This is a genomic window from Streptococcus downii, assembly GCF_004353325.1.
GTDB classification, from domain to species: domain Bacteria; phylum Bacillota; class Bacilli; order Lactobacillales; family Streptococcaceae; genus Streptococcus; species Streptococcus downii.
Map to the genome: position 1 here is coordinate 501,320 of NZ_MZNX01000009.1, position 179,189 is coordinate 680,508.

The 179,189-nt window shown below is 40.2% G+C and carries 189 protein-coding genes, 4 tRNA genes, 5 pseudogenes and 1 riboswitch; of the genes and pseudogenes, 177 read left to right on the plus strand and 21 right to left on the minus strand.

The features are described from left to right. Positions 1-78: 78 nt before the first annotated feature. The 11 genes from E2R31_RS08760 (at position 79) to E2R31_RS08810 (ending at position 10,822) form a co-directional block, all read left to right on the plus strand. Positions 79-150 (plus strand) — tRNA-Gln (locus E2R31_RS08760). Positions 151-312: 162 nt separating this feature from the next. Continuing rightward, a complete protein-coding gene (gene rpsA, locus E2R31_RS08765; protein ID WP_001001617.1) occupies positions 313-1,515 on the plus strand; it encodes a 30S ribosomal protein S1 in 1,203 nt (400 codons plus the stop codon). Between the two features lie 82 nt (positions 1,516-1,597). Next, positions 1,598-2,095 carry a GAF domain-containing protein gene (locus E2R31_RS08770; RefSeq protein ID WP_009730266.1) on the plus strand — a complete coding sequence of 166 codons (498 nt, stop codon included), beginning with the start codon at positions 1,598-1,600 and terminating at the stop codon, positions 2,093-2,095. After that, a complete protein-coding gene (gene dnaX, locus E2R31_RS08775; RefSeq protein WP_084948741.1) occupies positions 2,095-3,753 on the plus strand; it encodes a DNA polymerase III subunit gamma/tau in 1,659 nt (552 codons plus the stop codon). Before E2R31_RS08770 ends, dnaX begins: the two co-directional genes overlap by 1 nt. A gap of 27 nt (positions 3,754-3,780) precedes the next feature. After that, entirely contained in the window at positions 3,781-3,975 is a 195-nt protein-coding gene (locus tag E2R31_RS08780; protein ID WP_084948740.1) for a DUF3272 domain-containing protein, read from the plus strand. A gap of 150 nt (positions 3,976-4,125) precedes the next feature. Further along, positions 4,126-4,896 (plus strand): Fe-S cluster assembly ATPase SufC, encoded by a 771-nt coding sequence (gene sufC, locus E2R31_RS08785; RefSeq protein WP_000114489.1) that lies wholly within the window; start codon positions 4,126-4,128, stop codon positions 4,894-4,896. Between the two features lie 27 nt (positions 4,897-4,923). Further along, complete coding sequence (gene sufD / locus E2R31_RS08790) at positions 4,924-6,186, plus strand: Fe-S cluster assembly protein SufD (RefSeq protein ID WP_132974015.1); 1,263 nt, start codon at positions 4,924-4,926, stop codon at positions 6,184-6,186. Positions 6,187-6,196: 10 nt separating this feature from the next. Then, entirely contained in the window at positions 6,197-7,423 is a 1,227-nt protein-coding gene (locus E2R31_RS08795) for a cysteine desulfurase (RefSeq protein WP_132974017.1), read from the plus strand. Further along, complete coding sequence (gene sufU, locus E2R31_RS08800; RefSeq protein WP_132974019.1) at positions 7,410-7,850, plus strand: Fe-S cluster assembly sulfur transfer protein SufU; 441 nt, start codon at positions 7,410-7,412, stop codon at positions 7,848-7,850. The genes E2R31_RS08795 and sufU overlap by 14 nt, the downstream gene beginning before the upstream one ends. A 35-nt stretch (positions 7,851-7,885) precedes the next feature. Further along, entirely contained in the window at positions 7,886-9,298 is a 1,413-nt protein-coding gene (sufB, locus tag E2R31_RS08805) for a Fe-S cluster assembly protein SufB (protein WP_000797062.1), read from the plus strand. Between the two features lie 126 nt (positions 9,299-9,424). Beyond that, the gene (locus tag E2R31_RS08810; protein WP_132974021.1) at positions 9,425-10,822 is read left to right on the plus strand and encodes an APC family permease; all 1,398 of its coding nucleotides are present in this window, start codon (positions 9,425-9,427) and stop codon (positions 10,820-10,822) included. Between the two features lie 22 nt (positions 10,823-10,844). On the opposite strand, the gene E2R31_RS08815 is transcribed toward E2R31_RS08810, so the two are convergent. After that, on the minus strand, positions 10,845-11,693 hold the full coding sequence (locus E2R31_RS08815; protein WP_125453456.1) for a YitT family protein: 849 nt from the start codon (positions 11,691-11,693) through the stop codon (positions 10,845-10,847). A gap of 143 nt (positions 11,694-11,836) precedes the next feature. Between E2R31_RS08815 and E2R31_RS08820 the strand changes: the two genes are divergently transcribed. Beyond that, positions 11,837-12,673, plus strand: a complete 837-nt coding sequence (locus E2R31_RS08820; RefSeq protein WP_084948729.1) for a DegV family protein — start codon at positions 11,837-11,839, stop codon at positions 12,671-12,673. Between the two features lie 107 nt (positions 12,674-12,780). Then, entirely contained in the window at positions 12,781-13,056 is a 276-nt protein-coding gene (locus tag E2R31_RS08825) for an HU family DNA-binding protein (RefSeq protein ID WP_001284636.1), read from the plus strand. Positions 13,057-13,142: 86 nt separating this feature from the next. On the opposite strand, the gene E2R31_RS08830 is transcribed toward E2R31_RS08825, so the two are convergent. The 4 genes from E2R31_RS08830 to E2R31_RS08845 form a co-directional block, all read right to left on the minus strand. Next, positions 13,143-14,285 (minus strand): tyrosine-type recombinase/integrase, encoded by a 1,143-nt coding sequence (locus E2R31_RS08830; protein ID WP_132974023.1) that lies wholly within the window; start codon positions 14,283-14,285, stop codon positions 13,143-13,145. 124 nt (positions 14,286-14,409) lie between these two features. Further along, a complete protein-coding gene (locus tag E2R31_RS08835; protein WP_132974025.1) occupies positions 14,410-15,084 on the minus strand; it encodes a zinc ribbon domain-containing protein in 675 nt (224 codons plus the stop codon). Positions 15,085-15,211: 127 nt separating this feature from the next. Next, on the minus strand, positions 15,212-15,970 hold the full coding sequence (locus E2R31_RS08840) for an ImmA/IrrE family metallo-endopeptidase (RefSeq protein ID WP_132974027.1): 759 nt from the start codon (positions 15,968-15,970) through the stop codon (positions 15,212-15,214). 2 nt (positions 15,971-15,972) lie between these two features. Beyond that, positions 15,973-16,356 (minus strand): helix-turn-helix domain-containing protein, encoded by a 384-nt coding sequence (locus E2R31_RS08845; RefSeq protein ID WP_132974029.1) that lies wholly within the window; start codon positions 16,354-16,356, stop codon positions 15,973-15,975. Between the two features lie 301 nt (positions 16,357-16,657). Here E2R31_RS08845 and E2R31_RS08850 point away from each other — a divergent pair, with 301 nt between their 5' ends. Next, the gene (locus E2R31_RS08850; protein WP_000082682.1) at positions 16,658-16,867 is read left to right on the plus strand and encodes a helix-turn-helix domain-containing protein; all 210 of its coding nucleotides are present in this window, start codon (positions 16,658-16,660) and stop codon (positions 16,865-16,867) included. A 10-nt stretch (positions 16,868-16,877) separates the two neighbouring features. After that, on the plus strand, positions 16,878-17,003 hold the full coding sequence (locus E2R31_RS10080) for a hypothetical protein (protein ID WP_279432758.1): 126 nt from the start codon (positions 16,878-16,880) through the stop codon (positions 17,001-17,003). 10 nt (positions 17,004-17,013) lie between these two features. Here E2R31_RS10080 and E2R31_RS08855 read toward each other — a convergent pair whose 3' ends face one another. After that, positions 17,014-17,181 carry a YjzC family protein gene (locus E2R31_RS08855; RefSeq protein ID WP_078352971.1) on the minus strand — a complete coding sequence of 56 codons (168 nt, stop codon included), beginning with the start codon at positions 17,179-17,181 and terminating at the stop codon, positions 17,014-17,016. Between the two features lie 142 nt (positions 17,182-17,323). On the opposite strand from E2R31_RS08855, the gene E2R31_RS08860 reads away from it, so the two are divergent. The 50 genes and pseudogenes from E2R31_RS08860 to E2R31_RS09105 all read left to right on the plus strand — a co-directional run bounded on the left by E2R31_RS08860 (position 17,324) and on the right by E2R31_RS09105 (position 50,200). Further along, entirely contained in the window at positions 17,324-17,509 is a 186-nt protein-coding gene (locus E2R31_RS08860; protein ID WP_132974031.1) for a helix-turn-helix domain-containing protein, read from the plus strand. Between the two features lie 79 nt (positions 17,510-17,588). Beyond that, on the plus strand, positions 17,589-17,900 hold the full coding sequence (locus E2R31_RS08865; RefSeq protein WP_050259502.1) for a hypothetical protein: 312 nt from the start codon (positions 17,589-17,591) through the stop codon (positions 17,898-17,900). Positions 17,901-17,902: 2 nt separating this feature from the next. Next, on the plus strand, positions 17,903-18,127 hold the full coding sequence (locus E2R31_RS08870) for a hypothetical protein (RefSeq protein ID WP_132974033.1): 225 nt from the start codon (positions 17,903-17,905) through the stop codon (positions 18,125-18,127). Further along, positions 18,124-18,315: a hypothetical protein gene (locus E2R31_RS08875; RefSeq protein ID WP_132974035.1), complete on the plus strand. Its 192-nt coding sequence runs from the start codon at positions 18,124-18,126 to the stop codon at positions 18,313-18,315. The genes E2R31_RS08870 and E2R31_RS08875 overlap by 4 nt, the downstream gene beginning before the upstream one ends. A gap of 12 nt (positions 18,316-18,327) precedes the next feature. Continuing rightward, the gene (locus E2R31_RS08880; RefSeq protein WP_132974037.1) at positions 18,328-18,669 is read left to right on the plus strand and encodes a hypothetical protein; all 342 of its coding nucleotides are present in this window, start codon (positions 18,328-18,330) and stop codon (positions 18,667-18,669) included. Next, positions 18,670-18,900: a hypothetical protein gene (locus E2R31_RS08885; protein ID WP_132974039.1), complete on the plus strand. Its 231-nt coding sequence runs from the start codon at positions 18,670-18,672 to the stop codon at positions 18,898-18,900. A gap of 13 nt (positions 18,901-18,913) precedes the next feature. Next, entirely contained in the window at positions 18,914-19,636 is a 723-nt protein-coding gene (locus E2R31_RS08890; RefSeq protein WP_132974246.1) for an HNH endonuclease, read from the plus strand. Further along, on the plus strand, positions 19,629-20,108 hold the full coding sequence (locus tag E2R31_RS08895; RefSeq protein ID WP_132974041.1) for a siphovirus Gp157 family protein: 480 nt from the start codon (positions 19,629-19,631) through the stop codon (positions 20,106-20,108). The genes E2R31_RS08890 and E2R31_RS08895 overlap by 8 nt, the downstream gene beginning before the upstream one ends. Further along, the gene (locus E2R31_RS08900; RefSeq protein ID WP_132974043.1) at positions 20,108-20,467 is read left to right on the plus strand and encodes a hypothetical protein; all 360 of its coding nucleotides are present in this window, start codon (positions 20,108-20,110) and stop codon (positions 20,465-20,467) included. Before E2R31_RS08895 ends, E2R31_RS08900 begins: the two co-directional genes overlap by 1 nt. Beyond that, a complete protein-coding gene (locus E2R31_RS08905; RefSeq protein ID WP_132974248.1) occupies positions 20,467-20,931 on the plus strand; it encodes a hypothetical protein in 465 nt (154 codons plus the stop codon). The genes E2R31_RS08900 and E2R31_RS08905 overlap by 1 nt, the downstream gene beginning before the upstream one ends. After that, positions 20,900-22,075: a DEAD/DEAH box helicase family protein gene (locus E2R31_RS08910; protein ID WP_132974045.1), complete on the plus strand. Its 1,176-nt coding sequence runs from the start codon at positions 20,900-20,902 to the stop codon at positions 22,073-22,075. Before E2R31_RS08905 ends, E2R31_RS08910 begins: the two co-directional genes overlap by 32 nt. Positions 22,076-22,085: 10 nt before the next feature. Continuing rightward, on the plus strand, positions 22,086-22,301 hold the full coding sequence (locus E2R31_RS08915; protein ID WP_084911786.1) for a hypothetical protein: 216 nt from the start codon (positions 22,086-22,088) through the stop codon (positions 22,299-22,301). A gap of 11 nt (positions 22,302-22,312) precedes the next feature. Then, positions 22,313-22,627, plus strand: a complete 315-nt coding sequence (locus E2R31_RS08920) for a hypothetical protein (RefSeq protein ID WP_132974047.1) — start codon at positions 22,313-22,315, stop codon at positions 22,625-22,627. 11 nt (positions 22,628-22,638) lie between these two features. Then, complete coding sequence (locus tag E2R31_RS08925; protein ID WP_132974049.1) at positions 22,639-23,349, plus strand: ERF family protein; 711 nt, start codon at positions 22,639-22,641, stop codon at positions 23,347-23,349. Further along, positions 23,349-23,639 (plus strand): hypothetical protein, encoded by a 291-nt coding sequence (locus E2R31_RS08930; protein WP_084912052.1) that lies wholly within the window; start codon positions 23,349-23,351, stop codon positions 23,637-23,639. Before E2R31_RS08925 ends, E2R31_RS08930 begins: the two co-directional genes overlap by 1 nt. Beyond that, the gene (ssb, locus tag E2R31_RS08935; protein ID WP_132974051.1) at positions 23,639-24,031 is read left to right on the plus strand and encodes a single-stranded DNA-binding protein; all 393 of its coding nucleotides are present in this window, start codon (positions 23,639-23,641) and stop codon (positions 24,029-24,031) included. The genes E2R31_RS08930 and ssb overlap by 1 nt, the downstream gene beginning before the upstream one ends. A gap of 11 nt (positions 24,032-24,042) precedes the next feature. Then, positions 24,043-24,864 carry a bifunctional DNA primase/polymerase gene (locus E2R31_RS08940; protein ID WP_132974053.1) on the plus strand — a complete coding sequence of 274 codons (822 nt, stop codon included), beginning with the start codon at positions 24,043-24,045 and terminating at the stop codon, positions 24,862-24,864. Next, positions 24,855-26,255 (plus strand): VapE domain-containing protein, encoded by a 1,401-nt coding sequence (locus tag E2R31_RS08945; RefSeq protein WP_132974055.1) that lies wholly within the window; start codon positions 24,855-24,857, stop codon positions 26,253-26,255. Before E2R31_RS08940 ends, E2R31_RS08945 begins: the two co-directional genes overlap by 10 nt. A gap of 379 nt (positions 26,256-26,634) precedes the next feature. Continuing rightward, on the plus strand, positions 26,635-26,787 hold the full coding sequence (locus tag E2R31_RS09850; protein WP_165941810.1) for a DUF7204 family protein: 153 nt from the start codon (positions 26,635-26,637) through the stop codon (positions 26,785-26,787). Beyond that, positions 26,788-27,000 carry a hypothetical protein gene (locus E2R31_RS08950; protein WP_132974058.1) on the plus strand — a complete coding sequence of 71 codons (213 nt, stop codon included), beginning with the start codon at positions 26,788-26,790 and terminating at the stop codon, positions 26,998-27,000. Beyond that, positions 27,000-27,257 carry a hypothetical protein gene (locus E2R31_RS08955; protein ID WP_132974060.1) on the plus strand — a complete coding sequence of 86 codons (258 nt, stop codon included), beginning with the start codon at positions 27,000-27,002 and terminating at the stop codon, positions 27,255-27,257. The genes E2R31_RS08950 and E2R31_RS08955 overlap by 1 nt, the downstream gene beginning before the upstream one ends. Beyond that, positions 27,257-27,529: a hypothetical protein gene (locus E2R31_RS08960; RefSeq protein ID WP_132974062.1), complete on the plus strand. Its 273-nt coding sequence runs from the start codon at positions 27,257-27,259 to the stop codon at positions 27,527-27,529. The genes E2R31_RS08955 and E2R31_RS08960 overlap by 1 nt, the downstream gene beginning before the upstream one ends. Before the next feature lie 152 nt (positions 27,530-27,681). Continuing rightward, a complete protein-coding gene (locus E2R31_RS08965) occupies positions 27,682-28,041 on the plus strand; it encodes a DUF1492 domain-containing protein (protein ID WP_132974250.1) in 360 nt (119 codons plus the stop codon). 273 nt (positions 28,042-28,314) lie between these two features. Continuing rightward, a tRNA-Lys gene (locus tag E2R31_RS08970) sits at positions 28,315-28,387 on the plus strand. Positions 28,388-28,416: 29 nt separating this feature from the next. Next, positions 28,417-28,950: a terminase small subunit gene (locus E2R31_RS08975; RefSeq protein WP_132974064.1), complete on the plus strand. Its 534-nt coding sequence runs from the start codon at positions 28,417-28,419 to the stop codon at positions 28,948-28,950. Then, on the plus strand, positions 28,934-30,274 hold the full coding sequence (locus E2R31_RS08980; RefSeq protein ID WP_084911575.1) for a terminase: 1,341 nt from the start codon (positions 28,934-28,936) through the stop codon (positions 30,272-30,274). The genes E2R31_RS08975 and E2R31_RS08980 overlap by 17 nt, the downstream gene beginning before the upstream one ends. A gap of 31 nt (positions 30,275-30,305) precedes the next feature. Then, positions 30,306-31,844, plus strand: coding sequence for a phage portal protein (locus E2R31_RS08985; protein ID WP_243701302.1), 1,539 nt, complete (start codon positions 30,306-30,308; stop codon positions 31,842-31,844). 134 nt (positions 31,845-31,978) lie between these two features. Then, the gene (locus E2R31_RS08995) at positions 31,979-33,748 is read left to right on the plus strand and encodes a phage minor capsid protein (protein ID WP_132974068.1); all 1,770 of its coding nucleotides are present in this window, start codon (positions 31,979-31,981) and stop codon (positions 33,746-33,748) included. 2 nt (positions 33,749-33,750) lie between these two features. Continuing rightward, positions 33,751-34,008 carry a hypothetical protein gene (locus E2R31_RS09000; protein ID WP_049493558.1) on the plus strand — a complete coding sequence of 86 codons (258 nt, stop codon included), beginning with the start codon at positions 33,751-33,753 and terminating at the stop codon, positions 34,006-34,008. A gap of 53 nt (positions 34,009-34,061) precedes the next feature. Next, the gene (locus E2R31_RS09005) at positions 34,062-34,325 is read left to right on the plus strand and encodes a hypothetical protein (RefSeq protein WP_049493560.1); all 264 of its coding nucleotides are present in this window, start codon (positions 34,062-34,064) and stop codon (positions 34,323-34,325) included. Between the two features lies 1 nt (position 34,326). Continuing rightward, positions 34,327-34,578 carry a DUF6275 family protein gene (locus tag E2R31_RS09010; protein ID WP_132974070.1) on the plus strand — a complete coding sequence of 84 codons (252 nt, stop codon included), beginning with the start codon at positions 34,327-34,329 and terminating at the stop codon, positions 34,576-34,578. Positions 34,579-34,792: 214 nt separating this feature from the next. Next, positions 34,793-35,377: a hypothetical protein gene (locus E2R31_RS09015; RefSeq protein ID WP_132974072.1), complete on the plus strand. Its 585-nt coding sequence runs from the start codon at positions 34,793-34,795 to the stop codon at positions 35,375-35,377. Between the two features lie 19 nt (positions 35,378-35,396). Continuing rightward, positions 35,397-36,296 (plus strand): capsid protein, encoded by a 900-nt coding sequence (locus tag E2R31_RS09020; protein WP_132974074.1) that lies wholly within the window; start codon positions 35,397-35,399, stop codon positions 36,294-36,296. A gap of 18 nt (positions 36,297-36,314) precedes the next feature. After that, the gene (locus tag E2R31_RS09025; protein ID WP_007518771.1) at positions 36,315-36,530 is read left to right on the plus strand and encodes a hypothetical protein; all 216 of its coding nucleotides are present in this window, start codon (positions 36,315-36,317) and stop codon (positions 36,528-36,530) included. Positions 36,531-36,535: 5 nt separating this feature from the next. Continuing rightward, complete coding sequence (locus tag E2R31_RS09030; RefSeq protein ID WP_132974076.1) at positions 36,536-36,910, plus strand: head-tail connector protein; 375 nt, start codon at positions 36,536-36,538, stop codon at positions 36,908-36,910. Further along, positions 36,910-37,248, plus strand: coding sequence for a hypothetical protein (locus E2R31_RS09035; protein WP_084911557.1), 339 nt, complete (start codon positions 36,910-36,912; stop codon positions 37,246-37,248). The genes E2R31_RS09030 and E2R31_RS09035 overlap by 1 nt, the downstream gene beginning before the upstream one ends. A gap of 4 nt (positions 37,249-37,252) precedes the next feature. Beyond that, entirely contained in the window at positions 37,253-37,633 is a 381-nt protein-coding gene (locus E2R31_RS09040) for a hypothetical protein (protein ID WP_132974078.1), read from the plus strand. A 2-nt stretch (positions 37,634-37,635) separates the two neighbouring features. Continuing rightward, on the plus strand, positions 37,636-38,040 hold the full coding sequence (locus tag E2R31_RS09045; protein WP_049479256.1) for a phage tail terminator protein: 405 nt from the start codon (positions 37,636-37,638) through the stop codon (positions 38,038-38,040). Beyond that, a complete protein-coding gene (locus E2R31_RS09050) occupies positions 38,040-38,483 on the plus strand; it encodes a phage tail tube protein (protein ID WP_007518781.1) in 444 nt (147 codons plus the stop codon). The genes E2R31_RS09045 and E2R31_RS09050 overlap by 1 nt, the downstream gene beginning before the upstream one ends. A gap of 41 nt (positions 38,484-38,524) precedes the next feature. Then, positions 38,525-38,722 carry a hypothetical protein gene (locus E2R31_RS09055; RefSeq protein WP_049493569.1) on the plus strand — a complete coding sequence of 66 codons (198 nt, stop codon included), beginning with the start codon at positions 38,525-38,527 and terminating at the stop codon, positions 38,720-38,722. Further along, complete coding sequence (locus E2R31_RS09060; protein ID WP_049493572.1) at positions 38,722-39,024, plus strand: hypothetical protein; 303 nt, start codon at positions 38,722-38,724, stop codon at positions 39,022-39,024. Before E2R31_RS09055 ends, E2R31_RS09060 begins: the two co-directional genes overlap by 1 nt. A gap of 10 nt (positions 39,025-39,034) precedes the next feature. Beyond that, positions 39,035-39,352: pseudogene (locus tag E2R31_RS09065) on the plus strand (Gp15 family bacteriophage protein); the annotation flags it as partial. Between the two features lie 13 nt (positions 39,353-39,365). Further along, positions 39,366-42,542, plus strand: a complete 3,177-nt coding sequence (locus E2R31_RS09070; RefSeq protein ID WP_132974080.1) for a phage tail family protein — start codon at positions 39,366-39,368, stop codon at positions 42,540-42,542. Positions 42,543-42,551: 9 nt separating this feature from the next. After that, positions 42,552-42,893: a hypothetical protein gene (locus tag E2R31_RS09075; RefSeq protein ID WP_049479251.1), complete on the plus strand. Its 342-nt coding sequence runs from the start codon at positions 42,552-42,554 to the stop codon at positions 42,891-42,893. Positions 42,894-42,901: 8 nt separating this feature from the next. Beyond that, on the plus strand, positions 42,902-45,943 hold the full coding sequence (locus tag E2R31_RS10100; protein WP_132974082.1) for a collagen-like domain-containing protein: 3,042 nt from the start codon (positions 42,902-42,904) through the stop codon (positions 45,941-45,943). Between the two features lie 10 nt (positions 45,944-45,953). Continuing rightward, entirely contained in the window at positions 45,954-48,035 is a 2,082-nt protein-coding gene (locus E2R31_RS09085; protein ID WP_132974084.1) for a DUF859 family phage minor structural protein, read from the plus strand. 9 nt (positions 48,036-48,044) lie between these two features. Beyond that, positions 48,045-48,650, plus strand: coding sequence for a DUF1366 domain-containing protein (locus E2R31_RS09090; protein ID WP_132974086.1), 606 nt, complete (start codon positions 48,045-48,047; stop codon positions 48,648-48,650). A gap of 11 nt (positions 48,651-48,661) precedes the next feature. Next, complete coding sequence (locus E2R31_RS09095) at positions 48,662-48,940, plus strand: DUF7365 family protein (RefSeq protein ID WP_006154951.1); 279 nt, start codon at positions 48,662-48,664, stop codon at positions 48,938-48,940. 15 nt (positions 48,941-48,955) lie between these two features. Further along, positions 48,956-49,186: a phage holin gene (locus tag E2R31_RS09100; RefSeq protein ID WP_033585128.1), complete on the plus strand. Its 231-nt coding sequence runs from the start codon at positions 48,956-48,958 to the stop codon at positions 49,184-49,186. Positions 49,187-49,195: 9 nt separating this feature from the next. Then, entirely contained in the window at positions 49,196-50,200 is a 1,005-nt protein-coding gene (locus E2R31_RS09105) for a GH25 family lysozyme (protein ID WP_132974088.1), read from the plus strand. Between the two features lie 476 nt (positions 50,201-50,676). Here E2R31_RS09105 and E2R31_RS09110 read toward each other — a convergent pair whose 3' ends face one another. Next, positions 50,677-51,663 (minus strand): L-lactate dehydrogenase, encoded by a 987-nt coding sequence (locus E2R31_RS09110; protein ID WP_000204720.1) that lies wholly within the window; start codon positions 51,661-51,663, stop codon positions 50,677-50,679. A 193-nt stretch (positions 51,664-51,856) separates the two neighbouring features. Between E2R31_RS09110 and gyrA the strand changes: the two genes are divergently transcribed. The 42 genes and pseudogenes from gyrA to E2R31_RS09315 form a co-directional block, all read left to right on the plus strand. After that, positions 51,857-54,325: a DNA gyrase subunit A gene (gyrA, locus tag E2R31_RS09115; protein WP_132974090.1), complete on the plus strand. Its 2,469-nt coding sequence runs from the start codon at positions 51,857-51,859 to the stop codon at positions 54,323-54,325. Further along, positions 54,325-55,071 carry a class A sortase gene (locus E2R31_RS09120; RefSeq protein ID WP_132974092.1) on the plus strand — a complete coding sequence of 249 codons (747 nt, stop codon included), beginning with the start codon at positions 54,325-54,327 and terminating at the stop codon, positions 55,069-55,071. The genes gyrA and E2R31_RS09120 overlap by 1 nt, the downstream gene beginning before the upstream one ends. A 74-nt stretch (positions 55,072-55,145) precedes the next feature. Next, entirely contained in the window at positions 55,146-55,562 is a 417-nt protein-coding gene (locus tag E2R31_RS09125) for a hypothetical protein (protein WP_132974094.1), read from the plus strand. Positions 55,563-55,618: 56 nt separating this feature from the next. Further along, positions 55,619-55,822, plus strand: a complete 204-nt coding sequence (locus E2R31_RS09130) for a hypothetical protein (RefSeq protein ID WP_132974096.1) — start codon at positions 55,619-55,621, stop codon at positions 55,820-55,822. Positions 55,823-55,858: 36 nt separating this feature from the next. Next, on the plus strand, positions 55,859-56,200 hold the full coding sequence (locus E2R31_RS09135; protein ID WP_132974098.1) for a hypothetical protein: 342 nt from the start codon (positions 55,859-55,861) through the stop codon (positions 56,198-56,200). A gap of 115 nt (positions 56,201-56,315) precedes the next feature. Then, the gene (locus E2R31_RS09140) at positions 56,316-56,534 is read left to right on the plus strand and encodes a hypothetical protein (protein ID WP_243701303.1); all 219 of its coding nucleotides are present in this window, start codon (positions 56,316-56,318) and stop codon (positions 56,532-56,534) included. Positions 56,535-56,658: 124 nt separating this feature from the next. Continuing rightward, positions 56,659-57,456 carry a formate/nitrite transporter family protein gene (locus E2R31_RS09145; protein ID WP_084925988.1) on the plus strand — a complete coding sequence of 266 codons (798 nt, stop codon included), beginning with the start codon at positions 56,659-56,661 and terminating at the stop codon, positions 57,454-57,456. 149 nt (positions 57,457-57,605) lie between these two features. Then, positions 57,606-58,886, plus strand: coding sequence for an O-acetylhomoserine aminocarboxypropyltransferase/cysteine synthase family protein (locus E2R31_RS09150; protein ID WP_132974100.1), 1,281 nt, complete (start codon positions 57,606-57,608; stop codon positions 58,884-58,886). Positions 58,887-58,981: 95 nt separating this feature from the next. Continuing rightward, positions 58,982-60,256: a DUF2130 domain-containing protein gene (locus tag E2R31_RS09155; protein WP_132974102.1), complete on the plus strand. Its 1,275-nt coding sequence runs from the start codon at positions 58,982-58,984 to the stop codon at positions 60,254-60,256. 25 nt (positions 60,257-60,281) lie between these two features. Then, positions 60,282-61,100, plus strand: coding sequence for a hypothetical protein (locus tag E2R31_RS09160; RefSeq protein WP_243701304.1), 819 nt, complete (start codon positions 60,282-60,284; stop codon positions 61,098-61,100). A gap of 11 nt (positions 61,101-61,111) precedes the next feature. Beyond that, positions 61,112-61,918, plus strand: coding sequence for a hypothetical protein (locus E2R31_RS09165; RefSeq protein ID WP_165941811.1), 807 nt, complete (start codon positions 61,112-61,114; stop codon positions 61,916-61,918). Positions 61,919-61,927: 9 nt separating this feature from the next. Next, on the plus strand, positions 61,928-62,728 hold the full coding sequence (locus E2R31_RS09170) for a hypothetical protein (protein WP_132974104.1): 801 nt from the start codon (positions 61,928-61,930) through the stop codon (positions 62,726-62,728). Between the two features lie 74 nt (positions 62,729-62,802). Next, a complete protein-coding gene (gene truB, locus E2R31_RS09175) occupies positions 62,803-63,681 on the plus strand; it encodes a tRNA pseudouridine(55) synthase TruB (RefSeq protein WP_132974106.1) in 879 nt (292 codons plus the stop codon). A gap of 113 nt (positions 63,682-63,794) precedes the next feature. Continuing rightward, entirely contained in the window at positions 63,795-64,433 is a 639-nt protein-coding gene (gene udk, locus E2R31_RS09180; protein WP_001181376.1) for a uridine kinase, read from the plus strand. Between the two features lie 127 nt (positions 64,434-64,560). Beyond that, a complete protein-coding gene (xseA, locus tag E2R31_RS09185; protein WP_132974108.1) occupies positions 64,561-65,901 on the plus strand; it encodes an exodeoxyribonuclease VII large subunit in 1,341 nt (446 codons plus the stop codon). Continuing rightward, positions 65,879-66,091, plus strand: coding sequence for an exodeoxyribonuclease VII small subunit (locus tag E2R31_RS09190; protein ID WP_000043226.1), 213 nt, complete (start codon positions 65,879-65,881; stop codon positions 66,089-66,091). The genes xseA and E2R31_RS09190 overlap by 23 nt, the downstream gene beginning before the upstream one ends. Further along, on the plus strand, positions 66,088-66,963 hold the full coding sequence (locus tag E2R31_RS09195) for a polyprenyl synthetase family protein (protein WP_132974110.1): 876 nt from the start codon (positions 66,088-66,090) through the stop codon (positions 66,961-66,963). The genes E2R31_RS09190 and E2R31_RS09195 overlap by 4 nt, the downstream gene beginning before the upstream one ends. Further along, complete coding sequence (locus E2R31_RS09200) at positions 66,956-67,771, plus strand: TlyA family RNA methyltransferase (protein WP_132974112.1); 816 nt, start codon at positions 66,956-66,958, stop codon at positions 67,769-67,771. The genes E2R31_RS09195 and E2R31_RS09200 overlap by 8 nt, the downstream gene beginning before the upstream one ends. After that, positions 67,764-68,195 carry an arginine repressor gene (locus E2R31_RS09205; protein WP_132974114.1) on the plus strand — a complete coding sequence of 144 codons (432 nt, stop codon included), beginning with the start codon at positions 67,764-67,766 and terminating at the stop codon, positions 68,193-68,195. The genes E2R31_RS09200 and E2R31_RS09205 overlap by 8 nt, the downstream gene beginning before the upstream one ends. A 6-nt stretch (positions 68,196-68,201) precedes the next feature. Then, entirely contained in the window at positions 68,202-69,869 is a 1,668-nt protein-coding gene (gene recN, locus E2R31_RS09210; protein WP_132974116.1) for a DNA repair protein RecN, read from the plus strand. A 1-nt stretch (position 69,870) separates the two neighbouring features. After that, entirely contained in the window at positions 69,871-70,599 is a 729-nt protein-coding gene (locus tag E2R31_RS09215; protein WP_125848581.1) for a metallophosphoesterase family protein, read from the plus strand. 78 nt (positions 70,600-70,677) lie between these two features. Continuing rightward, positions 70,678-72,501, plus strand: coding sequence for a translation elongation factor 4 (gene lepA, locus E2R31_RS09220; protein ID WP_001047199.1), 1,824 nt, complete (start codon positions 70,678-70,680; stop codon positions 72,499-72,501). 167 nt (positions 72,502-72,668) lie between these two features. Beyond that, positions 72,669-73,517, plus strand: a complete 849-nt coding sequence (gene dprA, locus E2R31_RS09225) for a DNA-processing protein DprA (protein ID WP_132974118.1) — start codon at positions 72,669-72,671, stop codon at positions 73,515-73,517. Positions 73,518-73,634: 117 nt separating this feature from the next. Then, positions 73,635-75,722: a type I DNA topoisomerase gene (gene topA / locus E2R31_RS09230; protein WP_132974120.1), complete on the plus strand. Its 2,088-nt coding sequence runs from the start codon at positions 73,635-73,637 to the stop codon at positions 75,720-75,722. 105 nt (positions 75,723-75,827) lie between these two features. Beyond that, entirely contained in the window at positions 75,828-76,187 is a 360-nt protein-coding gene (locus E2R31_RS09235; protein ID WP_132974122.1) for a YbaN family protein, read from the plus strand. Between the two features lie 92 nt (positions 76,188-76,279). After that, entirely contained in the window at positions 76,280-76,912 is a 633-nt protein-coding gene (locus E2R31_RS09240; protein ID WP_132974124.1) for a copper homeostasis protein CutC, read from the plus strand. 43 nt (positions 76,913-76,955) lie between these two features. Continuing rightward, positions 76,956-77,612: an MmcQ/YjbR family DNA-binding protein gene (locus E2R31_RS09245; RefSeq protein WP_132974126.1), complete on the plus strand. Its 657-nt coding sequence runs from the start codon at positions 76,956-76,958 to the stop codon at positions 77,610-77,612. A gap of 314 nt (positions 77,613-77,926) precedes the next feature. After that, positions 77,927-79,489 (plus strand): 2-isopropylmalate synthase, encoded by a 1,563-nt coding sequence (locus E2R31_RS09250; RefSeq protein ID WP_132974128.1) that lies wholly within the window; start codon positions 77,927-77,929, stop codon positions 79,487-79,489. Between the two features lie 10 nt (positions 79,490-79,499). Next, positions 79,500-80,537, plus strand: coding sequence for a 3-isopropylmalate dehydrogenase (gene leuB, locus E2R31_RS09255; protein WP_132974130.1), 1,038 nt, complete (start codon positions 79,500-79,502; stop codon positions 80,535-80,537). Beyond that, positions 80,534-80,803: a DUF1294 domain-containing protein gene (locus tag E2R31_RS09260; RefSeq protein WP_132974132.1), complete on the plus strand. Its 270-nt coding sequence runs from the start codon at positions 80,534-80,536 to the stop codon at positions 80,801-80,803. Before leuB ends, E2R31_RS09260 begins: the two co-directional genes overlap by 4 nt. Before the next feature lie 3 nt (positions 80,804-80,806). Continuing rightward, a complete protein-coding gene (gene leuC, locus E2R31_RS09265) occupies positions 80,807-82,189 on the plus strand; it encodes a 3-isopropylmalate dehydratase large subunit (protein WP_132974134.1) in 1,383 nt (460 codons plus the stop codon). 9 nt (positions 82,190-82,198) lie between these two features. After that, on the plus strand, positions 82,199-82,792 hold the full coding sequence (gene leuD, locus E2R31_RS09270; protein ID WP_049536560.1) for a 3-isopropylmalate dehydratase small subunit: 594 nt from the start codon (positions 82,199-82,201) through the stop codon (positions 82,790-82,792). A gap of 25 nt (positions 82,793-82,817) precedes the next feature. Further along, entirely contained in the window at positions 82,818-83,597 is a 780-nt protein-coding gene (locus E2R31_RS09275; RefSeq protein ID WP_000160503.1) for an L-threonylcarbamoyladenylate synthase, read from the plus strand. 150 nt (positions 83,598-83,747) lie between these two features. Beyond that, a complete protein-coding gene (locus E2R31_RS09280; RefSeq protein ID WP_165941812.1) occupies positions 83,748-85,673 on the plus strand; it encodes an McrB family protein in 1,926 nt (641 codons plus the stop codon). Further along, a complete protein-coding gene (locus E2R31_RS09285; RefSeq protein WP_165941822.1) occupies positions 85,660-86,973 on the plus strand; it encodes an McrC family protein in 1,314 nt (437 codons plus the stop codon). Before E2R31_RS09280 ends, E2R31_RS09285 begins: the two co-directional genes overlap by 14 nt. A 173-nt stretch (positions 86,974-87,146) precedes the next feature. Beyond that, on the plus strand, positions 87,147-88,133 hold the full coding sequence (locus E2R31_RS09290) for a GMP reductase (RefSeq protein WP_000931163.1): 987 nt from the start codon (positions 87,147-87,149) through the stop codon (positions 88,131-88,133). 67 nt (positions 88,134-88,200) lie between these two features. After that, positions 88,201-88,272: transfer RNA gene (locus E2R31_RS09295), tRNA-Arg, on the plus strand. A 170-nt stretch (positions 88,273-88,442) separates the two neighbouring features. Next, positions 88,443-89,141, plus strand: coding sequence for a ribonuclease III (rnc, locus tag E2R31_RS09300; protein ID WP_132974140.1), 699 nt, complete (start codon positions 88,443-88,445; stop codon positions 89,139-89,141). Beyond that, positions 89,132-92,671: a chromosome segregation protein SMC gene (gene smc / locus E2R31_RS09305; protein WP_132974142.1), complete on the plus strand. Its 3,540-nt coding sequence runs from the start codon at positions 89,132-89,134 to the stop codon at positions 92,669-92,671. Before rnc ends, smc begins: the two co-directional genes overlap by 10 nt. Before the next feature lie 143 nt (positions 92,672-92,814). After that, positions 92,815-93,741: a bifunctional riboflavin kinase/FAD synthetase gene (locus E2R31_RS09310; protein ID WP_132974144.1), complete on the plus strand. Its 927-nt coding sequence runs from the start codon at positions 92,815-92,817 to the stop codon at positions 93,739-93,741. A gap of 225 nt (positions 93,742-93,966) precedes the next feature. Further along, positions 93,967-94,077: pseudogene (locus tag E2R31_RS09855) on the plus strand (AbrB family transcriptional regulator); the annotation flags it as partial. Then, positions 94,074-94,355 (plus strand): annotated as a pseudogene (locus tag E2R31_RS09315) (type II toxin-antitoxin system death-on-curing family toxin); the annotation flags it as partial. The pseudogenes E2R31_RS09855 and E2R31_RS09315, both read left to right, overlap by 4 nt. A 743-nt stretch (positions 94,356-95,098) precedes the next feature. On the opposite strand, the gene E2R31_RS09320 reads toward E2R31_RS09315, so the two are convergent. The 3 genes from E2R31_RS09320 to E2R31_RS10085 are packed head-to-tail and all read right to left on the minus strand — an operon-like array spanning position 95,099 to position 96,951. Next, positions 95,099-95,917, minus strand: coding sequence for a TIGR03943 family putative permease subunit (locus E2R31_RS09320; protein ID WP_132974146.1), 819 nt, complete (start codon positions 95,915-95,917; stop codon positions 95,099-95,101). Continuing rightward, positions 95,914-96,819 carry a permease gene (locus E2R31_RS09325; protein WP_132974148.1) on the minus strand — a complete coding sequence of 302 codons (906 nt, stop codon included), beginning with the start codon at positions 96,817-96,819 and terminating at the stop codon, positions 95,914-95,916. Before E2R31_RS09325 ends, E2R31_RS09320 begins: the two co-directional genes overlap by 4 nt. Further along, a complete protein-coding gene (locus E2R31_RS10085; protein WP_000268697.1) occupies positions 96,820-96,951 on the minus strand; it encodes an SPJ_0845 family protein in 132 nt (43 codons plus the stop codon). A 130-nt stretch (positions 96,952-97,081) separates the two neighbouring features. Between E2R31_RS10085 and E2R31_RS09335 the strand changes: the two genes are divergently transcribed. The 8 genes from E2R31_RS09335 (at position 97,082) to E2R31_RS09370 (ending at position 106,767) form a co-directional block, all read left to right on the plus strand. Further along, a complete protein-coding gene (locus E2R31_RS09335; RefSeq protein WP_132974150.1) occupies positions 97,082-99,211 on the plus strand; it encodes a Tex family protein in 2,130 nt (709 codons plus the stop codon). Continuing rightward, positions 99,198-99,641, plus strand: a complete 444-nt coding sequence (locus E2R31_RS09340) for a SprT family protein (RefSeq protein WP_132974152.1) — start codon at positions 99,198-99,200, stop codon at positions 99,639-99,641. The genes E2R31_RS09335 and E2R31_RS09340 overlap by 14 nt, the downstream gene beginning before the upstream one ends. A gap of 59 nt (positions 99,642-99,700) precedes the next feature. Beyond that, positions 99,701-99,973, plus strand: a complete 273-nt coding sequence (locus tag E2R31_RS09345) for a PspC domain-containing protein (RefSeq protein ID WP_001092795.1) — start codon at positions 99,701-99,703, stop codon at positions 99,971-99,973. 112 nt (positions 99,974-100,085) lie between these two features. After that, positions 100,086-101,777 carry an AI-2E family transporter gene (locus E2R31_RS09350; RefSeq protein WP_132974154.1) on the plus strand — a complete coding sequence of 564 codons (1,692 nt, stop codon included), beginning with the start codon at positions 100,086-100,088 and terminating at the stop codon, positions 101,775-101,777. A gap of 10 nt (positions 101,778-101,787) precedes the next feature. Then, positions 101,788-102,510, plus strand: a complete 723-nt coding sequence (locus E2R31_RS09355) for a hypothetical protein (protein WP_125449205.1) — start codon at positions 101,788-101,790, stop codon at positions 102,508-102,510. 3 nt (positions 102,511-102,513) lie between these two features. Next, positions 102,514-103,635, plus strand: coding sequence for an AAA family ATPase (locus E2R31_RS09360; protein WP_125449203.1), 1,122 nt, complete (start codon positions 102,514-102,516; stop codon positions 103,633-103,635). A gap of 383 nt (positions 103,636-104,018) precedes the next feature. After that, positions 104,019-104,777 carry an ABC transporter ATP-binding protein gene (locus E2R31_RS09365; protein WP_033629643.1) on the plus strand — a complete coding sequence of 253 codons (759 nt, stop codon included), beginning with the start codon at positions 104,019-104,021 and terminating at the stop codon, positions 104,775-104,777. 1 nt (position 104,778) lies between these two features. Next, complete coding sequence (locus E2R31_RS09370) at positions 104,779-106,767, plus strand: FtsX-like permease family protein (protein ID WP_132974157.1); 1,989 nt, start codon at positions 104,779-104,781, stop codon at positions 106,765-106,767. A 39-nt stretch (positions 106,768-106,806) separates the two neighbouring features. Here the strand turns inward: E2R31_RS09370 and E2R31_RS09375 are convergent, their stop codons facing one another. Further along, on the minus strand, positions 106,807-107,502 hold the full coding sequence (locus tag E2R31_RS09375) for a VIT1/CCC1 transporter family protein (RefSeq protein ID WP_132974159.1): 696 nt from the start codon (positions 107,500-107,502) through the stop codon (positions 106,807-106,809). Between the two features lie 234 nt (positions 107,503-107,736). Between E2R31_RS09375 and efeO the strand changes: the two genes are divergently transcribed. From efeO to lacG, 22 genes are all read left to right on the plus strand, one after another. Beyond that, entirely contained in the window at positions 107,737-108,609 is an 873-nt protein-coding gene (efeO, locus tag E2R31_RS09380; RefSeq protein ID WP_132974161.1) for an iron uptake system protein EfeO, read from the plus strand. Positions 108,610-108,614: 5 nt separating this feature from the next. Further along, positions 108,615-109,829, plus strand: coding sequence for an iron uptake transporter deferrochelatase/peroxidase subunit (gene efeB / locus E2R31_RS09385; protein ID WP_084948673.1), 1,215 nt, complete (start codon positions 108,615-108,617; stop codon positions 109,827-109,829). Continuing rightward, positions 109,804-111,492, plus strand: coding sequence for an FTR1 family iron permease (locus tag E2R31_RS09390; RefSeq protein WP_084948671.1), 1,689 nt, complete (start codon positions 109,804-109,806; stop codon positions 111,490-111,492). Before efeB ends, E2R31_RS09390 begins: the two co-directional genes overlap by 26 nt. Beyond that, positions 111,493-112,224, plus strand: a complete 732-nt coding sequence (tatC, locus tag E2R31_RS09395) for a twin-arginine translocase subunit TatC (RefSeq protein WP_084948669.1) — start codon at positions 111,493-111,495, stop codon at positions 112,222-112,224. Beyond that, positions 112,208-112,378: a twin-arginine translocase TatA/TatE family subunit gene (locus tag E2R31_RS09400; RefSeq protein WP_038806076.1), complete on the plus strand. Its 171-nt coding sequence runs from the start codon at positions 112,208-112,210 to the stop codon at positions 112,376-112,378. Before tatC ends, E2R31_RS09400 begins: the two co-directional genes overlap by 17 nt. Before the next feature lie 301 nt (positions 112,379-112,679). Further along, the gene (locus E2R31_RS09405) at positions 112,680-113,387 is read left to right on the plus strand and encodes an IspD/TarI family cytidylyltransferase (protein WP_000638516.1); all 708 of its coding nucleotides are present in this window, start codon (positions 112,680-112,682) and stop codon (positions 113,385-113,387) included. Positions 113,388-113,391: 4 nt separating this feature from the next. Beyond that, a complete protein-coding gene (locus E2R31_RS09410; RefSeq protein WP_132974163.1) occupies positions 113,392-114,414 on the plus strand; it encodes a ribitol-5-phosphate dehydrogenase in 1,023 nt (340 codons plus the stop codon). A 16-nt stretch (positions 114,415-114,430) separates the two neighbouring features. Beyond that, complete coding sequence (locus tag E2R31_RS09415; protein ID WP_132974165.1) at positions 114,431-115,288, plus strand: phosphotransferase family protein; 858 nt, start codon at positions 114,431-114,433, stop codon at positions 115,286-115,288. A gap of 1 nt (position 115,289) precedes the next feature. Continuing rightward, positions 115,290-116,168, plus strand: a complete 879-nt coding sequence (locus E2R31_RS09420; protein WP_132974167.1) for a DMT family transporter — start codon at positions 115,290-115,292, stop codon at positions 116,166-116,168. A gap of 11 nt (positions 116,169-116,179) precedes the next feature. After that, positions 116,180-116,869, plus strand: coding sequence for a sugar phosphate nucleotidyltransferase (locus E2R31_RS09425; protein WP_132974169.1), 690 nt, complete (start codon positions 116,180-116,182; stop codon positions 116,867-116,869). A 190-nt stretch (positions 116,870-117,059) separates the two neighbouring features. Continuing rightward, positions 117,060-117,536, plus strand: coding sequence for a PTS sugar transporter subunit IIA (locus E2R31_RS09430; protein WP_165941814.1), 477 nt, complete (start codon positions 117,060-117,062; stop codon positions 117,534-117,536). Positions 117,537-117,573: 37 nt separating this feature from the next. Further along, the gene (locus E2R31_RS09435) at positions 117,574-117,879 is read left to right on the plus strand and encodes a PTS sugar transporter subunit IIB (protein WP_000590551.1); all 306 of its coding nucleotides are present in this window, start codon (positions 117,574-117,576) and stop codon (positions 117,877-117,879) included. A gap of 44 nt (positions 117,880-117,923) precedes the next feature. After that, complete coding sequence (locus E2R31_RS09440; RefSeq protein WP_000382509.1) at positions 117,924-119,399, plus strand: PTS galactitol transporter subunit IIC; 1,476 nt, start codon at positions 117,924-117,926, stop codon at positions 119,397-119,399. A gap of 106 nt (positions 119,400-119,505) precedes the next feature. After that, positions 119,506-120,402, plus strand: a complete 897-nt coding sequence (locus tag E2R31_RS09445) for an aldose 1-epimerase family protein (protein WP_132974173.1) — start codon at positions 119,506-119,508, stop codon at positions 120,400-120,402. Between the two features lie 291 nt (positions 120,403-120,693). Continuing rightward, on the plus strand, positions 120,694-121,119 hold the full coding sequence (gene lacA, locus E2R31_RS09450) for a galactose-6-phosphate isomerase subunit LacA (RefSeq protein ID WP_000029277.1): 426 nt from the start codon (positions 120,694-120,696) through the stop codon (positions 121,117-121,119). Positions 121,120-121,149: 30 nt separating this feature from the next. Continuing rightward, the gene (gene lacB, locus E2R31_RS09455; protein WP_001216921.1) at positions 121,150-121,665 is read left to right on the plus strand and encodes a galactose-6-phosphate isomerase subunit LacB; all 516 of its coding nucleotides are present in this window, start codon (positions 121,150-121,152) and stop codon (positions 121,663-121,665) included. 10 nt (positions 121,666-121,675) lie between these two features. Further along, the gene (locus E2R31_RS09460; protein WP_132974175.1) at positions 121,676-122,605 is read left to right on the plus strand and encodes a tagatose-6-phosphate kinase; all 930 of its coding nucleotides are present in this window, start codon (positions 121,676-121,678) and stop codon (positions 122,603-122,605) included. A 1-nt stretch (position 122,606) separates the two neighbouring features. Then, entirely contained in the window at positions 122,607-123,587 is a 981-nt protein-coding gene (lacD, locus tag E2R31_RS09465; protein WP_084976233.1) for a tagatose-bisphosphate aldolase, read from the plus strand. A gap of 237 nt (positions 123,588-123,824) precedes the next feature. Further along, positions 123,825-124,661, plus strand: a complete 837-nt coding sequence (locus E2R31_RS09470; RefSeq protein ID WP_132974177.1) for a PRD domain-containing protein — start codon at positions 123,825-123,827, stop codon at positions 124,659-124,661. Positions 124,662-124,695: 34 nt separating this feature from the next. Then, the gene (locus E2R31_RS09475; protein ID WP_132974178.1) at positions 124,696-125,013 is read left to right on the plus strand and encodes a PTS lactose/cellobiose transporter subunit IIA; all 318 of its coding nucleotides are present in this window, start codon (positions 124,696-124,698) and stop codon (positions 125,011-125,013) included. After that, positions 125,013-126,707, plus strand: a complete 1,695-nt coding sequence (locus E2R31_RS09480; protein WP_132974180.1) for a lactose-specific PTS transporter subunit EIIC — start codon at positions 125,013-125,015, stop codon at positions 126,705-126,707. Before E2R31_RS09475 ends, E2R31_RS09480 begins: the two co-directional genes overlap by 1 nt. Positions 126,708-126,791: 84 nt before the next feature. Continuing rightward, positions 126,792-128,198 (plus strand): 6-phospho-beta-galactosidase, encoded by a 1,407-nt coding sequence (gene lacG, locus E2R31_RS09485; protein ID WP_132974182.1) that lies wholly within the window; start codon positions 126,792-126,794, stop codon positions 128,196-128,198. 42 nt (positions 128,199-128,240) lie between these two features. On the opposite strand, the gene E2R31_RS09490 is transcribed toward lacG, so the two are convergent. From E2R31_RS09490 to nrdH, 4 genes are all read right to left on the minus strand, one after another. Beyond that, entirely contained in the window at positions 128,241-129,008 is a 768-nt protein-coding gene (locus E2R31_RS09490) for a DeoR/GlpR family DNA-binding transcription regulator (protein WP_000917585.1), read from the minus strand. Between the two features lie 139 nt (positions 129,009-129,147). Further along, entirely contained in the window at positions 129,148-130,110 is a 963-nt protein-coding gene (nrdF, locus tag E2R31_RS09495) for a class 1b ribonucleoside-diphosphate reductase subunit beta (RefSeq protein WP_000451378.1), read from the minus strand. Positions 130,111-130,293: 183 nt separating this feature from the next. Beyond that, complete coding sequence (gene nrdE, locus E2R31_RS09500) at positions 130,294-132,453, minus strand: class 1b ribonucleoside-diphosphate reductase subunit alpha (RefSeq protein WP_132974184.1); 2,160 nt, start codon at positions 132,451-132,453, stop codon at positions 130,294-130,296. A gap of 80 nt (positions 132,454-132,533) precedes the next feature. After that, entirely contained in the window at positions 132,534-132,752 is a 219-nt protein-coding gene (gene nrdH, locus E2R31_RS09505) for a glutaredoxin-like protein NrdH (protein WP_000259240.1), read from the minus strand. A gap of 360 nt (positions 132,753-133,112) precedes the next feature. Between nrdH and E2R31_RS09510 the strand changes: the two genes are divergently transcribed. The 5 genes from E2R31_RS09510 to E2R31_RS09530 all read left to right on the plus strand — a co-directional run bounded on the left by E2R31_RS09510 (position 133,113) and on the right by E2R31_RS09530 (position 142,057). Then, a complete protein-coding gene (locus tag E2R31_RS09510; RefSeq protein WP_000146947.1) occupies positions 133,113-133,376 on the plus strand; it encodes a phosphocarrier protein HPr in 264 nt (87 codons plus the stop codon). A gap of 4 nt (positions 133,377-133,380) precedes the next feature. After that, positions 133,381-135,114, plus strand: a complete 1,734-nt coding sequence (ptsP, locus tag E2R31_RS09515) for a phosphoenolpyruvate--protein phosphotransferase (RefSeq protein ID WP_132974256.1) — start codon at positions 133,381-133,383, stop codon at positions 135,112-135,114. A 253-nt stretch (positions 135,115-135,367) separates the two neighbouring features. Further along, positions 135,368-137,884 carry a pneumococcal-type histidine triad protein gene (locus E2R31_RS09520; RefSeq protein WP_132974186.1) on the plus strand — a complete coding sequence of 839 codons (2,517 nt, stop codon included), beginning with the start codon at positions 135,368-135,370 and terminating at the stop codon, positions 137,882-137,884. Positions 137,885-138,078: 194 nt separating this feature from the next. Continuing rightward, the gene (locus tag E2R31_RS09525) at positions 138,079-138,996 is read left to right on the plus strand and encodes a metal ABC transporter solute-binding protein, Zn/Mn family (protein WP_132974188.1); all 918 of its coding nucleotides are present in this window, start codon (positions 138,079-138,081) and stop codon (positions 138,994-138,996) included. Between the two features lie 13 nt (positions 138,997-139,009). After that, the gene (locus E2R31_RS09530) at positions 139,010-142,057 is read left to right on the plus strand and encodes a pneumococcal-type histidine triad protein (protein ID WP_132974190.1); all 3,048 of its coding nucleotides are present in this window, start codon (positions 139,010-139,012) and stop codon (positions 142,055-142,057) included. Between the two features lie 36 nt (positions 142,058-142,093). Here the strand turns inward: E2R31_RS09530 and pepT are convergent, their stop codons facing one another. Further along, positions 142,094-143,317 (minus strand): peptidase T, encoded by a 1,224-nt coding sequence (pepT, locus tag E2R31_RS09535; RefSeq protein ID WP_132974192.1) that lies wholly within the window; start codon positions 143,315-143,317, stop codon positions 142,094-142,096. A 153-nt stretch (positions 143,318-143,470) separates the two neighbouring features. Here pepT and hemH point away from each other — a divergent pair, with 153 nt between their 5' ends. After that, positions 143,471-144,565, plus strand: coding sequence for a ferrochelatase (hemH, locus tag E2R31_RS09540; protein WP_132974194.1), 1,095 nt, complete (start codon positions 143,471-143,473; stop codon positions 144,563-144,565). A 40-nt stretch (positions 144,566-144,605) separates the two neighbouring features. Here hemH and mscL read toward each other — a convergent pair whose 3' ends face one another. Then, positions 144,606-144,986 (minus strand): large conductance mechanosensitive channel protein MscL, encoded by a 381-nt coding sequence (gene mscL, locus E2R31_RS09545; RefSeq protein WP_000910209.1) that lies wholly within the window; start codon positions 144,984-144,986, stop codon positions 144,606-144,608. A gap of 84 nt (positions 144,987-145,070) precedes the next feature. Next, entirely contained in the window at positions 145,071-145,502 is a 432-nt protein-coding gene (locus E2R31_RS09550) for a GtrA family protein (RefSeq protein WP_132974197.1), read from the minus strand. Between the two features lie 28 nt (positions 145,503-145,530). Further along, a riboswitch (PreQ1 riboswitch) is annotated at positions 145,531-145,627 on the plus strand. Here E2R31_RS09550 and E2R31_RS09555 point away from each other — a divergent pair. The 4 genes from E2R31_RS09555 to dapA all read left to right on the plus strand — a co-directional run bounded on the left by E2R31_RS09555 (position 145,625) and on the right by dapA (position 148,733). Further along, entirely contained in the window at positions 145,625-146,134 is a 510-nt protein-coding gene (locus E2R31_RS09555) for a QueT transporter family protein (protein ID WP_132974199.1), read from the plus strand. Its footprint overlaps the riboswitch before it by 3 nt. 105 nt (positions 146,135-146,239) lie before the next feature. Further along, positions 146,240-146,312: transfer RNA gene (locus tag E2R31_RS09560), tRNA-Thr, on the plus strand. Between the two features lie 357 nt (positions 146,313-146,669). After that, positions 146,670-147,746, plus strand: a complete 1,077-nt coding sequence (locus E2R31_RS09565; protein WP_132974200.1) for an aspartate-semialdehyde dehydrogenase — start codon at positions 146,670-146,672, stop codon at positions 147,744-147,746. A 51-nt stretch (positions 147,747-147,797) separates the two neighbouring features. Then, the gene (dapA, locus tag E2R31_RS09570) at positions 147,798-148,733 is read left to right on the plus strand and encodes a 4-hydroxy-tetrahydrodipicolinate synthase (RefSeq protein ID WP_084948627.1); all 936 of its coding nucleotides are present in this window, start codon (positions 147,798-147,800) and stop codon (positions 148,731-148,733) included. 46 nt (positions 148,734-148,779) lie between these two features. Here dapA and mnmE read toward each other — a convergent pair whose 3' ends face one another. Together mnmE and E2R31_RS09580 are read right to left on the minus strand one after the other, a co-directional pair. Then, positions 148,780-150,153: a tRNA uridine-5-carboxymethylaminomethyl(34) synthesis GTPase MnmE gene (gene mnmE / locus E2R31_RS09575; RefSeq protein WP_084948626.1), complete on the minus strand. Its 1,374-nt coding sequence runs from the start codon at positions 150,151-150,153 to the stop codon at positions 148,780-148,782. 134 nt (positions 150,154-150,287) lie between these two features. After that, on the minus strand, positions 150,288-150,470 hold the full coding sequence (locus E2R31_RS09580; protein WP_001117401.1) for a 4-oxalocrotonate tautomerase: 183 nt from the start codon (positions 150,468-150,470) through the stop codon (positions 150,288-150,290). Between the two features lie 122 nt (positions 150,471-150,592). Here E2R31_RS09580 and E2R31_RS09585 point away from each other — a divergent pair, with 122 nt between their 5' ends. The 13 genes from E2R31_RS09585 to esaA all read left to right on the plus strand — a co-directional run bounded on the left by E2R31_RS09585 (position 150,593) and on the right by esaA (position 164,287). Then, positions 150,593-151,192, plus strand: coding sequence for a thymidine kinase (locus E2R31_RS09585; RefSeq protein WP_000068126.1), 600 nt, complete (start codon positions 150,593-150,595; stop codon positions 151,190-151,192). After that, complete coding sequence (locus E2R31_RS09590) at positions 151,182-151,655, plus strand: GNAT family N-acetyltransferase (RefSeq protein WP_132974202.1); 474 nt, start codon at positions 151,182-151,184, stop codon at positions 151,653-151,655. The genes E2R31_RS09585 and E2R31_RS09590 overlap by 11 nt, the downstream gene beginning before the upstream one ends. Before the next feature lie 15 nt (positions 151,656-151,670). Then, complete coding sequence (gene prfA / locus E2R31_RS09595; protein ID WP_001028815.1) at positions 151,671-152,750, plus strand: peptide chain release factor 1; 1,080 nt, start codon at positions 151,671-151,673, stop codon at positions 152,748-152,750. Beyond that, the gene (gene prmC, locus E2R31_RS09600) at positions 152,750-153,586 is read left to right on the plus strand and encodes a peptide chain release factor N(5)-glutamine methyltransferase (RefSeq protein WP_132974204.1); all 837 of its coding nucleotides are present in this window, start codon (positions 152,750-152,752) and stop codon (positions 153,584-153,586) included. The genes prfA and prmC overlap by 1 nt, the downstream gene beginning before the upstream one ends. Then, positions 153,570-154,172, plus strand: coding sequence for an L-threonylcarbamoyladenylate synthase (locus E2R31_RS09605; protein WP_162284883.1), 603 nt, complete (start codon positions 153,570-153,572; stop codon positions 154,170-154,172). The genes prmC and E2R31_RS09605 overlap by 17 nt, the downstream gene beginning before the upstream one ends. Position 154,173: 1 nt before the next feature. Further along, positions 154,174-154,605: a GNAT family N-acetyltransferase gene (locus tag E2R31_RS09610; RefSeq protein WP_132974206.1), complete on the plus strand. Its 432-nt coding sequence runs from the start codon at positions 154,174-154,176 to the stop codon at positions 154,603-154,605. A 58-nt stretch (positions 154,606-154,663) separates the two neighbouring features. Continuing rightward, complete coding sequence (gene glyA / locus E2R31_RS09615) at positions 154,664-155,920, plus strand: serine hydroxymethyltransferase (RefSeq protein ID WP_084948618.1); 1,257 nt, start codon at positions 154,664-154,666, stop codon at positions 155,918-155,920. A 7-nt stretch (positions 155,921-155,927) separates the two neighbouring features. Further along, positions 155,928-156,902 carry a nucleoid-associated protein gene (locus E2R31_RS09620; protein WP_165941815.1) on the plus strand — a complete coding sequence of 325 codons (975 nt, stop codon included), beginning with the start codon at positions 155,928-155,930 and terminating at the stop codon, positions 156,900-156,902. Further along, positions 156,902-157,504, plus strand: coding sequence for a lysozyme family protein (locus tag E2R31_RS09625; protein WP_084948615.1), 603 nt, complete (start codon positions 156,902-156,904; stop codon positions 157,502-157,504). Before E2R31_RS09620 ends, E2R31_RS09625 begins: the two co-directional genes overlap by 1 nt. An 86-nt stretch (positions 157,505-157,590) precedes the next feature. Further along, positions 157,591-158,565, plus strand: a complete 975-nt coding sequence (locus tag E2R31_RS09630) for a DUF1002 domain-containing protein (RefSeq protein WP_132974210.1) — start codon at positions 157,591-157,593, stop codon at positions 158,563-158,565. A gap of 73 nt (positions 158,566-158,638) precedes the next feature. Further along, positions 158,639-159,997, plus strand: a complete 1,359-nt coding sequence (gene rlmD, locus E2R31_RS09635; protein WP_132974212.1) for a 23S rRNA (uracil(1939)-C(5))-methyltransferase RlmD — start codon at positions 158,639-158,641, stop codon at positions 159,995-159,997. Between the two features lie 472 nt (positions 159,998-160,469). Continuing rightward, on the plus strand, positions 160,470-160,763 hold the full coding sequence (locus tag E2R31_RS09640) for a WXG100 family type VII secretion target (RefSeq protein WP_084948610.1): 294 nt from the start codon (positions 160,470-160,472) through the stop codon (positions 160,761-160,763). Positions 160,764-160,828: 65 nt separating this feature from the next. Then, positions 160,829-164,287: a type VII secretion protein EsaA gene (gene esaA / locus E2R31_RS09645; protein WP_132974214.1), complete on the plus strand. Its 3,459-nt coding sequence runs from the start codon at positions 160,829-160,831 to the stop codon at positions 164,285-164,287. A gap of 34 nt (positions 164,288-164,321) precedes the next feature. Here the strand turns inward: esaA and E2R31_RS10175 are convergent. Further along, positions 164,322-165,577 (minus strand): annotated as a pseudogene (locus E2R31_RS10175) (ISL3 family transposase). Positions 165,578-165,807: 230 nt separating this feature from the next. Between E2R31_RS10175 and E2R31_RS09655 the strand changes: the two are divergent. From E2R31_RS09655 to E2R31_RS09735, 17 genes and pseudogenes are all read left to right on the plus strand, one after another. Continuing rightward, on the plus strand, positions 165,808-166,293 hold the full coding sequence (locus E2R31_RS09655; protein ID WP_084948607.1) for a type VII secretion EssA family protein: 486 nt from the start codon (positions 165,808-165,810) through the stop codon (positions 166,291-166,293). After that, the gene (locus tag E2R31_RS09660; protein ID WP_084948606.1) at positions 166,293-166,541 is read left to right on the plus strand and encodes an EsaB/YukD family protein; all 249 of its coding nucleotides are present in this window, start codon (positions 166,293-166,295) and stop codon (positions 166,539-166,541) included. The genes E2R31_RS09655 and E2R31_RS09660 overlap by 1 nt, the downstream gene beginning before the upstream one ends. Continuing rightward, positions 166,538-167,728 (plus strand): type VII secretion protein EssB, encoded by a 1,191-nt coding sequence (essB, locus tag E2R31_RS09665; protein WP_084948604.1) that lies wholly within the window; start codon positions 166,538-166,540, stop codon positions 167,726-167,728. The genes E2R31_RS09660 and essB overlap by 4 nt, the downstream gene beginning before the upstream one ends. Continuing rightward, positions 167,718-172,166, plus strand: a complete 4,449-nt coding sequence (essC, locus tag E2R31_RS09670; RefSeq protein WP_132974216.1) for a type VII secretion protein EssC — start codon at positions 167,718-167,720, stop codon at positions 172,164-172,166. The genes essB and essC overlap by 11 nt, the downstream gene beginning before the upstream one ends. A 106-nt stretch (positions 172,167-172,272) precedes the next feature. Further along, positions 172,273-172,674 (plus strand): YwqH-like family protein, encoded by a 402-nt coding sequence (locus E2R31_RS09675; protein ID WP_084948601.1) that lies wholly within the window; start codon positions 172,273-172,275, stop codon positions 172,672-172,674. A gap of 1 nt (position 172,675) precedes the next feature. Beyond that, a complete protein-coding gene (locus E2R31_RS09680) occupies positions 172,676-172,969 on the plus strand; it encodes a penicillin-binding protein (RefSeq protein ID WP_084948600.1) in 294 nt (97 codons plus the stop codon). Beyond that, a complete protein-coding gene (locus tag E2R31_RS09685; protein WP_132974218.1) occupies positions 172,966-173,622 on the plus strand; it encodes a DUF4176 domain-containing protein in 657 nt (218 codons plus the stop codon). Before E2R31_RS09680 ends, E2R31_RS09685 begins: the two co-directional genes overlap by 4 nt. After that, the gene (locus E2R31_RS10035) at positions 173,606-173,857 is read left to right on the plus strand and encodes a hypothetical protein (protein ID WP_132974220.1); all 252 of its coding nucleotides are present in this window, start codon (positions 173,606-173,608) and stop codon (positions 173,855-173,857) included. Before E2R31_RS09685 ends, E2R31_RS10035 begins: the two co-directional genes overlap by 17 nt. A gap of 27 nt (positions 173,858-173,884) precedes the next feature. Then, positions 173,885-175,060 (plus strand): annotated as a pseudogene (locus E2R31_RS10040) (LXG domain-containing protein); the annotation flags it as partial. Next, positions 175,035-175,616, plus strand: a complete 582-nt coding sequence (locus E2R31_RS09700) for a hypothetical protein (protein ID WP_239822341.1) — start codon at positions 175,035-175,037, stop codon at positions 175,614-175,616. The pseudogene E2R31_RS10040 and the gene E2R31_RS09700, both read left to right, overlap by 26 nt. Next, positions 175,609-175,905 (plus strand): DUF4176 domain-containing protein, encoded by a 297-nt coding sequence (locus E2R31_RS09705; RefSeq protein ID WP_084948595.1) that lies wholly within the window; start codon positions 175,609-175,611, stop codon positions 175,903-175,905. Before E2R31_RS09700 ends, E2R31_RS09705 begins: the two co-directional genes overlap by 8 nt. A 32-nt stretch (positions 175,906-175,937) precedes the next feature. Further along, positions 175,938-176,531, plus strand: a complete 594-nt coding sequence (locus E2R31_RS10045) for a hypothetical protein (protein ID WP_243701305.1) — start codon at positions 175,938-175,940, stop codon at positions 176,529-176,531. Continuing rightward, positions 176,531-177,217 (plus strand): hypothetical protein, encoded by a 687-nt coding sequence (locus E2R31_RS09715; protein WP_132974224.1) that lies wholly within the window; start codon positions 176,531-176,533, stop codon positions 177,215-177,217. Before E2R31_RS10045 ends, E2R31_RS09715 begins: the two co-directional genes overlap by 1 nt. Before the next feature lies 1 nt (position 177,218). Further along, positions 177,219-177,512 carry a DUF4176 domain-containing protein gene (locus E2R31_RS09720; RefSeq protein WP_132974226.1) on the plus strand — a complete coding sequence of 98 codons (294 nt, stop codon included), beginning with the start codon at positions 177,219-177,221 and terminating at the stop codon, positions 177,510-177,512. A gap of 227 nt (positions 177,513-177,739) precedes the next feature. After that, entirely contained in the window at positions 177,740-178,168 is a 429-nt protein-coding gene (locus E2R31_RS09725; RefSeq protein WP_070842359.1) for a DUF5082 domain-containing protein, read from the plus strand. A 12-nt stretch (positions 178,169-178,180) separates the two neighbouring features. After that, positions 178,181-178,474, plus strand: a complete 294-nt coding sequence (locus tag E2R31_RS09730; RefSeq protein ID WP_000357787.1) for a hypothetical protein — start codon at positions 178,181-178,183, stop codon at positions 178,472-178,474. Then, a complete protein-coding gene (locus E2R31_RS09735) occupies positions 178,474-179,178 on the plus strand; it encodes a DUF4176 domain-containing protein (protein WP_084948586.1) in 705 nt (234 codons plus the stop codon). The genes E2R31_RS09730 and E2R31_RS09735 overlap by 1 nt, the downstream gene beginning before the upstream one ends. The last annotated feature ends 11 nt before the right edge of the window (positions 179,179-179,189 follow it).

The window sequence follows — 179,189 nt, forward strand, 5'->3', positions numbered from 1 at the left end:
GAAGAGGCTAAACGCGGCGGACTGTAAATCCGCTCCTTCGGGTTCGGGGGTTCGAATCCCTCTCTCTCCATTCATCAATGGGGTATAGCCAAGCGGTAAGGCAAGGGACTTTGACTCCCTCATGCGTTGGTTCGAATCCAGCTACCCCAGTTCTTAGGTAATAAATTCAAGATAAAAAGAAAAATATCTTAGGGTATTTTATTTTTATAATTGAAAGGCGTGAACGATATGAACATGTCTTTGCGGGTGCTTAGGAAAAAAATTATAAGTATGTCAAGTTTGGAAAAACTTGATTGTTGGAGGATTTTTTAGATGAACGAATTTGAAGATTTGCTAAATAGCGTTAGCCAAGTTGAGCCTGGTGATGTTGTTAGTGCTGAAGTATTGACAGTTGATGCGACTCAAGCTAACGTTGCAATCTCTGGGACTGGTGTTGAAGGTGTCTTGACTCTTCGCGAATTGACAAACGATCGCGATGCAGATATCAATGACTTTGTGAAAGTAGGAGAAGTATTGGATGTTCTTGTACTTCGTCAAGTAGTTGGTAAAGATACTGATACAGTTACATACCTTGTATCTAAAAAACGCCTTGAAGCTCGCAAAGCATGGGACAAACTTGTAGGACGCGAAGAAGAAGTTGTTACTGTTAAAGGAACTCGTGCCGTTAAAGGTGGACTTTCAGTAGAATTTGAAGGTGTTCGTGGATTCATCCCAGCTTCAATGTTGGATACTCGTTTCGTACGTAACACTGAGCGTTTCGTAGGTCAAGAATTTGATGCTAAAATCAAAGAAGTTGATCCTAAAGAAAACCGCTTCATCCTTTCACGTCGTGAAGTTGTTGAAGCAGCTACTGCAGCAGCTCGTGCTGAAGTATTCGGTAAATTGGCTGTTGGTGATGTCGTAACTGGTAAAGTTGCTCGTATCACAAGCTTCGGTGCTTTCATCGACCTTGGTGGTGTTGACGGATTGGTTCACTTGACTGAATTGTCACATGAACGTAACGTATCACCTAAATCAGTTGTAACTGTTGGTGAAGAAATCGAAGTGAAGATCCTTGATCTTAACGAAGAAGAAGGACGCGTATCACTTTCACTTAAAGCAACAACACCTGGACCATGGGATGGCGTTGAGCAAAAATTGGCTAAAGGTGATGTAGTAGAAGGAACAGTTAAACGTTTGACTGACTTTGGTGCATTTGTTGAGGTATTGCCAGGTATCGATGGACTTGTTCACGTATCACAAATTTCACACAAACGTATCGAAAATCCAAAAGAAGCTCTTACTGTTGGTCAAGAAGTTACTGTTAAAGTACTTGATGTTAACGCTGACGCAGAACGTGTATCACTTTCTATCAAAGCTCTTGAAGAACGTCCAGCTCAAGAAGAAGGACAAAAAGAAGAAAAACGCGCTGCTCGTCCACGTCGTCCAAAACGTCAAGAAAAACGTGATTTCGAACTTCCAGAAACACAAACAGGATTCTCAATGGCTGACTTGTTCGGTGATATCGAACTTTAATCAAATTGATAATCATAAAATCCTTTGTTTAAAACAAGGGATTTTTCTTTTGTCTCTTTCTCATTTTTGATATAATAGTTCTATGTTAGATTCAGAAAAACAATCACAATATCAATTGTTAAATGAGGAACTCTCTTATTTACTAGAAGGTGAGAGTAATGTTCTTGCCAATCTTTCGAATGCTAGTGCCCTCCTAAAATCTCGCTTTCCCAATACTGTATTTGCAGGTTTTTATCTGTTTGATGGAAGTGAGTTGGTTTTAGGTCCTTTTCAGGGTGGAGTTTCTTGCATTCGCATTCCACTTGGAAAAGGCGTGTGTGGAGAAGCCGCTGAGTTTCAGGAGACTGTTTTAGTTGGCGATGTGAGCACCTATCCAAACTACATTTCTTGTGATAGTATGGCAAAGAGTGAAATCGTAGTTCCTATGCTTAAGAATGGGAGATTAGTTGGAGTCTTAGACTTGGATTCTTCTCTGATTGATGATTACAATGCTATTGATCGTGATTACTTGGAACAATTTGTCGCTATTTTGCTTGAGAAGACAGAATGGGACTTTACAATGTTTGAGGAGAAAGCCTAATGTATCAAGCACTTTATCGAAAATATAGAAGCCAGACTTTTTCACAACTGGTAGGACAAGAGGTTGTGGCAAAAACTCTAAGACAAGCGGTTGAGCAGGAAAAGATTAGTCACGCTTATCTTTTCTCAGGTCCTCGTGGAACTGGGAAAACCAGTGTGGCTAAGATTTTTGCCAAGGCTATGAACTGTCCGAACCAAGTGGACGGAGAACCATGTAATAACTGCTATATCTGTCAGGCTGTGACAGAAGGTAACTTAGAAGATGTTATCGAAATGGATGCGGCTTCGAATAACGGAGTTGATGAAATCCGAGAAATTCGTGATAAATCCACCTATGCTCCTAGTTTGGCACGTTATAAGGTCTACATTATCGACGAGGTTCATATGCTGTCTACGGGAGCCTTTAATGCGCTTTTGAAGACGCTTGAAGAGCCGACTCAGAATGTCGTCTTTATTTTGGCAACTACTGAATTGCACAAGATTCCAGCAACCATTTTATCTCGTGTTCAACGTTTTGAGTTTAAATCGATTCGAACGCAAGATATTAAGGACCATATCCAAACTATTTTGTCAAAAGAGAATATCAGTTCTGAACCAGAGGCTGTGGAAATAATTGCTAGACGGGCTGAAGGTGGAATGCGGGATGCCTTGTCTATTCTGGATCAAGCCTTGAGTTTGACGCAAGGGAATGCTTTAACGACAGCTATTTCTGAGGAGATTACAGGCACTATTAGTCTTTCAGCTCTAGATGACTATGTGGCCGCCTTGGCCCAACAGGATGTCCCAAAAGCACTCGATTCTTTGAATCTTTTGTTTGAAAATGGCAAAAGCATGACTCGGTTTGTGACGGATCTCTTGCAGTATTTGCGTGATCTACTGGTTGTTCAGACAGGTGGCGAAAATACTCATCATAGTCCAGTTTTTATGGACAATCTAGCTCTTTCCCAGGAAAGCCTTTTTGAAATGATTCGTCTAGCGACAGTCAGTTTAGCAGATATGAAGGCCAGTTTGCAACCCAAGATTTACGCTGAGATGATGACCATTCGTTTAGCGGAAATCAAGCCTGAATCTGCGGTTTCGGGAGCTGTTGAAAGTGAAATTTCTGCACTAAGACAGGAAGTCGCCCGTCTCAAACAAGAACTTGCCAATGTGGGCACGGCTCCTAAACAAGTTGCGCCAGTTCCTAGTCGTCCAGCCACTTCCAAGACAGTCTATCGAGTGGATCGCAACAAGGTTCAGTCTATCCTGCAAGAAGCTGTCGAAAATCCTGATTTGGCACGGCAAAACTTGATTCGCCTCCAGAATGCATGGGGAGAAGTGATTGAAAGTTTAGCTGGACCTGATAAGGCCCTTCTCGTAGGTTCTCAACCAGTTGCGGCCAATGAACACCATGCTATTTTAGCCTTTGAGTCTAATTTCAATGCTGGTCAAACCATGAAACGAGATAATCTTAACACCATGTTTGGCAACATCCTCAGTCAGGCTGCTGGATTTTCACCTGAGATACTGGCTATTTCCCTAGAGGAATGGAAAGAGGTTCGAGCAGCATTTTCAGCTAAAAACAAGTCTCCTAAAGCTGACCAAGAGGTGGAAGAAGAGAGCCTGATTCCAGAAGGATTTGAATTTCTGGCTGATAAAGTTATGGTCGAAGAAGACTAAAAATGGATTTCATGATACAATAATCTTATGAATAGACAACAATTTATCATAATAGCCTTATTCACGGCTGCTGAAACTTATTTTTTTAATGAAGCCTGGATGACTGGTCGCTACATTATGGCAACGTTTTGGGCCATTCTACTCTTTCGAAATTTTAGGTTAAGTTATGTGATGGGAAAAATCGTAGATGCTATTGATCAGCACCTAAACCGCAAGGATTAGGCCCCAGCTTCTAGACAAAATCAAAGCCTTTTAGGCTTTTTTTTGTTATACTAGTAGAGTATATTTATTGACCTTTTGTCCTATTTTTTAGGGATTGTAAGCAATTTCCTAAGATATTGAGCAAAATGTTTGAAAAAGAAAGGAACTATCATGTCAGTATTAGAGATCAAAGATCTTCACGTTGAGATTGAAGGAAAAGAAATTTTAAAAGGAGTCAATCTGACTCTGAAAACAGGAGAAATCGCAGCTATCATGGGACCAAATGGTACTGGGAAGTCGACTCTTTCTGCTGCTATCATGGGGAACCCCAATTATGAAGTCACAAAAGGTGAGGTCTTGTTTGATGGCGTAAACATCCTTGAGTTGGAAGTGGACGAGCGTGCGCGTATGGGACTTTTCCTTGCTATGCAATACCCGTCTGAAATTCCAGGGATTACCAATGCTGAGTTTCTTCGTGCAGCCATGAATGCTGGAAAAGAAGATGATGAAAAGATTTCAGTTCGTGAGTTCATCACTAAACTAGACGAGAAAATGGAATTGCTCAACATGAAAGAAGAAATGGCAGAGCGTTACCTCAACGAAGGTTTCTCTGGTGGTGAGAAAAAACGTAATGAAATTCTACAACTCTTGATGTTGGAACCAACTTTTGCCCTTTTAGATGAGATTGACTCAGGTCTTGATATTGACGCTCTTAAAGTTGTATCGAAAGGTGTCAATGCCATGCGTGGTGAAGGCTTTGGTGCTATGATTATCACTCACTACCAACGTCTTTTGAACTACATCACACCAGATGTGGTCCACGTGATGATGGAAGGGCGTGTTGTCCTTTCTGGCGGGCCAGAATTGGCTGCGCGTCTAGAACGTGAAGGATACGCAAAACTGGCTGAAGAACTTGGCTATGACTACAAGGAAGAATTGTAATTCCCTCGTATCTTTTAGGAGAAGTAAATGACTAAAGAAACTATTAAACTTTTTTCAGAAATGCACGCTGAACCAAGCTGGTTGGCTGACCTCCGTCAAAAAGCTTTTGATAAGATTGAGAGTTTGGAATTACCAGTTATTGAGCGTGTCAAATTTCACCGTTGGAATCTGGGGGATGGAACCATCACAGAAAGTGAACCTTCAGCAAATGTTCCTGACTTCACGGCTCTAGATAATCACTTGAAGTTGGTGCAAGTAGGAACGCAGACTGTTTTTGAACAAACTCCAGTTGAATTGGCTGAACAAGGAGTAATCTTTACAGACTTCCACTCAGCTTTAGAAGAAATTCCCGAACTTATCGAGGAATTCTTCATGTCATCTGTTAAGTATGACGATGACAAGTTGGCAGCCTACCATACAGCTTACTTTAACAGTGGTGCTGTTCTCTATATTCCAGATAATGTTGAGATTACAGAACCAATCGAAGGAATTTTCTACCAAGACAGCGATAGCGATGTGCCATTTAACAAGCATATCCTCATCATCGCTGGTAAAAACAGCAAGATTAGTTATCTTGAACGTTTAGAGTCACGTGGTGAAGGTAGTGCCAAAGCAACTGCCAATATTACTGTAGAAGTCATCGCCCGTTCTGGTGCGCAAGTGAAGTTTGCAGCGATTGACCGTCTAGGTGAAAATGTCACTGCCTACATTAGCCGTCGTGGTAAACTTGGCAACGATGCAAGCATTGACTGGGCAATCGGTGTCATGAACGAAGGAAATGTCGTTGCGGACTTTGATAGCGACTTGATTGGAAATGGTAGCCATGCAGATCTCAAGGTTGTAGCTCTTTCAAGTGGTCGTCAGGTGCAAGGGATTGATACCCGTGTAACTAACTACGGATGCAATTCTATCGGAAATATCCTGCAACATGGGGTTATCCTTGAAAAAGCAACCTTGACCTTTAATGGTATCGGTCACATCATTAAGGGGGCTAAGGGAGCCGATGCGCAACAAGAGAGTCGTGTTCTCATGCTTTCAGACCAAGCGCGTTCAGATGCCAACCCAATTCTTTTGATTGACGAAAATGACGTAACTGCAGGTCACGCGGCTTCTATCGGTCAGGTGGATCCAGAAGATATGTACTACCTCATGAGCCGTGGTTTGGATAAGGCGACAGCTGAGCGTTTGGTTGTCCGTGGTTTCCTTGGATCTGTAATCGTTGAGATTCCAGTCAAAGAAGTTCGTGACGAAATGATTGTAACGATCGAAGAAAAATTGTCAAAACGCTAAGGGGAAGGCTATGTTAGATGTAGAAGCGATTCGTAAGGATTTTCCAATTTTAGACCAGATTGTCAACGATGAACCTCTGGTCTATCTGGACAATGCTGCGACGACACAAAAACCACTAGCAGTTCTGGAAACAATCAACCGCTACTATGAGCAGGACAATGCCAATGTTCACCGTGGTGTTCATACCTTGGCTGAGCGAGCAACAGCATCCTATGAAGCCGCTCGTGAAACCATTCGTAAGTTTATTAATGCAGGCTCTACAAAGGAAGTTCTCTTTACCAGAGGAACGACAACCAGTCTTAACTGGGTGGCACGCTTCGCTGAGGAAATCCTGACTGAGGGAGACCAGGTCTTGATTTCAGTCATAGAACACCATTCCAATATCATTCCTTGGCAGGAGGCCTGTCGCAAGACTGGAGCAGAGCTGGTCTATGTTTATCTCAAGGATGGAGCTCTGGATATGGATGACTTGCGAGCTAAATTGACGGACAAGGTCAAGTTTGTTTCGCTAGCTCATGCCTCTAATGTCCTTGGTGTGGTCAATCCTATCAAGAAAATCACTCAAATGGCCCACAAGGTTGGAGCCATCATGGTAGTGGATGGTGCTCAATCTACACCTCATATGAAGATTGATGTCCAGGATTTGGATGTGGACTTCTTTGCCTTTTCAGGTCACAAGATGGCTGGTCCGACAGGTATCGGTGTGCTTTACGGTAAAGAGAAGCATCTTGAGCAAATGCCACCGATTGAGTTTGGTGGCGAGATGATTGATTTCGTCTATGAGCAATCTGCTAGTTGGAAGGAATTGCCTTGGAAATTTGAGGCTGGGACACCCAATATGGCAGGTGCTATTGGACTTGCAACAGCAGTGGATTACCTAGAAAATATTGGCATGGATGCAATCGAAGCCCATGAACAAGAATTGATTGCATACGTCTTTCCAAAATTGCAGGCAATCGAAGGATTGACTATTTACGGTTCACAGGATTTGGCTCAACGTTCAGGTGTTATTGCCTTTAACCTAGGCGATCTTCATCCCCATGACCTAGCTACAGCACTTGATTATGAAGGAGTGGCTGTTCGTGCGGGTCACCACTGTGCGCAACCTTTGCTTCAGTATTTGGAAGTCCCTGCAACAGCTCGTGCAAGTTTTTATCTCTACAATACCAAGGCAGATTGCGACAAACTGGTCGATGCCCTACAAAAGACAAAGGAGTTTTTCAATGGCACTTTCTAAACTAGATAGCCTTTATATGGCAGTGGTGGCAGACCATTCGAAAAATCCACATCACCAAGGGAAGCTGGAAGATGCTGATCAAATCAGCCTCAATAATCCAACCTGTGGGGATGTCATCAACCTCTCTGTCAAGTTTGACGCAGAGGACCGTTTGGAAGATATTGCTTTTCTAAATTCAGGATGTACCATCTCAACTGCCTCTGCTAGTATGATGACAGATGCCGTTTTAGGAAAAACCAAGCAAGAAATTTTAGAACTTGCGACCATTTTTTCAAAAATGGTGCAGGGGCAAAAAGATGACAGACAAGATAGTCTTGGAGACGCTGCTTTCTTGTCAGGTGTTGCCAAATTCCCTCAACGAATCAAGTGTGCAACCCTAGCTTGGAACGCTCTTAAGAAGACAATTGAAAATCAAGAAGATAAATAAGAAACATAGAAATATATAATGAAAGAAAGGAAATTATGGCTGAAGAAAGAGTAGAACCAAAACCAATTGATCTTGGTGAATATAAATTTGGTTTCCATGATGATGTAGAGCCTGTCCTATCGACAGGAAAAGGACTCAACGAAGGTGTTATTCGTGAATTATCTGCTGCCAAGGGAGAACCTGAGTGGATGTTAGAATTCCGTTTGAAGTCTTATGAAACCTTCAAAAAAATGCCCATGCAGACTTGGGGAGCAGACTTGTCAGAGATTGACTTTGATGACTTGATCTACTACCAAAAACCATCTGACAAACCAGCCCGTTCTTGGGATGATGTACCTGAAAAGATCAAAGAAACCTTTGAACGTATCGGAATTCCAGAAGCTGAGCGTGCTTATCTAGCAGGGGCCTCTGCCCAGTACGAGTCAGAAGTGGTATACCACAACATGAAGGAAGAGTTTGAGAAGTTAGGAATTATCTTTACAGATACGGATTCTGCCCTCAAGGAATACCCAGACTTGTTTAAACAATACTTTGCGAAGTTGGTCCCGCCTACTGATAACAAGTTGGCAGCCCTTAACTCAGCGGTTTGGTCGGGTGGAACCTTTATCTACGTACCAAAAGGGGTCAAGGTAGACATTCCACTTCAAACTTATTTCCGCATCAACAACGAAAATACAGGTCAGTTCGAACGTACCTTGATTATCGTTGACGAGGGAGCAAGTGTCCACTACGTAGAAGGATGTACAGCACCAACATACTCAAGCAATAGCTTGCATGCAGCCATTGTAGAAATCTTTGCCTTGGACGGAGCTTATATGCGTTATACGACTATTCAAAACTGGTCTGATAACGTCTATAACTTGGTAACGAAACGTGCCAAAGCTTTGAAAGATGCGACTGTTGAGTGGATCGATGGAAACTTGGGTGCCAAAACGACTATGAAATACCCATCTGTTTACCTAGATGGAGAAGGAGCGCGTGGTACCATGCTTTCGATTGCCTTTGCTAATGCTGGGCAACATCAAGACACGGGTGCCAAGATGATCCACAACGCTCCACATACTAGCTCGTCTATCGTGTCTAAATCCATTGCGAAGGGTGGAGGAAAGGTAGACTATCGTGGACAAGTAACCTTTAACAAGAACTCTAAGAAATCTGTCTCTCACATCGAGTGTGATACTATTATCATGGATGACTTATCAGCGTCAGATACTATTCCATTTAATGAAATTCACAACTCGCAAGTTGCATTGGAGCACGAAGCCAAGGTATCTAAGATTTCAGAAGAACAACTCTATTACCTCATGAGTCGTGGTTTATCAGAATCCGAGGCAACTGAGATGATTGTCATGGGATTTGTAGAACCCTTCACTAAAGAACTTCCAATGGAATACGCAGTTGAGCTAAACCGCTTGATTAGCTATGAAATGGAAGGATCAGTTGGGTAAGAATATGCAGAATCTGAACAGGAAGTCTTCCTGTTCAGAATTTTTTTCAAAAAAAGACCTAATAAATATTCACAAATATACTTTTATGTGGTAAAATAAAACAATTACAATTTGTGGAGATGAAGAATGAATATTTTTAGAACCAAGGATGTTAGTCTGGGACGAACGGAAATGCGTCGCCATTTGAAATTATGGGATTTGATTTTACTAGGAATTGGTGCCATGGTAGGAACAGGAATTTTCACCATTACAGGAACAGCTGCAGCTACACTAGCTGGCCCATCACTAGTGGTTTCCATTGTGATTTCTGCCCTGTGTGTTTCTTTATCTGCCCTCTTTTTCGCAGAATTTGCCTCTCGTGTTCCTGCAACAGGAGGTGCTTATAGTTATCTCTATGCGATCTTAGGCGAATTACCAGCTTGGATTGCTGGATGGTTGACCATCATGGAATTCATGACAGCTGTTTCAGGTGTGGCGTCTGGCTGGGCAGCTTACTTTAAGGGCTTACTCAGTAATTATGGTATATCCATGCCCCAAGCCTTGAATGGGACCTTTAACCCCGAACAAGGCACCTATATCGATCTTTTACCTATTTTGGTGCTTGCTTTGGTAACGGGACTGGTTTTATTAAATTCCAAGGCAGCCTTGCGCTTTAATTCGCTTCTAGTAATCTTGAAATTCTCTGCTCTCGCCCTGTTCATCCTAGTTGGGATCTGGTACATCAAACCTGAAAATTGGTCAAATTTTGCTCCCTTTGGCTTTGGTCAGCTTTATGGCGGAAGTACTGGGATTATGGCAGGAGCCTCTTTGATGTTCTTTGGTTTTCTCGGTTTTGAGTCGATTTCCATGACAGTTGATGAAATTCAAAGTCCGCAAAAAAATATTCCTCGCGGAATTGTGCTTTCTCTGACAATTGTCACTATTCTCTATGCCTTGGTAACAATAGTATTGACTGGGATTGTTCACTATAGCAAACTCAATGTGGACGATGCAGTGGCCTTTTCATTGCGTAGTATCGGAATTGGCTGGGCAGCCAACTATGTTTCACTGGTAGCCATTCTAACCCTGATAACCGTATGTATTTCCATGACCTACGCTCTGTCTCAGATGATTTATAGTTTAGCACGTGATGGACTTTTACCTCAAAGCTTCAAACAATTAAGCAAGACCAGTCGCGTTCCTAAAAATGCGACCATCTTAACAGGAGTTGCTTCAGCCATTGCAGCAGGAGTCTTTCCGCTAGCCAGTATCGCTGCCTTTTTAAATATCTGTACGCTAGCTTATCTCATTTTGCTTGCCTACGGTATTATCAAGCTCAGAAAGGATAAGGGCATGCCAAAAGAAGGAGAATTCAAAACTCCTTTAGTGCCGCTTTTGCCAATCCTTTCCATTCTTATCTGTCTTTCCTTTATGCTTCAGTATACCAAGGAAACATGGATTGCCTTTGGACTTGCTTTGTTGGTTGGACTAGTGATTTACTTTACTTATGGCTATCGTCACTCTACACTTTCTGAAGAAGAATAAAAGCTGGGAATTCCCAGCTTTTTTAATCTTTTACATAAGTAAATCCTTCCCCCAGAATTTCATGAGCCTCTGTGATGGTGATAAATGCTTGAGGATCGACTTGGTGAATCACATCCTTCATTTTAACGATTTCATTTCGACCGACGATACAGTAGATAATTTTTAAATCCTTTTTGCTGTAGTAACCTTGACCAGATATAAAGGTTACGCCGCGTCCGAGTTCATCGTTAATTTTTTCGGCTAACCGATCTGGAAATTGAGTTATAATCATAAATCCTTTACCAGCATAACCTCCTTCACCGATCAGGTCGATAACACGAGCGATGATAAAGTCAAATAAGAGGGTATAGGTAACCAGACGAAGGTCCTGGAAGATGATCAAAATTAACATCAGGATAAAAAAGTCAATCCCAAAAAGCAATTTTCCAATTGAAATATTGGTGTATTTGTTGAGGATGCGAGCAACAATATCTGATCCACCTGTTGTACCACCAGCATTAAAGATAATTCCTAAACCAACTCCCAGTAAAACACCAGAAACTAAAGAGACAATAATGAGATCACCTTGCAAGTCAAATTGTAAAGGAATTCGTTCAAAGACAGCAAGCCAGATCGAGAGGGAAATGGTTCCCAAAAGGCTGGAGTAGAGAGTTTTCGGACCAAATATCTTCCAAGCGAGGATAAAGAGAGGGATGTTAATCAAGAGATTCATCACTGAGACAGGAATTTTAAAGAGATAGAAGGTAATCAATGTGATACCAGTTGCTCCGCCTTCAAACAAATGATGAGGAACTACAAAATAGGTAAGACCAAAGGCATAAATAGCTGCCCCAAGTATGATAGTGACAATAGGCTGAACTTTTCGGATCATGACTTTCCCCCGCTTTTCTATAGATAGATTATACCAAAATTCCAAGCTTTTTCATTGGATTCATCATGATTTTTTAACAATTTTTTGATATAATAAAGGTGATAAATCCCTATCTTATTGAGAAGAATAGAAAGATTGAAGATATGACACAAGTAAAAATTGTAACGGATTCCTCTGTTACTATTGAACCAGAAGTGGTTAAAGAATTAAATATCACCGTTGTTCCTTTATCTGTGATGATTGATGGTACCCTTTATTCTGATGCAGATTTGAAAGAGGGGGAATTCCTTCATCTTATGCAGCAAAGTAAAAACCTGCCCAAAACTAGTCAACCTCCAGTGGGAGTATTTGCTGAAGTTTTTGAAGAACTAGGTAAAGACGGCAGTCAGATACTCGCTATTCACATGTCCCATGCCTTGTCTGGGACTGTTGAAGCTGCTCGCCAAGGAGCAAGCCTCTCTAGCGCTGATGTGACCGTTATTGATAGTTCTTTTACAGACCAGGCGATGAAGTTTCAAGTTGTTGAAGCTGCAAAACTTGCCCAAGAAGGAAAAGATTTGGAAACTATCCTAGCTCATGTAGAAGACGTCAAGAATCATACGGAACTCTATATCGGCGTTTCAACATTAGAAAACCTAGTTAAGGGTGGACGTATCGGACGTGTGACAGGATTACTAAGTTCACTCTTGAACATTCGTGTAGTAATGCAGATGAAAAACCACGAACTCCAACCAATCGTAAAAGGGCGTGGTTCGAAAACTTTCAAAAAATGGCTTGACGAGTTGGCCGAGACCCTTTCTCATAAATCGGTTGCAGAGATTGGAATTTCCTACGCTGGTACCAATGAATGGGCAAATGAGATGAAGAATGTTTTACAAACTTATGTTGAAAAACCGATATCAGTACTGGAAACAGGCTCTATCATTCAGACACATACAGGCGAAAATGCATGGGCTATCTTAGTTCGATATCATTCCTAAAAAAATAGAGAAAAATCGTTAGAAATAGCGTTTTTGACTTGACCTGTGGGCAATTTTAGGATATGATTATATTTGTTAATTAGAAATTATTTGGAGGAATTATTAACATGGCAAACAAACAAGATTTGATCGCTAAAGTAGCAGAAGCTACAGAATTGACTAAGAAAGATTCAGCAGCAGCAGTTGATGCTGTATTTGCAGCAGTAACTGAATACCTTGCAGCTGGTGAAAAAGTTCAATTGATCGGTTTTGGTAACTTTGAAGTTCGTGAGCGTGCTGCACGTAAAGGGCGCAACCCACAAACTGGTAAAGAAATCAAAATCGCAGCTTCTAAAGTTCCAGCATTCAAAGCTGGTAAAGCTCTTAAAGACGCTGTTAAATAATGACACTTTAAAAAGTCTATTGATCAAGCTTTCTAGCTTGGTCAATAGGCTTTTTTTGTTGCTTTGGGGCATTTTTGGGGCAAGAACTAATACTTTTCCATGACATCTGCCACGGTTGATTTCATTTGTTTTGTGATATGAGTATAGATTTGTGTCGTTGTTTTTGCGTCTGAGTGGCCAACACGATCCATAATAGCCTTGAGCGGTACATTATTTTCAGCAAGTCGACTTACCAACGTATGACGGAATATGTGGCTAGTAAGATTTTTCTGGATTGGTGTTTCAAGTCTTTCATTTGCTTTCTTTAGAGCTAGGTTAAAAGAGTTTGTTTGTAATGGCACTCCATTTTTTGTTGTGAAGATGAACCCCATATCTTTATAGCGAGGGTTGATATTCTTTTCTAGTTCATTCATGAATTCCATCTCTTCTAAAATTTCTTTTTCACGGGTGGTCATGACGGTTTCACGATAGGATGCCAGAGTTTTTGGAGATGTTTTTTCGCCTTTTTGATATCCGTTCGTGTGATCGTAGGTTCCATGGAGCTGTAGGGTGTTGGATTCATAATCAACATTATGTGGTTCAATCCCAATAGCTTCACCGATGCGACAACCATTTAAACTCATAAATTCAGAGAGCAATCCGATTCGATAGGTGCTTGGTCTACGATACAACTCTTTCAGCAGCAGTTTGATTTCATCTTCTTCAAGATATTTCTGATCTACCTTTTTCCAATCTTCTAATGTCTTTTGGATTCTTGGTAGCTTGGCTCTCCTAGCTGGGTTGTCCTTGATGATGCCAAGGTCAACAGCATAATCGAAAGCAAGATTTAGCATAGACTTGTTCCGTTCTTTTTTACTCCTGGAACAGTCGAGTTTATCTAGATAATTTTGAACATACTTTGGATCAATCTTAGATACTTTTATACCCACTCCGAAATCATCTTTTATCTCTTTGATATTCCCACTTAAGGAAGCAATAGAAGAACGTTTTATCTCTTGTTGATAGAATGACCACCACTGGTCGAAAAGCTCCGTAAACAGCATTTCTGAGCTTTCTAGGTCGCTTAGAATATTTGCAATCTTTATTTCAAGTTGTTTCTGAGCTTCTTTGCGAATACGAGGAGTGTCTTTTTCCATAAGTACTGAAACTCTAGCCCATTTTTCAGTGTATGGATTTTTATACCTCTCTACAAAATTCACTTTTCCGCTTTTATGTTGTTCTACCCACATTGTATTTTCTCCTATATTTTGGTAAAATGGGTATAAGAAAACGACCTTTTGAATGGTTGTTTCTTATATTCAAGTTCCTCACACTCAGAGTCGCCAAACTTTGCGAGTGTGGGGATTTTTTTATTTACGAATTATGAACGATAACATCCAAGGCTCCCATGATTCGCTGAGCGTTCTCGACGGCTTCTTTGTATTCTTTCGAAGTGTTCTTTACTGGCTTTCTAATCAAGTCAATGAATACGACTGGTTTGGTGAAGTCATTTGAGGTTACACGGACTGTCATGTTTAAAATTTTAGAAGTTGATTTTCTTTTTGCAACAATACCGCCTGCGACAGCGCCAATCGCACCAAACATAGCGCCTGCAATCAATGCTTGACCAACTCCTCCAGAAACAACCGTTTGATTATTGATAATCAATTCGTACGATACTAAATCCTCGAACGAATACCAATCTGTGTCATTCTTATCTTTCTTGACCAAGGATGGTATCAAAGACAATCCCATCGTCCCCATGGCAAGACCTACTTTCGCTGTTCCTTTAATTGCTCCTCCGACCATTCCAGAAGAGCCTTTTGCTTTTTGAGCCCCATGAATGCGATAGGTACGGTTATATCTATCAATTTCAAGTGGTCCGACTTTATCTGTTCGTCTACTTTTTGTGGGAGTGGGAGACGGAGAGACTGGTTTAGTGATTGGCTGAGGTTGCTCGGTTTCTGATTGGCTAGCGATAGAATAACCGCAATTTGGGCAGAACTTGTAGCCCTCTACTGGATTGCCACACTCAGGACAAAATTTCATAATAACCTCCAAAATAATAACTATTTAAAAATCTTTATACTCTTTTTTTTACTCATAGCCGAAGAGGTTATGAGTTTTTTCTCAATACTTCGCCACAATGCACCAGCTATCATATCTGCTTTTAGCATTACACGTCAATATCATAATATTCTTGTAAGATATTGTTCCCTCGCTTGTATTTTGTAACGAGGTCAATAGCCGCTCGTCGTTGCTGTTGATCGTCCAATAAATGTTCATCATAGCTCAATATCCGATAATGAACAAAATCAACTAATCGATTAAAAAGAGCGTTATCACTGATTGTATTTGCTTGTTTAATTTGCTCGTACGAGTGCTTGTTTTTGAGGTGCCAGACCATGCGCTCATTATTGATGTAAAAGAGAGAGGACATGATGTTAGCTTCTATCTCTAGCGGATTGCTCTGATAGTTGTTAGCGCAAGCGAGGGCGACCTCATCAGAACGACCCGTGCTAAAATGGGCTGCAATATGGGCTAATTCATGCAAAATGGTAAAGATAACCCGTCTTTTGATATGTGTTTGATTGATATAAACAAGGTACTTTTCTTTTTCTTTGCTATAAATGGTAAAGCCGTCATTGTGTTTACAGATGATATCATCTAAGTAGGTAACATCTGGGTTACTGACAAGCCCTCGGTATCTAATGTATTCAGAACCAAGTAGACCGGCTGAGGGGAGCATAGGAAACGGATCTTTTTCAAAGAAGATAAAATGAAGGTTATAAGTCTGTTCAAAGTAACGGATGATGTGCTGAAAAGTAACTTGTTCAAGTGGAATATTATTCTGTTGAGACACTGCTTCGATCACTGGGACGGCGTAATCCCAGTGTCGGATGTACTGTCTACGTGAAATAATTTCTCTAGCCATAATTACCTCCACTTACTGTCATCTTCCATCAGGGTTTTAGCAGTTACCATCAAGCTTTCAATCGCCTTGTTAAAACGAGCCTTTTCTTCCTCGGTCATGTTCTGAGTCTGATTTCTGAACGCTGCGACTAATTCAGTCTCAGCTGGACCAAGATACTTATTTGTCTTGCCATCACTCGCTATTACTGGGTTATCCGTGCGACCGAGCAGATAGTCGGTGGACACGTTGAAGTAGTCGGCGATCTGTTGCAATCTTTCAGCGGAAGGTTGATTCCTTTTTAATCCATACAAAGAATTTTTGCCTAATTCTAGCTTTTCTTCCAAGGTATTTAGTGAAATCCCTTGTTTTTCGCATAAATCTTTTACGATTTCAAATGTAGAAAACATTGATTTATCAGCCTTTCTAAGACGTGACAAAAAATATTTTACAAAATACGCAAAAAATAGTTGACTTTATTTTGCGTTTACGCTAAAATAGTTTTTGTAAGTTAAAGAGTTAGTTAAAAAACTAATAAAAACTTATCTAAAAATTAAATAGCTTTGCCGAGCGGAATAAATTGATAGATATGTGATTTTATCAAGGTTTTTAATTATGCTTTCATTTTAGCAGATACGCTAAAATGTGTCAAGTGTTTTATAAAATAATTTACTAACTCTTTAACTCTATTAAAAATAAAGGAGGAAAAACATGAGCCAACAACATCGTAAATGGATCGAACTTGTAAAAGAGCGTATTGAAAAACGTGGATGGTCGCAGACGGATTTGGCTATTGTTGTAGGTGTTAGTCCGTCAGCTATCACGCAACTTTTCAAAGATGGAAAAGGGAGCGATGACTTGAAGCTTCGCATTAACAAGAAGTTGCGAATCAACGAGTCATGGGAGAAATTTGAGGAGTAGGAGGAAGAAAATGTTTCATCGTTATATTACAAAGTATAAAGAAAATGGGCGATACTATGCAGAAGCATGGTTTCAAATTGATATTTTTGGAAAAAGTTTTTGCTTATCAAAAAAACGCATCGATTTAGATGCGTAGAGTGATCAGATTATTGTTTAATCCAACCATTACCTGGTTTTTGAGTTGGTGGTAATCTGTCGCCTTTATCGATGTGAACAACACGACCACCAGGTACATTACCGCCACGAGGACCTTTTTCGACATAAGTTCCTGCAGGCTGATTATCTGTTCCAGGTTTTATTGGAGTCTTTGACATAAGACTGCTCCTTTCTATTGAAATTTTGACTAAAACGTTGAGAGGTCTTAGTCAATAATGATTATAACATATATAACAGAAAAGCACAACATATTGTTATTAAATATATGTGTTTAACAACATATAGTGTTCGAGGTGTAAAATGTGGGAACAATTAAACAGAATCATGCAGGAAAGAAATTTGAACGGCAATCAATTATCTAAGATGGCTGGAGTTAATCGAAGTTTCTTTTCTGACTTAAAAACTGGAAAGGTAAAATATCTTTCTTGGCCTAATATATGCAAAATTGCTGATGCGTTAAAAATCAGCATAGATGAATTAAGATAAAACAAAAAAGCACCTGACGGCAATCAGGCACTTACTAAAATTACTACTTGAATTATAACATAGAAAGAGAGGAAATGCCATGCCAAAAGCGGAAATTACTTATAAGCCAGTTGGCGTGAATGAAAAAGCCACTCACGGTGATTACAAGCACCTTTGTCAGATGTGGGATGGACTGACCCTTGCTACTGCAAAAGTATGGGCTACTGAGATGCGAGAGCATCCTGATTTTAAGCAATTCATTGATAATCCAACACATAAGATTGTCTTTATCAACTACGAAGGATTTCGATTGTTTGTAAAATGGAAGAGTCGGAATCGCTATCGTACTAAAAAAGAAACACTAGCAGAGATGCTAGAAAATATTAAGCGAGAAAAACAATTGGGAGTTTAAACATGAACCTACTAGCAAGAATTAAAAACTACTTTTCGGAAGAGGTCGTAGAAGATAACCCTGACTTGAAAGAGGTCCAAGAAATAAATCTTGACTGGAAAGGAGTCGCTTTAGATCTCAATCAATCACTGATTGAATCACAAGAAAAACTTCAAAATGCCAATCAGCGTATTGCTGATCTTGAAAACATTGTGGCAATCTATAAAGAAAAGGAAAACTCAAAATGATGGAATACATTTACCTGGCAACAATCGTTGGAATCATCCTGTGGTCGCTAGTAAATAAACTAGATGACCACGCTGAAATGAAACAGCAAGAGCGCCAGCGAATAGCAAGTAACATCGCACGCATAAACTTGAGAAATTCAGACAAGCAATTTACGTACGACGTGCAACCGCCGGAAGGGTTGAAATAAGGAGAGAAAGACATGACACAAGCTGAACGAATCAGGGAATATTATAGAGAGCACCCTGCTGCCTCATGCGATGAAGTAGCTGAGGTCGTTGGTACAACAAATAGCAATGTGAGAGCGAACCTGGCCAAAGACATCAAGGCGGGCAGATGTGTCCGCTTGGAAGATAAGTCATACGATTACTCGCCTTACTATAACCATACACAAGCGCTCACTGATTTGGTTGATTGGAAGAATGATACTAGACGTGAGTGGGTGGATATGCTGACAAGAGTAGCAGAAAAAGAAACGGATAGCAATGTTATGCGTTTGTTAATCAAAGAAGCAAATAAACTAATGAAAGAGGTGACGAAGTAGATGGTTCGAAATAAATTGACAGATTTAACAAATACTTTGTTTGCTCAGTTGGAAACATTGGACGATAGGGAACTTTCGGCAGATGAATTAAAGACCGAGCTTCAACGATCAAAACAGATGGTCGCTATCTCTGGACAAATCCTTCAAGCTGGCCAGTTGGCGCTAGATGCCGAAAAATTCAAAGACAAGGTAGGTGAAGTCAATGCCCCGATCGCTTTGCTGGAAGGATGAGTACACGGAGTACATGCATGAGATATGCCCTGGTCGATTAACTCCTGAAGTAACAAGGTTACTAAATGAGAAATTTGGTACGAATTACAACAAGACTCAAATTGGCGGTGTTCGTAAACGCCTTGGATTACCAGTTGGGGAAATCTATCAAGGTCGATTGCTGACGAGGGAGCAACATGATTATCTTGTGTCAATTCAAAAAAATAAGATTTCTCGTGATGTCGCAAATGAAATGAACCAAAAATTTGGCTTATCACTAACTGAGAAACAGATTAAGAGTTATCGGAGAAATAATAATCTAAATAGTGGTTTGACGGGAAGATTCGAGAAAGGTCAGACTCCCCACAATAAGGGGAAGAAGTACCCCAATATGCCAAAAAACAGCGGGCAGTTTAAAAAAGGTAATCGACCTCCGAATTATGTACCTGTTGGCACTATCAACTACACAACAGACGGTTATCCAAAAGAAAAGATTGGAGAACCTAATCAATGGGTTTTGAAACACCGCAAGGTTTGGGAGGAACATCATGGCCCGATACCAAAAGGATACTCAATCGTTTTCCTAGACGGCGATAAAACAAACTATGATATTTCAAACCTGGCATGTTTATCTAAAAACGAAATTGCTAGAATGAATCAAAATCATCTATTTACGTCCAACGCTGATTTGACCAAATCTGGTATTGGACTAACAAAACTTACAAACAAAATCAGAGAGGTAGAAAAAAATGGCTAGTTTATACGAACTAACAGGGATTTTTAAACAAATCAATGATATGGAAGGGCTGGACGAAGAAACAAAAGCTGATACCCTGGATTCGATTGATTGGACTGACCAGTTTGAGGAGAAAGTCGAAAATACGGTCAAGGTTATCAAAAATAAAGAAGCTGATAAGAAACAGCTTAAAGAAGAGATTGATCGTCTGACTGCACGATGCAAGTCGATTGATAATGACATCACACGGCTTAAAACTGGCTTGCAAGGTGCTTTTGAAATTACCGGACATGACAAGGTTAAAGGGTTACTTTTTACTGTTTATCTGGCAAAAAATCAACCATCCGTGGTTGTTGACGAAGAGTTATTGCCAAAGAAATATTTTGTAATCACTAAAAAACCTGATAAAAACGCAATTAAGGAAGTATTGAACGCTGGCAAGAAAGTCAAGGGTGCTACCTTGCAAGAAAGTAGAAGTTTGAGGATTAAGTAATGGAATTGATGAATAAAACACGAGTAACAGATTCGCTAGCAGTTGTGATTGGACCGGAATCAATTGAAGTACTTGTTACTGAAGGTTTTCTATTTGATGTTGCGATTTGTTTTGTGAAAGTAGACGAAACAAATCTTGATCAAGGAAATGAAAAGCCAGTATTCACTCCGGAGTACAAGCTGGTCACAGTTGCTAAATACAAGGAAAAACCTATCTTTGAATCAGAGGAAGATATTCGAAGGTTCGAAAAACAAGCAAAAGAAGTTAAATCGCTATTTGCCTTTGCAAAGGTAAATAAACAAAATTGGTTTAACACGGCCCTTTATCCAGGAGTGCTAACAGAGAAAGTTGGTGTTTGATGAAGATTTTAGCTATTGATCCAAGTAGTAATAAAATCGAAACTAGTACAACAGGAATTGTACTCTTGGATAATGCGAAACTGGTCGATTATTGGGTAGTCCCTTATGGCGCTCAAAACTTCAAAGCCTGGTTTAAAGAGATTGGTCGCAGTCTTGAGTTTGATATAGTGGTCGTTGAAAAATTCGAAGTTAGGGACAATGATTATTCCAGGGATAACTCAGTTGTAGAAACTATCGCAGCCATTGAGCTATGCTATCCGAATTTGGTTCTGCAACGTAACGCAGGTTATCAGACAGATATACCAAATGACTTGCTGAAAGCTCTTGGACTATGGTCCTTTGAAAAGAGTCACCACAACGATGTAAGGGCAGCCGCAAGACTTGGGCTCTTCTATGCCCAGAGGAACGATATTGAGGAGGTGATTGTGGACATTGGCGATCGAATTACGCAAATGGCAAGCTGAAGCAGTCAAAAGAAGTGACCGTAATTGTCCTGGGATTTTCCTTGAGGCATACGGTGGACGTGGTAAAACAATCTGTGCTTTTGAAATAGCGAAGCACAAGGGGGCTAAAAAAGTCCTAGTAATCAATAATCGGTTGGCCATTCTGGATGGCTGGAGTAGTACCTATAAAAATTTAGGCTATAATACTGATTTTGAATTAGAAACCATGACGGACCGCAGATTGCAGAACAGACTTGCAAGCGGTGAGTCTATTGAGTGCGATGTGTTCATTATTGACGAGTGGCAGAACATGTCTAGTGATGCCAACGTGAAGGCTTATCGCAAGGTCAAACGTGGCTATACAGTTGGACTATCTGCAACCCCGATCAGGAAGAAGGGGCAAAATTTTTACCCTCTAGAAAAAACATTTTTTGGGATGGCTGATCCTAATCAAAGGGAAAACTGGCAACTAGCCCACGGCAAGATGAAGTATTCCAAATTCAGCTATTCTAAGCAAGAATGGGATGACTTTCGAGATTATGAAAACTATGTAAGTAATCTGCCCAACTTCTTCCGCTGGGAAGAAGTAGAAGATATTGAGGAGGCCGAAGAAAACAACGGATTTGAAGTTGTCTTTGAACCTATCTGGTGTCTAACAGCAAATCCGGAGGAATTAGATCAATTTAGAAAATTGAACATCGTTGGGAAAAATGGTAAATATGCCATGGCCAAACAAACATTTGGTCGAAAGACTTTTGAACGATATTTAATCCAGACAGGATTTGAGGTTGACTTCCCAAAGTTGAAGGCTGTTAATGCAGATACTCCAATGCTACTTCAATTGGATCTTCTACTAGCAAGTAGGACAGAAATGTTGATAGTTAGCAAATCCAAGCAGATTGTAGAGGTCATCAGAGAGCGGCACCCGGAAATTGGTATTTGGACTGGAGACAAGAAGGACTCTCTTGAACAGACAAATGTGGTTGCTACAAGCCAGGTTTTGGGTGTAGGAGTTGATGGCCTTCAGCATAAATTTAAAACTATTGTGGTCTTAGACCCCGTTAATCCATCTGATGGAGATTATGACGATTATCGCCAACTTTTATGGCGAGTAACAGGCAGCCGTCAACAACATGATGTGCGTGTCATTGAATTTTATTTTTAAGGAGAAACAAATGCGAATTAAAAAAATTATCAGTCAATACCGAAGAGATTTCACAGCAGAATATGAATGTGAACATTGTGGCTTCATGAAAACTAATAGCGGATATGATGACGCAAACTTTCATAATAACGTGGTCCCAAATATGGAATGCGAGAAATGTGGAAAGAAAGCAGATTCTAATTACAGACCTCTTGCTCCAAAATACCCAGAAGATTATCAAATTTAAGGAGAATCAAAATGAAACTTTCAAGTGATTATATTGTAATGCGTGACAAACAAAGCGGGCACTTTTTAAATGAACTCAAGAACAATCGTTCTTCATTAGCTGCCAAGGCCAGTTTTGTAGACGATATTCGAGGTGCTCTTACAATGCCATACAATTCTTATCTCGAACAGAAAACAGCGGTAAAATCATTGGCCAAAGTACACGGATTGGAGATTATTCGGGTTAAGGCTACATTTGAACTTACTTATCCAAATGGTGGCGATGTTCAAAAAATCGAGCGTCAAAATACTAAGCCTGATTTGTTTGATCTATTGAGAAGTTTATAAAGGGGAACTGTATGGTAACAAAACAACAATCCCCAATCTTTGTCACTTTACAGAGCATCCAGCAGAGTTTAGTTGCTCCCAAAGGACAGTATAACAGTTTTGGGAAGTACAGCTATCGAAGCGCAGAGGACATCTTAGAAGCGCTGAAGCCAATACTGAAGGAACATGATGCGGTATTGGTTTTACAAGATGGAATTGTACAAATCGGTGACAGGTACTATGTTGAAGCAACTGCGACTCTTTATGCGGTTGGTGAAACTATTGGGACTACAGCCTATGCTAGAGAAGATGATAGCAAAAAAGGGATGGATGGTAGTCAAGTTACAGGTGCTGCATCCAGCTACGCCCGAAAATACGCCCTAAACGGACTTTTTATGATCGATGACAATAAGGATCCTGATACGGATGAATATCATAATCAGAATAGCCAAGCAGGCCGTACGTCGCAAAAACCAGCTCAAAAACCAAATAGCCAGCAAGAGCAACCGGCCAATGCTCCAGCTAAAAGTAACGGAGCCAAAACTATTACGGGAGCACAGGCTAAAGCCATTCGGACAGAACTCAAAAATATGGCTGAAGCTACAGGGAGTCCTGCTGCAACAATTGGAAAATGGTTCATCGATAAAATGGGTGTTGATAAACCTGAAAGCATTCCAGCTGATCGATTGAAGGAAGCTCAGAAGATTATCGCAGATGCGAAGAAAGCGAGAGGCATTGAGTAATGGGATATACGGAACTGGGGCGCAAACGTCCGATTGAATTACAGAGTGCTTATTATGATAAGATCCTAGTTTATCAGCATCAAGGTGAGATTTGGGGTGTATGTTATAAGCACGGAGAAATTGATTGTGTTTACAACTACACTAAGAACGATTTCTTTTGGCTTGAAATTTCAGATATGTCCTTAAAAGAAATTGTTACTAAAATTATCAAGCCTTTGAAGAGAAATAACCCTGGATTATACTCATTTCATGAGAGTACGTTCAGTAGAATTTTGGAGGTAATAAAATAATGATTAACAATGCTGTACTTGTAGGGCGCATGACCCGTGATGCTGAACTCCGCTATACACCGCAAAATGTAGCAGTTGCGACTTTTACTCTTGCAGTAAACCGTACATTCAAGAGTCAAAATGGCGAACGCGAGGCTGACTTTATCAACTGCGTTATGTGGCGCCAACAAGCCGAAAATCTTGCAAACTGGGCTAAAAAAGGCTCACTTATCGGGGTGACAGGCCGTATTCAGACTCGTAGTTACGATAACCAGCAAGGACAACGTGTCTACGTGACAGAGGTCGTGGCTGAGACTTTCCAAATGTTGGAAAGTCGTAATCAACAAAGTTCGAATGATACATTTGGGAATGACAACCCGATGGATATTCAAGACGACGATTTACCATTCTAAGGAGTTACTAAATGGGAATGAAAGAACATGCCTTGGCTTATCAAAAAAAAGGATTTTCGGTTATTCCTATTAGTCCTTCGAATAAGCAACCGATGATCAAATTTGCTGATAAACCAGCTATGACTGCGCAAGAAATTGAGGATTTTTGGAGTCAGTATCCGGATAGCAACATTGCTGTTCGGACTGATAAATTCTTCGTAATCGATATTGACTTACACGGTAAGCATAACGGATACGAGAGCTTGGCCAATTGGGAACATCTGAACTTGATAACTCCAACGCTGCAGGCAAGAACTGCAAGTGGTGGCAAACATATCTTTTACTTTAAGCATCCAGATGTAAATATGACTCAAATGATAGGCTTTCTACCTGGAGTCGATATCAAGGCGCATCCAAACAACTATGTTTTAGTTGCTCCATCTAAGACCCCAAAAGGAGAATATGCCTGGGACTTAGAAAAATCTAAAGAGGGTGGCACTATGGTCACGGCTAGTCGATCTCTTGTAATGGCCATCAAGAAGGAATACAACAAAAAGAACTCTGGTAGCGATCTGGATAATATCTACTATCAAATCAGCAAAGGTGCTGGTAAACGAAACAGGACAACCGAATTATTTGAAATGGTTGTCCTAGGGTTTGGTGATGAAGGTAGCAGAAATGACACTCTTGCAAAATTTGTAGGGGGGCTCTTGAGCAGATCAGTAGAACCGAACTGTATACTGCAACTAGCAGAAACAGCCAATAACAATTCGGTAGAGCCTCTTAGTCACAAAGAATTAAGTAGGACTGTCGAATCGATGATCAAGAAACACATGAGGGGGGGGTGGCCATAATAGGTGATGTTACGAATATTTCAATCAAGCAATTTTCGCGCAGAAAGAAAAAAATCTTAAACGAAGAAGGTGAACAGATTGAGATTGAATCTATTGTGGCTGACAGTCCCAGAAATGTTTTGCTTGCAATGAAGAGCGATAACAAGCTAAACGACTTTCTCAGGCACAATGAATTTACTGGTGAACACGAAATCGTGGAGGATGTCAAACTGGATGCTATCCAGTTGAGAAAGGGTCAGCTACCTTCAGCCTTTGAATCCTACCTAAGCGTATATTTGGAGAATCACTTCAAGACAGTTTTCAAGGCTGGAGCATTAAGGGATGGTATTGAAGCATTTTTTGCAGAAAAGACCTACAATCCGGTTAAAGAATATATGGAAAATGCTTATGAGTCATGGGATCATAAAGAACGACTTGCCCAGGTATTTCAAACTTGGTTGGGTGCTGAGGACAGTATCTATGTCCAGAGAATAGCTGTAATGTTCTTTGTTGGGGCAGTCTCTAAGGTTTTTAATCCATGGGTTAAATTTGACTACACACTGGATCTTGTCGGTGGCCAAGGTGCTGGTAAGACCACTTTCTTGCAAAAAATAGCCGTCGATTGGTATACAGATTCAGCTAAGGATTTTATGGACAAAGATAACTATGAGATTATGCTGAAATCGCTGATCGTCAATGACGACGAGATGGTCGCTTCCAGAAAGACTACTTTTGACGAACTCAAGGCTTTTGTGACCAAGACGGAACTTTCCTTCCGTCGGTCCTATGGTCGCAGATCTGAGAAATTTCCGAAAAACTTTGTTATTGCTAGAACTAGTAATAAAATCGAATACCTGGGTGACAAAACTGGTGAGCGGCGCTTTCTGCCTGTTCTGGTGGATGCAGGCCAGCAGTTTGTAAAACCTTTTGATATGACAGAGAATGATGTGCTCCAGCTTTGGGGTGAAGCAGTGGCTATCTACAAAAAAGGATTTATGCTTACCTTTGATGATGAGTTCGAAAATGAGCTTGCGGTCTATAAGGAGCGATTCACTTATAAAGATGAGGCAGAATCACAGGTCTATGATTATCTTGAAATGCTTGTTCCAGAAGAGTGGGAAGACTTTTCAGTTTCTCAGCAATATCAATATACCTGGTGCTACTTCAATGATGGTAGCTATCGCAATGAGTCTGGTCTGATATATGAAGGTGTGAAGCTTCAATCGAGTGTGTCTGCCAAACAGATATTAAAGAATGTTTTTGACATTGATAGTGCGAGAGGTGAAAAGATTGCTAGGAAAATCAAGTTGATTATGGACAACAATCAGGATTGGGAATACAAAATAAAGAAGGTTAAAGGTAAGACACTACGTGCATATTTTAGAAAAAATATACAAACAGAAGTGATGTAACCTTAGTGAAAATGATGTAACCTTTTAGGCAAAAAATGGTCAAAAATCGTGCTTCGGTTACATCAGGTTACATCATTGATGTAACCGCAAGAAAAGTCAGTTATATCAATGGTTTGAGTGCTGTTTTTGATAAAATTTTAAAAAAAGTGATGTAACCCTCCTAAACCGTTGATACTACTGATGTTTTAGGGTGTCTATTAGTAAGGTTACATCATTTATATAAAATATTTAATAAGTAAAAATAGCAAGTGCTATAAACGTTGATGTAATAGCATTCTTGTTTTTTATAAAATATGTTTTGCTAAAAGTGATGTAACCTGTAACCTTAGAAAAAATATTCATTAAACAAACATATTTTTTAATAGATCAAGGAGAAGAAATGTCATACACAGTAACACTATATTTTGACAATATGGTAGATGAAACTCACTTCTTTAAGAAAGAGGGAGATGCTGCTAAATGTAAGGCTCAGCTTGAGAGCAAGTATCGAGGGAATCGGTTATATAAGGTAAAAATGGAGGAGATGGAATAAATGACAGATATTAGATTGCAAAATCCATACTCTGATGAAGTTATCAAGGTAAAAGAAGATTATGGACATATTCTAAATATGTTGGAATGGCTTGAGCGAGGTAATATAAATTATCTTCAATTACATCAGATTGAACCAGAAGAAAGATTTATCACTATCAATCCGAAAAACTTTGCAAAAGTTGATTTTTACGAAATTGAGGAGGTGAAATAATGATTATCAAAAATTATAAATATGATTTTTCGAGTAGCAAAATATGCTACACAATTGATGTAGATGGCTATGAAACAGCTATGGAACATACAAAGACAGAATACGGAAGTGTCCAAAGAAATGATATTGATGATTTCTTGGTTTCAGTCGAGAATTACGACTTTCAAGAAGCTGAAGCGGTTGAAGAATTTGTTGATTTTCAAAGCTGTCTGCTTATGTATGGGATTGATTTTGAATTGAGAAATGAGGTGGAGTGATGGAAGAAATGAAAAGAGATTTTGCAGGTAAATTGTACAGAAAAGCTTGTGAGATTGCAGAATTTGATGAAGAGCAAATGGATAGCAAAGACGATAACGAGGTGTTTGATATCGAGGAGTGTCTGGTGGAGTTATGTCAGCTAGTTTTTGATGAAATGATTTTTTGTCAAGCAGCAGTATCGATGACATACTTCGCAACATTGCCAACAGACAATCCTCATATTATGAGCGAAGCAAGGAAAGAACTACCTTTCAAACCAGAACGGGAGTAACTGCATAAAAAGATTCATTGGTGAATGAATACAAGTAATAAAAAAGCCAAGGCACTCTCTGCCTCAGCTAAATTCCTAATAAGATTATTATATCACAAAGGAGATAGAGAGTGAAGGCTAAAGAGCTTTTAAGCGAATTGCAGAACCTTGACATGGATATCCAGAGTCGTATCGACGAAATCAAAGAGCTTGAGGCTGGTCTGCTCTCGAGTCCGAAGTGGTCCGATGTCAAGGTTAAGAGCAGTCAGACAAAGAAGGTTGATGATGTATATGTCCAGCTTATCACGATGAAAAATGAAATTGAAAAGGATACGAATATCATTATCAATCGTAAGCTGGAATTAGGTCGCATGATTAACAAGCTAAGTAATCCTAAGCACAGAACAATATTGAGAATGACTTATATCAATAAAGGCACAGCTGATAGTATTTGTTATGATTTGAAAATGAGCCGTACAACCTATTACAGATTAAAGAATGAGGCGATTTCAGCCTTGGAAGAAGTCATCTGATGTCATAAGTTCAAAATGGGACTATTTGGGACGGCGCGGTTCTAAAAATCTGTTAAAATGGTAGTATCAAGAATTAAGAGGTGAGCGTCAATATATCACCCATTAACTTACAAATGGTTGCGGAGCGACTAGACCTTGCGTGATTGCGTAGCTAATTATATTCCGGATAAGTTATAAGCTAGAGGGTTTGATTCCCTCAGAGGTTTTAAAAGACTACACAGAATAAAAAAGGTAATTTCTAATTAACACGCAAGTCTGTAGTCTGCTTGCAGTAAGAACATAGATCAAGTGGTAGAGCGGTAGACTTTTAATCTATTGGTTGCAGGTTCGAGCCCTGTTGTTCTTATGATGGGTTTAGTGAAAGTCATACATTGTGTGGCTTTTTTTATTTTTAAAGGTGGTGATGGAAAATTGAATGAAAGACAAAGACGATTCGCAGATGAGTACATCATCAGCGGGAATGCAACAGATGCAGCTGTTAAGGCAGGGTATAGTGAAAAGACTGCTAGAAGTCAAGGACAAAGATTGTTGACAAAAGTTGACATTTCTGAATATATCAAAAAAAGAATGGATGAGATTCAGGATGAAAAAATCCTGACTCAAAAACAAATTCTTGTGATGTTGTCAGAGATTGCATCAGGTCAGGCAAAAGAGACAATTGTGGTCACGACAAAAGTAGCTGAGTTGATGACTGATCCCGTGACTGGTAAGTCTGTAAAAGTCTACAATGAAATCCCTCAACTTGTCGAATATCCAACAAAGAACAGCGATAGGAACAAAGCTTTGGAGTTACTAGGGAAACGACATCAAATGTGGACTGATAAAGTAGACATCAATGCAACGGTTACCGAGACTAAGAAGTTTGACGATATCGTCAGTCAGTTGGGCGGTGATGGACTTGACGAATAGCTTCCCTTTATCTCAAAAGTACATCGACTTTTGCAACAGCTTTAATAATGTTGATGCTGACTTTTTGGAAGGTACAACGGCAGCTGGAAAAACAACGGTTGGTGTTGGTGTCAAGTTTATGCGAGCGGTCAGCAAAAGTTCGAAGAAGTTTCACATCATTGCAGCAAAGACAGTTGGTGTAGCTGAAAAGAATATCATCAATCAGGATAACGGAATTTTAGACATCCATAAAACAGCCGTCTACTGTGGTAATGGTGATAAAGATTCGAAGATTCCTCACATCAAGTTTGAGGGGAAAATTATTTATGTACTGGGATATGACAACAAGGAAAAATGGAAGCTGGTTCTTGGTGGACAGTATGGATGTGTCTATATTGATGAGGTCAACACGGCTGACATTGAGTTTGTTCGTGAGTTGTCCACACGTAATGATTATTTGATGGCAACGCTCAATCCGGATAATCCTGATTTACCGGTCTACAAAGAATTTATTAACAAGGCACGGCCGTATAAAAAGTACGCAGGCGATGTGCCGGAAGAAATTATGCGAGACCTATCAGAACCAGCTAACCCTAAATGGCGTTACTGGTTTTTTACGTTTAATGACAACCTATCACTAACACCAGAAGCTATACAGAAGAAAAAGGATGCTGCACCAGTTGGGACTAAGCTCTACAAAAATAAAATACTTGGTCTACGTGGCCGAGCAACAGGAATTGTCTTCGTTAACTTTGATAGTAAAAGACATGTGTTGAGTAAGTCTTTTGTAAAGAATACGGTCACGTTCCAGCGGTTCACAGCTGGACTAGATACAGCTTACTCAGCAAGTAGTCCGGATACAATTGCAATGATTTTCCAAGGGATATCAGATGACGGAAAGTTATACACGCTGGATGAGGAAGTCTATAACAACGCTGAGCTTGATGTACCGATTGCACCATCTGATACGGTGGTCAAGTTTATCAATTTCCTAGAGCGCAACCGTGGTGAATGGGGGCTGGCGCGTGATGTATTTGTTGATAGTGCGGATCAAGCAACAATTACAGAATTAAACAAATACAAGCGACAATACGGCTGTCTGTATATCTTTAACAATGCTTATAAGAAAACTAAGATTATTGACCGGATCAACTTCCAAATTGGTTGGTTAGCTCAAGGTTGCTACTATGTGTTAAGTCATTGTACGAATCATATCAAAGAGCTAAACACGTATGCGTGGAAAGAAGGAAAAGATGAGCCAGAAGATGCAAACGATCATACAATCAATGCGAATCAGTATGCATGGTTGCCATACAGGAAGATAATCGGAAGAAAGGAAAAATAAAGTGGGAATAATGGATATGATCAGAAGGAGTATGAGAAGCTTTCTCAAACTGGAACAGGCACAGCCAAATGTCATCACAATTACAGAGGCAATGACGTTTGAAGATAATGCAGCCAAGAACCAAATTTGGTATCGCGGTGACTCATACGAACTGGACCAGCTCTACAAGCAATTACCACATAGCAACATCAACTTTTGGGGAGCGACAAGTACTCCTGGGCAAGAAATTAGAAAGATTCACACAGGAATACCTGGTCTCATCGTTGATAGGTTGGTAGATATCACGCTGCACGATATGAATGATTTAGACTTTGCCGAGGAAAAGCAAGGAAATTTGTGGGAAAAGATTGCTGAAGATAGCAACTTCCACGATCAACTGCAGGAGGCGATTAAAGATAGTCTTGTGATGGGTGATGGTGCTTTTCGCATTTCATTTGATCCGAAACTTACAGCATTGCCTATTGTTGAATGGGTTGGTGGAGATAGAATTGAAATCATCTACAATCGTGGAAGATTGAAAGAAGTTATTTTCCGCACGCACTTCACAGAACACAGACGGAGCTATTTGCTCGAGGAAATCTACGGATATGGCTCATTAACTTATAAGCTCTACAGGGGCGAAACTGAGCTAGATATGAGCGCGACAGAGTACACTGCTAACCTTGTCGATGTGGAGTTCGATAAATCCGTTATCTTGTGCTTGCCGTTTAAGATTTACACGTCACCTAAAGTAAAAGGCCGTGGTCAATCTATCTATGATCGTAAGACAGATGCTTTTGATAGCTTGGATGAGTCTTGGAGTCAGTGGATGGATGCTCTTCGTTCTGGACGATCACGAGAGTATATTCCTGAGAACTTACTTCCTAGAGATCCTTACACAGGCGAAATTAGTAAGGGCAATCCTTTTGACCATCGTTTTATCAAGGTTGAGACAGCGATGGGTGAGGATGCCAAAAACACAATCACATTGCAACAAGCTAATATCCCGCATGAAAGTTATTTGAGTACATATGTGACCGCGCTTGATTTAGCTTTACAAGGCATTATTAGCCCGTCAACACTCGGTATCGATGTCAAGAAACTAGATAATGCCGAGGCTCAACGTGAGAAAGAAAAAGCAACGCTCTATACTCGTAATGCTATTGTGACAGCTCTGCAAGATTACATACCACGCTTGATCGGTATGGTTTTGAATGCTGATAGTGTGCTTAAGAAAGAACCACTACAGAAAGTCAAGGTCGACGTTCCGTTTGGTGAGTATGCTAATCCTAGTTTTGAATCGCAGGTTGAGACAGTATCCAAAGCCAAGACAGGCGGTATCATGTCGATTGAAGCGAGCGTTGAGGAGTTATACGGTGACTCAAAAGACCAGACTTGGAAAGACCAGGAAGTGGCAAGAATCAAAGCAGAGCAAGGTGTGACAGAAGTCAACGTGCCATCATTGAATGAAGCTGCTAACGATTTTGAGATAGAGAAGGAGGCTGAAGATGCTGAAGACGGTGACGATAGGACAGAGGATCTATCACATGAGTCAGAAGGAAGCGCAGGGACTTCTACAGATAGCGAGTAATAATGTAGAGTTTGGTATCTATGCTGTTGAGAAGAACAATAAGTTGGATATGCTCAACCTCAAAATGCCTAGTAAAACAGCTTTGAAACGACAATTGAGAAGTTTTAAAGCGCAAGGTTTTAAGGTGTACTGCAATGGCTTATGATGTATCTAAAGCATTTGAGCGAATTGAAAACGATCTGCTTGATTCCATGATTAGAAATCTCGGAAGGCATAAGGCAGAGGAAACTGCTGAAGGTTTTGAATGGGAACAATGGCAGGTAGATCAATTGAAAGAGCTTGAACGATTTAAGCGAGCTAATGCCAAAAAATATAGCAAAGAGTTTGCCAATATCAATAGCAAGATTTCCACAGCTATCCAAGAAGCCTATAAGCAAGGCATGGATGATGAGGAAATGTCTATCCTGGAAGCTATCAAGAACGGTTTTGAATTTAACAGTGGAAAAGATAACCTAGGGACTTCATTTTTTGCTATCAACGAACGAAAGTTGAATGCGTTACTCAACTCGGTCGAGCATGATATGAAGACGGCAGAGCATGCTGTATTGCGGTATACAGATGACCAGTACAGGCGTACAATATTTGATGCTCAGGTAGCAGCTAACACAGGAGCTAAGACTTACGAGCAATCAGTGGATATGGCCACCAAAGATTTTCTAAGTCGGGGAATCACATGCATCCAATACAGTAATGGAGCCATGGTCAATATCGTATCGTACACTGACATGGCCATTCGGACAGCAACCAAAAGAGCCTACCTAATGGGCGAGGGAGTCAAGCGCCAGGAGTGGGGGATTCATACTGTTATCTTAAACAAGCGATCGAATGCATGTCCTCTGTGTATGCCTTTTGAAGGTAAAGTATTGATTGATGATGTCTGGTCAGGAGGCAGTGCGGCTGATGGTCCATATCCATTATTAAGTTCTGCAATGGCAGCTGGTTTGTATCATCCTAACTGCAAAGATAAGCATACAACTTATTTCCCTGGGATCAGTAGCGAGCCAGAGAAAATATTTACAAATCAGGAATTGAACGACATCAAGGAAAGACAGTTACTGGACAACAAAGTTCAGCATGCTAAGCGACAGGAGAAACGCTTTAGCAGATTATCGCAGTTCAGTCTCGATGAAGACAATGTTCAGAAGTACACATTAAGGGCGGAAGAATGGTCTAAACTTAAGTCTGATGCAGAAGAGAATCTGAAATACTTTGAAGCGGAAAAAGGATACAAATTATACCAAGAATTTTCACTTGAAAGTGATAGTGATTACAAGAAATTCATCAATCGTCAGAGATTGCCTAGAGATACTAGTGGCGTAGCTTCGAAGAAGATTGCTGCAGAGACACGACACATGTATATCGAGGCGACTCGAAAAAAATTCAAGGATGGTACAGAGCTTGGACAAGCCTTGTTTGCAAGATTGGCCGACCAGGAGGCGATTGCAACTATTGCAGAAACAGGAGTTGTGAGATATGAATCTGGAAAACTCTTCCTGAATATGTATAAGGACGTAGACGACCCTCGCGGACCTGGTACTGGTTATTTCCATGAATTTGGTCATCAAATAGATGATAAGCTGGGTTGGGAATTCACAAAGGATAAAAAAATACTGCAACTTCTGCGTAAAGACTTTATCAATTTATCTGACGAGACTATTTTCGAAGCAATCCATATCAACGATAAAGCCTCTTCGGCATCTGATATATTAGGCGCGTTGAGTGAAGGTAGAATACAAGGCAAGTATTCGCACTCGCTCGTTTACTGGGAGAAAAAAGGAAATATCGAGAGCGAGTTTTTTGCGCATGTGTTTGAGGCACAATTTGATGATGAACGCAGAGAAATACTTGAAAAAACTTTTCCTGAGAGTTATAATTATGTTATAAGTAAACTAAAGGAGAGGTAGTCATGCGGGTTATCGAAAGCTATCTACGTGTAGCAGAAAAAGCAGATACATTTAGCGACATCTTTGGGTATCGTTTAGTAGCCCCGATTTTTCCTGTAGCGGCTATCTATGGACCACAAGAAGAGAGTGACATCTTTGAAGCAAAATTGGACAAATGTATCAAAGATCAATACGATTATTTTGCAGATGAGTACGGCTATGATCCAGATGAGAAAAGACTTAGACTGCAACGTGAGAAGTATGTATTTTACGATTGTTAATATCACAGAGCGCCGATAAGGTGCTTTTTTCGTACTCAGAAAGGATTGAAAAAATGAAATACAGAAAGAAACCAGTAGTCATTGAGGCGGTTCGGTTCGTAAATACGGAAGAATCAATTTTGAAATTGTCAGAGTTAGGATTGGATCCAATTCGTGTAGATTATGCTGATTTGGATAATCCGGTTTTAAAGATAGAAACACTTGAAGGATTGATGATTGCAACAGAAGGTGATTACATCATCAAAGGCGTGCAAGGTGAATTTTATCCATGCAAGCCTGATATTTTTGCACAAACATATGAAAAAACGGAGGAATGAAATGTTAGAAAAAGCAAAACAATTGGCATCACAAGAATTTTCGCGCTTATCAGATCGTGAAATCAAAGCAGAAGACTGCTTTGTAGTTTGGTTTAGCAAGACCCTGCAAAATTGGAAAGCTCTTGTTAGTACGAACGCAGTTATATCAAGCGAACCTTGTGGAAATTATGCAGAAATCACGCATAACGGAGACAAGAATGAGACTTATGTGGATATTTACGCCAAGGTTTCAAATCGTGCCATTAAAGATTAGGAGGTGATCCAACATCTTGACTGGCAGGAATAGACTGCTATAAATTACTGTAAATTGCTATAAACCGCGTCGAATTCGAGGCGGTTTTTCCTATACTCTAACCGTATGGAATCTCGTACGGTTTTCTTTTTGTCCGAAGACTGAAAACTACGTGGAGACACCAGTGACAATAACTGAAATAGGGAGACACCCTTAAAACTGAAAGGAGAACGCTATGTTCAAACGCAAACTATTTTTCCATAATGCAGATACAGGAACTGGCTCTGCAGGTGGACAAGACACGTCAAGCCAAACTCAACCAGCTAGCACTCCTGAGATTGACTATGACAAAATCGCTAGCATTGTCGAAGGCAAACAAAAAATTGCTGAAGACACCGTGCTAAAAAATTACTTTAAGCAGCAAGGATTGAGTGGTGAAGAAATGGCTCAAGCTATTACTGCTTTTAAGTCGCAGAAAGCTGATGCAACACCAGACGTCACATCACTACAGCAACAGTTAACGCAGGCACAAGCAAGTGCATTGCAAGCTAATTTAGAGCGAAATCTACAATTAGCAGCAATCGAGGAAGGATTGCCTGTTGGTGTACTACCTTATGTGATGAAATTGGCTGATACATCAACTCTCACACTTGAATCGAAACCAGAAGATTTCAAAGCTATTGTCGCAAAAGTTCTGGAAGACGTTCCTGCACTGAAGCCAAATAAAGAAGAGTCAACTGGGTTTCAACAAATCGGATCTACCGGTAAAACACAACAAACTAACCAAACTGATGCCATTGCTGCAGCGTTTGGTCTTTAAGAAAAAGGAGAATTAAATTATGACAGTTTATAACTACGCAGAACAATTCGAACAAGCTTTGCATCAAAAATATGCAAAAGAGCTTGCGTCTGTAGATTTGTTTAACTCAAATCCGCATGTGAAATTTATCAACGCTCAAACAATCAAGTTGCCAAACATCACAGTATCTGGTTACAAAGACCACAATCGTCAAACTATCGGTTTTAATTCTGGAACAATCTCAAACGAATGGGAACCAAAAAAACTAGAACATGACCGTGACATCGAATTTGCAATCGATCCTATGGATGTTGATGAAACAAACCTTGTCGTCTCTATTGCCAATGTCCAGAACACTCTGGAAACTGAACAAGGTATTCCTGAAAAAGATTGCTACGTGTTCTCAAAACTCTACACAGAAGCTGGAAAGTATGCTGCTAATGGTGCCACTATCGACACTACAACATTGACTGCAGAAAATATCTTGCAAAAATTTGATGACGCCATGGAAAAAATGGACGAAGCAGGTGTTCCGTCTGAAGGCCGCATTTTGTACGTCACTCCAGCTGTCAACAAACTCTTCAAACAGGCTAAAGACATCCAACGTGTGCTGGGAGTGAATGGTTCAAATGGCGACGTCAAACGCTCTATCTATAGCCTTGATGATGTTAAAATCAAACAAGTGCAATCAGCTCGCATGAAATCACAATACAACTTTACAAATGGTTGTGTCGCAACAGATGAAGCAAAACAAATGAACTTCATCTTGATCCACCCATCTTGTGAAGTTGCTCGTGAAAAATACTCTTACATCAAAGTATTTACACCAGGGCATGACTCGCGTACAGCTGACAACTATTTGCTCCAATCTCGCTTCTACATGGATGCATTCTTGATCAAGAATAAAGCAGCTGGTATCTTTATCAACGCGACAGCGTAAGAAAGGATGGTGTAGTATATGGCATTAAAAGCAATTAAAGGCGCTCGAGTCTATGATATCGATGAGTCAGCGATCAATGATTTTGTTGGTCGTGGCTTTGAAGTCTACGAAGATGGTGAATTAAAATATGGTGAATCTGTCGACAAGGTTTCAAAAGAGGAGTACGAAAAAGTTTTGGCTGACTTGAAAAATGCTAAGGATGAAATCAAGAAGCTCAAAGGAGCTAAGGAGTAACAGTCATGTATGCTAGTCCAGATTATTACAAAAAGACGTTTGTTGGTGTGATTTCTGCTGATTCAGAAGAACTGGCTAGCAAACTTAAATCAGCTTCTGACAAGATTGATATACTTACGTTCAACCGAATCCGTGGCATTGGATTCGACAATCTGACGCCATTTCAGCAGGAAGTTATCCGAAAGGCTTGTTGTCAGATTGTTGACTTTGAAGAGGTTAATGCTGATTTGATAGCTACTACAGTTTCAAACTACAGTATTAATGGTGTGTCAATGCAATTAGGATCAAATTGGAACATTGCCACCGAACAAGGTATTGTTATTTATCGCAAAACCTATGAACTTTTGAAGCAAACAGGATTGACAAGGAGGGTTATTTGATGAAATTTCCACAACTTGTCTTACCTCAATTTTGCCAGACGCAAATCACAGTCACAGTCAACCAAGAAGGAGTTTCTGAAGACGGCGAACCTTTAGAGGCGTTCAGAGCTAATCTAAAGTGCAATTATCAAGACAGTGTCAAAACAGTCCTAACTGAACAGAAGAAGCTGGTCCAAATTACTGGGTCAGCTTATTTCGTTGGTGATATTGCACCGTATTTGCCTACATTGAGCGGTGGGACTGCAATTGTATTTGGTATTGTCAGGAGGATTGTGGACAGCCGGAAAGCTAGAAATCCAGATGGGACTGTTAACTATACCTACATCGGATTGGAGTGATGCTATGTTTGTGAATTCTACAGTAAAGCTAGATTTTGGCACTATCCGCAAACTGGAAAGGGCTCAAATCATAGCACTGGAACAGACTGCTGAATACCTGCATACAGAAGTTGTGCAGGCGCAGGTAGTGCCTTTTGATAAAGGTGTGTTGCAAGGCGAAGCAATGGCTCCAGACTACTCACGTTCATCCCAAAGTGTAGTAAGCCTGGTACATTCCACTCCTTACGCAAGACGATTGTACTTTCATCCTGAATATCAATTCCAGACGAAAGAAAATCCTCATGCAAAAGGAAAGTGGTTTGAGGATTGGGCTGATGGTGGCAAGAAGTCACACAAAATAAAACAAGCCTACGGGCGACTTTACAAACAAATCACGGGGGTTTAAGCATGATTACATTAGCTGAAGTCCGTGACTGGATTAAAACATTTAATGCAGCTAACAACTACTACATTGGCAAGATCGATAATAAGCAAGAAAATAGTATAGGTATTTACCAACGAAAGACAATCGATGGTCCTCGGGTAGCAATCGGAGGCAGATCACTGACAAGCTATGATGTCAAATCAATCAGCATCTTAATTCACTGGAACAAGAATGCGAATGAGACTGAGAAGCGTGCTCAGTACCTCTACAATCGTCTATTTGAGGCTGAATCGGTTGTTATCGGTGGAACACCTATTAAGATGATTGCCTTATTACAGAACGAGCCTGTGGACGTAGGAACAGATGATAATAACGTGTATGAGCGTGTTATCGAGCTTGATTTATATTACGAAAGAGAGGGCAACTAATGGCTCAGAAAACTGGGGTATTCCCCGTATATGAAAACCAGTTCCAAGTAAATAAAGGAACTGCAGGAGTTGAATCACTTGTTGATATTGCAGACATGGAATCATTCTCAGTATCATTTGACAATGGTGTTGAAGAATGGAAACCATTTGACCAAAAAGGTTGGACACGTCGTTTGATGACTGCGAAGTCAGTTACAATTTCTGTTTCTGGTAAACGAAACGTAGGTGATGCCGGTAACGACTACATCGCAGGTCTTGCGTTTAAAAATGGTCGCGATTCTGAAGCGGACTTCCAATGGACTTTCCCAGATGGAACTAAAATCAAATTTAAAGACGCGGTTATCAATCTTAAGGACTTTATTTCAGGGGATTCAACTGGTGTTGCACCATTGTCATTTGATGTCATGTCAAATGGTAAACCGGAAGTGGTGCCAGCAGGTTAATTTAGAGGGTTTCGACCCTCTTTTTATTTTAAGGAGGAAATATGGCTGAAGCTGAAGAAACCAACGCAATAGCAACCATGGCTTTTATTGATATCGATACAGGTATCGAATACAAGGCTGGAGATACCGTTGATTTAAGCGGTAAATCCAAAGAACGAATCGAAGCTATGGCAACCAAAGAAAATCGAACTGGTCAAGTACTGATCAATATTTTATCTGAAGAAAAGGAAATTGAATAATGTCAAAAGTAATTGATATCACAGAAAAACTTAATTTTGAAGAAAATCCAAAATTGAAAATTAAAGATGCTGAAATTGAAGTCAATACAGATGCAACAACTGTACTGACTCTGATGCAGACTATCGGTGATGAAGAAGGAACTCCATCTGCCAAAAAAATGATGGAAATGTTTGAGCTAATCTTCCCTGAAAATAGTCGAAAAACACTTGATGAAATGCGTTTGAATTTTGCTGATTTAACTACAGTTATTGAAGCAGCGATGACATTGGTCATGGGAGAAGAAGAAGTGGGAGAACAGTGAGCCATACTATGACCTATTTGAGGATTTTGATTTAATCGTCAGTTCTCTCAGGACACAGTATGGCTTATCTGTATACTCTAATGAATTTAAGAATATGAAGTGGAAAGAGTTCAAGGCTCTCTTAGCTGGTTTGTCCGGAGAAACCCCGCTTGGTCGAATCGTCCAAATTCGAAGCGAAGATGACCCTAAAATGCTAGAGGTATTTTCAGAAGGACAGCACCGTATTCGCAACGAATGGAGATTGAAACTTGCCAAAGAGAAAACAGAACAAGATTTGACTAAAGTTCTTGAAGAATTAAAACAAGCCTTTATTGAGATGGCTAAGTAGGAGGTGATAGCTATTGGCACAGACAGTTGGCCAGATTGGTCTTGACCTTGTCGTCAACGACAAACAATTTAAAGGGCAGATGAGTGGCTTGCAAGGGATGGCAACGAAAGCTGCCAAGATGCTTGCAGGAGCATTTGCAATCAAGAAACTTGTTGATTTTGGAGCTCAAGCTATCAAGCTTGGCTCAGATCTCAACGAAGTACAAAACGTTGTTGACGTTGCTTTCCCACGTATGAGCAAGCAAGTTGATGACTTTGCAAAACAAGCTATGTATACCTCTGGGTTATCAGAGACTATGGCAAAGCGATACACCGGTACATTCGGTGCGATGACTAAGGCTTTTGGTTTTAACGAACAAAAAGCTTACGAGATGTCGACAGCCTTAACTAGTTTAGCGGGCGATGTAGCATCTTTTTATAATATTAGTCAAGATGAAGCCTACACAAAGCTGAAATCAGTCTTTACTGGTGAAACAGAGACACTTAAAGATCTAGGTGTGGTCATGACTCAATCAGCACTTGATGCCTATGCAATGGCTAACGGATTTGGAAAGACGACACAAGAAATGTCTGAGGCTGAAAAAGTTGCTTTGCGGTTCGCATTTGTAACAGACAAGCTTTCACTGGCTAGTGGCGACTTCGCTAGGACATCTGATAGTTGGGCTAACCAAGTTAGAATTATGAAGCTACAGTTCGAAAGCTTTATGGCAAGCGTCGGAGTTGGCTTGATTAACATTTTTACCCCAGTTATCAAAGTCATTAACTTTTTGCTCAGCAAATTGCTGACAGTAGGTAATGCTTTTAAAGCATTGACAGAACTATTTACTGGCAAGAAGTCTATGAAAGGCTCCGGTATTCAAGAAACTGCTGATGCAGTTGGTAATTTAGGAGAGGCTTCTGATGGTGCAGCAGGAGGAGCTGGCAACTTAGGAAAAGCCGCCAAAGGAGCCGGAAAGGCTGCGGATGGAGCTGGTAAAGCAGCTAAGAAAGCTGCTCAAGAAATGAAATCTCTCATGGGATTTGACCAAATCAATAAACTATCTGACTCATCCGATAGCGGAGATGGTGGTGGAGATTCTGGAGGCAGTCCTGGTGGTTCAGGCGGCGGAGGTGGTGGAACACCTAAAGGCGCTGAAGTCGATATGGGGAAAATTGCTGAAGGTGGGAATCAATTAGACGGTCTGTTTGATGGATTATTTAAACGATTGCTTGAACTCGTCAAATTATTTCAGGACGGTTTCAATGCTTCATTTAGATTCGATGGTGTTGAACGCCTTCAGAGTGCTTTAAAACGAATCGGTGAATTACTGCAAGAGATTTTTACAGATCCAAAAGTTGTGGCTTCATTCCAAACCATGCTTGATAAGATAGCTTATGCTCTAGGGCAGTTTATTGGCTCGATAGGGACTGTTGCTCTCGGGATAGGAGTCTTTATAGCCGAAAGTATAGTTAACGGCTTAGAGCACCAAAAAGAGCGTATTAAGAGTGCTCTCGTGTCTCTATTTACCAACATAGGAAATGTAGCTGAGGTTGCTGGTAATATCGTTCAAGCTTTCTCAAATGGTTTTTACGATGTCATCACATCTTCTGGCGCTGTTAGAATTGGCAGTGCGATTGTATCTGCGTTTTTAAGTGCTGGTAGCACAGTAATCGAATTAGGCAGTAAGATAGCAGGAGATTTTGCTAAAGGAATTGAAAAAGCAATAGTTCCGAATGTTCCACAGTTAGTAAAAGCCTGGACAGGATTATTAGATGGCATCGCTCCTGTTTTTGAAAGTTTAGAATCACTGGTAGATGATGTTGGTGATGCGTTGAAACGTGTGTACGATGACAAAGCAAAACCATTTATTGACTCTTTGACAAGTGGTTTTGGTCAGTTGATGAAAAGCTTTTTGGATGGGTGGAATACTTACCTCAATCCAGTTCTATCAAAATTAGGCGAAAAGTTTTCGGAAGTTTATGACGCTCATGTAAAACCAGCTATCGATAATCTCTCTATGCTTTTAGGTAGTTTTTTTGATTTTTTCAAAGCTGCTTGGGAAGACTTTGTTTCGAATGTAGATGTCGAAAAATTCATGGAGATTCTTAGTGGATTAGTAGAAGTTGTCGGTACAACGTTGATCAATGCTATTGCGGCACTCTCTGATATTATCAGTGGTCTTGCTCAAGCTCTATCTGGTTTGATTGATTTTGTAACGGGTGTTTTTACAGGTGATTGGGATTTAGCTTGGAACGGAATTAAAAATCTATTTTCCGGTATTATCAAATCTCTCTTGGCCGCGCTTGGAATTGACATCGATTCGATGATTGCAGAGTTCACCCGTTGGTGGGAATCTGTTAAGACCATTTTTGCACCTGTTGTTCAATGGTTCAAGGATAAGTTTAAACAAGCTTGGGATGCCATTGTTGCTATCTTTACCGGTATTGGTTCCTGGTTTTCTCAACGCTACAATGAGTTAAAAAGCAATCTTGCTTCTATTCCTGATTGGTTCAAAGACAAATTCCGCAGCGCGTGGGCAGGTTTAACAGGTATCTTCAATCCTATTGCAAGTTGGTTTGCAGGGAAGTGGAGTAATATTCAATCTGCTCTTGCTAGCATACCAGGGTGGTTTTCTTCAAAATTCCGCGAAGCATATAACAATGTCAAGAATGCATTTTCGGGCATTATCGGGTTCTTTAGCGGACTTTGGGGGCAAATACGCTCAACATTTACTCACGTTGGAACCATGGTTGGAAGTGCCATTGGCGGTGCTGTACGTGGCGTTATTAACGGGGTGCTTGGCACGGTAGAAAGCACAATCAATAGTGGTATCAGCTTACTCAATGGCGCTATTAGCGTGATTAATAAATTACCTGGTGTAAATATCGGTGGATTTAGTTACATTGGACTACCTCGACTTGCTCAAGGTGGCTTTGTTAAGGCCAATACACCACAAATTGCCATGATTGGTGACAACAAGCATTACGGTGAGATTGTTGCTCCGGAAAATAAAATGCTTGAAATGGCACGTCGTGCAGCGGAATTGTCAAATAATGGCGGTGGACCAGAAGTTCTAGCCTTACTGACACAGTTGTTACAAGCGGTTCGTGCTCTTGATTTGACAATTGATGGTGATAAAATCACCAAGAAGATTGTAGATAAAATCAATGAAATTGCAATTAAAACAGGGGAATCCCCCCTCATGATTTAGGAGGTATGCATGAGTGAAATATCAGTAGGTGGAGTAGCTCTTGCTTCTCCAGTTGAAATCAGCATCAATAATGAGATTATCTGGTCATCTTCTACGGGTCGTAGTGCTAGTGGATTGATGACGGGTGACGTCATTGCAGAAAAACGTACATTCTCCATCAAATGGGGAATTATCACAGAAGCAGAAAGAAATCTTATCAAGTCTAAATTGGTAGCTGGATTTTTTACTGCAAATATTTTAGGACAGTCTATCACTGGTTATCGCGGAACTATCACAGAGACAGTAATGGGGCGTCTGAGTGACGGTGTGACTTATTACAACGGCTTATCTGTATCTATTATTGAGCAGTAGGAGGAATTATGCTAGAAGTAACATCAGATTATATCAAAGCAATAGAGAATCATCTGCGCGTGTTTGAGGCTAACTTTGACTTAAATGGTAAGAGATACACAAAAACCAAAATTGCATCAGCTACTTACGACAGTTCCATCGGTAATAGTAATGATTTTACAATTGGTGGTGGGTACATCAATAGTCTAGAAATTGAAATTAAAGAGATTATTGAAGGTCTGCAAGAAATGATGCCGGCAACAATGTCGGTAGCAATTGCGGGTAAAACCGTCCCACTTGGCAAGTTTTTTGTTACCGAGGTCAAGCTAGATCGTAATGATAAAAAGACCAAAATTAAGCTACAGGACGAGTTTGTTAGATTGTCTGGTGCTTATGATAGTCAGCTTACTTATCCAGCTTATACAAGGGATATTTTATCAGAAATCGTGAGATTGACAGGTATCACGACAGATACTAATATCCAATTAGTAAATGATCAAGTTGCGAAGAAACTAGAAAAAACAAGTTATCGTGAGGCGTTAGTTTATTTAGCGCAATTATCAGGAAGCTTTGTCAGATTTAATCGTAATGGGAAGCTTGATTTTATCAAGTTAAAGACAACATCAAGACATATCACAAAAGATATGTATAAGCCAGGTGGATTAGAACGTGACGAGATACCTTACAGGTTGAAAGGTATTGAGTGTAAGTCTGCTGATAAGGTTGTGTATAAATCAGGATTGTCCACAGGTAATATCATGAAGTTAAAAAATCCATGGGTTACACAAGAAATTCTGGATCGTGTCTTCAATGAATACCGTGATTTTAACTTTTATCCATATACATTGTCCTGGCGTGGTGATATGGCTATGGAAGCTGGTGACTGGGTTACAGTACACTGGGATGAAAATATCTATTTCAACATTCCAATGCTGTCCTACAAACTTTCGTTTGATGGTGGTTTATCTGCCCATAGTAGTGGAAATGCTGCTGGAGTTGCACAAGGTACTTATAAATATAAAGGAGCCATACAACGTCAAATAGAGTATTTAGACGAACTTATCACTAAACAAGGTAGTATGTATCTTGATACATCAAGCCCTACTAACCCCAAAAATGGAGATATATGGTTTAAACCTAACGGTGGCTATGTTGAAATGTGGGAGCATGTAGAAGGTTCGTGGGTTAAAAAGGCAGATAGCGCTAATGTCGGAGAAATTGTCAATACGATGACCACGGATGAATTGCTAGCAAAAAAAGTTTCTGCAGCAATTGGTAATTACATTACGTTAAATGCTAAAAATATAACTGCTGGAGATCTGGATTTAGCACGTTTGAGAATCATGAATGGTTTGCAAGAGATTGTTTCCATACGTGACGGAAAAGTTGTGATGAACATTGATAAGCTCACAATAAACTCTAAAGATGTAGCAACGAAAGAAGATCTAAAAAAAATTGAACTGACTCCTGGACCCCAAGGGGAACGTGGGCAACAGGGGGTGCCTGGTATCCAAGGTTTGCGAGGTCCTAAAGGCGACCCTGGACCACAGGGAGCAATAGGTCCTAAAGGAGATCGAGGGGAGAAAGGGGAGCGTGGCTTACAAGGACTCCAAGGTTTGCAAGGTGTCAAGGGCGACCAAGGTATCCCAGGACCTAGAGGAGCTGACGGCCGAACACAGTACACTCACGTTGCCTACGCCGATACTATCTCAGGTAGTGGATTTAGCCAGACAAACGCCGACAAGGCATATATTGGGGTGTACTTTGATTTCAACTCAACTGACAGCGTCAACCCTGCTGACTATCGCTGGACGAGATGGAAAGGTCGTGATGGCGCTGATGGGCTACCAGGTAAACCAGGAGCAGATGGAAGAACACCTTATGTTCACTTTGCTTATTCTGAAAATGCGGATGGTTCTGGTTTAACAATGACAGATAACGGACAGCGATATTTTGGTCATTATTCAGATTATGAGAAACCTGACAGCTCAGATAAAACTAAATACAAATGGGTTGATCGTTGGGCTAAAGTTGAGGTTGGTGGAAGAAATCTCTTTCTTAATTCACTATTCAAACGTAGTCTAAGAGAGCGATACTCAACTTACTTTTTAGATGATAGTCAGGAGCAAACGCAAGGACAGCTCACTTTGAGCATAGATACTAATATCAAATTCAGAGGAGCTAATACTTTAAAAATTGTATCTACTTATAACGGTAAGGCGACTAATCAAAAAGTTACGTTTAGAACCGGTGGGGATACACGTTTGGGCACCGTTGACGAGATGAAAAATAAACCTGTTCGGTTTAGTTTTTGGGCAAAATCTACTGTCAATAATACGAATTTTCAAGCTAGGGCAGGATATCGGAACGCCGTTGAAGGTGTCTCGTTGACCACCGATTGGAAATTTTATGACATTGAGTTGACGAAAAAAGAAAACTCAAATGCAACTAATGAGCTGATTTTACACATATTTACCGCTGCAACTGTCTGGATTGCCTTTCCCAAAGTAGAGGTAGGAACAGTTTCTACAGACTTTTCAGAAGCTACCGAAGATATCCAGAAGGACATAGACTCCAAGGCTGACCAAGGACTGACTCAGGAGCAACTTAATGCTCTAGCTGAAAAAGCTCAACTTCATGACATAGAGCTAAAAGCTAAAGCGACAATGGATCAGTTCAGTGATTTAGAAAAAGCCTATAATGCCTTTGTAAAATCAAATGCAGAAAGCCAAAAAAAATCTGAATCTGATTTAATCGAAGCAGGCAGGAGAATTGAGTTTTTATCAATAGAATTTGGTGGTTTGAAAGAGATGAAAAAGTTCATCGATACCTATATGAGTGCTTCAAATGAGGGACTCATCATTGGAAAGAACGATGCTAGTTCATCAATAAAAGTCAGTCATGATAGGATTTCTATGTTTTCTGCAGGTAAGGAAGTCATGTATATTTCGCAAGGTGTGATTCATATCGACAACGGTATTTTCACCGCTTCAGTTCAAATCGGACGCTTTAGAATAGAACAGTATTATCTTGACAAAGATGTGAATGTTGTTCGATATGTAGGAGGTTAAAAAGAGGAAAATGACTAAATTTATCAATTCTAGTGGTCCATTGCACTTGAATATTTATATTGAACAGATTAGTCAGGATATTGCTAACAACTCTTCTCGAGTTAGATGGAGAGCTACCGTTGACCGTGATGGAGGATATAGAACATGGAACGTAGAAAATGGAAGTGTTCTTTCAGTCTGGTTAAATGGCTCTAGTGTATATAAGAGCAATTTAAGTTTCGAAACTGAGGGGCAAGAAACTACTCTAGCAAGTGGAGAAGCTACAATTCCTCATGACAGTGACGGAACAAAGACCATGTCGGTCTGGGCATCTTTTGACGCTAACAACGGAATTCATGGCAACATTACAATTTCGACGAATTATACATTCGACAAAATTCCTAGGTCTACGCAAATTTCTAGCTTAGAGGGGAATCGAAATTTAGGGTCACTTCATACCGTCATATTTAATCGAAAAGTGAACTCCTTTACTCATCAGGTCTGGTATAGAGTTTTTGGAAGCGATTGGATAGACTTGGGGAAAAATCATACTACTAGCGTTTCATTTACTCCTCAGCTTGACTTGGCTCGATACCTGCCTAAAACAAGTTCGGGAGTGATGGATATATGTATTCGAACATATAATGGAACTACTCAAATAGGCAGCGACGTCTATTCGAATGGCTGGCACTTTAAAATCCCAGACAGTGTAAAACCTACCTTCACAGGTCTTTCATTAACTGATATGAATACGGTCGCAAGACGACTTTTGGGTGGAAATGACTTTTTACAAATTATTTCAGATATCCAAGTAAACTTCAACAATGCGTCTGGCGCCTATGGATCTACTATTACAGGATATCGAGCTGAAATTGTTAATAAAAAAATGGTCGTAACTAAAAACGGTGGTAGTTTTGGTATCATGAACTTTAGCGGTTTGGCAACCATTCGAGCTTATGTTGTCGATAGTCGGGGTAAACAATCAGATACTAAAGATATTACTATCAACGTGATTGAGTATTATGCCCCCTCCTTTAGCTTCTCTGCACTTAGAACTAGAGGCAATCCAAATACATTGCAAGTGTTAAGAAATGCCCGAATAGCCCCTATAATGCAGTCAGGAAAGCAAAGGAATGTAATGTCCTTAACTTTCAAAGTTGCTCAGATAGGTAATGAGAATTTCACGGATGATAATGGTAGTGCATCTGGTAATTTTACAAGTGTTCATACATTGACTAATTCAGCTGCTAACATGGCGGGGAATTATCCATCGAATAAATCCTTTGTGATTATTGGTAAGCTTGAGGATAAGTTTACAAGCGTTGAATTTTCTACAACAGTAGCAACTGAAAGCGTAGTAATGTCCTATGATAAGAACGGGCGTGTAGGCATCGGTAAGGTTGCAGAATTTGGGAAACCAGGATCATTAGATGTTTTAGGCGATATATACTCAAGTAATCAGCCTATTCAGCAGTATCAACTAACTCGAAACAACGGTGCTCCTCTATGGTTCGATGGCAAGCCTAACGTGACTAATACCAATCTACTAGATCAGCCTGGCCAGTATTACATTGATCCAACAGCTAGAGGAAATCCAAACGGTCAGTGGGGCTATCTGTTACACTATAGCAACTATGGGAAAAATGACGGTGGCTACAAAGAGTCAATCCAGTTATTTTACGGAAATAACGGACAAGTCTATTTTAGACATCACAGATGGTCTATGACTGTTGACGATTGGGAGGATTGGGTAGAATATGCCTCTAAGAATGACATCCAAAAATACACTCAAGCCACGCCTTGGCAAAATCTAACTTTGCAAAACGGGTGGGTAAATCATCCAAATCCCAATTTTAACAATGTCCAATTTTCAAAATCTTTTGATGGCGTTGTTTATCTGAGGGGTTCAGCCACAAAGGGTAAAACGACTGATGAGACCGTGATTGGTATCCTACCATCTGGTTTCAGACCTCAAAAGGCTATGTATGTTATTGGATTGAATAACAGCTACTCTGGGGCGACTCTAGGAATATATCCAGAAGGTCATATCGTTGTAAAATCAAACGTTGATGCTATTTGGCTCAACTTTGATAACATTTCATTCAAAATTTAAGGAGGAACTATGAAATTAAATTACGGGACGAAGTCCCAAGAATACGACGCCAGCGGAACAGCATCCGCTACAAAGGTCACGTTGGTCAATTCAGACGGTGCTATCGTACCTGTCTTGCTACCAGCTGACAAAATCGGTTTGTCAAATACAGAGCTTTTTGAATTAGCTCTTGAGTCGCTCTATGAGGAAAATTTCCCCAATCGAGCTGAAAACGAAAAATTCAGCAAAGTAGCTCAAGAACTACAAAAGAACAAAGAGGCAACGGATAAAGCTGAGCAAGCAGTAACCGAAAACAAGGAAAATCTTGATACTGTTTCAGCTATTACAGAGGTACTAATTGCTCTTGCTGTTTCACAAAATGGAGGTATGCCTACCCACGCTTATGGAAAGGTAGCAGCATTCATCAAGCCGCTTGCTAAGGACAAACGTTACAACAACGGAGACATCATCTCAGGTGCTTATCCGTTTGATACGAATCCGAAATGGCCGAGTGGAACTAAGACTATCTTTAAGTTCCAAATGCAGCCAACAGAGGGCTACACATGGAAAGAACAGTCGCTTGCTGAAATGTTACAACAAGGTGTGCTTACCGTGGTCATGCCACGCATTGATTAGAAGGAGGTTGTATGCCAGGTTATGAACGATTTCTCGTACAGATCTTTATCACCCTCATTCCTGTGATTGGTCTTTATTTTTCGATGAAAGATAAAGCAACCAAGCAGGAAAATCGTCTTACGATTTTAGAGAAAGATATCGAAAATCTGAACGAATTCAAGACATCAGCCAACAAGCGGCTCGATAACCACGATGAACAGAATAAGGCTATCTTAGTACTAGCTGAGCAAGTAAAATCACTTGGTGAGGACGTAAGAGAGCTTAAAAATTTGATTCAAAACAAACAATAAAAAAGGAGAAATAACATGATCAATTGGAAGCTAAGACTACAAAACAAAGCAACACTCATTGCCCTTCTTGGAGCAATCTTCCTTATGGCTCAGCAGTTCGGGCTTGAAATCCCAAAGAATATCCAGGACGGTGTGAACACATTCGTTTACATCCTTGTCTTGATTGGTGTTGTCAATGACCCAACAACTGCAGGAATTTCTGATAGTAAAAGAGCGCTCGAATACTACGAGCCAAGCGAGGATTAGGAGAGAACAATGAAGAAAAACGACTTATTCATCGACGTATCTAGCCATAATGGATACGATATTACAGGTATTTTGGATGATATGGGCACACAGAATACTATTATCAAAGTTTCTGAAAGTACAAACTATCTAAATCCTTGCCTGTCTGCTCAAGTTGAGCAATCTAATCCTGTTGGATTCTATCATTTTGCTTGGTTTGGTGGAGACGTGGACGAGGCAGAAAGAGAGGCACGCTATTTCCTTGACAACGTGCCCAAAAAGGTTCAATATCTAGTGCTTGACTACGAAGATCATGCTAGCGGAGATAAACAATCAAATACAGATGCTTGTATTCGCTTCATGGAAATTATCAAAGAAGATGGCTACGAGCCAATCTATTACAGCTACAAGCCATTCACGCTCAATAATATCTATTATGAGCAGATTCTTGCGAAATTCCCAAACAGCCTTTGGATCGCCGGCTATGGTTTAAACGATGGAAATGCTGATTTTGAATACTTCCCATCTATGGACGGGATTCGCTGGTGGCAATACTCTTCAAATCCGTACGACAAGAACATTGTTTTACTAGATGATGAAGAAGCTAAGCCTAAATGGAAACGCAATGAAACTGGTTGGTGGTATGAATACCCCAATGGCGCCTATCCAAAAGAGGAGTGGGAAAAGATTGATGGTATCTGGTACTACTTCAATGAGAGAGGTTATTCAATAGCTTCTCGATGGTTGAAGGATGATGGAAAATGGTACTACCTCAAAGAAAACGGCGCAATGGCCGTTGGTTGGGTTCTTGTGAATGGCAAATGGTACTATCTTGATGCTTCAGGAGCGATGGTCACGGGTTGGGTTCAATACAAGGACAAACTATACCATCTCAAAGAAGAGAACGGAGCAATGTCTTCAGAAGAACTCGTTAAAGTCGAAGGTGGCTGGTACTATGTCAACGAAGACGGAAGCCGCTCAGACAAACCAGCATTGGATGTATTACCTGATGGGCTAATTGTTACCACTAAATAATTTTTTAAATAAAGAAAGGAAAATTTCTAAAATATTGTTCGAATTGTTTTAACCGCAGGCCCAGGCTTGCGGTTTTTTGTTTGCTCTGAAATATTATTACTTAAAAGTGCGTTGCTATCAATTTTGTTAATGCCAACAAAATTGGTCTGAAAGTGGTTTAAAAACAAAAATGCCCCACAAATTGAGAAATGAAATTTGGGGCAGTTTTAGGGCATAAGTTTAAAACTTATGTATTTTCACCTATAATTTTAAACCGGTTTTTAATTGTATATGTCCTTATTTATCAAAACTTTCTTCTATTATATAGCTACGATATATGTTTATGTCTTAAAGACGCTGTTAAATAATGAATTTAGAAAAAGCCTATTGTATCAAGCTTTCTAGCTTGGTCAACAGGCTTTTTGTTTTGGAAAATATGATTTTATCGTTTTGTGCAAAAAGAAAAAGGCTCCCATGAAATGAGAACCTTCTTTTAATTAGTTTTTAGAAGCTGCTTGGAATTCAGGGTTTTTCCATGCTTCATCAATGATTGCTTGCAATTCTTTAGCAGATGCTTGCATTTTTTGAGTTTCCGCATCGTTCAATGGGATGTTTACTGGACGAACGATACCATGTGCACCAACAACTGCTGGTTGACCGATAAAGACGTTTTCAACTCCGTATTGACCTTCTTGGAAGACTGAAAGTGGAAGTACTGCATTTTCGTCATCAAGGATTGCTTTTGTGATACGAGCAAGCGCTACGGCGATACCATAGTATGTAGCTCCTTTTTTGTTGATGATTGTGTAAGCAGCATCACGAACACCTTCGAACAATTCAATCAATTCAGCTTCTTGAACGTTTTGAGTGTCTTTAAGGAATTCTTCAAGGTTTACACCAGCGATGTTGGCGTGTGACCAAACGGCAAATTCAGAATCTCCGTGTTCACCCATGATGTAGGCGTGAACTGAACGAGCATCAACATCCAATTTTTCAGCAAGTGCTTGACGGAAACGTGCTGAGTCAAGTGAAGTACCTGAACCGATAACGCGTTCTTTAGGGAATCCAGAGAATTTCCAAGTTGAGTAAGTCAAAACGTCAACTGGGTTAGCCGCAACAAGGAAGATACCATCAAAACCTGATTCAACAACTTGTGTTACGATTGATTTGTTGATAGCCAAGTTTTTACCTACAAGGTCAAGGCGAGTTTCACCTGGTTTTTGAGGAGCACCTGCAGTGATAACAACAAGGTCAGCGTCTGCACAGTCAGAGTATTGAGCAGCGTAGATTTTTTTAGGTGAAGTGAAGGCAAGGGCGTGGCTAAGGTCAAGCGCATCACCAACAGCTTTTTCGTGTAATTGTGGAATTTCGATAATTCCAAGCTCTTGTGCAATTCCTTGGTTAACAAGTGCGAAAGCGTAAGATGAACCCACGGCACCGTCACCAACAAGGATCACTTTTTTGTGTTGTTTAGTTGAAGTCATTATCTAAACATCTCCTTCATTTTTTTTAGGGGAATCCCCAGACACTTTCATTCTATCACTTTTAAAAAGCTTTGTCACGAATATTCTATTCGGTTATTGATGTAAACGTTTTAGTAATTTCAGAAGCCTGAAATAAAGGACATTTTATGGTATAATATATCTAATTACTAATAGTGAAATGAGGCATTTATTAATGCAGGATAAAAATTTAGTGAATGTCAATCTGACAAAGGAGATGAAGACCAGCTTTATTGATTACGCCATGAGTGTTATCGTAGCGCGTGCTCTTCCTGATGTTCGAGATGGCTTAAAACCTGTTCACCGCCGTATTCTTTACGGAATGAATGAATTAGGTGTTACTCCAGACAAACCTCATAAAAAATCAGCCCGTATTACAGGGGATGTTATGGGTAAATACCACCCGCACGGAGATTCCTCAATTTACGAAGCCATGGTCCGTATGGCTCAGTGGTGGAGCTATCGTTACATGCTTGTCGATGGGCATGGGAACTTTGGTTCTATGGATGGAGACGGTGCTGCCGCGCAGCGGTATACTGAGGCACGTATGAGCAAGATTGCTCTTGAAATGCTTCGTGATATCAATAAAAATACAGTTGATTTCGTTGATAACTATGATGCCAATGAACGTGAACCCTTGGTCTTGCCGGCTCGTTTTCCAAACCTTTTGGTCAATGGGGCAACTGGTATCGCTGTTGGGATGGCAACCAATATTCCACCTCACAACTTGGGTGAAACCATTGATGCAGTGAAGCTCGTCATGGACAATCCAGATGTGACGACTAAGGACTTGATGGAGGTTTTACCTGGTCCAGATTTTCCAACTGGTGCCCTTGTTATGGGGAAATCAGGTATTCATAAGGCTTACGAAACTGGTAAAGGATCGATTGTTCTTCGTTCTCGTACAGAGATTGAAACCACTAAGACAGGTCGCGAACGGATTGTTGTAACGGAATTTCCTTACATGGTCAATAAAACTAAGGTCCATGAGCATATTGTTCGCTTGGTTCAGGAAAAACGCCTTGAGGGCATTACAGCCGTACGTGATGAGTCCAATCGTGAAGGCGTTCGCTTTGTAATCGAGGTTAAACGCGACGCGTCTGCCAACGTTATCCTTAACAACCTCTTCAAGATGACCCAGATGCAAACCAATTTTGGTTTCAACATGTTGGCGATTCAAAATGGCGTGCCAAAAATCTTGTCCCTTCGTCAAATTTTGGATGCTTATATCGAGCACCAAAAAGAAGTGGTTGTTCGCCGCACTCGTTTTGACAAGGAAAAAGCAGAAGCGCGTGCGCACATTTTAGAAGGTCTTTTAATTGCACTAGACCATATCGACGAAGTGATTCGTATTATCCGTGCTAGTGAAACGGATGCGGAAGCGCAAGCTGAGTTGATGAGCAAGTTCAAGCTTTCTGAACGTCAAAGTCAGGCTATCCTTGATATGCGTCTCCGTCGTTTGACAGGATTGGAACGTGATAAGATTCAGTCTGAATATGATGAATTGATTGCCTTGATTGCAGATCTAACCGATATTCTTGCTAAACCAGAACGCGTAGTGCAAATCATAAAAGATGAATTAGATGAAGTAAAACGTAAATTTGGTGACAAACGTCGTACCGAGTTGATGGTTGGAGAAGTCTTAACTCTTGAAGATGAAGACTTGATTGAGGAGTCAGATGTCTTAATCACTCTTTCTAACAAGGGCTACATCAAACGTTTGGACCAAGGTGAATTCACTGCTCAAAAACGTGGTGGTCGTGGTGTCCAAGGTACGGGAGTTAAGGATGATGACTTTGTGCGTGAGTTGGTTTCAACCAGCACCCATGATCATTTGCTCTTCTTTACCAATAAAGGACGAGTATACCGACTAAAAGGTTATGAAATTCCTGAATATGGTCGTACAGCCAAAGGATTGCCAGTTGTCAATCTTTTGAAGTTGGACGAAGGCGAAAGCATTCAGACCATCATCAACGTTGAGTCTGAACGTAGTGATGATGCCTATCTCTTCTTTACAACTCGTCACGGTGTCGTGAAGAGAACCAGTGTCAAAGAATTTGCTAATATTCGTCAAAATGGACTGAAGGCCTTGAATCTCAAGGATGAAGACGAATTGATTAATGTCCTATTGACAGAAGAAGACACAGATATCATTATTGGTACCAAGTTTGGTTATGCTGTTCGTTTTAATCAATCAGCTGTTCGTGGCATGAGCCGTATCGCGACAGGTGTTCGAGGAGTCAATCTTCGTGAAGGGGATACAGTAGTTGGCGCTAGTGTTATTACCGACCAGGACGAAGTCCTTATCATCACTGAAAAAGGTTATGGTAAGCGTACTCTTGCTACAGAATATCCAACTAAAGGCCGTGGTGGTAAAGGAATGAAGACAGCCAATGTTGCTGAGAAGAATGGTCCTCTCGCAGGCCTCCTCACTGTTAAAGGTGATGAAGACCTGATGATTATCACGGATACAGGGGTCATGATTCGAACAAATGTTGCCAATATTTCACAAACAGGACGCTCAACTATGGGAGTTAAGGTGATGCGTCTAGACCAAGATGCCAAGATTGTGACCTTTACAACGGTTGCTGCAGCAGAAAAAGAAGAAGTTGGGACTGAAATTGAAACAGAAGGTAAAGCATAATGTCTCATAAAAAAATAAAAAGTAAGAAGAATAAGCGTAGGAATCTATTTCTCAATATTTTAGCCGGTTTCTTGATTCTTCTTTCCCTAGCCTTGATTTTTAATTCAAAGATTCGAGATCTCTTTATGGTTTGGAATACCAATAAATACCAAGTCAGTCAGGTGACTAAGGAAAAGATTGAGGAGAATAAAGAAACAGAGGGAAATTTTGATTTTGATTCTGTCAAATCCATCTCATCAGAAGCGGTGTTAGCTGCCCAGTGGGATGCTCAACAACTTCCAGTCATAGGAGGGATTGCCATTCCTGAAGTAGAGATCAACCTGCCTATTTTTAAAGGTTTAGATAATGTAAACTTGTTCTACGGGGCAGGAACCATGAAAGCAAATCAGAAAATGGGAGAAGGCAACTATTCTCTAGCTAGTCACCATATCTTTACCGCTGAAAATGCAAGTCAGATGCTCTTTTCGCCTTTGGTCAATGCCAAGGCGGGGATGAAGATTTATTTGACTGATAAAGATAAAGTATACACCTATGAGATTCGTGAGGTGAAGCACGTGACGCCTGATCGCGTTGACGAAATTGAAGATCGTGATGGTATCAAAGAAATCACCTTGGTAACTTGTGTGGACTATAATGCGACAGAGCGGATTATTGTTAAAGGTGATTTTAAAGAAGTTAAAGCATATTCTGAAACATCTGATGATATCCTAAGCGCCTTTAATCAGCCATATAAACAACGTTATTAACCTCAAAAACCAGTGAATTGTATTTTTCGCTGGTTTTTTGTCAAATAGAACCGTCTGCCAAAGGAGAATAATACATGTTCGAATATTTTTGGATTGGAATGAAAACGATGTGGGAAGGTCCTGTCTTTAGTTTTGCCTTTTACTTATTAACCTCTATTCTTTTACTAATCTTTTGGCGACGTTTTATAATTGTCCGTCGTAGTGGTGGTAATTTTTTTGCCCCGTTTCACATTGCCAATGGGAGACTTTATATTCACAATGCTTTCGTATTTGTGAAGCGAATCATTCCGCTGAATAAGATCAAAATGATTGAAGTCAAATATATTCGAAGTGTCAAATTGAATGGGGTAAGATATCTTTTGTGTATTGAACAGAAAGACAGAAAGACTCTGTCATTTTTCTTTGGCAAATCAAAACAGAATGATATGCTTGTCAAGAATCTAAAGAATGAAACTAAAAACTACCATATTAGAATTGTAATTGATAGATAAGTTGAAAGATTTATCGTAAGAAACCGAAAGATGCCTAGTATAAGAGAGGATAGATAATGAGTCAGTTAAGAGAAAAGTCTTTAGTTACGCTCAAAGAAGACATAACAAGTAGTTTTCCATTTGCCAAGGATCTTCCTATGATATTCTTGGGAGGAATTACCAATATGGCTGGACAAGGAATCTTCATAGGAAAATCGGGGAAGTCTTATTTTGGATATCATATTTCACATTTTAGAGAACTAAGTGAAGATGAGATATAGGACTTTCGCAGTAGGAAAATAGATGAGGAGTTGACAATGAATAATCAGATTGACTTGGTACTTCCAAACCTATACGCAGAATTCTTGAGCAAAATCGACAAAGCAGGAGACTTTGTCATAGAGAATACAGGTATTACCTTATATTCGAGGTTAGATTTGCTAGAAAGAAACTCCACCTACCAAATAGAAGAGTGGGAACCAGATTTTTTCCTGATTGGGCAAGATGGGGATATCGCTTTTTTTATAAAGAAAGATTCTGACGATACCATTTATATGAATGATTTGGGGGCATTAGGCTCACTGGAAATGAAACCCATATCTTTGAATATTTTCGAGTTTGTGCAACAAGCAAGTGAACATTATGATGACATGTTTTGATGATTGTAAGTGTTGTTATTTTATCGTACGCGCGTGTAGAAGATATTTTTATGAAGGTATTTGAATATTTGGATTAATGTTAATCAATTTTTAGTAAATGATAATGATTTGGAGAGTGAATAGAATCATCAATTTCATGCTAACTGATCTTAAGGAAATGGATGGAGAAGTCAGCGAGGAAGATGTGAAGAACAAGCTGGGGAAACCCATCATTGACTACAATCAAGGAACAGTTAGTTATTGTGAGCAAACCTTCGATGATTGGCACCTATTTGAGTTTAAATTTTTGGATGAACAATTTGAAACATTGGAATGTTTTTCTGTTAATGGATAAAGGAGAGATTTATGGAATTCCCCAATACCTTGATTTTCTTTGTAGAAAACGGATACAAGAAATGATTTTCAAAATGCGTGCTTTATGTTATAATATTCACAAATAAAAGTTTTAGGAGTTTTTTATGGTCTCTTCAGAATTTATCTCAAAGATTGAATTTGCTTGCAAGAAGAAGGAAAGTCTTTATAGCCAAAGCAAATTTAAGTATGCGATTCGTTCTATGTTTGCAGGTGCCTTTCTAACATTTAGTACTGCTGCGGGTGCAGTTGGAGCTGACTTGATTAATAAAATAGCGCCAGGTAGCGGACGTTTCCTTTTCCCATTTGTTTTTGCTTGGGGATTGGCCTACATTGTTTTCTTGAATGCTGAGTTGGTAACTTCAAACATGATGTTCTTAACTGCAGGTAGTTTTTTGAAGAAAATCTCTTGGAGAAAAACAGCTGAGATTTTACTATACTGTACCTTGTTCAACCTCATCGGAGCTTTGATAGCAGGTTGGGGCTTTGCCCACTCAGCAGCCTATGCAAATCTGACTCATGATAGTTTCATCTCAGGGGTTGTAGAGATGAAGTTAAGCCGTTCCAATGAGCTAGTCTTGCTTGAAGGTATTTTAGCGAATATCTTTGTGAACATTGCCATTCTTTCATTCGTTTTGGTGAAAGACGGTGGGGCAAAACTTTGGCTTGTTTTGTCTGCAATTTACATGTTTGTATTCTTAACAAACGAACACATTGCTGCGAACTTTGCTTCTTTTGCGATTGTTAAGTTCAGTGTCGCTGCAGATTCTATTGCTAACTTTGACATTCCTAATATCCTTCGTCACTGGGGTGTAACCTTTATCGGGAACTTTATAGGAGGAGGTCTCTTGATGGGATTACCATATGCCTTCCTCAATAAGAACGAAGATACTTATGTCGATTAAAAAAATGAGCACGAGTCAATCGTGCTTTTTTGTTTGAGGTTAAGACTAGTCATAGTTGTTCCTTATATCAAAATATAGAAAAACGGTATTGGAAAAGACTGGCTCAAGATGATACAATATCCGTAATGAAGCTATTTGGAGGTCATGAAATGACTCGTGAATTTAAATTTGAAACCCTACAACTACATGCTGGGCAGGTGGTTGATCCAGCTACCAAGTCTCGTGCAGTGCCGATTTATCAGACAACATCCTTTGTATTTGATGACACGCAGGAAGGGGCGGATCTTTTTGCCTTGAGAAAACCAGGGAATATCTATACCCGTATTACCAATCCTACAACAGCTGCCTTTGAAGAAAGAATCGCTGCTCTTGAAGGTGGTGTCGGAGCGCTAGCGACAGCATCTGGTATGGCCGCAGTGACTTATACAATTCTTGCCCTTGCTCATGCGGGTGACCACGTAGTAGCAGCTTCAACCATTTACGGTGGAACATTCAATCTCTTGAAAGAAACCCTTCCTCGTTATGGTATCACAACAACCTTTGTCGATGTTGATAATTTGGAGGAAGTAGAAGCAGCTATCGGTGACAATACCAAGCTTGTCTTGATTGAAACCTTGGGCAATCCCTTGATTAACATTCCTGACCTGGAAAAATTGGCGGAGATTGCTCATAAGCACCAAATTCCTCTCGTTTCAGACAATACTTTTGCAACACCATATTTGATTAACGTCTTTTCTCACGGTGTTGATATTGCAGTCCACTCAGCAACTAAATTTATTGGAGGTCATGGTACGACTATTGGCGGTGTGATTGTCGATAGTGGTCGTTTTGACTGGGAAGCTTCAGGGAAGTTCCCTCAATTTGTAGAGGAAGATCCTAGCTACCACAACTTGAGCTATACTCGTGATGTTGGTGCAGCAGCCTTTATCATCGCTGTTCGTGTCCAATTGCTTCGTGATACTGGCGCAGCCTTGTCACCATTTAATGCCTTCCTCTTGCTTCAAGGACTCGAAACGCTTTCGCTTCGTGTAGAACGCCATATTCAGAATACAGAGAAAATCGTTGATTTCCTTGTTAACCATCCTAAGGTAGAAAAAGTCAACTATCCTAAACTAGCAGACAGTCCATATCATGCCTTGGCTGAGAAATATCTACCAAAAGGTGTGGGTTCAATCTTTACCTTCCATGTCAAAGGTGGAGAAGCAGAAGCCCGCAAGGTGATTGATAATTTGGAAATCTTCTCTGACCTTGCAAACGTTGCAGATGCCAAGTCCCTCGTGGTCCATCCAGCCACAACAACTCATGGACAGTTGTCTGAAAAGGACCTAGAATCTGCAGGTATCACACCAAACCAAATCCGCTTGTCTATCGGTCTTGAAAATGTAGATGATTTGATTGAAGACTTGCGCTTGGCCTTGGAAAAAATTTAAAGAAAAAGAAGTTAAACAGTGGGTTTCGACTCACTGTTTTTGATTTTCCCTTAGGCATGATATAATGGTTAAAGAAGTCTAGAAAGAGGAACGATATGAACGAAATCAAATGCCCCAACTGTGGGGAAGTCTTTACAGTAAATGAAAGTCAGTATGCCGATCTTTTGTCCCAAGTGAGAACAACAGAGTTTGATAAGGAATTGCACGATCGGATTAAGCAGGAACTGGCCTTGGCTGAGCAAAAGGCCATGAATGAACAACAGTCTAAACTAGCTCAAAAAGACCAAGAAATTGCTCAATTGCAGAGTCAAATCCAAAACTTTGATACAGAAAAAGAATTGGCCAAGAAAGAGGTTGAACAAACAAGTCATGAGGCTTTATTGGCAAAGGATAAGGAAGTACAGGCCTTGGAAAACCAATTGACTACCTTGCGTTTAGAGCATGAAAATCAACTGCAAAAGACCCTCTCTGACCTAGAAAAAGAGCGTGATCAGGTCAAAAATCAGCTGCTATTGCAAGAAAAGGAGAACGAGCTTTTTCTTGCTTCTGTTAAGCAAAATTACGAAGCTCAACTTAAGGCGGCCAGTGAGCAGGTCGAATTTTACAAGAATTTCAAAGCTCAACAATCTACAAAAGCCATCGGGGAAAGTCTGGAACATTATGCGGAAAGTGAGTTTAATAAGGTCCGCAGTTTCGCTTTTCCCAATGCCTACTTTGAGAAGGATAACAAGGTCTCTGCGCGAGGTTCTAAGGGGGACTTTATCTTCCGTGAATGTGATGAAAATGGAGTAGAAATTATTTCCATTATGTTTGAGATGAAAAACGAAGCGGACGGAACAGAGAAGAAGCATAAGAATGCAGATTTTTATAAGGAATTGGACAAGGACCGTCGGGAGAAGAACTGTGAGTATGCTGTTTTGGTGACTATGCTTGAGGCAGATAACGACTACTTTAACACAGGGATTGTTGACGTCAGCCACGAGTATGAAAAGATGTATGTGGTTCGTCCTCAGTTCTTCATCCAGTTGATTGGTCTCTTGCGTAATGCGGCGCTTAATTCTCTCAAATACAAGCAAGAGTTGGCCTTGGTTCGCGAACAAAATATTGACATTACGCATTTTGAAGAAGACTTGGATGCCTTTAAACAGGCCTTTGCTAAGAACTATAATTCAGCTTCGACCAACTTTGGTAAAGCAATTGATGAAATTGATAAGGCTATCAAACGCATGGAAGAGGTTAAAAAGTTCCTAACAACATCTGAAAACCAACTCCGCCTTGCAAACAATAAATTGGAAGATGTTTCCGTCAAAAAATTGACCCGGAAAAATCCAACAATGAAAGCGAAGTTTGAAGCGCTGAAGGGGGAGTAAGATTACCTTAAAAACAGGAGTTTCTATGAAAAAAGTTGTAGAAATTATCAGAACATGGTCAGCTGATAAAATAGAATCAATTTTTCTTAAAATTATATTTAAATATTTGCTGTATTTTTTAGTGTTTTCAACAGTAATGGTTTATGTCTATATTTTTAACCATTCATCGACCACTTACACAAAGGTATTAACAGTATTTCTTGTCCTTCTTATATTGTTTATTCTTCTATCTAAATTATTACTAGATAGGGCTTTAATTGATATTTTATTTGAGGATATCAATTTAACAAAGTATCAGGATATAGTTGCTAGAGCTGATGCAAATTCTTTAAATAGAAATGTTCAGATTCTTCCAAAATATTTGGCAAATGCAAGGGTATCCTTTTATAGAGGACACTTCCAAGATAGTTTAGAATTGCTGAATAAAATAAAAAATAGTAATCTAAAAAAATCCAAAAATCTCTACTATGTATTTCATATCAAGTATTATAGCATCCTAAACTTGGTTCATTTGAATGATTGTTTAGAATTGCAAGAATTAATGGTAGAAATTGAAGAACTAACAAGTCACTTTCAATCAAAAATTTTTAAATATCAGGAAGAAATTTTGAGTTTAAAGGCTATTGTTGATATCTATTGCAATAAAATATCAAACGACTATTTCGACACTGCGGAACCAGAAAATATGTTAGCCCAAATCATGTTCTCTTATTACGGAGCTCTCAATGCCCAATTAAAAGGAGATGAAGCTCGTGCCCGAATTTTGTTTGAAAGTATTGTCCATGAAAATTCAGAACTCTTTTGTGTTCAGGAAGCGAAGAAATATTTAGGAGCAGAGGAATAAGAGAGTAACATATGAAACTAATTGAAAAAATAGTAAGTAGGGCGACAGAAAACACTCTTCTACAAATAGAAACTATTAGTCAGCTTAGTTCAGTCTTAGGAATATCTTTGGGATTGCTAGCAGTGATTCTAGAATCTAAAGGTAATGAAAAATTATGGTCGTTAATATTTATATCATTTATGTTGGGATTCCTTATTCTTGTTTTATATTTACGAGTTGTATCCAACAAGGTTATCTATTTAATGTTACACGATTCTATAGATTTAGAGATATATGAAGCTATGTTCAAGGCTGAAGCTGAGAAATCTATCAAACCTTATAGACCAACTTATGAGGAAAATTTCCATTTTATTAAGGGACAAATCAGTTTCCTACAAGGTGATTTTCAGTCTGCTAAAGAATACCTAGCAAAGATTAATTTTAAAAAAATTTGGAAGAGATTCAGGGTAGACTTATTTCTAAGAACAAGCTCCAATCAATTGCTAGTTTCTATTCATCTTCAAGATGAGCAAAATATTGCTTTCTTTGAGGAACAATTGTCCAAGGCTGCAGATTATAAAGGAGGCAAAGCTAAACTCGTTGCTCAAGCTCAAGCCATAAAAGATATTGTGTTCAATAAAGAAGCGAACGACTACTTCGATACCACTGAATCAGAAAATAAGCTAGCTCGAATCATGTTCTCTTATTACGGAGCTCTCAATGCCCAATTAAAAGGAGATGAAGCTCGTGCTCATAGTTTGTTTGAAAGTATCGCCCATGAAAATCCAGAACTCTTTTATGTTCAGGAAGCGAAGAAATATTTAGAATTAGTGAAATGAGAGTAATATATGAAATTGATTGAAAAAATAGTAAGTAGGGCGACAGAAAACACTCTTCTACAACTTGATAGGGCTATTCTAATTTGCTCATTTTTAGGCTTGGTTGTTGATGTAATGGCAGTGTGTTTAGTATTGCAAAGTAATTTGAAAATATTGGGACTAATATTATTAGTTATTGCCTTATTAGCTCTCGTCTTTGTATTTTATTTAAGATTTGTATCTAGCAAAGTTGTTTATCTAATGTTAAACGATGCTATTAATCTTAAACTCTATGAAGACATGTTCAGGGTTCAATCCGAGAAATCCATTAAGATTTTTAGGGCAACATATCGTGAGTATTACCAATTTATACAAGGTCAAGTGGCTTATCTGAAAGGAGATTTTCAATCTGCCAAGGAAAATATGTCCAAATATGATTTGAAGAAGATTTGGAAGAGATTCAGAAACCTTACATTTTTAATATCAACCTATGAACTATTAAAAGTTTCCATTCATCTTCAAGATGAGCAAAATATTGCTTTCTTTGAGTCACAATTGTCCAAGGCTGCAGATTATAAAGGAGGCAAAGCTAAACTTGTTGCTCAAACTCAAGCCATAAAAGATATTGTGTTCAATAAAGAAGCGAACGACTACTTCGACACCACCGAACCAGAAAATAAGTTAGCTCGAATCATGTTCTCTTATTACGGAGCTCTCAATGCTCAGCTAAAAGATGATGAAGAACGTGCCCGTAGTTTGTTTGAAAGTATCGCCCATGAAAATCCAAAGCTCTTTTGTGTACGGGAAGCTAGGAAGTATTTAGAAAAATGAGCTGATATAGTTTTAAAATCTGTCTAAGATAGAATATGTTGATGTAAAGTGAAAGGGGAATTAGAAAGTAACACATGAACGGTATTATCAACTTAAAAAAAGAAGCGGGGATAACCTCGCATGACGCGGTTTTTAAACTGCGTAAGATTTTGGGAACCAAGAAAATCGGTCATGGTGGAACCTTGGATCCGGATGTGGTGGGTGTTTTGCCTATTGCTGTTGGCAAGGCGACACGCATGGTCGAGTTTATGCAGGATGAGGGCAAGGTCTACGAGGGAGAAATCACTCTGGGCTATTCAACGATAACCGAGGATGCTAGTGGGGAAGTGGTCTCTGAGACACCCGTTGTGTCGCCTTTGAATGAAACCATTGTCGATGAAGCGATTGCTAGCCTGACTGGGCCTATCACTCAGATTCCGCCTATGTATTCGGCTGTCAAGGTCAATGGTCGCAAGCTCTATGAGTATGCGCGTGCTGGTCAGGAAGTAGAGCGTCCAAAACGTGAGGTAACTATTTATAGCTTTGAGCGGACAAGTCCGATTTCTTATGAGGGCGAACTTGCACGATTCACTTTTCGTGTGAAATGCAGTAAGGGAACTTACATCCGTACCTTGTCTGTTGACTTGGGAGAAAAGCTTGGTTATGCGGCTCATATGTCTCACCTGACTCGAATCAGTGCAGCGGGTTTACAGCTAGAAGATGCCTTGACCTTGGAAGAAATTGCTGAAAAAGTGGAGGCTGGCCAACTGGACTTTCTTTATCCGTTAGAGATTGGAACAGGGGACCTTGTTAAAGTTTTCCTAACTCCAGAACAAGCTACAGAAGTGCGCTTTGGTCGTTTTATTGAGTTAGACCAAACGGACAAAGAATTGGCTGCCTTTGAAGGAGAAAAATTGCTAGCCATTCTTGAAAAACGGGGTGAACTTTACAAACCAAGGAAGGTTTTTATCTAGTCTAACTGAGATGTAGGGATTTGAATTGTTACCCATAATCTATCCAAAATCAGACTATAAATTTTGCTAGAAATGTGATAGAATAGACGACGGATAAAAAAACGGAGGATAGCATGCAAAATAGACCAATCATTATCGGAGTGACAGGTGGTTCTGGTGGTGGTAAGACCAGTGTTTCGAGGGCCATTTTATCACATTTTCCTGATGAGAAGATTTCCATGATTGAGCATGATTCATACTACAAGGATCAGTCTCATTTGACCTTTGAAGAGCGTGTCAAAACCAACTACGACCATCCTTTTGCCTTTGATACAGACTTGATGATCGAGCAGATTAAGGAGTTGTTGGCAGGACGTCCGGTGGACATTCCGACTTATGACTATACAGAGCATACACGAAGTAGCAAGACCTATCGTCAAGAACCTCAAGATGTCTTTATTGTTGAGGGGATTTTGGTCTTGGAGGACAAGCGTCTGCGTGATTTGATGGACATCAAGATTTTTGTGGATACAGATGATGATGTGCGCATTATTCGTCGGATCAAGCGTGATATGGAAGAGCGTGGTCGTAGTTTGGATAGCGTTATTGACCAATATCTGGGTGTTGTAAAACCTATGTATCACCAGTTTATCGAGCCGACCAAGCGGTATGCGGATATCGTCATTCCTGAAGGGGTCAGTAATACAGTGGCTATCGACCTGTTGACGACCAAGATTGCAAAGATTTTGGAAGAAGCTCGTAACAGCAAATAATCAGATGAGGAGGCCTTGCCTCCTTTTTCTATTTTTCCCTCATAATGGTACATAAATGGAGATTTTTAGGCATATTTTTGGTATAATAATACCCATGAACGAGCAAGAAAATGAATAGTAGGTGGAGATGGAAAAGTATTTATCAGTAACAACTTTGACCAAGTATCTGAAAATGAAATTCGATAAAGACCCTTACTTGGAACGGGTCTATTTAACTGGTCAAGTTTCCAACTTTCGTAAACGTCCTACTCACCAATATTTCTCCCTAAAAGATGACCATGCGGTTATTCAAGCGACCATTTGGTCAGGGATATACCAGAAATTAGGCTTCGACCTCGAAGAAGGGATGAAGATCAATGTAATTGGGCGAGTTCAGGTTTATGAACCGAGCGGGAGCTACTCCATCATCATTGAGAAGGCTGAACCTGATGGAGTTGGTGCGCTTGCGATTCAGTTTGAACAACTCAAGAAAAAATTGACAGAAGAAGGCCTGTTTCAAGAACGTTTCAAGCAACCTCTTCCCCAGTTTGCTAAGAGAATCGGTGTAGTAACCAGTCGCAGTGGCGCTGTTATTCGAGATATTATCACGACCGTTAGCAGACGTTTTCCCGGTGTCGATATCCTTCTCTATCCGACCAAGGTTCAAGGTGAAGGCTCTGCGGAGGAAATAGCACGGAATATTGCTCGTGCCAATCAGCGTGAGGATTTAGATGTCCTCATCATTGGTCGTGGTGGGGGTTCCATCGAAGATCTCTGGGCCTTTAACGAAGAGATTGTGGTACGTGCTATTTTTGAATCCCGTTTGCCAATTATTTCTAGTGTGGGTCATGAGACAGATGTGACCTTGGCAGACTTTGTGGCGGATCGTCGGGCTGCGACACCAACGGCTGCAGCAGAACTGGCAACACCTGTAACTAAGTTGGACCTCTTGACCCATTTGCAAAATCAAGAAAAAAGAATGGCAACAGCAGTTCAGAATGTCCTGTCAAAGAAAAAAGAAGCTTTGAAAAAATGCAGTCAGTCTGTTATCTTTAGACAACCGGAGCGCTTGTATGACGGTTATTTGCAACGCTTGGATCAACTGCAATTGCGATTAAAACAAAGTTTGCGAACACGGATTTCTGATAACAACCAATTAGTCCAAGCAAGGACTCATCGCCTAGTGCAGTTATCACCTGATGCCAAAATCCAACGCTATCAGGATCGGTTATGTCAGTTGGACAAGCTCCTCCGTAGCCAAATGGCCTTAGTTTATGACGCCAAGGTTGCTGAGGTCAAGCGACTTTCAGAAGCTTTGCTCATGTTGGATACGAGCCGAATTGTGGCGCGTGGCTATGCTATTGTCAAAAAAGAAGAGTCAGTAGTAGACTCGGTTGAGAAGTTGAAGAAAAAAGACCAAGTGACGCTTTTGATGCGAGACGGTCAAGTAGAATTAGAGGTTAAAGATGTCAAAACAAAAGAAATTTGAGGAAAATCTAGCAGAACTGGAGACTATTGTCCAAAGTTTAGAAAATGGTGAAATTGCTCTGGAAGATGCGATTGCGGCCTTTCAAAAGGGCATGGTCTTGTCAAAAGAACTCCAAGCGACGCTGGACAAGGCTGAAAAGACCTTGGTCAAGGTCATGCAAGAAGACGGAACAGAAAGTGATTTTGAATGAAGAAACAAGAAAAATTAGCTCTTGTCGAGTCGGCTTTGGAAGACTTTTATGGAGACCAGCAGTTTGCTTCTAGTTTAAGAGAGGCTGTTCTCTATTCCATTCATGCTGGCGGCAAGCGTATTCGGCCTTTTCTCTTGTTAGAAGTTTTAGAAGCCTTGCAAGTGGTTATCCAACCAGCGCACGCCCAAGTGGCTGCGGCCTTGGAAATGATTCATACAGGGAGCTTGATTCACGATGACCTTCCAGCTATGGATGATGATGATTACCGTCGGGGGCGCTTGACCAACCACAAGAAATTCGGTGAAGCAATGGCAATTTTGGCTGGAGATGCTTTGTTCCTAGATCCTTACGCCTTGATAGCGCAGGCAGATTTGCCAAGTCAGGTAAAGGTGGACTTGATTGCCAACCTATCCCTTGCGTCAGGTAGTCTGGGCATGGTGGCAGGGCAGGTTCTGGACATGGAAGGTGAACACCAGCACTTGTCTTTGGAAGAACTTCAGACCATTCATGCTAACAAGACTGGAAAACTACTAGCCTATCCATTCCAAGCAGCAGCTATCATAGCAGAATTAGCACCAGAGTTACAAGCAAAACTGAAAACTGTGGGTGAATTGATCGGACTTGCCTTTCAAGTCAGGGATGATGTGTTGGATGTGACCGCTAGTTTTGAGGAAATCGGCAAGACCCCACAAAAGGATTTGCAGGCAGAAAAGTCAACCTATCCAGCCTTGTTGGGCTTGGAGGAGGCCATTTCCTTTTGTAACCAAACTCTGGATCAAGCCACGGCTAAATTAGAAGAAATTGCTCAGCAAGTGAGCTTTGAAATAGAGCCGATTGTGAAAGTAGTAGAAAGTTTGAGAATCAATGGCTAAGGAAAGAGTGGATGTACTAGCTTATAAACAGGGTTTGTTTGAGACACGAGAGCAGGCCAAGCGCGGTGTGCTGGCTGGGCTTGTCGTAGCGGTCCTTAATGGAGAACGCTTTGACAAACCAGGGGAGAAAATTCCAGATGACACTGAGCTAAAACTCAAAGGTGAAAAACTCAAGTATGTTAGTCGTGGTGGTCTGAAACTGGAAAAGGCCTTGCAGGTTTTTGATTTGTCAGTGGATGGGGCGACCACGATTGATATTGGAGCCTCTACTGGGGGATTTACCGATGTTATGCTGCAGAATGGCGCTGAGCTTGTCTATGCGGTGGATGTTGGGACCAATCAATTAGCCTGGAAATTACGCCAAGACCCGCGAGTTGTCAGCATGGAGCAGTTTAATTTCCGCTATGCTGAAAAGACTGACTTTGAGCAGGAACCTAGCTTTGCTAGTATTGATGTGAGTTTCATTTCCCTTAGTCTGATCTTACCAGCCTTACATCGAGTTTTGGCTGAACAAGGTCAGGTGGTGGCTCTTGTCAAACCTCAGTTTGAGGCGGGTCGTGAGCAGATTGGGAAGAATGGAATTATTCGTGATGCCAAGGTTCATCAATATGTCCTTGAATCAGTCACTACTATGGCGGTTGAGCAAGGCTTTTCTGTGCTTGGATTAGACTACTCACCAATCCAAGGAGGACATGGAAATATTGAGTTTTTAGCTTATTTGAAAAAGGAAGATGGAGCAAGTAACCAAGTTGCCCCTGAAATAGAAAAAGTTGTAGAGAGAGCACATAGAGAATTTAAAGATGAATAAAAAAGAAAGACTTGAAAAAATTAGAAGATTTGTAACAGATTACCAAATCGGAACCCAGGAAGAAATCGTTGAGCATTTGAAGGAAGCAGGGATTTCTGCTACACAAGCCACTGTCTCAAGGGATATCAAAGAACTTGGAATTGTTAAAATTCCTTTGAAGAACAACACTTATATTTATGAGTTGCCAAAATCAATTGTGAAGAGTTTGCAGTTGGCTGAGGACAATATTGTGAGTTCCGAGCTAATGGGAAATATGATCAACCTTACTGTCATTCCTGGAAATACTATTTTTGTGAAAAGTCAGTTGGTTGAAGCATTTTCTGAACAGATTTTTAGCTGCCTAGCTGATGATGATTCTATCCTAATTGTAGCCAAAACAGTTGGGGCTGCTGAGGAAATTGTTGAACAAGTAAAAAAATGGTAGGTCAGTATGTTACTTGAAATTTCGATAAAAAACTTTGCCATTATTGAGGTCATTTCTCTCAATTTTGAAAAGGGTATGACTGTTTTGACCGGGGAAACGGGTGCCGGAAAATCTATCATTATCGATGCTATGAATCTCATGTTGGGGGCTCGAGCAACGACAGATGTTATTCGTCACGGTGCTCCTAAGGCAGAGATTGAGGGACTTTTCTCGGTTGAAAACCGTCGCTTTTTACAGGAACTTTTTGATGAGCAAGGTTTGGAATTGGGGGATGAGATTATCATTCGCCGTGAAATTCTCCAAAACGGACGAAGTATTAGTCGTGTAAATGGCCAGATGGTCAATCTTTCTGTCTTGCGTGCAATCAGTCAGCATCTTGTCGATATTCATGGGCAACATGACCAAGAAGAGTTGATGCGTCCACAACTTCATATCCAAATGTTGGATGAATTTGGTGATGCAGCATTTTTGGAGCTTAAACAAGCCTATCAGACAAGCTTTGACACCTACCGCAAAATGCGTAAGCAAGTTCTTGAAGTTAAGAAGAATCAGCAAGAACACAAGTCTCGCATTGAGATGTTGGAATTTCAAATGGCAGAGATTGAGGCGGTAAACTTGCAAGCTGGGGAAGATGTCACTCTCAACCAAGAAAGAGATAAACTCCTCAACCACAAGAATATAGCAGATACCTTGACAAATGCCTACACTATGTTGGACAATGAGGAGTTCTCCAGTCTAGCAAATGTCCGTTCCGCCATGAATGACATGGAAAGTGTCGAAGAATACGACCCTGATTACCGTGAAATTTCAAGTTCTCTATCAGAGACCTACTATGTTTTAGAAGATATTACCAAGCGTTTGGAAGATATCATTGAAGATTTAGATTTTGATGGCAATCGCCTCATGCAGGTTGAAAATCGCTTAGATTTGCTCAACACGATCACACGCAAGTATGGTGGGACAGTGGATGAGGTTTTGCTTTACTTTGCTAAGATTACGGAAGAGTACAATCTCTTGACTGGAAATAACCTTTCTTCCGAAGACATGGAAGCAGAGCTTAAGAAATTGGAAGTTGATCTTGTTGCGTTGGCGAACCAGCTTGCATCTGCTCGTCATGACTTGGCCCAGCAGCTCGAAGCTGAGATTAAGCAAGAACTTCAAGACTTATATATGGAAAAGGCACAGTTCCAGGTTCGCTTTAGTAAGGGCAAATTCAGTCGAGAAGGTAATGAAATGGTCGAGTTTTACATTTCGACCAACCCAGGTGAGGACTTTAAACCCTTGGTCAAGGTTGCATCTGGTGGGGAATTGTCTCGTCTCATGCTAGCCATCAAGTCTGCCTTTTCTCGTAAGGAAGGTAAGACCAGTATTGTCTTTGATGAGGTGGATACGGGAGTTTCAGGTCGTGTGGCCCAAGCTATTGCTCAGAAGATTCACAAGATTGGCCAGCATGGTCAGGTTTTAGCTATTTCTCACCTTCCACAAGTGATTGCCATCGCGGATTATCAATTCTTTATTGAGAAGATTAGCGATGAGCACTCAACGGTGTCTACGGTTCGACTCTTGACTTTAGAAGAGCGAGTAGAGGAAGTAGCTAAAATGTTGGCTGGGGAAAATGTAACAGAAGCTGCCCTTACCCAAGCCAGAGAATTATTGCAAACGAGGGAGAAGTAAGATGACAGACTATTATGTAATTGGAGATGTTCACGGAAAGGCAGGTATGCTAGAAGATCTGCTCAAGACCTGGGATGGTCAAACTCAGTTGCTTTTTCTAGGGGATTTGATTGACCGAGGTGAAGATAGTCGCCGTGTTCTGGAAATGGTCAAAGACTTGGTTGATAATCATGGAGCTATCTGTCTATCAGGAAACCATGAATATATGTTTCTGACTTGGCTCGATGACCCAGAAGAAAGCTATGACCATTATCGTCGCAATGGTGGTGATACAACCATTAACTCTATCCTAGGTCGTCCTTTGGATGCACCAGTTGATGGAGTTGAGGATGCCAAGCGAGTTGCCACTGAAGCAGCAGATTTGGTGGAATTTATTCGCAAGATGCCGTTTGTAGTAGAGACAGACAAGTATATCTTTGTTCATGCTGGTATTGATTTGACCTTGGATGATTGGCATGAAACAACTGATTACAAGAAAGTCTGGCTCAGAAAACCATTCCATGAAGCCGAAAATCATACTGGAAAAACCATTGTCTTTGGGCATACACCGGTTTATGGTTTGCTAAAGCAAGACCGAGGTACAGCTGAGCTTTGGATAACAGATGATGGTAAGATTGGTATGGATGGAGGAGCTGTCTATGGTGGTGTCCTTCATGGTATCGTCTTTACAGACCAAGGAATGACAGAACACCACTTTATCGAAAATGATGGTTTTATTGCCGAAGATTAGTACTCCTAGCAGGGTATGGTCTTGTCAAAATGTTAAAAACAATTTATAATTAATAGATACCCTGAAAGGAAGAGCATCATGAACTTAGAAGAATTAAAAAAACGACAGGAGAAGATTCGAAACTTCTCTATTATCGCCCATATTGACCACGGAAAGTCGACGCTGGCAGACCGCATTTTAGAAAAGACAGAGACGGTTTCAAGTCGTGAAATGCAAGCCCAGCTTCTGGATAGTATGGATCTTGAGCGTGAACGTGGGATTACCATTAAACTTAATGCCATTGAGCTCAATTACACTGCAAAAGATGGAGAAACTTATATTTTCCACTTGATTGACACGCCAGGGCACGTGGACTTTACCTATGAAGTGTCGCGTTCGCTAGCTGCCTGTGAAGGAGCGATTTTGGTGGTCGATGCTGCCCAAGGGATTGAAGCTCAAACCCTTGCCAACGTTTATCTAGCCTTGGATAATGATTTGGAAATTCTGCCCGTCATTAACAAGATTGATCTACCAGCAGCTGATCCAGAGCGTGTTCGTACAGAGATTGAGGATGTCATTGGACTGGATGCCAGCGAAGCAGTCTTAGCTTCTGCCAAAGCTGGTATTGGTATCGAAGAGATTCTTGAGCAGATCGTTGAAAAAGTGCCAGCCCCAACTGGTGATGTAACGGCGCCACTCAAGGCCTTGATTTTCGACTCGGTCTATGATGCTTACCGCGGGGTTATCCTCCAAGTGCGTGTTATGGATGGAGTGGTTAAACCTGGCGATAAGATTCAGCTCATGAGCAATGGCAAGACCTTTGATGTGACGGAGGTCGGAATTTTCACACCGAAAGCAGTCGGGCGTGATTTTCTAGCGACAGGTGACGTTGGTTATATTGCGGCTTCTATCAAGACGGTTCAAGATACGCGTGTTGGTGATACAGTGACCCTAGCAAGCAATCCTGCAGCAGAACCACTAGACGGCTACAAGCAAATGAACCCCATGGTCTTTGCAGGTCTTTATCCAATCGAGTCAAACAAGTACAATGACCTACGTGAAGCCCTAGAAAAATTGCAGCTCAACGATGCCAGCTTGCAGTTTGAGCCAGAAACATCTCAGGCTCTTGGATTTGGTTTCCGTTGTGGATTCCTTGGACTTCTCCATATGGATGTTATCCAAGAGCGTTTAGAGCGCGAGTTCAACATTGACCTCATCATGACAGCTCCGTCTGTTATTTACAAGGTTAACCAAACTGATGGTGAGTCTATGGATGTGTCTAACCCCTCTGAATTTCCAGATCCAACCAAGATCGCGACCATTGAAGAACCGTATGTCAAGGCGCAAATCATGGTACCGCAGGAGTTTGTCGGAGCAGTTATGGAACTAGCTCAGCGCAAGCGTGGGGACTTTGTAACCATGGACTATATTGATGATAATCGTGTCAATGTCATCTATCAAATTCCACTTGCTGAAATTGTCTTTGACTTTTTTGATAAACTCAAGTCTTCGACACGTGGTTATGCAAGCTTTGACTACGAATTGTCAGAGTACCGTCCATCTAAGCTAGTCAAAATGGATATCCTTCTCAATGGAGACAAGGTCGATGCCCTCAGCTTTATCGTTCACAAGGATTTTGCCTACGAACGTGGAAAACTCATCGTTGATAAACTCAAGAAAATCATCCCTCGTCAACAATTTGAAGTACCAATCCAAGCAGCTATTGGACACAAGATTGTGGCTCGTACTGATATCAAGGCCCTTCGTAAAAATGTACTTGCCAAGTGTTATGGTGGTGACGTTTCTCGTAAACGCAAACTCCTTGAAAAACAAAAAGCTGGTAAGAAACGCATGAAAGCTATCGGATCAGTAGAAGTCCCACAAGAAGCCTTCCTCAGCGTTTTGAGTATGGATGAAGAATAGAAAGTTGAAACAAAACTCTTGAAGATTTCTCAAGAGTTTTTTGTGTTTTTGATGAACCAAGTTATCACATACGAAAGTTGGATAAACACAAAAATCAATTTATCATGTCTTCTTTTTTATTTTATTTTCGAATAGATAGATGAGTAGTAAAAGAAATGGAGTTGTATATGAAGATCACAAACTATGAGATTTACAAATTGAGAAAAGCTGGGCTGACCAATCAACAAATTTTAACTGTTCTTGAATACGACGAGACTGTAGATCAGGAGCTCTTGCTAGGTGATATTGTAGAAATATCTGGATGCCGTAATCCTGCTGTCTTTATGGAACGCTATTTCCAGATAGATGATGCACAGTTGGAGAAGGAGTTTCAGAAATTTCCATCCTTCTCGATTCTTGATGACTGTTATCCTTGGGATCTGAGTGAGATTTATGATGCTCCAGCGCTCTTGTTTTATAAAGGAAATCTAGACCTGTTGAAATTTCCAAAGGTTGCTGTTGTAGGGAGTCGTTCATGTTCTAGTCAGGGAGCAAAGTCGGTCCAGAAAGTCATTCAAGGTTTGGAAAACGAGTTAATTGTGGTCAGTGGTTTAGCCAAAGGGATTGATACGGCTGCCCATATGGCTGCACTCCAGAATGGAGGAAGAACAATTGCAGTGATTGGAACAGGATTGGATGTTTTCTATCCCCGCGCCAATAAACGTTTGCAGGAACACATTGGCAATCACCATTTGGTACTTAGCGAATACGGACCTGGTGACGAGCCCTTGAAATTTCACTTTCCAGCTCGTAATCGCATCATTGCTGGCCTTTGCCGTGGTGTGATTGTAGCAGAGGCAAGAATGCGTTCAGGGAGTCTCATTACCTGTGAGCGAGCAATGGAAGAAGGGCGTGATGTCTTTGCCATTCCAGGAAACATTTTAGATGGGCATTCAGATGGCTGTCACCACCTGATTCAAGAGGGAGCAAAGCTGATTTCCAGTGGTCAAGATGTGCTGGCTGAGTTTGAATTTTAAGGAGAAATTTGTTCACACAGATAAACTTTTCTTCTATATATAGGACTTAGGTCTTGACAGCTATAGAAAAATGGTTTACACTTTATAAAGTTTATTACTTTGAAAAGGTGTGATAGTGTGGCTACGGCAACAAAGAAGAAAAAATCAACAGTTAAAAAAAATCTAGTCATCGTGGAGTCGCCTGCTAAGGCGAAAACGATTGAGAAATATCTAGGCAGAAATTACAAGGTTTTAGCCAGTGTCGGGCATATCCGTGATTTGAAGAAATCCAGTATGTCAGTCGACATTGAAAATAACTATGAACCGCAGTATATCAATATCCGAGGCAAAGGCCCTCTCATCAATGATCTGAAAAAAGAAGCCAAAAAGGCCAATAAAGTCTTTCTGGCGAGTGACCCGGACCGTGAAGGAGAAGCAATTTCCTGGCATTTGGCTCACATTCTCAACTTGAATGAGAATGATGCCAACCGTGTAGTCTTTAATGAAATCACCAAAGACGCAGTAAAAAATGCCTTTAAAGAGCCTCGCAAGATTGACATGGACTTGGTCGACGCCCAACAAGCTCGTCGTGTCTTAGACCGCTTGGTAGGCTATTCGATTTCGCCAATTTTGTGGAAAAAGGTCAAGAAGGGCTTATCAGCAGGGCGTGTGCAGTCGGTTGCTCTTAAACTCATCATTGACCGTGAAAATGAAATCAATGCCTTCCAACCAGAAGAATACTGGACAATTGATGGTGTCTTTAAGAAGGGAACCAAGCAATTTCAGGCTTCTTTCTATGGTATGAATGGCAAAAAGATGAAATTGACCACCAATGAAGAGGTCAAAGAAGTCTTGTCCCATTTGACTAGTAAAGATTTCACAGTAGACCAGGTAGATAAGAAAGAACGCAAACGCAATGCGCCCCTACCTTATACGACTTCAACCATGCAGATGGATGCGGCTAACAAAATCAATTTCCGTACTCGAAAGACTATGATGGTGGCCCAACAGCTCTATGAAGGGATCAATATCGGATCAGGCGTGCAAGGTTTGATTACCTATATGCGTACAGACTCGACTCGTATCAGTCCTGTAGCTCAGAACGAAGCAGCAAGCTATATTAACGACCGTTTTGGTAGCAAGTATTCCAAGCATGGTAGCAAGGTCAAGAATGCCTCAGGTGCTCAGGATGCCCACGAAGCCATTCGCCCATCTAGTGTCTTTAATACACCAGAAAGCATCGCTAAGTACTTGGACAAAGACCAGCTCAAACTTTATACCCTTATCTGGAACCGTTTTGTGGCAAGCCAGATGACAGGTGCTATCTTTGATACTATGGCTGTTAAGCTTTCTCAAAATGGGGTTCAGTTTGCAGCGAATGGAAGCCAAGTTAAGTTTGATGGTTATCTTGCTATTTACAATGACTCTGACAAGAACAAGATGTTGCCAGATATGGCTGTTGGAGATGTGGTCAAGCAGGTCAATAGTAAGCCAGAACAACATTTCACTCAACCACCAGCTCGCTATTCGGAAGCGACTCTTATTAAGACCTTGGAAGAAAATGGAGTTGGACGTCCGTCAACCTACGCTCCGACCATTGAAACCATCCAAAAACGTTACTATGTTCGTCTGGCAGCCAAACGCTTTGAACCAACAGAATTGGGAGAAATTGTCAATAAGCTCATCGTTGAATACTTCCCAGATATTGTCAATGTGACCTTCACAGCTGAGATGGAAGGAAAACTTGATGATGTCGAAGTTGGAAAAGAGCAGTGGCAACGTGTTATTGACGAATTTTACAAACCATTCTCCAAAGAAGTAGCAAAGGCTGAAGCTGAAATGGAAAAAATCCAGATTAAGGATGAGCCAGCTGGATTTGACTGTGAGGTTTGTGGCAGTCCGATGGTGATTAAGCTCGGTCGTTTTGGTAAATTCTATGCTTGTAGCAACTTCCCAGACTGCCGTCACACTCAAGCAATTGTCAAAGAGATTGGAGTCGAGTGTCCAAACTGCCATCAAGGACAAATCATTGAACGCAAAACCAAGCGCAATCGTATCTTCTATGGTTGCAATCGCTATCCAGAATGTGAATTTACTTCATGGGACAAACCAATTGGCCGTGACTGTCCAAAATGCGGACACTTCCTTGTGGAGAAAAAAGTCCGTGGTGGTGGCAAGCAGGTTGTATGTAGTAATGGTGACTACGAAGAGGAAAAGATTAAATAAAATGAAGAGTCCTGAAAATGAATTTCAGGCTCTTTTTAGTTTAAGCTTGACAAATTTCCTCATTTTGTGGGAAACTAGTAGAAGATTATTTTATTAGGAGAAGACATGCGCATTATTTATTTCTGTATTGGTTTTATTTCTTTGGCTCTAGCTCTTGTAGGTGTTGTCCTGCCGCTCTTGCCAACAACGCCCTTTCTTTTATTATCAATCGCTTGCTTTTCAAAATCTTCTAAGCGTTTTGAAGACTGGCTTTATCATACAAAGCTTTATCAGACCTATGTAGCTGACTTTCGGGAAACCAAGTCAATAGCGCGAGAACGAAAGAAAAAAATCATCGTATCTATCTATATCTTGATGGGGATTTCTATTTATTTTGCCCCTCTTTTGCCTGTTAAAATCGGTCTGGGAGCCCTAACCATCTTTATCACCTACTATCTCTTTAAAGTAATTCCTGATAAGGATTAATTTTTGAAATTTGATATTTCCTTTGATAAAAATGAAAGTATATTCAAATAATATGATATAATAAATTTAAAGAAAACATCAAGGAGAATCAAATGATTTACGAATTTTGTGCTGAAAATGTGACCTTGCTTGAAAAAGCTATGCAGGCTGGAGCTCGTCGAATCGAGCTCTGTGATAATCTAGCAGTTGGTGGGACAACACCAAGCTATGGAGTAACTAAGGCAGCTGTTGAACTAGCAGCTAATTACGATACGACCATCATGACCATGATTCGTTCACGTGGTGGTGACTTTGTCTATCAAGATCTGGAAATCGAAATCATGCTAAATGACATTCGTTTAACTGCTCAAGTAGGTAGCCAAGGGGTCGTCTTTGGTGCTTTAACTGCTAATAAGAAGTTGGACAAGGCTAATCTTGAGAAGCTGATTGCTGCATCTAAAGGAATGGAAATTGTCTTCCACATGGCCTTTGATGAATTGAGTGATGAAGACCAGTTGGAAGCTATTGATTGGCTCAGCCAAGCTGGCGTCACTCGTATCTTGACTCGTGCTGGCGTATCTGGTGACTCGTTAGAAAAACGTTTTGCCCACTATCACAGAATTTTGGAACATGCTGCTGGTAAAATTGAAATCTTACCAGGTGGGGGAATTGACTTGGACAACCGTCAAACCTTTATCGACCAACTAGGCGTGACACAACTTCACGGTACCAAAGTTGTCTTTTAAAAAATAGAAAGGAACTGCTAGCTTTTGGTAGCAGTTTTCACTTATGTTTGAAATCTTTAAATCCTATCAGTTTAATCAAGAAAAGGCTCGTGCCTATGGTTTTGTAGAAAGTAGTGGAGTTTGGACTTATAGTTGCATGATTTTGCAAGGCGACTTTGTTATGAATGTTTCAGTTACCGATGGGAAGCTAGCTTTTCAGGTCTTTGACCAGGAAACTGGTGATCTCTATCCTCAGGTACATATGGAAAGTATGCGGGGAAGTTTTGTCGGAAGTGTTCGTCAAGCTTGTCTGGAGATTCTCTATCAGATTCGGAAGGCTTGTTTTGACGTGCAGGATTTTATCTGTCCCCAGACCAAGCGTATCATGGCTCAGGTTCAGAAAAAATATGGCAATCAGTTGGAATATCTATGGGAAAAATCGCCTGATACAGCAGTATTACGTCATGAAGACAGTAAAAAGTGGTATGCTGTTTTAATGAGAATTCCTTGGGATAGGCTAGATAAGGCAAGAGAAGGGCTAGTGGAAGCAGTCAACCTCAAACATGATCAAGTGGCTGACTTGCTTTCACAAAAAGGCATTTATCCTGCCTTTCATATGAATAAACGTTACTGGATTAGTCTTGCTCTTGATGATAGTTTATCTGATGAAGACGTTCTAGATTTGCTAGAAATCAGTTGGAATTTGACATTGAAAAAGTAAAGAAATTCCCTTGTGTTTTCAAACACTTTCAATTAGCAAAATATTCTTTACTGAAGAAATTTTCAGAAAATATTGGATTTTTTCTTGACAAGAGATTTTTCCTATGCTAAAATACTTAACAAGACATCAAACGAAGGAGAAAGTCAAACATGAAAACAGCTAAGTTTAATCAATTTGCTTTGTTGTTGAGGTACTCGGGCTAGTGCAGAAGCATTAGTCCTGTTTGGCTTACCAAGCGGGAGTAAATCAACATCTCGCTTGGGTTTCCGAGCGAGATGTTTTTTCTATACTGAAATTTTGAAGGGGGAATTCTCATGCGTAGAGTTGAGTTTCTAGATACCAGTCTCCGTGATGGTGAGCAGACACCAGGTGTTAATTTTTCGATTAAGGAAAAGGTTGCCATCGCAAGACAGCTGGAGAAATGGGGCATTTCAGCCATCGAAGCTGGTTTTCCGGCGGCGAGTCCAGATTCATTCAGAGCAGTTCAGGAGATTGCCAAGGTCTTGAAGAAAACTGCGGTGACAGGCTTGGCTCGTTCGGTCAAGTCTGATATAGATGCTTGTTATGAGGCTCTAAAGGATGCCAAGTATCCTCAGATTCACGTCTTTATCGCCACCAGTCCGATTCACCGCAAGTATAAGCTCAATAAGAGCAAGGAAGAGATTTTGGAAGCAATCAGTGAGCATGTTTCTTATGCCCGTTCTAAGTTCGAAATTGTCGAATTTTCTCCAGAGGATGCGACTAGAACAGAGTTGGATTTCCTCTTGCAAGTTGTTCAGACAGCTGTGAATTCGGGGGCGACTTACATCAATATTCCTGACACGGTTGGATTTACGACGCCAGAGGAATATGGTGCCATCTTCAAACACTTGATTGAGAATGTCAAGACAGATCGTCAGATTATCTATTCGCCTCACTGTCACGATGACCTCGGAATGGCAGTCGCTAATAGCCTTGCTGCTGTCAAGAATGGTGCAGGCCGAGTCGAAGGTACTATCAATGGTATCGGGGAGCGAGCAGGTAATGCAGCCCTTGAAGAAATAGCGGTGGCCCTCAATATTCGACAAGATTACTACCAAGCTGAGACAAGCATTGTCCTAAACGAAACCATCAATACTTCTGAAATGGTTTCTCGCTTCTCAGGTATTCCAGTTCCCAAAAACAAGGCCGTTGTTGGTGGCAATGCCTTCTCTCACGAGTCTGGTATTCACCAAGATGGGGTTCTTAAAAATCCTCTTACCTATGAAATCATCACACCTGAATTGGTTGGTGTTAAGAGTAATAGTCTTCCGCTTGGAAAATTGTCAGGTCGCCACGCTTTTGTAGAAAAACTAAGAGATTTGGCACTAGACTTCACAGAAGAAGACATCAAACCACTCTTTGCTAAGTTCAAGGCGCTAGCGGACAAAAAGCAAGAAATCACAGATGCAGATATTCGAGCTCTGGTAGCTGGAATCATGGTAGAAAACCCAGAAGGCTTCCACTTTGATGATTTACAACTTCAAACCCATGAGGATAATACCATTGAAGCGCTTGTCTGCTTAGCTAATATGGATGGTGAAAAGGTTGAGTTTAATGCGACAGGACAAGGTTCAGTTGAAGCTATCTTTAATGCTATTGATAAGTTCTTCAATCAGTCTGTTCGCTTGGTATCCTACACTATCGACGCTGTGACGGATGGAATCGATGCCCAGGCTCGGGTCTTGGTCACTGTTGAAAACAGAGATACAGAGACCATCTTTAACGCAGCAGGACTTGACTTTGATGTACTGAAGGCTTCGGCTATTGCCTATATCAATGCCAATACCTTTGTTCAAAAGGAGAATGCTGGTGAGATGGGACGAAGCGTTTCCTATCGCGATATGCCTAGTGTGTAAAGGAGAAGCTATGACAAAGAAAATAGTTGCCTTAGCAGGGGACGGAATCGGTCCAGAAATCATGGAAGCTGGTTTGGAAGTTCTTGAGGCCCTAGCTGAAAAAACAGGCTTTGACTATGAGATAGATAGGCGACCCTTTGGAGGTGCTGGGATTGACGTAGCAGGACATCCCTTACCTGATGAAACCCTTAAAGCATGTAGAGAAGCAGATGCTATTCTCCTAGCAGCCATCGGTAGTCCCCAGTATGATGGGGCAGCGGTTCGGCCTGAACAGGGCTTACTGGCTCTCCGTAAGGAACTCAATCTCTATGCCAACATTCGCCCAGTTAAGATTTTTGAGAGTCTTAAGCATTTGTCTCCTCTCAAGCCTGAACGAATTGCGGGTGTGGACTTTGTCGTGGTGCGTGAGTTGACAGGAGGTATTTACTTTGGAGATCATATTCTTGAAGAGCGAAAAGCGCGTGATATAAACGACTACAGTTATGAGGAAGTGGAGCGGATTCTTCGCAAGGCCTTTGAGATTGCAAGAAATCGCAGAAAAATCGTTACCAGCATCGATAAGCAAAATGTTCTGGCAACCTCAAAACTCTGGCGCAGAGTAGCTGAGGAGGTTGCACAGGATTTTCCAGATGTGACCTTGGAGCATCAGCTGGTGGACTCAGCTGCCATGCTTATGATTACCAATCCTGCCAAGTTTGATGTCATCGTGACAGAGAATCTTTTCGGAGATATCTTATCTGATGAATCAAGCGTTTTATCTGGCACTCTTGGTGTTATGCCATCAGCCAGTCATTCTGAAAAGGGTCCAAGTCTTTATGAACCCATTCATGGTTCGGCACCCGATATTGCAGGTCAAGGAATTGCTAATCCTATTTCTATGATTTTATCAGTAGCCATGATGCTAAGAGATAGTTTTGGGCGTTCTGAGGATGCAGGGCGTATCGAACATGCTGTAGAAGCCAGTTTGGCAGCAGGAATTTTAACGAGAGATATAGGAGGAAAAGCTTCTACCAAGGAAATGACGGAAGCTATCATTGAAAGACTATGAAGATAAACGAAGGAATAACCGTTACTCTCGTGATTTGGAATGTCATGATTTTCATCATTTATGGCATTGACAAATCCAAGGCAAGGAGAGGTTCTTGGCGGATACCAGAGAAAATTCTCTTGACTATAGCACTTGTCTGTGGTGGATTTGGTGCTTGGTTAGCAGGAATCACCTTCCATCACAAGACTAGAAAATGGTATTTTAAAACGGTTTGGTTTCTTGGGATGGTGACCACACTAGTAGCCTTATATTTTATTTGGAGGTAATGGATGGCAGGAAAATCGATTTTTGATAAATTATGGGACCGTCATGTCATCACAGGAGAAGAAGGGCAACCCCAACTCATGTATGTGGATCAGCACTATATTCATGAAGTAACTAGTCCCCAAGCTTTTCAAGGATTGCGAGATGCAGGGCGCAGATTGAGACGACCAGACTTGACATTTGGAACTTTTGACCACAATGTACCAACGGTCAACATCTATGATATTCGAGATGTCATTTCCAAGGCTCAAATTGATAAGCTAGCAGAGAATGTTGAGGAATTCGGGATTGAACATGCGGCCCACGGTTCTGAAAAGCAGGGAATCGTTCACATGGTAGGTCCAGAAACAGGACGGACGCAACCAGGGAAATTCATCGTCTGTGGAGACAGCCATACGGCAACTCACGGGGCTTTCGGAGCTATCGCTTTTGGGATTGGGACCAGTGAGGTTGAGCATGTCTTTGCTACCCAGACCCTCTGGCAGGTCAAACCCAAGAAAATGCTGGTAGAATTCACTGGTGTTCCTCAAAAAGGAGTTTATTCTAAGGATTACATTCTCGCCTTAATTGCCAAGTACGGCGTTGCTTGTGGTGTTGGCTATGTGGTGGAATATCGTGGGCAAGCGATTGATGCTCTGACCATGGAAGAGAGAATGACCATCTGCAATATGTCCATCGAGTTTGGCTCTAAGATGGGGATTATGAATCCAGATCAGACTACCTATGACTATCTCAAGGGACGAGAATGTGTTCCAGAGGACTTTGAGGAGGCAGTTTCCGACTGGAAGACGCTTGTAAGCGATAGTGATGCCGTTTATGATAAGGTTATCCAGATGGATGTCTCTGGCTTGGCTCCTATGGTGACTTGGGGAACCAATCCTGCTATGGGCGTTGACTTTGACAGTAGCTTCCCAGAAATTAAGGATATGAACGATGAACGAGCTTATCATTACATGGACTTGGAGCCCGGTCAAAAGCCATCGGACATTGAACTAGGATATATTTTTATCGGGTCTTGTACCAATGCTCGGCTCAGTGACTTGCAACTAGCTGCTCGATTTGTCAAAGGGAAGAAAATAGCTCCCAATCTAACGGCAATCGTAGTACCTGGTTCTCGTCCTGTCAAACGAGCTGCTGAGAAGTTGGGCTTGGACAAGGTTTTCCTAGACGCTGGCTTTGAGTGGAGAGAGCCAGGTTGCTCTATGTGCCTAGGAATGAATCCTGACAAGGTCCCTGATGGGGTCCACTGTGCCTCAACCAGTAACCGTAACTTTGAAGACAGACAAGGATTTGGTGCTAAGACCCATCTCTGCAGTCCAGCCATGGCAGCGGCGGCAGCTATTGCAGGGCGTTTCGTAGATGTTCGGCAAATGCCAGAGGCCCAGTAAGGAGAGGATATGGAGAAATTTACAGTTTATACGGGAACGACCGTTCCTCTCATGAATGATAACATCGACACCGACCAAATACTCCCCAAGCAGTTTCTGAAGTTAATTGATAAGAAAGGATTTGGTAAGTACCTCATGTATGCTTGGCGTTATTTGGACGACAAGTATACTGAGGATCCAGACTTTGTCTTTAACCGACCTGAATACCGAAAAGCCAGTATCCTTATCTCAGGGGACAACTTTGGGGCGGGTTCTTCGAGAGAACACGCAGCTTGGGCACTAGCTGACTATGGTTTTAAGGTCGTGATTGCAGGATCTTTCGGGGACATTCATTACAATAATGAACTCAATAATGGCATGTTGCCCATTGTTCAGCCTAGAGAGGTTAGAGAGAAACTAGCCCAACTTAAACCGACTGATCAGGTAACTGTGGACTTGGAACAGCAAAAAATCATCTCACCAGTTGGAGAATTCACTTTCGAAATTGATAGTGAATGGAAACACAAGCTCTTAAATGGTTTGGATGATATCGGTATTACGTTGCAGTATGAAGATTTGATTGCTGCTTATGAAAAACAACGCCCAGCCTATTGGCAGGATTAGAAAAAATAGAAAAGGAAATTGAACTATGACAAAACACATTCAATGGAACGGAACACTTTCACAAGAAGGCTATGACATTTTAAAAGGTGAGGGCGGTTGTATCGTTTGCCCTACAAAAGTCGGATATATCATCATGACTAGCGATAAGGCAGGACTTGAACGCAAGTTTGAAGCAAAAGAACGTAACCGTAACAAACCAGGAGTTGTACTTTGTGGTAGCATGGACGAGCTACGCGCTTTAGCACAACTTAATCCAGAAATTGAAGCCTTTTACCAAAAACATTGGGATGAAGACATTCTACTCGGTTGCATCCTCCCATGGAAACCAGAAGCTTTTGAAAAACTAAAAGCATACGGGGATGGCCGTGAAGAACTTATGACTGACGTGCGTGGAACGAGCTGTTTTGTGATTAAGTTCGGGAAAGCAGGAGAACAGTTGGCTGCCAAACTTTGGGAAGAAGGCAAGATGGTATACGCCTCATCAGCTAATCCATCTGGAAAAGGAAACCGCGGTAAGGTAGAAGGAATTGGAGAACGTATCGAAGGAGCAGTGGATCTTGTCATCGAAGCAGACGACTACGTGGCATCCATCCAGCCTGACAAAACGATTGAAACACGATACGAGCAAGGTGTGATGGTCTCTATGGTCGATAAAGACGGCAAACTCATCCCAGAACAAGGAGGAGCACGCTCAATTTCACCAGCGCCAGTGGTTATCCGCAAAGGGCTTGACATTGATAAAATCATGATGCACCTGTCAGATACCTTTAACTCATGGGACTACCGTCAGGGTGAGTATTATTAGGATAAAAAAGAAGTCTAGTGTTGAGAGGTAAGCAAGCCTCTACACTAGGCTTTTTCTTTAGAAATTCTTTCCTTTTTCTATAGGATATGATATTCTATATATGAAATACATAGTTTTTATTCGAACATTATTATAAAAGGAGTACGATTGATGCTGAAAAGGAAAGTTAGTTTAGATGATTTTTATGCTTGGTATCAAGAAAATAAAATAAGATTAAGAGAAGATGCATTTAAATATAGTATTCACAATGAAAAATTACGTGAAGAATTTCTTAAAGAATGGCCACTTGATAGAATTTTAACCATGTCTATTGATGAATATATAATTGGGAAAGGTGCCAAAAGTAATTCTTTTTGCTATGCTCTTGAGGCAGGAAAGTACCAATCATTATTTATGGGAATTGGAGGCGGAGGTTCTTCAAAATTTGGTATTTATTGGAATGAGAATACCAAAAGCTACAAAAATCAAGCAAATAAAATCATTCCAGAATCAGAACTAGAAGACCGATTTAACAAATTAAAATCGGATTTGTATGAGATCATCCAAGCTGGAAGAATGTTAGATTTCAATAATCCTATTTTTGACATAAAAAAGTCAAAGAATGAGTTTATTGGGCGTTCTGCAGTAGTAACAAAACTACTTTGTATTTATTCTGAGAACCATTCTTTTTTAGGAGTAAATATGAATAGTCAGAATGAATTTTGGAATAGGTTGATTCCTCAAAGTAATCAAGGAGGGCCCTATCGTCAGAATCATGAGATTTGTAAACTATTTTCTAAAACCTATCCAGAACTAGAATCTTCAATGTTGGGTAGTATTTTATTTGAGTATTCAAAAGATTGTATAGACAGTGATAATAAACAAGGAGAGAAAGAAATGTCTGAACAAAATAATATCCATCATCCCTTGAGTAATATCTTATTACAATCAAAAAACCTCATTCTGCGTGGGGCACCTGGTACTGGGAAAACTTATCTTGCTAAAGAAATAGCTGCAGAATTAACAGGTGGAAACGAAGATCAAATCGGCTTTGTACAGTTTCACCCATCTTATGATTATACGGATTTTGTAGAGGGTTTGAGACCAATATCAAATGAGGACGGATCTATTGGATTTAAGCCTCAAGACGGTATTTTTAAGAAGTTCTGTCAGAAGGCGAAAGAAGCTCAGAAAACTGGAGGACAAGATAATTTTGATGAAGCTTGGGATTCTTACCTAGCCTATATAAATAATTCGGATGAAAAAGAGTATTTAACAAAGGGTTCTTACCTGTCAGTAAATAGTAGACAAAACCTATCCGTTAATTATGATAAGGGAACATCAGGATGGAGTTTATCTAGAAATTATGTATACGAACTTTATAAAGATTCGAATTATAATAAACAGAATTATTATAAGAGTGAAGGAAAAAAAGTCCTTGAAACTTTAAAGAAAAGATTTGGTCTGAAAGACTATATCTCTCCAACAGAGATCAACACAGATAAGAAATTCGTTTTCATCATTGATGAGATCAATCGTGGTGAGATTTCTAAGATTTTTGGGGAACTCTTTTTCTCTATCGATCCTGGATATCGTGGTAGAGATGGAGAAGTTTCTACTCAATATGCTAATTTACATGAAACTGATGAGAAATTTTATATCCCTGATAATGTCTATATCATTGGAACCATGAATGATATAGACAGATCTGTTGATACCTTCGATTTTGCTATGCGTCGTCGTTTCCGTTTTGTTGAAGTTACGGCTGAAAGTCAACTTTATATCCTAGATAAGAAACTAGGTGAACATGCTGAGGAAGCTAAGACTCGACTAAGAAACTTGAATGCTGTTATTGAAAACGTTCAGGAGCTAAACAGTCATTATCATATTGGACCAAGTTATTTCCTTAAGTTGAAGGATGTAGACTTTGACTATGAATTACTCTGGTCTGATTATCTCAAACCGCTTTTGGAAGATTATGTACGTGGTTCTTATGAAGAGGATGAAACTCTGCAAACATTGAAAAAAGCATTTGATCTGACAAATAACGAGCAAACTGATCTACAAGATACTGGTGATTATGATGCGGATAACTGATAATCAGCATAGAATTGCTAAAGAAGACTTTGTCGCAGAATATCCCAACCTAAGTCAAGCACTTCTTGATAGAACACTAGATAACCTTTCTAGGGAGGACAGTATTTTTATTTTCCCGAATGATTTGATAAATTCTCCTGATTTAGACAGGGACCAAAAGATTTTTGAAACAGTTAATCAGGAAATCAAGACAGGGAACGTGATTGGTTTTCTTGGATATGGTCAGGAAAGATTAACGATTTCCTCTCGTTTTTCTGATGAAAGTAACGACCATTTTTTGCATTATCTTTTACAAAAGATTCTCAATATCAATTTGACTAGTTTAGACATCGGTCTATCTCAAGAGGATAAACTCTATCAGCTTTTGATTTACCTCTTTCCCAAATATCTGCAAGCTGCTCTTCGAAAAGGTCTTTATAAGGAATACCAGAGATTTTTCCATAACGATAGTCATGTAAAGGGAGTGCTAGATGTAGGAATGCATCTTAAGAAAAATGTTCCTTTTATGGGAAGCATTGCCTATACCACTAGGGAGTTTACCTATGATAATCCACTCATGCAGTTGATTCGGCATACGATTGAGTACATTAAGAATCAGAAAGGTTTCGGAGTTCTGCTCGATAGTAATCGTGAAAATATGACAGAAATTACTCGTGTAACCTCATCTTATAAACTAGCTGATCGTGCCAAGATTATCAGAATGAATAAAATCAAACCCATCCGACACGCCTATTTTAGAGAGTATAGAAAATTACAGGAACTCTGCTTGATGATTCTGAGTAGAGAAAAGCATGGTCTTGGACCTCAAGCCCAAAAGGTACATGGTATTCTCTTTGATGTTGCCTGGCTTTGGGAAGAGTATGTTTACACCTTGTTGCCAAAAGGTTTCATCCATCCTCGAAATAAAGAAAAGAAAGGCGGCATCCTAATATTTTCTGGTGGGGAACGAAAAGTATATCCAGATTTTTATGACAGAGAACGAAAGATTGTTCTAGATGCAAAATATAAAAAACTGGAGTTTACTGAAAAAGGGATCAATCGCGAGGACTTGTTTCAGTTGATTTCCTATTCTTATATTTTAGAAGCTGGGAAAACTTGGAAAGCTGGATTGATTTTTCCTAGTATGGAGCAGTCAGTAAATAGTGAAATAGGGAAACTAGCTGGCTATGGAGCTCAATTGAAGAAGTGGTCTATCCACATCCCTCAGAATGCTTCATCTTACAATGAATTTTGTAAAATGATGGAAAACTCCGCAGAAATTTTTAAAGCGATTATTGATAAAGAAGTGGGGAGAAAATAATCTCTTCACTTTTTTGCTATTTATACAAGTAATTTCCGAACAATATAATTTGATTGTTGAAAATATTTGACAAAATCTGTACTTTGGTGTAGAATTAATCAAGGAAACGTCGGGAAAAGGCGTAGGGATGCGAAGGCATAGGTAGGTCATTACAAAAGAAACGAGACATCAATATGTTAAATGAATTTCCAATTTTTGATTACGAAGATATTCAGTTGATCCCAAATAAATGTGTGATTAAAAGCCGTGCAGAAGCAGATACCAGTGTCACACTTGGAAATCACACTTTTAAACTACCTGTTGTACCAGCAAATATGCAGACGATTTTGGATGAGAACGTAGCAGAGCAACTTGCTAAAGGTGGGTACTTTTACATTATGCACCGTTTTGATGAAGCGGGGCGCATTCCTTTTATCAAACGCATGCACGATCAAGGGCTCATTGCTTCCATTTCTGTTGGTGTTAAGGATTACGAGTATGACTTTGTTAGCCAGCTCAAGGCTGATGCTCCGGAATACATCACGATTGACATTGCCCATGGTCATGCCGATAGCGTGATTTCTATGATTCAACACATCAAGAAGGAATTACCAGATACTTTTGTCATTGCTGGTAACGTTGGGACACCAGAAGCTGTGCGTGAATTGGAAAATGCTGGTGCGGATGCCACAAAGGTTGGAATCGGTCCTGGTAAGGTTTGTATCACCAAGGTCAAGACTGGTTTTGGTACAGGTGGTTGGCAGTTGGCTGCTCTTCGCTGGTGTGCAAAAGCTGCTCGCAAACCGATTATTGCTGATGGTGGGATTCGTACACACGGTGACATTGCTAAGTCTATCCGTTTCGGTGCTAGCATGGTTATGATTGGTTCCCTATTTGCAGGGCATATCGAAAGTCCAGGAAAGACGATTGAAGTCGATGGCGAACAGTTCAAAGAATACTATGGTTCAGCTTCTCAATACCAAAAGGGTGCTTATAAAAATGTAGAAGGAAAACGCATCTTACTTCCTGCCAAAGGGCATTTGCAAGACACCCTGACTGAGATGGAGCAGGATTTGCAAAGTGCCATTTCCTACGCAGGTGGACGCAAGGTTGCTGACCTCAAGCACGTTGATTATGTTATCGTGAAAAACTCTATCTGGAATGGGGATGCATCCCACTAATAGGCGCTTAATCCACCCATAAAAAACTTGTTATTAGAGCAAATTTCTGTTATAATAAAACAAGTTTCCACCCTTAGTGTAATGGATATCACGTAAGATTCCGGTTCTTGAGATGGGGGTTCGATTCCCTCAGGGTGGATGTAAACAGCCTAAAAAAGCCTTTAAATAAGGCTTTTTTCTTTATTGCCTCCAAAATTAGAAATCTTTTTTCAAAAATTACCCCACTCTCCGCTAGTCCTGTTTTAAAGTGACTCAGAGGGCTTTTTTTGTTATAATAGAAAAGATCGTAATTATTAGAAAGAGGTCAGTATGAAAGAATTACAAACTGTACTGAAGAAGCGTTTTGCAATCGAATTTGCAGACAAGAATTTGCTGGAAACGGCCTTTACTCATACGAGTTATGCCAATGAGCACCGCCTCTTAAAAATTTCACACAATGAGCGCTTGGAATTTTTAGGAGACGCTGTTCTGCAATTATTGATTTCAGAATACCTGTATAAAAAATATCCTAAGAAACCAGAGGGTGATTTGTCCAAACTCCGTGCTATGATTGTCCGTGAGGAGAGTTTGGCTGGTTTTGCGCGTGATTGCCAGTTTGATCAGTTTATCAAGCTAGGAAAAGGAGAAGAAAAGTCTGGTGGGCGCAATCGTGACACCATTCTTGGTGATGCCTTTGAAGCCTTTTTGGGAGCGTTGCTTTTAGACAAGGATGTTGTTAGGGTAAAAGAGTTTATCTATCAGGTTATGATTCCCAAGGTTGAGGCAGGTGACTTTGAGATGATTACGGATTACAAGACGCACTTGCAAGAGTTGCTCCAGGTCAATGGAGATGTGGATATTCGCTACCAGGTGACTTCTGAGATGGGACCTGCCCATGATAAGGTTTTTGATGTAGAAGTTCTAGTTGAGGGCAAAAGTATCGGAAAAGGACAAGGCCGTTCTAAAAAATTAGCAGAGCAAGAGGCCGCAAAAAATGCCGTTGAGAAGGGGCTTAATTCATGTATTTAAAGGAAATTGAGATCCAAGGATTCAAGTCCTTTGCTGACAAGACCAAGGTCGTCTTTGACCAAGGTGTGACAGCTGTCGTTGGGCCAAATGGTTCTGGGAAGTCAAATATCACAGAAAGTCTACGATGGGCCTTGGGGGAGTCTAGTGTCAAGAGCCTTCGTGGCGGTAAGATGCCCGACGTAATCTTTGCTGGAACTGAAAGTCGTAAACCGCTCAATTATGCCTCTGTTGTTGTGACCTTGGACAATGAAGATGGTTTTATCAAAGATGCGGGGCAAGTTATTAAGGTAGAACGCCATATCTACCGTAGTGGAGATAGCGAGTATCGAATTGATGACAAGAAAGTCCGTCTGCGTGATGTCCATGATCTTTTCTTGGATACAGGTCTGGGACGGGATTCCTTCTCCATCATTTCTCAAGGGAAAGTTGAGGAAATTTTTAACTCCAAGCCCGAAGAACGCCGTGCTATTTTTGAAGAAGCAGCTGGAGTTTTAAAATACAAGACTCGTAGAAAAGAAACAGAGAGTAAACTGCAACAAACTCAAGACAATCTCGATCGCTTAGAGGACATTATCTATGAGTTGGACAATCAAATCAAACCTCTTGCAAAACAAGCCGAGAATGCTCGCAAGTTTCTCGACTTGGATGGTCAACGCAAGGCGATTTACTTGGATGTACTGGTTGCCCAAATCAAGGAAAACAAGACTGAACTAGAGCTAACAGAAGAAGAGCTAACGCAAGTTCAGGAACTCTTGACCAGTTATTACCAAAAACGTGAAGAGTTAGAAGAGGAAAATCAAACTCTTAAAAAGAAACGCCAAGATCTCCAAGCTCAAATGGCTAAAGACCAAGGGAGCTTGATGGATCTGACGAATCTAATCAGCGATTTAGAACGAAAATTAGCCCTATCCAAACTGGAATCTGAGCAAGTAGCCCTCAATCAACAAGAAGCACAAGCCCGTTTGACTGCTTTAGAAGATAAGAGAAAGACTATAAGTAAAGAGAAATCTGAAAAAGAAGAGAACTTGGCACAGTTAGAGGAAAATCTAGCTGAAAATAACAAGGAACTCAATCGTTTAGAGGCAGAATTGCTAGCTTTTTCAGATGATCCTGACCAGATGATTGAGCTCTTGCGTGAACGTTTTGTGGCTCTTTTACAAGAAGAAGCGGATGTCTCAAACCAACTGACCCGCATCGAGAATGAGTTGGAAAACAGCCGTCAGCTGTCTCAAAAACAAGCTGATCAACTTGAGAAATTGAAAGAACAACTGGCTACAGCTAAAGAAAAGGCCAGTCAACAGCAGGCTGAGCTTGAAACTGCCAAGGAGCAGGTTCAGAAATTATTGGCTGACTACCAAGCTAGTGCCAAGGAGCAAGAGGAGCAGAAAGTTTCTTTCCAAGCCCAGCAGAGCCAACTCTTTGACCGTCTAGACAGTCTCAAAAACAAGCAGGCTAGAGCCCAGAGTTTGGAAAACATCCTAAGAAATCATAGTAATTTTTATGCGGGTGTTAAGAGTGTTCTTCAAGAAAAAGCCCGTCTTGGTGGGATCATTGGTGCAGTCAGTGAACATTTGACCTTTGATGTGCATTATCAAACTGCCCTGGAGATTGCGCTTGGAGCTAGCAGTCAGCATATCATCGTAGAAGATGAAAACGCGGCAACCAAGGCAATTGATTTCCTAAAACGTAACAGAGCTGGTCGTGCAACCTTTCTTCCATTGACGACTATCAAGGCTCGTACCATTTCTAGTCAGAATCAAGATACTATCGCAGCAAGTCCAGGATTTCTGGGAATGGCAGATGAGTTGGTGTCGTTTGATAAGAGACTAGAAGCCATTTTCAAAAACTTGCTTGCTACAACGGCTATCTTTGATACTGTAGAACATGCGCGTGCCGCAGCTCGTCAAGTTCGTTACCAGGTTCGTATGGTGACGCTTGATGGTACCGAATTGCGTACTGGTGGTTCCTACGCTGGTGGTGCCAATCGTCAAAATAACAGTATTTTCATCAAACCAGAACTAGAGCAATTACAAAAAGAAATTGCTGAAGAAGAAACTAGTCTGCGGTCAGAAGAAGCGAGTTTGAAGACCTTGCAAGATGAGATGGCGGTATTGGCAGAAAGATTAGAAGCTATCAAATCACAAGGTGAGAAAGCTCGTATTCAGGAGCAAGGTTTGTACCTTGCTTATCAACAGACCAGTCAGCAAGTTGAGGAACTGGAAACTCTTTGGAAACTTCAAGAAGAGGAATTAAATCGCCTTACTGAAGGAGATTGGCAAGCGGACAAGGAAAAATGCCAAGAGCGCCTTGCTACTATTGCCAGTGAAAAGCAAAATCTGGAAGCTGAGATTGAAGAGATTAAGTCTAACAAAAACGCCATTCAAGAACGTTATCAAAACTTGCAGGAACAGATTTCTCAAGCGCGCTTGCTTAAGTCCGAACTGCAAGGACAAAAGCGGTACGAAGTGACTGATATTGAACGCTTAGGCAAGGAACTGGATAATCTGGATATCGAGCAAGAGGAAATCCAGCGTCTCCTCCAAGAAAAAGTTGATAATCTTGAGAAAGTGGATACGAATTTACTAAGCCAGCAGGTGGAAGAAGCCAAAACTCAGAAAGCCAATCTTCAACAAGGTCTGATTCGCAAGCAGTTTGAGTTGGATGATATTGAGGGTCAACTGGATGATATTGCCAGCCATTTGGATCAGGCGCGCCAGCAGAACGAGGAGTGGATTCGTAAACAAACACGCGCTGAAGCTAAGAAGGAAAAGGTCAGCGAACGCTTGCGCTATCTACAAGCTCAATTAACAGACCAGTACCAGATTAGCTACAATGAGGCTCTAGAAAAGGCTCATGAACTGGAAAATCTCAATCTGGCGGAGCAAGAGGTTAAGGATTTAGAGAAGGCTATTCGCTCACTGGGTCCAGTCAATTTGGATGCTATTGAACAGTACGAAGAAGTTCACAACCGTCTGGATTTCCTCAATAGCCAACGAGATGATATTTTGTCTGCTAAAAACCTACTCCTTGAGACCATCACAGAGATGAATGATGAGGTTAAGGAACGCTTCAAATCAACCTTTGAGGCCATTCGTGAGTCCTTTAAAGTGACCTTTAAACAGATGTTTGGCGGTGGTCGGGCAGACTTGATATTGACTGAGGGCGATCTTTTAACTGCTGGTGTGGAGATTTCTGTCCAACCTCCAGGTAAGAAAATCCAATCTCTCAACCTCATGAGTGGTGGGGAAAAAGCCCTATCAGCTCTGGCTCTGCTCTTCTCAATCATCCGAGTTAAGACCATTCCTTTCGTCATCTTGGACGAGGTAGAGGCGGCGCTGGACGAAGCCAATGTCAAACGTTTTGGGGATTACCTCAACCGCTTTGACAAGGATAGTCAGTTTATCGTCGTAACACACCGTAAGGGGACGATGGCGGCAGCGGACTCTATCTATGGAGTTACCATGCAAGAATCAGGTGTGTCTAAGATTGTTTCGGTTAAGTTAAAAGATTTAGAAGAAACAATAGACTAGTTACCAAACGATAGCATCTCTTAGGAGGTGCTATTTTTTAAAACTAAAGTTCTAAGTTGTCTCTTAAGGTCAGTTCAGGCGCAAAAAACGACATTTGGGATTTCCTCTTAGCGAAAAGACTTGCTCTATGATATAATAGTTTCATGATTACAACAGTACCTATTAAGAACGAAAAAGATATTGCAGTACCAGGTAAAACAGTCCTTGTACTAGGTTATTTTGATGGCATCCACAAGGGGCATCAGAAACTTTTTGAAGTGGCTAGCAAGGCCTCGATGAAGGATTATCTGCCAGTTGTCGTGATGACCTTTACAGAGTCGCCAAAACTTGCCTTGCAACCTTACCAACCTGAGCTCATGCTCCATATCGTCAATCATGAGGAACGGGAGCACAAGATGAAGTGGCATGGAGTAGAGGCTCTCTTCTTACTTGACTTTAGTAGCAAATTTGCTAGTTTAACGGGTCAAGAATTCTTTGATACCTATATCAAGGCTTTAAAACCAGCTATCATTGTGGCAGGATTTGACTATACCTTTGGCTCTGATAAGCAAACTGCAGATGACCTGAAGGACTATTTTGATGGAGAGATCATCATTGTTCCTCCGGTCGAGGACGAAAAGGGCAAGATTAGTTCCACACGGATTCGTCAGGCTATTCTTGATGGAGATGTCAAGGAAGTCAATCATCTGCTCGGCACACCACTCCCATCTCGTGGGATGGTCGTTCATGGAAATGCTCGTGGGCGTACTATCGGTTATCCAACAGCCAATCTGGTTCTAAGAGATCGAACCTACATGCCAGCAGATGGTGTCTATGTAGTAGATGTCGAGGTGCAACGGCAAAGATATCGTGGCATGGCGAGCGTCGGTAAAAATGTCACCTTTGATGGAGAAGAGCCACACTTTGAAGTTAATATTTTCGACTTTTCAGACGATATTTACGGTGAGACAGTCATGGTCTACTGGCTGGACCGTGTTCGCGATATGGTCAAATTTGACTCCGTAGAGGAACTGGTAGACCAACTCCAGAAAGACGAAGAGATTGCTCGGAACTGGAAGGATGGAGAGTAGAAAAGTTTAAAAAAGTGAACCATATTTTGTGTTTGCTTTTTTATTTTTGAAAGAAATTTTAATAGAAAGAAACATAATTGAAGGTTGATTGAAAATCTGTTAAAATAGTGATATTCATAACTTTAAAACCAAAGAAAAGAGACTAGAGGAAATGTGAATCCTCTAATAAATATTGAATATATGATAGAAAGAGCAAAATCACAATTAGCAATTCAAAAATCTCTGGAAGAATTGGATCATCAGGTCTCTTATGTTTCTGATGATGTCTTTAACTTAAAATTGGATACAATTTTTGATGAATACGACGATGTTTTCAAAGCTTTGGTGGAAAAATGATAGTCTATCTAACAGAAAAGCAAATTGAAAAAATCAATGCTTTAGCAATTCAACGGTATTCTCCAAATGAGCAAATTCAAACAGTTAGTCCTTCAGCGTTAAATATGATTGTGAACTTACCAGAACAATTTGTTTTTGGCAAGCCTCTTTATCCAACAATTTTTGATAAAGCAACAATATTATTTGTCCAATTGATAAAGAAGCATGTTTTTGCCAACGCCAATAAACGAACAACCTTCTTTGTTTTGGTGAAGTTTTTACAATTCAACTCTTTGAAAAGGCTGAGGATAAAATTGGAGCAGATGAGGTAAGAGCTTTATTACAAAATGAGAAGTGGTCCAACTGAGCTGAAGAAAAACAGTAAAAAGCGGAGATTCATGGCGCAGAAAAGAGGCTAGTTCATAATTTCAACAACTGGAAGTTAAGAACTAGCCTCAAAAGTTTGACAGAAAAAATCCAGTTATGGGACTTAGTGCATTTATATTATGTCTTCATTTTACAGAAACCGAAAGTAAATAACTATTTTTAATATAAAATTTTGTCTTTTATCATATTTTTTTGAAAAAAGCTAGTAATTTGACTGAAAAAATTTGCAATTCTCCACAAGAAAATATATAATATAGTTGAGATGGAAAAACGTTTTTTAAAAGGAGGTGCACATTATGTTCTTAGGATTCTACTTCCGTTTTTGGTTCAGCATTTGGTGGCGTTAATAGAGGTTAGTGGTTGTTAAATTAAACTCAAATAGCTTTATGCCAGTAAGAAACTGAAATATTCAGTTTAATATGAGTTTTATTTTTTCTAGTAAATCAACGTTTTCTATCACAACTCTATTGCAGTTAAGCTATGATATGTGATGATTGTCAACCCTATCTTGTTAACATTTTTATGGTCTCGAGAAATCTTATTTCTTGGGACTTTTTCTATTGTTTGAAAGGTTGTGTGTTGATTTTGTTGAACTAGGAGAACAAAAAAAGACAAGCTACTTTAAAAAGTAATTTGTCTGTTGTTGGGTCCCTTTTTATTGAAACACGCGATAGACATAAGGATTTTCTGGTTTGTCTACTTTTGTGAAACTCTCAACTTCCAGTGTCGGGAGTTTTTGTTTGAGTTCTTTATGGTAGTGGAGGGTCATGGTTCCTCTAGCTGTAATCCAGGTATTGTCAGGATACTGGCGCGAGTTCCCCTTGGTCAAGAGTCCATATACTCCAGAGTCGGCGATACAGTGGATGATTCCAAAGCGAAAGAGGAACTGGCTATCTAGATGACTAGGATCGTTGTAGATAAAGCCTGTAAACTCGATTTTCTTCCCTTCAAACTCTTGAGGATAGTCATAGAGAACTTCCATGACCTCCATATAGTTTTCGTCTGTAACCTGAATGGTTGTTTTGGCAAGATATTTGTCAGCTGTAGCCCTCATTTCCTTTTCATAAGCAGATTTGGAAAAATAGGTACTGGTATCGGGTTTGAGGTATTGACTGGATGTTCCTTCGCTTGCCTGAATAGCAGTATCGATTCCCTCAGCAAGTGGGAAATGATAACCTTTGGCAGATACGGTTCTCGAGTCCAAGCTTACTGTCGGAAAGGCAACTCCAATCAACAGAGGTAGTGACAGTAAAACGAAGCTGATTCGTCTAGCTCGACGACTTTCCAAATGGCTGTGAGAGTTAATTTTCTTGATCCAGATGTAGAATTGGACCAGAGCCAACAGAAGAGAAAGGACCATAGAGATATAGACTAGATAGGAATAGTGGAGGTTGATGTAGTGGCTGAGCTTGCCAGATAGCTGCAGATACAGGGTCAGAGCAAAATAACCTAGTAGAATGAAAAATCGGATCATAGCATCACCCCCATCATGTAAGAATAAAGTAAGACAAGCACTGTCACAATGCCCATGAATTGCCAGATGAAGCGCGCTTTGAGATAGTGTTTCATCATGAGGAGATTTTTGATATCAAGCATGGGACCAATGACCAGAAAAGCAAGGACTGGTGCTAGGCCGAAGCTCGAGAGGAGAGAAGCTCCGATAAAGGCGTCCGCCTCGCTACAAAGAGAGAGGATAAAGGCTAGAAACATGAGCAAGAGAATCGCAAGGACTGGACTAGCACTGATAGAGGTCAGGATCCGAGTCGGGACATAGACCTGTACGATGGCCGCAAAGAGACAGCCAAAGACTAAGTAACGCCCCATATCGAAAAACTCATCAATAGCCTGTATAAAGACCTGAAAGACCTTTCTAGCAGGAGTCAAGTGTGAAAAGTCATGTTCATGACAAGTGATAGGATTCTCTTTTTGAATGGGTTTCTTCCAGAAAAATCCTAGGAAAATCCCCAGAACCAAAGCAATCACAATAGCTCCCAGCGCTCGCAAGAAGGCAAGTTTTATTGAATTGCCAAAGGCAGAATATGTGGCGAAAAGAACGATAGGATTGATGATGGGAGCAGTCACCAGAAAAGGAACTGCCGTGTAGCTGGGGACTTTCTTTTCCAGAAAACGATTGATAATCGGCACGATTCCACACTCGCAGGATGGAAAAAGGAAGCCAATGAAGGTACCAAAAAAGATCCTCCCCCAACGATTGCGAGGAAGAAACTCATAAACTTTATCAGGCGTGATATAGACCTCAATCAATCCCGAAATGAGACTCCCAATCAAGACAAAAGGAAGGGCTTCAATCATGATGGAAAGAAAGATAGCACCTGCTTGTAAGATGCTAGGAGGAAGAGATTGGAAAACAGTCATCTATTTTTTCTTCTCAACTTTTTCTTTTTTGTTTTTGTCATCTGGGAAAGTGACTTGTGTTAAGTCAGGAAGTTTGGCGAATTCTTCAAACATTTTGTCCAAGTCATCGGTTTTTGTAAATTTAACAGCCATGGGCCTACCTCTTTTCTAAATTCTACCTCTATTATACTATTATTTTGTGGAAATGGGATTATTTTGATAATCAAAGATGCAAAAACAGGTAAGGAAAAACAAGAGCAGTTCCTTATGGTATAATAGATTTATGGATAAAAAATATGAAAAAATCTCCCAAGATTTGGGTGTAACCTTAAAGCAAATCGATACTGTTCTAAGTTTAACGGCTGAAGGGGCGACGATTCCCTTTATCGCGCGTTACCGGAAGGACATGACTGGTAGTCTGGATGAGGTGGCGATTAAGGCCATTATTGACCTGGATAAAAGTCTGACTAATCTCAACGACCGTAAAGAAGCTGTCTTGGCTAAGATCCAAGAACAAGGCAAGCTGACCAAGGAATTGGAAGCAGCTATTTTGGCAGCTGAGAAATTAGCAGACGTAGAAGAACTCTACCTTCCTTATAAGGAAAAACGTCGGACCAAGGCAACCATTGCCCGTGAAGCTGGACTCTTTCCTCTTGCTCGCTTGATCTTGCAGAATGTAGATGGCTTAGAGAAAGAAGCTGAGAAGTTTGTCTGTGAAGGATTTGCGACTGGTCAAGAAGCCTTGGAAGGTGCGGTTGATATCTTAGTCGAAGCCTTATCCGAAGATGTGACTTTGCGGTCACTGACCTATCAGGAAGTGTTGAGACACTCTAAAATCACTTCGCAAGTCAAAGATGAAAGTCTTGATGAAAAACAAGTTTTTCAGATATATTACGATTTTTCCGAGACAGTTGGAAATATGCAGGGCTATCGTACCTTGGCTCTCAATCGTGGGGAGAAACTAGGTGTCTTAAGAGTCGGATTTGAACATGCGACAGACCGTATCCTTGCCTTCTTTGCTGCCCGTTTCAAGGTGAAAAATGCCTATATAGATGAAGTTGTTCAACAGTCAGTTAAGAAAAAAGTCTTGCCTGCTATCGAACGCCGCATTCGGACAGAATTAACCGAAAAGGCAGAAGAAGGGGCTATCCAACTCTTTTCTGACAACCTGCGCAATCTCCTCTTGGTTGCTCCGCTGAAAGGGCGCGTGGTTCTAGGATTTGACCCCGCCTTTCGTACAGGTGCCAAGCTAGCTGTCGTAGATGCAACAGGGAAAATGCTGACGACCAAAGTTATTTATCCAGTAAAACCAGCATCGGCTCGTCAAATAGAAGAAGCCAAGAAAGATTTGGCAGACTTGATTGGTCAGTATGGCGTGGAAATTATTGCCATTGGAAATGGAACGGCCAGTCGGGAAAGTGAATCCTTTGTGGCGGAAGTTCTGAAAGATTTTTCAGAAGTGAGCTATGTTATCGTTAATGAAAGTGGCGCTTCTGTCTACTCTGCCAGCGAACTAGCCCGTCAGGAGTTTCCAGAATTAACTGTTGAAAAACGCTCTGCTATCTCGATTGCTCGACGTTTGCAAGATCCTCTTGCCGAATTGGTCAAAATCGATCCCAAGTCAATCGGTGTCGGGCAATACCAGCACGATGTCAGTCAGAAGAAACTGTCTGAAAGTCTGGACTTTGTCGTGGATACGGTGGTTAACCAAGTTGGTGTCAATATCAATACAGCTAGCCCAGCTCTTCTTTCCCACGTAGCTGGACTCAATAAAACCATTTCTGAAAATATTGTCAAATACCGTGAGGAAGAAGAGAAAATCACTTCACGCGCACAAATCAAAAAAGTTCCTCGTCTAGGTGCCAAAGCCTTTGAGCAAGCTGCAGGTTTCCTCCGTATCCCTGAAAGTAGCAATATCCTTGATAATACAGGAGTTCACCCAGAAAACTATACAGCGGTTAAGGAGCTCTTCAAACGCTTGGATATCAAGGACTTGAATGAAGAAGCACAAAATAAACTTAAGTCCCTTTCAGTCAAGGAAATGGCGCAAGAACTAGAACTTGGCCCAGAAACCCTTAAAGATATTATTGCAGACCTTCTCAAACCAGGTCGAGATTTCCGTGATTCCTTTGATGCTCCAGTTCTCCGTCAAGATGTTCTGGATATCAAGGACTTAAAAGTCGGCCAGAAGCTGGAAGGTGTGGTGCGTAATGTCGTTGACTTCGGTGCCTTTGTTGATATCGGGATTCACGAGGACGGCTTGATCCATATTTCCCACATGAGTCGCAAATTTATCAAACACCCTAGCCAAGTGGTTTCAGTCGGAGATTTGGTAACGGTTTGGGTTAAGAAAATCGATACCGAACGTGAAAAAGTCAATCTGTCGCTCCTCGCTCCAGATGAATCTAACTGAGTACGTTCAGTCTGTTTCACTCGAAGACTTTGGTAGACCTTTTACACACCAAGCCCAGTGGAATTCTCGTCTGCGAACGACAGGTGGGCGATTTTTCCCTAAGGATGGGCATTTGGATTTTAATCCCAAGGTGTATAATGAACTTGGTTTGGAAGTTTTTCGCAAAATCGTGCGCCATGAGCTTTGTCACTATCACCTTTATTTTCAGAAAAAGGGGTATCGCCATAAGGACCGAGATTTCAAGGAACTTTTGAAAGAAGTGGATGGACTACGCTTTGCACCACCTTTGAAAAGTCAGGATAGTTACCTAGTCTATCAGTGCCAATCTTGCCAGCAAACCTATCAACGCAAGAGAAAAATTAACACAAAACGCTATCGCTGTGGCGTATGCCGTGGTAAACTCGTTATCTTAAATCGGCCTAAGGACTGATGTTTGTGACCCCGTTTCATGCTATACTACTTGTAAGAATACCGAAAGAGGAAATAATCATGAATACAAAATTTTATAAAATGAGACGAAATCGCATGGTATCGGGAGTTTTAGCTGGTCTATCAGACAAGTGGAACTTTGATGTAACCTTAGTCCGCTTTCTCTTCGCCATTTTTACCATATCAAATTTTGGAGTTGGTGTGATTATCTACATCATCCTCGCCTCTATCCTGCCAACTAAGGAAGAGATTGAAGCAGAAATGTACGGAACAGGACCACGCAAACGCAAGGAAGCTGAGGCCATTGATGACAATGATGGCTGGTTTTGGTGATAATAGTAGAAGCAGGAACTTCGTCCAATAGGACGAAGTTTTTTAAACTTGTCAAATCAAATCTTGAAATGGTATAATAAATCAGTGAATACAATAATTTAGAGAGATTAATATGGCTAACGAAAATAAAACGTTTGAATTACAAAGTTCTGAAATTGACTTTAACTATGAACAATTACTTGAATTAGAAAGTTCTTTAGAAAATAACCTTAAGGATGTTGTTGAACATATAGATCAACTTGATATAGACAGAGAGAAATTACAAAATAATGAATACCTTCAAGAATCTATTGAAAATATAGTTTGGGAACAAGTACAACTTCAACTTGCTGCCCAAATAGGTGAAGAGTTTATTAAAGATAACAATGGTCAAACTCTAGATTTGCGAAAAGAAGCTCATATTCAAACTGCTGAAAATTTTGAAAAAGGAAAATTTATTACTCATAACTCGGATAGAAATATATATGAGGACAGATATACAAAATGGCAAAAAAAGTTTGAAAGAGATGAATTAGGAAATATTAAAACACACTCAACTCGATCAGGTAAAATGGTGAATACCATAAAAAAAGATGCGAGAAAATTTTTAGATGAAAATAGACCAAGAGGTTCAAAAGAAAAAGGAACTCAAATGGATCACACAGTCTCTGCTGGAGAGATTATACGTGATCCAAAAGCCAATGCTTTTATGGATAAAGAGCAACAATATGCTTTCGCAAATAGCAAAGCTAATCTTAACGAAATAAGGAGTGAAATTAATCAAGCGAAGGGTGATCAATCTACAACTGAATTATTAGATAATCCAAATTCTAAGGGACAATATGCTAAAGAAGTCCATAATATTAGTTCAAAAGAAGAGAGACAGTTAAGAGAGAAAGATAAAGAGGCACGCGCTGAATACGACCGAGTAAGAGACGAAGCTGAGAAGCGAGCTATAAAATCTGGTAAAAAATCACGCCGTGACGAGGCTTTAAAAGTTTCAGGAAAAGCTTTGAAAGCAGCGCTTTTACAGTTACTATCAGAATTTTTGCGAGAGTTAATTTCAAAATTTATCTCTTGGCTTAAAGATATAGAAAGAAACTTATCAACTTTTATTGAAAAGGTAAAAGAGGCCATCATTTCATTTGTAAACAACTTATCAAATCACTTATTAAACGTTGGGAAATCAGTGATTACGATGATAGCTTCTGCGATAGTTGGACCTGTAATTAACACTTTTCTAAAAGCATGGACATTTATACACCAAGGTTGGAAGTCCTTAAAAGAAGCGATTGATTATCTAAACAATCCAGATAACAAAGAAAAAAGTGTTCAGATAATGATGCTAGAGATTGGTAAAATTGTTGTTGCTGGTTTATCGGCTACTGGGGCAATTGTAGTTGGGGAAGCATTAGGAGCATCCCTAACAGCTAGTTTTCCAGTTTTGGCTATTTCTATACCACTTTTAGGAACAATCGGCAGTGTTATTGGAACATTTATGGGAGCAACTTTATCAGGAATTATTGGCGCCTTCGTACTAAAAATGATTGATCAGCAAATTGTCAATAAACAGATTACTGAATTAAGTTCTAAGAAAATTGATCAAAATAATGAAATGTTAGTAATCAAAGATCAATTACTAGATGTAAAGAGCATAAGGCTTCAAGTAGAAAAAGATTCTGTTATCAATACTATTAAGGAAAGACACGATATGGCTGCTTCAATAATGAAAGAAAAGCTATCAGATATTTTTGAAGAATCTACAAGAGACGAAAAAAGTGACTTTGATGAGATTGATGCATTATTACAAGATTTACTAGATTAAGGAGATAAATATGGAACAAGAAGTAGTTGAGCAAGAACAGGAAAAATTTGAAATAAACATTAGCAAACATGATTTCGATGAAGCGAAAGAGCATCTGAAAGAGTTTGCTGAACAAAGTCAAGATGAATTGTATTTTGATACAGTTAGAACTCATGAAGATTTCTTTGGTTTTGAATTTGCTGAACATGGAGTTACTGGTAAAGAGTTTAATACTTTAGTTGAACAAACTCAAAATTACATTTCAAAATTTTATGATAATCAACAAACACTTATTGAAGAATTTGGTCAAGTTTATAAAGCTTTAGAAGCTCTTGACAAAGGTCATATTCAAGCGATTCTATCTAATATAGCTGCAATAGACCATACAAATAAGAAACTTACCAAAGAACAAGCTCGTATTGATAAAACAATCGAGAAACAGGCATCTACACTCCAAGTACTAAAGCAATTTAAAGAAAAATTCAATGAAAACAATCATAAAGAAGCCATTGAGGAACATGAGAATCGACTTTCTAAATTAGACGATAGAATTGTAAGCTTAGAGGATACAGTAAGCGCGCTTCCTTTGGAGCCTGTCTCGCATAATTCTGAAATTGAAGAACTCAGAAAAGAATTGAAAGAAAGTAAAGAACAAATTAAACTTATTTCTAGTCGACTTTTAACTGTTTTTATCATATCTGGAGTATCTATCGGAATGTTAATTATTGCTTTACTTTTTATGTTTTTGAGGTAAATTATGACTGTATCTCGTGACAAGCTAATTGAGAGCGCCAAAAAATTGGATCGACAACTGGGTAACGAGTCGACCTTTTGCACAAAAGTGAATGAGATTATAATTGATCATTCAGACACAAATAAAGTAGCAGATTTATATAAATCTATATATTTATTTCAAAAAGAGAATAAAATAAGCAAGATAAGTCAAACGCTAAAAGAATTGTCTGATAATTTAGCTTGTTATTTAGGTTACTCTTATCTTTTTGAAATACTAGGGAAGGAGTTAGGAAAACGTAACAACTCTTCTTTGGATGAATTGATGAAGGAATTAAATCAATTAGTTGGTTTACAAAAAGTTAAAGAGGAAGTTTCGAGGTTAGTCATATATCAAAAGGTTCAGTCCAAAAGAAAAGAGTCTGGGCTAAAAGTACCAAAGAGAACTTTACATATGGCGTTTATGGGGAATCCTGGTACTGGAAAGACGACAGTGGCCAGAATTGTAGGTCGGATGTATTATCAATTAGGCCTTCTTTCAAAGGGGCATTTTACCGAAGTCTCCAGAACAGATTTAATTGCTGGTTATCAAGGTCAAACTGCTCTAAAAGTAAAAAGTGTCATTGAAAAAGCAAAAGGTGGCGTTTTATTCATAGATGAAGCTTATAGTATTACAGAAAATGACAATACGGATTCATATGGACGAGAATGTTTAACAGAATTGACAAAGGCTTTAGAGGATTCAAGGGATGATCTAATTGTTATTGTTGCAGGATATACTGATCCAATGAATCATTTCTTTGAATCGAATCCTGGTCTGAAGTCTCGTTTTAATTATTTTATAAATTTTGAAAATTATTCTTCTACAGAATTGTTAGATATTCTTGAAACACTAGCAAGAAAAGATGACTACCAAATAGATGACAAGTTGAAAGAAATATTATTAAATTATTTTAATGATAAGTTAGAAATCAATCTTACCAATTTTTCTAACGGTCGTTTTGTTCGAAATCTTTATGAAGATTTAATAATGAATCAAGCAGTTCGAATAAATAAAAGTGAGAGTGTATCATCAAAAGAGTTAACCTTGTTAATAAAAGACGATTTTTCTTTAGAAGAAAACTGCTCTGCTTATATAGAAATATAATTAATTGAAAGAATACATCATCAAATTGTAGCAACATTTCTTACTGATTTATGCAGACTGAATAGTGAATTTTAACCCTTGCATCCGCAAGGGTTTTCTTCTTGCATTTCTTTTATGGTAAAATATTGATAGCGAAATTGCTTGATATTCTTCAATCTTACAAAAATGTAAGATTAAAGTCTCTTTTGTAAGGTTAGGTTATGGCAGGCCGCCTTTTTTTGCGATAAACTAGACTCATAAAGAACAAAGGAGCAAAACCATGAAAAGAATTTTACAAAAGAAAAGAAGAAAACCAAGTCAAAAAGATATTGAGCGTGTTCAACTGGGATGCGCTATGATGCAAGCACAGTTTCAAATGATGGGATATTAAAAAGGAGAAAAACATGACACTTTTAGATGTAAAACACGTTCAAAAAATCTACAAAACACGTTTCCAAGGCAACCAAGTAGAGGCGCTTAAGGATATTCATTTTACCGTAGAGAAGGGTGATTACGTTGCCATCATGGGTGAGTCTGGTTCAGGAAAGTCAACCTTGCTCAACATTCTAGCTATGCTGGATAAACCAACTCGCGGGCAGGTTTACCTAAACGGAATAGACACAGCAACTATTAAGAATTCACAGGCTTCGAGTTTCCGTCGTGAGAAGTTGGGATTTGTCTTTCAAGACTTTAACTTGCTAGATACCCTGTCTGTTAAGGACAATATTTTGCTTCCGCTAGTGCTATCACGAAAACCTATCACAGAGATGATGAAGAAATTGGTAGTAACCGCTGAAAATTTGGGCATCAACCAATTGCAAGAGAAGTATCCTTATGAAATCTCGGGTGGTCAAAAACAGAGAGTTGCAGTAGCGCGCGCTATTATCACCGAACCTGAAATTCTCCTTGCGGATGAGCCAACAGGAGCCCTTGATTCCAAGTCATCTGCAGCCTTACTCGATGTATTTGATGAAATCAATGAACGCGGTCAAACTATTCTCATGGTAACCCACTCAACGGCAGCAGCCAGCAGAGCCAAGCGCGTTCTCTTTATCAAAGACGGCATTCTTTACAACCAAATCTACCGTGGAGACAAGACAGAGCGTCAGATGTTCCAAGAAATCTCTGATACTTTGACTGTTATGGCAAGCGAGGTGAATTAGTATGTTCCGATTAACCAATAAGTTAGCGGTATCTAACTTGATTAAAAACCGCAAACTCTACTATCCCTTTGCTTTAGCTGTTCTCTTAGCTGTGACCATCACCTATCTCTTTTACTCACTGTCACTTAACCCTAACATTGGCAAGATCCGAGGGGGAGAAACTATCTCTATGACCCTCGCTCTCGGTATGGTGGTTGTTACTATCGCTTCTGGAATTATTGTCCTTTATGCTAATAGTTTTGTCATGAAGAACCGCTCCAAGGAGCTGGGTGTATATGGTATGCTGGGTCTCGAAAAGCGCCATTTAATCAGTATGGTTTTTAAGGAGCTTCTTATTTTTGGTTCCTTAACCTTGACAGCTGGTCTCGGCCTAGGAGCTCTCTTTGATAAGCTAATCTTTGCCCTTCTTCTGAAGTTGATGAAGATGAAAGTGGAGCTCGTTTCGACTTTCCAACCAATTGTCTTTATCCTAGTTCTCATCGTCTTTGGAGCTATCTTCCTAGGTCTAATTTTTATCAATGCCTTTCGTATCGCACGCATGAATGCCCTTCAGCTCTCTCGTGAGAAGGCCAGTGGTGAGAAAAAAGGACGTTTCTTAGGTCTTCAAACTATACTAGGTTTGATTAGTCTAGCAACTGGTTACTACCTAGCAGTTACAGTTGAAAACCCACTTTCTGCTGTTCTGATTTTCTTCGTAGCAGTCTTGTTGGTAATTTTGGGAACTTATCTTCTCTTCAATGCAGGGATTACAGTCTTCTTACAAATCTTAAAGAAAAACAAGCGTTATTATTACCAACCCAACAACATGATTTCCGTATCCAATCTCATTTTCCGTATGAAGAAAAATGCGGTTGGTCTGGCGACGATTGCTATTCTCTCAACTATGGTCTTGGTGACTATGTCTGCTGCAACGAGTATCTTTAAAGGCTCTGAAACTTTCAAGAAAGTCATGAATCCACATGATTTTGGAATTACAGGACAGAATGTTGAAAAAGAAGACATAAATAAACTCCTAGACCAGTATGCTAGTGATAAGGGATTGACTGTTACAAAGAAAGAAGTCCTTACATACAGTAGCTTTGGTGTAGCAAACCAAGAAGGTACGAAATTAACCATTTTTGAGAAAGGTCAAAATCGTGTTCAACCGAAAACCGTTTTTATGGTCTTTGACCAAAAAGACTATGAGAATATGACGGGCCAAAAACTTGCACTTTCAGGAAAGGAAGTTGGATTGTTTACTAAGAACAAAGAACTTCAAGGACAGAAAGAACTGACTCTAAATGACCAGACCTATACAATAAAGGAAGAAATCAAAAAAGATTTTATTCTTGAACATGTCCCAAATCAGTACAATATTCTAACTTCGGACTATAACTATCTGGTTGTTCCTGACTTGAAAGCCTTTCTTGACCAGCATCCTAATTCTTCCATTTTTAATCAATACTATGGTGGTATGAATGTAACAGCTAGTGAGGAAGAGCAACTCAAACTTGCAGATGACTATTCAAAATTCCTTGATGATTTTAATAGAGAATCAAGCAAAGAAGGAAGCTTTATTTACGGAAGCAATCTGGCTGATAGTAGTGCGCAGATGAGTGCTTTCTTTGGTGGGACCTTCTTTATCGGTATCTTCCTCTCCATCATCTTTATGGTGGGAACAGTTCTCGTCATCTACTACAAACAAATCTCTGAAGGCTATGAAGACCGTGAACGCTTTATCATTTTGCAAAAGGTCGGACTCGATCAAAAGCAAATCAAGCAAACTATCAACAAACAGGTCCTAACTGTTTTCTTCCTCCCATTGCTCTTTGCTTTTCTACATCTTGCCTTTGCCTATCATATGCTTAGTCTCATCCTAAAAGTCATTGGCGTGCTGGATGCAACCATGATGTTGACTGTTACACTTTCCATTTGTGCCATCTTCCTCATCGTTTACGTCTTAATCTTTATGATTACTTCAAGAAGCTATCGCAAGATTGTACAAATGTAAAAAAGATACCTCGAAATTCATCGAGGTATTTCTTTTATCTTAGATACTAAAGAGTTGTCCCAATAGGAAGGTTACGCCCATGGTGAGAAGTCCGATACAGAGGTTACGGATCATAGCAGTTCTCGTAGGAGCTTTTCCTAATTTAGCACTGGTATAGCCCGTAATAAGAAGGGAAAGGGCTACGATAAGAACAGTAGCAGGAATGCGATAGTCGCTTGGAAAGACGGTGATCGAAAGCATAGGAGGAAGACTTCCCAGTACAAAGGCGATAAAGCTAGAGATCGCAGCATGCCAAGGGTTGGTAAACTCTTCGTACTCGATCCCATACTTTTCTTCGACCAAGGCTTTGAGGGGATTTTTTAAAAAGGCCTTGTTGGTCAAGAGTTGGGCTGACGTTTCACACTCACCATTTTGTAGGTAAGCTGCGTAGAGGGATTGTTTTGCAGATTCGATGTCCTTATTCAAGAGCAACTGTTCTCTAGCAACAGCGGCTTCTTCCGTGTCTTTCTGAGTGGATACAGAGACATATTCGCCACCTGCCATAGAAAAAGCACCAGCGAGGATAGCCGCCAATCCAGATAAAAAGATAATCCAGATATTGCTCGTCGCACTAGCAACACCGATAACGACTCCAGCGATGGAAATAATCCCATCATTGGCACCGAGAACACCTGCACGCAGGATATTGAGTCGCCCTGCAAAGTTTGCATCAATTTCATGTTTCAATTCTGTCATAGTCATCTCCTTTCTCTCCATTATAGAGAAAAGAGTAGGGGAAAACAATCTTTTTAAACTATCTGAAAAAAGTTCTACGATTCTAATTTTTAAGCCCTTTCTAATTTTACCGGAAAATGCTACTTCAAATTCTCAAATATTAAATTTTCTGACAATTTATTAAAAAATTAAGGAAAGGATGTTATAATGGAACGTAAAATAAATTCAGGTCTTCTGAACCAATAGGAGTATACAATGAAAAAACTAGGTTTTGTCCTTTTATCTTCAGCTTTGCTATTGACAGCATGTGCAGTCCGTTTTGAAAAATCAACCGATACAAATGATTCCTCTAAGGTGACAGCTTTATCAGATGATAAACAAAAATTACTTGATAAGGCAACCGCAGATTATAAGACTTTTGTTCAAGGACAAATTGATAAGCTTTTAACGGATACAGAAGGATTTGTCCAGCTTTTAAAAGACGGAAAATTGGAGGAAGCCAAGAAAGCTTATCCACTTGTTCGTATGGCTTATGAACGTTCAGAACCAATCGCTGAGAGTTTTGGTGAATCTGATGTTAAGATTGACTTTCGTCTAGTAGACTATGTGGATGAAAATAAGACTGAGGAAGGTTGGTCTGGTTTCCACCGTATCGAACGAATCCTCTGGGAAGAAAACACAACTAAAGGAACTGAAAGTTATGGGGAACAATTAGTCAACGATATCAAAGAGTTGAAGGCTAAGGTAGCGACTGTTGAAGTCGATCACAAGATTATGTTGACAGGGGCAGTTGACTTGCTTAATGAAGTAGCGACAAGCAAGATTACAGGTGAAGAAGAAATCTACTCTCATACAGATTTGTACGACTTCCGTGCTAATATCGAGGGAGCTGAAAAGATATTTCAACTCTTTAAACCTTTACTAGAAAAATCAGATGCTGATTTAGTTAAAGAATTAGAAGCGGATTTCAAATCTGTTAATAGCTTGTTGGACAAACATATGACAGACAAGGAACACTACAAACTCTATACAGATTTGACAAAAGAAGACACCAAAGAATTGGCTGAAGCCGTGACGAAACTTGGTGAACCTCTATCACAAATGGGCAAATTTCTTGATGGAGAATAAGCAGTATGACTAAGAAAGACGAAAATTTTTTTGAGAAAAAAATGGACCGTCGAGAATTTCTAAAAAAAGCGGGTATTGGAGGTGCTGGACTAGCACTAGGTCTCTCCGGTGCCTCCGCTTTTTTAGCACCTAGGTTAGACAAGCAAGAAAAAATCTCGTACGGTAATGAAAAGATTGACTTTTATGGGAAACACCAAGCGGGTATTACAACCCCTATGCAGAAGAATATTTATTTTGTTGTCCTAGATTTGCATACGACAGATAAAGATAAGATTATTCAGCTATTTAAGGATTGGACAGATTATAGTAGCAAGTTGGTAGAAGGAGAATTAGTCAAAAAAGATGGTCAGAATGCTCTCTTACCACCTAGTGACACTGGAGAAACCGTGGGGCTAAATCCTCATCGTTTAACGTTGACTTTTGGTGTGTCTGCAAGTTTCCTGAAAAAAATGAATTTAGAACAAAAACGTCCTCAACTTTTTAAGGATTTACCACCCTTCCCAAAAGAGCAACTGCGTGAAAAATATACTGGGGGAGATATTGTTATCCAAGCCTGTGCAGATGACGAGCAAGTTGCTTTTCATGCTATTCGCAACCTTATCCGTAAAGGGAGAAATGCGGTGACTCTCCGTTGGAGTCAGTCAGGTTTTGCAGCCATTGGAGATCGTCTGGAGACACCCCGCAACCTTTTTGGTTTCAAGGATGGAACAGCCAATGTGACCAAAGAGAAGGATTTTGACCGTGTTGTCTGGGCCGACAGCAAGGACTGGATGCAAAATGGATCCTATATGGCCGTTCGCCGCATCCAGATGTTTCTCGATACTTGGGATCGAACCAATCTTGAAGAGCAAGAAAATACCTTTGGTCGCTACAAGGAAAGTGGCGCTCCCTTTGGTAAGAAGAATGAGTTTGATGAAGTGGATTTGAGTCTTTTACCAGATGATTCGCATGTTCGATTAGCCAAAGAGGTAGATAAGCCACTCTTACGACGATCCTATTCATATTCAGATGGCATTGATGAAAAAACTGGACAATTTGACACAGGCTTGCTCTTTATTTCTTTCCAAAAGGATCCAGATCATTTTGTCAAGGTTCAAACTAACCTTGGAGCTACAGACAAGATGAATGAGTATGTAACCCACATCGGTAGCGGTCTCTTTGCCTGCTTTGGTGGAGTAGAGAAAGGAGGCTATATTGGTCAAAAATTATTGGAAGATTAACATTTGTTTCTTAGCCTTGTCTTTTCTCTTGTTAGCTGTTTTTCCCGTTAGCGCACAGGAAAGCCTGAGTTCATATTTTGTAAAGATAACGGATGCCTCTAAGGCTGTAAAAAATGATAATCAGGCAGAAGCCAAAGCTCTTGTTAGAGAAATGGCGACGGATTTTGAAAAAGTAGAACATTCTGATTCGGAAGCTGGTAAGGTCGTCAAGGAAAAGCTTGCTCTGACAGGAGATATAAGTGAGGAAAATCTGACACAGATTTCATCTGCTCTTCTTGCATTTGAGAAAGAGCAAAATCCAGTAGATCTTGATGCTGAAAAAGAAAAGCTTGTTAGTCGACTAAGACCGCGTTTTGAGGTTCTGGATAAGGCAATTACTTCAAAAGATATAGAGCAAATCCGAGAAGCTTATAAAAAGATGAATTCAACCTGGACGATCAATGAGAGTGTTGTCCGTGACAACAGTACAGCTCATTATGGTCAAGTAGAAACAGCTATTTCTTTCTTACGGAGTAGCATAGAAACTGAGCCTACTGATTTTAACTCCATCCAGACTTCCTTTGAGGACTTAAAAAAGGCTATTGATGATTTTGTAACTGGAAAAGAAGTCGCAGAAGCATCTTCTGATTTAAGTCTCAAAGACGGTATTGCCCTTTTGAAGAAGGCTTTGGAACAATTCCAAGCTGGTGACCAAGCATCAGGAGCAGCTAGTATGAAGGAATTCATCACTATCTGGCCAACGATTGAGGGTTCTGTTAGCACGACCAATCCTTCCCTCTATACACGAGTTGAAAGTGAAAGCCCTGTAATCATGGTCAAGGGAAGTGAGAAGGAATATCAAGAAAAATTAGAAAAACTGATTGCAGATTTATCTCAAATTGACACTAGTGCTACCTACAATGCTTTTGATGCCATGCTTATTCTCCTACGGGAAGGAGTAGAGGCTCTTTTAATCGTCATGGCCTTGGTCACGACACTAAAAGCAGCCAAGATGCGCAAAGGACTCAAGTGGGTATATGGTGGGGCCCTAACAGGTATCGCTGCGAGTCTAGTGATTGCATTTATATTACAAATTGCCTTTCCTGCTGTGACATCAGGTGCCAATCGCGAAATTATCGAAGGTGCTGTTGGTATTTTCGCAGTAGTGATGATGATTGTTATCGGTATTTGGCTTCATAGTAAATCCTCGGTCAAAAAATGGAATGACTTTATGGATTCACAGATAAAAACTGTGACCAAGACAGGTTCATTCATTTCTATGTTTGCTCTTAGTTTTCTAGCTGTTTTCCGTGAAGGGGCAGAGACCATTCTATTTTACGTAGGGATGTTACCGAGAATATCTAGTTTTGACTTTATTCTAGGTATTTCTCTAGCTTTGTTCGTCTTGCTAGTTATCGCATTTCTGATGAACAAGGCGAGTCAATTTTTCCTACCTCATAAGGTCTTCTTTATCCTGACATGGATGATTTATGCTCTGGCTTTCAAGATGCTTGGAGTTAGTGTGCATGCTCTGCAGCTGACAAATATGGCACCAAATCACCTGCTATCAAGTTTCCCAACTATCGACCTATTGGGCATCTATCCAAGTTGGGAAGGTTTAGGAAGTCAGCTAGTCTTCTTGATAATTGTTTTGGCTGTCACATTGAGACAGGGTGAAAAGTAGATGGATACAAAAGAATTGACAATCGTTGAACATCTGGTAGAATTTAGAAAGAGGTTCATTGCTGTTATAGTCTGTTTTTCTATAGTTTTCTGCGGAGCTTTATTGTTTGCTGATCAGCTTTATTGCTACCTGACTCAGTCCTTTAATCAAAAGTTGATTGTATTAGGTCCAAATGACATCCTGTGGATTTATTTGCGCTTAGCGAGCCTAATGTCCTTTACCATTACGCTACCTTTTACAGTTTATCAGATTTGGAGTTTTATCAAACCGGGGTTGAAAATAGAAGAAGCAAGAGCCATTTTTGCCTATATTCCAGCTAGTTTTATTTGCTTTTTACTTGGACTAGCCTTTGGATTCTACTTTGTAACGCCTGCCTTACTTCAAGTGCTTTTAGGACTTGGGGAAGGATTATTTGAAACTCAATTAACAGCGCAGAACTACTTAGACTTTGTTTTTCAAACAACTATCCCTTTGGCGTTCATCTTTGAATTGCCAGTCATCATCGCTTTTTTAACGACGATTGGCTTGATTGGACCAGGGCTCTTAGTTACCTATAGACGTTATGCCTACTTTATTTTATTGGTACTTGCTGTTATTTTGACACCAGCTGATTTTATTAGCGATCTAGCCATGACAATTCCTTTAATCTTGCTCTATGAGCTTAGTATTGCAATTAGCAAGAGGATAATAAAGAAAAAAATGAAAGGAGAAAAGAATGGGAATCTTACGTGATATCGGTGCTCCAGGATTGATTATCATTGTTTTAGGGGCACTCTTAATCTTTGGACCAAAACGGTTACCAGAACTTGGTGAATCAATCGGTAAAATGCTGTCTGAATTTAAAAAGGCAGTTAAAGGAATTGGTGACCAAGATCAGGAAAAGTAATCTATTCCATAATCATAAATAAAAACAAGAAAGTTAGGAACTGTAGCTGTCTAGGCCTAGGTGAGCAGTTTCCTAGCTTTTTATTGTATTCTTAAAAGTGATTTTAAGTTTTCTTTAAGGTTTGTATTATACTCTAAAGAACTCTATATTAACCGAATGTTAAGTAAAAAATATAGAGGGAAATCTAATTTTATTTCTCAAATTTAAATAGATAGTTTTCTGTCTTTTCTTCATGATGGAGACAGATTGTGATATAATAGATGGTAATGAGTTTTTTAGAATAAACTAAAGGAGAATATAAATGATCTATGCAGGAATCCTAGCCGGAGGAACTGGCACACGCATGGGAATCAGTAATTTACCAAAACAATTTTTGGAGTTGGGTGATCGACCTATTTTGATCCACACAATTGAAAAATTCGTCTTAGAACCAAGTATTGAAAAAATTGTAGTTGGAGTTCATGGAGACTGGGTGTCACACGCTGAGGACTTGGTTGACAAGTATCTTTCTCTCCACAAGGATCGCATCATCATTACCAAGGGTGGTGCTGATCGCAATACCAGTATCGAGAAGATTATAGAAGCTATTAATGCCTATCGTCCAATCACTCCAGAAGATATCGTGATTACCCACGACTCTGTTCGTCCATTTATCACACTTCGCATGATTCAGGACAATATAAAACTGGCTCAAAATCATGATGCGGTTGACACAGTAGTAGAAGCAGTTGATACCATTGTTGAAAGTACTAATGGTCAGTTTATCACGGATATTCCAAATCGTGCTCACCTTTATCAAGGTCAAACACCTCAGACTTTCCGTTGCAAGGATTTCATGGATTTGTATGGTTCCCTATCTGACCAAGAAAAGGAAATCCTGACAGATGCATGTAAGATTTTTGTTATCAAAGGAAAAGACGTTGCCCTAGCTAAAGGGGAATATTCAAATCTTAAAATCACAACTGTGACAGACCTGAAAATCGCGAAAAGCATGATTGAGAAAGACTAAGGCTATGATTAATCAAATTTATCAACTGACCAAACCAAAGTTTATCAATGTAAAATACCAAGAAGAGGACATTGATCAGGAGAATCATATCCTTATTCGTCCAAATTATATGGCGGTTTGTCATGCAGATCAACGTTACTATCAAGGGAAACGCGATCCAAAGATATTGGCTAAAAAGCTTCCTATGGCCATGATTCACGAGTCTTGTGGAACTGTTATTTCCGATCCAACTGGGACTTATGAAGTCGGTCAAAAGGTAGTTATGATTCCAAATCAACCGCCTATGCAGAGTGACAAAGAGTTCTACGAAAACTACATGACTGGAACCTACTTCCTATCTAGTGGTTATGATGGCTTTATGAGAGAATTTGTCTCTCTTCCCAAAGATCGTGTTGTGTCTTATAATTACATTGAGGACACAGTCGCTGCCATTACTGAGTTTGTAAGTGTTGGTATGCATGCCATGGATCGTTTCTTAAATCTTGCTCATAGCAAGCGAGAGCGCATTGCAGTTATCGGAGACGGTAGCTTGGCCTTTGTGGTTGCCAATATTATCAATTACACCTTGCCAGAAGCAGAGATTATCGTGATTGGCCGTCATTGGGAAAAATTGGAGCTTTTCTCTTTTGCAAAAGAGTGCTACATCACGGATAATATTCCCAAGGATCTGACCTTTGATCATGGATTTGAATGTTGTGGTGGCGATGGAACAGGACCAGCTATCAATGACTTGATCCGTTATATTCGCCCACAGGGAACGATTCTCATGATGGGAGTCAGCGAGTACAAGGTTAATATCAATACGCGAGACTCTTTAGAAAAAGGTTTATTATTGGTCGGTTCGTCTCGATCTGGACGGATTGATTTTGAAAATGCAATACAGATGATGGAAGTTAAAAAGTTTGCAAATCGTCTGAAAAATATCCTTTATGTTGAAGAGCCAGTGAGAGAAATTAAGGACATTCATCGTGTCTTTGCTACAGACCTAAATACTGCTTTCAAAACAGTGTTTAAGTGGGAAGTTTAAGAGATGGAGGCTAATTGTGGAGAAAATCATCAAAGAAAAAATTTCTTCTTTACTATCTAAAGAAGAGGAAGTCCTTAGTGTTGAACAACTGGGTGGCATGACCAACCAAAACTACTTGGTTAAAACAACCTCCAAACCCTATATCGTTAAATTTTTCGGAAAAGGAACTGAAAAGCTCATCAATCGTCAAGATGAAAAATACAATCTTGAATTGTTGAAAGACTTGGATCTTGATGTCAATAATTATCTCTTTGATATAGAGTCAGGAATTAAGGTCAATGAGTACATCGAATCAGCAGTAACTCTTGATTCAACATCAATCAAGTCCAAGTTTAAAAAGATTGCACCAATTTTACAAACCATTCATGCTTCAGGAAAAGAGCTAAGAGGAGAGTTTGCTCCATTTGAGGAAATCAGAAAATATGAATCCTTGATTGAGGGAGCTATTCCTTACGCTAACTATGAAGCCGTGAGAAAAGAAGTATTTTCACTAGAGAAAAGATTGGCTGACTTAGGTATTGACAAAAAGTCTTGTCATATTGATTTGGTACCAGAAAACTTTATCGAGTCACCCCAAGGACGCATGTATTTGATTGACTGGGAATACTCTTCTATGAATGATCCGATGTGGGATTTGGCAGCTCTCTTTTTGGAGTCTAAATTTACAAATCAGGAAGAAGAAGATTTCCTAACCTACTATGAGGGTGACAAAACTCCAGTATCTCGTGAAAAGATTCGAATCTATAAAATCTTACAAGATACCATCTGGAGTTTGTGGACAGTGTATAAAGAAGCTCAAGGGGCTGATTTTGGAGATTACGGTATCAATCGTTACCAAAGAGCTGTCGAGGGTCTGACTTATTATGGAGGTTAGGATGAAGAATAAAAATGGTGTTTCTTTCGGTCTGCTCTCTGGTATCTTCTGGGGATTAGGTCTAACGATTAGTTCTTATATCTTTTCAGTTTTTACCAATCTTTCACCTTTTGTGGTGGCTGCCGCTCATGATTTCTTGAGTATCTTTATCTTGTTAGCTTTTCTTTTGGTAAAAGAAGGAAAAGTTCGACTCTCGATTTTTCTAAATATCCGAAATGTTAGTGTTATTATCGGAGCCTTGCTAGCTGGACCTATAGGAATGCAAGCCAATCTTTATGCGGTTAAGTATATCGGAAGTTCTCTTGCATCTTCAGTATCAGCTATCTACCCAGCAGTTTCTGTTTTACTAGCATTTTTTATTTTGAAACACAAGGTATCTAAGAATACTGTGTTTGGTATTTTGTTGATTATCGCTGGTATTATTGCCCAGACTTATAAAGTTGAGCAGGTTAATTCTTTTTATATCGGAATTCTTTGTGCATTAGTTTGTGCCATCGCTTGGGGAAGTGAGAGTGTTCTTAGTTCCTACGCCATGGAAAGTGAATTAAGTGAAATTGAAGCACTATTAATCCGCCAAGTAACCTCATTCTTGTCATATCTTGTCATTGTCCTCTTTTCTCATCATTCATTTGCAGAAGTAGCAGATGGACAATTGCTGGGTTTGATGTTAGTCTTTGCAGCATGTAATATGATTTCATACCTAGCTTACTATATTGCTATCAATAGTCTGCAACCAGCAAAAGCAACTGGTTTGAACGTAAGCTATGTCGTATGGACAGTATTGTTCTCAGCAATGCTTTTAGGTACACCGCTCGATATGGTGACCATTATTACATCGCTTGTTGTCATGGCTGGTGTTTATATTATTATTAAAAAATAAAGGAGAATAGCGTGAAAGCAATTATCTTGGCAGCGGGGTTGGGAACTCGTCTGCGTCCTATGACTGAAAATACCCCAAAAGCTTTGGTCAAGGTTAATCAAAAACCCTTGGTAGAGTACCAAATCGAGTTTTTGAAAGAGAGAGGAATCGATGAGATTATTATCGTTGTTGGCTACCTCAAAGAACAATTTTCCTATCTAAAAGAAAAATATGGTGTCCGTTTAGTCTTTAACGACAAGTATGCTGATTACAACAACTTTTACTCACTTTATCTCGTTAAAGAAGACTTGGCTAACAGCTATGTGATTGATGCGGATAACTATCTTTTCAAAAATATGTTTAGAAACGATCTTAAACGTTCAACCTATTTCAGTGTTTATCGTGAAGACTGTGAGAATGAATGGTTCTTGGTTTATGGTGATGACTACAAGGTTCAAGACATTATTGTTGATAGCAAGGCTGGTCGCATTCTGAGTGGAGTTTCATTCTGGGATGCACCAACTGCTGAGAAGATTGTTGGCTTTATTGACAAAGCTTACGAAAGTGGTGAATTTGTTGATCTCTACTGGGATAACATGGTTAAGGATAATATCAAAGAATTAGATGTCTATGTCGAAGAATTAGAAGGAAATAGCATCTATGAAATTGATAGTGTAAAAGATTACCATAAATTAGAAGAGATTTTATCTACTATTGAGTAAGGAAATAGAAGAAGGCTTGGGCCTTCTTTTTTTGTGGATTTTATAACAAGAGTGTTTGATATTGATTGTATTCTTTAAATGAAACAAAAATTACAAAAAAATGAACAAAATAAAACAAAAATTATTGACAACGATTTCATATAGTGTTATACTTATAGCATAAAAGATAATTGAAAGAAGGGAAAATGTTATGGGATTAGATCATTTCTTTGACAAAAACCTGGTGTTTTGCTTAGAAGCGGATAATCAAGAACAACTCTTTGATCAGGTAGCAAGCTTGTTGGAGGAACGAGAAATTGTCACTCCAACTTATCGTGAAGCCTTGATCACGCGTGAAAAGTCATTTCCAACTGGCTTAGATATGGAATTTCTAGGTAAGGACTTGCCAAATGTAGCGATTCCTCATACAGATATTGTTCATAATCTAGCTGAGAAAGTGGTGGTTGTTCGATTAGAAAAACCAGTAACTTTTCACAATATGATTGCTCCTGATAAGGAAGTGGAAGTATCTCTACTCTTCTTTATCATTAACAATTCAAGTTCGAGTCAAACCAACATTCTTGCTCAGTTGATGGACTTCTTTACAGGAAATGGTCACCTAGAAGATTTATCAAATATTTCTGAACCAGAAGCCTTGTATGCCTATATCTCTGAAGCAACAGCTTAAATCGTACATTATAAAAAATAAATCGGAGGAAATCCAAATGATCAAAATTCTCGCTGCCTGCGGTGCAGGTGTTAACTCAAGTCACCAAATTAAAAGTGCTCTTGAAGAAGAGCTTTCAAATCGTGGTTACGATGTTCACTGTGATGCAGTTATGGTAAAAGATGTGAATGAAGACCTTATCAAAGGATATGATATCTTTACCCCAATCGCTGCAACAGATCTTGGCTTTGAACCAGGTATTCCAGTTATTGAAGCTGGACCAATCTTGTTCCGTATTCCAGCAATGAGCGCTCCTGTATTTGACAATATTGAGGCAGCTATCAAAGAACACGGACTAAGCTAATTATTATTTTGTAAGATTCCATAAAAATAAAGGGAGGAACTATTATGGATGTCATTATCGAACTAGCCAATAAGATTTTCAAGCCAGTCTTGGAAATGGGTGGTCCTATCATCATGCTGATCATCTTGACAGTATTGGCTCTACTTTTTGGAGTGAAATTCTCCAAAGCGCTTGAAGGTGGTATCAAACTTGCCATCGCTCTTACTGGTATCGGTGCTATCATCGGTATGCTCAACGGAGCTTTCTCAGCATCTCTTGCGAAATTCGTTGAAAACACTGGTATTCAATTGAACATCACTGACGTTGGTTGGGCACCACTTGCTACGATCACTTGGGGTTCTGCATGGACACTTTACTTCTTGCTTGTGATGTTGATTGTCAACGTTGTGATGCTTGCAATGAAGAAAACGGACACACTTGACGTCGATATCTTTGATATCTGGCACTTGTCAATCACTGGTCTTTTGATTAAATGGTATGCAGACAACAATGGTGTTAGCCAAGGAGTTTCACTTTTCATCGCAACTGCAGCAGTTGTGCTTGTAGGTGTTTTGAAAATTATCAACTCTGATTTGATGAAACCAACATTCGACGACCTTCTTAATGCACCAAGTTCATCACCAATGACTTCAACTCACATGAACTACATGATGAACCCAGTTATCATGGTCTTGGATAAGATCTTTGATAAAGTATTGCCAGGTCTTGATAAATATGACTTTGACGCTGCAAAATTGAACAAGAAAATCGGTTTCTGGGGATCTAAATTCTTCATTGGTTTCATTCTTGGTATCGTTATTGGTTTGATGGGAACTCCACACCCAGTTGCTGGTGTAGAAGGAGCCGATAAATGGGAACTTGTTATTAAAGGTTGGTTGAGCCTCGGTTTGACTGCCGGTGTCTGCTTGGAGCTCTTCTCACTTATCGGATCTTGGTTCATCGCAGCCGTAGAACCACTTTCACAAGGTATCACAAACGTTGCTACTAAACGTCTTCAAGGACGTAAATTCAACATCGGTCTTGACTGGCCTTTCATCGCTGGTCGTGCTGAAATCTGGGCTTGTGCCAACGTACTTGCTCCAATCATGCTAGTAGAAGCAGTGCTTCTTTCAAACGTCGGAAATGGTATCTTGCCACTTGCAGGTATCATCGCTATGGGTGTGACTCCAGCTCTCTTGGTTGTTACACGTGGTAAATTGCTTCGTATGATCATCTTCGGAACACTCTTGTTGCCACTCTTCCTTCTTTCAGGTACTCTTATCGCTCCATTTGCAACTGAACTTGCGAAAGGTGTAGGTGCCTTCCCAGAAGGTGTGAGCCAAACTCAATTGATCACTCACTCAACTCTTGAAGGACCAATCGAAAAACTATTTGGTTGGGCAATTGGTAATGCTACAACAGGTGATATCAAAGCAATCCTTGGTGCAGCAGCCTTCCTTGTATTCTATGTAGGTATCTTTGCTTGGTATAGAAAACAAATGATCAAACGTAACGAAGAATACGCAGCAAATGCTAAATAATTCGCTCCTATAAAATGTAAATTGTGAAAACTAGGTTGTTAATTTCCTACATTGGGAGTGGCAACCTAGTTTTTATATAAATATCTAAAAATAGTTGGAGAACATTATGGTAATTGAAATAAAATCAGACCAGTTAACGGTTCAATTTAAAACCTTAGGTGGCGCCTTGTCGTCTATTAAGGACCGAGATGGCATTGAGTATCTGTGGCAAGGAGATTCCACTTACTGGAGCGGACAAGCTCCAGTACTATTTCCAATCTGTGGCTCTTTGAGAGAGGATACAGCCTTCTATAGCCACGAAGATGGAACGGAGACGAAAGGAACCATTCCGCGTCATGGTTTAGTCCGTAAAAAAGAATTTGAATTAGTTGAACAAACAGAAAACAGCGTAACTTTTGCTATCGAAGATGATGAGAATACTTATCAGAACTACCCTTATCATTTCCGCCTTGAAATCACTTATCTAGTGAATGGCAAGACTGTCCGTACTCAATACAAAGTTTTCAATAGAGAAACTAATAAAGTAATGCCATTCTTTGTAGGAGGACATCCAGGATTTAATTGTCCTCTGCTAGATGGCGAAACTTATGAAGATTACTATATAGAGTTTGATAAAGAAGAGACTTGCTCTGTTCCACGTCCTTTCCCAGAAACTGGACTCTTAGACTTCCAAGATAGAAGTCCATGGTTGGATTCACAAAAGGAAGTGGACCTCAGTTACGATCTGTTTAGTGTTGATGCAGTGACTTTGGATGAGTTGCAATCCAGAACAATTTCCCTTCGTTCGCGCAAGCATGAGAAGGGATTAAAAGTACACTTCCAAGAGTTCTCAAATCTCATCATTTGGTCAACTTTGAATAAGGGACCTTTCATCGCGTTTGAACCATGGTCTGGATTGTCAACATCTCTTGAAGAAGGAGATCATTTAGAAGATAAGAAAAACGTTCGTCTCTTGGAACCCGGTCAAGTGGATCAAATTGGTTTTGATATTGAAATCTTTTAGATTAAAAAATATAACACAAAAACAAACATTTACTGTTGACTTTTTCTGAAAATAGGAGTATATTATGTTTGTAAAAAACAAATGATGTTTGTAACAAACAAATAATCACTTGTTATATTCTCTTTCGCGGAGAAAGATTATTTCTAGGAAATTGGTTTCCTGGACTTGGATATGGTGTTATTCATCTCATTCAATCAAATTTGTCAATAAACTGCTAGAAAGTCTTTTGTAGGTAAACTGCTAACTATAAAAGTCTTTACTAGCCTAGAAAAATAAAAAGGAGTATACAATATGTCTATTGTTATCGGTGCAGATGCTGCAGGTTTGAGATTGAAAGAAGTTGTGAAAGACTTCTTGGAAAAAGAAAACTTCCACGTTGTGGATGTTACAGCTGAAGGTCAAGACTTTGTTGATGTGACTCTTGCTGTTGCTGCAGAAGTAAACAAAGAAGAACAAAACCTTGGTATCGTGATTGATGCCTATGGTGCTGGTCCTTTCATGGTCGCAACAAAAATCAAAGGAATGGTTGCTGCAGAAGTATCTGACGAACGTTCAGCTTATATGACTCGTGGCCACAATAACTCACGTATGATCACTATGGGTGCACAACTTGTTGGTGATGAATTGGCTAAAAATATTGCTAAAGGATTTGTTAACGGCAAATACGACGGTGGTCGTCACCAAATTCGTGTTGATATGTTGAATAAAATGTGCTAATTAGATTACAGTAAGAAAGGTAAGATAAAAATGAGAATTGCAATTGGATGTGACCACATCGTAACAGATGAAAAAATGGCGGTTTCAGAATTTTTGAAATCAAAAGGATATGAAGTCATCGACTTTGGTACCTATGACCACACACGTACTCACTACCCAATCTTTGGTAAAAAAGTTGGTGAAGCCGTTACAAGCGGTCAAGCTGATCTTGGGGTATGTATCTGTGGTACCGGTGTTGGGATCAACAACGCTGTAAATAAAGTTCCAGGTGTACGTTCTGCCTTGGTTCGTGATATGACAACAGCTCTTTACGCTAAAGAACAGTTGAATGCCAACGTTATTGGTTTTGGTGGTAAAATCACTGGTGAATTGCTCATGTGTGATATCATCGAAGCTTTCATCAATGCCGAATATAAACCATCAGAAGAAAACAAAAAATTGATAGCTAAAATCGAGCACGTTGAAACTCACAATGCTCATCAAGCGGATGCAAACTTCTTTACAGAATTCCTTGAAAAATGGGATCGTGGTGAATACCACGACTAAGAGGTGACGCATGATTTTAACAGTCACAATGAATCCATCCATTGATATTTCTTATCCTTTGGGTGAATTGAAAATTGACACTGTCAACCGTGTGGTGGACGTGACCAAAACAGCTGGTGGTAAAGGACTCAATGTCACACGAGTTCTTTCAGAATTTGGTGATTCTGTTGCTGCTACTGGTCTAGTTGGGGGCAAACTCGGTGACTATCTAGTAGAAAACATTGACGATAAGGTAAGTAAACGTTTCTTCTCGATTCAAGGAGAGACTCGTAACTGTATCGCTATTCTACACGGAGACAACCAAACAGAAATTCTTGAGAAAGGGCCTGAAGTATTGGAACAAGAAGGGCAAGATTTCTTGGCTCATTTCGAAAATCTCCTTGACACTGTGGAAGTAGTAGCTATCTCTGGTAGCCTGCCAGCAGGTCTTCCAGTTGACTACTATGCGAGCTTAGTAGAACTTGCTAATCGCGCAGGAAAACCAGTTGTTCTAGACTGCTCAGGTGCAGCTCTTCAGGCTGTCCTTGAATCACCACATAAACCAACAGTTATTAAACCAAATAACGAAGAATTGTCTCAGCTTCTTGGGAAAGAAGTTTCTGAGGATTTGGATGAATTAAAAGAAGTTCTTCAAGAGCCTCTATTTGCAGGGATTGAGTGGATTATCGTTTCACTTGGTGCAAATGGTGCTTTTGCAAAACACGGTGATACTTTCTACAAGGTAGATATTCCAAGAATTCAGGTAGTCAATCCTGTCGGATCTGGAGATTCTACTGTTGCAGGTATTTCATCAGGTCTTCTTCATAAGGAATCGGATGCAGAACTCCTCATCAAGGCAAATGTCCTTGGTATGCTTAACGCTCAAGAAAAGATGACAGGTCATGTCAATATGGCCAACTATCAAGCTTTATATGATCAATTAATAGTAAAAGAGGTATAAAATGGCTTTAACAGAACAAAAACGTGCACGCTTAGAAAAACTTTCAGATGAAAATGGCATTATCTCAGCTCTTGCCTTTGACCAACGTGGTGCTTTGAAACGCCTCATGGCTCAATACCAAACAGAAGAGCCAACAGTGGCTCAAATGGAAGAACTCAAGGTCTTGGTAGCAGATGAATTGACAAAATACGCATCCTCTATGCTTCTTGACCCTGAGTATGGGCTTCCAGCTACAAAAGCGCTTGATCCAAATGCTGGCCTTCTCCTTGCTTATGAAAAAACAGGTTATGACACAACTAGCACCAAACGCTTGCCTGACTGCTTGGATGTTTGGTCTGCCAAACGCATCAAGGAACAAGGCGCAGATGCTGTTAAGTTCTTGCTTTACTACGATGTAGACAGCTCTGACGAACTCAACCAACAAAAACAAGCCTACATCGAACGCATTGGTTCTGAGTGTGTGGCAGAGGACATTCCATTCTTCCTTGAAATCTTGGCTTACGATGAAAAGATTGCTGACGCAGGTTCTGCAGAATACGCCAAAGTGAAACCACACAAGGTTATCGGTGCCATGAAGGTCTTCTCAGACCCACGCTTCAACATCGACGTCTTGAAAGTGGAAGTTCCAGTCAACGTCAAATACGTTGAAGGATTTGGCGATGGTGAAATCGTGTATACACGCGAAGAAGCTGCAGCCTTCTTTAAAGAACAAGATGAAGCGACTAACCTTCCTTACATCTACTTGAGTGCAGGTGTATCAGCCAAACTCTTCCAAGAAACCCTTGTCTTTGCTCACGAATCAGGTGCAAACTTCAACGGTGTTCTTTGTGGACGTGCAACTTGGGCTGGATCAGTTGAAGCCTACATCAAAGACGGTGAGGCAGCAGCTCGTGAATGGCTTCGCACAACTGGATTTGAGAACATTGATGAACTGAACAAAGTTCTCCAAACCACAGCGACTTCATGGACTGAACGTGCGTAAGTTTCCCCCCCTAATCTTAGGAACATTGATCTAAATAAAAAATTTAAAAAAAGTTGAATGTAAAGGTTTACAAAAAAACTTACTTGTGCTATACTTAAATCACAAGTTAATACAAGGTGAGTGTTACTAAGTAATATTAGGCATGATCACAGGTGAATTAGAAATCAAAAGATTTTCTAGTTCATTTGTGGTCATTTTTTATACTCATATACCTTTAAGAGATAAAAGGAGGTTGCCATGTATCGAATTCTAAACCCAATGAATCACAACGTCTCTCTTGTCAGAAATGACAAGGGAGAAGAAGTGATTGTGATTGGTAAGGGGATTGCATTTGGGAAAAAGAAGGGGGATTTAATTTCTGAAGATCAAGTTGAGAAAATCTTTCGGATGAAGACAGAAGAGTCCAGAGAAAACTTTATGGCTCTTCTCAAAGATGTTCCGCTTGATTTTATCACAGTGACCTACGAGATCATTGATAATCTTTCTAAGAAATATCACTATCCGATTCAAGAATATCTCTATGTGACCTTGACAGATCATATTTACTGTTCTTATCAAGCTCTAACACAAGGAAGGTACAAGGATAGTAATCTGCCAGATATTTCTACCAAGTATCCTGTCGCTTTTCAAATCGCAAAGGAAGCCTTTGAAATCTATCGTCAGAAATTGACAGATCATTTCCCTGAAGATGAGATTATTCGGATTGCTTATCATTTCATCAATGCCGAAGGGGAAAATGAAGTTCAAGTGGTTGAGTCGATAGATAAGAGGAAAGAAATTCTCAGGAATGTTGAAGAAGTGCTGAAGAGTTACGCTATTCAACGAACCAAAGAGAATAATCATTTCTATGATCGCTTTATGATTCATCTCAACTATTTTTTGGATTATTTAGACCGATCCAGAGATGATAATCAATCGCTTCTGGATATGGAAGACCATATCAAACAATCCTATCCAAAGGCATTTGAGGTCGGTTCCAAGATCTATGATGTGATTACGCAACATACTGGTCTTGATTTGTATAAGAGTGAGCGAGTTTATCTAGTTCTACATATCCAGCGTTTATTGTCATAAAAATTATTTAAAACTGTATAAGGAGGATTCTATCATGAATAGAGAAGAAGTAACATTGTTAGGTTTTGAAATCGTAGCCTATGCTGGCGATGCTCGTTCGAAACTATTGGAAGCCTTGAAGGCTGCTGAAGCTGGTGATTTTGCGAAAGCAGATGCTCTCGTGGAGGAAGCTGGTGGCTGTATCGCCGAGGCTCATCACGCGCAAACAAGTCTATTGACCAAGGAAGCAGCTGGTGAGGACTTAGCTTATAGTGTAACCATGATGCATGGCCAAGACCACTTGATGACAGCTATCTTGTTAAAAGACTTGATGCACCATTTAATCGAACTCTACAAGAGAGGAGTTAAGTAATGAACAAACTAATTTCATTTATTGAGAAAGGAAAGCCTTTCTTTGAGAAACTATCTCGTAATATCTATCTTCGCGCTATTCGTGATGGTTTCATTGCAGGTATGCCTGTTATTCTCTTCTCAAGTATCTTTATCTTGATTGCTTTTGTACCAAACTCATGGGGCTTTAAATGGTCTGATGAAGTTGTAGCCTTTCTAATGAAACCTTACAGCTATTCAATGGGTATTTTGGCTCTCTTGGTAGCTGGTACAACAGCTAAGTCATTGACCGACTCAGTAAACCGTAGCATGGAGAAAACCAATCAAATCAACTATATGTCAACCCTTTTGGCTGCGATTGTTGGTTTGTTGATGTTAGCAGCTGATCCGATTGAAGGTGGCTTTGCGACAGGTTTCCTTGGGACAAAAGGTTTGCTTTCAGCCTTTCTTGCTGCCTTTGTTACCGTAGCAATTTATAAGGTTTGTGTTAAGAACAACGTTACCATTCGTATGCCTGACGAAGTTCCACCCAATATCTCACAAGTTTTTAAAGATGTGATTCCATTCACTCTTTCAGTTGTTTCTCTTTACGTCCTTGATTTACTGGCTCGCCAATTTGTTGGTGCCAGCGTTGCAGAATCAATCGGTAAATTCTTTGCACCATTATTCTCTGCTGCTGATGGTTATCTAGGTATTACCATTATCTTTGGGGCCTTTGCCTTCTTCTGGTTTGTTGGTATCCACGGTCCTTCCATCGTCGAGCCTGCGATCGCAGCGATTACCTATGCAAATGCTGAAGTCAACTTGAACCTTCTCCAACAAGGGATGCATGCAGACAAGATCCTTACTTCAGGTACACAAATGTTTATCGTTACCATGGGTGGTACGGGTGCGACACTGGTTGTTCCATTCATGTTCATGTGGTTGACCAAATCGAAACGAAACCGTGCAATCGGACGTGCATCAGTAGTTCCAACTTTCTTTGGTGTAAATGAACCAATTCTGTTTGGTGCACCACTTGTCTTGAACCCAATCTTCTTTATTCCCTTCATCTTTGCGCCAATCGCAAACGTATGGATTTTCAAATTCTTTATCGAAACGCTTGGCATGAACTCATTTACTGCCAACCTTCCTTGGACAACACCAGGTCCGCTCGGTATTGTTCTCGGTACAAACTTCCAAGTTCTATCGTTCATTCTTGCTGCCCTTCTAATCGTTGTTGACATTGTCATTTACTATCCATTTCTTAAAGTCTATGATGAACAAATCCTTGAAGAAGAGCGTTCTGGTAAAGTTAATGATGAATTAAAAGAAAAAGTAGCTGCAAACTTCAATACTGCCAAAGCAGATGCTATTCTTGAAAAAGCAGGTGTAGAAGCAGCGCAAAGCACTATCACTGAGGAAACAAATGTTCTCGTTCTCTGTGCAGGCGGAGGAACAAGTGGCCTTCTTGCAAATGCTCTAAACAAGGCAGCTGCAGAGTACAAGGTTCCTGTTAAAGCAGCAGCTGGTGGCTATGGAGCTCACCGTGAAATGTTGCCTGAGTTTGATCTGGTTATCCTTGCTCCTCAAGTAGCTTCAAACTTTGAAGACATGAAGGCCGAAACCGACAAGCTTGGTATTAAACTTGCCAAGACAGAAGGTGGTCAATACATTAAGCTGACTCGCGATGGAAAAGGCGCTCTTGCCTTTGTTCAAGCGCAGTTCGAAGAATAAAAGGTAAATAGCGAAGAAGTGAGATGGAGGAACTCCTCTCAACTATACCCCCATCTCATTTCTATTTCTTGAAAGGTGAATCAAATGACAAAAACACTTCAAAAAGACTTTATTTTTGGCGGGGCAACAGCAGCCTACCAAGCAGAAGGTGCTACACATACTGATGGTAAAGGGCCAGTCGCCTGGGACAAATACCTCAAAGCTAACTACTGGTACACTGCTGAACCAGCCAGTGATTTCTACCACAAATACCCAGTTGACCTCAAACTAGCAGAAGAGTATGGTGTCAATGGTATCCGTATTTCAATCGCTTGGTCACGTATCTTTCCAACTGGTTACGGGAAAGTCAATGCCAAGGGAGTTGAGTTCTATCACAAGTTGTTTGCAGAATGTCACAAACGGCATGTTGAGCCCTTCGTGACTCTTCATCACTTTGACACGCCAGAAGCACTTCATTCAAACGGAGATTTCCTGAATAGAGAAAACATTAATCACTTTGTGGATTATGCAGCCTTCTGTTTTGAAGAATTTCCTGAAGTTAACTTTTGGACAACCTTTAATGAAATTGGGCCGATAGGGGATGGTCAGTATTTGGTTGGGAAATTCCCTCCAGGTATTCAGTACGACCTTGCCAAAGTCTTCCAATCTCATCACAATATGATGGTGTCGCATGCGCGTGCAGTAAAACTTTTCAAGGATAAGGGATATAAGGGTGAAATTGGTGTGGTTCATGCACTGCCTACTAAGTATCCTCTGGATCCAGATAATCTAGCAGATGTTCGTGCAGCCGAGTTAGAAGATATCATTCACAATAAATTTATTTTGGATGCGACTTATCTAGGACGATATTCCGAAGAAACAATGGAAGGTGTCAACCATATCTTAGCAGTCAATGGTGGAAGTTTAGATCTGCGTGAAGAAGATTTCGCAGTCCTAGAAGCAGCAAAAGACTTGAATGACTTCCTCGGTATTAACTACTATATGAGTGATTGGATGCAAGCCTTTGATGGCGAAACAGAAATCATTCACAACGGTAAGGGTGAAAAAGGAAGCTCTAAATATCAGATTAAGGGAGTCGGCCGTCGAGTGGCGCCTGACTATGTACCACGTACGGATTGGGATTGGATTATCTACCCTCAAGGTTTGTATGACCAAATCATGCGCGTGAAGAAAGATTATCCTAACTACAAGAAAATCTACATCACTGAGAATGGTCTCGGATACAAAGATGAGTTTGTGGATGGGACAGTCTACGATGATGGACGGATTGATTACGTTAAGAAACACATGGAAGTGATAGCAGATGCAATCTCTGATGGAGCCAATGTCAAGGGCTACTTTATCTGGTCGCTGATGGATGTCTTTTCTTGGTCAAATGGTTACGAAAAGCGTTACGGTCTCTTCTATGTTGATTTTGAGACGCAGGAGCGCTATCCGAAGAAATCGGCTCACTGGTACAAGAAACTAGCTGAGACACAGATTATCGAGTAAAACTAAAACAAAAAAATTCCCCGCCAAAAGGCAGGGGGATTTTTATGGTTTTGATAAAAGAATGGTTGTTTGTTTTGACAGATCTTCAAATGTCTCCTGACTCAGTTTGGAATCTGAAACGATGGTATCAATCTCTGAGATATTGTAGAATGTGTAAAAATCAAACTTATTAAACTTGCTGTGGTCTGCTAGTAAGTATTTTTTATTGGCATTGTTCAAGGCGATTCGTTGTACCTCGCCCTCTTCTTCACTGAAAGTAGCAATTGCCTTATCCTTAATACCATTACAGCTAACAAATGCCTTAGAAAACTGAAGGTTTGTCAAATCCTGCAAGGTGAGTGTCCCTACAAAAGCACCAGTGATAGAGCGATAATTTCCGCCAATCAAGATCAAATCTGTTAATTTTCGTTCGTTTAGGATGAGAAAAACTGGAAGACTGTTTGTTACAACACGAATATTATCGATAGGAAGCTCACGAGCAAAACATTCTAAGGTTGTACCTGGCCCGATAAAAATGGTTTCACCTTCGTCAATCAAATGACCTGCAAAACGGCTAATTTCTTGTTTTTCAGCAATCTGCAAGCCTTGTTTTTCGACGTTTGAGCGTTCGTTGTTTAATAGAGAACCTGTACGAAGTTTTTCAGCGCCACCATGCACACGAACCAGCAAATCCTTGTCTGCTAGTTCTTGTAAATAGCGGCGAGCTGTCATATCTGACACATCAAGACTCTCCATAATCTCTTTTACAGTAATAGTGCCTTTTGTGTTTACTGCTTCTAGAATACTATCTAGTTTTTCTTGCTTTAGCATCCTTATCACCTCGATTTCTACTATTATTATCTTACCATAAAACGCTCAATCAATCAAATAGAAAAAAACAAAATAAAACAAAAACAAAAATACCATGGTTGTTTTAAACAAACCATGATATTTTGAATGATTGGCCAAATTAGTCTAAACCGTAGTTGTAATCCTCGTCTTGCATGGCTTCAACTTCACCAAGGAGGTAACCATTTCCGACTTGAGAGAAGAAGTCGTGGTTAGAAGTTCCTGTTGAAATTCCGTTCATGACGATAGGATTGACATCATCAGCTGAATCTGGGAAGAGTGGATCTTGTCCTAGGTTCATAAGGGCCTTATTGGCATTGTAGCGAAGGAAGGTTTTGACTTCTTCAGTCCAACCAACACCGTCATAGAGACTTTCTGTATAACCTTCTTCGTTCTCATAGAGAGTATAGAGAAGATCGTACATCCATTCTTTGAGTTTTTCTTGCTCTTCTTCAGGCAATTCATTAAAACCAAGTTGGAATTTGTACCCGATATAAGTTCCGTGAACAGATTCATCACGGATAATCAACTTGATAATTTCCGCAACATTGGCAAGTTTGTTGTTACCGAGATAGTAGAGCGGTGTAAAGAAACCGGAGTAGAAGAGGAAGGTTTCAAGGAAGACACTGGCAACTTTCTTTTCAAGGGGACTACCATTGAGGTAGATTTCATTGATAATTTCAGCTTTTCTTTGTAGGTAGGGATTAGTGTTGGTCCATTCAAAGATTTCTTCAATTTCAGCCTTAGTATTCAGGGTAGAGAAGATAGAAGAATATGATTTTGCGTGGACAGATTCCATAAATTGGATATTGTTGAAAACAGCTTCCTCATGCGGTGTACGGATGTCTGAACGAAGAGCCTGTACACCAGTTTCAGATTGCATGGTATCAAGAAGGGTCAACCCACCAAAGACTTTTCCTACCAAGTCTTTTTCTTTGTTTGATAATTTTCTCCAGTCGTCTAGGTCATTTGACAGAGGAATACGAGTGTCGAGCCAGAATTGCTCCGTCAGCTTTTCCCAAGTTGATTTGTCGATGACATCTTCGATGGCATTCCAGTTAATGGCTTTGTAGTAAGTTTCCATAAGGTGTATTTCTCCAATGTAATAGTAATTATTATGCAGCCTTGCTTAGTTTTATAGGACCTATTTCAATGGTATCATATTTTTTTATTGCGGAGTAAGCAATAAATGTCATGGGGCCAAGAAAAAGTATAACGTAAATTGGCCCCCATTTACTATTTAAACAAGTAGTAAAAATTTTTTCCATTAAATCACACAACTTTCACATTGGTTAGCACCGACTTCCCCACCGTCGTCTGTAAAGGTACGGACGTAGTAAATAGACTTGATGCCCTTGTTAAAGGCGTAGTTACGAAGGATAGACAAGTCACGTGTCGTTTGTTTGTTTTCTTTCTTCCATTCGTAAAGACCTTTTGGAATGTCACTACGCATGAAGAGAGTGAGTGAAAGACCTTGGTCTACGTGCTCAGTTGCAGCAGCGTAAACATCAATCACCTTACGCATATCCATGTCGTAAGCAGAAGTGTAGTAAGGGATAGTATCTGTTGACAAGCCTGCGGCAGGATAGTAGATTTTACCAATTTTCTTTTCTTGACGTTCTTCGATACGTTGCGTAATTGGGTGGATAGATGCAGAAACATCGTTGATGTAGCTGATAGAACCATTTGGAGCAACAGCTAGACGGTTTTGATGATAAAGTCCATCTGCTTGAACCTTGTCACGAAGTTCAGCCCAGTCAGCAGCACTTGGGATAAAGACGTCTTTGAAGAGTTCTTTAACACGGTCTGATTTTGGAACAAATTCGCCTGTCACATACTTATCAAAGTAGCTTCCGTTAGCATAGTCTGATTTTTCAAAGTTATGGAAGGTGATACCACGCTCGCGAGCGATATTGTTTGATTCTACCAAGGTCCAGTAGTTCATAAGCATAAAGTAGATGCTTGTAAACTCAACAGACTCAGGTGATCCGTATTCGATCAGTTGTTGAGCAAGGTAGCTGTGCAGCCCCATGGCACCAAGACCAAAGGTGTGAGCCAAACTATTTCCGTGGTCGATAGTAGGAACAGCTACGATGTGGGAACTATCTGTAACGAAAGTAAGAGCACGTACCATAGCACGGATAGAACGACCAAAGTCAGGTGAGGTCATCATGTTGACCACGTTAGTTGAACCAAGGTTACATGAAACGTCCGTTCCCATTTGAAGAAATTCTTGAGCATCGTTGATCAAACTTGGTTCTTGAACTTGGAGAATTTCAGAACACAAGTTACTCATGATAATCTTACCATCAATAGGATTAGCACGGTTAGCCGTATCGATGTTGACTACATAAGGATAGCCAGACTCTTGTTGCAATTTAGAGATTTCCGTTTCCAAATCACGCGCCTTGATTTTTGTCTTACGGATGTTTGGATTTGCGACCAGCTCATCGTATTTCTCTGTGATGTCGATGTAGTTGAATGGCACACCGTATTCAAGCTCTACAGAGTAAGGGCTAAAGAGATACATTTCTTCATTTTTACGAGCCAATTCGTAGAATTTATCGGGTACTACAACACCAAGTGAAAGGGTCTTTACACGAACTTTTTCATCTGCATTTTCTTTCTTAGTTGAAAGGAAGGCGATGATATCTGGGTGAAAGACGTTGAGGTAGACAACCCCAGCACCTTGACGTTGCCCGAGTTGGTTTGAGTAAGAGAAACTGTCCTCAAAAAGCTTCATAACTGGCACGACACCAGATGCTGCTCCTTCATAACCTTTGATAGGAGCTCCAGCTTCACGAAGGTTGCTGAGGGAAATTCCCACACCACCACCGATACGTGAAAGTTGAAGGGCAGAGTTGATAGAACGTCCAATAGAGTTCATGTCATCAGTTACCTGAATCAAGAAACAAGATACCAACTCCCCACGACGGGCGCGACCAGCATTCAAGAAGGAAGGAGTAGCTGGTTGGTAGCGTTGGTGGATGATTTCATTGGCAATATCAGTCGCAATCGCCTCATCCCCGTCTGCGAAATAAAGTGCGTTAAAGAAGACACGATCTTCCATGCTTTCAAGATAGTATTCCCCATCGTTAGTCTTCAAGGCATATTGATTGTAAAACTTATAGGCAGCCATGAAAGACTTGAATTGGAAGTTTTGATCTTTAATAAATTGAGACAATTCTTCCAAGAATTCTGGGCGGTATTTTTTGATAAATGCTGTTTCAATGTAGTTGTGTTCAATGAGGTAGTTGATTTTATCAGTGATTGAATCAAAAACCATAGTGTTTGGAACTACATTTTCTTTAAAGAAGGCATCCAAGGCTTCTTTATCTTTATGAAGCATGATTTGTCCATTGACAGGACGGTTGATTTCGTTATTGAGACGGAAGTAGGTCACGTCCTCAAGATGTTTTAATCCCATAAAATTTCCCTTATCTAATTACAAAAGAAAGGCCTCTAAGTTAGCCCTAGAAGCAGTTTCTTCTGGATGATGTACTAAGATTATGCTAACTGTTTTAGTTTTCCTGGTTGAAAACCTGAAAAAACTTCAGTTGGTGTTTGGATAACAGGAGCAGCGCTGAAACCAAGCTCTTTAACTTGGTCGATATACTCTGGTTGCTCATCAAGATTGATTTCACGATAGGCTACATTGTTGCTATCCAAGAAACGTTTGGTCATTTTACATTGTACACAATTATTTTTAGAATAAACTGTTACCATTTTCGTAACTCCTCATAAAATTTGATTACTTTCTTAGTATATCAGAAAAAAAAACTTTGTCAAACTTTTTAAACTAAATCTTGTGCCTAAAAGTTACAGTTTTAAAAACCAAATACAAGATATAGTGGTTTTTAAAACATAAGCTTTGACTTTCATTGAACTATCAAAGTTTATTAAAACAAAAAAACTATATCCTGTATGTTGATAATTTATATAGAAGATTTTCAGCAAGTTATCTGAAAGGAAATTGAAGAAAGTCCATAAAATACTTGAAAAATTATCTTGAAGATGATATAATACAGTCTTGTAAGGGTTATCACATATAACTCAAATAGAAAACACTTAAAGGAGAGTCAAACTATGGCTTCTAAAGATTTCCACGTAGTGGCAGAAACAGGTATTCACGCACGTCCAGCAACATTGTTGGTACAAACAGCTAGCAAATTTGCTTCAGATATCACTCTTGAGTACAAAGGTAAATCAGTAAACCTTAAATCTATCATGGGTGTTATGAGTCTTGGTGTTGGCCAAGGCGCTGACGTTACAATTTCAGCTGAAGGTGCAGATGCTGACGATGCAATCGCTGCTATCTCAGAAACAATGGAAAAAGAAGGATTGGCATAAGGAAATGACAGAAATGCTTAAAGGAATCGCAGCATCAGACGGTGTTGCAGTTGCAAAAGCATATCTACTCGTTCAACCGGATTTGTCATTTGAGACTGTTACAGTCGAAGATACAAACGCAGAAGAAGCTCGCCTTGATGTCGCTCTAAAAGCATCACAAGACGAGCTTTCTGTTATTCGTGAGAAAGCAGTAGGTACGCTCGGTGAAGAAGCTGCTCAAGTATTTGACGCTCACTTAATGGTTCTTGCTGACCCAGAAATGATCAGCCAAATCAAAGAAACAATCCGTGCCAAGAAAGTGAATGCAGAAGCAGGTCTGAAAGAAGTGACAGACATGTTTATCACTATCTTTGAAGGCATGGAAGACAACCCATACATGCAAGAACGTGCAGCGGATATCCGCGACGTGACAAAACGTGTATTGGCAAATCTTCTTGGTAAGAAATTGCCAAACCCAGCTTCTATCAATGAAGAAGTAATCGTCATTGCACATGACTTGACTCCTTCTGATACAGCTCAATTGGACAAAAACTTTGTAAAAGCTTTTGTAACCAACATCGGTGGACGTACAAGCCACTCAGCTATCATGGCACGTACACTTGAAATCGCTGCTGTATTGGGTACAAACAACATCACTGAAATCGTTAAAGACGGTGACATCCTTGCCGTTAACGGTATCACTGGTGAGGTTATTATCAACCCAACTGATGAGCAAGCAACAGAATTTAAAGCAGCTGGTGAAGCTTATGCTCAACAGAAAGCTGAGTGGGCACTCTTGAAAGATGCTAAAACAGTGACTGCTGATGGCAAACACTTCGAATTGGCTGCCAACATCGGTACTCCAAAAGACGTGGAAGGTGTCAATGACAACGGTGCAGAAGCTGTCGGTCTTTACCGTACAGAATTCTTGTACATGGATTCTCAAGATTTCCCAACAGAAGACGAACAGTACGAAGCATACAAGGCTGTTCTTGAAGGAATGAATGGTAAACCAGTTGTCGTTCGTACAATGGATATCGGTGGAGATAAGGAACTTCCTTACTTCGATATGCCTCATGAAATGAACCCATTCCTTGGATTCCGTGCCCTTCGTATCTCTATCTCTGAGACTGGAGATGCTATGTTCCGCACTCAAATCCGTGCCCTTCTTCGTGCATCTGTTCACGGTCAATTGCGTATCATGTTCCCAATGGTTGCGCTCTTGAAAGAATTCCGTGCAGCTAAAGCGGTCTTTGACGAAGAAAAAGCGAACCTTCTTGCTGAAGGTGTTGCCGTTGCGGATAATATCCAAGTTGGTATCATGATCGAAATCCCAGCAGCAGCAATGCTTGCAGACCAATTTGCTAAAGAAGTTGACTTCTTCTCAATTGGTACAAACGACTTGATCCAATACACAATGGCAGCAGACCGTATGAACGAACAAGTTTCATACCTTTACCAACCATACAACCCATCAATCCTACGTTTGATCAACAACGTTATCAAAGCAGCTCACGCTGAAGGGAAATGGGCTGGTATGTGTGGTGAGATGGCTGGTGACCAACAAGCTGTTCCACTCCTTGTCGGAATGGGCTTGGATGAGTTCTCTATGTCAGCAACATCAGTACTTCGTACACGTAGCTTGATGAAGAAACTCGACACAGCTAAGATGGAAGAGTACGCAAATCGTGCCCTTACAGAATGCTCAACAATGGAAGAAGTTCTTGAACTTCAAAAAGAATACGTTAATTTTGATTAATCGAAAAATCCCTGCAACTTAGTTGCAAGGATTTTTTTGATATTTCTAAAAGAAGTTTCAGGAAAGCTGATTACATGCCCCCTTTTAAAGAAAAAGTAGTGGAGCAGAACAAAAAAATACTTAACTGGTTCATGAAAACCTTGACAAGTTGCAAATTTAGGAGTAAACTATTAACCAGTTAAGTAATAGAGAGGAGTTTCTGCAATTTAGAAATGAATTGCAACTAGAAATATCAAAAAGAAAGTGAGTTTCAATGAAAATTAATAAAAAATACCTTGCTGGTTCTGCGGCAGCTTTAATTTTAAGTGTCTGTTCTTATGAATTGGGACTGTATCAAGCTAGAACGGTCAAGGAAAATAATCGTGTTTCCTATATAGATGGAAAACAAGCAACGCAAAAAACGGAGAATCTGACTCCTGATGAGGTCAGTAAAAAAGAAGGCATTAATGCCGAACAAATCGTCATCAAGATAACTGATCAAGGTTATGTCACTTCACATGGAGACCACTATCATTATTACAATGGGAAGGTCCCTTATGATGCTATCTTCAGTGAAGAGTTGCTGATGAAGGATCCAAACTACCAGCTCAAGGACGAAGATATTGTCAGTGAAATCAAGGGTGGTTATGTAATCAAGGTGGACGGAAAATACTATGTTTACCTTAAGGATGCAGCCCATGCGGATAATGTCCGTACAAAAGAAGAAATCAATCGGCAAAAACAAGAGCATAGTCAGCATCGTGAAGGAGGAACTTCAGCAAACGATGGTGCGGTAGCCTTGGCACGTTCACAAGGACGCTACACCACGGATGATGGTTATATCTTTAATGCTTCTGATATTATTGAAGATACTGGTGATGCTTATATTGTTCCTCATGGCGACCATTATCATTACATTCCTAAGAATGAGTTATCAGCTAGCGAGTTAGCTGCTGCAGAAGCCTTCCTAACTGGTAGAAGTGGTCAATCGAATACGCCTACTTATCGCCGTACCAATAACAACAGTGCTAGCAGTGATGTAGATAGATGGACCCCATCTTATAATAACCAAGGCAACAGCTATACAAATACGAACACAAACAACAACAGCAACACTAACAGTCAAGCAAGTCAAAGTGATGACATTGATAGTCTTTTGAGACAGCTCTACAAACTGCCTTTGAGCCAACGACATGTGGAATCTGATGGCCTTGTTTTCGACCCAGCACAAATCACAAGTCGCACAGCCAGAGGAGTTGCTGTGCCTCATGGCAATCATTATCACTTTATCCCTTATGAACAAATGTCTGAATTGGAAGAACGAATCGCTCGCATTATTCCTCTTCGCTATCGTTCGAACCATTGGGTGCCAGATTCAAGACCAGAACAACCAAGTCCACAACCGACTCCGGAACCTGCACCAAATCCTCGACCAGCTCCAAGCAATCCAATTGACGAAAAATTGGTCAAACAGGCAATTCGAAAAGTAGATGATGGTTATGTATTTGAGGAAAATGGAACATCTCGTTATATTCCTGCCAAGGAATTATCAGCTGAAACTACTGCAGCCATTGATAGTAAGCTAGCCAAGCAAGAAAGTTTAGCTCATAAGCTCGGAGCTAAGAAAACCAATCTCCCATCTGGTGATCGAGGATTTTACAATAAGGCTTATGATTTACTAGCAAGAATTCATCAGGACTTACTTGATAATAAAGGTCGTAAAGTTGATTTTGACGCTTTGGATAAACTGTTGGAACGTTTAAATGATGAAAGCAGTGATAAAGTTAAGTTGGTCGAAGATATACTTGCATTTCTAGCACCGATTCGTCATCCAGAACGTTTAGGAAAACCAAATGCGCAAATTTCCTACACTGATGATGAGATTCAGGTAGCCAAGTTGGCAGGCAAGTATACAACAGAAGATGGCTATATCTTTGATCCACGTGATATCACCAGTGATGAGGGGGATGCCTATGTAACTCCACATATGACCCATAGCCATTGGATTAAAAAAGATAGTTTGTCTGAAGCCGAAAGAGCTGCAGCCCAAGCTTATGCTAAAGAGAAAGGTTTGACTCCTCCTTCAACAGACCATCAGAATCCAGGAAATACGGAGGCTAAAGGAGCAGAAGCTATCTACAACCGCGTGAAAGCAGCTAAGAAGGTGCCGCTTGATCGTATGCCTTACAATCTCCAACATACCGTGGAAGTTAAAAACGGAAGCTTGATTATTCCTCATTATGATCATTACCATAACATCAAATTTGAGTGGTTTGACGAAGGACTTTATGAGGCACCTAAGGGGTATAGTCTAGAAGATCTCTTTGCGACTGTCAAGTACTATGTCGAACATCCAAACGAACGTCCGCATTCAGATAGTGGTTGGGGCAATGCAAGTGACCATGTTCAAAGAAACCAAAATGGTCAAGCTGATACCAATCAAACGGAAAAACCATCAGAGGAGAAACCTCGGACAGACAAACCTGAGGAAGAAAAGCCACGCGAAGAGAAGCCTCAAAGTGAGAAACCAGAATCTCCAAAACCAACTGAGGAGCCGGAAGAAGAATCACCAGAGGAACCAGAAGAATCTCAGGTCGAGACTGAAAAGGTTGAAGCGAAGTTGAGAGAGGCTGAAGAGCTACTTGCAAAGATCCAAGACCCCATTATCAAGTCCAATGCCAAAGAAACTCTCACTGGCTTAAAAAATAACCTGCTATTTGGTGCTCAGGATAACAATACCATTATGGCTGAAGCTGAAAAGTTGTTGGCTTTATTAAAGGAGAGCAAGTAAAGGTAGTAGCATTTTCTAACTCCTAAAAACAGGATAGGAGAACTAGAAAAGATTAATCGAAAATGAGAGCAGAATGTGAGTTCTAGTTCTCATTTTTTTCATGAAAATGTGCAAAATATCTTGACATATAGTGTAAATAAAGATAAACTATTTACTAGTTAATTAAATGGTTAAATACTAGTTAAGGAGTAATGATGAAAAAAAGAACATTTCTATTATTAATGGCCAGTCTGTTGATTCTTGTCTTAGGAGCGTGTAGTCAAAAAGAAAAACAAGAAGCAAAAGGAATGAAGATTGTAACAAGTTTTTACCCAATCTATGCCATGGTCAAAGAGGTATCGGGCGACTTGAATGATGTACGGATGATTCAGTCAAGTAGTGGGATTCACTCCTTTGAACCTTCGGCAAATGATATTGCTGCTATCTATGATGCGGATGTCTTTGTCTACCACTCTCATACACTGGAATCTTGGGCGGGAAGTCTGGATCCAAATTTGAAAAAATCAAAAGTTAAGGTTCTTGAAGCTTCAGAAGGGATGACCTTGGAGCGTGTTCCAGGTTTGGAAGATGTAGAAGCTGGTGACGGTATTGATGAAAAAACGCTCTATGACCCTCACACTTGGTTAGATCCAGAAAAAGCAGGTGAAGAAGCACAGATTATTGCGGACAAACTTTCGGAGATTGATAGTGCTAATAAGGAAACGTATCAAAAGAATGCTAAAAACTTTATTACTAAAGCCCAAGAATTGACTAAGAAGTACCAGCCTATTTTTGAAAAAGCGAGTCAAAAGACTTTTGTTACACAACACACAGCCTTTTCTTACCTCGCTGAACGGTTTGGATTGAAACAACTTGGTATAGCAGGGATTTCCCCTGAACAAGAACCAAGTCCGAGACAGTTGACAGAAATCCAAGAATTTGTCAAAACCTATAAGGTCAAAACCATCTTTACTGAGAGCAATGCTTCTTCTAAAGTTGCTGAAACCTTGGTCAAATCAACAGGAGTTAATCTAAAGACACTCAATCCTTTGGAAGCAGATCCTGAAAATGACAAAACTTACTTAGAAAATCTAGAAGAAAATATGAATGTTCTTGCAGAAGAATTAAAATGAGGAGATGATAAAAATGAAGAAGAAATACCTTGCAGCAGGATCGGCTCTTGTCCTTTCCCTAAGCCTTTGCATCTATGCATTGAACCAACACCGGGTGGAAGGAAACAAAGATAATAATCGTGTGTCTTATGTCGATGGGAAGCAAGACTCTCAAAAAACAGAGACCCAGACACCAGATCAAGTTAGCAAAAAAGAAGATATTCAGGCTGAACAAATTGTTGTGAAAATAACAGATCAAGGTTATGTGACTTCACATGGTGATCATTTCCATTATTACAATGGTAAAGTTCCTTTTGACGCGATTTTCAGCGAAGAGCTTTTGATGAAAGATGCCAATTATCAACTGAAAGACGCTGACATTGTCAACGAAATCAAAGGTGGTTATATTATCAAGGTGGATGGCAAGTATTATGTCTACCTTAAAGATGCGGCTCATGCTGATAATATTCGTACGAAGGACGAAATTGAGCGCCAAAAACAAGGCCATACTCATGATGCGCCAACTTCAAACAGTGCAGTGGCACTTGCTCAATCTCAAGGACGCTATACTACCGACGATGGATACATCTTTAATCCATCTGATATTATAGAGGATACTGGTGATGCTTATATCGTCCCTCATGGTGGACATTACCACTACATTCCAAAGAGTTCCTTGTCTGCTAGCGAATTAGCTGCTGCCCAAGCCTACCTATCTGGAACTAGAAAACAACCGACTGTGACGGACTATCGTCCAAGTCAAAATGGAACCAGTCAAACTGCTAATTCTAGTCAACAAACTGAAACACCAAGCAATCCAGAAGAGAGCTTACAGAGTCTATTGCAGCAACTCTATGCTCTTCCAAGTAAGCAACGTTATTCAGAATCAGATGGCTTGATTTTTGACCCTGCTAAGATTTCAAGCAGAACGCCAAGTGGCGTAGCGATTCCTCATGGAGATCACTATCATTTTATTCCATATACAAAGCTTTCTGCTTTGGAAGAAAAGATTGCTCGTATGATTCCTCTTACTAGCGACAGTGGAAAACCAGCACCTTTGGAAAAACCAAGTAAACCAGTAGAACATCCTGATCAGCAAAGCCATCATCATGACCAAGACGGTGACCATGGAAGTCAGGGGACCAACCATGAAGACCATGACCATGATGGAGAGGAGCATGACCACCACCACGGTGAAGAACATGATCATGGTTTTGCAGCTGACCGTGTTATTAGTGAAGATGAGCAAGGATTTGTAGTTTCTCATGGAGATCACGCTCATTATTTCTTTAAGAAGGACTTGACTGCAGCCCAAATCAAAGCTGCCCAAAACCACTTGAAAGAAAATCATCAGTCTGATCCTGTTCAACCACTTGCCAAGACTGTGGAAAGTTTCTCGAGAGATGCGAGCGATGAAGAAAAAATCAGGTATATCTCGCAAACCTACGGAGTACCGCTCGAAGCGATTCGTATTTCAAACGGCTTCTTTGTCTTTGGAAATCCGGATCAAGCCTATGATCCTACTCATATTCACCCCTATGCTGTTCGAAAAGAACATGTTCGTATTCCTCTCCAAACTGGGAATCCAGAACTGGATTTCCTAAATGAACTGTATACGACTGCCCTACGTGATGGGGTATCTCCTTATAGTTTACAGGTAGAAAGTGGTAGTTTTGTGATTCCTCACGGAGACCACAATCACTACATCAAGGTTCAAACTAAGGGCTATGAAGTAGCTTTGAAAAATAAGATTCCGGCCCTACAATCGACCTATCAACCTGGAGCATTTGATGAACAAACAGTTCTATCTAAGGTGGATCAACTTTTAGCAGATAGCAGAAGTCTCTACAAAGACCAGCCAATCATGCAGAGACGTGTTGAACTTGCTTTGGGGCAATTCACCGAAAATATGAAAAAACTGGCAACAAACTCAACTGGTGGATATCTAGCAGCCTTGGATCTCTTTGACAAGCAATACATCCATGTGGATCAAAGTGTGGCACCAGTTGAAACTTCACCTTTGGATAAGAAGTACCAAGCCCTAGTAGATAAGATTAATACTTTGGACACGGACACTTATGGCTTGCCTAAGAAAGATCTTTTGGTACATTTGCAGGAAGCAAAACTAGCACAGGATGAGACAGAGTTGGCTGCCATTGAAGCGAAACTGCAGGCCTTGCAAGATTTCCAAGATCGGACCGGGGTTACAACAGTAGAGTACATCAAGTACTTCTACGAACATGTGTCTGATGGTCGTTTGAGAGAAGAACTTCGGAACCGTGTTGCCAAGTTGACTTGGGAACTTTACCAGTCACAATCTTTCCTCAAAGCAACCGACTTGAACAAGCTATTCCCAACTATTTACCAAACTAAGCTAGAAGTAGAAGAAGCTCTCAAAGAAGAACCCGTATCTACAAAAGCTGGTAAAACCATTCTGGATACAGAAAAAGTGGATAGTCAAACCGCTAAGACAGCCATCTATGAATTCCTAAAAGAACTCTATGGTGATTTTATGCCAGAAGAGCGGGTTAGCCATGTTAAAAAGGAAGAAGTGAATGCTCTTCTAACAAAAGCTGCCCAACTCCTAGCGCGTGTCAAAGAAGATGGTGTCAAACAATCTCTAGCTGAAGAAGCAGCTAATATCAAAGCGGCTACTGAAAAGGAAAATGCAGACCTTGACGAAGCTAAAACACAACTTGAGGATCTTTTAAATCGTATTGCAGCGACTATCCAACGAGAGAAAAAAGAAGCAGAACAAGATCCACAAACGGTAATTATCTACCAAAAACTCTATAATGTCTTGCTCTCTCTTCACAAGTACTTAGAGGATAACAAAGGATCCGATGCAGACTTTGAACGTGTTGATGGCCTATTTGATCAACTTGCAGCCAAAAGCAGTGATAAAGAAGGTCTCCTCACTCTAGCTAAAGAAATCATTAGCTTGAACCAGGAACTCCGTTCAAAAGCAAGTGAAACTGATAGCCAATCTAAGTCTGAGAAAGACAGTGAAACAGTTGCTTCTCAACCAACAGAAAAGCAAGCGCAAAGTGAGTCTGAGCCAAGTACTCAACCAAATGAATAAAAAGAAAGACGAAGTAGCTGAGCTACCTCGTCTTTTTTAGTCTTTATAAGATACAATTCCAATGATGGTATCCACCGCACGCTCCATAGTCTGAAGGCTGACGTATTCAAAACGTCCATGCATGTTTTCACCACCAGCAAAGATATTTGGAGTCGGGATACCCATAAAGGAAATCTTAGAGCCATCTGTTCCACCACGAATTGGTTCGATAATAGGCGTGATACCTAAATCTTCCATAACAGCTTTAGCAATAGTAATAGGTGTCATGTCTTTCTCAATGACTTCCTTCATATTGTAGTACTGGTCTGTCAGAGTTAAGGTCACGCGATCATTCCCAAGTTCTTGATTCATCTTGTCTGCGATGGCTTGCATAGCTGCTTTACGCGCTTCAAAGGCATCCTTTTCAAAGTCACGGATGATGTAGCTTGCACGCGCCTCCTCGACACTACCTGACACATCCATAAGATGATAGAAACCTTGGTAACCATCTGTCAGTTCAGGTCGGTCATTCTCTGGAAGTTGATTGTGAAAATCAATTGCTAGCTGAAGGGCATTAACCATCTGACCTTTGGCAGTACCAGGATGAACATTGCGTCCTTGGAAATGAAGCTCAGCAGCAGCGGCTGAAAAAGTCTCGTACTGAAGTTCACCTAGTGGGCCACCATCAACAGTATAGGCAAAGTCAACGTCAAAATCTTCTGCATCAAATTTATTGGCACCAACACCAATTTCTTCATCGGGACCAAAACCAACACGAATCTCACAGTGTTTGATTTCGGGATGAGCAGTCAGGTATTCGATAGCAGTCATAATTTCAGCAATTCCAGACTTGTCATCAGCACCTAGCAAGGTCGTGCCATCTGTTGTGATAAGGGTTTGGCCTGGATATTTCTCAAGACTCTTAAAGTCAGCTGGATCCAGTTTAAATCCAGAATCACCCAAGTTGATAACTCCTCCATCATAATTTTCGATGACTTGCGGATTAACTCCCTCAGCATTAAAATCAGCTGTATCCATGTGGGAGATGAAGCCAATTTTGCGAGTGAGATTTGGATCATTAGCTGGTAAGGTACCAATAGCAAAACCATTTGGCAAGTAGTAGACGTTTTGTAAACCAACACGTTTCATTTCAGGAATAAGAACATTGGTCGCAAAATCTACCTGGCTTTGCGTACTTGGAGTAGTAGTAGAGTGTTCATCAGAACGCGTATTGACCTTAACGTAGGTCAAGAAACGCTCTAAAAGGTTGGGATAAGTCATAAAAACTCCTTTAATAATCATTTTTTTCATTGTATCATAGAATGGAGAGAAAAACAAAGAGGAGTAAATAAAAATAAAATGAATGAAAGCGTTTATTTATTATATATTTCATGGTACAATGGTAATTGAAAAAAATATCACAAGGACGTATCAATGAAAAAAGCAATTTTAATGATGACATTCGGTTCGCCAGAAGAGATTACCTTTGAGAGTGTGGCGGATTTTTTTACTAACATTCGTCGTGGAGTTAGACCCAAAGATCACGAGATTCAGACTCTCTATGACAACTATGTTCGTATAGGTGGAACACCGCTTCAGAGGATTACACGTGAGGAGGTCAAGTTAGTCAATGAACAGTTAGGAGAAGAGTATGGCATCTACTTTGCCAATAAGTTTTCTCGCCCCTTTATCCCAGACGTAATCAAGCAGATGGAGGCTGATGGCGTTGAAGAATGTATCTGCTTGATTTTGGAACCTCATTATTCCTTTTACTCAGTCATGGGGTATGAGAAGTTTCTGGAAAGTCAGCAGATCCGATTTTTAGTCATTAAGGATTGGTATCAGCAACAGTCTTTGCTGGACTTCTGGACAGATGAGATTAGCAAAATTTTACGAAACGATGTGAGAGAAGAGTCCTTTAAGGTAATCTTCTCAGCCCATAGTGTTCCCATTTTTGCCTTGGATTTTGGAGATCCTTATATCGATCAGATTTTTGATAATAGCAAGTTGATAGCAGAGCAACTCAGTCTAACAGCAGATCAGTATACCAACACTTGGCAGAGCGAGAGTGATATTGGAATCCCTTGGATCAAGCCAGATGTACTCGAGTATTTGAGAGAACAAAAGCAACATCCAGAGCATTATATTTTTGTACCAATTAGCTTTATCAGTGAACATATCGAAGTTCTTTTTGATAATGATGTAGAATGTTATGAATTATGTCAAGAATTAGGTGTCACCTACCATCGACCAGCTATGCCAAACACAGACTCTCGTTTAATTGATGCTTTAGTTGATACTGTAAGAGCTAATGAATACAAAGAATTTAAGGAATTTCTCCCAGAAGAAGAAACCTTTGACGAGCTAGCTCCGTCAGCCACCACTAAGGATATTATGGAGGAGACAGACGACCTCCAGATGCCAGAATTTGTGAAAAAACTCATTGAGAAAAAAGGCCGTGAAAATGTGAAGATGCCTTACTTGATTAAGAAAATGCTAGAAAAGGCTGGTAAGTTGCCGAAAGACTAAAGAAAAAGGATTTAGCATGAAGCTAGATCCTTTATTTGTCTTATTTTTTCTCAAGAAGAGCTTTGATTTCTTGAAGGACTTCAAGTTCAGTTGGAGCAGCAGGTGTATCCTCAGCTGGCTCTTCTTTCTTAGTAAGGTTTTGAGCTTTTTCAACAGCCTTGATAACGAAGAAAAGAACAGTACCAATCACTAAGAAGTTGATAACAGCACTCAAGAAGCTACCGTAACCAACGCCATTCCATGAAAGTTCAGCGATGCGTTCAACGTTCGCCGCTTTCAAAGCTGGGTTCAAGATAAGTGGAGTGATGATGTCATTTACAAGTGAAGTAACGATAGCACCAAAAGCAGAGGCGATGATCACACCGACAGCGAGATCAACGACATTGCCACGAAGCAAAAATTCTTTAAGATCTTTTAACATTTTCATAATTTCCTTTCAAAAACTAATCTTAATTGTACCTGAAATACCTAAATATTACAACCTTAATACTTACTGATACCTATTTCATTTATAAAAAACGTATACTTTACTAAAAATATAGTTAAGAATGATAATCAAAACCTGCGCAATTAGCGTTTCGATGGCATTAACCTGATCTAGTTGATCGTTGACAAATTGTCCGATAATATCGGGATAAGATGTAACAAAGATATAAGTTAAAAGAACGTCAAGACCAAGTGTAGAAAGACGTGCTAAGAAAAATTTAACTAGGCGAATTAGCCAATTCTTTCTCTTTTGCTTAAAGACGATAGTGTCATTTGTGATAAAGGCAAAAAGAATACCGATAATGTTTGCGAGTATGGTTGCTAGGATTTCTTGGTGGCTAATACGGTAAATAACCAAACGTGATAAAATTGATACCAGAGTAGTAGCACCACCAAAAAATAGATAGGAGAGGATTTCATTATCAAAAAAAGCTTTAATTTGATTTTTCATAATTTTAGTATAGCATAAAGTCATATAATGTGCTATACTGGTAAGGTTGATTCACTCAACCCTTGGTGCTTAGCTTCTTTCACCAAGCATATTTTACGCGGGAAACCGCCAAAGGAGAAAACATGAAAAATCTAACTGTTCGTGACATGGCAGATATTGCTATCGTTGCTGCTATCTATGTGGTTTTGACCATCACCCCACCGCTGAATGCCATTAGCTACGGTGCTTACCAGTTCCGTATTTCTGAGATGATGAATTTTTTGGCCTTCTACAATCCTAAATATATCATCGGTGTGACGATTGGTTGTATGATTGCTAATTTCTTTAGCTTTGGTCTGATAGACGTCTTTGTCGGAGGGGGGTCTACCCTAGTTTTCCTTAGTCTGGGTGTTTGGCTCTTTAGCAAGTACAAGAAAGACTATTTGTTCAATGGTTTGATTCGAAAAGATCATTTCTTCTTTTCAATCCTCTTCTCCATTTCAATGATTACCATTGCGGCAGAACTTCATATCGTTGCAGAAGCTCCATTCTTCTTCACTTGGTTTTCTACAGGAATTGGAGAGTTTGCATCCCTTATCGTTGGTGCAATCCTAATCGGAAAACTGGGACAGCGAATCGACCTCACAAAATAAGAAGTTTATAAGCTAGATTCTTGCCAAATCTAGCTTTTTTCATTCCATAAAATTAAAAGAGAGCGCTTGACAAGAACATAGAACTATAGTATACTTTTTAGGTAAGCTGATTTAGCTCAGTTGGCAGAGCGCATCCATGGTAAGGATGAGGTCGCCGGTTCAATCCCGGCAATTAGCATGAATGAAACGAAATAACCTTGGGCAACCAAGGTTTTTCTTATGTTCCTGTGTAAATAAACCCAAAGAATTTTGTTTGTTGACAAAAGTGACTCTCTTTAGTAGAATAGTAGGTGCGATGAGTCGATAGGTAGTCTTCGGACTGCTATTGAGCATAAGGAGGTCATAACGCAGGAGCGGACCTTGATGAGTTGTGTGAACCTGCTCATCACATGAAGATGCCTCTTAGTCCCTAGTCAATGGCTAGGGATTTTTAATTTTCAGAAAATAGAACCCCAAAATACTTTTCAATTTTTAGAAAAAGTAGTATAATACTTCTATTATAGAAATTTTTAGAAAATTCCGAAAGAGGTTATTTATGGGATATACAGTTGCTGTAGTCGGCGCGACAGGTGCTGTCGGAGCTCAGATGATAAAAATGTTGGAAGAATCAACACTTCCAATCGATAAAATCCGTTACCTTGCTTCTGCACGTTCAGCAGGTAAGACTTTGAAATTTAAAGATCAAGATATTACGATTGAGGAAACGACTGAGACAGCCTTTGAAGGTGTTGATATTGCTCTCTTCTCAGCAGGAGGTTCGACATCTGCTAAGTATGCACCGTACGCCGTTAAAGCTGGTGCGGTAGTAGTGGATAATACATCTTATTTCCGCCAAAATCCAGATGTACCCTTGGTGGTCCCAGAAGTAAATGCTCACGCACTTGATGCCCACAATGGGATTATTGCCTGTCCGAACTGTTCAACAATCCAAATGATGGTAGCGCTTGAGCCAGTTCGTCAAAAATGGGGCTTAGACCGTATCATCGTTTCAACTTACCAAGCTGTTTCAGGTGCTGGTATGGGAGCGATTCTTGAAACACAGCGTGAACTTCGTGAAGTCTTGAATGATGGTGTAAATCCACGTGATTTGCATGCAGAAATCTTGCCTTCAGGTGGTGACAAAAAACACTATCCTATCGCCTTCAATGCACTTCCACAAATCGATGTCTTCACTGACAATGATTACACTTACGAAGAGATGAAGATGACCAAGGAAACGAAGAAAATCATGGAAGATGATAGCATCGCAGTGTCTGCAACATGTGTTCGTATTCCAGTCTTGTCAGCTCACTCTGAGTCTGTTTATATCGAAACAAAAGAAGTGGCTCCAATTGAAGAAGTGAAAGCAACCATCGCAGCCTTTCCAGGTGCAGTTCTGGAGGATGATGTAGCTCATCAAATCTATCCGCAAGCTATCAATGCTGTTGGCTCACGTGATACCTTTGTTGGTCGTATCCGTAAAGACTTGGATGCTGAAAAAGGAATCCATATGTGGGTTGTTTCAGATAACCTCCTCAAAGGTGCTGCTTGGAACTCAGTTCAAATCGCAGAAACACTTCATGAGCGTGGTTTGGTCCGTCCAACAGCTGATCTGAAATTTGAATTGAAATAATGGTTTAGGAGTTCGAATGAACTCCTTCTTTGAAATAGAGAGGTGTTTCACATGTCTTACCAAGATTTAAAAGAGTGTAAAATCATCACGGCCTTCATTACCCCTTTCCATGAGGATGGTTCCATCAACTTTGATGCCATTCCTGCTTTGATTGAGCATTTGTTGTCCCATCACACAGACGGAATTCTTCTCGCAGGAACAACTGCTGAGAGTCCGACCTTGACCCACGATGAAGAGTTGGAATTGTTTGCGGCTGTGCAAAAGGTTGTCAATGGACGTGTTCCTTTGATTGCGGGTGTAGGGACCAATGACACACGTGACTCTATCGAATTTGTCAAAGAAGTCGCAGACTTTGGTGGTTTTGCTGCTGGTCTTGCTATCGTGCCTTACTACAATAAACCTTCTCAAGAAGGGATGTATCAGCACTTTAAGGCGATTGCGGATGCTTCGGACCTACCCATTATCATCTATAACATTCCAGGTCGTGTAGTAGTGGAATTAACTCCAGAAACCATGCTTCGTTTGGCTGACCATCCTAATATTATCGGTGTTAAAGAATGTACCAGCTTGGCAAATATGGCTTACTTGATTGAGCACAAGCCAGAAGAGTTTTTGATTTATACAGGTGAAGATGGCGATGCCTTCCATGCTATGAATCTCGGTGCAGATGGGGTTATTTCGGTTGCTTCTCATACAAATGGAGATGAAATGCACGAAATGTTCACTGCAATTGCAGAAAGCGATATGAAAAAAGCTGCAGCAATTCAACGTAAATTCATTCCTAAGGTCAATGCCCTCTTCTCTTATCCAAGTCCTGCTCCAGTTAAGGCGGTTCTGAACTATATGGGATTTGAAGCTGGACCAACTCGTCTACCTCTAGTTCCAGCGCCGGAAGAAGATGCCAAACGCATTATCAAAGTTGTTGTAGATGGCGACTACGAAGCAACTAAGGCAACCGTAACAGGTGTCCTAAGACCAGATTACTAATAAAGATAATAAAATCCATGACCGAATGAACGATCATGGATTTTTCTTATTTTCCTAAACAGAATTGGCTAAAGAGTTGGGTGATGAGTTCATCTGGAGCAGCATCACCAGTGATTTCTCCGAGAATTTCCCAAGTACGAGTTAAGTCAACCTGAAGAAGGTCAACTGGCATCCCCAGTTCCAGACCTTGGTTAACAGCTTGTAGACTTTCAACGGCCTTTTCAATCAAGGAAATATGACGGACATTTGACAAGTAAGTAGCATCTTGCTCAACCAAACCAGCATTTTCAAAGAAGAGATCGTTAATACGCTCTTCGATCTTATCAATGTTTTGGTTTTTAAGAACTGAAATACGGATGACATCTTCAGGAAGTTCAGAAGTTTCAATCGCTTCTGGCAGGTCAGTTTTGTTAAGAAGAATAATGCGATTGGTATCCTGACTGATTTCTAAGAGTTGTCTGTCTTGTGCTGTTAGTGGTTCACTGGCATTTAGCACTAGTAGTACCAAGTCAGCTTCCTTGAGGGCTTTTCTCGAACGTTCGACACCGATTTGTTCCACGATATCATCTGTTTCACGGATTCCAGCTGTATCAATCAATTTGAGAGGAACCCCGTTAATGTTGACGTATTCTTCGATAACATCTCGTGTCGTACCAGCGATGTCAGTTACGATAGCCTTGTCTTCACGCAAGAGGTTGTTGAGGAGGCTCGATTTTCCAACGTTGGGACGCCCGATGATGGCAGTTGAAATTCCCTCACGGAGGATCTTACCGCGACGAGCTGTTCTAAGGAGATTGGTTAGCAATTGTTCAAACTCCATAGTCTTCTCGCGGACAACAGCAGTAGTAGCTTCCTCAACATCGTCGTACTCAGGATAGTCGATATTGACCTCTACTTGGGCAAGCGTATTGAGGATTTCTTGCCGAGTATTGTTAATGTGATCAGAAAGGGAACCGTCCAATTGTTTGACAGCGATATTCATAGCCTTGTCAGTTTTGGCACGGATGATGTCCATCACTGCCTCAGCCTGTGTCAAGTCCACACGACCATTTAGAAAGGCACGCTTGGTAAATTCACCAGGTTCTGCCAACCGAGCTCCTTCACGTATAGCTAGCTGAAGAATTTCATTGGTTACTGCAATCCCACCGTGGGTGTTAATCTCGATAATATCCTCACGAGTGAAGGTTTTGGGAGACTTCATAGCCCCAACCATAACCTCGTCCATGACCTTACCAGTTTGAGGGTCAACGATGTGACCGTAGTTGAGAGTGTGGCTAGCAACCTGACTCAAGTCTTTACCTTTAAAGATTTTTTGTGCAATGGCAAAACTGTCAGTTCCACTCAGGCGGACAATACCAATAGCCCCTTCTCCTAGTGGAGTAGAGATAGCAGCGATGGTGTCGAATTCACGTGTAATCATACTATTTCCTTTTGTATTTCTTTTCTTAGGATATGTATCCAAGCATCTCTTCAAATTGTAACAAATTTAGGTTATTTCTTCAATGGATGCTACTTGGAGATTGAAAAAGCCTAAGCAATTCTGCTTAAGCTAGTTTATTTGGTGCGCATTTCTCCTTGAGGGAAGTAAGTTCCTTCAGGCATGTCATTGATGATGACATGGACAGCAGATTGAGGTGCTCCTGTGTTACGGACAACAGCTTCCGTTACTTCCTTAGCAAGAGCTTTTTTTTGCTCGAGCGTGCGTCCTTCAAATAAATCGATGCGTACAAATGGCATAATAGCTTCCTCCACTAGTTTTTGATTTCTTCTATTTTACCACATTTTGCCGTTTAAAGCTTCAGAAAATTATGATATACTAGAATGTAGCAAAAATTTAGAAATGGACGTGAAATAATAGCATGGCACAGTTGTATTATCGTTATGGGACCATGAACTCTGGTAAGACGATTGAGATTCTCAAGGTGGCCTATAACTACGAGGAGCAAGGAAAGGGAGTTGTGATTATGACTTCGGCTCTGGATACGCGTGACGGTGTTGGCTATGTGTCTAGTCGGATTGGCATGAAACGCCCAGCCATTGCGATTGAGGAAACGACAGATATCTTCGGTTATATCCGTGACTTACCTGAAAAACCTTACTGTGTGTTGGTCGATGAGGCCCAGTTTCTCAAGCGTCACCATGTTTACGACCTAGCTCGTGTTGTTGATGAGTTAGACATACCTGTCATGGCTTTTGGTTTGAAGAATGACTTTCGCAATGAATTGTTCGAAGGTTCAAAATACCTCTTGCTCTTAGCAGACAAGATTGACGAAATCAAGACCATCTGTCAGTACTGTAAGAAAAAGGCGACCATGGTGTTGCGTACTCAGGATGGGCTGCCCGTTTATGATGGCGAACAAATTCAAATTGGTGGCAATGAAACCTATATCTCGGTTTGCCGTAAACATTATTTTGCGCCAATGATAACATCTAACAAGGAGCACAACTATGACAATTGAACTAAGAGATGTTACAATGGAAAATTATTTTGATGTTTTGAATTTGGATGTCAAGGAATATCAAAAACAATTCATTGCAACCAACGCAATTAGTTTAGCTGAAGCATATGTCTACAATAAAAATGGAGATTTTGTAGCTCCATTGGCAGTTTATGATAATGATGCAATTATAGGTTTTGTGATGATAGCTTATGATAAAAAGATCGGAATTAGTAGTGGAAATTATTTACTATTTCGTTTTATGATTGATAAGAATTTTCAAAATCAAAGATATTTTAAACCAATTATGGATAAAGTGCTGGACTATGTTCGGACAGCGCCAGCAGGTTTAGACAATAAACTTTGGTTGTCTTATGAACCAGAAAATGAACATGCAAGATCTTGTTACCTCAGTTATGGATTTAAAGAAACTGGGGAAATATTTGAGAACGAAGTAGTAGCAATCTATGATTTAACAATTTAGAACTAAGGAGAAAAAATGAACATCTATGATCAACTACAAGCTGTAGAAGACCGTTATGAAGAACTAGGAGAATTGCTGAGTGACCCAGATGTCGTCTCAGATACCAAGCGTTTCATGGAGCTTTCGAAAGAAGAAGCTTCTACTCGTGATACGGTAACTGCCTACCGTGAATACAAGCAAGTCCTTCAAAACATCGTTGATGCCGAAGAGATGATTAAGGAATCTGGTGGAGACGCGGACTTGGAGGAAATGGCCAAGCAAGAGCTCAAAGATGCCAAGGCTGAAAAAGAAGAATACGAAGAAAAACTGAAAATCTTGCTCCTTCCAAAGGATCCAAACGATGACAAGAACATCATCCTTGAAATCCGTGGAGCAGCTGGTGGAGACGAAGCGGCGCTCTTCGCTGGAGATTTGCTAACTATGTACCAAAAGTATGCTGAAGCCCAAGGCTGGCGCTTTGAAGTCATGGAAGCTTCTATGAATGGTGTCGGTGGTTTCAAAGAAGTCGTTGCTATGGTTTCTGGTCAGTCTGTATACTCTAAACTCAAGTATGAGTCTGGTGCCCATCGTGTGCAACGTGTCCCTGTGACAGAGAGCCAAGGCCGTGTCCACACCTCAACAGCGACAGTTCTTGTCATGCCAGAAGTAGAAGAAGTAGAGTACGATATTGATCCAAAAGACCTTCGTGTTGACATCTACCACGCATCTGGTGCTGGTGGTCAGAACGTCAACAAGGTTGCGACTGCCGTTCGTATTGTTCACTTGCCGACCAATATCAAGGTTGAGATGCAGGAAGAACGTACCCAGCAGAAGAACCGTGAGAAGGCTATGAAAATCATCCGTGCGCGTGTGGCTGACCACTTTGCACAAATTGCCCAGGATGAACAAGACGCTGAACGTAAGTCTACTATCGGTACTGGTGACCGTTCAGAACGGATCCGTACTTACAATTTCCCACAAAACCGTGTTACAGACCACCGTATTGGCTTGACCCTTCAAAAACTAGATACCATCTTGTCTGGTAAATTGGATGAAGTTGTAGACGCTTTGGTCCTTTACGATCAAACACAGAAATTAGAAGAATTAAACAAATAATGAAACTAGCTCAATTATTTTCAGATTTTGAAGAAGAATTGATAAGACAAGGAGAGGAAGCAGAAAGCCTCTCTTTTGTCTATCGTAGCCTGAAAAAACTCTCTTTTACGGATTTCGTCTTTGCCCTCCAGCAAGAAGTAACAGAGGAAGAAAAACAATTTGTAGAGGAAATTTACCAGCAGTTAACGGCCCACAAACCAGCTCAGTATATCATTGGTCACGCATATTTCTTTGGAATGCAGTTAAAAGTAGATGAGCGGGTTTTGATTCCTCGTCCAGAAACAGAAGAGTTGGTGGAACTCATCCTCACAGAAAATCCTGAGGAAAATCTCAATGTCCTAGATATCGGGGCTGGAAGTGGTGCCATAGCCCTTGCTTTAGCAAAAAATCGTCCAGATTGGTCTGTAACGGCAGTGGATATTTCACAAGATGCACTAGATTTGGCAACTGAAAACGCTAAAGTTCAGAATCTCCAGATATTTTTTAAAAAATCTGATTGTTTTGCAGAAATTTCTGAAAAATATGATATAATTGTATCCAATCCACCCTATATCTCTCGTGAAGATGAGTCGGAGGTCGGTTTGAATGTTTTACATTCGGAGCCTCATCTAGCTCTCTTTGCAGATGAGGATGGCCTAGCTATTTATCGCAGAATTGCGGAAGATGCAAAAGACTATCTCACAGATGGTGGTAAGATTTACCTTGAAATTGGATACAAGCAAGGTCAAAGTGTTCCTGCGCTTTTTAGGAAATATCTTCCTGAAAAACGAGTACGAACACTCAAGGACCAATTTGGTCAAGATAGGATGGTTGTGGTTGATGATGGACAGGATTAGACAAGAGTTAGAAAATGGTGGAGCTGTCGTTCTGCCTACAGAGACGGTTTACGGTCTTTTTGCTAAGGCCTTAGACGAAAAAGCTGTTGACCATGTTTACCAACTCAAACGTCGTCCTAGAGATAAGGCGCTCAATCTTAATGTCTCTTCTCTAGAGGACATCTTGCACTTTTCAAAGAATCAGCCAACTTATCTAGAAAAACTTGTAGAGGCCTTTTTACCAGGGCCCTTGACCATTATCCTCGAATCCAATGACAGAGTTCCCTATTGGGTCAATTCTGGTCTTGTAACGGTAGGATTTCGGATGCCGAGTCACCCCATTACACTTGATTTGATTCGAGAGACAGGTCCCTTGATTGGGCCGTCTGCCAATATTTCAGGTCAGGCAAGTGGAGTGACCTTTGCTCAAATTCTAGAGGATTTTGACCAAGAGGTTCTGGGTCTGGAGGACGATGTTTCTTTAACTGGACAGGATTCGACGATTTTGGATTTGTCTGGAGATAAGGTGAAAATCTTACGCCAAGGGGCGATCAAGCGTGAAGATATTCTTGCTCAGTTGCCAGAGATTTCTTTTGAGGAGGAATGAGATGCTAAGAGATTTGCAAGAAACAGATGTAAAAGCTATATGTGACATCAATCAAGAGACTTTGGGCTATACTTTTAGTCCAGAGGACACAGCTAGTCAACTAGCTAGACTGTCTCAGGATTCTCATCATTTCCTACTTGGCTATGAGGATGAGGTCAGCCATGTCCTACTTGGATATGTCCATGCTGAAGTTTATGAATCTCTCTATTCCAAAGCAGGCTTTAATATCTTAGGCTTAGCGGTTTCGCCTCAAGCACAAGGGCAAGGTATCGGTAAAAGCTTACTGCAAGGGTTGGATCAAGAAGCAAAAAGACGGGGCTATGAGTTTATCCGCTTAAACTCTGCTGATCATCGTCTGGGTGCTCATGCATTTTATGAAAAAGTTGGTTATACTTGTGATAAAATGCAGAAACGGTTTATTCGCATCTTTTAGTTTTTTTCTTATTGAAAAATAAACTAAAGGACCAGTCACACTATAAAGGAGAAGACCTATGATTTTTGATAAAGACGATTTTAAAGCATACGATGCTGATCTCTGGAATGCTATTGCCAAAGAAGAAGAACGCCAACAAAACAACATTGAGTTGATTGCTTCGGAAAACGTGGTTTCCAAGGCTGTTATGGCAGCTCAAGGGTCTATCTTGACAAACAAATATGCCGAGGGTTACCCAGGACGCCGTTATTATGGTGGAACTGATGTAGTAGACGTGGTAGAAACTCTAGCGATTGAACGTGCAAAAGAAATTTTTGGTGCTAAATTCGCCAATGTCCAACCTCACTCAGGAAGCCAAGCCAACTGTGCTGCTTACATGGCCTTGATTGAGCCAGGTGATACCGTTATGGGGATGGATTTGGCAGCAGGTGGACACTTGACTCACGGAGCTCCTGTTAGTTTCTCAGGTCAAACCTACAACTTTGTTTCTTACAGTGTGGATCCTGAAACAGAACTCTTGGACTTTGATGCTATCTTGAAACAAGCCCAAGAAGTCAAACCAAAACTAATTGTAGCTGGTGCTTCAGCCTATTCTCAAATTATCGACTTCTCAAAATTCCGTGAAATCGCAGATGCTGTTGGGGCTAAGCTCATGGTCGATATGGCCCATATCGCTGGTTTGGTGGCAGCCGGTCTTCACCCAAGCCCAGTGCCATACGCTCATATCACTACAACAACGACCCACAAAACCCTTCGTGGACCTCGTGGTGGTTTGATTTTGACAAATGATGAGGACCTAGCTAAGAAAATCAACTCAGCTATTTTCCCTGGTATTCAGGGTGGTCCTTTAGAGCATATTGTGGCGGCTAAGGCAGTTTCCTTCAAAGAAGTTTTGGATCCAGCCTTTAAGGAATATGCTTCTAATGTCATCAAAAACAGCAAGGCTATGGTTGAAGTCTTCTTGCAAGACTCTGATTTCCGTATCATCTCCGGTGGAACTGAAAACCACCTCTTCCTAGTGGATGTAACTAAGGTTGTAGAGAACGGAAAAGTTGCTCAAAACTTGCTGGATGAGGTTAATATTACCCTAAATAAAAACTCAATCCCTTACGAAACCTTGTCACCATTCAAGACAAGTGGTATTCGTATTGGATCTGCAGCCATCACTGCGCGTGGATTTGGTGAAAAAGAAAGCCGTAAAGTGGCTGAACTCATTATCAAAACCCTTAAAAATGCAGAAAATGAAGCTGTCTTAGAAGAAGTGAGAAGTGAAGTTAAAGCGTTGACAGATGCCTTCCCACTATACGAGGACTAATACTTTTATGGACATTTATATTAAGAAAGCTATTATCCATCAGTTCAGCCCAGATGATACTGAGTTGTTTCTAGCGGATAAGTTTCTCAATATCACTCCAAAAATCGAGGAATACCTACGTAAAAAAATCGAACGCGTGTATTCAGATGAAGCCAAGACTGGGATTTTCGAAGAAGAAAATCCCTTCTTCAATCACATCACAGATGATTTGTTGGAGACATCAGTAACCCTGGCTAATCTCTGGAAAGAAGAGTTTAGCATTTCTGAAAATCTCAAGACCAATGACTTGATTTTTGTGCAATTTTCTAAAGAAGGTGTAGAGCATTTCGCTTTCTTGCGAATTGCCTTGCGGGAAACCTTGACTCACCTCGGTGGGGAAGTTGATAATCCAATCAAGCTGACTCAGAATAACCTGCCTGGATTTGGAACAGGGGCTGATGAGGCCTTGGTGGTCAATCTTCAAAGTCGCAAGTACCATCTCATCGAAAAACGTATCAAGTACAATGGGACTTTCTTGAATTATTTTTCAGATAATCTCCTAGCTGTTGCCCCTAAGATTTCACCAAAGAAATCCATCAAGGAACTGGAGAAAACGGCCCAGAGAATTGCTGAATCTTTTAACACAGATGATTTTCAATTTCAATCCAAGATCAAATCAGCGATTTTCAACAATCTTGAAGAAAGCAATGAACTGTCACCTGAAAAATTGGCTAATGACCTTTTTGACAACAATCTGACAGCTCGTTTGAGCTTTATTGATCAAGTTAAGGAAGCCGTACCAGAACCAGTCCAGTTTGATGAAATTGATGCCAGTCGTCAGCTCAAGAAATTTGAAAATCAAAAACTCTCCTTGTCAAACGGAATCGAGCTCATCGTTCCCAATAACGTCTATCAAGACGCAGAATCTGTCGAGTTTATCCAAAATGACAATGGAACCTATTCTATCTTAATCAAAAATATCGAGGATATTCAAAGTAAATAATGTTTAAATTACTACGAAGAGTGCTAGTGCTAGCAGTCTTCCTTTTCGCTGTCTATAAAGTCTATCATATCCATCAAGATGTGAAGCAAGTCATGACCTACCAACCCATGGTTCGAGAAATCCTCAATGAAAGAGATACTCCAGCCAATGAAGAGCTTGTGCTCGCCATGATTTATACCGAAACAAAGGGAAAAGAAGGCGATGTCATGCAGTCTAGCGAGTCTGCTAGCGGTACCACAAATACTATCAATGACAATGTGACGAGCATTCGTCAGGGAATTCAGACATTGACTGATAATCTCTATCTAGCTCAGGAAAAGGGTGTTGATGTCTGGACAGCCGTGCAAGCCTATAATTTTGGACCTGCCTATATCGACTTTATCGCTCAGAATGGCAAGGAAAATACTCTGGCACTAGCCAAGCGTTACTCCCGAGAAACGGTCGCTCCAATCCTAGGCAATATTACAGGGAAGACCTACACCTATATCAACCCGATTTCTATCTTTCACGGAGCCGAACTCTATGAGAATGGTGGAAATTATTACTACTCGAGACAGGTTCGCTTTAATCTCTATATCATGAAATTCTTTAATTTCTTCTAAACATCTGGTTTTGCCAGGTGTTTTTCGCTATAAGTTTTCTTTAAGATTGTTTTATTAACCTAGAAAGGTAAAGGAGGGAATATCCCATGAGAAAGAAATTCTTTCTAACAAGTGCTGCAGTATTGTGGGCTGCAACAGCTATGGCGAGCGTCCACGCAGCAACCGATGTTCAAAAAGTAATCGATGAAACCTATGTACAACCAGAATATGTCCTAGGTTCTTCTCTATCTGAAGACCAGAAAAACCAAACTCTTAGCAAACTGGGCTATGATGCATCAAAAGACACCAAAGATATCAAAACTATGACACCTGATATCTATTCGAACATTATGAATGTGGCTAATGATGCTAGTCTCCAGCTCTATTCGTCAGCCAAGATTCAAAAACTGGGTGATAAGTCGCCTCTAGAGATCAAGATTGAAACGCCTGAAAATATCACCAAGGTGACGCAGGATATGTATCGTAATGCAGCGGTGACCTTGGGAGTAGAGCATGCTAAAATCACAGTTGCAGCTCCTATTCCAGTTACAGGTGAAAGTGCCCTGGCAGGGATTTACTACTCGTTAGAGGCCAATGGTGCTAAAGTACCGCAAGCCAATAAAGACTTGGCCCAAGAGGAGCTAAAAGCCTTATCAGATATCAATGCTGAAAACAAGGACAAGTCAGGTTACGATGCCAATAAACTCAATGTTGCTTTGGCAGATATCAAGGCAGGAATCGCAAAAGCAAAAGAAGCCAAAGGCAATCTGACAGAGGAAGATGTTCGCAAAATTGTAGAAGACACACTAAAAAACTACAAACTTGATCAGGTTATAACAGGAAACCAGGTCAATATCATCATCAATTTTGCGCTCAATCTCTCAAAGAGTGACATTTTGAACAATGCTGATTTCACCAAAACCCTAAATGATCTCAAACAAAGCATCGTTTCACAAGCTGGAGATAGTTTTAAAAATATCAACCTCAACTTTGATGCCAATAAAGCGCTAGAAGAGGGGGGCAACTTCTTTAGCTCTCTTTGGCAAGCCATTGTCAACTTCTTCAAGAGTTTTGGTGCTTAGGTCATTTCATGATATAATAGATGGTAACAGAAATGTTGCCGTCTTTTTTGTCGGCCGATAGAAAGTGAAAAATATGTTAAAGAAAAATGATATTGTAGAAGTTGAAATTGTTGATTTGACCCATGAAGGTGCTGGTGTTGCCAAGGTAGATGGTTTGGTTTTCTTTGTAGAAAATGCTCTTCCAACTGAGAAAATCCTCATGCGTGTCCTTAAAGTCACTAAAAAGATTGGCTTTGGGAAAGTTGAAGAATACCTTGTTCAATCACCTCATCGTAACCAAGACCTTGACCTAGCTTATCTGCGTTCAGGAATTGCTGACTTGGGGCATCTTGCCTACCCAGAGCAGCTCAAGTTTAAAACCAAGCAAGTCAAAGACAGTCTCTACAAAATTGCTGGTATTAGAGATGTAGAGGTCGCTGAAACGCTGGGTATGGAAAATCCAGTCAAGTATCGAAACAAGGCGCAAGTTCCCGTTCGTCGAGTGAATGGTGTCTTGGAAACTGGCTTTTTCCGTAAGAATTCCCATGATCTCATGCCTCTGGAAGACTTCTTTATTCAGGATCCAGTAATCGACCAAGTTGTAGTAGCCCTACGTGACTTACTCCGTCGTTATGATTTGAAGCCTTATGATGAAAAGGAACAGTCTGGCTTGATTCGCAATCTCGTTGTGCGTCGTGGTCATTACTCAGGACAAATCATGGTCATTTTGGTGACAACTCGTCCGAAAATTTTCCGAGTGGAGCAATTGATTGAACAACTAATCAAGCAGTTCCCAGAGATTGTCTCTGTCATGCAAAATATCAACGACCAGAATACCAATGCTATTTTCGGCAAGGACTGGCGTACGCTTTATGGTCAAGATTACATTACCGACCAAATGTTGGGAAATGATTTCCAAATCTCTGGACCAGCCTTCTATCAGGTCAATACAGAGATGGCTGAGAAACTCTATCAAACAGCCATTGACTTTGCTGAATTAAAAGAAGATGATGTGGTCATTGATGCCTACTCAGGAATTGGAACCATTGGTTTATCCGTTGCTAAGCATGTCAAGGAAGTTTATGGTGTTGAAGTGATTCCAGAAGCAGTTGAGAATAGCAAAAAGAATGCGGCAATCAACGGGATTGCCAACGCCCACTATGTATGTGACACAGCTGAAAATTCTATGAAGAATTGGCTCAAGGAAGGTATTCAACCAAGTCTTATCCTAGTAGACCCACCAAGAAAAGGCCTCACAGAAAGCTTTATCAAGGCAAGCAGCCAAACAGGAGCAGACCGCATTTCCTATATCTCCTGCAATGTCGCAACCATGGCGCGTGATATCAAACTTTACCAAGAATTGGGATACGAGTTGCAGAAAGTACAACCAGTGGATCTTTTTCCGCAGACGCATCATATCGAGGTTGTAGGACTGCTGGAGAGAAAGGGATAAAGCCCACCGTTTCAGGGGTTACAAAAGGCTTGATATTCGGTCTTTTTTGAATTTTTGAGTGAAGTATAAATCTAACAGCCTGAAGTGATGTAGCAGGATTGATAGTGGTAAAGTATGAAATTTATTCCCACATACGCAAAGGGGGTGCAAAATGTTCCAACAGGTAGGGTGTCTGTGGGAATTGTTTTGCACCCCCTTTTTTTGATTTTCTGATATCACCAAGATGGTCGATGGAAGTAGGAGTTCAGTAATTGATACAATAGTCTACAATGAAATGCATTATAACCTAGTATTTTTATATTGAAAGATGTGACATGCTTGATTGAACACATCAAATAGTGGGAAGTTTTCAATCGATTTATAAAGTTGAATCAAAATTCTAAAAAACACTTGCAATCTGACGAGTTTGTGATACAATATTGACTATAAGGTTATCGGGAAGATGACCAAGTCAAAAAAGGAGAATAATGATATGCCAGCAATTTCGTTGACCCCAGAACAGTTAAAGTCTGAAGCACAAACTTATACCAATGCTTCTGAACAATTGAAAGATGCCATTAACAAAGTTTCAGGCGCAAATGGTCGTCTCCAAGGACAATGGCAAGGTGCGGCTTTCCAATCTTACTTGGAACAATTCCAACAATTATCAGTAAGCGTAACTCAAATGGAACAACTTCTTGAAAGTATCCATGCACAATTGAATCAATACGCCGATACTGTTGCTGAGCGTGACCGTCAGGATGCAACTTCATTTGGTTTGAATTAATCATCGGTGAACGGCGCTTCGAAAGGGGCGTCGTTTTTTGCTAGTTATAAGTGGAAAAGGTAATAATGAATAGTCCTCATAAAGAAAAACGATACTTAAAAATTTTAACTGCAGTAGCATGCGTATCCCTGTTATCAGGTTCTCTTGTTTATTTCGCATTAAAGGATCAGAGCCTTCACTATTCAAGTGAGATCAAGCAAACTGCTAAGGTTCAATATGCGCTTGTGAATGAAGATAAAGGTGCAAGGTTTGAAAATACTGATTATAATTTAGGCTCGGATTTTGTCACTTTAATTAATCAGGATACAGAGAATAACTGGGAGACAACCAATCGTAGCGTGGCTGAAGCAGGATTGAAGTCAGGTCAGTTTGATGCAGTTATTACTCTTCCGTCAGACTTTTCTGAGAAATTGTTGAGCTTAGAGAGTGTTTCTCCAGAAAAAGCCACTGTTTCTTACCAGATTCGCGAAGGGCAAAACGAACAAGCTAATCAGGCTGTCCACAGTCAAGTTAATACAGTCTTACAAGGATTTAATCAACGGGTGGTTCGGATGTATTTTTCGAGCATCATTCGAAATCTTTCAGATGCACAGACGAATGTGAATCAGATGGCAACTACAGAGTTATCTCAAAATACGTTCATCATTTCAAATATTCAAGCTCCATTTTCGACCCTACCAGATTCATTTAGAAGTACTCAATCCATTGCAAATAGTCTGAAGACGGATAATGAACTCTTTAAGACCCAACAAGAAGCTTTTGTTAAATCAGTCGCAAGCAGCATGGAAGCGAATAACAACTCTTTAGATGCTTCTGGGAAAGCCCTTGAATCTACAACAAACTCTGTGAATGAGTTTTCAAAAGAAGCTAATACTCGTCTTGAAAAGTCAACCAACCAATATAAGGAGCAATCTGAAAAAGATAAGGCTGCCTTGGAAAAACAATGGACAGATGATCAGAAGCATTATTCTGACTTGTATAATGCCCTTTACACTGTTGGGAATGCTAAATTAAAAGAATTGCAGTTTTCCGATACGGCAACCGGTTCCTTTATGGCAGATTTCAAAGCTAAGGCGGGGGAGTATAAAACTGCACAAAGTAAGGTCAAGGGGAACTTAGAGGCACAAATCACTTCTTTAGAAAAAGAAGTAGCGGAGCTTAGAGCACTCAGGGAGACCATTGCAGAGACTTATTATGGCTCTAAGGATTTAAGTGATCAGACAGCTACTGATAAAGATATTCGCTCGGCTATTTTGAACTTAATGACGAAGCCAGAAAACCGAAGCAAACTTCCTAAGCAGTATATTGAGGCAATTGCTAGTCGCCTACCGATGATTTCATCTGGAGATTTGAGTGCTCTCATTGCTAAATTAGAGCAAGATAAATTGATCTCATCAGATGAGGCTACAACTTATCGTAATGCACTGAAAATTGTGTCTAACTACAGTAGCGAGTTGGGTGGCTCTTTAGGACAAAATACAACCTTTAAGTATCTGTCCTCAGCGGCTACTGTTACTAGTCCAGTGACCTATCCCATTCACCAAACTCTAGAATTTGATCCGTCAACTGGTAGTCAGACAGTCCAATTGAACATCGATGATGCAAATATGGGGAATCTTGAACTGGAAGGTGTGACGAAAGATTCAATTGAAGCCTCTATCCGTCAACAGTTAAAAGATACAGGCTATCATGTGACAGCTGCAGTATCAGGAAATACAATTCAAGTCACATTTATTAATGAAAGAACGGCGTCAACTACTCCTGTCGCCTCTTCGGACTCAGGGGGATCAAGTACTTCAAATGCGGATGCAAGTGATGCAGCAACATCTACAAATTCCACTTCTACAAGTGAAAGTACGACAGCAACGCCAACTACTTCACCAAAAGTCAGTCAACCAAGCTATGCGACACTTCCTAAAAAGGTGAGTGTCACGATTAGTGGTCAGATAAAGTGGAATTTATCTGATGATGTGAAAAAGAATTCCTATAACCAAGTAGGTTATAGTTGGACAGATGGAAGTTCAGTTCAAGCTAGTGCTCAGTTATCTGTCTTTAATGGTAAGTATGACACTTTGGCTGAGGATTTACCTGCGATTCTGAAAAACTTCCAAAACCTAGACCTTACTGCCCAACAAATCGTTACTCTATTTGCATCACCAGGGGCAAGTTTAGATATCAATCAATTTGCAAGCACGCTATCAAGTGGTACTCTCGTACAAAAGGCTAGTCCAGATTCTGTATATAGTCTCTACAATAATCTAACTGACGACGAACGGGCTTCAGAAATATCGGATGTTTTAGTTACTAAGTATCGGCTTACAGGAGATAATTTATACAAACAGGTAGATCAGCAATTAAAGGATGTAACAGATATTCTAGGTGAAAAAGAAAATCCTAAAGAAGGCACCCTTCGTCAAGTGTATCAGTCTCTCCCAGACTCAGATTTGCTTGTTAAGCAAGCTTCTGCCTTAAATACCTGGTATGGGGAGATGCAGAAGGTCTTAGATGAGGCTCATAATCAGTGGAAAGATTCTGAGAAACTTGCTTATGAATCAGTTGTCAATGATCAAAATCCACAACCAGAGAAGATGAATACCTCTAAGCTGGAAGAAGAAGTGAAGTCACTTTTGTCTCAATACGATAGCTTACGAGATAGTTCTAAAAAAACTGCACAAGCTACAGCTGATGGAGCTGCTCAGGTACGAGATATCTCACCACAAATCCAACAGTTAAACGAGACAACAGAATCGATTCAAAAGTCCGCAGATGGTGTCCTTTCCAGTTTGAATCAGAGTGTGAAGGAAACAAGTGGTACAGTTGAGAAAAATACCTCTTATGCAGAACAGTTTGGAAAGGTGCTTGCCAATGCGAAAAGTGGAGGTGCTGATAACAAGCAAGTGTTCAATTTCTTATCCGATCCAATTACTACAAAAGTCACAGAAGGTAAGACACAGGCAGCTAGTCACATTTCCATCATCCCCTATTATATGACCTTGTTGTTATCGGTTATTTCTTTTGTGATAGCTATGACGATCGGACGCTTTGTTAAAGATAGACAGGAAAGGGAAGAAACTGATCTTTTGACAACGAAAAAGTGGGACTTGAAGCTTCAAAGTTTCTTACCGACAATCATAACAGCTACTGTTGGTTCGATTTTGTTTTCAGGAGTTACAATAGGAGTAGCAACAGCAGCTAATGGATTCTTATGGTTCATTTATAGCTTTATGTTAATGGCAAGCTTGATTTTAGTGCTATCTTACAGCTTGAAGAAAGCTCCGTATCCGACTTATATTGTATCTGCATCCCTCTTAGGTTTTTATCTCCTACTAACTCCTATTTTGGGAGTGGCAACTCAATCAGGAAGTTTCCTTAATTTCTTATATCGACTGTCTCCGTTACAAAATATTGAAAACGGCTTTAGTTATCTCTTGGTCGGTGGTAACTTAAGCATTGTAACGATTCTTCTACTCTTATTATTTGTAGGCATCGGAGTTAGTCTCAATCTCTTTACAAGAAAGAAATAAGGCTCTTTGTCAACTGTAGTGGGTTGATAAAAAGTTACAGCCTGGAGAGGACCAAATTGGTTCTCTCCTTTTTGATATTCAAAGAGCGATGAGGATTCTCGTTTTAAAATTTTCAAAGTTCCGGAAGCCAAAAGCATTTCGCTTAATGACTTTGATGAGGATATTTGTGGTTTCAAGTTTTGCTTTTGAGTAGGGAAGTACAAGTGCATTAATGATCTTATCCTGATCTCTCAAAAAGGTCCTAAAAATGGTCTGGAAGATTGGATTGACAGAAGAAATAGTTTCCTTGATTAATTCAAAGAAATAATCAGCGTGCTTCTCTTGAAAATGAAAGAGTAAAAGCTGATAGAGTTCATAGTGATCTCTAAGATCTTGAGAGTAAGAGAGAAGTTTTTGAGAATCTCTTTATTGGTTAAATGCGACTGAAATGTTGGACGATAAAATCGTTTACTGCTCAGCGTATAGTTATCCTGTTGAATGAGTTTCCAGTAACGTTTCAGTGCTTTATATTCGTGCGATCTTCTATCAAACTGATTCATAATTTGGATGCGTACGCGATTCATTGCTCGGCTGAGATGCTGGATAATATGAAAACGATCGAGAACGATTTTAGCATTTGGAAAAAATTTTCTAGCAATATCGTAGTAGGGACTAAACATGTCCATGGTAATGACTTTCACGCGACTTCTTACCTGTCTAGAATACCGAAGGAAATGATTGCGAATAGTTGCTTGAGTCCGTCCATCTAAGATAGCTAGGATCTTTCTTGTATCGTAGTCCTGTGCAATAAAGCTCATCTTTCCTTTCTTGAAGCTATATTCATCCCAACTCATGTGTTCTGGAAGGTGGTTAAGATCAGTCTTAAATTTGAATTTATGTAACTGACGAATGACTGTAGAAGTGGAGACAGATAAACTTTCGGAGATAGCTGTCATAGGGACTTTCTCAATCAATTTTTGAGTGATTTTCTGTTTGACGATGGTTGCGATCTAGTGATTCTTCTTGACTAAGGAAGTCTCTGCGACGGCTATTTTTCCACAGTTTTTACAGCGGAAACGGCGTTTTTTCAATCGAATGAGAGTCTTGTAGCAAGCGCATTCGAGGTAGGGGATTTTGGATTTTTTGAAAGTCATATTTAGCCATTTGTCCTTGACAGTTGTGACATTTAGAGGCAGGATAATCGAGCTTAGCAATGACTTCTTTATGCGTTCCAGCGTCAAGATAATCTAAGATAATAATATTTTTGTCTTTAATTTCAAGTATGTTTGTGATAAAATTTAATTGTTCCATAAGATTCTTTCTAATGAGGGGTTGGTCACTTTTTCATTATAGGTCTTATAGGGCTTTTTTTCTACAACAAAATAGACTCCATAATTCCTACAGTGGTTTTACCCACTACAGAAATTATAGAGCCAGAAATAATCAAGGTAAGGATCCGTAAGGATCCTTTTTGTTTTCTTGTGAGATGGTGTGATTTGTAGTATAATAAAGTTATCTTTACCAAGTGGGGAAGGAGATTTATGAAGAAGGTTCAAGTCATTTTTAGTCTATTATTGTTGTGTCTTTTTCTTAACTCAGGTGATGTCCGAGCAGATGATGGAAGTCTTGAAATTAATAATCAAACCATCCATGATCAAGGGAACAGTCCTCAGACTACTAAGTCTAAGAATATTCCTGAATTATTTTTAGAAGATAGTGTGAAGAAAGAAAAACAGCTACAAAAAGCACAGCAAGAGAATGTTCATCAAGCGCAGTCCTCTCTTTTTACCGGGACTAAAGATACTAATAGTTTTCAGAGTCAGGATAAGGTGACGCGTGGCTTGTTTCAAGCAGATTATAGAGCAGATGAAGCAATTTTGACTGGAGAGAGCACCTCTAACACTTCGCTACCTACTTGGCTATCTATTTTAGGATTTGGAATAGGTCTACTTGGAGTGACCTATCTAGGTGTTTGGCTAGGTAGGAAGTACTCAAAAGTGCTTCGTTTTAAGAAGGAGAGTGTGTGATGAAGACAATTACGGTTGGTATAAAATGGAGAGACCAAATATATGATTTGAAACTTCCAACGCAGGTTTCATTCAAGAGAGTAAAAGAGCTGATATGTGAGTCATTTTCAATGATGAACCAAGAGCTACCAAGTCACTTTGATCTTCAAGTGACTAATAAATCAATTGCCTTTTATGATGATGACCAGATAGCGGACTTTCCTTTAGGAAACGGAGATCAATTAGAAATTGTAGGGAGAAAGAAATGAAAGTACAAGAGACAAGTATCCAATCCAAGTGGTCGAAAGAGGCTGGTGAACTAGAGATTAAGTTATCCGCTAATCAATTTCAACTGAATCGGATGAAGCAGTATCGATTCTTTTTAGAAAGCACGGCACATTTAGCTCAAGGAGCAGTGAAAGAAGAGGCAGAAGAGGTCGTTCGTCTTTCTTACCAAATTCCAGCAGGTTATCAGTCGATTCGAGAAGCTGTTGAAAATAAAGAAATCTTAGAACGCCTTCATCTTTTTCAAAAGTTACAATTCTTAAAAGAAACTGTCGATCAGCCTATGAAACCCTTTATTCACCCAGATAATCTGTTTGTGAGCGGGGAAAGTGTCCTTTTAGGACATAGAGGGATGACAGATAGTGTGGTTCCTTTTTCGCTCATGAAAGAGGACTTGTTAAAGCAATATAAGGCTTTAGCTGTGTTCATTTTACAACCTAAGCTCAACTTTGAAGAGTTAATTGATAGTCTTACGACGGTAAAAAATGCTTTTGCGGAAACTCTTTTTAAAGCGGAGACTTTTGATGAAGTAGACCATCTCATTAGTGAGCAGGCTCGTATCCAAGAAGAGAAGCGTCAAAAGGAAAAACTGTTTGTCTCGAAAAGGAACTATCAATTGTTTAAATGGGGTTCTTTAGGACTCGCAATTGTAACAGTTGCGATGGGGATTGCAACAGGTATTTATGCTTTTTATGTGGTGCCTAAGCAGGATAAAATCATTCAGGCTGAGACGAGTTACATTGCTAAGGATTATACGGCAGTGGTAGAAGGTCTTAAGTCAGAAGCTCCAAATAGTCTTCCGAAGGGAGTCCAGTATACACTTGCGGCTAGCTCGTTAGAGTTAGACAATCTGACTCAAGAACAAAAGGAAGCTGTATCTAGAAACTTGTCACAGAAATCTAGTGAGAATACTCTTTCTTATTGGATCTATATCGGCCGTGGAGAACTTGAAAAAGCACTTGATATTGCTCAAAATATTGGGGACATTCAGTATATTCTTCATGCTTATACAAAGCTCTATGATCAGGTCAATACAGACAGTACGATGAGCGGAGCGAAAAAGCGAGAACTCCTTGAAAAGTATCAAAAAGAAATTGATAAGTTACAGGAACAATTAAACGGAAGTTCAAAGGCAAATAGTACATCAAAGGAGACTAAAAATGGCAACTAAGGGCAAACAAGCGACTTGGAGTCAAAAGCTGTCAGATGAAGAGGTTCTTTGGCATGTGTTTTCGTTTAAAGAATGCTTTGAGTACAAAGAGTTGACCGAAAGGGCCTCCTCAATCAATATTGGAGAAAGTCATATCTCAATTACTGAAAGTGGTCTTGAAAAGGACGGAATCCCTTGGGCTGGTCAGGAGGAGGAAAGTCTGGTAGCCATTCCACATGAACAGATTCAGATCCATTCCTTTACCTATCCTAAGCAGGACTTACTCTTTTCTAAGGAGAAGAAAGCAGATGTTTGCCTTGAAAGTCAAGCTCTCCTTTACCTGAAGGTTAAGGAGAATACCTATCATCTCTCTGGATCATCTAATGGAGCTAAGGTTTATCTAAATGGACAAATTCTAGAGGAAGTTGATGCCTCTATTCAGGTAGGGGATGTTTTGGTGGTGGACTGCTTTCTTTTCTCATTTCGAGAACATCAGATCCATTTCCTGCCCTTGAGCAGACAGCACACTATCCAATCTGATCATTTGTTTGAAGAACCTTATAAAGCTGAGTTTCCACATGAGTTTCCTAATTATCGTAGAAGTCCACGCATTTATCTAAAAGAGCCTGAGGATAAGGTGGAAATCAATTCACCAGCACCAGAAGAAAAACTTAGACGTGGTGAGCTATGGCGTGCGATCGTACCGCCTGTTGGAATGGTGGTGATTAGCGGAGCCTCTAGTGTCTTTATGCAGGGAAATGCCTTGCTTATGATGGGAATGGCCAGTGCCAGTCTCTTGACAGCTGGATTTTCAGTATCGAGCTATTTTACCAATAAAAAGGAAGTCAAAGAGAAGAATCAGAAAAGAAACGATGATTATCAAGAGTATCTCTTAGAGACAGGAAGCCAATTGAGTCGTCTAAAGACGGAACAAAAGAAAGCCTTGACATATAATTTTCCATCGGTTGATGAATTAGTGGATTTAGTAGAAAGTTACAACCCACGGATTTATGAGAAGATGGTGACAAATGATGACTTTCTAAAGGTTCATTTGGGAACTGGAACGATTGATTCTAGTTATTCCTTACGTTTTCAACCAACCAATCGCAAGGAAGACTGGAGCCGCTTTGTCGAGAAAAAACTGGTACAACCTCATATAAAATTAGAGGATGCGCCTATTGTCCTCTCTCTACGTGATCAGGCTTTGGGATTAGCGGGAGTAGCTCCTGTCTTACGAGTAGCAGTTCAAACGCTATTGTTTCAGATTGCGGCGCTTCATTCCTATCATGATGTAGAGTTTGTGACCTTGGTCTCCCAAGAGGAATACGAGAATCACTGGCGAGAATGGCGCTGGTTGCCTCATGCGCAAATGCGGAGTCTCAATCTACGGGGACTTATTCATGATGACCAGACTAGGGACATGATCTTGACCTCTTTTTACCAGATGTTAGTCAAGCGTCGTCAGGTCGTTCGGGAACAAAAGCAGGAGCAAATCTTCTCGCCGCACTATGTCTTGACGATTTTGGATGAGTCATGGCTGTCAGGACATGGGCTCAATGAATTTCTGGCAGAGGATATGACCCAATATGGGGTGACGGTTATCTGGGGTAAGGAAAGCCTTAATATGTTGCCTGAGACGGTGACGGCAGTGGTTGATTATCAAAATGGAGAAACAGCCAAGCTCGTCAATAATCATCATATCTATGTCAACCAAGACTTTAAGCCTAATCGTCTGCCTCAAAATGGAAAACTTGAAGAAGCGATTTACCGTTTGGCCAATCTCAATCATATCGAAGTGGAGAAAAACTCGATTCCAGATACGATTTCCTTTATGGAACTCTACGGTGTTAAGCAGGTTGAGGAATTGGATGTGGAGAAACGCTGGCAGGCGGCGGATGCATCTAAGTCTCTCGCTGTACCTCTAGGTGTTCGAGGGAAGGATGATATTGTGCTGCTCAACCTTCATGAGCGTGCCCATGGTCCACACGGACTAGTTGCAGGGACTACCGGCTCTGGTAAGTCTGAGATTGTGCAGAGCTATATTCTGTCTCTAGCTGTTAACTTTGCGCCAGAAGATGTTGGATTTCTTCCGATTGACTTCAAAGGGGGAGGAATGGCCAATCTCTTTGCCAAGCTGCCTCACTTGATGGGTGCTATTACCAACTTGGATGGAGCTGGGACGGCTCGTGCGCTGAAGAGTATTCGTGCGGAACTTCAAAAGCGTCAGCGTCTCTTTGGGAAATTCGGTGTCAACCATATCAATGGCTACACCAAGCTCTATAAAAAAGGAAAGGCACTTAGCGATCCAGAGGAGAAAAAGACCTATCCGACAGAGCCTTTACCTCATCTTTTCCTGATCTCAGATGAGTTTGCGGAGTTGAAGCAAAATGAACCAGAGTTTATGGCAGAACTCGTCTCCACGGCACGTATCGGACGTTCCCTAGGGGTTCACCTGATCCTTGCGACTCAAAAGCCATCTGGAGTGGTGGATGAGCAGATCTGGTCTAATTCTCGCTTTAAGCTGGCGCTCAAGGTTGCCGATCCTTCAGACTCAAATGAGATTATCAAAACGCCAGATGCGGCTAGTATCACTCAGCCTGGTCGTGCTTATCTTCAGGTCGGAAACAATGAAATCTATGAACTCTTCCAGTCAGCATGGAGTGGAGCGGATTATCAGCCTTATAGTGATGAAGGTAATCAAGTAGATGAACGGATTTGGTTAGTGAATCAACTAGGGCAGAGCGAACTCTTGATTGACGGAAATGACGGGGATTACTCGGTTGAAGAGACACAAGAGCGGGAGACAGAGCTTGAAGCTGTGATTGATTATATCAATAGGGAAACGGAGCGTCTGCAAGTCATCCTCCCTGAAAAGCCATGGTTACCACCTCTTGGAGAGGAGCTAGTAGGAGCGGCAATTGACCGTCAGGCAGAGTGGACAACACCACGTCAACTCTCCATTCCACTAGGCATGCTGGATCTGCCAAGTGCTCAAAAGCAGGAGGTCTACCACTTTGATATTGAGGAGTTGGGCAATACCGTCTTATATGGGTCCCCAGGCCTTGGAAAATCAACAGCTCTTCAAACTATCCTCATGAATCTGGCTCGTAGAAATACGCCTGAGCAAGTTCAGTTTAACCTTTTTGATTTTGGGACGAATGGTCTCTTACCAATTAGAGAGTTGCCACATGTGGCGGATCTGGTTCGACTAGATGAGGAAGAAAAGCTCCTCAAGTATCTGAAACGTCTGGATAGTCTTATGAAAGAGCGAAAAGCCCTCTTTACAGAGGCTGGCGTGTCTAGTCTGTCACAGTATGAGCAAAAGACAGGTCAAGCTCTCCCTGTTCTTCTCAACTTCTTTGATGGCTATGACTCAGTACGGGAAAGCCCATTAGAGGAGATCATCGAGTCAGCTGTCAACCAGCTCCTACGTGAGGGAGCTAGTCTGGGTATTTATACTCTGATAACCGTACTCAGCGCTAGTAGCTTGCGTTTACGGATGAGCTCGACGATTCCCAATGCTTTGAGCTTTTACTTAGTAGAAGAAGGAGCGCTTCGGACGGTTATGGGACGTGATGCCCTGCCAGGCCAGGAAATTGTCGGCCGTGCTCAGGTGAAACAGGAAGAAGTTCTAGAGTTACAAGTCTATCTGCCGATAGAAGGAAAAGACGATATCGACCGTCTTTCTCACTTAACAGCAGAAATCCAATCGATGAATCAGGACTGGCAAGGCTTACGTCCAGAAGCAGTACCTATGTTGCCAAGTAAGATTTCTACGAGTTTCTTTGAAGATCACGAGGAAGTTCAGGATATGTGGCAAAGAGGCGAGTTGCCAATTGGTTTTGACAAAGAAAGTACACACCCGGTTGGCTTTGTGCCAAAACGAGACGGCTACTTTGAGCTTCTCTATGATACTATGCAGCAGCTAGAATATGGCGAAGCAGCGCTTCTGACAGGCTTAGAAAAAGTGCCTAGTCACATTAAAAAGTTCTTGGTGGATCCAACAGGAAACTACCATCAGTCGGAAGGGCTGTTCGACCAAGTATTTGTGGGCGAGGAAATCCCTGGTTTCTTTATGGATATGCAGTCTGAAGTGGATGCGCGCACGCCAGCTGATTTGGATTATCCTATCTACATCTTGATTCCAGAAGCACAAGCCCTCAGCAAGCTTATGAATCTTAAGATGACAGAGGATGCCTTTAAGGCTCTCCTACACAAAGGAGGGACCGTTGGGCTCCACTTCATCTTTATGGGTGAGCTTCGTCAGATCGTTAATGGCTATATGGAAGTGGATAAGATTCTGAAGGTTAATGTGCCTGCAGGCTGTATTGGTATTCGTTTCCAAGACCAGAATGTTGTATCCATTAAGAGTAGCTTCACAGAATCGGTTGTTGGAGTGGATGAGTACAACTACTTCACTAGCCGGGATGGTTATCGTATCAAACTTATCAGTGAGTAAAAGCGAGTCATTTGGCTTGCTTTTATTTTTAGGGTACTTTCCCAATCCTTATGGTAAAACATCAGAATTTTTGATATAATTAGAGAAAAAATGGAGGAGTTTATGTATGGGACGATACGATAGTGCTATTGCGAATTGTCATGCGCAAATTCGTTGGATCCGTTTGGATATACGTACTTATGAGGATAAGATAAGACGGTTGGAATCTGCGAATGATCGTATTCAGAGTCAGATGGATGTTGTTAGTAAAAACAAGACTTCTGCGAGTGATTTGAATAAGCACTCTACAACTGATTTCAAGGGAACCCGTCGGGAAGATTTTGATAAAACGTTAGCAGGAATTTCCGATGCGATTACAACTTGGTTGACAGATACAGAAATGAATTGTAAGAGTATTCGCTTTAAAATATCAGAATATAATGGGAATATTGAAGATTGCCAGACCAAAATTAATAGTCTGAATAGCCAGATTGAATACTATCATCGCTTGAATAGGGAGGAGGACTAGTATGTCAGGTCAAGCAGAAATATATGTCCAAACAGAAGAATGGGCTGGACAGGTCGGACGTTATCATTCGGGTGTTGCCTCTGTTCGTCCACTATCTACTCTTCCTTTTTCCTATACAGATTTATCTCCTTTTAAGAACTTTAATCAAGCTATTCAGAATTTAAATACATCTGTCATAAAATATCGAACTTATGTGAATTCTCAATCCTCTAATATGCTTAGGGTTTCTGAGAATAAGTTGTTGGATGATCGTTCAGGAGCCGATGGATTTCAAGATGGGATTAGATTAAAATGAAGACAGCAGAACAAATTTGGAAAGAGTATTGTGACGGTAATACGGCATTTCCCACTACAGATTTTTTACATCAGATAGCTTTTATTTTAAAAAATCGTCCAGAGGTATTGGGCGCAATCGTAAAAGCTTTTTTGGATAAAAAGCCAAACTATATTTATCATCCGCGGATTGGCGCTGATATTGAAGTGACTTTTTTACCGAAAGAAGTGTATATTTGTCGGAACGAGACAGATATTATGCTAGCTAAAAGTGAATTTGTCCATTTTTTAGATGGGGTTGATAAGGTTTATAGTGACATTCTTCCCTTGGGCACATTGGTTGAGATTGATAAGGAGCAGCTATCTCAAGAGTTAGTAGTGTCACTTTTAGGCGATGAGCCACTTTATGTCATGATTATGGGGCGAAAAGTCGTTTTCGACGGAGCTTATGTGGATTATTTAGCACAGTTCTGGCCACTTGGTCTTCAAGCAGAGCTTCCACCGATGGCGATTCATAAGACCATGATCAAACGAATTATCGCTCAGGGTTATGCGGAATCAGAAAAAGAAAGTTCCTATGTCGGTCAATTACGGGAAATATTGATGAAAACAGCTATTCCTTCCCACTTTTATCTACGATTACAGGAGGAGTTAGACGATGAAAATCAAGCGTAATGAGTTGGAAAGTTTAAAGAATTTTCTCTATAAACAGACCCAAGCTTTCGAGGCTGATTTGGCTGAGGCACAGTCGACTGCGCAGAGTCTTGCCTCCAGCCAAGCGCTGCGTGGTGATGTCAAGACTGCGATTAACCATGAGTTGAATTATTACAACCTTCCCCTTCTTCAGGGCTATGTGGATTATTCTAATCTGCTTTATACTGAGTTTGACAATCTGATTTCTGACTTTTAATCAACAGTCGGTGAGAAAAGCGCAACAGCTGTCATCAACAGTGAGGCCTTAACTAGCTTGAAGCAGAGTGTGGATGGTCTCCATTCCTCCATTGTCCGGGATATGGATGCGACGAATAAATATTATACGGAAATTTCTGACTTGATCTTACTGAAAGCTCCCAGCAAGGATAAGCTAGATCGGGCTATTGAGGCGTCGAAACAGTCGCTTTCCGAGACGGAGAAGCGCCTGGCTGCCTTCAATGGCAAGCAGGCCACAAGTGAGTTAGATGCGATTTTAAACAATCAAAATAAGGGCTTAACGAAGGTGAGTGGGACGGTTACCATGGCCAGCCCTTATCGTAATCCTGAAGCGCTTGATATCTATCGTAATCCTCATTTCAAGAAGGCGGCAAACCGCTATCACCAGAAAGTGGATAGCCTAGCAAGGGCTTACTTCCAGAAGAATCATCCAGGCGTTGCATTTGACAAGGACAAGGCAGGGATTGAGGAATTGCAGGCTCTTGCGAGGGAGGTGACTAAGAAGGCGGAGTATGGAGAGGAAATCCCACCTGGTCTAGAAAATAGAGAGGATGGTTCATCGAATCAAAACTTGCCATCTTATTTATCGTCTTTATTTGGAGCGTTTAGTCAAGAAGCTTTAAAAAGTTTTATGACAGATAAAGCTATAAATGCGTTTATTCAATCTTCTTGGGAATGGTTGACACATAGTCCCCAAAATATGCAATATGGTTTGCTGGGAGCTGTTTCAGGCGGTGGGACTTATACTATTCCAGTTGATGTTAATCCTATATATAGTGGATTTGTTAAAGGAGTTGCTAAATATGGCGTACAGACTCTAGGGGCTGCAGTGGATTTTGGCATGCAAGTTGCAGATGGAGAAAATATTGGTCATGCAGCAGTAAAGACTGGAGGACATGTAGCGATTGGTATTGGCGCTGCTAAAGTTGGGGCAGCTATAGGTAGTGCTTTTCCGGTGGTTGGTACAGTAGGTGGAGCAGCAATAGGTTTTGTTGCAGGAGTTGCAGGATCAATGATTTTTGACTGGGTGTATGATAGTGTTGCAAAACCTTTTATAGATGATACCATTAGTAACATACAGCATGCAGCTGATACAATAGGAAAGACGGTCAATGATGTTGGAAAAAATATCGGCGATGCTTTTACAGGAATGATGAGTGGTTTGGGAAGTGTATTTGGGTGAGATGATGAAAGATAATTACGAAATTATTCCTGTAGGAATCTATCAAAAGCAATCTGTTTTTTATGATAAAAGCAGTCAAAAATTACTAATCAGGATAGATAAAAAAGAAAGCAGCTATAGTCAATCTTTCTTAGTGATGATTATACTGTTTATGTTGCCAATAGTTAGATGGTTAAATCAATATCTATTTATAAATATTTTATTATTTAATATTTTAATACTGATATTTGGGACAATTGCAGTTTTTTCTGTTTCGCGAATCTACGTTAAAAAGTTGTATAGAGGGATAGAATTATCTGATTTATACCTGTCGAGAGAATCATATGGTATATTTCTTCATCAAGAAAAAAGAAATGCTAAGATTGCGATGATAACTATCATATCTTTATTTCTAATAGTTACAATTTCTGCTATTCTATATTTACTGACATCAATCTTTTTATTCTTATTTGTTTCCGTCGGTTTACTTTTTCCTTTTTGTTTATTCTTAAATACAAAAACGAAAGAACGATATATTATTTTAAATCAATTGATAAAGGAGTTAAAGAATGAGTAATTATTTACCTATTGGAAGTGTTGTTCAACTACAGAACGGTGATACTAAAGTGATGATTATAAATCGGTTTCCACTTTACAATAGTCGAGGAACAATTGGATATTTTGACTATTCAGCTTGTCTTTATCCTTCTGGAAATACGGATAATCAAGTTTATTTCTTCAATCATGAAAATATTGACAAGATTTGGTTTGAGGGATATATTGATGAAGCAGAGGAACAGTTGCAGGAGAAATTTATAGTAGAGAAAAAGAATATCTCATATCCAAGATTGACACTTGAGCTTTAGTAGTATCGATCAAGAGTAGCCTTACGGAGGCCATGGTTGGAAGCGAATTTTCTAAAGAAACTATAGGATCTTTTTTGGATCATGTTAAAGGGAAAGTTATTGAGGAATCTAAAAATATAGGTCGTTCACTGGCGGCGACTTTGCAACCGCGTGATGCCGCAGGAAGATTTATAAAAGATAGTTCAAAAATGAGAAATTGGCTAACTAGCACGCTGAAAAAAATACCGAATTCTACCAGTAAAGTTCTTGGAAATGTTGCTAAATGGGGTGGAAGAGGACTTGTTGGTCTAGGAATGTGGTCAGAAGGAAGTGACCATTATAAAGAATACCATAATGTTGGTAGAGCAGTTAGTTATGGCTTAACGGCCAGAACAGCTGGCTGGGTAGCCGGTCTTGCTGTGGGTTCAGCTTTGGCTGGAGCTCCAGTTGTTGTTGGTATATTTGGAGCTGTAGCAGTGGGGGCAGCTGTTTCTGTAGGTGTAAAAGCTCTGTATAAAAATGTGAAACCATTTAGAGCTGTAGTTGATGGTGCAGGAGATCTTTTAAACGGAATAGGAAAAGGAATATCTAATATCGGAAAATCATTTAGCAATCCACTCAAAGCAATTAAAGGAGTTTTTGGATAATGGAGAAAAAAGCTAACTATGTAGCCCGTGTAGTGGGGCGGCTGGATAACCGTTATTATCTAATAGAAGTCCATAACCGTCTTTATGTAATAGATTATTTTAATCCAAAGGACATCCGAAATTATTTGTGGAGATTTAATACGTATAATAATACGGAATACTTAATTTATGATGTGACGGAACAAGTTGAACAGTATGAAGTAAAGCCATTTAATATATGGTTAGAAAATTTTAGGAAAGTATTTGATATTGTGTCTATTGTTTTGGTATTTTGGCTCTTATTCTTTCCTCCAAAATTCGCAAATAATCCCATGATTTTTTCTTCATGGCGAATTATTCTTATTTTATTTTTTATCGGAGCTTTGCTAATTTTTCTAGTTTTAAATTTAGGAATGGATAAAACTCTTAAATTTAATTTTCAGGATGCATTATTATTACGAGCTACAATAAAAGAAAATAAGAAAGGATCTAATTCCTCATTTTTTAAGGTTATTCAACATTTAATAACTTTTATATTGCTTTTCTCAGGGTGTCTTTTCATTGGGATTTTCAATTCAAATTATCTCACTCTGCTATTATTTACCTTTATTGGAGGTTATTCAATTTTATTTATCTATGCTATATCAATACAATATAATTTAAATCGTTTTAAATTTCATATTATTAAAAATAAACAGGAGGCATAAAATGTTATTACCATTAGGGAGTATTGTTTACCTAGCAGACGGCAACCAGAAAGTTGTGATTATTGGTCGTGGAATGATTGTTAATCAGGAGGGGGCAGATGTTGTTTTTGACTATACAGGCTCTTTTTTTCCAGACGGTCTCAATCCAGAAGAGATTTATTATTTTAACGAAGAAGATATTGACGAAGTCATATTTGAAGGTTACCGTAATGATGAGGAAGAACGCTATGCAAAGCTTTATCTACAGTGGTTGGAGGAAAACAAGGAGAAAGTGGTAAAAGGAAGAACGAAATAGTATCATTTTTATACTATTATTTTTACCAGAGTAGCTTCACAGAGTTCGTTGTCGGAGTCGATGAGTACAACTACTTCACCAGCCGAGATGGTTATCGCATCAAACTTATCAGTGAATGAAAGCGAGTCATTTGACTTACTTTTATTTTTCATTCTCCTTATGGTAAAACATCAGAATTTTTGATATAATTCTATTAACTGTAAGGTTTAGTCAAAAGAGGTATAAAGATGAGTGATTTTGAAGAAAAGCGGCTTGCTAGTAATGCTTATAATCGGGCGCAAGCGAGTCGTTATGAAAGTTTGGCGAATCAGTACCAGAAAGCATACGATAAGAAAAAAGCAGAGATTGAGAAGTTAGAATCTGCTAGAAAAGAACTTTCTAAGCAAATTCAATCCTATAGTGAGTTCCGCAATACAGTTTCTCAATACTCTACAACTATTTCTACAGATACCTTTAAAGGGACAAGACGTGATACATTTGATAAGACTTTATCGAAAATTGCGACGACGATGAATACGCATCAAAATGAGCATGAAATGAATTTGGCGAAGTTGGATGCAGAGATCGCAAAGCGAAAATTGGAGCTAGGCGATTTAGGTGGTGCTATTGGAAGTGCTTGGAATGCGGTTGAAAGCTTCTTGGCAGCTATTTTTTAGGGAGTAGGATAGATGGATAAAATAGGAATCAGTTCGGCTTCTTGGCAACGTGTTGTTACCTCAGCACGGACTAAGGTCGCATCTGTATCAGACATTCAAGTGACAAAGATTGGAAAAACTACCTTGAATCGGATGAAATCTTTTGAGACCCTTCAAGAACAAGCGAAAAAAATTCTGAGTGATTATAAGGATTTTGAAATGGAGCGTACTTCTCAAATGATTACGGTTGGTGAGAAGATTGTGGCTGATGATAAAGCCATGGCCGGTCAGTTTGATAAGAATACAGCCAATGTGAGGTTTAAGTAATGGTTCAATACGATAAGAATAAGATTTTTACAAGTATTATTACTAGTCGTACGAGAGAGACATTCGAAGTAGATGATACTTTAATTCAACTTGGTCAACAATTAGGAATGCGTCCGCAGATATTAAAGGGACTCTATAAGGCTCTGAGAAAATTAGAGGATGTCTATGAGTATGTGCCAAGTTTCGGTGCAACTTTTACTTGTCATTTTGATTATGAAAAGCAGGAAGCTCAGATCCATTATAATCAACTAGATCAACTATTTTCCATCACGGATTTACAGGATTTCATGGGGATTGTGGACAGTGTCTACAGTCCTATTTATCCTTTAGGTTCTGTTGTTGAGCTAGATTTGGAGTTATTGCCAGAAGAACTCCAGAAGAGCTTAGCGGAGGGACCAGGACCACTCGTTACGATTTCAGGCCGCAAGATGCCTCTTCAAGAAGGATTTGATGACTATGTGGTAGACTACTTGGCTCGCATCTGGCCCTTGGGTGAGATGCCTGGAATGGATGCTTTTTTCGTAAGTAACATGATGATTGAGCGACTTCGTTTTGAAGGCTATAGTGACGACTGGGAAAGTCAGTTCACAGAGGATGTTTTACGTGCGACTCAGCTCTCCCAGCAACAAGTATCGACTGCCTTTATGCGCAGCGAGGATTTTGTTCGGTATTATGAGCCGTATTTAAACACGGAGGAAGGCTAATGGGATTTTAT

What these genes read in the sequence shown, in the direction of transcription:
- rpsA (WP_001001617.1), top strand. Translation starts at nt 313, where the DNA reads ATGAACGAATTTGAAGATTTGCTAAATAGCGTTAGCCAAGTTGAGCCT.
- E2R31_RS08770 (WP_009730266.1), top strand. Translation starts at nt 1,598, where the DNA reads ATGTTAGATTCAGAAAAACAATCACAATATCAATTGTTAAATGAGGAA.
- dnaX (WP_084948741.1), top strand. Translation starts at nt 2,095, where the DNA reads ATGTATCAAGCACTTTATCGAAAATATAGAAGCCAGACTTTTTCACAA.
- E2R31_RS08780 (WP_084948740.1), top strand. Translation starts at nt 3,781, where the DNA reads ATGAATAGACAACAATTTATCATAATAGCCTTATTCACGGCTGCTGAA.
- sufC (WP_000114489.1), top strand. Translation starts at nt 4,126, where the DNA reads ATGTCAGTATTAGAGATCAAAGATCTTCACGTTGAGATTGAAGGAAAA.
- sufD (WP_132974015.1), top strand. Translation starts at nt 4,924, where the DNA reads ATGACTAAAGAAACTATTAAACTTTTTTCAGAAATGCACGCTGAACCA.
- E2R31_RS08795 (WP_132974017.1), top strand. Translation starts at nt 6,197, where the DNA reads ATGTTAGATGTAGAAGCGATTCGTAAGGATTTTCCAATTTTAGACCAG.
- sufU (WP_132974019.1), top strand. Translation starts at nt 7,410, where the DNA reads ATGGCACTTTCTAAACTAGATAGCCTTTATATGGCAGTGGTGGCAGAC.
- sufB (WP_000797062.1), top strand. Translation starts at nt 7,886, where the DNA reads ATGGCTGAAGAAAGAGTAGAACCAAAACCAATTGATCTTGGTGAATAT.
- E2R31_RS08810 (WP_132974021.1), top strand. Translation starts at nt 9,425, where the DNA reads ATGAATATTTTTAGAACCAAGGATGTTAGTCTGGGACGAACGGAAATG.
- E2R31_RS08815 (WP_125453456.1), bottom strand. Translation starts at nt 11,693, where the DNA reads ATGATCCGAAAAGTTCAGCCTATTGTCACTATCATACTTGGGGCAGCT.
- E2R31_RS08820 (WP_084948729.1), top strand. Translation starts at nt 11,837, where the DNA reads ATGACACAAGTAAAAATTGTAACGGATTCCTCTGTTACTATTGAACCA.
- E2R31_RS08825 (WP_001284636.1), top strand. Translation starts at nt 12,781, where the DNA reads ATGGCAAACAAACAAGATTTGATCGCTAAAGTAGCAGAAGCTACAGAA.
- E2R31_RS08830 (WP_132974023.1), bottom strand. Translation starts at nt 14,285, where the DNA reads ATGTGGGTAGAACAACATAAAAGCGGAAAAGTGAATTTTGTAGAGAGG.
- E2R31_RS08835 (WP_132974025.1), bottom strand. Translation starts at nt 15,084, where the DNA reads ATGAAATTTTGTCCTGAGTGTGGCAATCCAGTAGAGGGCTACAAGTTC.
- E2R31_RS08840 (WP_132974027.1), bottom strand. Translation starts at nt 15,970, where the DNA reads ATGGCTAGAGAAATTATTTCACGTAGACAGTACATCCGACACTGGGAT.
- E2R31_RS08845 (WP_132974029.1), bottom strand. Translation starts at nt 16,356, where the DNA reads ATGTTTTCTACATTTGAAATCGTAAAAGATTTATGCGAAAAACAAGGG.
- E2R31_RS08850 (WP_000082682.1), top strand. Translation starts at nt 16,658, where the DNA reads ATGAGCCAACAACATCGTAAATGGATCGAACTTGTAAAAGAGCGTATT.
- E2R31_RS10080 (WP_279432758.1), top strand. Translation starts at nt 16,878, where the DNA reads ATGTTTCATCGTTATATTACAAAGTATAAAGAAAATGGGCGATACTAT.
- E2R31_RS08855 (WP_078352971.1), bottom strand. Translation starts at nt 17,181, where the DNA reads ATGTCAAAGACTCCAATAAAACCTGGAACAGATAATCAGCCTGCAGGA.
- E2R31_RS08860 (WP_132974031.1), top strand. Translation starts at nt 17,324, where the DNA reads ATGTGGGAACAATTAAACAGAATCATGCAGGAAAGAAATTTGAACGGC.
- E2R31_RS08865 (WP_050259502.1), top strand. Translation starts at nt 17,589, where the DNA reads ATGCCAAAAGCGGAAATTACTTATAAGCCAGTTGGCGTGAATGAAAAA.
- E2R31_RS08870 (WP_132974033.1), top strand. Translation starts at nt 17,903, where the DNA reads ATGAACCTACTAGCAAGAATTAAAAACTACTTTTCGGAAGAGGTCGTA.
- E2R31_RS08875 (WP_132974035.1), top strand. Translation starts at nt 18,124, where the DNA reads ATGATGGAATACATTTACCTGGCAACAATCGTTGGAATCATCCTGTGG.
- E2R31_RS08880 (WP_132974037.1), top strand. Translation starts at nt 18,328, where the DNA reads ATGACACAAGCTGAACGAATCAGGGAATATTATAGAGAGCACCCTGCT.
- E2R31_RS08885 (WP_132974039.1), top strand. Translation starts at nt 18,670, where the DNA reads ATGGTTCGAAATAAATTGACAGATTTAACAAATACTTTGTTTGCTCAG.
- E2R31_RS08890 (WP_132974246.1), top strand. Translation starts at nt 18,914, where the DNA reads ATGCATGAGATATGCCCTGGTCGATTAACTCCTGAAGTAACAAGGTTA.
- E2R31_RS08895 (WP_132974041.1), top strand. Translation starts at nt 19,629, where the DNA reads ATGGCTAGTTTATACGAACTAACAGGGATTTTTAAACAAATCAATGAT.
- E2R31_RS08900 (WP_132974043.1), top strand. Translation starts at nt 20,108, where the DNA reads ATGGAATTGATGAATAAAACACGAGTAACAGATTCGCTAGCAGTTGTG.
- E2R31_RS08905 (WP_132974248.1), top strand. Translation starts at nt 20,467, where the DNA reads ATGAAGATTTTAGCTATTGATCCAAGTAGTAATAAAATCGAAACTAGT.
- E2R31_RS08915 (WP_084911786.1), top strand. Translation starts at nt 22,086, where the DNA reads ATGCGAATTAAAAAAATTATCAGTCAATACCGAAGAGATTTCACAGCA.
- E2R31_RS08920 (WP_132974047.1), top strand. Translation starts at nt 22,313, where the DNA reads ATGAAACTTTCAAGTGATTATATTGTAATGCGTGACAAACAAAGCGGG.
- E2R31_RS08925 (WP_132974049.1), top strand. Translation starts at nt 22,639, where the DNA reads ATGGTAACAAAACAACAATCCCCAATCTTTGTCACTTTACAGAGCATC.
- E2R31_RS08930 (WP_084912052.1), top strand. Translation starts at nt 23,349, where the DNA reads ATGGGATATACGGAACTGGGGCGCAAACGTCCGATTGAATTACAGAGT.
- ssb (WP_132974051.1), top strand. Translation starts at nt 23,639, where the DNA reads ATGATTAACAATGCTGTACTTGTAGGGCGCATGACCCGTGATGCTGAA.
- E2R31_RS08940 (WP_132974053.1), top strand. Translation starts at nt 24,043, where the DNA reads ATGGGAATGAAAGAACATGCCTTGGCTTATCAAAAAAAAGGATTTTCG.
- E2R31_RS09850 (WP_165941810.1), top strand. Translation starts at nt 26,635, where the DNA reads ATGTCATACACAGTAACACTATATTTTGACAATATGGTAGATGAAACT.
- E2R31_RS08950 (WP_132974058.1), top strand. Translation starts at nt 26,788, where the DNA reads ATGACAGATATTAGATTGCAAAATCCATACTCTGATGAAGTTATCAAG.
- E2R31_RS08955 (WP_132974060.1), top strand. Translation starts at nt 27,000, where the DNA reads ATGATTATCAAAAATTATAAATATGATTTTTCGAGTAGCAAAATATGC.
- E2R31_RS08960 (WP_132974062.1), top strand. Translation starts at nt 27,257, where the DNA reads ATGGAAGAAATGAAAAGAGATTTTGCAGGTAAATTGTACAGAAAAGCT.
- E2R31_RS08965 (WP_132974250.1), top strand. Translation starts at nt 27,682, where the DNA reads ATGGATATCCAGAGTCGTATCGACGAAATCAAAGAGCTTGAGGCTGGT.
- E2R31_RS08980 (WP_084911575.1), top strand. Translation starts at nt 28,934, where the DNA reads ATGGACTTGACGAATAGCTTCCCTTTATCTCAAAAGTACATCGACTTT.
- E2R31_RS08985 (WP_243701302.1), top strand. Translation starts at nt 30,306, where the DNA reads ATGAGAAGCTTTCTCAAACTGGAACAGGCACAGCCAAATGTCATCACA.
- E2R31_RS08995 (WP_132974068.1), top strand. Translation starts at nt 31,979, where the DNA reads ATGGCTTATGATGTATCTAAAGCATTTGAGCGAATTGAAAACGATCTG.
- E2R31_RS09000 (WP_049493558.1), top strand. Translation starts at nt 33,751, where the DNA reads ATGCGGGTTATCGAAAGCTATCTACGTGTAGCAGAAAAAGCAGATACA.
- E2R31_RS09005 (WP_049493560.1), top strand. Translation starts at nt 34,062, where the DNA reads ATGAAATACAGAAAGAAACCAGTAGTCATTGAGGCGGTTCGGTTCGTA.
- E2R31_RS09010 (WP_132974070.1), top strand. Translation starts at nt 34,327, where the DNA reads ATGTTAGAAAAAGCAAAACAATTGGCATCACAAGAATTTTCGCGCTTA.
- E2R31_RS09015 (WP_132974072.1), top strand. Translation starts at nt 34,793, where the DNA reads ATGTTCAAACGCAAACTATTTTTCCATAATGCAGATACAGGAACTGGC.
- E2R31_RS09020 (WP_132974074.1), top strand. Translation starts at nt 35,397, where the DNA reads ATGACAGTTTATAACTACGCAGAACAATTCGAACAAGCTTTGCATCAA.
- E2R31_RS09025 (WP_007518771.1), top strand. Translation starts at nt 36,315, where the DNA reads ATGGCATTAAAAGCAATTAAAGGCGCTCGAGTCTATGATATCGATGAG.
- E2R31_RS09030 (WP_132974076.1), top strand. Translation starts at nt 36,536, where the DNA reads ATGTATGCTAGTCCAGATTATTACAAAAAGACGTTTGTTGGTGTGATT.
- E2R31_RS09035 (WP_084911557.1), top strand. Translation starts at nt 36,910, where the DNA reads ATGAAATTTCCACAACTTGTCTTACCTCAATTTTGCCAGACGCAAATC.
- E2R31_RS09040 (WP_132974078.1), top strand. Translation starts at nt 37,253, where the DNA reads ATGTTTGTGAATTCTACAGTAAAGCTAGATTTTGGCACTATCCGCAAA.
- E2R31_RS09045 (WP_049479256.1), top strand. Translation starts at nt 37,636, where the DNA reads ATGATTACATTAGCTGAAGTCCGTGACTGGATTAAAACATTTAATGCA.
- E2R31_RS09050 (WP_007518781.1), top strand. Translation starts at nt 38,040, where the DNA reads ATGGCTCAGAAAACTGGGGTATTCCCCGTATATGAAAACCAGTTCCAA.
- E2R31_RS09055 (WP_049493569.1), top strand. Translation starts at nt 38,525, where the DNA reads ATGGCTGAAGCTGAAGAAACCAACGCAATAGCAACCATGGCTTTTATT.
- E2R31_RS09060 (WP_049493572.1), top strand. Translation starts at nt 38,722, where the DNA reads ATGTCAAAAGTAATTGATATCACAGAAAAACTTAATTTTGAAGAAAAT.
- E2R31_RS09075 (WP_049479251.1), top strand. Translation starts at nt 42,552, where the DNA reads ATGAGTGAAATATCAGTAGGTGGAGTAGCTCTTGCTTCTCCAGTTGAA.
- E2R31_RS10100 (WP_132974082.1), top strand. Translation starts at nt 42,902, where the DNA reads ATGCTAGAAGTAACATCAGATTATATCAAAGCAATAGAGAATCATCTG.
- E2R31_RS09085 (WP_132974084.1), top strand. Translation starts at nt 45,954, where the DNA reads ATGACTAAATTTATCAATTCTAGTGGTCCATTGCACTTGAATATTTAT.
- E2R31_RS09090 (WP_132974086.1), top strand. Translation starts at nt 48,045, where the DNA reads ATGAAATTAAATTACGGGACGAAGTCCCAAGAATACGACGCCAGCGGA.
- E2R31_RS09095 (WP_006154951.1), top strand. Translation starts at nt 48,662, where the DNA reads ATGCCAGGTTATGAACGATTTCTCGTACAGATCTTTATCACCCTCATT.
- E2R31_RS09100 (WP_033585128.1), top strand. Translation starts at nt 48,956, where the DNA reads ATGATCAATTGGAAGCTAAGACTACAAAACAAAGCAACACTCATTGCC.
- E2R31_RS09105 (WP_132974088.1), top strand. Translation starts at nt 49,196, where the DNA reads ATGAAGAAAAACGACTTATTCATCGACGTATCTAGCCATAATGGATAC.
- E2R31_RS09110 (WP_000204720.1), bottom strand. Translation starts at nt 51,663, where the DNA reads ATGACTTCAACTAAACAACACAAAAAAGTGATCCTTGTTGGTGACGGT.
- gyrA (WP_132974090.1), top strand. Translation starts at nt 51,857, where the DNA reads ATGCAGGATAAAAATTTAGTGAATGTCAATCTGACAAAGGAGATGAAG.
- E2R31_RS09120 (WP_132974092.1), top strand. Translation starts at nt 54,325, where the DNA reads ATGTCTCATAAAAAAATAAAAAGTAAGAAGAATAAGCGTAGGAATCTA.
- E2R31_RS09125 (WP_132974094.1), top strand. Translation starts at nt 55,146, where the DNA reads ATGTTCGAATATTTTTGGATTGGAATGAAAACGATGTGGGAAGGTCCT.
- E2R31_RS09130 (WP_132974096.1), top strand. Translation starts at nt 55,619, where the DNA reads ATGAGTCAGTTAAGAGAAAAGTCTTTAGTTACGCTCAAAGAAGACATA.
- E2R31_RS09135 (WP_132974098.1), top strand. Translation starts at nt 55,859, where the DNA reads ATGAATAATCAGATTGACTTGGTACTTCCAAACCTATACGCAGAATTC.
- E2R31_RS09145 (WP_084925988.1), top strand. Translation starts at nt 56,659, where the DNA reads ATGGTCTCTTCAGAATTTATCTCAAAGATTGAATTTGCTTGCAAGAAG.
- E2R31_RS09150 (WP_132974100.1), top strand. Translation starts at nt 57,606, where the DNA reads ATGACTCGTGAATTTAAATTTGAAACCCTACAACTACATGCTGGGCAG.
- E2R31_RS09155 (WP_132974102.1), top strand. Translation starts at nt 58,982, where the DNA reads ATGAACGAAATCAAATGCCCCAACTGTGGGGAAGTCTTTACAGTAAAT.
- E2R31_RS09160 (WP_243701304.1), top strand. Translation starts at nt 60,282, where the DNA reads ATGAAAAAAGTTGTAGAAATTATCAGAACATGGTCAGCTGATAAAATA.
- E2R31_RS09165 (WP_165941811.1), top strand. Translation starts at nt 61,112, where the DNA reads ATGAAACTAATTGAAAAAATAGTAAGTAGGGCGACAGAAAACACTCTT.
- E2R31_RS09170 (WP_132974104.1), top strand. Translation starts at nt 61,928, where the DNA reads ATGAAATTGATTGAAAAAATAGTAAGTAGGGCGACAGAAAACACTCTT.
- truB (WP_132974106.1), top strand. Translation starts at nt 62,803, where the DNA reads ATGAACGGTATTATCAACTTAAAAAAAGAAGCGGGGATAACCTCGCAT.
- udk (WP_001181376.1), top strand. Translation starts at nt 63,795, where the DNA reads ATGCAAAATAGACCAATCATTATCGGAGTGACAGGTGGTTCTGGTGGT.
- xseA (WP_132974108.1), top strand. Translation starts at nt 64,561, where the DNA reads ATGGAAAAGTATTTATCAGTAACAACTTTGACCAAGTATCTGAAAATG.
- E2R31_RS09190 (WP_000043226.1), top strand. Translation starts at nt 65,879, where the DNA reads ATGTCAAAACAAAAGAAATTTGAGGAAAATCTAGCAGAACTGGAGACT.
- E2R31_RS09195 (WP_132974110.1), top strand. Translation starts at nt 66,088, where the DNA reads ATGAAGAAACAAGAAAAATTAGCTCTTGTCGAGTCGGCTTTGGAAGAC.
- E2R31_RS09200 (WP_132974112.1), top strand. Translation starts at nt 66,956, where the DNA reads ATGGCTAAGGAAAGAGTGGATGTACTAGCTTATAAACAGGGTTTGTTT.
- E2R31_RS09205 (WP_132974114.1), top strand. Translation starts at nt 67,764, where the DNA reads ATGAATAAAAAAGAAAGACTTGAAAAAATTAGAAGATTTGTAACAGAT.
- recN (WP_132974116.1), top strand. Translation starts at nt 68,202, where the DNA reads ATGTTACTTGAAATTTCGATAAAAAACTTTGCCATTATTGAGGTCATT.
- E2R31_RS09215 (WP_125848581.1), top strand. Translation starts at nt 69,871, where the DNA reads ATGACAGACTATTATGTAATTGGAGATGTTCACGGAAAGGCAGGTATG.
- lepA (WP_001047199.1), top strand. Translation starts at nt 70,678, where the DNA reads ATGAACTTAGAAGAATTAAAAAAACGACAGGAGAAGATTCGAAACTTC.
- dprA (WP_132974118.1), top strand. Translation starts at nt 72,669, where the DNA reads ATGAAGATCACAAACTATGAGATTTACAAATTGAGAAAAGCTGGGCTG.
- E2R31_RS09235 (WP_132974122.1), top strand. Translation starts at nt 75,828, where the DNA reads ATGCGCATTATTTATTTCTGTATTGGTTTTATTTCTTTGGCTCTAGCT.
- E2R31_RS09240 (WP_132974124.1), top strand. Translation starts at nt 76,280, where the DNA reads ATGATTTACGAATTTTGTGCTGAAAATGTGACCTTGCTTGAAAAAGCT.
- E2R31_RS09245 (WP_132974126.1), top strand. Translation starts at nt 76,956, where the DNA reads ATGTTTGAAATCTTTAAATCCTATCAGTTTAATCAAGAAAAGGCTCGT.
- E2R31_RS09250 (WP_132974128.1), top strand. Translation starts at nt 77,927, where the DNA reads ATGCGTAGAGTTGAGTTTCTAGATACCAGTCTCCGTGATGGTGAGCAG.
- leuB (WP_132974130.1), top strand. Translation starts at nt 79,500, where the DNA reads ATGACAAAGAAAATAGTTGCCTTAGCAGGGGACGGAATCGGTCCAGAA.
- E2R31_RS09260 (WP_132974132.1), top strand. Translation starts at nt 80,534, where the DNA reads ATGAAGATAAACGAAGGAATAACCGTTACTCTCGTGATTTGGAATGTC.
- leuC (WP_132974134.1), top strand. Translation starts at nt 80,807, where the DNA reads ATGGCAGGAAAATCGATTTTTGATAAATTATGGGACCGTCATGTCATC.
- leuD (WP_049536560.1), top strand. Translation starts at nt 82,199, where the DNA reads ATGGAGAAATTTACAGTTTATACGGGAACGACCGTTCCTCTCATGAAT.
- E2R31_RS09275 (WP_000160503.1), top strand. Translation starts at nt 82,818, where the DNA reads ATGACAAAACACATTCAATGGAACGGAACACTTTCACAAGAAGGCTAT.
- E2R31_RS09280 (WP_165941812.1), top strand. Translation starts at nt 83,748, where the DNA reads ATGCTGAAAAGGAAAGTTAGTTTAGATGATTTTTATGCTTGGTATCAA.
- E2R31_RS09285 (WP_165941822.1), top strand. Translation starts at nt 85,660, where the DNA reads ATGCGGATAACTGATAATCAGCATAGAATTGCTAAAGAAGACTTTGTC.
- E2R31_RS09290 (WP_000931163.1), top strand. Translation starts at nt 87,147, where the DNA reads ATGTTAAATGAATTTCCAATTTTTGATTACGAAGATATTCAGTTGATC.
- rnc (WP_132974140.1), top strand. Translation starts at nt 88,443, where the DNA reads ATGAAAGAATTACAAACTGTACTGAAGAAGCGTTTTGCAATCGAATTT.
- smc (WP_132974142.1), top strand. Translation starts at nt 89,132, where the DNA reads ATGTATTTAAAGGAAATTGAGATCCAAGGATTCAAGTCCTTTGCTGAC.
- E2R31_RS09310 (WP_132974144.1), top strand. Translation starts at nt 92,815, where the DNA reads ATGATTACAACAGTACCTATTAAGAACGAAAAAGATATTGCAGTACCA.
- E2R31_RS09320 (WP_132974146.1), bottom strand. Translation starts at nt 95,917, where the DNA reads ATGATCCGATTTTTCATTCTACTAGGTTATTTTGCTCTGACCCTGTAT.
- E2R31_RS09325 (WP_132974148.1), bottom strand. Translation starts at nt 96,819, where the DNA reads ATGACTGTTTTCCAATCTCTTCCTCCTAGCATCTTACAAGCAGGTGCT.
- E2R31_RS10085 (WP_000268697.1), bottom strand. Translation starts at nt 96,951, where the DNA reads ATGGCTGTTAAATTTACAAAAACCGATGACTTGGACAAAATGTTTGAA.
- E2R31_RS09335 (WP_132974150.1), top strand. Translation starts at nt 97,082, where the DNA reads ATGGATAAAAAATATGAAAAAATCTCCCAAGATTTGGGTGTAACCTTA.
- E2R31_RS09340 (WP_132974152.1), top strand. Translation starts at nt 99,198, where the DNA reads ATGAATCTAACTGAGTACGTTCAGTCTGTTTCACTCGAAGACTTTGGT.
- E2R31_RS09345 (WP_001092795.1), top strand. Translation starts at nt 99,701, where the DNA reads ATGAATACAAAATTTTATAAAATGAGACGAAATCGCATGGTATCGGGA.
- E2R31_RS09350 (WP_132974154.1), top strand. Translation starts at nt 100,086, where the DNA reads ATGGCTAACGAAAATAAAACGTTTGAATTACAAAGTTCTGAAATTGAC.
- E2R31_RS09355 (WP_125449205.1), top strand. Translation starts at nt 101,788, where the DNA reads ATGGAACAAGAAGTAGTTGAGCAAGAACAGGAAAAATTTGAAATAAAC.
- E2R31_RS09360 (WP_125449203.1), top strand. Translation starts at nt 102,514, where the DNA reads ATGACTGTATCTCGTGACAAGCTAATTGAGAGCGCCAAAAAATTGGAT.
- E2R31_RS09365 (WP_033629643.1), top strand. Translation starts at nt 104,019, where the DNA reads ATGACACTTTTAGATGTAAAACACGTTCAAAAAATCTACAAAACACGT.
- E2R31_RS09370 (WP_132974157.1), top strand. Translation starts at nt 104,779, where the DNA reads ATGTTCCGATTAACCAATAAGTTAGCGGTATCTAACTTGATTAAAAAC.
- E2R31_RS09375 (WP_132974159.1), bottom strand. Translation starts at nt 107,502, where the DNA reads ATGACAGAATTGAAACATGAAATTGATGCAAACTTTGCAGGGCGACTC.
- efeO (WP_132974161.1), top strand. Translation starts at nt 107,737, where the DNA reads ATGAAAAAACTAGGTTTTGTCCTTTTATCTTCAGCTTTGCTATTGACA.
- efeB (WP_084948673.1), top strand. Translation starts at nt 108,615, where the DNA reads ATGACTAAGAAAGACGAAAATTTTTTTGAGAAAAAAATGGACCGTCGA.
- tatC (WP_084948669.1), top strand. Translation starts at nt 111,493, where the DNA reads ATGGATACAAAAGAATTGACAATCGTTGAACATCTGGTAGAATTTAGA.
- E2R31_RS09400 (WP_038806076.1), top strand. Translation starts at nt 112,208, where the DNA reads ATGGGAATCTTACGTGATATCGGTGCTCCAGGATTGATTATCATTGTT.
- E2R31_RS09405 (WP_000638516.1), top strand. Translation starts at nt 112,680, where the DNA reads ATGATCTATGCAGGAATCCTAGCCGGAGGAACTGGCACACGCATGGGA.
- E2R31_RS09410 (WP_132974163.1), top strand. Translation starts at nt 113,392, where the DNA reads ATGATTAATCAAATTTATCAACTGACCAAACCAAAGTTTATCAATGTA.
- E2R31_RS09420 (WP_132974167.1), top strand. Translation starts at nt 115,290, where the DNA reads ATGAAGAATAAAAATGGTGTTTCTTTCGGTCTGCTCTCTGGTATCTTC.
- E2R31_RS09430 (WP_165941814.1), top strand. Translation starts at nt 117,060, where the DNA reads ATGGGATTAGATCATTTCTTTGACAAAAACCTGGTGTTTTGCTTAGAA.
- E2R31_RS09435 (WP_000590551.1), top strand. Translation starts at nt 117,574, where the DNA reads ATGATCAAAATTCTCGCTGCCTGCGGTGCAGGTGTTAACTCAAGTCAC.
- E2R31_RS09440 (WP_000382509.1), top strand. Translation starts at nt 117,924, where the DNA reads ATGGATGTCATTATCGAACTAGCCAATAAGATTTTCAAGCCAGTCTTG.
- E2R31_RS09445 (WP_132974173.1), top strand. Translation starts at nt 119,506, where the DNA reads ATGGTAATTGAAATAAAATCAGACCAGTTAACGGTTCAATTTAAAACC.
- lacA (WP_000029277.1), top strand. Translation starts at nt 120,694, where the DNA reads ATGTCTATTGTTATCGGTGCAGATGCTGCAGGTTTGAGATTGAAAGAA.
- lacB (WP_001216921.1), top strand. Translation starts at nt 121,150, where the DNA reads ATGAGAATTGCAATTGGATGTGACCACATCGTAACAGATGAAAAAATG.
- E2R31_RS09460 (WP_132974175.1), top strand. Translation starts at nt 121,676, where the DNA reads ATGATTTTAACAGTCACAATGAATCCATCCATTGATATTTCTTATCCT.
- lacD (WP_084976233.1), top strand. Translation starts at nt 122,607, where the DNA reads ATGGCTTTAACAGAACAAAAACGTGCACGCTTAGAAAAACTTTCAGAT.
- E2R31_RS09470 (WP_132974177.1), top strand. Translation starts at nt 123,825, where the DNA reads ATGTATCGAATTCTAAACCCAATGAATCACAACGTCTCTCTTGTCAGA.
- E2R31_RS09475 (WP_132974178.1), top strand. Translation starts at nt 124,696, where the DNA reads ATGAATAGAGAAGAAGTAACATTGTTAGGTTTTGAAATCGTAGCCTAT.
- E2R31_RS09480 (WP_132974180.1), top strand. Translation starts at nt 125,013, where the DNA reads ATGAACAAACTAATTTCATTTATTGAGAAAGGAAAGCCTTTCTTTGAG.
- lacG (WP_132974182.1), top strand. Translation starts at nt 126,792, where the DNA reads ATGACAAAAACACTTCAAAAAGACTTTATTTTTGGCGGGGCAACAGCA.
- E2R31_RS09490 (WP_000917585.1), bottom strand. Translation starts at nt 129,008, where the DNA reads ATGCTAAAGCAAGAAAAACTAGATAGTATTCTAGAAGCAGTAAACACA.
- nrdF (WP_000451378.1), bottom strand. Translation starts at nt 130,110, where the DNA reads ATGGAAACTTACTACAAAGCCATTAACTGGAATGCCATCGAAGATGTC.
- nrdE (WP_132974184.1), bottom strand. Translation starts at nt 132,453, where the DNA reads ATGGGATTAAAACATCTTGAGGACGTGACCTACTTCCGTCTCAATAAC.
- nrdH (WP_000259240.1), bottom strand. Translation starts at nt 132,752, where the DNA reads ATGGTAACAGTTTATTCTAAAAATAATTGTGTACAATGTAAAATGACC.
- E2R31_RS09510 (WP_000146947.1), top strand. Translation starts at nt 133,113, where the DNA reads ATGGCTTCTAAAGATTTCCACGTAGTGGCAGAAACAGGTATTCACGCA.
- ptsP (WP_132974256.1), top strand. Translation starts at nt 133,381, where the DNA reads ATGACAGAAATGCTTAAAGGAATCGCAGCATCAGACGGTGTTGCAGTT.
- E2R31_RS09520 (WP_132974186.1), top strand. Translation starts at nt 135,368, where the DNA reads ATGAAAATTAATAAAAAATACCTTGCTGGTTCTGCGGCAGCTTTAATT.
- E2R31_RS09525 (WP_132974188.1), top strand. Translation starts at nt 138,079, where the DNA reads ATGAAAAAAAGAACATTTCTATTATTAATGGCCAGTCTGTTGATTCTT.
- E2R31_RS09530 (WP_132974190.1), top strand. Translation starts at nt 139,010, where the DNA reads ATGAAGAAGAAATACCTTGCAGCAGGATCGGCTCTTGTCCTTTCCCTA.
- pepT (WP_132974192.1), bottom strand. Translation starts at nt 143,317, where the DNA reads ATGACTTATCCCAACCTTTTAGAGCGTTTCTTGACCTACGTTAAGGTC.
- hemH (WP_132974194.1), top strand. Translation starts at nt 143,471, where the DNA reads ATGAAAAAAGCAATTTTAATGATGACATTCGGTTCGCCAGAAGAGATT.
- mscL (WP_000910209.1), bottom strand. Translation starts at nt 144,986, where the DNA reads ATGTTAAAAGATCTTAAAGAATTTTTGCTTCGTGGCAATGTCGTTGAT.
- E2R31_RS09550 (WP_132974197.1), bottom strand. Translation starts at nt 145,502, where the DNA reads ATGAAAAATCAAATTAAAGCTTTTTTTGATAATGAAATCCTCTCCTAT.
- E2R31_RS09555 (WP_132974199.1), top strand. Translation starts at nt 145,625, where the DNA reads ATGAAAAATCTAACTGTTCGTGACATGGCAGATATTGCTATCGTTGCT.
- E2R31_RS09565 (WP_132974200.1), top strand. Translation starts at nt 146,670, where the DNA reads ATGGGATATACAGTTGCTGTAGTCGGCGCGACAGGTGCTGTCGGAGCT.
- dapA (WP_084948627.1), top strand. Translation starts at nt 147,798, where the DNA reads ATGTCTTACCAAGATTTAAAAGAGTGTAAAATCATCACGGCCTTCATT.
- mnmE (WP_084948626.1), bottom strand. Translation starts at nt 150,153, where the DNA reads ATGATTACACGTGAATTCGACACCATCGCTGCTATCTCTACTCCACTA.
- E2R31_RS09580 (WP_001117401.1), bottom strand. Translation starts at nt 150,470, where the DNA reads ATGCCATTTGTACGCATCGATTTATTTGAAGGACGCACGCTCGAGCAA.
- E2R31_RS09585 (WP_000068126.1), top strand. Translation starts at nt 150,593, where the DNA reads ATGGCACAGTTGTATTATCGTTATGGGACCATGAACTCTGGTAAGACG.
- E2R31_RS09590 (WP_132974202.1), top strand. Translation starts at nt 151,182, where the DNA reads ATGACAATTGAACTAAGAGATGTTACAATGGAAAATTATTTTGATGTT.
- prfA (WP_001028815.1), top strand. Translation starts at nt 151,671, where the DNA reads ATGAACATCTATGATCAACTACAAGCTGTAGAAGACCGTTATGAAGAA.
- prmC (WP_132974204.1), top strand. Translation starts at nt 152,750, where the DNA reads ATGAAACTAGCTCAATTATTTTCAGATTTTGAAGAAGAATTGATAAGA.
- E2R31_RS09605 (WP_162284883.1), top strand. Translation starts at nt 153,570, where the DNA reads ATGATGGACAGGATTAGACAAGAGTTAGAAAATGGTGGAGCTGTCGTT.
- E2R31_RS09610 (WP_132974206.1), top strand. Translation starts at nt 154,174, where the DNA reads ATGCTAAGAGATTTGCAAGAAACAGATGTAAAAGCTATATGTGACATC.
- glyA (WP_084948618.1), top strand. Translation starts at nt 154,664, where the DNA reads ATGATTTTTGATAAAGACGATTTTAAAGCATACGATGCTGATCTCTGG.
- E2R31_RS09620 (WP_165941815.1), top strand. Translation starts at nt 155,928, where the DNA reads ATGGACATTTATATTAAGAAAGCTATTATCCATCAGTTCAGCCCAGAT.
- E2R31_RS09625 (WP_084948615.1), top strand. Translation starts at nt 156,902, where the DNA reads ATGTTTAAATTACTACGAAGAGTGCTAGTGCTAGCAGTCTTCCTTTTC.
- E2R31_RS09630 (WP_132974210.1), top strand. Translation starts at nt 157,591, where the DNA reads ATGAGAAAGAAATTCTTTCTAACAAGTGCTGCAGTATTGTGGGCTGCA.
- rlmD (WP_132974212.1), top strand. Translation starts at nt 158,639, where the DNA reads ATGTTAAAGAAAAATGATATTGTAGAAGTTGAAATTGTTGATTTGACC.
- E2R31_RS09640 (WP_084948610.1), top strand. Translation starts at nt 160,470, where the DNA reads ATGCCAGCAATTTCGTTGACCCCAGAACAGTTAAAGTCTGAAGCACAA.
- esaA (WP_132974214.1), top strand. Translation starts at nt 160,829, where the DNA reads ATGAATAGTCCTCATAAAGAAAAACGATACTTAAAAATTTTAACTGCA.
- E2R31_RS09655 (WP_084948607.1), top strand. Translation starts at nt 165,808, where the DNA reads ATGAAGAAGGTTCAAGTCATTTTTAGTCTATTATTGTTGTGTCTTTTT.
- E2R31_RS09660 (WP_084948606.1), top strand. Translation starts at nt 166,293, where the DNA reads ATGAAGACAATTACGGTTGGTATAAAATGGAGAGACCAAATATATGAT.
- essB (WP_084948604.1), top strand. Translation starts at nt 166,538, where the DNA reads ATGAAAGTACAAGAGACAAGTATCCAATCCAAGTGGTCGAAAGAGGCT.
- essC (WP_132974216.1), top strand. Translation starts at nt 167,718, where the DNA reads ATGGCAACTAAGGGCAAACAAGCGACTTGGAGTCAAAAGCTGTCAGAT.
- E2R31_RS09675 (WP_084948601.1), top strand. Translation starts at nt 172,273, where the DNA reads ATGGGACGATACGATAGTGCTATTGCGAATTGTCATGCGCAAATTCGT.
- E2R31_RS09680 (WP_084948600.1), top strand. Translation starts at nt 172,676, where the DNA reads ATGTCAGGTCAAGCAGAAATATATGTCCAAACAGAAGAATGGGCTGGA.
- E2R31_RS09685 (WP_132974218.1), top strand. Translation starts at nt 172,966, where the DNA reads ATGAAGACAGCAGAACAAATTTGGAAAGAGTATTGTGACGGTAATACG.
- E2R31_RS10035 (WP_132974220.1), top strand. Translation starts at nt 173,606, where the DNA reads ATGAAAATCAAGCGTAATGAGTTGGAAAGTTTAAAGAATTTTCTCTAT.
- E2R31_RS09705 (WP_084948595.1), top strand. Translation starts at nt 175,609, where the DNA reads ATGAGTAATTATTTACCTATTGGAAGTGTTGTTCAACTACAGAACGGT.
- E2R31_RS10045 (WP_243701305.1), top strand. Translation starts at nt 175,938, where the DNA reads ATGGTTGGAAGCGAATTTTCTAAAGAAACTATAGGATCTTTTTTGGAT.
- E2R31_RS09715 (WP_132974224.1), top strand. Translation starts at nt 176,531, where the DNA reads ATGGAGAAAAAAGCTAACTATGTAGCCCGTGTAGTGGGGCGGCTGGAT.
- E2R31_RS09720 (WP_132974226.1), top strand. Translation starts at nt 177,219, where the DNA reads ATGTTATTACCATTAGGGAGTATTGTTTACCTAGCAGACGGCAACCAG.
- E2R31_RS09725 (WP_070842359.1), top strand. Translation starts at nt 177,740, where the DNA reads ATGAGTGATTTTGAAGAAAAGCGGCTTGCTAGTAATGCTTATAATCGG.
- E2R31_RS09730 (WP_000357787.1), top strand. Translation starts at nt 178,181, where the DNA reads ATGGATAAAATAGGAATCAGTTCGGCTTCTTGGCAACGTGTTGTTACC.
- E2R31_RS09735 (WP_084948586.1), top strand. Translation starts at nt 178,474, where the DNA reads ATGGTTCAATACGATAAGAATAAGATTTTTACAAGTATTATTACTAGT.